The sequence below is a fragment of the uncultured Cyclobacterium sp. genome, assembly GCF_963977555.1.
In the GTDB taxonomy this organism is placed as follows: domain Bacteria; phylum Bacteroidota; class Bacteroidia; order Cytophagales; family Cyclobacteriaceae; genus Cyclobacterium.
On the sequence record NZ_CAXBPD010000007.1, the window covers coordinates 115,343 to 300,291 of the forward strand.

138 protein-coding genes and 2 tRNA genes (1 of these 140 cut by a window edge) are annotated in these 184,949 nt (G+C 38.6%); 36 read left to right on the plus strand and 104 right to left on the minus strand.

The genetic code is table 11. The features are described 5' to 3' along the window. Nucleotides 1-504: the 5' portion of a GTPase Era gene (gene era / locus AAC073_RS10605; protein ID WP_339923806.1), read on the minus strand. 387 nt of this gene lie to the left of the window's left edge; 504 of the gene's 891 nt are visible here — the first part of the coding sequence; the start codon lies at nt 502-504; its stop codon lies off the left edge, out of view. 140 nt (nt 505-644) lie between these two features. Between era and AAC073_RS10610 the strand changes: the two genes are divergently transcribed. Both AAC073_RS10610 and AAC073_RS10615 read left to right on the plus strand, forming a co-directional pair. Next, nucleotides 645-717 (plus strand) — tRNA-Met (locus AAC073_RS10610). Between the two features lie 948 nt (nt 718-1,665). Further along, nucleotides 1,666-2,619, plus strand: coding sequence for a YihY/virulence factor BrkB family protein (locus AAC073_RS10615; RefSeq protein WP_339923807.1), 954 nt, complete (start codon nt 1,666-1,668; stop codon nt 2,617-2,619). Nucleotides 2,620-2,876: 257 nt separating this feature from the next. Here AAC073_RS10615 and AAC073_RS10620 read toward each other — a convergent pair whose 3' ends face one another. After that, nucleotides 2,877-3,254, minus strand: a complete 378-nt coding sequence (locus AAC073_RS10620) for a GxxExxY protein (protein ID WP_339923808.1) — start codon at nt 3,252-3,254, stop codon at nt 2,877-2,879. Between the two features lie 561 nt (nt 3,255-3,815). Between AAC073_RS10620 and AAC073_RS10625 the strand changes: the two genes are divergently transcribed. Next, nucleotides 3,816-6,164 (plus strand): alpha-L-fucosidase, encoded by a 2,349-nt coding sequence (locus AAC073_RS10625; protein WP_339923809.1) that lies wholly within the window; start codon nt 3,816-3,818, stop codon nt 6,162-6,164. A gap of 65 nt (nt 6,165-6,229) precedes the next feature. On the opposite strand, the gene AAC073_RS10630 is transcribed toward AAC073_RS10625, so the two are convergent. The 12 genes from AAC073_RS10630 to AAC073_RS10685 form a co-directional block, all read right to left on the minus strand. Continuing rightward, nucleotides 6,230-9,199: a glycosyl hydrolase gene (locus AAC073_RS10630; protein WP_339923810.1), complete on the minus strand. Its 2,970-nt coding sequence runs from the start codon at nt 9,197-9,199 to the stop codon at nt 6,230-6,232. Nucleotides 9,200-9,240: 41 nt separating this feature from the next. Beyond that, the gene (locus AAC073_RS10635) at nt 9,241-10,680 is read right to left on the minus strand and encodes a sulfatase-like hydrolase/transferase (RefSeq protein WP_339923811.1); all 1,440 of its coding nucleotides are present in this window, start codon (nt 10,678-10,680) and stop codon (nt 9,241-9,243) included. Nucleotides 10,681-10,704: 24 nt separating this feature from the next. Then, on the minus strand, nt 10,705-13,233 hold the full coding sequence (locus tag AAC073_RS10640; RefSeq protein ID WP_339923812.1) for a hypothetical protein: 2,529 nt from the start codon (nt 13,231-13,233) through the stop codon (nt 10,705-10,707). After that, the gene (locus AAC073_RS10645; protein ID WP_339923813.1) at nt 13,233-14,666 is read right to left on the minus strand and encodes a RagB/SusD family nutrient uptake outer membrane protein; all 1,434 of its coding nucleotides are present in this window, start codon (nt 14,664-14,666) and stop codon (nt 13,233-13,235) included. Before AAC073_RS10645 ends, AAC073_RS10640 begins: the two co-directional genes overlap by 1 nt. A gap of 16 nt (nt 14,667-14,682) precedes the next feature. Next, complete coding sequence (locus tag AAC073_RS10650; protein WP_339923814.1) at nt 14,683-17,862, minus strand: TonB-dependent receptor; 3,180 nt, start codon at nt 17,860-17,862, stop codon at nt 14,683-14,685. A gap of 28 nt (nt 17,863-17,890) precedes the next feature. After that, nucleotides 17,891-19,384: an L-fucose/L-arabinose isomerase family protein gene (locus tag AAC073_RS10655; protein WP_339923815.1), complete on the minus strand. Its 1,494-nt coding sequence runs from the start codon at nt 19,382-19,384 to the stop codon at nt 17,891-17,893. A gap of 85 nt (nt 19,385-19,469) precedes the next feature. Then, nucleotides 19,470-20,699, minus strand: coding sequence for an MFS transporter (locus AAC073_RS10660; RefSeq protein WP_339923816.1), 1,230 nt, complete (start codon nt 20,697-20,699; stop codon nt 19,470-19,472). A gap of 267 nt (nt 20,700-20,966) precedes the next feature. Next, on the minus strand, nt 20,967-21,737 hold the full coding sequence (locus AAC073_RS10665; RefSeq protein ID WP_339923817.1) for a GntR family transcriptional regulator: 771 nt from the start codon (nt 21,735-21,737) through the stop codon (nt 20,967-20,969). 416 nt (nt 21,738-22,153) lie between these two features. Beyond that, nucleotides 22,154-23,920: a hypothetical protein gene (locus AAC073_RS10670; protein WP_339923818.1), complete on the minus strand. Its 1,767-nt coding sequence runs from the start codon at nt 23,918-23,920 to the stop codon at nt 22,154-22,156. Between the two features lie 33 nt (nt 23,921-23,953). Next, nucleotides 23,954-24,931, minus strand: a complete 978-nt coding sequence (locus AAC073_RS10675) for a FecR domain-containing protein (RefSeq protein WP_339923819.1) — start codon at nt 24,929-24,931, stop codon at nt 23,954-23,956. Between the two features lie 3 nt (nt 24,932-24,934). Then, on the minus strand, nt 24,935-25,519 hold the full coding sequence (locus AAC073_RS10680; RefSeq protein WP_339923820.1) for an RNA polymerase sigma-70 factor: 585 nt from the start codon (nt 25,517-25,519) through the stop codon (nt 24,935-24,937). A gap of 343 nt (nt 25,520-25,862) precedes the next feature. Next, nucleotides 25,863-27,002 carry a hypothetical protein gene (locus tag AAC073_RS10685; RefSeq protein ID WP_339923821.1) on the minus strand — a complete coding sequence of 380 codons (1,140 nt, stop codon included), beginning with the start codon at nt 27,000-27,002 and terminating at the stop codon, nt 25,863-25,865. A gap of 152 nt (nt 27,003-27,154) precedes the next feature. Here AAC073_RS10685 and AAC073_RS10690 point away from each other — a divergent pair, with 152 nt between their 5' ends. Continuing rightward, nucleotides 27,155-27,775, plus strand: a complete 621-nt coding sequence (locus AAC073_RS10690; protein WP_339923822.1) for a hypothetical protein — start codon at nt 27,155-27,157, stop codon at nt 27,773-27,775. A 124-nt stretch (nt 27,776-27,899) separates the two neighbouring features. Here AAC073_RS10690 and pdhA read toward each other — a convergent pair whose 3' ends face one another. Continuing rightward, the gene (pdhA, locus tag AAC073_RS10695) at nt 27,900-28,922 is read right to left on the minus strand and encodes a pyruvate dehydrogenase (acetyl-transferring) E1 component subunit alpha (protein WP_339923823.1); all 1,023 of its coding nucleotides are present in this window, start codon (nt 28,920-28,922) and stop codon (nt 27,900-27,902) included. A gap of 104 nt (nt 28,923-29,026) precedes the next feature. Between pdhA and AAC073_RS10700 the strand changes: the two genes are divergently transcribed. Continuing rightward, nucleotides 29,027-30,133, plus strand: a complete 1,107-nt coding sequence (locus AAC073_RS10700; RefSeq protein WP_339923824.1) for a DNA replication/repair protein RecF — start codon at nt 29,027-29,029, stop codon at nt 30,131-30,133. 2 nt (nt 30,134-30,135) lie between these two features. On the opposite strand, the gene AAC073_RS10705 is transcribed toward AAC073_RS10700, so the two are convergent. Further along, nucleotides 30,136-30,555, minus strand: a complete 420-nt coding sequence (locus AAC073_RS10705; protein ID WP_339923825.1) for a DoxX family protein — start codon at nt 30,553-30,555, stop codon at nt 30,136-30,138. Between the two features lie 173 nt (nt 30,556-30,728). Next, a complete protein-coding gene (locus AAC073_RS10710) occupies nt 30,729-31,628 on the minus strand; it encodes a sugar phosphate nucleotidyltransferase (RefSeq protein ID WP_339923826.1) in 900 nt (299 codons plus the stop codon). Nucleotides 31,629-32,007: 379 nt separating this feature from the next. On the opposite strand from AAC073_RS10710, the gene AAC073_RS10715 reads away from it, so the two are divergent. Then, nucleotides 32,008-32,346, plus strand: coding sequence for a P-II family nitrogen regulator (locus AAC073_RS10715; protein ID WP_339923827.1), 339 nt, complete (start codon nt 32,008-32,010; stop codon nt 32,344-32,346). A 58-nt stretch (nt 32,347-32,404) separates the two neighbouring features. Further along, nucleotides 32,405-33,637: an ammonium transporter gene (gene amt / locus AAC073_RS10720; protein WP_339923828.1), complete on the plus strand. Its 1,233-nt coding sequence runs from the start codon at nt 32,405-32,407 to the stop codon at nt 33,635-33,637. A 487-nt stretch (nt 33,638-34,124) separates the two neighbouring features. Here amt and AAC073_RS10725 read toward each other — a convergent pair whose 3' ends face one another. Together AAC073_RS10725 and AAC073_RS10730 are read right to left on the minus strand one after the other, a co-directional pair. After that, nucleotides 34,125-36,452: a M1 family metallopeptidase gene (locus AAC073_RS10725; RefSeq protein ID WP_339923829.1), complete on the minus strand. Its 2,328-nt coding sequence runs from the start codon at nt 36,450-36,452 to the stop codon at nt 34,125-34,127. A gap of 112 nt (nt 36,453-36,564) precedes the next feature. After that, nucleotides 36,565-37,146, minus strand: a complete 582-nt coding sequence (locus AAC073_RS10730; RefSeq protein ID WP_339923830.1) for a HupE/UreJ family protein — start codon at nt 37,144-37,146, stop codon at nt 36,565-36,567. A gap of 90 nt (nt 37,147-37,236) precedes the next feature. Between AAC073_RS10730 and AAC073_RS10735 the strand changes: the two genes are divergently transcribed. Continuing rightward, on the plus strand, nt 37,237-37,728 hold the full coding sequence (locus AAC073_RS10735; RefSeq protein ID WP_339923831.1) for a DUF6702 family protein: 492 nt from the start codon (nt 37,237-37,239) through the stop codon (nt 37,726-37,728). Nucleotides 37,729-37,866: 138 nt separating this feature from the next. Here AAC073_RS10735 and AAC073_RS10740 read toward each other — a convergent pair whose 3' ends face one another. The 3 genes from AAC073_RS10740 to AAC073_RS10750 all read right to left on the minus strand — a co-directional run bounded on the left by AAC073_RS10740 (nt 37,867) and on the right by AAC073_RS10750 (nt 43,370). Further along, complete coding sequence (locus AAC073_RS10740; RefSeq protein WP_339923832.1) at nt 37,867-39,294, minus strand: RagB/SusD family nutrient uptake outer membrane protein; 1,428 nt, start codon at nt 39,292-39,294, stop codon at nt 37,867-37,869. Nucleotides 39,295-39,306: 12 nt separating this feature from the next. Next, entirely contained in the window at nt 39,307-42,285 is a 2,979-nt protein-coding gene (locus AAC073_RS10745) for a TonB-dependent receptor (RefSeq protein WP_339923833.1), read from the minus strand. Between the two features lie 533 nt (nt 42,286-42,818). Then, a complete protein-coding gene (locus AAC073_RS10750; protein ID WP_339923834.1) occupies nt 42,819-43,370 on the minus strand; it encodes a 2'-5' RNA ligase family protein in 552 nt (183 codons plus the stop codon). Between the two features lie 263 nt (nt 43,371-43,633). Between AAC073_RS10750 and AAC073_RS10755 the strand changes: the two genes are divergently transcribed. Further along, nucleotides 43,634-44,545, plus strand: coding sequence for a universal stress protein (locus AAC073_RS10755; RefSeq protein ID WP_339923835.1), 912 nt, complete (start codon nt 43,634-43,636; stop codon nt 44,543-44,545). A gap of 72 nt (nt 44,546-44,617) precedes the next feature. On the opposite strand, the gene AAC073_RS10760 is transcribed toward AAC073_RS10755, so the two are convergent. The 11 genes from AAC073_RS10760 to AAC073_RS10810 all read right to left on the minus strand — a co-directional run bounded on the left by AAC073_RS10760 (nt 44,618) and on the right by AAC073_RS10810 (nt 59,440). Further along, a complete protein-coding gene (locus AAC073_RS10760; RefSeq protein WP_339923836.1) occupies nt 44,618-45,985 on the minus strand; it encodes an exopolysaccharide biosynthesis polyprenyl glycosylphosphotransferase in 1,368 nt (455 codons plus the stop codon). A 459-nt stretch (nt 45,986-46,444) separates the two neighbouring features. Continuing rightward, nucleotides 46,445-47,602, minus strand: a complete 1,158-nt coding sequence (locus AAC073_RS10765) for a DUF1972 domain-containing protein (protein WP_339923837.1) — start codon at nt 47,600-47,602, stop codon at nt 46,445-46,447. Between the two features lie 18 nt (nt 47,603-47,620). Continuing rightward, nucleotides 47,621-48,772 carry a glycosyltransferase family 4 protein gene (locus AAC073_RS10770; protein ID WP_339923838.1) on the minus strand — a complete coding sequence of 384 codons (1,152 nt, stop codon included), beginning with the start codon at nt 48,770-48,772 and terminating at the stop codon, nt 47,621-47,623. Nucleotides 48,773-48,955: 183 nt separating this feature from the next. Next, nucleotides 48,956-49,660, minus strand: a complete 705-nt coding sequence (locus tag AAC073_RS10775; protein ID WP_339923839.1) for an acyltransferase — start codon at nt 49,658-49,660, stop codon at nt 48,956-48,958. Next, a complete protein-coding gene (locus AAC073_RS10780) occupies nt 49,653-50,786 on the minus strand; it encodes a glycosyltransferase family 1 protein (protein WP_339923840.1) in 1,134 nt (377 codons plus the stop codon). Before AAC073_RS10780 ends, AAC073_RS10775 begins: the two co-directional genes overlap by 8 nt. Next, nucleotides 50,783-52,210 carry an O-antigen ligase family protein gene (locus AAC073_RS10785; RefSeq protein WP_339923841.1) on the minus strand — a complete coding sequence of 476 codons (1,428 nt, stop codon included), beginning with the start codon at nt 52,208-52,210 and terminating at the stop codon, nt 50,783-50,785. Before AAC073_RS10785 ends, AAC073_RS10780 begins: the two co-directional genes overlap by 4 nt. Beyond that, the gene (locus AAC073_RS10790) at nt 52,207-53,112 is read right to left on the minus strand and encodes a glycosyltransferase family 2 protein (protein ID WP_339923842.1); all 906 of its coding nucleotides are present in this window, start codon (nt 53,110-53,112) and stop codon (nt 52,207-52,209) included. Before AAC073_RS10790 ends, AAC073_RS10785 begins: the two co-directional genes overlap by 4 nt. Continuing rightward, nucleotides 53,081-54,397, minus strand: a complete 1,317-nt coding sequence (locus AAC073_RS10795; RefSeq protein WP_339923843.1) for an oligosaccharide flippase family protein — start codon at nt 54,395-54,397, stop codon at nt 53,081-53,083. Before AAC073_RS10795 ends, AAC073_RS10790 begins: the two co-directional genes overlap by 32 nt. Nucleotides 54,398-54,412: 15 nt before the next feature. Next, nucleotides 54,413-55,495 (minus strand): exopolysaccharide biosynthesis protein, encoded by a 1,083-nt coding sequence (locus tag AAC073_RS10800; RefSeq protein WP_339923844.1) that lies wholly within the window; start codon nt 55,493-55,495, stop codon nt 54,413-54,415. A gap of 2 nt (nt 55,496-55,497) precedes the next feature. Beyond that, complete coding sequence (locus AAC073_RS10805) at nt 55,498-58,176, minus strand: SLBB domain-containing protein (protein ID WP_339923845.1); 2,679 nt, start codon at nt 58,174-58,176, stop codon at nt 55,498-55,500. A gap of 322 nt (nt 58,177-58,498) precedes the next feature. Further along, nucleotides 58,499-59,440, minus strand: a complete 942-nt coding sequence (locus tag AAC073_RS10810) for a fasciclin domain-containing protein (RefSeq protein WP_339923846.1) — start codon at nt 59,438-59,440, stop codon at nt 58,499-58,501. Between the two features lie 355 nt (nt 59,441-59,795). On the opposite strand from AAC073_RS10810, the gene gldB reads away from it, so the two are divergent. Then, the gene (gene gldB / locus AAC073_RS10815; protein ID WP_339923847.1) at nt 59,796-60,803 is read left to right on the plus strand and encodes a gliding motility lipoprotein GldB; all 1,008 of its coding nucleotides are present in this window, start codon (nt 59,796-59,798) and stop codon (nt 60,801-60,803) included. A gap of 60 nt (nt 60,804-60,863) precedes the next feature. Here the strand turns inward: gldB and AAC073_RS10820 are convergent, their stop codons facing one another. The 11 genes from AAC073_RS10820 to rhaM all read right to left on the minus strand — a co-directional run bounded on the left by AAC073_RS10820 (nt 60,864) and on the right by rhaM (nt 75,930). Further along, nucleotides 60,864-62,033 carry a glycosyltransferase family 4 protein gene (locus AAC073_RS10820; RefSeq protein ID WP_339923848.1) on the minus strand — a complete coding sequence of 390 codons (1,170 nt, stop codon included), beginning with the start codon at nt 62,031-62,033 and terminating at the stop codon, nt 60,864-60,866. Continuing rightward, nucleotides 62,030-63,835, minus strand: coding sequence for an asparagine synthase (glutamine-hydrolyzing) (gene asnB / locus AAC073_RS10825; RefSeq protein ID WP_339923849.1), 1,806 nt, complete (start codon nt 63,833-63,835; stop codon nt 62,030-62,032). The genes AAC073_RS10820 and asnB overlap by 4 nt, the downstream gene beginning before the upstream one ends. Continuing rightward, on the minus strand, nt 63,835-64,521 hold the full coding sequence (gene nth / locus AAC073_RS10830; RefSeq protein ID WP_339923850.1) for an endonuclease III: 687 nt from the start codon (nt 64,519-64,521) through the stop codon (nt 63,835-63,837). Before nth ends, asnB begins: the two co-directional genes overlap by 1 nt. Before the next feature lie 190 nt (nt 64,522-64,711). Beyond that, nucleotides 64,712-64,945 carry a hypothetical protein gene (locus AAC073_RS10835; RefSeq protein ID WP_339923851.1) on the minus strand — a complete coding sequence of 78 codons (234 nt, stop codon included), beginning with the start codon at nt 64,943-64,945 and terminating at the stop codon, nt 64,712-64,714. Beyond that, nucleotides 64,920-65,522, minus strand: coding sequence for a sigma-70 family RNA polymerase sigma factor (locus AAC073_RS10840; RefSeq protein WP_339923852.1), 603 nt, complete (start codon nt 65,520-65,522; stop codon nt 64,920-64,922). The genes AAC073_RS10835 and AAC073_RS10840 overlap by 26 nt, the downstream gene beginning before the upstream one ends. Before the next feature lie 261 nt (nt 65,523-65,783). Then, entirely contained in the window at nt 65,784-69,746 is a 3,963-nt protein-coding gene (locus AAC073_RS10845) for a hypothetical protein (protein WP_339923853.1), read from the minus strand. 168 nt (nt 69,747-69,914) lie between these two features. Continuing rightward, entirely contained in the window at nt 69,915-70,100 is a 186-nt protein-coding gene (locus AAC073_RS10850; RefSeq protein ID WP_339923854.1) for a hypothetical protein, read from the minus strand. Then, nucleotides 70,097-71,485, minus strand: coding sequence for a hypothetical protein (locus tag AAC073_RS10855; protein WP_339923855.1), 1,389 nt, complete (start codon nt 71,483-71,485; stop codon nt 70,097-70,099). Before AAC073_RS10855 ends, AAC073_RS10850 begins: the two co-directional genes overlap by 4 nt. A gap of 126 nt (nt 71,486-71,611) precedes the next feature. Beyond that, a complete protein-coding gene (locus AAC073_RS10860; RefSeq protein WP_339923856.1) occupies nt 71,612-72,661 on the minus strand; it encodes a GntR family transcriptional regulator in 1,050 nt (349 codons plus the stop codon). Between the two features lie 113 nt (nt 72,662-72,774). Then, the gene (locus tag AAC073_RS10865; RefSeq protein WP_339923857.1) at nt 72,775-75,594 is read right to left on the minus strand and encodes a glycosyl hydrolase; all 2,820 of its coding nucleotides are present in this window, start codon (nt 75,592-75,594) and stop codon (nt 72,775-72,777) included. A 24-nt stretch (nt 75,595-75,618) separates the two neighbouring features. Continuing rightward, a complete protein-coding gene (rhaM, locus tag AAC073_RS10870) occupies nt 75,619-75,930 on the minus strand; it encodes an L-rhamnose mutarotase (protein ID WP_339923858.1) in 312 nt (103 codons plus the stop codon). Nucleotides 75,931-76,236: 306 nt separating this feature from the next. On the opposite strand from rhaM, the gene AAC073_RS10875 reads away from it, so the two are divergent. Further along, nucleotides 76,237-76,737 (plus strand): peptidylprolyl isomerase, encoded by a 501-nt coding sequence (locus AAC073_RS10875; protein ID WP_339923859.1) that lies wholly within the window; start codon nt 76,237-76,239, stop codon nt 76,735-76,737. A gap of 11 nt (nt 76,738-76,748) precedes the next feature. Here the strand turns inward: AAC073_RS10875 and AAC073_RS10880 are convergent, their stop codons facing one another. The 23 genes from AAC073_RS10880 to AAC073_RS10990 form a co-directional block, all read right to left on the minus strand. Beyond that, the gene (locus AAC073_RS10880; RefSeq protein WP_339923860.1) at nt 76,749-77,717 is read right to left on the minus strand and encodes an ABC transporter ATP-binding protein; all 969 of its coding nucleotides are present in this window, start codon (nt 77,715-77,717) and stop codon (nt 76,749-76,751) included. Further along, nucleotides 77,714-78,064, minus strand: a complete 351-nt coding sequence (locus AAC073_RS10885; RefSeq protein ID WP_339923861.1) for an MmcQ/YjbR family DNA-binding protein — start codon at nt 78,062-78,064, stop codon at nt 77,714-77,716. Before AAC073_RS10885 ends, AAC073_RS10880 begins: the two co-directional genes overlap by 4 nt. Then, a complete protein-coding gene (locus AAC073_RS10890; RefSeq protein WP_020888416.1) occupies nt 78,064-78,252 on the minus strand; it encodes a DUF6728 family protein in 189 nt (62 codons plus the stop codon). The genes AAC073_RS10885 and AAC073_RS10890 overlap by 1 nt, the downstream gene beginning before the upstream one ends. 30 nt (nt 78,253-78,282) lie before the next feature. After that, a complete protein-coding gene (ispG, locus tag AAC073_RS10895) occupies nt 78,283-80,274 on the minus strand; it encodes a (E)-4-hydroxy-3-methylbut-2-enyl-diphosphate synthase (RefSeq protein ID WP_339923862.1) in 1,992 nt (663 codons plus the stop codon). A gap of 2 nt (nt 80,275-80,276) precedes the next feature. Beyond that, nucleotides 80,277-80,981, minus strand: a complete 705-nt coding sequence (locus tag AAC073_RS10900; protein WP_339923863.1) for an SDR family oxidoreductase — start codon at nt 80,979-80,981, stop codon at nt 80,277-80,279. A 77-nt stretch (nt 80,982-81,058) separates the two neighbouring features. Then, nucleotides 81,059-84,535 carry a hypothetical protein gene (locus AAC073_RS10905; protein WP_339923864.1) on the minus strand — a complete coding sequence of 1,159 codons (3,477 nt, stop codon included), beginning with the start codon at nt 84,533-84,535 and terminating at the stop codon, nt 81,059-81,061. 56 nt (nt 84,536-84,591) lie between these two features. Beyond that, on the minus strand, nt 84,592-88,302 hold the full coding sequence (locus tag AAC073_RS10910; RefSeq protein WP_339923865.1) for a HAMP domain-containing sensor histidine kinase: 3,711 nt from the start codon (nt 88,300-88,302) through the stop codon (nt 84,592-84,594). 190 nt (nt 88,303-88,492) lie between these two features. Then, complete coding sequence (locus AAC073_RS10915) at nt 88,493-88,741, minus strand: hypothetical protein (RefSeq protein WP_339923866.1); 249 nt, start codon at nt 88,739-88,741, stop codon at nt 88,493-88,495. A gap of 65 nt (nt 88,742-88,806) precedes the next feature. Then, nucleotides 88,807-89,361, minus strand: a complete 555-nt coding sequence (locus tag AAC073_RS10920; RefSeq protein WP_339923867.1) for a DUF420 domain-containing protein — start codon at nt 89,359-89,361, stop codon at nt 88,807-88,809. After that, entirely contained in the window at nt 89,348-90,016 is a 669-nt protein-coding gene (locus AAC073_RS10925) for an SCO family protein (RefSeq protein ID WP_339923868.1), read from the minus strand. Before AAC073_RS10925 ends, AAC073_RS10920 begins: the two co-directional genes overlap by 14 nt. A 73-nt stretch (nt 90,017-90,089) precedes the next feature. Further along, nucleotides 90,090-90,416: a cytochrome C oxidase subunit IV family protein gene (locus tag AAC073_RS10930; RefSeq protein WP_339923869.1), complete on the minus strand. Its 327-nt coding sequence runs from the start codon at nt 90,414-90,416 to the stop codon at nt 90,090-90,092. Nucleotides 90,417-90,436: 20 nt separating this feature from the next. Continuing rightward, nucleotides 90,437-91,207: a cytochrome c oxidase subunit 3 gene (locus tag AAC073_RS10935; RefSeq protein ID WP_339923870.1), complete on the minus strand. Its 771-nt coding sequence runs from the start codon at nt 91,205-91,207 to the stop codon at nt 90,437-90,439. A gap of 22 nt (nt 91,208-91,229) precedes the next feature. Then, nucleotides 91,230-91,811, minus strand: coding sequence for a cytochrome c oxidase subunit 3 (locus AAC073_RS10940; RefSeq protein ID WP_339923871.1), 582 nt, complete (start codon nt 91,809-91,811; stop codon nt 91,230-91,232). A 1-nt stretch (nt 91,812) separates the two neighbouring features. Then, on the minus strand, nt 91,813-92,715 hold the full coding sequence (gene cyoE, locus AAC073_RS10945; protein WP_339923872.1) for a heme o synthase: 903 nt from the start codon (nt 92,713-92,715) through the stop codon (nt 91,813-91,815). Next, on the minus strand, nt 92,712-93,803 hold the full coding sequence (locus AAC073_RS10950; RefSeq protein WP_339923873.1) for a COX15/CtaA family protein: 1,092 nt from the start codon (nt 93,801-93,803) through the stop codon (nt 92,712-92,714). The genes cyoE and AAC073_RS10950 overlap by 4 nt, the downstream gene beginning before the upstream one ends. After that, entirely contained in the window at nt 93,784-95,676 is a 1,893-nt protein-coding gene (locus AAC073_RS10955; protein WP_339923874.1) for a cbb3-type cytochrome c oxidase subunit I, read from the minus strand. Before AAC073_RS10955 ends, AAC073_RS10950 begins: the two co-directional genes overlap by 20 nt. A gap of 24 nt (nt 95,677-95,700) precedes the next feature. Further along, on the minus strand, nt 95,701-96,732 hold the full coding sequence (locus AAC073_RS10960) for a cytochrome c oxidase subunit II (protein WP_339923875.1): 1,032 nt from the start codon (nt 96,730-96,732) through the stop codon (nt 95,701-95,703). Nucleotides 96,733-96,756: 24 nt separating this feature from the next. Next, entirely contained in the window at nt 96,757-98,040 is a 1,284-nt protein-coding gene (locus AAC073_RS10965) for a quinol:cytochrome C oxidoreductase (protein WP_339923876.1), read from the minus strand. After that, entirely contained in the window at nt 98,040-98,666 is a 627-nt protein-coding gene (locus AAC073_RS10970; RefSeq protein ID WP_339923877.1) for a cytochrome c, read from the minus strand. The genes AAC073_RS10965 and AAC073_RS10970 overlap by 1 nt, the downstream gene beginning before the upstream one ends. 14 nt (nt 98,667-98,680) lie before the next feature. Next, nucleotides 98,681-99,211: a DUF3341 domain-containing protein gene (locus AAC073_RS10975; protein ID WP_339923878.1), complete on the minus strand. Its 531-nt coding sequence runs from the start codon at nt 99,209-99,211 to the stop codon at nt 98,681-98,683. A gap of 2 nt (nt 99,212-99,213) precedes the next feature. After that, nucleotides 99,214-100,578 carry an NrfD/PsrC family molybdoenzyme membrane anchor subunit gene (gene nrfD, locus AAC073_RS10980; protein WP_339923879.1) on the minus strand — a complete coding sequence of 455 codons (1,365 nt, stop codon included), beginning with the start codon at nt 100,576-100,578 and terminating at the stop codon, nt 99,214-99,216. Nucleotides 100,579-100,596: 18 nt separating this feature from the next. After that, nucleotides 100,597-103,701 (minus strand): TAT-variant-translocated molybdopterin oxidoreductase, encoded by a 3,105-nt coding sequence (locus tag AAC073_RS10985; RefSeq protein ID WP_339923880.1) that lies wholly within the window; start codon nt 103,699-103,701, stop codon nt 100,597-100,599. Between the two features lie 32 nt (nt 103,702-103,733). Further along, complete coding sequence (locus AAC073_RS10990) at nt 103,734-105,002, minus strand: c-type cytochrome (RefSeq protein ID WP_339923881.1); 1,269 nt, start codon at nt 105,000-105,002, stop codon at nt 103,734-103,736. 367 nt (nt 105,003-105,369) lie between these two features. Here AAC073_RS10990 and AAC073_RS10995 point away from each other — a divergent pair. Further along, nucleotides 105,370-105,443, plus strand: a tRNA-Cys gene (locus AAC073_RS10995). Between the two features lie 483 nt (nt 105,444-105,926). Here the strand turns inward: AAC073_RS10995 and AAC073_RS11000 are convergent. From AAC073_RS11000 to tsaD, 7 genes are all read right to left on the minus strand, one after another. Next, nucleotides 105,927-106,403 (minus strand): thioredoxin family protein, encoded by a 477-nt coding sequence (locus AAC073_RS11000; RefSeq protein ID WP_339923882.1) that lies wholly within the window; start codon nt 106,401-106,403, stop codon nt 105,927-105,929. Further along, on the minus strand, nt 106,403-108,715 hold the full coding sequence (locus AAC073_RS11005) for a TonB-dependent receptor (protein WP_339923883.1): 2,313 nt from the start codon (nt 108,713-108,715) through the stop codon (nt 106,403-106,405). Before AAC073_RS11005 ends, AAC073_RS11000 begins: the two co-directional genes overlap by 1 nt. 477 nt (nt 108,716-109,192) lie before the next feature. Continuing rightward, nucleotides 109,193-110,974: a 30S ribosomal protein S1 gene (rpsA, locus tag AAC073_RS11010; RefSeq protein WP_339923884.1), complete on the minus strand. Its 1,782-nt coding sequence runs from the start codon at nt 110,972-110,974 to the stop codon at nt 109,193-109,195. A gap of 183 nt (nt 110,975-111,157) precedes the next feature. After that, a complete protein-coding gene (locus AAC073_RS11015) occupies nt 111,158-111,664 on the minus strand; it encodes an HNH endonuclease (protein WP_339923943.1) in 507 nt (168 codons plus the stop codon). An 11-nt stretch (nt 111,665-111,675) separates the two neighbouring features. Further along, on the minus strand, nt 111,676-112,488 hold the full coding sequence (locus AAC073_RS11020; RefSeq protein WP_339923885.1) for an NlpC/P60 family protein: 813 nt from the start codon (nt 112,486-112,488) through the stop codon (nt 111,676-111,678). Further along, complete coding sequence (smpB, locus tag AAC073_RS11025; protein WP_339923886.1) at nt 112,454-112,918, minus strand: SsrA-binding protein SmpB; 465 nt, start codon at nt 112,916-112,918, stop codon at nt 112,454-112,456. The genes AAC073_RS11020 and smpB overlap by 35 nt, the downstream gene beginning before the upstream one ends. Next, entirely contained in the window at nt 112,911-113,927 is a 1,017-nt protein-coding gene (gene tsaD, locus AAC073_RS11030) for a tRNA (adenosine(37)-N6)-threonylcarbamoyltransferase complex transferase subunit TsaD (RefSeq protein WP_339923887.1), read from the minus strand. The genes smpB and tsaD overlap by 8 nt, the downstream gene beginning before the upstream one ends. Nucleotides 113,928-114,000: 73 nt before the next feature. Between tsaD and AAC073_RS11035 the strand changes: the two genes are divergently transcribed. Together AAC073_RS11035 and AAC073_RS11040 are read left to right on the plus strand one after the other, a co-directional pair. Further along, nucleotides 114,001-118,536 carry a translocation/assembly module TamB domain-containing protein gene (locus tag AAC073_RS11035; RefSeq protein WP_339923888.1) on the plus strand — a complete coding sequence of 1,512 codons (4,536 nt, stop codon included), beginning with the start codon at nt 114,001-114,003 and terminating at the stop codon, nt 118,534-118,536. A gap of 39 nt (nt 118,537-118,575) precedes the next feature. Continuing rightward, nucleotides 118,576-119,877 carry a deoxyribodipyrimidine photo-lyase gene (locus tag AAC073_RS11040; RefSeq protein ID WP_339923889.1) on the plus strand — a complete coding sequence of 434 codons (1,302 nt, stop codon included), beginning with the start codon at nt 118,576-118,578 and terminating at the stop codon, nt 119,875-119,877. A gap of 36 nt (nt 119,878-119,913) precedes the next feature. Here the strand turns inward: AAC073_RS11040 and AAC073_RS11045 are convergent, their stop codons facing one another. Continuing rightward, nucleotides 119,914-120,582: a YdcF family protein gene (locus AAC073_RS11045; RefSeq protein WP_339923890.1), complete on the minus strand. Its 669-nt coding sequence runs from the start codon at nt 120,580-120,582 to the stop codon at nt 119,914-119,916. 166 nt (nt 120,583-120,748) lie between these two features. On the opposite strand from AAC073_RS11045, the gene AAC073_RS11050 reads away from it, so the two are divergent. The 7 genes from AAC073_RS11050 to AAC073_RS11080 all read left to right on the plus strand — a co-directional run bounded on the left by AAC073_RS11050 (nt 120,749) and on the right by AAC073_RS11080 (nt 129,602). Further along, the gene (locus tag AAC073_RS11050) at nt 120,749-121,981 is read left to right on the plus strand and encodes an aminotransferase class V-fold PLP-dependent enzyme (protein ID WP_339923891.1); all 1,233 of its coding nucleotides are present in this window, start codon (nt 120,749-120,751) and stop codon (nt 121,979-121,981) included. Between the two features lie 394 nt (nt 121,982-122,375). Next, the gene (locus tag AAC073_RS11055; RefSeq protein WP_339923892.1) at nt 122,376-124,445 is read left to right on the plus strand and encodes a GAF domain-containing SpoIIE family protein phosphatase; all 2,070 of its coding nucleotides are present in this window, start codon (nt 122,376-122,378) and stop codon (nt 124,443-124,445) included. 31 nt (nt 124,446-124,476) lie between these two features. Continuing rightward, a complete protein-coding gene (locus AAC073_RS11060; RefSeq protein WP_339923893.1) occupies nt 124,477-124,821 on the plus strand; it encodes an STAS domain-containing protein in 345 nt (114 codons plus the stop codon). Next, complete coding sequence (locus AAC073_RS11065; protein WP_339923894.1) at nt 124,811-125,227, plus strand: ATP-binding protein; 417 nt, start codon at nt 124,811-124,813, stop codon at nt 125,225-125,227. Before AAC073_RS11060 ends, AAC073_RS11065 begins: the two co-directional genes overlap by 11 nt. Nucleotides 125,228-125,316: 89 nt before the next feature. After that, nucleotides 125,317-127,326, plus strand: a complete 2,010-nt coding sequence (locus AAC073_RS11070) for a peptidylprolyl isomerase (RefSeq protein WP_339923895.1) — start codon at nt 125,317-125,319, stop codon at nt 127,324-127,326. Beyond that, nucleotides 127,289-128,185 carry a peptidyl-prolyl cis-trans isomerase gene (locus AAC073_RS11075; RefSeq protein WP_339923896.1) on the plus strand — a complete coding sequence of 299 codons (897 nt, stop codon included), beginning with the start codon at nt 127,289-127,291 and terminating at the stop codon, nt 128,183-128,185. Before AAC073_RS11070 ends, AAC073_RS11075 begins: the two co-directional genes overlap by 38 nt. Then, nucleotides 128,163-129,602 carry a peptidylprolyl isomerase gene (locus AAC073_RS11080; protein ID WP_339923897.1) on the plus strand — a complete coding sequence of 480 codons (1,440 nt, stop codon included), beginning with the start codon at nt 128,163-128,165 and terminating at the stop codon, nt 129,600-129,602. Before AAC073_RS11075 ends, AAC073_RS11080 begins: the two co-directional genes overlap by 23 nt. A 301-nt stretch (nt 129,603-129,903) precedes the next feature. Here the strand turns inward: AAC073_RS11080 and AAC073_RS11085 are convergent, their stop codons facing one another. The 7 genes from AAC073_RS11085 to AAC073_RS11115 all read right to left on the minus strand — a co-directional run bounded on the left by AAC073_RS11085 (nt 129,904) and on the right by AAC073_RS11115 (nt 142,220). After that, nucleotides 129,904-130,668 carry a hypothetical protein gene (locus tag AAC073_RS11085; RefSeq protein WP_339923898.1) on the minus strand — a complete coding sequence of 255 codons (765 nt, stop codon included), beginning with the start codon at nt 130,666-130,668 and terminating at the stop codon, nt 129,904-129,906. A gap of 197 nt (nt 130,669-130,865) precedes the next feature. Then, nucleotides 130,866-133,742 (minus strand): TonB-dependent receptor, encoded by a 2,877-nt coding sequence (locus tag AAC073_RS11090; protein WP_339923899.1) that lies wholly within the window; start codon nt 133,740-133,742, stop codon nt 130,866-130,868. Nucleotides 133,743-133,838: 96 nt separating this feature from the next. After that, entirely contained in the window at nt 133,839-135,341 is a 1,503-nt protein-coding gene (locus AAC073_RS11095; protein ID WP_339923900.1) for a hypothetical protein, read from the minus strand. A 368-nt stretch (nt 135,342-135,709) separates the two neighbouring features. After that, entirely contained in the window at nt 135,710-138,559 is a 2,850-nt protein-coding gene (gene uvrA, locus AAC073_RS11100; RefSeq protein WP_339923901.1) for an excinuclease ABC subunit UvrA, read from the minus strand. Nucleotides 138,560-138,828: 269 nt separating this feature from the next. Further along, on the minus strand, nt 138,829-140,496 hold the full coding sequence (locus tag AAC073_RS11105; protein WP_339923902.1) for a hypothetical protein: 1,668 nt from the start codon (nt 140,494-140,496) through the stop codon (nt 138,829-138,831). 61 nt (nt 140,497-140,557) lie between these two features. Continuing rightward, nucleotides 140,558-141,499, minus strand: a complete 942-nt coding sequence (locus tag AAC073_RS11110; protein WP_339923903.1) for a lytic transglycosylase domain-containing protein — start codon at nt 141,497-141,499, stop codon at nt 140,558-140,560. Between the two features lie 4 nt (nt 141,500-141,503). Next, nucleotides 141,504-142,220, minus strand: a complete 717-nt coding sequence (locus AAC073_RS11115; RefSeq protein WP_339923904.1) for a TIGR00730 family Rossman fold protein — start codon at nt 142,218-142,220, stop codon at nt 141,504-141,506. Between the two features lie 176 nt (nt 142,221-142,396). On the opposite strand from AAC073_RS11115, the gene AAC073_RS11120 reads away from it, so the two are divergent. The 4 genes from AAC073_RS11120 (at nt 142,397) to AAC073_RS11135 (ending at nt 146,860) form a co-directional block, all read left to right on the plus strand. Beyond that, nucleotides 142,397-143,758: an SLC13 family permease gene (locus tag AAC073_RS11120; protein ID WP_339923905.1), complete on the plus strand. Its 1,362-nt coding sequence runs from the start codon at nt 142,397-142,399 to the stop codon at nt 143,756-143,758. 17 nt (nt 143,759-143,775) lie between these two features. After that, nucleotides 143,776-144,735 (plus strand): D-erythronate dehydrogenase, encoded by a 960-nt coding sequence (gene denD, locus AAC073_RS11125; protein WP_339923906.1) that lies wholly within the window; start codon nt 143,776-143,778, stop codon nt 144,733-144,735. Between the two features lie 15 nt (nt 144,736-144,750). Continuing rightward, complete coding sequence (locus AAC073_RS11130; RefSeq protein WP_339923907.1) at nt 144,751-145,503, plus strand: SDR family oxidoreductase; 753 nt, start codon at nt 144,751-144,753, stop codon at nt 145,501-145,503. A gap of 361 nt (nt 145,504-145,864) precedes the next feature. Continuing rightward, nucleotides 145,865-146,860: a hypothetical protein gene (locus tag AAC073_RS11135; protein ID WP_339923908.1), complete on the plus strand. Its 996-nt coding sequence runs from the start codon at nt 145,865-145,867 to the stop codon at nt 146,858-146,860. Nucleotides 146,861-147,132: 272 nt separating this feature from the next. Here the strand turns inward: AAC073_RS11135 and AAC073_RS11140 are convergent, their stop codons facing one another. Next, complete coding sequence (locus tag AAC073_RS11140; protein ID WP_339923909.1) at nt 147,133-147,978, minus strand: SDR family oxidoreductase; 846 nt, start codon at nt 147,976-147,978, stop codon at nt 147,133-147,135. A gap of 159 nt (nt 147,979-148,137) precedes the next feature. Between AAC073_RS11140 and AAC073_RS11145 the strand changes: the two genes are divergently transcribed. Beyond that, entirely contained in the window at nt 148,138-148,515 is a 378-nt protein-coding gene (locus tag AAC073_RS11145; RefSeq protein WP_339923910.1) for a helix-turn-helix domain-containing protein, read from the plus strand. 244 nt (nt 148,516-148,759) lie between these two features. Beyond that, nucleotides 148,760-149,755, plus strand: coding sequence for a YhdH/YhfP family quinone oxidoreductase (locus AAC073_RS11150; RefSeq protein ID WP_339923911.1), 996 nt, complete (start codon nt 148,760-148,762; stop codon nt 149,753-149,755). An 87-nt stretch (nt 149,756-149,842) separates the two neighbouring features. Here AAC073_RS11150 and AAC073_RS11155 read toward each other — a convergent pair whose 3' ends face one another. From AAC073_RS11155 to AAC073_RS11165, 3 genes are read right to left on the minus strand one after another with little or no spacing between them, the layout of a single operon-like run. Beyond that, the gene (locus tag AAC073_RS11155; protein WP_339923912.1) at nt 149,843-150,739 is read right to left on the minus strand and encodes a hypothetical protein; all 897 of its coding nucleotides are present in this window, start codon (nt 150,737-150,739) and stop codon (nt 149,843-149,845) included. A gap of 8 nt (nt 150,740-150,747) precedes the next feature. Further along, nucleotides 150,748-152,598 carry a beta-ketoacyl-ACP synthase III gene (locus AAC073_RS11160; RefSeq protein ID WP_339923913.1) on the minus strand — a complete coding sequence of 617 codons (1,851 nt, stop codon included), beginning with the start codon at nt 152,596-152,598 and terminating at the stop codon, nt 150,748-150,750. Between the two features lie 3 nt (nt 152,599-152,601). Then, nucleotides 152,602-153,321 carry a sterol desaturase family protein gene (locus AAC073_RS11165; RefSeq protein ID WP_339923914.1) on the minus strand — a complete coding sequence of 240 codons (720 nt, stop codon included), beginning with the start codon at nt 153,319-153,321 and terminating at the stop codon, nt 152,602-152,604. 335 nt (nt 153,322-153,656) lie between these two features. Here AAC073_RS11165 and AAC073_RS11170 point away from each other — a divergent pair, with 335 nt between their 5' ends. From AAC073_RS11170 to AAC073_RS11180, 3 genes are read left to right on the plus strand one after another with little or no spacing between them, the layout of a single operon-like run. Then, nucleotides 153,657-154,403, plus strand: coding sequence for a YHYH protein (locus AAC073_RS11170; protein ID WP_339923915.1), 747 nt, complete (start codon nt 153,657-153,659; stop codon nt 154,401-154,403). Between the two features lie 7 nt (nt 154,404-154,410). Continuing rightward, nucleotides 154,411-155,046: a hypothetical protein gene (locus tag AAC073_RS11175; protein WP_339923916.1), complete on the plus strand. Its 636-nt coding sequence runs from the start codon at nt 154,411-154,413 to the stop codon at nt 155,044-155,046. 32 nt (nt 155,047-155,078) lie between these two features. Next, a complete protein-coding gene (locus tag AAC073_RS11180) occupies nt 155,079-155,246 on the plus strand; it encodes a hypothetical protein (protein ID WP_339923917.1) in 168 nt (55 codons plus the stop codon). A gap of 11 nt (nt 155,247-155,257) precedes the next feature. Here the strand turns inward: AAC073_RS11180 and AAC073_RS11185 are convergent, their stop codons facing one another. Genes AAC073_RS11185 through AAC073_RS11210 form a run of 6 tightly spaced genes read right to left on the minus strand, consistent with a single transcriptional unit; the run spans nt 155,258 to nt 162,025 of the window. Further along, complete coding sequence (locus AAC073_RS11185) at nt 155,258-155,869, minus strand: HmuY family protein (protein WP_339923918.1); 612 nt, start codon at nt 155,867-155,869, stop codon at nt 155,258-155,260. Between the two features lie 19 nt (nt 155,870-155,888). Further along, nucleotides 155,889-158,189: a TonB-dependent receptor gene (locus AAC073_RS11190; RefSeq protein ID WP_339923919.1), complete on the minus strand. Its 2,301-nt coding sequence runs from the start codon at nt 158,187-158,189 to the stop codon at nt 155,889-155,891. 46 nt (nt 158,190-158,235) lie between these two features. Then, complete coding sequence (locus AAC073_RS11195; protein ID WP_339923920.1) at nt 158,236-159,285, minus strand: ChuX/HutX family heme-like substrate-binding protein; 1,050 nt, start codon at nt 159,283-159,285, stop codon at nt 158,236-158,238. Between the two features lie 52 nt (nt 159,286-159,337). After that, on the minus strand, nt 159,338-160,138 hold the full coding sequence (locus tag AAC073_RS11200) for a heme ABC transporter ATP-binding protein (RefSeq protein ID WP_339923921.1): 801 nt from the start codon (nt 160,136-160,138) through the stop codon (nt 159,338-159,340). A gap of 7 nt (nt 160,139-160,145) precedes the next feature. Further along, nucleotides 160,146-161,198: an iron ABC transporter permease gene (locus AAC073_RS11205; protein ID WP_339923922.1), complete on the minus strand. Its 1,053-nt coding sequence runs from the start codon at nt 161,196-161,198 to the stop codon at nt 160,146-160,148. Then, on the minus strand, nt 161,198-162,025 hold the full coding sequence (locus AAC073_RS11210; RefSeq protein WP_339923923.1) for an ABC transporter substrate-binding protein: 828 nt from the start codon (nt 162,023-162,025) through the stop codon (nt 161,198-161,200). Before AAC073_RS11210 ends, AAC073_RS11205 begins: the two co-directional genes overlap by 1 nt. A 585-nt stretch (nt 162,026-162,610) precedes the next feature. On the opposite strand from AAC073_RS11210, the gene AAC073_RS11215 reads away from it, so the two are divergent. Further along, nucleotides 162,611-164,587 (plus strand): VCBS repeat-containing protein, encoded by a 1,977-nt coding sequence (locus AAC073_RS11215; RefSeq protein WP_339923924.1) that lies wholly within the window; start codon nt 162,611-162,613, stop codon nt 164,585-164,587. Nucleotides 164,588-164,670: 83 nt separating this feature from the next. Here AAC073_RS11215 and AAC073_RS11220 read toward each other — a convergent pair whose 3' ends face one another. Then, nucleotides 164,671-166,308: an FAD-dependent oxidoreductase gene (locus AAC073_RS11220; protein WP_339923925.1), complete on the minus strand. Its 1,638-nt coding sequence runs from the start codon at nt 166,306-166,308 to the stop codon at nt 164,671-164,673. 564 nt (nt 166,309-166,872) lie between these two features. On the opposite strand from AAC073_RS11220, the gene AAC073_RS11225 reads away from it, so the two are divergent. Next, a complete protein-coding gene (locus AAC073_RS11225; RefSeq protein WP_339923926.1) occupies nt 166,873-167,460 on the plus strand; it encodes a hypothetical protein in 588 nt (195 codons plus the stop codon). Between the two features lie 260 nt (nt 167,461-167,720). After that, a complete protein-coding gene (locus tag AAC073_RS11230; RefSeq protein ID WP_339923927.1) occupies nt 167,721-168,434 on the plus strand; it encodes a response regulator transcription factor in 714 nt (237 codons plus the stop codon). A 120-nt stretch (nt 168,435-168,554) separates the two neighbouring features. Here the strand turns inward: AAC073_RS11230 and AAC073_RS11235 are convergent, their stop codons facing one another. Continuing rightward, the gene (locus AAC073_RS11235) at nt 168,555-169,232 is read right to left on the minus strand and encodes a porin family protein (RefSeq protein ID WP_339923928.1); all 678 of its coding nucleotides are present in this window, start codon (nt 169,230-169,232) and stop codon (nt 168,555-168,557) included. A gap of 503 nt (nt 169,233-169,735) precedes the next feature. Between AAC073_RS11235 and AAC073_RS11240 the strand changes: the two genes are divergently transcribed. After that, nucleotides 169,736-170,593, plus strand: a complete 858-nt coding sequence (locus AAC073_RS11240; protein ID WP_339923929.1) for a formate/nitrite transporter family protein — start codon at nt 169,736-169,738, stop codon at nt 170,591-170,593. Between the two features lie 104 nt (nt 170,594-170,697). Here AAC073_RS11240 and AAC073_RS11245 read toward each other — a convergent pair whose 3' ends face one another. Continuing rightward, a complete protein-coding gene (locus AAC073_RS11245; protein ID WP_339923930.1) occupies nt 170,698-171,528 on the minus strand; it encodes an endonuclease/exonuclease/phosphatase family protein in 831 nt (276 codons plus the stop codon). Between the two features lie 973 nt (nt 171,529-172,501). On the opposite strand from AAC073_RS11245, the gene AAC073_RS11250 reads away from it, so the two are divergent. Continuing rightward, nucleotides 172,502-175,756 (plus strand): SusC/RagA family TonB-linked outer membrane protein, encoded by a 3,255-nt coding sequence (locus tag AAC073_RS11250; RefSeq protein WP_339923931.1) that lies wholly within the window; start codon nt 172,502-172,504, stop codon nt 175,754-175,756. A gap of 10 nt (nt 175,757-175,766) precedes the next feature. Next, entirely contained in the window at nt 175,767-177,203 is a 1,437-nt protein-coding gene (locus tag AAC073_RS11255; RefSeq protein WP_339923932.1) for a SusD/RagB family nutrient-binding outer membrane lipoprotein, read from the plus strand. Between the two features lie 82 nt (nt 177,204-177,285). Here the strand turns inward: AAC073_RS11255 and AAC073_RS11260 are convergent, their stop codons facing one another. From AAC073_RS11260 to AAC073_RS11300, 9 genes are all read right to left on the minus strand, one after another. Then, the gene (locus AAC073_RS11260) at nt 177,286-177,498 is read right to left on the minus strand and encodes a hypothetical protein (RefSeq protein ID WP_339923933.1); all 213 of its coding nucleotides are present in this window, start codon (nt 177,496-177,498) and stop codon (nt 177,286-177,288) included. A gap of 195 nt (nt 177,499-177,693) precedes the next feature. Beyond that, nucleotides 177,694-177,876: a hypothetical protein gene (locus tag AAC073_RS11265; protein ID WP_339923934.1), complete on the minus strand. Its 183-nt coding sequence runs from the start codon at nt 177,874-177,876 to the stop codon at nt 177,694-177,696. A gap of 130 nt (nt 177,877-178,006) precedes the next feature. Continuing rightward, a complete protein-coding gene (locus tag AAC073_RS11270) occupies nt 178,007-178,729 on the minus strand; it encodes an SUMF1/EgtB/PvdO family nonheme iron enzyme (RefSeq protein ID WP_339923935.1) in 723 nt (240 codons plus the stop codon). Nucleotides 178,730-178,754: 25 nt separating this feature from the next. Beyond that, on the minus strand, nt 178,755-179,321 hold the full coding sequence (locus tag AAC073_RS11275) for a hypothetical protein (RefSeq protein WP_339923936.1): 567 nt from the start codon (nt 179,319-179,321) through the stop codon (nt 178,755-178,757). A gap of 103 nt (nt 179,322-179,424) precedes the next feature. Next, nucleotides 179,425-180,126, minus strand: a complete 702-nt coding sequence (locus AAC073_RS11280) for a DNA alkylation repair protein (RefSeq protein ID WP_339923937.1) — start codon at nt 180,124-180,126, stop codon at nt 179,425-179,427. A 330-nt stretch (nt 180,127-180,456) separates the two neighbouring features. Next, nucleotides 180,457-180,750: a hypothetical protein gene (locus tag AAC073_RS11285; protein ID WP_339923938.1), complete on the minus strand. Its 294-nt coding sequence runs from the start codon at nt 180,748-180,750 to the stop codon at nt 180,457-180,459. Between the two features lie 163 nt (nt 180,751-180,913). Next, nucleotides 180,914-182,491, minus strand: coding sequence for a Fic family protein (locus AAC073_RS11290; protein WP_339923939.1), 1,578 nt, complete (start codon nt 182,489-182,491; stop codon nt 180,914-180,916). A 701-nt stretch (nt 182,492-183,192) separates the two neighbouring features. Continuing rightward, complete coding sequence (locus tag AAC073_RS11295; RefSeq protein WP_339923940.1) at nt 183,193-183,783, minus strand: hypothetical protein; 591 nt, start codon at nt 183,781-183,783, stop codon at nt 183,193-183,195. A 3-nt stretch (nt 183,784-183,786) separates the two neighbouring features. Beyond that, nucleotides 183,787-184,680, minus strand: coding sequence for a nucleotidyltransferase (locus tag AAC073_RS11300; protein ID WP_339923941.1), 894 nt, complete (start codon nt 184,678-184,680; stop codon nt 183,787-183,789). Nucleotides 184,681-184,949 lie beyond the last annotated feature (269 nt).

The following is a 184,949-nucleotide window of genomic DNA, read 5'->3' on the forward strand; positions in this document are numbered from 1 at the left end:
TAAGATTTCTTGCATTATCTTTTGAAGGTTGAAACTTTCCAATGCTGAAACCGGAATAACCACATCTGCTTTTATTCTTTCAGTCCAGTATTTCGTTACCTCAGCAAGTTTTTCTTCCTTATTTAAGTCAATTTTATTGATGACAAGTAATATAGGCACTCCTGCCGCATTTACCTTTTCGATAATGTCTTCAATTTCTTCATCGCTTTCAAATAGATCTGTCACAAAAACGATTACATCAGCATCTTCTAGGGATAGATGTACAAAACCCATCATGCTTTTGTGCAGTTCGTATTTTGGTTTCAACATGCCGGGAGTATCGGAAAAAACGATCTGGTATTCCGGTTCATTCATAATTCCCAAAATCCTATGACGAGTAGTCTGGGCTTTGGAAGAAATGATAGAAAGCTTTTCTCCAAGCAGGGCATTCATCAAAGTAGATTTACCCACATTAGGCTTACCTATGATATTAATAAAGCCTGCTTTATGCATATTTTCTGGCATGGTCTCAGATTTTTTTTACAAAGGTACTTGATTTTTGAGAATATGTCCTTACCTTTGTATCACAATAACGGATAAGGCAGCAAAAAACGTTTAAAACCTTATCATTTTCAAAAGCGATTTTATTCAATATAAAGATATATCGCGGGATGGAGCAGTTGGTAGCTCGTTGGGCTCATAACCCAAAGGTCACAGGTTCGAGTCCTGTTCCCGCTACTAGAAACCCCTTATACGTCAAGTATTTGGGGTTTTCTTTTTTTGGGGGCTATTTATATCGATCGGTTAGGTGCCGAGATTTTTATTTTTGATAATGCGAAGCCATCCAAATTCTTTTTCTCGGAAAGGCGCAAAGTTCCTTGGGGATACTTTATTGTACTTTGTGAAAAAACCTATGTGAGGTTTACCTGAGATATGGAGGCAAGGTTCAAATCACATAATGAACTGGGAACAAAAGGCTGAACCCTTAATAGGCCAAGGATAATCCTCCAGACGGAGGATTTTGAATATAGAAAGGAGGCCATACAAAGGGAAAAGGAGTCGAAATCCGAAAAAGGCAAGGGCTTTATCAAAACCCTTTAGAAACTTGAAAAATTTAATTAGCTGTTTAATCTTTTCTTGAACAATAAAGAAAGCGGAATTTGAAAAAAATTTATGTTATATCATCTGCCTGTCTCCCTTCTTACTGTTCCACAACCTTCGTTTTCGTCTATTCCTAATTTCCAAGACCAAAATACATCTATGACCTCTTATTTCAACTAGAAATAAATTAAATCCTTAATCCTTCAGGCATATGGAACTTATATATTTTGGTAAGTTTTTTAAAGATCCATCATTTTTATTCAACCCCAAAAGAAATAGTATTTTCCAAATTAGAGTGTTCAATTTCTTATTTTATTGCTTCATCTTTTTCTGCCCTAACTATAGTAAAACATTCTTTATGACGATTTGAACCAATATTGCTAACCATTGGTGGGTAATATGTGACACTGCTTGTACAAAATAAAAGGCACAAATTTTTGATACTCTTGGCTAGTCCCTATTAAGAGAATATTTAAGTCAAAATTTTGGCATGGTATTGGGAAATGCATATTCGTAATAAGATATGTTATCTGCTTTTTAAGAAAGATAGGGTAAAATGCAATAGCACCAAATAGAAAAGTCAAAATGGAAACTGCCACTAAAGAACAGAAATTTCGATTAAAAGATACGTGGTCGCTGCTGAAGGCGGCTTATAAAGAATGGACTGATGATGATGCATTTGGTAATGCTGCTGCAGTAGCCTATTATGCTGTGTTTTCACTTCCCGGGCTGCTACTAATAATTGTTTCCATTATAGGTCTTTTTATGGAAAGGTCAGACACCGTTGTAGAAATTACTTCAGGGCTTACAGGCATGATTGGTGCTGAATCTGCAGAAAGTATCGCTGAAATTATAGTCAACGCCAATTTAGCGGACCAATCCGTCCTAATGACCATAGTAGGTCTTGGCACCATGCTTTTCGGTGCGACAGGACTTTTCGTTCAGCTTCAAAAATCTTTAAATTCTATCTGGGAGGTGAAAAAAAGTGAAAAAGCTGGAATAAAAACCCTATTGAAAGACAGAGCCACTTCACTTGGAATTATTATTGTTATAGGCTTTTTACTGCTCATTTCATTGGTTTTGAGTACTACAATCTCATCATTAGGTGGGTGGTTGACACGCAATTTTGGTGAAAGTCTTTTTATCGTGGCTTATTTAGCCAATATTGTTCTATCTATCGTCATCATTGCACTGCTTTTTGCAGCGATATTTAAAATTTTACCAGATGTGAATATAAAATGGCGTATGGTATGGACAGGTGCTATCCTGACATCAGTGCTGTTTACGATAGGAAAAGCACTAATTGCCTTTTATTTAAGTGAATCAAATCCTGGAGAAACATTTGGTGCTGCAGGTGCCATTATTCTTTTCTTACTTTGGATATCCTATTCCTGCCTAATACTTTTCTTTGGCGCTGAGTTCACTCAGGTTTACGGGAGAAGGTATGGCTATCAGCTAAAACCGTCTAGTCATGCAGTGCGCACCTCTGATTTTGAGCATAAGAAAGACAAACTAGTCAAAAATAAGAAAGTGGATTAGGAAATGATATAAAAGAGCACGGTTTATTGTTCTCGCTAAGGCGCTAAGACGCAAAGATCTAAAGATTGCTTCTTTTTAAATTGGTAAACGTTCACTTACTTTTCCTTTTCTTTGCGACTCTGCGGCTCTGCGTGCAATTTTACTGTGTTTATATTTTTGGTTCTCGCAAAGGCGCTAAGACGCAAAGCCTATAAGGTTACATTTTTTCAATTGGCAAACCTTTACTTAGCTTTTCTTTGCGACTCTGCGAGCAATATTTATAAGTTATTTGCAATTCTTGTAATCCCATCTTTTACCAAAGCCTCGTTGAAATTAATCAATAAGCCGAGTTTCAGCCCTGTTAGTTTTAGGTAGGTTAAAACTTGCTTTGAATGTACCGGAGCAATGGCACCTACTGATTTTATTTCTACTAACACCCTGTCCTCCACAATCAAATCCGCTCGGAATCCTTGGTCCATTCTAATGCCCCTCCAAATTAACGGAATAACTTGTTGCCTTGTAACACTTAGCCCTTTCTGAATGAGTTCATAATATAAAATCTCCTCATAAACAGACTCAAACAAACCGGGCCCAAGCGCAACATGAATCTGGTAACAAGTATCTACAACTATTTTGGAAATATCGTTTTCAGTCATATTTTTTTATTTTGCTCGCTAAGACTAAGTATCCATTTTTTTTGCGATTTTGCGACTCCTGGTGCAGTTTTTAATGTTCTTTTTAGGTTATTGTTCTCGCTAAGGCGCAAAGCCTATAAGGCTACATTTTTTCAATTGGCAAACCTTTACTTAGTTTTCTTTTTCTTTGCGACTCTGCGGCTCTGCGTGAAATTTTAAAGTTATTTTCAAGTTATTATTCTCGCTAAGGCGCTAAGACGCAAAGGTCTAAGGATTCTTCTTTTTGAATTTGTAAACCTTTACTTAGTTTTCCTTTTCTTCGCGACTCTGCGGCTCTGCGTGAAATTTTAAAGTTATTTTCAAGTTATTATTCTCGCTAAGACGCAAAGATCTAAAGGTTACTTCTATTTGAATTGGCAAACTTTTACATGGTTTTCCTTTTCTTTGCGACTCTGTGGCTCTGCGGGCAATCTATCCTATAAGTTAACAATTTTTCAAATCAGCTCAAAATCATAAAACCCACCCACTTTTTATATATTTACCTCGTAGTCACTATTCACCCAAAGCTGTATAACTTATACCATGAATCGTATTAAAAGCATCGCCTGTATTGCATTACTCTTTATTTGTCACCACTTGTTGGCACAAAGGGAATGGGAAAACCCAATAAAGAAAGAAGAACGCCTGGGCTCTCCATTGGTAGAGACCTCCCCTTTTGTGTTTCAGGAAAAATTATTCCTTCTGGAGAATAACCAAAAGTTTTGGGACATACCGGGAGCAAAACCTGGTGACCGTTTTCATGAGGATGAAGTACGAATCCGTGACCTTCAAACAAATCAGATAATTTCCACCCCTTTAAAAAACCATGGCTTTGGAACGGTCCTGACTTGGGAAGGTAGGGTTTATGTTTTCGCAGGGGATTATGGACAAGGAAAACCTTGGCGAAAAATGACCGAAATCACAATGACCAGCTCGGCTGACCTTATCAATTGGAGCAAGCCGAAGACCGTCCTTCGGGCAAATGAGAATGAGTATTTTTTTAATACTGCCGTTACCAGAGGAAAAGAGGGCTTTGTGCTACTGTATGAGACCAGTGACAAGCAGTGGAAACCTTTTACCTTTAGGTACATGAGCTCTTCGGATTTGGAAAACTGGAAGGAGATTCCAGACGCAGTCTACGGAGTAGATAAATATGTTGGCGGACCTGCCCTTTATTATGAAGGAGGCTGGTACTATACACTTTACTTGGAATCGCTACAACCCGGTTATGAAACCCGCATTACCCGTTCTAAAGACCTTGTTCATTGGGAAGATGCACCTGAAGACAGGCCTTTTGTTACTTATAATCCGGAATACAAAAACATCCCTTTAATAGACCCTGACATCTCAGAAAGCAATGCTTCAGATATTGAACTTTGTTATTTTCAAGGCAAAACCATCCTTTATTTCACCGGAAGTGACCAAACAACTGCCGGAGATTTACAACGCGCAACCTATGATGGAACACCAAAGGAATTGTTTGAGCATTTTTTTAAACCTGAAGGACAATCAGACGTAGCTCCAAAACATCAGGGAGACTGGCAACCGGTTTTGGAAGCAGGGACTGAAGGTGCCGGAACTGCTGTTTTTTCTACTAAGCCATTTCAAACCCTCCCCACGGAAAGTCAATTGGCTTACCAGGAGCGACAATTGGGAGCATTTATCCATTTTGGCCCTGCCACCTACATTGAATCGGACATGATGAGCGTGCCTGCTGCGGAAATATTCAACCCCTACAGACTGGATGCGGAACAATGGGCCAAAACGGCCAAATCTTTTGGGGCCAAACACATCGTGTTAACGGCAAAACACCATAATGGCTTTTGCCTCTGGCCTACGGAAACCACGGATTATTCTGTAAAAACCATTTCATGGAAGGGCGGTAAAGGAGATGTTGTCAGGGAGTTTGTAGCTGCTTGTAGAAAGTATGGGTTAGATATCGGACTCTACGTCTCTGGTGGAGACAAGCATTTTGGGGTCAGTAGTACACCTGACCCACAAGGGGAACGTAAAATTGTCGGGGACATCCACAAGTACTTCCCTGTTTTCTTGGAACAACTTAGGGAGTTGCTGACCAATTATGGAGAGATCTCCTACCTTTGGTTTGATGGTGCTTATGACCCCTTTGGCTGGGATGTCATGGACCCTGAAACCATGAAACCATTGGGCACTGCCTATGGGGATGCCATACACAATATGGTGCGGCATTTACAACCTAAAGCTATTGTAATGGGAGGAACTAAACCGGATGTTCGTTGGTCCGGCAGTGAGCAGGGATGGGCGGCTTATCCTTTGGGAAATATCGTTCAGCCGGGTGAAGGTTTTGATAAATGGGTAGGGCCACAAAGTACGGGATGGATTCCTGCCGAAGCCAACCTCCACACACGGTCAACCTGGTTTTGGAAGCCTGACTCAGACAAAACCTTAAGAGATTTACCTTTTCTAATGAACGTTTACAATGAATCCATCGGCAGAGGTGCCAACCTTTTGGTGAACATGACACCTGATACCAGTGGTTTGATTCCAGCTGCTGAAGTAAAGCGACTGAAAGAATTTGGTGAAGCCATTGCGCAAACTTTTTCGAATCCTGTGGCCAATTATGATCAGCCGCAAAACAATGCTAATACGACTTACACACTTACAATTCCTAAAAACCAAACAGTAAACCTTATGGTTTTGGAAGAAAACATTGCCAATGGACAGCACATCAAACAGTACAGTATAGAAAGCTTTGATGGCAACAATTGGCACCCTGTGGCTGAAGGACTGACTATCGGGAGAAAGCGCATCCACTATTTTGATCCGGTAAAATCCGCTAAACTCCGTCTGTCTCTAAAGGGTGATGAAAGCAAAATGGAGTTGAAATCATTTACCGTGTATCAAGCGGACTAATTAAGGAATATAGTCAAGAATTTGAGGGGCATTGTTTCAGAAAAAAGCAACAATGCCCCTCAAAATCATTTAGGCACTGCAATTGGCAAAACGGTCGTTAGGGTAACTGGTCCGAAAATCCCTGAAGGAATAAGTGGCGCATTTTTCCAAGGAACCCTCAATTTTGGAATGCCCTTTATAACAGTCGCTTCCACATGCGTTTTGGTGAAATTAGCACCAGTTACCGCATCTCCAGTTAATCTATTTGACCAGGTATTGGCTACTTCTATTTTCAAGGTGTTTATTCCAGGCTTTAGCGCATCCGTCACATCAAATCGATAAGGCTTGGCCCAGGTTATTCCAATAGGCTTCTCATTCAACCAAACTTCAGCAACATGAGAAAGGTCCCCTAAATCCAGGTAAACCCTGGCTTCTGGAAATTCAGAAGCATGCATTTCATGTATAAAATTCTTTTCGTAGCGGGCAGTACCTGAGAAGAATTTGACTCCCTCAATTTCAGACTCCGTCCAGGATTTTAATTCTGGGAAAATTGCTTTTTCCGGTGCTCCCCAACCTTCTGGAAAATAAACTTCCCAAGCACCGTCTATCGTTTTCATATTGGCACGATTTAACAAGCTGCTCGTTTTATCATTTTGAACAAATTCAAATTCACCTTCTTCCCACAATTCAAGGCCATATTCCCCATATCTAAGCATAGGTGGGTGAATATCATTGGTTAAAATGTTTGTGAAATGTTCTTGATTGTTCCCATTTCTAAAAGCCACAAAGGTGCTTTCGTAAGGGGCAAGGGTCAAAGGAAGGGTAATACCGTCTTGAGTTTGTTCGAAAATAGAAATAGCCGTTATACTTCCATTTTCCGTATTCCATAACTCTGGAGTCTTTCCCGCTTGCCGAAATCTCAAGTCCCTGGAAATCCATTCATCTGTAGTGTTAACTATGAAATAAAAATCCATTCCATCCTTTTGATAATGGGTGTAATCAAGCTTATAAAAACCCTTGTCTTTGTAATCAAAATCAGGGCTGACTTCTAATGCTTTCAAAATCTCTCCTACTGAAACATTGTAATAAATGGCTTTATTTCCTGATTTAAAGTCTTGTTTGTTAAAAGGCTTCCACAAACTATCCAGCCAACCTTTCATGTTGGGTAAATTCTTCATGTTTCTTTCCGGAGCAATTCTACTGGGTTTAGGCCCCGTGATAATGGCCCCGTTTTTTGTCATTTGTTCCAGTTTCACCAATACCTTCGGATTGATCTCGTATTCTTCGGTCAATGCCAGCACACTAAATTCAGCACCATTTCTCGGGTTCAAAACTTTCCCATTTTTCACCTTCAGACCGAGTAGCACTTCTGTATTCAAAAGCTCAAAATCATACCCTTCTCCTGGATTAAAACGGCTTCGCTTATGTCCACCGTAATTGGGGATGGTATCACCATAATAATACAAAACATCTGCTTTGAAATCGGCTTCCTGTAAAACATAGGATATCCTGGCCAGGTATTCATTAAATGGTCGGATTTTCTTCCACCAAACCCTTTTGTCATTGTAATGGGTACCCGCATGATAAACAATTCCGGGATTCCCGGTACCTTCCGGATTATGTGTAGATCCGTGGACTACTACCCTATTCATGCCTTCAGCAAAAGCCCTGTCTCCCATAGGTTTCATTTCGAAAGGACCTTCTTGCCACTGCTGAAAAGTGGTAAATGCTTCCATCTCCACCATTCCCAAACCATAAATATGGGAGGCAGAAGAGACTTCCTTCACCACCCTCAGCACATCCATTCCCTCCTCGCTAAAATTATGGTGGTTAATCCAAAACTCTCCTCTAGGGATATCCAAACCTTTACCCAATGCCTTCAAGGGCTCCACAGGCACATTGTGTAAAGGATAGCCTGGACCTCCCGCCTCACTGTTGTTTTTCAACCCATGTGCATTGCAAATTTCTTTGGACTTCATGTAGAAGTTTTTGATCATCAATTCTGACAAAGTCCTTTGGAAGCCCGCCTTGAATGCAGAAGTTGCCTCTTGAGAAAGCGTTACTTCCTCAAATAAAATGGGTAAAAATTTCTTTATATCATAGCCATTAAGCTCTTGAAATTCTTTTGGTAAAGTAGGTGTCCAATTAAAACCCCTGGCTTCATAACTAGCCATATATAAGTTTTTCAAGGCTGTTTGACGTAAATCCCCCATTTTAGATTCTAGGCGGTCTATAATATAATTGAAGTGAAAAGCCGTGGCTTCAGCATCAAAATGATCTACTATAGGCCCTGCTGAATACTTACTGGGCAGTACCAAATTCTCTCCGGAATTGGAACTGACATAGCGTACAATTTTCCATTCTCCTTCCGGAACTTCCCAATTCAAAACCTCTTTATTCGAATCAAAAAACGTGGATACATCCTTAATTCGGCTGGTATCCATTAGCGCTTTATCTGCTAACAGTGGTATAGCCAAGACTGCTATCTCTTCAGAATAAAGTGGTTTGCCATCTTTTCCATAAGAAATAAGTCGTTTTCTTCCTCGAGGATCTTTCTCTGGGATCTCAGGGAAAGGCACTTTTATTTTCTTCTTCCCTCCACCCCTTACATTCACTTTTCGTTGGTAAATTGATTTTGCTGCATGTTGTGGCGTAAGCCAATTCCCTCCAGCATTCCAGCTGCTTGCCGTATTCAATCCTACTTCCATGCCATATTTACTAGCTTCATCCACAGCAACTTTAATGGTTGCCAAAGATTCGTCCCCTAAAAACTCCGGGCCTGCACCTACCTGAACGGTATCCCTAGAACCTATTTCAAATATGGTAAACCCTGCTATTCCTGCCTCGTCAAAAGAACGTATTTCCTCTTTTAATCTCACTGTATCCACATGACCACCTAGCCACCAATGATAAACGGTAGGCTTGGCAGTACTTGGTGGTTGTAGGAAATTTTGTCTCATCTGATTGTAGCCTTTACTTTCCTGGGCCTTAAGGCCAAAGGACAACATACTGCAAAACGTAACTAAATAACAAATGATAAAAGCTTTTAACTTCATGGCGTAGGCATTTCTAGTATTAGTCTAAAATCAATTTATGTTTATTTTTCTTTACTATTGGGCAAAGGACTCCATTCATAAAAGTCATCCCCTGTAGCAGCGATCCATTCATCCAAAGCCACATGCATTTCATGTTTAACGGATTGGTAAGCATCAACATAAGCAAGATTGTGCTGCTCTCCAGGATCTTTCCACAAATCAAACAACTGCTCATTCCGCTCTCCTTGATTGTATAAATTGTACTTGTACCTGTCATTTCTGATCAACCTGGCCTGCCTGCTGGAATCCAGTTTATCGTCTGCCAATTGCACTACCAAATAATCTCTCAATTTCTCCCCAGGATTTTCCAAAATGGGCTTTAGGCTTTTACCCGTGAATTTAACTGATGAAGACAAACCAGCATAATCCACAATAGTCGGGGCTAAGTCAATACCTGAAACCAATTGGTTTCTATCTATACTATGCGAAGGCACATGCCCCTTATACCTGATGATAAAAGGGACGGTGGCAGCTTCCTCATACAAGCTTAACTTAGCCGCCCACTTGTGCCCTGCCCCTCCATCACCGTGTTCACTTGTGAGCACCACAATGGTGTTTTCATCAAACCCATTGTTCTTCAATGCTTGCAGAATTTTCCCAATTTCACCATCTACCATTTCCGTAAACCGATAATAATGGTACAGGTATGCCTGCCAGTCTTCGGGTGTATAATCTTTTGTCTTCAATAACTCATCTCCATAATGATCCATTAAGCGTTTTTCGGCCAGAAACTGTGGTTCATCTGGGTCAATTTCAAAGTTATTGGGCAAAGGAGGCAAACCTTCCAATTCATGTGCCTTGGCATATTCATCCGGTCTTCTTGGAACATGACATATGTCATGGGGATTGTGAAGTGAAACTGTCAATAAGAAGGGTTGATCTTCTTTATAATTATTGAGGTAATTTACCGTGGCGTCTGCAATGGGCCCATCCGTATCTTCTCCGAGATCCCATTCTTTATCCAAAGATTGGAAAGGAACCACAGCAAAGCCTGCTACAGAATCCATAGCTCCTTTGGCAGGATAGGATTCTGGCAGGTGCCATTTTCCAACCCAAGCTGTATGGTATCCTGATTCTTTAAAAACCTGGCCTATAGTGGGTACTTCTGCTCGGATATGTGTGGAATTCCAAACCACACCTGTTTCATGAGGCATTCTCCCTGTAATCAGACTACTTCTAGCGGGACCACAAACAGGAGAAGTGCAATAAGAGGCTGTAAAAAAGGTGCCTTCCGCTGCCAATTGGTCCATGGCAGGCGTGTTCAGGTGAGGATTACCCAAATAACTCAGGGCATCATTGGTATGTTGATCTGTCAGAATGACCAAAACATTGGGCTTTAGTTCCTTCTCCTGAGTTTTTTCACTTTGGCAACCTGCTATTGCCGCCATACTATAGCTCATAAATAAGAACAATCTCCAGGAAATATTTATTTTCTTTTTCATCTTAAACTAGTTACCCAAGTTAAACTACCATGAAAACACTACTGTTCCAGAGACCTCTTTGATTTCAAAATAACGCTCATTGCCATTTTTTACCTCAGTGAATGGGATCTCACCAGTATTCCATGGATACCTTGAATTTAAGTATACATTTAAATCTTCTGCCGTCACACCATCGGATGGATATATCCTAAGTGAACCATTTTGTAACCCACTGACGCTATACCGCTTGCTTATCCCTTTTTGTCCGGAATGAAGTTCTTTAAAGGATATCATTCCTGAGCTCTGCTTAATAAAAACACGACATTCTCTATGCCAAGCTGTAGGCATATTGTAATTGGAAAAACCATCTTCAAGAATGGTCTCTAAGCCTAAAATCAGCGGCGCTCCTTGTTCAAATTTGAAGGACTGCTTTACGGTAGAATTGGGATTGTATCCGGAAAAGATAAAAGCATTGTCAGAACGATTGATTGTAAGTACAGGATCTTTGATTGACGCATTTTCCTTTTCTATTTTCAAATGCATCCCAAAATTCCCAAGCAGTTGCCTTAGCATGGCTGGAACAATCTGGAATTCTTCCGGATTGTCTGGCGTCAATAACCTTCCGCCGGTAAAACTACTGGAATTGGTACCTCTTAAATAAACAACCTTTCCTCCATTCCAATCAGGGTGTTGTCTCAGCCATGCCATGTCCCTTTCTTCGTCCCCTTGCTTCACACTTGACAAAGCTTGGGTAAAAGAATCTTTGGGTTGCTTGATAAGGGTACGGAATCCTCCACCAGAGAATAAGGAAAGATGTCGTATTTTTTGTGGTAACTCTCCTTTAATAATATCTATACCTACCTCTGAATACAGATCCATTTCTCCTGACAGCGGCTTAGTATTGGAAAGGTTAAGAAAATCCATAAAGGTTTTGCTTGAATGATCTACAGGCCCAAATACTATAAGTTGCCCACCATTTTTCACAAAATCCATAAGTGTTTTCTCATTGTTAGAATTTTTTTCCGGAGCAATGGTCACAAGTATCGAAGATTTGAAAAGCCCTGGATTATTGGTAATGGCCCCTGGAAGAGAAGTAGTGGAAATCACAGTATTCATAGGAAGTCCACTGTTGATGGCTTGTCTCATAAACCAATCGCCATAATAAATCTCTGGCAATCTGTCGGTATAATCCCTTGCCCAATCATGGTATTCATCAAAGGGATAGACCCAGACCAAAGGCCCCGGCGCTGTAGGCATGTCATATCGTGCCTTTAAGATATGAGGCATTACCTCATCAGGCACCTGCGTTGGCATATTGCCATAGGTATCATCAATGGTTAGGAAATTTAAATGCGTAGGCACTCCTATTTTCCCTTCTTCATCAATCCTTGCTACTGCCAAGGGCAAATAAATATCATGTGGTTCTCTTCCATATCGGTCTAGCCAAGGGCTATTGATCCACCAGGGATCGTGGGTATAATACCTAAATGGAAATCTATTGTCCGGTAACATGGCCATTCGTGACATATAACCTGCCAGTTCTAAACCAAAATCTCCATCCAATGCTGCCCATGGTGAATTTGGCGGAGGCAACATATTAAACCCTCCTTTGTATATGTTTCTTAAATCTACCGCATCCCTGGCCAAATCAGCGCCTACAGAAAGGTTGGTCCCTCTGGTTTGGATTGGGTAATCGGGACATTCTTCCCTAAACAACTTCCAAAAGCCTACCACTTTATCGGCAGATGAAGCCAATTTTTCATGAGCGAAATTTTCTCCTGTAAAAATCGCTCCGGTAGCTGCCCATCCTTCTGCACCAAAACCAAACCCATTGCTTAGCCAGATATAATCAAAACCTAGATCATCAAGAAAATGTTGACTTTGTCTGCCAAAGAAAGTTCCAAATGGGGTTTGATCAGGAATACCCCCTGGGAAACCCGCATAGGACTCATTGTCACCATTCAATACCGAATAAGCACTTACAAAAGTCTTGTGACCCATGGCATTTCCACCCAGTATCTCTGGATGTTTCTCATATTTGAAAGGAGATTTGGCAAATTCAGGGCCTGGATCAAAGGTAGCCCCTACCTTAATTGGCTTGCCTGTTACTTTTCGTCCTTCCTCTTTAAGAACCTTAACAATATAGGCCAGGTCGCCATAAGTAAAGTCTGGAGCATCTTCCCTATAAACATAGGCTCTTTGATGTAAAGAAAGGGATTCAGGGCCTGAGCCAACTTCATGATCTGTATTTGGGTTCCCCATGTACTTGGCCCACTCTAGTGGTTGCTCCATGGTACCCTTATAATCGAGAATCTCTGAACCATCACTGGTCCAAAGCATCATCGACACAGTATCTGCATGCCTTAACAAAGAATGCCACTGGGTAAACATTTCATGAGCCACTGCCCTTATATAAGCTTTGTCATTTTTCTTAAAAGGCTTAAGGGAAGTTTCCAAGGTAATACTTTGGAAACTTTTCCCCTTTAAGTTGTCCTGTGCTAGCCCTGGTACGCAGACTAGAGCTAGCGACAAAACCAACCAAAAATTGCGCATTATAAAGTTTTGTTTCCTCATCAATAACCAGTGTTTTGTCCTAGGTTGGGATTAATATCAATTTCTCTAAGCGGAATAGGCATTATGGATTCATAATTCTGAACCTCAAAATTCAAATTGTTCCGTGCAAAGTAAGCATTCATTTCAGTTAACAGCTTTCCTGTTCTCACTAAATCAAACCAGCGATGACCTTCCAAAAATAACTCAACTCTGCGTTCTTGTGCCAATGCCAGAGCCAATGCTTCTTGGTCCAAACCGCTTAAACCTGTCAAGCCAGCTCGTTCGCGAACCAAATTAAGGTAAACTATTGCCTCATCCTGCTTAGCGTTTTGATTGAGTGCTTCTGCATACATCAGCAGTACATCTGCATACCTCAAGGCGGTGAAGTTAATTCCGCCATCTCCTTGAACACCTGTGGTGAAATCCACAAATTTCAACCCATACAATTCCTTTTCATAACCTCCGGAAATCACCTTTACAGAATCTCCAATAGAAGCTGGCCTTCTTAGGTCGCCGGCTTCATAAGCTTCGGCCATTTCAGGGGTTGGTAAAATTCTTCCTGAACCTTGCATTTGATTAGGGAAGATATCCATATCAAACCTTGCTGGGGTAAATGTGCTGGAAAACCCATTCCCTACACCCAAATTACCCGACATGTACTTGATTTCAAAAATTGATTCAGTCAATTCATCATTCCCATTGATGAATAAACTTTTATAATCTGATTCAAGCGAATAAGCATTGCTTTCTACAACTCCTTTTAATGCAGTTTCGGCATTGCTATAGTCCATTTGGGTGAGGTAAACTTTGCCCAATAAGGTCATTGCTGCTGCACTTGAAGCCCTGGATTTACCCAAGCCATCTACATTAGTTAGCAGGGAGGTAGCCTGATTCAAGTCGGCTTCTATCATTTGATACACAGCTTCCTCAGGTTTTCTCGTCATATCATAGGCCGCTATTTCACCTGGGCTACGGAAAGCCACATCCACAATTGGAATAGGCCCAAATGTTCTGACAAGATTAAAGTACCCAAAAGCCCTTAAAAATAAAGCCTCGCCTTTTATCTGGTCTCTGATCTGAGTGCCCATGTCCACCTCATCAATTCTAGACAATATATTATTTGACTGAGAAACAAGGTTAAAACTTATCTGCCAAATAGCATTCAAAAAGCCATTGGAAGGCGTAAAGTTGACCTCATCCAATTCAACCTCGGATATAGAAGGAGTAGTCCACTGTATTTCTGCATTGTCCGTAGTCAATTCACCAACGTACACTAAATTGGCATCATACAGGTTCTGAAGGCTAGAATAACTACCTATAAGTGCTGTCTCAAAATCGTTGGCATTTTTATAGAAGGAGCCATCACTGATTTGATGTTCAGGCTGCAATTCTAGAAAATCTGAGCAAGAGGTCCCAGCCAATAAGGTCAGGATATATATGATATATTTTTTCATGACTCAATATTTTAAGTTATAAGGTTATTTTTAGGCCCAAAGTGTAGGTCCGTGGTAGTGGATAATTTAGATAATCAATACCTGCATTGACTACATCGTCACCTGTGCTACTGGATTCTGGATCATAACCAGGATAATCAGTAAAAGTGTAAACATTGGCAACACTCGCATAGACATTCATGCCTGTAAGCCTAAATCTGGAGACAAGTTCTTGCGGCATAGTATAGCCAAGCATCACATTTCTAATACGGATGAAAGAGGCATCAAATAGAAAGTTTGAGGAGGTACCAAAGCCCAAGGCATGATTACTTCTGATCGCTCGTGGAATAATTCCATCTCCAGGATCTTCTTCTGATCTCCATCTTCTATCTTGTAAGACCAAACCGTTTTGAACACCATTGGAACCCATTAAAGCACCACCAGATTCAAGATAGGTTTGGGCACCTTCTGAACCAACGATAGCAATATTCAAATTGAAATTCTTCCATTCGAAATTATTGGTTATACCCCATACAAAATCTGGCCAAGGGTTTCCTACAATTTTTCGGTCATTTTGATTGATTACACCATCTTCATTTACATCCTCAAATTTTATATCTCCGGCTTCAGTTCTAGGATGAAACAATGCAGCACCTTCTAACTCATCACTGTTCATGAAAATGCCCAGTTTATTGATCAAATAAAAACTAGAGACAGGTTGGCCTACTTCTGTAATTTGATAAGGCGAATTTGAAATTCTTCCACCTTCCGTAGCAAGTTTAAGCACTTTGTTTTTATTGGCAGAAAAAGTGAAATTGCTGTTCCAGGTGAAATTGGTTTTTTGAATGTTCACTGTATTCAACCCTAGCTCAAATCCCTTATTCTCGACATCACCAATGTTCTGAACTGAACTGTAAAAACCTGAGGCAGCAGGCAACTGAACAGCCAATAATAAGTCTGTCTTCAAATCCCTGTAAATATCTGCCGTAAGATTAATCCTGTCCTGAAATAGGCTCATGTCTATTCCAAAATTGGTTTGTTTTGAAATCTCCCATGTTAAATCGTCATTGGCAAGACTACTTGGCACCAATCCTGGTATCAAACCACTCTCGTTGATATATCTTCTAGCAGACAATAATCCGATATGGGTATAATTTCCGATTTGATTGTTTCCGGAAATTCCGTAACTGGCCCTGATTTTAAGATTACTTAGAAAATCAGCATTGCTTAAAAACTCTTCCTCAGAGATATTGTATCCCAGGGAGAATGAAGGAAAAGATCCCCACTTGAAGTTGCTTCCAAACCTGGAACTTCCATCTCGCCTAAGGGTAGCAGTGAAAAGATACTTGCTGTCAAAGGAATAGTTTATCCGAGCCATCACTGACAATAGAGACCATTCGCTAAGTGTTTGCGTTCCTGCATTGACTATTCCCCCAGACAGGTAAGTGACATAATTTGTCGGGAAGTCAGAGGCTCCTGCAGATAAACGATCACCACTGTTTTTCTGAGCAGTAAATCCTGCAACAGCATTTAAAAAATGCTTGTTGTCGAAGGACTTGTTAAATGTCAGTGTGTTTTCATTCAGCCAATTCAAGTTGTCCATTTTTGTTGCGCCTGCAGTTGCTGGATAGTTCAACGACGTGTACTGAGGTACTGCAGTGGACCTCCAAAGGCGGATATTGCTTGAAGAATAATTGATCCCGGCAGATGATCTGAACATCAGGTTTTCGTTAATGTCTACCTCTATATAATTATTGGTGTATACATTCATCACATTTCTCCTGTCCACAGAGCCTTCACTCACTGCCAAAACGTTGGCTAAGAACCCTAAGCCATCTGTAACATCGTCTTGGTTGAAGTAATAATTGCCATCAGCATCATAAACTGGAATTGTCGGGGAAGCAGCCAGCACATTGGAAAGCAAACCGCCCTGTCCGTAATGTGATTCGGTGTTGGCAAACCTGCCATAACCGTAAGAACCATAAGTGGAGGTCCCGATCCTAACCTTGTCGGTAATTTGAGCATCCACATTCACCCTTAAATTAAACCTATTATAATCAGAGTTGATAACCACACCTTCCTGAGAAAAATAACCTCCGGAAATAAAAAAGCTTGTTTTATCTGTTCCTCCTCTAGACGATAACTGAACGTTTCTTACCGGAGCAGTTCTGAAAATCACATCCTGCCAATCTGTATCAGTAGTTAAGGATGCAGGGTTCCTAAATTCCGGTCTTACCCTACTGGCAGCATTTCTTACCTCATTGGGATCATTTATGGATCCTCCCCGGAAAATCCAGGCATTGTCCCTCCCATCAGCTACAAAATCAGCATATTGACTTGCATTCATCAGGTCAAGCTTATTGGCCACTTCTTGATAACCATAGGACATGTCAAGGCTGATCTGCGCCTTTTCATAATTTCCCCGTTTGGTGGTAATGATCACTACCCCGTTTGACCCTCTTGAACCGTAAATGGCCGTAGCAGAGGCATCCTTTAGAATCTCTATTGAGGCAATATCTGAAGGATTTATAGAATTGAGTGGATTAATCCGATTTGCAGTATTGGAAGCCATGTTTGCAGAGGAAAAAGAGTCTCCACCATAACCACGCATGTTTGAATTCGAACCTCCATCTACTGGAAACCCATCAATCACATACAATGGTTGATTGCCTCCAGAGATAGAACTTACCCCTCGAACAAGAATATTCACATTGCCTCCCGGTGCACCTGTGGTCTGGTTGATCTGCACCCCTGCTACTTTACCTTGTAGCATTTGGTCAAAACTTCCAGTTGAAGGCTGCAAAAACTCATCACTGGTAATCCTTGATATGGAACCGCTAAGGTCTTTCCTCTTTTGTGTACCATAACCGACGACAACCACCTCATTAAGTTGTTCCATATCCATTTGGAGTTGAACATCTAGGGTGCTACGGTTCCCTGCTTGAATCTCAGTCTTTGCAAAGCCCACATAGGAAAAAACCAAGACCGAATTTCCATTGCCTAGGGTAATATCATACCCGCCGTCTATGTCTGTTACCGTCCCGTTTGACGTGCCTTTTTCAAGGACCGTTACCCCAGGAATCGTGGCCCCATCTTCAGCAGATGTGACCGTTCCTTTTACTACCAGGCGATTGCCTGCTTGTGCCAATAGCTCGTAATGGACCATGCTAAAGCAGAGTGCCATCACGAAAACAAAACTTTTGATAAGTGTTTTCATGGTCAGTTATTTTGGGTTATTCATTAATTCAGACTACTATTACCGATTCTATATTTAGATAATTGGCAATTTTCTGGATGCTTTTGGCATGGTGCCCTATGCCCAAAGCAAAGTGATGGGTAGGTCCTTCCTTGATCCAATTGGTCAAAAAAGTGCGTACATCAGGCTTGAAAAAACCTCTTGTATTTGTGTTTCCTGTAGGCGGTATAGGCCCTTCTACAGACGCTCCCTCTGCGATAACAAACTTGAATTTCCCTTCATAATTAGAGCTTATGCTCAACATGGTAATCGGTCCTTCCTTAATTTTGAATTCTACACCTGCTCCAAATCCGGGTTTACCATGGTACTTCTTTAAACTTCTAAGCACCGGTTTCCCCTGAGCGATGGAGAGATTGTGAGGGCCGTCATGACCTACCAACACAAAGTTTTCCTTAAAATCTACTGGATGAAATTCGGCAAAACTCCCGCCTATACCGAAACGGTCCATGATAAACATGGCCATACAGCATTTCAAGTCCGACTCTCCACACATGGGAAATCCGGAACTTGTTAATAGAGAATTACCAACAATGAGATTAGACATTACCAACTGTGTCTGACTGTGATCCTCCCCATTGTAATAATAAGCCAGGCCATCAAGGTTTTTATCTTCCACGAATTTCTTTAGTGCCACAGAAACTCCTGCGGCAACATTTAAGTCTTCTTTTTTTAACTTCTCAGAGATAGGATCAGAAACAGGGTCGGGGGTATCGAAGAAAGATAAAATACGCTTCTCTTCTTCAGTTACTTCGGCCTCAGAAACTTTTTCAGCATAATTGCTGACAATTTCATTGGCTTCACATTGCACAATATGTACCCCAAAATGGGCAGTAAGCATGGTTGAATCGGTATGCATGTCCAACATGGCTTCTATGGGATGACCTATATGTCCAATCCTGGCTGTTTTCAAACCATGCAATACATTGGCCATCCGGCAATACTCACCAATCATTCGTTCAGATTCGGGATCATCATGGAGGGTACCAATAATAACATCAGGTACTTTTTTCCCCATTCTTACAGCAACACCCGCAAACTCAGGCAATGAACATACATCATCATTGTAGAGCTGCATATAAGTAGAAGCCCTACTGTAATCCATTGCCTTGTCTGGCTGCAAGGCTACCAACACAATAGGTACATTGATGTTTTTTATGATTGTTCCAAAAGTGCTTGAAGTAGCATAAGTGAGCATGTCACAAAATATCAAGTCGAGATTCTCAGCTTGTAACTTAGGCACCAGGTCATATGCCGACTGTGCATCATCTACCAAACCAAAATCAATTACGGCTGCATTGTTCCTTTCAATTTTCTCTATAAGCACTTTTTGCTTGGCTAGTAATGCATCCAACAACCCCTCAAATTGTGCCCAATATTTGAAATAGCCCACACCAAAAACGCCAATTCTAGGCAAAGAGGATTCTCTTCTTTCAATTTTATACTTTCCCTCCGCTGGGTTGCCACTTCCATTACTTTCCTTCATCTTTTTAAGTTTAAGATTTATATTTTTTCTTAACGCACTATGTTAAATTTGACAATTTAGTTCATGATCAATTGCCAATTGAATTTTATTTACTGAATTCGATTGTCTTAATTTTTGGGATAAATATTATCAAAATGACAAATGCCAAAGGATACATGATGCCTGAGACCAGCCAAAGAGGACCATAAGAATAGTTTTGGGCAATCCATCCAATAAATGGATTGATAATCATCCCGGAAATAGCACCTGCGGTACCTGATAATCCGACTACAGATGAGGTAGCATATTTACCAAAAACATCTGCTATGGCCGTAATGTAATTGGTAATCCAAAAACCATGAGCCAGCATCATTAATGACATCAACAGTATGGCTACTTCAACGGTAGAAACCGTAGAAATAAAAGGAGCCACTAAAGTCAATGCCGCAGCAAATCCCATCACCCACTTTCTAGCAGCATTGATGCTGAAATTTCTTGCTACCAATTTATCTGAACACCAACCCCCTAGAATATTGGAAAGTCCCAATGCCAAAAAGGGTATCCAGAACAACTCACCAATTCGCTCAAAGGACAAATCCCGCTCCTGATTGAGGTATTTGGGTACCCAAAACATCAAAAAATAAAATACAGGATCTAAAAGAAACCTGATCAAAACAAATACCTGAACGGTCTTATTTTTAAGCAATCTCTTTATTGAAATTTGCACAACGGGCTCATCAGTCCTTGCCCTTGCATTGGTCTCTCTGGCATGCAGGCTATTTTTCCAGGATTGGCTAAACCACACTATAACCCAAACTATCCCAATTACTCCTGGAATAACAAAACTCCATCGCCAGCCATATTCTCCAGCAATCAAAATGGTCAAAGGAGGTGCCACTACTGCTCCAATTGCCGCTCCGCCGATCGCTATTCCATTGGCAAGTGCTCTCTCTTTTTCATCAAACCATTCATACACTGTCTTGGCTGCTCCTGGAAAACAGGCCCCTTCACCCACGCCAAGTAAAAAACGAAACCCCAGCAATTGGGAAAAACTGTTCATGACACCATGTAACACACTGGCAAAAGACCAAATCCCTACTGAAAAACCAAGACCCTTTTTCCCACCGAATTTGTCAATTAAGCGTCCCCCAATGGTGAACATCAGGGCATAGCTTACCAGAAAGCCAGTGTTCACCCAGCCATACTGTACATCGGAAATAGAAAGTTCTTCTTGAATCTTTATTATGGTCATAGACAAGACCTGCCTGTCTAAAAAATTTAGACCTGTAGCAATGAATACCATTGCTAAAATATACCATTTGATTTTTGGGTTCATTGTACTTAACGCTCTAAGTTAATTAAACAATGATATAACCTTAAAAACTAAAATGCAAGCTAATGTATATTTTTTACCCAAAAAACTACCTAACACCTATCTTCACAGAATATTAAAGTTTATATAATAATAAAACCAGAATATTTCTTAACGCTCTAACTTAAGATTGTCAGGTGATGATTGTGCGATAAAGTATTTTTGAGAACTAAATACCAAAGATTTAAAATGATGAAAGATGAACAATTTTGACAAGAACTTCTACCGGACTTAGTTCCCATTGTATTCAGGGTGGGCAATGATGGCAAATTTATATTTATCCCCTCTATAGAGCGATTTCTCTAATTCGAGTACAGCATCTTTCCCACTCAACACCACACTGTCCAGCACAAATACGGGCAGTGCACTTTCAAATTCAAAATTATTTGTCGGGTCATCTGGCGGAAGAATGATTGCGCTTAAATTCTGTTTGATGTCAGAGATTTTTAGCTGGTATTTATCTTCATACACCTTGAAATAAGACAGGTCGGTGGAAAGCATATTGATTTTTGGGCAAAGCTTTAAGGAGATGTATTTGGTTTCATCTTTTAGCAACATGTCATCAGCATACCTTAATTGATGTACTTTTAGAACAGGGCCCTCAATAATATAATTTTTGCCACTAATCTCTGCTGAAACGCCGTGTTCCAATACCGTCTTTTCGAGAACAATTGTCTTCGGCTTGAAGCCTTCTACTTTCAACCCTTCATCAAAGCCTCTTCTGGTGGCATCGATTGAGCCCAAAGTTCTTACCAAATGATGGTCTTCTGTTTTATTAAGCACAAAGGTACCTTTGCCTTTTATTCGTTGGGCATAGCCACGCGACTCGATTTCTTGCAGGCTCTTTCTGGCAGTGGTATTGCTTACCTGATAGTTATGAATCAATTCATTTTCAGAGGGCACCTTTTCTCCAGGCAATAATTCTCCTGATATTATTTTACCAATGATTTGTTCGCTTATGGCAATGAATTTGGGCGTTTTGCTCTGGTTTCGATTTTTCATAAAAGAATAAAATTCTCGTCGATTTATGTGTCGACCACTTAATTCAGGAAATAAAACCAATGGAAATTCATGTAAATAAAATGGTTTTAATCCTTAAACCCGAAATATGCCACAGAAAATCTTTTACGTACTGAAATCACTTCAAAATCAGCCACTTCGTTGCTGTTTGCAGTTTCACCCTATCGGTGCTATGCTAAAATCTCCAAATAGCTTGATTTTCTTGCGATTACAACACTTCCCATAAACACGGGACAGGCAACTGCGAATTCTATTACATAATCCGAGTTAAAAGTAAGGGAAAAAGCACCAAAATCCAGACCATCCTTTCTGGAAAATAAAAATAAGACTGTTAATAAAGAAAAATTTCACTCCTCCACTGAGACAAGATTACTGAGAAAGCAATTGTTTTATCGGAATTAAAATTCGTATTGAACACCAGCGTAAAATCCTGCATGCAAGGTATACTTACCATTACTTGTGGCTCTTTCTGCCAGCACATAACCAGGACTTGGGTAAGTCCAGTTTTTATCAAAGACAGTGAATCCGACAGAAGGCCCTGCTTCTAAACTAAAATGATCCCCAAGCTTAAAACCAGGGATTAATCTAAAAAAACTTGTATTGTTTGACAAGTTGGAAAAGTCTGTCGTTTGCCTATTTACAAATTCAAAATCCATTGTTACTTTTTGCCTATTAAAAACATGCAAGCCCAACCCAAAATCAATTCCATACATTATTTTCTCTGGCCGTTCCATCATGCCTGTTCCTATTATGCCAAATAACTTTCTACCCCCTGATCGAAAAGTAACTTGTCCTAAACCAGTCTCATCGATACCCACAGACAAGCTTTTTTTCCCATCTTCTATGAAATTAAATAGCCCTATGGGATAATCACTAGTTTTGGCAATATTAATTAACCCTGAAAATTGAGCCCCTGTAACCTTTTCTGCTTTGTTTACCAAACCAGCGATTTGAAAACTCACTTCTCCTTTTGAATAATTATTCAATCCTGCAATTTGAAATGCCCCAGTACTGGTATTTGCATGGTTAGACAAACCCGCTATTTGCAAAACATTGATCTGCGCTGTTTTATTTAACAAACCTCCAATTTGAATGTCTGATGCGCCATCTGTAAAATTATAAATCCCTGCCACTTGCCCCCCTTTTACATCACCCTTCACATGATTGTAAATACCTCCGACCTGAAAACCTAGCACGTTACCATACACAAAATTATGAATTCCGGAAGCTTGAAAACCATCAACATCCCCACCGGTCATGTTAAAAATGCCAGCTACCTGAAAGACCTTGACATCCTTCTGATTGATATTAAAAATACCGGCAATTTCCAGCCCTTCTACCCCTGCAGTGTAGCCTCCTAAAATATTCAAAGAGAAATTATTGATCATTTGACTGTTAAAAAATCCCTGAGAACTCAAGCCTGGTGTTAGGGATACTTGCATTGGACTTTCAACGAAAAACCCTCCAAAATTAAGTCGTTGTACACGTTGCCTGAAACCAATCAAAAGGCGTCCCAAAGCACTGTTTTCCATTGCTTCAGCTACCCCATTCTCCGGATAAAATCTCAATTTTTTAGGTTTTTCCCTTAGCCCTACATCAACCGTCGGCAGAATAATGAAGGAAGTGTCCCGATAAGCTTCTTTACTTATTGTCAACCAAATGAGATCATTTGGTTGCTTCTTGAATTTCAATTCAAAATCTCCATTTTCATCCGACAAGGATGAAACCAAGGTGTTTTTTTCGTAAATACTGGCGAAAGGAACTGGTTCACCATTTTGTAAATTCCTGACCTTCCCCTTAAAAACGGAAGCCCTATTTCCTTTATCAAAATCAATGTCCAGTTTCCCAGGTGCATATTTAATGATTACATATTTATCATGCTCCTTAAACTCATAGTCTTCTCCTAATAGGACGCGAAGAAAACCTGCCACCTGCCCTTCATAGGAAGGAACCGAAACTGGTTCATTCAAATTGATCAGACTGCTTTGGTAGGAAAAATAGAAACCTTGTTCCTTGGATAGCTCGTCCATGATATCCCCTAAGGGGATGTGGTTAGACGCCACATAATTCATTTCATGCAAAAGGAAGTCCTGTGCACCAACGAATGTAGGAGAAGTCAGGCAAATGATGAATAACAGAAATAACCCACGGGATTTAAAAATCATAACACTAAACAACAGCCACTCGAAGGTAAAGAATTATTCTATAATTATATTGTCGCCTTTTTGATAAACAGTTACCCCAAGCGTTTGACTGATAATTTCAAGGTTGTCTCTCAGCGACCCATAATCGAGGGTGGTGGTAATAGACATTTCCTTTGCACGCACTGACAGAACTTCAACCTCACTGTTATAAGCATCATTCAGGGCATCTACGAGCGTTGTAAGTTTCAAGTTTTTTGCGACAAACTCCTTGCTTACATAATATTTAAACAATTGATCGGTAGAAACACTCTTTTCAATGGTTCCCTTATCATTATTGATTGTAGCCTTTTCATTTTTTTGTAGCAACAATCCAACCGTACCTGTTTTCACTTGCACGACACCTTCCTCCACTATTACAATTGTTTTTTCTTTGGTTTTTTTAATATTAAAAGAAGTGCCCAAAACTTTAACTTCAAGTTCACCTACAGCTACCACAAATGGCTTTTTAGGATTTTTTTCCACTTCAAAAAAAGCTTCACCTTGTTCCAACTTAACGAGTCGATTATTCCCCAACCATTTCTGGCTATAAGATAGTTTAGCGTTTTTATTAAGGGTCAATAAGCTTCCATCTAATAGCACTTCTTCAGTTGCTTCTTGATCTGCTACTAAAGCGACATTTGAATAAAGCGCTTTTCCAGAATGCGGTAGAAAGGAAAAGACTATTGCAGTGACTGCCGCTAAGAGCATAAATGTTGCCGCTATCCTGGCCCATCCAGAAGCCAAAAATACTTGATGTGCTTTAGGTTGTACCTTTTTTTGATTTGCCTCACGAAGCATTTGAAAACGCTCCCACGCGGCCTCTTCATCCATGTTACCTGACTGAACCAAATCTTTTGACTTTGTCCAAACCCACCGAAACTCTTGAAAATGTTTCTTATGTTTAGGGTTTTCAGCTATCCAGGTTTCCACTGCTGCAATCTCATCTGGACTTGTTTCCTCAAGCAAGTATTTTATAAGCAAGCTATCTTCCATCACTTAAAATTTATCTGCCAATAAAATTAAAATAATTGGCAGGAATTCTGCCAATTCCATTCTTAAGGTTTTTAGGGCCTTCCCCATGTGGCCCTCCACCGTTTTTATAGATATCCCCAATCTATCTGCTATTTCATGGTATTTAAGCTCCTCGAATCTACTAAGCTGAAACACCTTCCTGCATTTTTCAGGCAATGTCTGTAATGCTTGGTTCAACTTGTTTTGTATTTCCTCCTCCTCTCCAGGGGTATCGACCACAGTCCCTATGGACCTATCCCCTGCAAATTCATGTTGCTTCCTTTCCCTGTGCTTCATCTTTACTTTTTCATGCTTGAGGTAGTTTAATGAATCATAATACACAGCCTTATAAAGATAGGCTTTTAAAGAAGTAGTGATATCAACGGCTTCTCTTCTTTCCCAGAGCTTAAGGAAAACTGTCTGCACCACCTCTTCGGCCACAACTTCATCCTTGACCAATACACGCGAATAAGCATATAGTGAGTTAAAATGGCTTTTAAAAACCTCTTCAAACACCTGTTCATCCACTAGAAGCGGTAGGTCCTTATTTACACTAGTAATTTCTGTCACCAATCCTGATCATTAAATTTACCTTCATCCATTAATAGGACACCTTAATTCCATCCTACCCTTGGTCTCTGGTGAAATAATTCCTAAAACCTGGAATGGTTGTCTCCTATTTCTTTTTAAATATTGGTCCAAGCGAGGGTAATTTAATTCATAAAACCTCACTAGACAACCCTCAACCTTTTTCAAATAAACCTCAATGCTCTTCCGAAGGAGAAGGTATAATAAAGTCAGGTTGCCGATAAGGGTCGTTATTTTATTAAGTCCCGGCACATTGTCAAAGTCTTTGCCAATCCCAATTAACCCTTTAGAAAACAGTCTACGAAGCAGGGAGCAAAAATAAATTTCAGTTAATGCTGATATTAACCCCAGCAGTAAAGCCCATATGAATCGAATTGTAAACGCCTCGTCTTTCACGATTCCATAACTGTAAACCTGACAAATCTTTTCCATTGGAATATTTGGTATGGGTGTAATTTAAGCTGGGACCAGCAAAGATTTGTAGGTTTCGAGACAGTAATAATACTGGCAAGACCTTGATCCCTGAACGGGTATATTCTCCGCCTCTCTTGAAATTAGTGGCAAACATATTCGTACCTTCTACATCTAGACGAAAACCATTACTTTCAAAAACCTTCAAACCCAACCCCGCCTCTAAGGCATAAGGAAGATCGTCATACTGCAGATTGGACCCTATACCTACAATACCATACAACCTTCTCCCTCCAGATTTAAAACTTAAAATAGTCGTGAGATTTTCATCTGACGCCAACCCAATCCTAATTTCTCCATCTTTTATAAGATTAATAATCCCTATTGGATAGTCACTGCTCTCTGCGATATTGACAATACCAGACACCTGCACTCCATCAACTTTTTTGGCTCTATTAACTATACCAGCGATTTGAAGGCCTTTAACATTCTCTGCCTCATTGATTATGCCAGCGATTTGAGCCCCTTCTATTTCCTTGGTGAAATTGGCTATTCCGGCTATCTGAGCCCCCCTATTTGAGTTTGAGAAATTAACTATTCCCGCATTTTGAAATCCTTCGATATTCCTAGCTTTATTGAATACTCCTGCAATTTGCACAGGGGCATCTCTTTCTAAAAAATTAGCAATCCCTGCTATTTGTACGCCTTCATTTGCATTCTGAGCCTGATTCATTAGTCCAGCAATCTGCACTCCTGTCAAATCCCCTCTCAGTTTTGAATACAAACCTGCTACTTGTAAACCAGTAGCATTGCCCTGCACCATCCCTGCAAGACCATAAATTGACAATCCATTTTCACCAGCAGAAAGACCCGCTAGTGCATGGATGCTAAAGTTATTCGAATATTTAGCCGCATCCAATCCATTGGTACTGATTGGATAAATAAAACCCAGGTGGGCAGGTCGTTCCTCTTGAGCAGAAACCTTAGAGAAAATGCTGCACACCAATAAAAGTAAAAAGGCCCCAGTTTTAAATTTAGAATAATTAATTTTCATGATATTTAATTTTTTATCGATTCATAGGTAAGACAATCCAAATTTGTTTTACCCCTATTTCTAAATTCTATTATTTTCAAACGGGGGTATACGACTCTCTAGTTGTCTTATAACTACAGGCGATATTTATCAAAAACAAACAGACAGCATTCATGAAACTTATACTACTTAGTATTCCCTTATATATTTTATCCACCTTTTCGACAGCTCCTACCTTGCCTCACTCTCCTGAATTTGAGTTAATTAAAGAAGGGAATGGAATTCAATTCTTTGAGCGATGGATTATCATGGAGGATGGCACAAAAAGCAGGGAAGTGAAATTTACAATGGAAATTCAGGCTCCCTCTAGCAATGTTTTAGAAGTATTAACAAACGAAAAGTTTGGAGAAAAATGGAACGAAAATACTTTAGATTACAAAATCAAAGCTATCGGTAAACAGTCCTGGATCAGCTATATTAAATACAGCTTTCCATTTCCCTTATCAGACAGGGAATGCTACTTATACAATGAACTAGTGGAAAACAAGGATGGTAAAACCATCTTTTTCAAATCGGCACCAACCAGAATTTTCTCCAATGGAGAAAACATAGTTCAAATGGAAGGCCTGAAAGGCAGGTGGGTAATAGGGGGGAAAAACAGCCAATCACTCTTAAGGTATCATATTATATCCGTACCGGAAGAAGGCTTGCCCAGGTGGATAGTGGACCCGATCATTCGAAAAAATCTGTGGGCAACCATGGAAAACCTGAAAAGAACAATCGAAGAAATCTAAATACCACCAACCTTCCACCGAGCATTTAATCGGTTTTTTGCTTAAGCCTCCAATACGCTACAATTAAAAAAGCCCTTCAAGACAAATCCTGAAGAGCTTTTCAATTTAATAGCATTAATAACATTTATTCCCTAACAAAAGGAAAATCATCTTCCATATAAACATCTTTGAAGGCATCTTCTCCTTCAGGCCAAGGGGACTCTTCTGCAAATTTAACTGCATCAGCTACTTGCTTTTTCACTTTGGCTTCAATTTCTTTTATTTCGTCTTCAGTAAGGATTTTATTGTCAACAATCGTAGCCCTAACCTGCTCAATAGGGTCCCTTTGTTTGTATTCCTCTACTTCTTCTTTGGTTCGGTATTTTTGAGGGTCAGACATTGAGTGTCCTTTATACCTGTATGTTCTGAACTCCAATAAAGTTGGTCCATCTCCTTTTCTTGCTCTTTCAGCCGCTTCTTTCACCGCCTCATGCACCTCTTCCACATTCATCGCATCCACAGGGAAGGAAGGAATATCGTAAGACTCCCCTAGTTTGTAAAGTTCATCCACATTAGAAGAACGTTTCACAGAGGTCCCCATGGCATAGCCATTGTTCTCTATTACAAAAATAACAGGTGTTTTGTAAAGCATGGCCAAGTTGAGGGATTCATGAAAAGCCCCTTGTCTTACTGCTCCATCCCCCATAAAACAAATGGAAAGGTTTTTTGTACCCATGTATTTTTCAGCAAAACCAAGCCCCAATCCCATTGGAATTTGAGCCCCTACAATTGCATGGCCTCCGGCAAAGTTTTTTGATTTATCAAAAATGTGCATGGAACCACCTTTACCTTTGGTAGTACCTGTGGCTTTACCATAAAGTTCGGCCATAATAGCACCTGGATCTGTACCTAAGCCTAATGGCTGGGCGTGACACCTATATGCTGTTATCCATTTATCCTCTTTTTCAAGAGCAGAAATGGCTCCAGCTGCGCAGGCTTCCTGGCCAATATAAAGGTGACAGAATCCCCTTATCTTTTGTTGTCCATAAAGCTGCCCTGCTTTTTCTTCAAAACGCCTCATAAGCAACATGCCTTCAAACCAATTGTGGTAGGTTTCTTTGGAATATTTTACTTTAGATTTACTTGTACTAGAACTCTTCTTTGCCATACCGTATTCTATAAAATATGCTAACTTTGGCCTCAAATATAATGAAATCAAAGCAATTTTGTGACCTTTTCTAAAAATAGTGAAAAACATCCTGCGATTAAACCATGTACCTAAAAAACTTAAGATTAATTCAATTTAAAAACTTCCAAAATTTGGATTTGGTTTTTGATCAAGGAGTTAATTGTTTCTTTGGTGAAAATGGCGCAGGAAAAACCAATCTATTGGACGCTATTCATTATTTGTGTTTAACCAAAAGTGCATTTATACCTGGAGACAGTAATCATATAATGCATGAAAAAGATTTTTTTACGATTAAAGGAGAGTTTGATCTTTTGGACAAAGAGCTAGGAGTCAATTGCTTTTTTGAAAGTGGTAAAAAAAAGCGGCTAGAAGTCAATGGAAAGCCTTACACCAAGCTTAGTGACCATATTGGCCTCCTCCCTCTGGTAATTATTGCCCCTGATGACACTGAAATTATCAATGGAGGAAGTGAGGAAAGGAGAAAGTTTTTTGACAGCATGATCTGTCAAGCGGATCAGAACTATTTGCAGAAGTTGATCCGATACCAAAAGTATTTAAAACAAAGGAATGCTTTATTAAAGAGATTTGCTGAGGAAAAAAGGTTGGACAAGTTACAACTGGCTCCTTATGATGAAGAATTGATTCAACTCTCCAAAGAAATAAACCAAATTCGCCGGCAATTTCTAAAAGATTTTTTAATCCATTTTGAAAAACATTATGAAGCAATATCTGGTGCTAAAGAAAGGGTAGGCATACACTATAAAAGCCAGGTAGACAAAGAGCGTTTCAGTTTAGACTTTCTCAACAATGTAAAAAAAGATGTGCTACTTAAAAGAACAGGTTTTGGCATTCATAAAGACGACTTTATTTTTACATTTGATGGTCAAGAAATAAAAAAATTTGGCTCGCAGGGACAAAAGAAATCTTTTTTAATCAGTCTAAAGCTAGCCCAGTTTTATATTATTAAAGAAATAAAAGGGACCAAACCCTTACTTTTGCTGGATGATATTTTTGACAAGCTAGACGATCATCGGATCCACCACCTAATAACAGCAGTAGCCAACAAAGAATTTGGACAGTTGTTTATTTCAGATGCGAGGCCTGAAAGGTCTAAGGAAATTTTGAGCCAAATCACATCGGCCTACAGCTCTTTTACAATTTCAAACAATACAGTAAGGGAAATTGAATAAGCCTAATAGCGGCTTCTTCTTTTTAATATTTTCCCGTCCAAAGAGATTTTCCCGGGCCCCAGCAGCAAAAGGACTATAAACACAAGAAGGTAAATCATTGGCAATTCTTGTTTTTCAAACCCAAGCCCGGACTGAACAATAAATGTAATGACTGCCATATTTATAATCATTGGGACGAGTATAATCCTGCTCATAAACCCTAAAATCAAAAAAATCGCACAAAAGAATTCGGCAAAAATAACCAGTTGTAACGATACTGCGGGCCCTAAACCAATAGGATCAGCAAAACTACTTAACCTTTCACTGAAATGGGTAACTTTAGACCATCCATGCGACACCAACATTAGGGAAGCCCCTACCCTTAATAAGAGCAGGCCTACATCCAAAGAAAATGGAGCGTGTGAAAAGACAATCTTTTTCATAGGTTTGTGATCAACTTATGCGTTCTATAAACAAGAAACCTCAAGTTAAATAAAAAATAAAAGCAAAAATAGCTGACAAGCACTTTTATCCTTGTCAGCTATTTTCTATAAAGCTTTATTTGATTACTATGCCCAGGGACATTGAACCCCTAATGCTTATACTCTAAAATCAATTACCAGAGTTTAGCTGGATATTTCCCTTCTGAGTGTAAGCTTTTTAGTTCTTTCATCACATGCTCTTTATCCTGAGAATAAGTGACGCCAAACCAAATTTTACCTCCTTCAAGTATTTGGACCTTCCCTTTTTCCTCCTGAATAATAGAATTGGCAACTTTAGGAATGTAAAATTCAGATTTCAGGTTTCCTTTACTTTCTTCTAAAAAGGAAAGCCAAAGCCGTTCTGTCTCTTCAAAGATTGAATGATGAAATCCCCAGCAATTCATAGAAACTGGATTGTCTGGTGAAATCTCTAATTTTTCACCGTCGGCTTCATGAAAAATACCATCTTCTTTTTTCGAAATCGCAGTTCGCTCGATCATGCCAGTTAGAAAACCCCCTGATGAAACATCACATACCCCTCTACTTACTGTACCGTAGTCAGACAAAACATTTTTAACTGCATACCCTACCATACAATGAAGGTCAGGTTTTACATCGTGGGTTAAAAATTTACCAAGGGCCTGAAATGCTTCTTCCCCATAAAAGTCATCCGCATTAATGACAGCAAATGGCTCTTTGATCACGTCTTTTGCACAAAGCATAGCGTGAGCTGTTCCATAAGGTTTTTTCCTATCAGGATCTTGAAAGGCTTCAGGCACACGATTCGTTATCGCTTGAACTACAAATTCTAGCTGGATAAGATCACCAAACTTTGGAACAAAAATCTCTTTACTTTCCTCAAGAATTTCCTGCCTTACTATAAAAACCACTTTCCCAAATCCAGAACGAATGGCATCGTAAATGGAATACTCTAGAATTGTCTCAGCATTGGGCCCAAATCCATCAATTTGCTTGTCTCCACCATACCTGCTGCCCATTCCGGCAGCTAAAATTAAAAGTGTTGGTTTATTCATTGTCTTTAAAATAGTTAATTGGCAATACTATGCGAAAATCTAAACAATTGGACAAAGTTAATTTTTTTAAGAATGTCATCAGAGAAATTGCTCTTTTAATTTGACTCAACCAACCAATAACGGTCTAGACACTTAAGTTGTGTTTTTATCAACGAAGCATTTTATTTATGCAAAAAATGACAATTTCAGGTAATTCAGCATCTCCAACTAGTATTTTTGGTGTCAAATCTGATTTTTATAGATAAATTAGAGCCCATTTTCTCATTTTTATACATTTTTTCATGAAATAAGTTGTTCTTTAAGCTACTGATTATTATTTTTGCAACAGATAATTTTTTTATTCAGTAATTATCAAGAAAATATTAATCCTGTTATAAAAATGAAAAAAATTGAAGCATTAATTAGAACTTCGAAATTTGACGAAATTCACAAATGTCTTTCCGGATTAGGGGTTAAATTTCTAACCTTCTATGAAGTTAAGGGGATGGGACTACAGCATGCAAAAATGCAGCACTACCGTGGAGTAGCCTATGAGCCAACTTTTATACCCAGAACAAAACTGGAAATAGTCGTTCAGGACGATTTAGAAGAGAAAGTAATTGCTTGTATTCTTAATGAGGGAAGAACAGGAGAAGTAGGTGACGGTAAAATCTTTGTCTATGATGTACAGAAAGCCTTCCGAATTAGAAATGATGACGCAGATGAAAACGCATTATAATACTTGTTCATCCAAAAATACTATCAACCTAATACAACTTATTAAAAACACAAATTAAATGACTCAGGAATTATTTACCATAAACAACCTTTGGATAATGGTGGCTACCATTTTGGTTTTCATCATGCATCTGGGTTTTGCAGCATTGGAAGCTGGGCTTACCAGGGCTAAGAATACTATCAATATACTTTTTAAAAACACCATAATCCCAGCTATTGGGTTATTGACTTATGCTTTTGTTGGTTTTAACCTAATGTATCCTGGTGAAATTTTTGCAGGAAGTGTTTTTGGTTTTGGAGGCTTAGGATTAAGTCTTCCAGAAGGCTGGAATACTTCAGCTTACAGTGAAGGATATACTTTTTACACCGATTTCATTTTTCAAGCCATGTTTGCTGCCACTGCTGCAACCATTGTATCAGGAGCAGTAGCTGAAAGAATCAAGCTAGGCCCATTCATTTTCTTCTCTATACTATATGTAGGCGTATGCTATCCTATCGTAGGTATGTGGAAGTGGGGTGGAGGTTTCTTAGACACCTTATCCGTTCCTTTTTATGACTTTGCTGGTTCTACTATTGTCCATTCAGTTGGTGGATGGGGTGCTGTAATAGGCGCGTACTTACTGGGATCTAGAATAGGGAAATACAAAGATGGTAAAACCAATGCGATACCAGGTCACAATATACCTTTGGCAGTATTTGGAGTATTCTTGTTATGGTTTGGATGGTTCGGTTTTAATGGTGGATCAGTATTGTCTGCAGACCCTGGAACGGTATCTCTGGTATTCGTAACTACTGCTCTTGCTGGTGCTGCTGGTGCTTTCGGAGCCTTACTTGCCTCTTACTTGAAATTCAAAGCTTATGACATTACAATGGTTCTGAATGGCGTATTGGCAGGACTTGTTAGTATCACTGCTGGTGCAGATTTAATGTCTCCAACTGATTCCGTTATAATAGGCTTCATAGGTGGTATACTGGTTGTATTTGGTGTGGTATTGTTTGACAAAATCAAAATCGATGATCCAGTTGGTGCCATTTCCGTACACCTTATTTGTGGCATATGGGGTACACTTGCAGTAGGTATATTTGGTGACCTTGCAGGTATTTCTCAAGTAATGTCTCAACTGATAGGTATTGTAGCCATTGGTGCATTCTGTGTTGCTTTTAGCTTCATCATCTTCTACGTATTGAAGAAAACAGTTGGAATAAGGGTTGATGAACAAGAAGAGACTGAAGGTCTTGACATCAATGAGCACGGAATGAGGGCTTATCCTGACTTCGAAACAAAAGAATAGAATTACAGACTACAGCTATATAGAGTGAAAAACAGGCAGGTTCTATCTGCCTGTTTTTTTGTGTTAATTTCCCAAATTCTTCCATATGGATTTTGAAAACATTGCTAAGCAATACAGCCTCTAAAAACAATTTCAAACTACAATTCCCCCACATATGTGAACCCTCAGTCAAGACAGTACTTACCTGTAGAGCTGGATGAATTGGAAGCAACTAGACAAGGCTCAATTCCCCATTGATAGGTCAAGGCGCTGTTTAGAATAATGAATTTGTAAGCCTGGAATACCCTCGGTTAATCTCAATCATCGTAGTGCATTCCTCTCTGAATGTTGCCCTGGTATTAAGGTAATAGGGCAGTGAAGAAAAAAAATCTCAAGTTTGAAAAATATAAAAAAGGAAAATAACACAAATAGGAGGGACTGGTATTTTGTACCAATAAAAAAAGCGACCATTGTCGCTTTTTTTATTGGTGAAAACCCTATTGGATCATTATTTTCTTTCTCTTTTCATAGGACTAGGGCCAGATGAAGTGCCCCTGGAAGGTGCATTCTGCTTAAACAGCTCAAATTTTGACGGCATAAACCGTCTTGGCCAGTAGTTATTGGATTCGTCTATATCAGCGGTTTCACGATACGGATCAACAACAATTTGGACCACTTCTTTTTGTTTGGCAAAAACCTTACTGACTTCATATTCATCCAGCCTCCAAATCTGAGCGGGAACGGTTTCCACTTCACTCGTCCCATCAGCATATTGAAATTCAAGAATAATGGGCATTACCAATCCTCCTAAGTTTTCAAATGAGATCTCATAGAAATTCAGCCCACTTTCCAACATTTCTCTTTCCTCTTTCCTTAATTGACTTACAAAAGCCTTGTACTCTTTTTCCTCATCAGGCCAAACTTTAAAGCGCTCAAAACTATTGTAAAAATCACCCACAGCAGGATCTCTTTCTAATACAGTTTGGGCGATGTCTTCTTTATTCCTTGTCCTAGACACATAGCTCTCTTCATGGTCATAGGCATTTTTTGCATCCGCCTTTACCTCATTTGGCTTCCTGCTATCAATCTTATACCAATGAACATCTCTTATAGCAATATCTACTGGTTCAGTACCGAAAAACCACCCTCTCCAAAACCAATCTAAATCTACTGCAGAAGCATCTTCCATGGTTCTAAAGAAATCATCTGGTGTAGGATGTTTGAACATCCACCTTTCTGCATATTTTTTAAATGCGAAATCAAAGAGTTCTCTCCCCATCACTGTTTCTCTTAAAATATTCAGGGCGGTGGCGGGTTTTGCATAGGCATTTGGCCCAAATTGTATGATGTTTTCAGAATTGGTCATTATAGGCTCCAATAGACTTTTCTCACCTTTCATATAAGGTGCAATCTTATGTGCTGGCCCTCTTCGCGAAGGATAATCCCTTTGCCATTCTTGCTCGGCCAAGAATTGCAAAAAGGTATTTAGTCCTTCATCCATCCAGGTCCATTGTCTTTCATCGGAGTTGACAATCATAGGGAAAAAATTATGCCCAACTTCATGAATAATGACGGAAATCATACCATACTTGATGGCTTCAGTATAAGTTCCGTCCTTATCAGGTCTCCCGTAGTTAAAGCAAATCATAGGATATTCCATTCCATTAGAAGCCTCTACTGAAATCGCTTTAGGATAAGGGTAATCAAAGGTTCGGGAAGAATAAGACCTCAAAGTATGCGCTACCACTTTGGTAGAATATTGCCCCCACAGTGGATTGGCTTCTTTGGCATAATAGGACATTGCCATTACTTCCTTGCCATTTTCTAAACGAACAGCCATGGCATCCCAGATAAATTTTCTGGAAGACGTCCAAGCAAAATCTCTTACATTTTCTGCATGGAAAACCCATGTTTTCTTTTCAGAAGATCTTTGCTTTTCTAGCTTTTCTGCCTCAGCCTGAGTACGAATTACTACCGGTTCATCAAAAGAAGTTTTGGCCTCTTCCCAGCGATTCATCTCCTTTTGGCTAAAAACTTCTTCCGGATTTTGTAATACTCCAGTAGATCCTACCATATGATCCGCAGGAACAGTGATAGAAACTTCATAATCTCCAAAAACCAAAGCAAATTCCCCTCTCCCTACAAATTGCTTGTTCTGCCAGCCTTCAAAATCTGAGTAAACTGCCATTCTCGGAAACCATTCAGAAATGGTATAAATATAATTCCCATCCGCTTCAAAATATTCATATCCTGGTCTGGTGGCCAAAAAACTTGTTCTATCGTGACTATTGAAACTCCAATCGATATTAAATTCAAACTTTTCGCCAGGCAGTAAAGGAGTAGCGAGGTCTAACCTCATCATCGTTAAGTTGACCGTTGTGGGTATGGCAGCTCCATTCGCATCAGTAACTGAATAGATCTTTAAGCCAAGGTCCATGTCGTGCCAAATGATATCTTCCAGTTCTCCAAGATTCATTTTTGGGTGAATTTTACTGCTAGCAATCTTGGGTGTTTCAGAGTCTTTGTCTCGTTGATTTTGGTCCAACTGCAACCATAAGTAGTCCAAGGGATCTGGAGACTCATTGTAATAAGTTACTTTTTCTTTCCCACTGATTGATTGTTTATCATCGTTCAATTCAACCACGATTTCATAATCTGCCCTTTGCTGCCAATATTCGTGGCCTGGTGCTCCTGAAGCTGTTCGGTACACATTTGGTGAACGAAACTCGGTGCCCATCTGCTCAAACCTATTGCCATGTCTTTGGGTATCGACTTGGGCTTCAGCCCTAAAACTTATAATTGTAAAAAGCAGGAGAAAAAAGATAGTATGCTTCATAGTAAATGAAATTATGCTTTTAAATTAGACAATAAGCCTAAACTGATAAGGGATTAATATAAAGAAATTACATTAAAACCGCTTCAAATTAGGCGCTTTATTTTGTTCAATTCTACCAGTAAACACTGTCTAATAAAATCATTATAGACATGCCTAGTATTATGGATGAAATAACCAACACCCATTCTTTTCTATTAATTCTAAATATCCCAGTAATCAATGTCGAGGCCAATAAAAACAACACAACAATCACTACTTGTCCCACTTCAAGCCCTACATTAAAAGCAAGAAGCGGGGTAAAAATCGATTGCTCTTGACCCAAAAGGGATCTCAAATAATTAGAAAATCCTAACCCATGAATTAAACCAAAACAAAGCGCAAATAAATAATTAAGCTGTATGCCTTTACCAGAGGAGCTTTTGGGCTTAATAATATTGGCCAGAGCAGTAATACCAATGGTAACCGGAATTAAAAATTCCACCAAATCTGTATTAACTGATATCACCTTTAAGGTAGCTAACGCCAATGTCAGTGAATGTCCTATGGTAAAAGCAGTAACTAATACCAGAATTCTGCCCCAGTCTTTAATCATGTACACAACTGCCAAGGCTAAAACAAAAAGAATATGATCAAAACCTTTAATATCCAGAATATGCTGAATACCAAGATTAAAATACAACTGAAATTGGTTCATAGAATAAGCTGATTAATTTACTTTAGGTTTTAAAATTTTGTTGTAATATTAACGCATAATTCGCAAATATTACAAAAACAACTCCTTTAAATGCTCGTCATTAGACTTTTCTTATTTCTCTTTTCTTTTGGAATGGAAACCCATCCATTTTTTATAAGCCTGACAGACATGGTCTACAACGAAAAACGACAGCAAATAGAAATCGCCCAAAAGATTTTCTGGAACGACATGGAAACTTCACTTACAATTGCTTCTGGCAAGCAGGTGAATTTCCTGAAACCAGAAGACCCTGAGCTGTTGGAAAGCCTTATTAAAGATTATATGCTAGCCAATAATAAGCTAGAGGTCGATGGTAAGAAATTAAAACTAACTTATCTTGGTCATGAAATCGAAGAGGATGCCGCTTACTTCTATATGGAATCAGAAAAGGTCCCTGAACCCTCTCAGGTTACCATTTATAATACCATCCTTATAGATGACTTCCCTACCCAACAAAACATTGTCAATTTTTACAAGAACAGGAAACCCAAAAGTTTAATTACAAGGAAGGATAAAATTAGCGGCACGCTTGAGCTAGACTAAATTTAATAAAAGTTTGCAAACCAACCGCCTATACAATATTAAAGATAGAAGCCACTCCCATTAATTGAGAGTGGCTTTTTATCCTTCAGTAAATTCACTTGTAAATGCACAATGCTTATTCCATTGTAAAATCTAAAATTATTCGAAACCTGGATTTTGAACCAGTCCAGTATTGATATCTAATTCTCTTTGGGGAATCGGCAATATCGTTCTATTGGCTCCTGCTTTAGACGCATCAAAGTAGGCATCCCCTTCAGGTCTAAGTGGCAAGTTATTCCTTAGAAGGTCCATTCTTCTGTGCCCTTCAAAAGCCAATTCTTTTCTTCTTTCTTCCAGAATTTGAGCGATAAAAGCTTCTTTGCTAGCAAAATCTCCAGCACTTAATACTTCTAGACCAGCTCTTTCTCTCAAATCATTAATCAATTCCAATGACTCATCGTTGACTCCATTGAGTTGAGCCAATGCTTCTGCCCTATTTAACACAATTTCAGTAGTCCTTATAATCGGAGAATTGTCAGAATGGGTAACAACATCTGGAAATTTTGTAGTATACAATAATGAAACGCCTTCACCATTTACATTTTCCTTTGAAAGTGCTGTCAACCGCTTATCATTTGTAGCATAAGCTGCTATAAGTGCGTTGGAAAATGGAGCATCACCCCTACCACCATCTTCGGCAGAGTTATAATATGAACCCCAACCACCAGAGCCAGTTCTACCATTGTCAATTTCTGAATTCTGAATAGAAAACACATATTCGCTATTGTTCTCTCCCCAAAAACTATAATTGCTCGCCAATCCGTAAATTGCTTCAGCATCTAAAACTTCTTTGGCTTTATCGGCTGCTAACTGCCATTCTCCTCGGTAGAGGTGAATCCTAGAAAGCAATGCATTGGCAACTCCTTTAGTAGCCCTACCTCTAGTAAATGCAGAAGTGGCGTAAGTATCTGGCAAATCAGCAATGATAGCATTAAGTTCATTGATTATGAAGTCATGAACTTCCCCAACAGTGTTCCTTGGATAATCAACGATCTCTCCAGAGAAAGCAGCTGTAACGATGGGAATGCCAAGCGCATCTTCACCTGCTACATTGACTGGTTGGCTAAATAGGTTAACCAATTGAAACATTAACAGAGAACGCATAAACTTTGCCTCTGCTACATATTGATTTCTCTCTTCTGTTGTGAGGGTTTCATCGGGAGAATCCGGCGTAAAGGTAACCACTGCATTGGCTGCTAAAATGGCACGGTAATGTGCTCTCCATAAATCCCTAATCGTCGCATTATCTGCTTGAGTGGTATAAATACCAATCTCCTGAAGAGTAGGAAAAGAACCAATAAATCTCACATTATCAGCCTGGAAATCTGCAATCACCTGAGGCAAAGAACCAAAAACTTCCCACTCTTGGGTCAAAGAATAGACCCCAAGTAGCGAACCTTCAACTGATTGCTTGTCCGCAAAGGCAAGTTCTGTGGAAAGGGATTGCTGAGGATCGATGTCTAAATCCTCACAAGAGAATAAACTTCCCAACAGACCTATAAATAATATTGTTTTTAAATTTTTCATTGTAAAGCTTTTTTAGAATCCTAATGAAACACCCAATGTAAATGACTTTGCCTGAGCTGGAGTAAAGAAGGACTCCCCTTGGATTTGGTTATCACTTCCATTTCCACTGATTTCAGGCTCTAATCCATCCTCAAGATTTGAGAACGTAAGCATGTTTTGCAACATGCCATATACTCTGGCGCTTCTCAAGATGTTTGTTCTTTCCAAAACATTCGCAGGAATATTGTAGGTTAGGGACAAATTTCTTAATCGAATATGATCTCCCTTTCTTAAGTGAAGACTGGATCTTTGTCCAAAGTTAGCTTGCGTGGTACCATTTAAGCGTGGAGCAAAACTATTCGTATTGTCTTCCGTCCAGTAATCTAATAATTGCGGATCCAAGTTAAATGAGTTCAGGTTGTTGGGGTTATATAAAAACCTTAGGTCATCAAACATGATATAATTGCCCTGTGTGAAAGTAAACAAGGCAGAAAGATCAAATCCTTTGTAGGAGAACGTATTGGTTAAACCACCTGAAATTCTAGGAATGGCAGAACCTATAATTTCTCTGTTATTTGTACTGTAAGTATTAGTAGGTTCGCCGTCTGCATTCAACCACTCAGCTTCCCCTGTTTCAGGATTAATACCATTGTATCTTACCAGATAAAAAGTATTAACGGAATAGCCTTCAATAGCCCTTTGACTTGAAGAACCTTGAACGAATAACCTTCCTTCACTGTCTTCAGAAGCTCCTGGAAGTTCAAGTACTTCATTTTTAAGAAATCCTACATTCAAAATCGTTCTCCACTCAAATCCAGATGATTGAACATTCAAAGAATTTATCATTAAATCCACTCCTCTATTCTGCATTATTCCAGCATTTTGCGCATAACTTGCATATCCTGTAGTATATGGAATTGGAACGTCTAATAGCAATCCTGTGGTACGCTTGTTCCACAATGATGCTTCTACATCAAGTTTGTTATTGAACAAGGTTGCATAAACCGTGAAATCAAACTGTGCTGATTCCTCCCAACCTAAAGTGGGGTTGGCTGGCTGACTTGGGTAAATCCCAGGACTTCCGGCATAATCACCCAAACTACCTGCTTGATACAAACCAAGGGAGGCGAAATTATCAACCCTGTCATTTCCTGCAATACCATAACTAGCATTAATTTTTAAGAAATCAAGTACACTGTTGTTTTGCAAAAACTTCTCTTCAGAAAGGACCCATCCTCCAGACAAGGCCCAGAAATTACCATAGCGGTTATCCAAACCAAAACGAGAAGAACCATCTCTCCTTGCGCTACCTTCAAATAAGAATTTATCTTTGTACCTATAGTTTAATCTCGAGAAATAAGATGCAAGTTTCCAACCGGTACCTGTTGCACTGGTGATAGTAGGAGTAGCAGCAGAGGCTACGTTAGGCAATTTGTCACTCACAAAGCCTGAGCCTTCTACCGTCATACTCGCAAAATCAGATTGCTCGTAAGAATAACCTAAGAGTGCTCCAAAATAATGGTCATTCCCGAAATATTTTTCATAATTCAAGGTGTTTGTACTCAACCACTTATAATCTTGGATAATTCGCTTGTATCCTTCTCCTGTAGGCTCCACTATATCAGGATAACGCATGGTTTCTTCCGTTTGAATCTGATCAATACCCCAATCGGTTTTAAAAGTAAGGCCAGGAAGTATATCAAGTTCAAAATAAGTATTAGCGGTTGTCCTTCTTGTGACATACTCTGTTTTCGATAAATCAGCAAGTGCTAACAGGTTAGGAACAAATCCAAGTCTGGTATAATTGCCATTGTCATCAAATGGCCTATTGTATGGCAGATGAAGAAATGCTGAAGTTAAGGGAGCAAATGTACTATTGTCCGAGTTGATTCGGTCATTGAAGGTCTTTGCTAAACCCACATTAGCACCAAATCTAGCTTTTTCAGAAAACTTATGGGTCATGTTCAACCTGCCGTTAAACCTGTCCAACTCATTTCCTAAAGCATAAGTGTCCTGCATAAAATAGGTACCTGAAATGAAATAAGTGGTATTGTCACTTCCTCCTGATGCACTCACATTCAAATTAGAAATTTTACCTTGCTCAATAACTGCCTCGGGCCAATCAAAGCCTGTTTGTGGAAAACTACTTGCAGGATCTCCTGTCCTATCGGCACGGTATTGGTTGTATTGCGACAGGGACATGTATGGCCTTACAGTAGTTGGATTTTGTACTCCCCTGTAAAAGTCAACATTGATTCTGGATTCACCACTTTTCCCTTTTTTAGTTTGGATAAGGATAACACCATTCGCTCCTCTAGAACCATAAATAGCTACTGCAGAAGCATCTTTCAGCACTGAAATGGATTGAATTTCATTCGGGTTTAACTCCATCAATGGATTAAGAGTTACTGCACCGGATTCATTGGCATAATCTCCGCTACTTCCATCATTCAATGGAACGCCATCCACTACAAATAAAGGCGAACCACCTGCTGTCAAAGAGGCCACACCTCGAATTCTAATGTTTTGCTGTGCGCCACCTACGCCTGAAGCCCCTGTCAACTGAACACCAGCTGCTTGGCCTTGTAGCGCCTCCTGAGCCGTAAAAATAGGCATCCTTTCAATTTGAGAATTGTCCAGGCTAGAAATACTTTGTACCGACATTTTTGCTGATTGGGTACCATACCCAACTACGACTACCTCTCCTAATGTCTTAACATCAGGTTTTAGCAATACATCAATCTTACTTTGGTTGTCAATTATCCTTTCTTGAGTAAGAAACCCAACAAAGCTAAAAGACAATACATTTGATCCTTCTGGAATCGATAAGGTATAGGTACCATCAATATCTGAAACAGTACCAACCAACGATCCTTTCACGCTCACATTCACTCCAGGTATCCCATTAGGCTCATCCTCAGAAGTAACCGTCCCGGTTACGGTTCTGCTCTGAGCCATTGATGAGAATACTGCTAACATAGAAAATGTCAAGCAAAGTAAAACTCGCTTCATAGTAAATAATAGATTAAGGTTTTTTAACAATGTTTATAATGCAAAATTCCATCAAATTATTCATAAACCAAAATGATCTATAACTGCATAGTACAAGGTGAAAACCAAAATATTTTGTAAAATAGGGCGAAACAAAAATTTATATTTTACAGGCCTTAGATAAAAATAGAATAATATTACTTATTTGTTAATATTTGATTTAATTTTAAATTTTATATTATTATACCATTTTAATATTGTCTTTTAAATATTCATATATTATTCAGCCCGTTTATGTAAAATGTATTTTATTTTGTTGATCATGTTTTTAGCCTACTAAAATATTACAATTCATGATTTAGCCCAAATAGACAGTTGCGTGGAAAATCAAAAAAAAAAATTCAAAATTGCTGATTCAGAATATTATGGAGGTATTATGAAATTATTACGAATTTAAATAAATCGTAAAAAAAATAAAAAAAATTGTTTGACGACCCATGGATCATAATATTCTTACCATTAAATGCAAAGGCTTGGTCCATAATCAATAACAATCAATGGGACAATTCTATTTCTTCTATAATATCCCAGGCCCCTTGTACTTTTTTGAGCAAACAAACCTGATGAACGTTAAAAGAGCCCTTCACAGAACTCTCTTTAAGGTATTCCAAAACAGGCCCAAATTGATCTTTTTTCACATCTTTAAAAGCCAAAGTCAGATGAGGATGATAATTGGAATCGCTTAACTCAATATTCTTTTTTAATACTGCTTTACTAAAAACCATGAGCCGTTGTTGACAAGACAGTAGTTCAGGGGGATATTTTACCTTCATAAAGGCCACCCTATTCCCAAATGAACCTATCCTTCCGAGCGCCAAAGAAAAGCTTTTCTCCTTTTCAAAAAACTCACTTAATGATTTTACCAATTCCCCTTCTTTATTTTCATTGTGAACAAATGGCATTTTCAGGGTAATATGCGGTGGGGATTTAAGGGCATACTTAATGCCAAAGGCGGCACGCAGCTCCTTCTTCAATTCAGTAATGGCGCTCTTTAATGGCTCATCGGGCACAATGGCCAAAAAATATTTACCCATTATTTTAGTCATAACAATATGTTATCTGAATGATTTGACTTTCTATACGAAGGGTGCAAAAGTCGTCTTTTTAATTGATTTTTTAACCTCAAAAGGAATAGTACTAGCAATGCAATGATTCAAATACCATAATCCAGTTCCACACAAGTCGGTAATTGCATTTATTTTTAAAATTTGAAGTAAATGTTCTTTCAAAGAAGCCCTCAAAAAGTTAAATTCATAAAATTTTACCATATTCACAATTCAAACGCAAAACTGATTTAAAGGTAAGATCAATGAAGCAATTCAAAAAAGTCATGGTAGGGTTAGACTTAACCCTTTTAGATGAGGTATTGATATCCAATATCAAAATACTCGTTCCTATTTTGGATATAGAGAAAGTATATTTTATTCATTTTTCGAAAAGTCTAATTCTACCCGAAGAAGTCACTTCAGCTTACCCTGATTTATTGGCCCCTTTAGACGAAACCATCGAAAGTCAAATTCTATATGAAATTGAAAAGAGCAAACCCGCATTGGATTTCAATTATGAGATCATCGTAAAGGAGGGAAACGCACAAGATAGCATGCTTCGCTGGTGTAATATCAAGGAGACCGATCTTTTAATACTGGGTAGGAAAAAAGGAAAAACAACTTCTGACTCCCTAGTTAAAAATCTATCTCAAAAGTACCCTAGACCAGTACTATTGTTACCGGAGACTCCTCCAACTGGCAAAATAAACAATGTTTTACTTCCGATAGATTTTTCAAAACATTCGACGGTTAGTATTTTAATAGCCTTGGAAATTAGCGAAAAAACCAATGCAAATTTACAGTGCTGTCACATGTATGAAGTACCGAGTGGTTATAGCAAAACGGGTAAGACTTTTGAAGAATTTGCAGCAATAATGCTGGAAAATGCAAAAAAAGATTTCAAGAATTTCTTAGCTGAAAATAACTTGCCTGACCAATTGTGTACTTTTATTCTTCATGACAAAAAAGATGAAGCGGACAGCATAATGGAGTTTGCTAGGTCTATCGAAACAAGCTTATTAATCGTAGGAAGTAGGGGGAGGTCAAGATCAGCTGCGGTTTTATTAGGAAGTGTGGCCGAGAAACTAGTTAATAGCAACCATGACATCCCCATGCTAGTGATGAAGGAAAAAGGTGAAAACATGAGCTTTCTTGAAGCCCTTTTTAAAATCTAAAAAATTGCTGTCTTATGAATACAAGTGTTAAGCAATAAAACCTCAGGTAATCAAATGGTTTTGATAGGTTTTTCAATAAACCTCTTCCCCTGAGCTTAACATTTGTTTCATTGTTCTTAAGACTATATTAATGTCCAGAAAAAAGGACCATTTGCGAACATAAAAATAATCAAGCTTCACTCTGGACCTTATTTGCCAGTGCGCAGAAATCTCACCACGATAACCCAATACTTGTGCTAGGCCTGTAATCCCCGGTTTGATACAATGCCTGTTGTTGTATTTCCCCAAACGTTGTTTAAAGACCTCATTCATTGGGACAGTATGAGGCCTGGGCCCTACGACTGACATTTCATTTTTCAGTACATTTATAAATTGAGGAAGCTCATCCATGGAGAAGCGTCTTAAAATCGCGCCAATTTTAGTAACTCTAGGGTCATTTTTGGAAGCTTGGAGCGTATCTGACCAAGGATTCTCTTGCATCGTCCTGAATTTAATACAAGTAAACTCCTTATTGTTTACACCAGTCCGTTTTTGATAGAAAAACACTGGACCTTTGGACTCTAGCTTTATCAATAACGCAATGATTGGCACCAACCAACTAAAGACAAAGAGAATTACTAAAACAGAAAACATTACATCAAAAACCCGTTTGAAAAATTGATTCCCCAACCGATCTAAAGGAATCTCGTTCAAGTTGACAACTACAAAGGATCCATAGTTACTAAAACTCATTTTCTTGTTCCATTGCAATGCAGGACCAGGAATGACCTTAACCTTAAAATGATTTTCATCAGCGAAATCCACTATTTTATTTACCAGATTGGTGGGCATGTTTTGACTAAGGTAAACCAGATCCAAAGAGCCGATCCCATAGGAATCAAAAAATTGGTCAAAATCCCCCAATACATCCCTACTATTCACTTTATCATCAAAAAACCCTAATAATTTGATCCCAAAAGCCTTATTCTTTTCAAGGGTGCGCGCCAACTGATTGCTCCATTCGTCTTTCCCCAATATTACCGCTTTGCGGTAATTTCTTCCACTCTTCCTATACCCTCTCAGGGCCATATGAACGCCAATTCTAAAAAACACCAACATGAAGAGCCCAATTGGAAAAAGATAAAAATCTAATTTATTTGCGCTGGAAGAGGACAAATGCTCCCTAAGAATAAAAAATATCAAAATTGCCCATATAAATGAGACCAGGAATTGCATGAGGGTATCCCAATAAACAGAGGTTCTTGATAGCTTATAATCTTTCCTAACCAACACAATAATAAGCCAAACCAAGCCAAACAGTCCTACATCTAAAAGGTAAGCCGAAGACTTGTAGTCACTACTGGGACTTAAAATAGTTGAAAGTCCAAACACAATAAACATCACCAAAAGCTCCACAGAGATAAACAGCCATGGGAAATATTTATAAAAACGTTTTGCCATTCAAGTATATCATTTAAAAATAATTAGCACAAACCCCTATCATTCGATTCATTTTGACAGGAACTTTGCTGCTAATAGCTAAAAACCGTAAGCTTAGCACAAAAATACTGTAAATCTTGTCACTTTTTTCGTTTTTTTGCTTTAATCGAAATCAGATTCCTACACTGATGTTATTTTACTTGGACAACTCTAATACAACTGAAACATAAAATCAACACATCAAGAGAATGTCATAGGGACGTTATTATGGGATGGGATCAATTGCTGTCAGCTTTCACGACTTTATGCATAGAAGGGGTATAAGTCATTTAAAAAAAGATAAAAAAAACCGGATATAATCCGGTTATATTTTTAATCTTAAGGTATAAATTTCAATCTACTTTAGCATTAAAATTTGCGTTATGACACGATTAATCTCCCACAATAAAAGAATAAGGATATAAATGGAACGGATACTTTTTAGTAGTTAATCTCAACCAAATTTTCTTTTATTTTCCGCTTACACAATGCCTTAAAAAGGTTTTCATATTCATCAGTCACAATATCCCAGTTGTATTTATCTGTTAACCCTTCTCGAGCATGCGCTCTTAAATATTCAATTTTTTCAGGAGAACTTTCTGCCCTTTCTGTGATATCAACAACAGATGCTGCATTTTTCTCAAAGTACCATCCATATTTACCTTTTTGAAGCATTTCCTGGTTGAATCTGGTATCCAAAGCAAGTATGGCACAACCATATCCAAGTGCTTTCAACATTGCAGGATTTGTGCCTCCATATTCATGGCCATGAAAATAAGCAAAACAATTGTGGTACAAAGAAGCCAATTGTTCTTGGTCTCTTACATACCCGGTAAATATCAATCTCTTGTCATCTACCTGCTTCATTCTTTGGGCAAACTTATCGTGATAAGGAACATCTCCTACAATAACGAGCTTTCTTTTGGATTTTGATTTAACAAAACCCTCCACGATCAAATCAGCATTATTGTCAGGAATGAGTCTTCCTACAATCAAAAAATAAGATTGTTTTTGAAGATCCCACTCTTCAATCAGAGCGCTATCGGAAGACAATCTAGGATTGGCACCGTAGGCGATCATCTTGGAAGGAGCGTTGAATTTTTCCAGATAAATTTTTTCCATTTCATCTGAATCTGTGATCAATTGATCATAAAGCTTAGTGGCCAGTCTAGAAGCAAACAGATAATACCTCGCTCCTAATCCTTTCCATTTTGGTCTTAGCCACTCCAGACCATCTACATTGATGGTAGATGGTTTTCCAAAAGCTTTGGTGAGTATACCAAAAGGCCCATTGGCACTATTTACTACAAATACTACATCTACTTTTGAAAAACAGACGTGTATCATTGAAAGCAAAGAATTGGTCAATTGACTTAATGACTTGGTTTCAACACAGGGTATATAGACCAGGTTAATACCATTAACCTTTTTAGGTTTTTTTTCAAACAATGGAGCATGACAATATACGGTAACCTCTATTCCTCTTTGCACCAACCGTTCGCCCATTTCTTTTACAAAAGTTTCGTAACCCCCGTAAACATAAGGATACCCTCTTGTACCTACTATGGCAACATGCAACGGCTTGTTGTTTTTTGACATACTGTATCTATTTACTACTCAAGAAAAAATATTCAAAATTTTCTGTCCATATTTAGGCAAAGAAAAATTTTCTATAACGCTTTTTCTGGCCTCTTCACCTACTTTGTCGATTTGGCCTTTATTATTTATTAAATCACCAATAATGGAAGCTGCTTTTGGAGCTTCATTCAAAGGGATATGGTAACCCGTTTCCCCATGCTCTATCATTTCCAAGGCTCCACCTTGGGCTGTAGCTACCACAGGTTTTTTAGAAGCCATGGCTTCTAATATTACAGTTGGGAATGGATCGGGTAATATGGAGGGAAGAATAAAAATATCCATAGTAGCTAAAACATGGGATATATCTTTTCTAAAACCTAAATTAATTATTTTATCACTAAATTTATTCTCCAAAATCCTTTGTTCTAACCCTTCAAACAAGTGTTCATCACCAGGAAAGGCGTCTCCTACTAAAAGAAAATATAAATTTAAAAACTTTTTATTTAATTCTTCTGAAATTTCCAAAAAGTATTCCTGCCCTTTCCAACTGTTAACCCTTCCTATCATGCCTATAATCATTGCCTCATTAGGAATATTTAACTCCTTACGCAAATCTACAGATTTGCAAAGGTAAGGATTATAATCTATCCCATTATAAACCAAATGCAGTTTATTTGCACTTACGTGTTTTGCCCAATTCTTTTTAACGGCTTCTGAGACAACTATAACCTTATGAGCGTTATACTCAACCAATTTTCCCATCCATACTGCAAAAAACTTTGGCTGTTCAATGATTTCATGCAAATGCCAAATGTGGGTGTACCCTTTCATTCTGGAAAGTAGTGCTCCTACCCAAACTGCAGCTGTATTCGAATACACGTGAGTAATTTTTTCTTCTTCAGCAAGTGCTACAAGCTTTTTATAAGCCTCAAAAGTAACCTTTAATCTGTTAAATAACCCACTGATATTAAAATACTTGCGCCTAATAATGCCTAAACGTACTAGTTCAACCCTAATTCCTAACTTTTTCAACTCGTCTGCTAGCGGGCCATCCTCCGACAAAATCACTAAAACAGCCACACCACTGTCGCTCAGAATCTCAGCGGTAAGTAAAAATATTTTGCTCGCTCCATATAGGTCAGATGACCCATGCAGCATCATAACCCGCTTTCCCTCTATTTTACGCTTCATTTATATCCTTCTGATTCTATTTAGGTAAACATGAAATCGGCATTGATTTTTTTGTATGCGGTAGAATTCCTTCCAGACTATGGCCTTAAACAATAACTTTAATTCCTCTTTTAGACTTCGATTATAAAATTCAGGTCAATCATACTGCCAATATCCATGGACATGATTAGGAACCCGTTTTTTTCATTTCCTTGATTTGATAAGCTTGGCAGGATTTCCTCCAACGATGCTGTGTGGAGCCACGTCCTTTGTTACTATACTTCCAGCCGCAACAACCGACCCCTTCCCTATGGTAACCCCTGCTAAAATCACGGCATTAGAAGCAATCCAGCAATCATCCTCTATTTTTACAAAAGAACGTTTGACCCCTTGCGCTATCATTGGTTGCTCATTATCTTCAAAGACATGATTTTCTGCATAAATACTTACCCTCGGCGACATCATTACATTGTCACCAATCTCAATATAACCTGAACAACCAATATAGGCATAAGGCCCTATGCTTGAATTATTGCCAACTTTAAGTCCTACCCCTAACTCGCCGCCATATAAGTTTGTTGGTCGAATAATCGCATAGCTACCCACGGTCACTTTATCACCGAAAACGATGCCTTTTTGTGAAAGGCAATTTATTTCACAATGATCCTGGGCAACAAAATTACTTCCGACCTCAAAATAGCCTGCTTGACGAATGGTTACTCCCTTCCCCAACAGGAGCATCCCTCTTGATGATTTCAGCCGGAGTCTTAGAAACAACCCACGAAACCACCAAATACCCATACGCATCAATACAGACAGGGTAGATAATCGGTCCCAACCCAATCCAAATCGATCTGAAAAATCCAATCCTGAAATCCCTGAAATTAACTTTCCCGGAAAACTACTCATCAATCATCCTTTTAAAATAACCCAGCAAAGATAGGAAAAACTTCTCTCCAGTAAACAACGACAACCGCTTAAAGCCAGATTGGATTAATTCATGACGAAGAACTTCATCTGTGGAAAGCTGCAACATGGCTTTTGAAAAATCCTCCGCATTAAAGGAGTTACTTACCAACACTGCTTCACCTCCCACTTCCCGCAATGCACCTTGAGGACCGATAATAACGGGTAAACCGTAAGAAAATGCCTCCAACACAGGCAATCCAAAACCTTCATTGGTGGAAGGAAACACATAAGCCTCTGCAAATTGATAATAAGTAGAAAGCTCGTTTGCTTCTAAATACCCAGGGAAAATCACCTTGTCCTCCAATTGGTGCATTTTTACTAAATTCAAAATCGCAGGATAGTCATCCAAGGCTTCTCGAGGGCCTCTTTGCCCTACCAAAACTAAAGCGTAGGCTGTATCACTCTTTTGCGAAAAAATAGCAAAAGCCTTAATAAGTGTGGGAAGGTTTTTCCTTTTCTCCATAACACCAACATGAAGGAAATATGGGTTTGGGTGAGGGGAGAATTCCTTGTTCTTTTTGCTCTTCACCGGGAGGTCCAGGCCTGTAGGAATGGCCGTGATAGGATTGCTAGTTATTAAATAATTTGATATTTTTGATTTGGCATAATGACTGACGGTCAAAACGCAAGCTCCCGAATCAATACTCTTCTGTAAAAAGAACAAGTAAATTTTTCTCCAGAGGGCATTGTAATGTTCGGGCGTTTCCCAGAAAAAAGCATCATGAATCACGGAAATCCTTTTTCCTCTGGACCAAATGGGTGAAAGAATGTCAGGAGAGAATACCAGATCCGTTTTGTACCAAAGAGAAAGGAATGGTAAGACTAGGAGTTTGTGAGAAAAATATCGAATCTGAAACCACCAATTTTTCCAGCGAGCAGTTTTCCCTTTAAAAAATTTACTTTCCTTGATTTTTTCTCTTGACGGGTAAATGACAAAAGTGTACGCTTCCCCATCGTAAGCTGCGATTTGATTGAGAAGGCTATCCGTATAGGTTTTAATGCCCGTTTGAGCCAGGTATTGAAAAAATATATCTATGAGAATGACTTTCTTACCTTTCTTATTCATGCCGATGGTTGGGAAAGATTATTAGGCCTCGTAAACTTCAAGTTAAAGTAAAGCTGGTTATAGGCAGTTAGGGTATAGCCCATCATCCACCAGGAAATGAGTGAAACATAAGCATATAATTCTGCATTGGCTGTAAATAGCGGTAAAAGAAGCCCAAATTTAGTTGCGGCTGTCACAAAAGCAATACGAGCTGTATTGCTGTCTTCTGTTTTTCTAAAAACCATAAGGCTTTTATAGATACCAAAACCCAAAATAGCAATGTACAAAAACATGCCTAACACGCCAAGTTGAACCCCATAGATTAAAAACTGGTTTTCTCCCCCGACACGGAATTCATCTTCTACACTACCTGTGTTTCCACTCATAGCGAGCCCTATTCCTTCGGGATTGGCAATAATGGAATCTAAGGCAAGAAACCATTCCACCAAATGTCCCAAGCTAGAAGCATTTTGGAAGGTAAGGGTGTCATAGATAAAATAATAAAATTCATCGGAGGCAAACAATATCACATAGGCTCCAAAACTAATAAAAAGCAAGGCGCCTAGACCTAATAATTTATAAAGCCTAAATACCACAGCAATGAAGAGAAGCATTAAAAAGAATGCTCCAAAAGCTGCCCTAGATGCGGTCATCATCAAGCTCCCCAAGGATGCCGCCATTACGATAAGGTACATCCAGCTCTGTCCTCTTTCTTTGCTTAAATACCAGATAAGACCTGTGGAAAAGGCTAACAGGCATGAACTGGCAAGTTCTAGCGGATCAGAAAAAAAGGAGGCCAATCGCATCCCTGAAGTTTGGGTTTCAAAAGTCCAGGACAAGCCATAATTTCCTGTTGGATCGATACCATTTACGGCAAAATTAAATAAAGCGTAGCCAGAAAATTGTTGAAAGTGCGTGCCTATCATCTTCTCTACTACATTCAAGCAAAAAGCAGCAATGGCCACAAGCATTATTAGGCTGAATAGTCTCGTAATAGCTTTTTGATCCATCTGTGTATTTCTTCCCAAAAAATAAAAGAGAGGAATTAATAAAGTGCCTTTAAGGTACAATAACTTACTGAGTAAACTTGCTTCGCCAAGAGGCAGAAACACATACAAAATTGCTAAAGCGGTAAAGGAAAGAAATAGTTTATCAACTAAATTAAGTCTGATTGGATAGTCCCAAATATTTCTATTGTAGAAAACAAAGCCAAGCAAAGCCAGAAACAGTAATAGTTCTTTAATGTATTGAAAAAATGCTACTACTAATTCTGAACCCGTAGCTTGGTAGACTATACTCAAAATGGAGGTGTAAAAGGGCAGGTAGAGCACCATAAAGAATAGAATAAAATACCACTCCCCTTTGAAAACAATCTTTTCAACAGTGATGAATATAAGCAGTAATACATATACCACTACAATTACGAACAATAGCAGAGATATCATTTACTAAATTTAAGTGGGGTTTTCCATCCTTCTTTAATTCCATTTATCACCGCCATGCATTTGCTTCTACGGCCTTTTAGCAAAAAATAAAGAATAAAAAAACCAAATTTAGTAAAATGGAAAGGCCATGCGAACCAGTATTGTGGACTGACACAGTATTTCCTAAGTTGAAAAATTTGATTTCTAACGTTAAGCAGATGCACTTTAGGGTCTAAAAAACCTTCACTTCCTTTAATTTCGCTTTTCGATGATGCTCCTGCCTCATGGTAAATTATCGATTGGGGATGTACCTTGAGCTCAAAGCCATGCTTTCTCATTCTTAAAGACCAATCCACATCTTCAAAATAAGCAAAGTAGTTGTTGTCCAATAACCCAACTTTTTCTAAAACCGTTGATTTAACCAGAATTGCACAACCACTAATCCAGTCAGTCAAGTAAGGGGTTTCACTCTTTACACTGTAATTAGTTTGCGAAAACCCCAACCAAGCGTGGTACTTTCCTCCAGCATTCCATATTTGTGTTTCTGGCTCCATATAATAAATTAATGGCTGTATGGCCGCCAATTTATCTGAAGTCCTCATTTCTGCAAGCAACAATTCCAGAAAACCTGTTGCTACTTTTGTATCATTATTGAGCAACAAAATGTAATCATAACCTCTATTCAAGGCGTATTGCATGCCTATATTATTCCCACCTGTAAAGCCTTCGTTGACTTTATTTTTAATAAGGTGGACCGCTTTAAAGCGATTTTGGATATTTAATATGGAGCCATCTGTTGATCCATTGTCTACAAGGACAATGTCACTTTCTGAGAACCCTGTCGCGAGGAGCGAATCTATACATGCCTGGGTATAAGCCCAGCCATTCCAATTAAGAATAACTACGGCTACTGAATAATGCACGATAAAATTGAGATACGGTGGATGATTTTTTTCTATTTAAAAGTATGGTGGTGATAATAAATATTATTATTTCTGTTGAAATCAAAGCTACAGCAAGGCCTACACCACCATAAGCTTGGGTAAGGACTAGGGAAGCTGTAAGCATGTATACTGAAAAAACCCAGGTGGAATTAAAAAGAACTTTCTTTTGCTCAGTCACTAAAATTATCAGCATATTCCCCAAATTAAGCCCTGAAACCAAGGGGATAAAGGACAAAATTTTAAGGAAAAGGACCGCATTCTTTAAGTTTTCACCTGCGATGAGGGTAATAATAAAGGGCGCTGCTATTTGAATAAAGACAATGATTAAAACGCCAATTCCTAAAGTGGCCAATTCTACCTTGGCAAGAAAGGAAAAGAATTTACTTTTCTCTTCATAATAAAGAATACTGGCCCTAGGAAAAACGGCTTGACTAATTAAAACCGGAGCCATTCGTAAAACCATCGCTATTCGCTCAGCTATACTGTATGGACCCAATACGGCAGCGGAAGCGAAAAAACTTAAAATAATCAGTCCTCCATTAATAGCTATGTGGGAAGCAAGGCTTGAAAGAAACAACAACACGTTTTCTTTTATAGAGCGGAATATACTAGGGAATTTTGGCCAAATCAGTTTGATATTCATACTGAAGTGCACAAAGAAGAGTAAACCTACATTTCCTAAAAGTGCGGTAGTACCCAGTAAAAAATTCGCCAAATAACTATCCCTTGGAATATTTATACACCAAACCAATAACAGCAAATAAACCAATTTGGTAAGAACATTAATTACCGATACCCACTGCATCCGTTCTTTTCCTTGAAAAAACCAAACGCTGGTAGTGGCTTCACTAAATAACAATACCGTAGACCACCAAAGCACCAAAAGAAAATCTTCAAAATACCCAAAGACAAAGCCAAGGGTCCCGATAATCAATAGAGAGATGAAGGCAAGAAATAGCTTGCTCCAAAGGATTTCTGAGACCTTCTCACTTAGGGCTTTATTATTTCCCTGATTCAAAGCAATGCTCTTGGGGGCACTCAGATTGTACCCGAAACCAACAAGAACATTAAATAAGAGAATAACGGAGAAAGCAAGATTGATCCTTCCAAATTCCTCCACTCCCACTACACGAATCAATACCGGCATAGCCACAATTGAAACAAGGATGTTTGAGGATTGAATTAAAAATAAAAAAACTAAATTTAAAAAAGATTTATGCCTTAATAAATGAATATAAGGTACTTGGGAGGGTTTATCCGACATAATTACTGGAAGGACTCATGGCTTAAGATGTGTCACATACAATGTGCTCAAATAAATCCAAATAAAACCCATCAAAAAGAATAGAAACATTCCCACGACAATTCCCATCTTCAATTTTATTTCAGCTCTCTCCAAAGGATATCGGGGCTGGTCTATAATCTGGATCAAAGGAGTGTTGTTCCTATTGTTTATTTTAGAAATCTCTAAGTTCTTTACAATTTCTTCATATACAGCAGCCGAAGCTTGAATATCAATTTGTATGCTTTTTGAAGGCACTACCCGCTCTTGAAGCAATGGATTTGGATTGGGAATCCTGTCCTGAAATACAGCCAAGGCCTTAATTTTGTTGTCTAAAACTTTTCTTACACTGTCTGATTGATTTTGAAGCACTCGGACATTCTCTGTTGTTTTCTTTGTCTTTGCTTTTAAATAAAATTCATTGACTGTTGCTACGAGGTTTTCATTAAAGCTTTTAGAAAATGCTTGGTCTTTACTGGCTACTGTCACTTTGATTATATTGAGCTTTCGATCTGGCTTTTCTACTATTAAGTTTCGTTCCTTTATTTCCTTCACTACTTCTTTCAATACACTGTCCTGTTGTATACTATAGCGGGAACGAGGCAATGAGAAATCCAAAGCGCTGAAATCAACCTCCTCTTTCCATTTTTGATCAAGTTTGTTAAAAATAATGTACCGCTCTATTAACAGTTTGCCAGCACTTTCATTAGACACAGAATCAAAGGGCTTTAACAAGGTTTTGGTTAGCATGGATTCTGATTTATAAAGTTCCATGATATTGTCTCCTTTAAAGAGGCCACTCTCTCCCCCCATCGCTCCAAGGTTAATTCCAAGCATAGAGGCAAGCCCTGAAATATTCCCCATTCCCCCCATGTCAGATTGCTCTAGTACAAAGGTTGTGTCAGCATGATATACTGGCTTTTTAAGAATAGACACAAGTGCTCCTAAAATAGCACCAACAGCCATAAAATACAGCAATGTTTTCCATCTTCCCTTAAAAACAATTAGCCAGTTTTGAAAGCGATGAAACAGCTCTTTAAATGTAATCTTGTCATCTAATATGTGTCGGTTTCCCTCCATAGTTAATTCCAAATCTGAGTTAAAACCAATGCCAAAGTGGCCAGGCCAGTAGTAATGCCAACAAAATCACCAGGTCTAATTGGGATCCTTGGACCTTTGGTAGGAACAATAATTTCTGATCCAGGTTCAACCTTAGGAAAGGCATTAAAGAAAATATAATTCTTGGTTCTGGCCACTTCACCGTTGGCATATACCACGTAAGTTCTTTTCCTTTTCGCTCTTACATTAAAGCCTCCTGCCTTATTGATGTAATATGGCAATCCTCTAAAATCTTCATGCCTAATGGTTGTTGGATAGATCACATCTCCTCTTAATCTTACCGTTTGCAACTTTCTAGGAACGCTTAATATATCACCTTCCTCTAAAATCAAATCGTATTTAGATCCCGGATTTGCCATTATGGCTACCAAGTCAATCGCTACTGCCTCAGTTTCTCTTAATTGAATAGGGTTAATTCCGTCCCGAGAAGCAGATATATCATTTAACAGTCTCTCTCTGGCCTCTATTACAGCTTGATCTAACTCCACTTCTACTGAATCATTTTTCCCAAAAAGGTATTTATTTATGCGGTCAATCATTAGTTTTTGAGACTCTGTAGGTTCCATATTGTCCCTATTTAACCTTTCCAACAAATTGAGTAAGTTGTTGTTGTTTCTGACTTTCTCCGATTGATTTTTGAAAAACTCAGTTCTTCTTATAAGTGTAGCTCCTTTAGGGTAAGCAAAATCTGTAAGTCCTCCAGAACGGGAAATCAAACTAGAAATCCGCTCTTCGGCCTGGGTAATGGCAAAATTGCCAGGAGCTTGGACTTGTCCATCAATTTTCACCATTCTTTCAAAACTGAAATTTGTCTTTCTCCTCACTGTCAAATGATCGAATGGAAGAAGTGCATGGGGATTATCAGAAAGCCCCAGGTCCTCACCCATAGCGACGGGAATAAGCTGAGCATATTCTCTGCCATCTTGATCTGTTGCTCTTCTGGCAATTTCAATATCATCTTTCGATGCAGATTCTTTAAGCCCTCCCGCCATAAGTATAAGGTCTTCAGATGTCATGTCTTCAGCATAGGCATAGGTTCCCGGCACCAATACTTCGCCACTTACCTTGACATAGGTTTCTTCCTTAATCTCATAAATTGAAGGGACATGCACGACATCCTCTCTGACAATAGGTATGTCAGGTGAATTGCCATTCATTATCTCTCCAAGGTCTACTTGTATCAAACGAGTACTTAGGTCATCCTTTGTTCTTAAAACAGTCACTCTCTTTGAGAATGCTTCCCCCCTTAATCCTTCGGACTTTTCAATCAGTTTGGTAAGCGTGAGCCCTTGTTCAAAAGCATAATTACCAGGTCTATAAACAGCACCCTTCACTTGCACTCTATTGGTATACCTATCGAGTATTTCTCCAACTAAATAATGATCCCCTCCTTTTACCAGAAACATTGAAAACTGATCATTGTAAACATCCGAAACGGCTTTTTCTTTGGCCGTCATTCTTGTGACACCAACTTTTTCCTGGAAGGCGCCATCAGTAAAGCCACCAGCAAATTCAAGCACGTCAGCAAAGGTCTCATTTTCCTTTACTTCAAAAATTTTAGGGCGCTTTACAGCTCCTTCCATACTTACCCTAGCGGTATATGGCGGTACCAAAATGATGTCTTGATCCTGTAAGGTCACATTCACACCTGGATTGCCATTAATTAAAAAATCATAAAGGTCTATTTCAGCAATTGTTTTTTGATTTCGGATTAATTTCACATTCCGCATACTACCATTCACATTCGGGCCACCTGAAGCATATAAGGCGTTGAAAACATTACTAAAAGCACTCAAAGTAAATGTCCCAGGCAACCTGACTTCTCCCACTAAATTTACTTTTATGGTTCTGACATTCCCCAGATTAACTTGTAAAAAAGTATTTGGATTATTGCCTTTTAGGCCTTTGTAGAATACGGATAATCTATTTCGAATAACCTTGGTGGCCTCGTCAAGAGAAAATCCAGATACACTTATGGGACCAATATTTTCCAATATGATCTGGCCTTCTGGCGTAACGGAAGTTTGATAATAAGTTTCTGACTGTCCGTAAACATCAATATTCACTTCATCACCAGGTCCTAAAATATAGTTTCTGGGAGTAGCAAGATTTAGGTTGGGTTCAAAAGTCAGTCTTCTGGTTTTGTTGTAAAAAAGATCCATACCATAGTAAGGCAGTTTATCCGTGTCCATGTTCTCCAAATCTACTTGCGGAGGAATCAGCCCCTGGGTTATTTCATTGAACCCTAATTGTCTTCTTGGACTTCTGGAATTGGTCTTAGCTGCATTTCCAGCACCATAGTTATCCATCATTACCATCCCGTTTAATCTCTCCTTGAGCTTTTCAATTTCTGAAGTAGGCACTCCCCTTAATTGCGCCATCTCCAACAACTCGGCTTCTGAAAGACCTGCTTGAGTAGCTCTTTCGACCAATTGCTGCAATTGCTGATCGGTTAAATCATCTACATTTATAGCTGATATGTCTTCCAATGATTGTGGAAATGCATTAAAAGACATTATCAAAAGAAGAAAAAACATCAAATATCGAAACCTATAACGGTTTTCAGGTTTTGGAGAAATCATATCTATTTTTTTTTGGTAGCCATACAGCTTCGCCACATTACCCACACCTTTACCTGACATGAATAATTAGGTTATTCATAATTTTAACCATAAAGCAACTGTAAAGATAATTATTCCTTTCTTTAAGGGACAACCTTTACCTATTAAAGGCGAAATAATAAATATAATTTATTTCTTTATTAACCCTGTGAAATTGGCCTTTGAAATTGTTTTTATATCTGCAAACAAGGTTTGCCTGCTGCAGATGAAGTTGGCCGGTACCAGTTTGACGTTGCAATAAAAAATTCAACGATGTAGTCAAAAAGTAATTCTTAATCAAATTGAAAGAAAAAAGCATGGGTCAATAAACCCATGCTTTTAAAAATTAACCCTCTATTAAAAATTATGGTAGCATCACTTTGTCAATCACATGAATGACTCCATTCGTTGCGTGAACATTCAATAAATCTGTATTTAGATTAGCTTCTTCAATTTTTAACCCACTCAAATCTACAGTGAGCGTCTCATTTGCGAGCAAAGTAGGTAGTTCAGCAGCATCTCTCAAATCTTGAGAAAAAGCCCTAGCAGGCACTACATGATACAACAAAACATTCTCTAAAGTCTCAAGTGGAATGTCTTCGTAACCTGTTACTCCTAAGTCATCATACAATTGAATGAAAGCAGCATCTGTAGGAGCAAATACTGTCAAATCATCATCCATTCCACCATATACAGCGTCTACTAAACCTGCTCTAGATAGGGCACCTACAAGTTGAGTAAATTCTGGCGTAGCTGACTGAGAGAAATCCGTAGCTATGCCAGCTATGGACATTGTTGGCTTCATTAAAACATTGTCAATTACATGGATTACACCATTGGAGGCCTCAAGATCTGTTTCGGTTATTTCCGCATTTCCATTAATCCACACTTTATCATCGGTAGAAATACTCACATAAAATGGAGAACCTTCCAGAGAGGTAACACTTCCACTACTTACAGCAGAAGATGGCACATCAGCATCAACCACGTGATACAATAAAATATCCTTTAAGTCGTCTTCTGAAACGTCATTCACATCCGTAATCCCTGCATCAATAAATGCCTGATTCGTAGGGGCAAAGATTGTAAAAGGACCGTCGGCACTAAGTGCATCTACCAATCCAGCTCTCTGAACTGCTAGCACTAATGTGGTAAATCTGCTATCGCTTATGGCAAGTTCTACAACGTTTTTATCTTCAGGTTCCATAGGCATAGGATCATCATCTGAACAGCTTGTCGCAAAAAGAACAATTGCTGAGAGGAACAGTCCTAAAAATTTTTGAGAATTTTTTAATTTTGAGTGCATAATTTTAAATGGTTTAAGTTTTCTTTGGTTTAATTCATTGATAACCAAACCAATCAAATTAATTTTTGTTTAATTTTTCTTTAATTTAATTAAACACTAAGCTAGTAGGCATTAAATCGTTTCTATTGGAGGCCCAAATCTCAAAACCTGTGGATTTTCGGTCTTTTTACAGCCATCTTTCAAAAGAATGTTGCTAAACTCAATAAAAACTAAATCTCATTAAAAAGCTCTTTGTCTATCAAAAATTTAGGCCTGAAACCTCTTTTCACCTACCTCCACCAGATATTCTTCAGCTACTTCAATGATGTTGATCAATTGTTAAACATATTAAGTGCTATTGGCTAACTTTGCAGGCATGAAACGATTCAAATTCTTAATGACCGTTCTATTGCCAATCGCTATTCAAATTGGATGTAGCCAATCCAATGAAGACTGTGAAATCCCCTCCGGTTACAAGGAAAACATTGCTTCCATAGAAATTCTTAGAATGGAGAATTTATTCTTTGGGCAAATTTCCAAGGATAAAATTATGTCAAACTTAAAATCCTATCCTCAATTTTCAGAAGCTATGTTTGCCAATATGGGCATGGAGAACCAGGACCAACTGGCTGATGAACTACTATTGATCCACCAAGACAGTGGAATGGTGGAACTGTATCAGGAAGTAAAAGCCAATTTTGGGGACATTAGTGACATCAAAAATGATTTGGAGAATGCCTTTGCTGGGATCAAATACCATTACCCCAATTATAAGGTTCCTGCAGTTTATACTTTCGTTAGTGGTTTTGGTAGCGACCTTATCGTCACTAAAGATGTTATAGTGATTGGGCTGGACTACTTCCTACCAAATGATCATAAATTCCAACCTGTAGACTTGCCCTATTACATACTAAAAAGGTACAACAAAGCCCACCTTGTTCCAACCATCGTCACAGCCATTTCTTCACAGTTTAATGAAACAAAGCTTACAGATCGTAGTCTTCTCGCTGAAATGATCTATTACGGAAAATCCTATCACTTTACCAAAACCATACTACCCTGTACTCCAGATGAATTAATTATTGGTTACGAAACGGATGAAATCCTTGGCAGCTATGCCAATGAAGAAATGATTTGGGGTCATTTTATTGAAAATGAATTGTTATTTGAAACCAATCCATTCGAAATCAGAAAGTATACAGGGGAGGCTCCATTTACGGATGTAATCAGTCCAGACGCGCCAGGAAGAATAGGAAGATGGATAGGGTGGAATATCGTAGATGATTACCAATCCAGTAATGAGTTAAGCCTCACAGCGCTGATGAAACAAGAAGATGCACGACTAATATTTAAAAATTCAGGGTACAAGCCCCGGAGACCATAATTTGAAAAATGCTAGGGGTTCATCAGTATATAAAAGCAGAGCTGATTTTAAAGATTACTGTTAATGGGCCAAAAAGGCAAGCAACTTCTGTTGGGCCTCCTTTTTATCAAAATTATTTTCTGCAATTTGCCGAGACTTTTGACCCATCTGATAAAGCAGAGAAGGTTTTTTTTCTAGTTTTTCCAGCTCCTGTATGATAAGTTTGGCCTCTTCTGAATCGTGAAAAAGACCAATATTTTCATTTAGTATAAGTTCATAAATCCAACCCTTGAAGTTCACAACAACTGGTAAACCTATTGCCAACGCATCAAAAAATTTATTAGGACTACTGCTTTCCAATGCCTTTAAAGGGAGAAAAGAAATATAAGCCAGGTCAGCAATTTCCAATTGTTTTTTAACGGCTATTTTATTCGCAAAGGGAATAAAAAACACGTTATTTAATGCCAATTGTAATGTTCTTTCCTTTAAGCTTTCCAAGGCATTACCATCACCCATCAATTTAAAATGCCAGTTTTTACCTAATTTCTTTGCTTCCAAAGCCAGGTCCAAAAATTGATCAAGCCCATTGACTTCGCCTATTGCTCCCGAGTACAAAAAGGTCATTGGCTGCCTGGCAAAATCTCTGGTTTCATGAGTTAAGTCTTTTGGCCTGAAAAAGTCATTGTCAGAAAAATTAGGTATTAACGCTACCCTCTTTTCAGGAAATCGAGATTTAATATAGCTCTGAATTCCAGGAGAAAGTGAGACAATTTTGTCCGCCCTCCGGTAAATTTTAGACTCCACTTTATAAAGTAGTTTTTTGACAATTGGGTTATTTATTTTCAAAACTTGTATTGGAGCTTCAGGCCATAGGTCCCTAACTTCAAAGACAAAAGGGATGTTCCAAGTTTTCTTTGCCCAAACACCTATCCATCCGGTAGTAAGCGGAGTAGAAGAAATGTAAAATAAATCAGGTGATTGCAGCGTTCTGATCAAGCTCTTAGCTTGTTTATAAAAGCGATAAAATGCCAAAATTCTTTCCCATGCAGAGAATTCAGCCCGATAGGGAACCGGAAGGTAATGCACCTTAACATCTCCATCTTCAACTGCTTTGTATGCTTTTTTATTGTGAGCTGTAATTACCTCCACCTTGATGCCTTCCTTAGCAAGTCCTTGAGAGAGATGAAAAGATCTCACCGCTCCTCCTTGATCAGGTCTTAAGTAATATTGATGGATGTAAATGATTCTCATTGGATGTTTTTATTGATCCACTCTGAAAGTAAAAACACATTAAATAATAGTAGGTAATGCGCTTGAATATGATCTTCAGGATTTTTTAATAATGATTGCCATTCCTTGGGCACTAAGCCAGCATATGTATTACCAAAATCTATAATCGCTGAACACATTTTCATTCTAAAACCAGAATGATGTAGAAACCACTCCTTAATAGGAAGACCAAATCCTGATTTTTTTCGCTTTGCAATGTTTTCAAGCCCCTCAGCGATCAAAATTTCTTTTATCCAGGATTTAGGTGTGGTATTAATTAACTGTTTATCACTCATTTCCCTATTCAAAGCCACCAATGGCCAATCCAAATAGGGTGCTCTTCCTTCAATACCATGGGACATACAAGCATTGTCGTGAATTTTCAACAAATCATGTACCAGGTAAAACGATTGGTCATAGCCCAATGCCTTTTTATAATTGCCCCCTGACTTAGGGTAATAGTCTGATAAATCCTTTCCCAAATTTTCAGGAACAGGATTAAGGGCTGCAAAATTAATAAAAGTACGATCAGGATTCTCATGAATACTCGCCAAAAACTTTTTCTGATTTCTGCTAATAAAAGGCATATTTTGAAGAAAATGAGGTAGTCCACGCCACAAATTTGGCCTTTTTAGATAGGTTTTAAAAGCCATATGCCTATTGTAGCCACCAAACAACTCATCAGCACCCACACCGCTGACGAGTACTTTCACCCTTTTCTTGGCTTCCCTGGCGATCACCCATGTCAAATAGCTCGCACTGTCTCCCACAGGCTGATCCAAATGGGAAAGATATTCATCCCATGTTTGCAAAAAAAACGCAGGTCCTATTTTAATTTCCTGATTACCTCCACCATATTTCTTAGTCAAATTGTCAGCAAAAGTAGCGTCACTGTTTGAATCACGATAGGATGATTCAAATCCAATCGTAAATGTCGGCAGTGGAATTCCGGTCTCTTTATACCAAATATGGTACAAAAGCGAACTGTCCGCTCCTCCACTTAGCACCATCCCCACAGGCACTTCTGCGGTAAAATGTTTGAGAACGGCCTCAATAAGGCATTGTTCAAATATTTTTTGATCAGGTGCTGGCCTGTTTGGGCCTGGAGCCGCATTTATGGCGAATTTTGTAACTTCTTTTTTACTTCCATCCAAACCAAAAACAGCTATTTGACCAGGCAATAATTCTTTAACCTTTTTAAAAAATGAGGCGGAAGGCATTGCTGTTCTCAGGTACCAATAAGGCAACACCTGCTGGGAATCAAGGCTTGCTCCAACTTTTCCGGAGCGGACAAGACAAAGTGCTTCAGAGGAACAAATTAATTTGTTTTCATGGTGATGGTAATACAAGGATTTCATCCCTACAGGATCTCTTACCAGAAGGATTTCACTTTTATTAATATTGACAAAGACGAAGGCAAACATCCCTTCCAGGTATTGAATGCCTTCTTTTCCCTTTAAGAGCAACCATTGAAACAATACTTCTCCATCAGAGCGTGTTTTAAAAACCACCCCCTCGCTGATAAGTTGATTTTTCAACTCCTGGAAGTTGTACAAGAAACCATTCCATGACAAAAAAGCACTTCCCTCTTTATTAGAAATAGGCTGATTGGCTTCATCCCTTGAATCCAGGATTTTCAATCGATTGGATGCTAAAAATACGCCATTGCTGACTTTTATAATTCCGCTATGATCTGGCCCTCTATGGGTGCAACTTTCGACCATATTGGCAATGGCCCTCTCATCTGTAGCAGATTTGTCTACCAACAAATGTACTCCACACATTACTTGGTAGGTATTTTATTAACGGCTTGCTCAAATGCGATTTCAGTACGATTTTTTTCATAGTACCGACAAATTTCAGTGATGCTGCATTCATTACATTTAGGCTTCCTGGCCAAACACACGTATCTGCCGTGTAAGATTAACCAATGATGGGCTTTATGGATCACCTCTTTTGGTAGGTGTCGTACAAGATCTTTCTCTACCTCAAATGGGGTTTTGACTTTTTGGGCCACTAGTCCTAGTCTCTTTGAAACCCTAAATACATGGGTATCCACGGCCATATTTGGTTGATTCCATACAACGCTGGTAATGACATTGGCTGTTTTTCTACCAACTCCAGGAAGTTTAATAAGCTCATTGACAGTGTCTGGAACTTCTGAATTAAAATCTTCTACGAGCATTTTACCCAAACCCAAGAGGTGTTTGGTTTTGTTATTTGGATAAGAGACGGTTTTGATATAAGGGAACAATTGATCAAAATCACTTGCCGCCAAATGCTCAGGGCTAGGGAAGTCTCTGAAAAGTGGTGGAGTTACGATATTTATGCGTTTATCAGTGCATTGGGCGCTCAATACTACTGCCACCAACAATTGAAATGTAGATTCAAATTTCAGTTCAGTCTCAGCAACAGGCATATTCTCTGAAAAATGCTCTACAAATGCCTTATAACGCTCTTTTTTTAACATGACAAATTTTACTTTAATACCCAAATTCCCTAATCGGGGATACAATTCTTATTCATTGGCTAAGGTCTTTATTTTTTTAGTATTGACAATACTAAACTTGATACAAATATTCCTTTTCATTTGAATAGGGATAAAGCAAAAAAAATCCTGTCGTTATGATGAAACGACAGGAAACATACTGTTGTTGGTGTTATACTTTTTCCAGTCCTTTGGACCGTGCCTTCTTCTTAATGGCGTTAATAATGCTATCAGAAGGTTCAATTAGGACAATGTCCAATTTTTCAATTGTGCTTAGCAAATTGATGTACTCTTGCATTAGCTGTTGGTCATCTTGCAAGAGTTGCACCAATTGATCATTCTCCTCTTCCTCCATTTCCTGATAAATATACCTTATCAGGTCATTTGTCGTAAAAGATTTGGTCATAGGCAATATTTATTTGTTTGAGTTTCTTTCGTAAATTGATAAGGGCATAACGCATTCTTCCCAAGGCGGTATTTATGCTGACTCCAGTCTGCTCTGCAATTTCCTGGAAACTTAAATCCATGTAATGCCTCATGATCAAAACTTGTTTTTGACTCTCAGGCAATTCCTCAATCAACTGCCTAACTAAAGCATACGTCTCCTCCTTTACCTTCACATCCTCTACATTCTGTTCGGCAAAATGTAAAGTATTAAAAACATTTGACCCGTCTTCCATCACCACCATTGGATAGCGTTTCATTTTTCTAAAATAATCAATAGCTAAATTGTGTGCTATCCGCATTAACCAAGGCTGGAATTTACCTTCTTCATTATAGCGATCAGAGTTGAGTGTTTGTACGACCTTTACAAATACGTCTTGCAACAGATCCTCAGCTACACCCTGCTCCTTTACTATCATCAAAATTGTAGTATAGACTTTGGTCTTGTATTTATCAACCAGCCTTTCAAAAGCTATCTCACTACCATTCCTATATTGTGAAATTAATTCACTGTCTTTAGGTCCTACCCTTATACTCATAAAACAGATATTTAAATAACGTAGAGTTTTATCCCATATTGTAGATTTTGCAGCCAATGATTGATAACTTCATTCTCAAATGTATAGAAACAGACCAGAATTCACAATTTTTTTGTACTTTTTTATAATAAATAGCATCATAAAAAATAGAAGACAGAAGATTATTCCTTTTGTTAAAAAAAGCACCAAACAGTCTACTGCAATTTTATGCGATTTCTCAGAATGTAACAATTAAAGTACCAAAATTATACAAAATGAAATTTATTGGTTTTCAGTTGGCGTACTTTTTCCGAATCCTTTTGCTAAAATGCTATAAATGGTCCCTGAAACACCAAGGAAACCAGTAATATAAGCAGAGGTTTCATTTAGAATATTAGGGTCATAAAAACTGATCAATGCAATGCAAATTAAAACAAAACTAAAGACCGCTGCTTGAATCATTCTTGCATTTCCGGACTTGCTTTCATCTTGCTTAAATCGGGCAACTTCTTCATCACTTATATAAACGCAAACAAAGTTCCTAAAACTATCTGAAAACAAAACCAAACTGTCCATTGCAGGATTCATCTTTACCAAGCCTTTTTGGATTAAGGCTGTCATTGTTTCTTTATTGAAAAAATTAATGAAGCCTTCCTTGGCATAGTTATATACCATTTTCTTTTCTTTTAGGCTTAATTCTGCCCAGATGTTCATATAGTAAGCTTTGTTATAGCGCTGTATAGACAGTACACATTTCTCGTATCTCTCTTGGGACAAGGGCATGTCGAGCTTGTCTCTTGATATTTCCTCGGTAATAAGGGACGCGATGGCTTTTCCATTGGGCCCATATTCAATTTCACCCGCTAGACAATGTGTTTTTTCATCATTAAACAGTTGACTCTTCATTTTTAAGTCAAAATTAATTTTAGCTTGTTCATCGGTGAATGTTGATCCATCACTAAAATAAGGAAGGGTAATTTTCTGGTTTTCGAAGTCTATGGGTACATATTGAAAAAGGTATTCTGAGAAGATCTCGGTTATCAACAGCCTAGATTGTTTGGACATATTGCTGGGTAAAATCTCTTGAAGCGGTCTTCCTGAGGTTACAAATAACTTTAAGTTTTCCCTGCTGTATTTTTTTTGAAAAGCCACCATGGTATTCAAGAGCATTTCCACATCACTTAGACAGTGAAAATTCTCAAGGATCACTCCTTTGTGTGTTGGGTTCAATTCCGGCATATCCAAATCATCGCCGCTAAATAACCTTACCATCAGCACCTCTTTTGATTCAAATCCAAACTGCATTAATATCCAATCCTTGGACTTTGACGCGTCTATGCCTATAACGAAACTGTTTTTTTGCTTTTCAGTATCTTTGGGCAGTAGTCCAAAAGCATTTGTAAAATGATAATCGATTAAGTAAATTTTATTGCCCAAAATCATGATCATTTTAAATAGCCAAATGAGTATCACCAACAGAACCAATAAAAAAAACAAATTGGATCGGATGGTATCCCAAAGCCCGATCCCCTTACTGAGTTTACCAAAGGTTATACCCGGCGTGGTGTTGAAGGCTTCAATTAATGCTTGCTGAGGAGCTGCTATAAAATTTGTAATCAATTCATCATCTTGATTTGAAAATCTGCCAAAATTATTCCTTCTGAATTCTTCATGGATTTTTATCAAACTCATGTATTCCTCTGGCAATGATTTAACATGCTTTTTATTTTCTATATCACCTTTGCTTACATATTCCCAAATGATTTTCTCCTGATTAAAGATTTGTCGGTGAATGAAATAACCTGGTAAAAACCCAACAATCATCAACCACAATAGAAGGTTAATAGCGAATACGCGTTTATCTACTGCCGATCCTGTTAACCTGGTCCAAAAATCAGTAAATCTTCGATGCATTTTAAATAGCACCTCTGTTTTGTTCCATTTGCTAAAGCGAACGGTCGGGAATTTTTGGGTATGGTAAAGGTAAAAACACAAAACTTGCATGCCGGCTATTACCAACAAAATGAAAATGGTAAATACAAAATAAGTCGTTCCACTATGGCTTAAAAAAGAAAGGTAACCTAGTAGAAAGGCCATAATAATCCACAAGAGGACCACCATTACTAAAAATGCATTGATGTTTTTCTTCGCCTTATCCTTACCAACTGTCGCCAAAAGTAGAAAATTACAAGTTCCTGATTGTATTGCAAAAAGGGAAGACCATAGGAATATTTTGAATATGCTTAAGGGTAAAAACAGGTAAATTATAAGAAAGAGAAATATATCAATCAAGAGAATACTATTGAGCCATAAAAATCTTAGCCTTTTTCTTGGTGAGGGGCTATACCAGGCAAAGGAAAAGTCTTCAAAGGCAAGGTAAATACTTGATTTACGCGTTACCAGTGTCAACAATCCCAGTAAGGCCAAAATCATTAAATAGGGACCAAAAACAGCAATCCCCTCGAGGGAAGCCAGGGAATGCAAGGCATGTTGCAAGTTTGTATCTTCCAAATAAAGCACCCAGTTTTCTGAGACAAACGAATCAGAGGAAATGGGGCTTAATAAGGCCTGGTACTCGTGACCATTGACATAAATGGGGGTTTTCCAGACCTTATCATCACCTGCCTTTTTATTATTGGCAATTAAAGTTCGGATTTCTTGCCATTTTTCCTCTCCGATACCCTGATTCAGGTTATCAATGGGAATGTTTACTTTTTCACTGATTAGCAAAACTTTTCCATCAGGTTTAAAGACGAAAAATCTATGGTGCTTGCTAATTTTAGGAACGAGCGAATCCAAATGAAAAGTCAAAGCATAACCCTGTTCACCTTCTTTTTTGCTAATTACGCCTTCAAGTTCTCCCGTAGACTTTGAGGAATGTGCACTGATAAAATAACCTTGGTCTGGATCTAAATTTCGAAGTTCTCTAACATAATCTCTGTTTTCGATGGAAACAAAGGGGAAATTCCCAAAATCAATAGGGCCTTCAAAAAAAGACATTTGTGGAATCAACATCTTTAGAATATTGCCCTCTAAATCAAACTCTAAAAATTCATTTACATCTTGCTCTTCGGAATGTGCATCCTCTGGCTGATTGGTATGAATTTGACCAGCCTCAATTTCTTCTTTAAAAATTTCAAGTCCCTCAATTAGCTGTTGAATTTCAGAATTGAAGGCATATTTTACGTTTTGGAGGTTATTTTCAGAGGTGCGTTCATTGTCGTAGTTCTGAAATAGGGAAAAGAAAAAGAAGCCTAAAATCACCATCACCAAGATAAGAGACAGTCCTAAGCCCATCACTCTTTTCTTGGTCAGAACATCACCATCTCCAAGATTAAAAATACTGATGACTGGAATAGAGACAAAAACCAAAATCAAAAGCGTCAGAAAAGCACTCAGCACTTTGAAATTAATTTTAAGTGCCACACTTTCAAAGCCTGCCTTATCTTTGGCCCCGAGTAAATAAAAAACTTGATTTCCAATCACTGCAGGGGATAGAAAACCTTTGTATTGCTTTCCCGCCACTTTTAGGTCTAACTCTCTTTCTCCCACGGTTTGCTCGTGGCTCAAAGAATCTACATTCACTACGGGTAGCCCTGCAAGGTCTCTTGGGTAAATGGCCGTTCCGGTTTGATCCAAAATAAAAAGCTTGTCGAAAAACAAACTTTGGACATTGCCTACCATTAAATCGTTTACCGAAACCGTATGGTCTATTTCAAAAGCTCTTCCGGACAGGGTATCTTGAGCAAGGGCCTTACCTAGTTCTTTATTGATTTTAATTCTTAGGGAATCATAGTTTAAAATAGGCTTATCACCGTCTTTAGTTTTATCATTAAGAGAAAATCTGAAACCTTTGACATAAATAAGATAAGAAGTGTCTCTTTGGATAAGTGATATACCATCCTCAGCAAACAGCTGGGGTTCTGGGCTGAAGTCATCTTTAAAGTTTTGAATCCTTTCAATGCCAAATTTTGGATTTCTATCAATCATGTTTACCATACGAGAAGCGGCATCCTCCTCGTCTATCATTCCCCAATTATAAAAATTCCTTTTAAAATACCCCTCCAATTGGACATGGTAATTATAAAAAGAATCCAGAAAATTGTGTTTGGCTAGAAATATAGCTTTTATCCCCTGAGATTCAAGCTGACTTTGGTTGGTTTTGGAATGCTGATAAAGATAGGCACCAATTAACAGCATGATACCAAAAATGAAAATCCAAATGCGTAGGTCCCTGAATTTCATTAGGAAAGTAGTTGTTAAATTAATTATAAAATATAAACCAATTTAACAACTACTAGGCAAAAGTAAAAATTTTATTCTGTTTAAAACAAAAATTAACACGTCAAATTTTACACAAGATGGTTTTATCTGACGCAATATTTTGATTAACTAATTACCTGAGAAATATTGTCAATCATCAGATGCCGCTTCTTTTTTTATCATCCAGGATGGAGCAGTAGCAAACCACAAAATCGTACCCAAAAACATCAGTAGCTTGCAGGTGGATGGGTCAATATGTTCTCCAAACACTAAAATGGCAGGTATAATACTTAAACCTAATCCTATAAACGATATAATTTTCAATATTAGTTTCATTTCCTTTGATTCATTTTACTTGCCAAAACATATACTACTACAGCTACAAACCAGCCTGGAAGCCCTAAAAAGAAGATTTCCACTCCAAATATCAAGTTTAACAGTAAACAAAAACTCAAGGTAATTATCCAAGTAGAAGCTACTGCCCAATTAAGTTTTACTCCCTTAAACTCAGCATAGTTTGATTTTAGTCCCAACTTCTCCAGTAAGTAGACATCAATAAAAATCACCGCTCCAACAGGCATTAAGATCAGCCCATACAAGGCTACGAACTCTAGTAATCGCATCACTAAAGCAGGGAAACAAGCAGCTATTGTAGTGAATAAACCTACAAATAGGGTTACTTTCCATGTTTTCCACTTTGGATTGATTGACTGTATGGCCAGGCCAGCTCTATAAAGTGTCGGATTGGCGGTAGTCCAGCCAGCAATCACTACACAAATTGCTCCCGCAGCACCCACTGCGCTATAGGCAATAGGACCAGGTGCAAAAGTGAGGCTACCTTTAGATTCGATAAGAAATAAAGAATATAAGATCCCAGAAGCTATCCAGGCAATAAAGTGGCCTAAGAATACACCTGTTGCGGAAGAAAATCCTTGTTCCCACTTCTTGGCATACCTCAGCAATGACAAATCAGCCATCCCTATGTGCATGGCCATATTGCAAAACCAAGCAAAAAACATGATGTGCCAAAACCCGAACTTACTTTGTCCATCCAAAGGAACACCTGTCCATATTGTACTTTCTGCAACTGACCAAAAGGACCCAACTTCGTTCACTCCCAGCCTAGGTAGGACCGCCAATGCAGCAGCTATAAATATCATGATCATCCAAGGAGCTGCTACCATCGCAAATTTGGAAACCTGGTCAAAGCCTAGCATAGCGATCAATGTGGTAATCGCGCCTACCACAAAAACGGTAATTACCCAGCCCATGCTATTGGGATAAACATCCGTCAACTGTGGCATGGCCATATCAAAGGGAATGCCTACCGCTGTAGCAGCCACGGCAATCATCGAACCTGCCAGAAAACAAAACAGTCCTGCATTGACGAGGTTATATATAAAGGTGAACTTCTTACCAGCAATTTTTTCCAATAAGTAATAAAGCGTTACCCTTGTTTTGACAGCGATTTTTGCCGTCAGAAAAGCCCAACTTAAAACTGCCAAAATATTCCCTATCAGAAGCCCCGTCACCAAATCAATTGCGCTGGCCCCGTGGGCAACAAACAATGGCCCAATTACAAATTCAGTACCTGCTGTATGCTCACCTGCATAGGTTCCTAAAAAACTTCTCCAACCTTTCAGTTTATTAATTGGAATGGGTTGTTGTTCATACTCATTGACCGCATTGAGGCGATCTACCAAACTTTTGCTTTTTTCCATAGAAATAGGTAATCAAAATAACCTCCTTTGAATTTCAGTTCAATGGGGGTTGAAATACTACTTAATGTTAATTTTATTGAGGTATAAAGAAAACAGGACTACGCAATCAGTTTCAAATCATACTGATCAAATAGACCCTCTATTGATGAATTTGAAAACATTTTTGACCGACTCTTTTTTGTTCTTTTTGATCATATATGCTGCAGTCTCTCCCATTAATTTGAAATCTGTAGAGATTACAGTAATGCCTAAGAGTTCTTTTAGAGGGGTGTCATTGTAGGAAATAATCCCGATCTCCTTCCCTGGTTTATAATCCTGTTCTCTAACTTGTTTCACCAAATTAACCAAGTCATTTTCTTCAATCACGATAAAAGCATCCTTGGGACGTAGCTCCATTTCCGGGTAAACTTGATCTAATATTTCGTGGTCAAAATCGAAATCATTGCAGAATTGCTGAAAGCCTTTCAAAATTTCTTTGGGATAAGGGTAGAGAATATCAGTAGGATACACCAGCATTAATTTGTCGTATTGCTGAAGCTGGAAGATGCCTTCAATCAATGCATTGTAAATGTCTTCTTTGAAGTCCTGAAAAATAGACGCTACTTTTTCCCCTAATTCGGGAATCTGATTGTCCATTATTATTAATTTATCAGAGGGGATTTCTTTTACGCATTCCATTACTTCCTCATCGAAATTATAATGCCCATTTTCTCCATCCTTAAAATGAGGCATAAGGACGTAATAGTCATAAGCACCTATGTTCTCCGTGAGAATATTTTTAAGCAATTTCGGATCGCAATGGTAAATATTAAGGTCTACATGGGCATCAGTACCCAGACTATCAATAAAAGAGTTGTATGTTTTTAACTTGTAGTTGCTCAGCTTATTTAAAAGGTACAATACCCTCACCTTAGAGGTGGAAATATTCTTGGCTACATAATATCCTTTACCTTTTACTGAGAGAATGATTTTTTTTGCCTTCAACTGATTATAGGCTTTCTCTACAGTATCCCTCGACAAATAATGTTCTTCACTGATTTCATTTATTGAAGGTATTTTATCACCTACTAATAGTGAACTATTTTCGATATCTTCAATAATAGAATTGACTATTTGCTGGTATTTGGGAATTCTGGAATTTTCATCGAGACGAATCAGTGGTTTCACTTCAATCATGGGTCAGGTTATTATGGCATTTAATACAAATCCGCAAAGGAGTTGCTCATTAAATTTAATAAATAAAGTTAAATACTTTCATTTTCAGATAATAATTTAATTAAAACATGTTATTAATCATGTACTTCAATTTTGACTGGCCCAGCCAAGCCAGAAGGCATAACTTCCCAGTCTGACGCATCGAACGCCTTATAGTCGATATTCACAAAATTAATTTCATGATAATTTCTCCAGGGAATTTCATTTTTATCCATGTATCTAACACGATTGGCCATTAGGTTTGCGACTTCCACCTGGAGGGTGTTTTCGCCTTTTACTACAAAATCACTTATATCCAATCTGAAGGGAATACTAAAAACATACCCTACTTCATTGTCATTTATCCAAACTTTAGCACTCTCCAACACCTTACCAAGGTTCAACACGTATTTGGCTTTATCATCAAAGCTGTTGAGTTTAAATGAATTTTCATACAAGGCCTGTCCAGAGAAATCTTCTATATTTTCTCCTTTTAGGGAAGTCCAAGGTTGCAGATTTTCCAAAACCTGCCCTGAAGGAAGTGCTGGTCCGCCATTGGTAAAGGTCAATTCCCAAGGTTTGCTTACTTCAATAATCTCTGGATCAGCTATTTCATACTTCCAAGGGATTAAACCTTGTGGCAAATTATTCAAAACATGAACAATGATGGTCTGTCCTGGCAATAGGGACAGGGCAACTTTTATATTTCCATCACCAGGATTTACTTTTGCAGCGCCAATTGTTCCCTGCTCTGGATCCATCAAAATTGCGGCTTTACCAGCTGACTCAAATGTAACCATTTCACTAATTTTCTTAGCGGTATGATTGACCAGGTAATAGTACTTTTGCTCTCCCACGCTTCTCCTAATATACTTTAACCCTAAGTCTGTGAGTTTTTCTCTTTCAACTCCAAAGGACTTTAAGACTGAAAGCAATTCATTCGATACCACTATTTTTCCTTTTCCAAAGTCAGCACCGCTTCCTTGTGTGTCAGGCTTTAGTTGTATGCTATTCCATAAACTATCCAAAGTAAACTTCCTCTCAGCATAATTTTTAAAACCAGGGACATCAATAGGTTTATCCTGAAAAACCACATGAGCACCCTCATTGGCCAAGGCCATCAACTGCTTAAGTGTGGCGACAGGCATGTATGCCGTTTTAGGGATCACTATCGCAGCAGACCTGAATTTACCATCAGCTGCAGTAAGTACATGGTCCTGTACTTTCAAAGTATTCAGCAGCGAATCTGAGATAAAGTCCAGTCCATATCCTATTTCCATTAGGTTTTTCGAGGCCTTGTAAAAGGGAGTAGGATGTAACCATTCATCAATTCCATGAACTGTAAGCGTCTTTCCTAAACCTTCAGGGTCGGCCCATACATCATATACGGGCCAATATACCAGTAATTCATTGTCTGGCATTCCTGATTGCAAAATAGACTGTACCCTTTGCACATAACCGTTGAATCCTTGAAGGTGAGGCCATAGGCTATTGTGCGTATTTAAATTCAGAGAGGCATAAAAAAGCCAACCGGGAAAAGCTACTTCCTGAGGTGAATAGGTGATTCCATGGTAAAACATGTGATTTATACCTGCAAGAAATGCTTGTTCCAACTCAGGTTTGGCTTGTGAAAAGGAGGACTTGAAATGTTCTCCCAGCCAGGTAAAAGTTTCAGTAGAAGCCAAATTATTTCCTGTAAGGTGCGCTGCTGAAGAAGCAAACTTTAGCATAATGGGGTCAGGATCCACATTCCTTATATCTGAACTATCTCTACGAATTCCTGGTATGGGGAAATGGCTGGAACCAAAAGTTTCCCCTTCAGGTATGGAAACTGCCGCATAAAGATCGAGTAAATTCCCTGGAGAACCATGTGCCTGATTCTTAGTAAGATTTTGATGTCCTTTTGCCCAGGAGGACCATTGATGTGTGAAATTTTCTAGCAGCATATCACTAATGGTTTCCCTGTAATCAGATTTCAAACGGCGTCCTTCTTCACCTGGGTTTTCAGCAGTAAGCTTATCCAAGTGATTCCTAAGGTCATAACCTCTTTTGGATTGAAAGTAATTAAAAAAATCACCTGTAAAATCAGCGCCATACACTTCAAAACTATCGTTATAAAAAGCCCTGACTCCAGGAAAATCGCCGGTAAAAGCACTATCAAAATGGCTGAGGTACTTTTTAACTGCAATTTCAGAAAAGTGATCTAGGGTAAACCCTTGTCCACCCGGTGCAGCCCTTTTTACTTTTTGTCCAGTCTGTATTTCGAAAACGGCAATTAGAGTCCAGTCCCCATCTCCATTCCAATTTAAACCACCATCAGCAGCAACCATGTCCGTTAGGTTTATTGGAGATTCAGCCTCCTTATAGGCCATTAATGTATGTAGATAATGGGCTTTACCTGAGGCATTCTTCTCTTCTATCAGAATAGGGCGGTCCAGTCCTTTTTCCTGGGAATAACTGTAATGCTGTATACGCATTTTTTTAGCAGCCATTTCAGGAGTGACCATTTCGCCTCCAAAAGGCCAGCCAGTACCTTGCGTCAAATCTATTTGCATGTTTAGGCTATCAGCAATGCTTATGCTGTGCTGTAGCATGGCTGTCCATTGTGGAGAAAGGTAATCCAAAAAAGCATGTTCAAACCCTTTTGCTCCATAAATAGGTGCTATTTCCAAGCCACCGATTCCAGCTGTCTTGTATTCATGCATTAAATAGCTAAGGTTTCCCTTATCCACTGCACTCCCCATCCACCACCATCTTGCCCAAGGTCTGGATTCCGCTGTTGGTTCAGGCCATTGCCCAATGAGCTGCTTAACCTCTGCTGAGGGTTTATTATTGCAACCAGTTAGGAAGGCCAATAGCAAAAAAGCCATGGCTACCAGCAGGCTACTTAAGACGCTTTCATTTCTGACGAGCATTGATTTATTTTTTTAAGAAAGATTTCACAAACTAAATACCTTCTCCAGGCGAGTAACCTTTGGAGATTGGTCCGGATTTGTTTCCATTATATCTTCCATATAGGCCCACCACTTTTTCATTATAGAAAGTTCAGCAAGGCTTTTGGTTTTGTTTGTTTCTGTCAGATTCTGAAAAGCGAAAAGAACTCCACTTTGCCTATCTAGAAAAATATGGTATTCCGTAACACCTGCATCTTTTAGTAATTCCCTTAACTCTGGCCAGATTTCGTTGTGCCTTTTTTCGTATTCTTTTTCATTCCCAGGCAATAATTTCATTGTAAAAGCTACAGAGATCATGGATGATTTTTTATAAAATTTTTATTTTTATTATCAATTGTGTCCTTTATTTTTCGTGATTTATCACTAAAGATTTTTAAAATAATAAGTGTTTTCGTCTTCAAAATGGTGGCCCTATTATATAGCAACCCTTACTTAGCCCTCTAGTTACATACTGTTATTCAACACATTGCAACTTATAAATGAGATTTGAATCTCAAAGTAAGCAAAACAATTGAATTAACTTCCCTGTACTATCAGGGTGATGGTTGGATATTTTTTAATTTTAATCAATAAAGATTAACTTTATGCCCTTAAATATAAAGTATGAAAATCGAAGAAAATGCCATTGTAGGGTTGACCTACGAATTAAAAGTGACCAATGAAGCGGCCGACTCATTGCCTTTTAGTGTAGAAGTCAGAGACCAAGATGACCCTTTCTATTTCCTATACGGTGATAGTGGACTGCCTAAAACTTTTGAAGAAAAGCTTGAAAACAAAGTAAAAGGGGATAATTTTAATTTTACGCTAACGGTAGAAGAAGCTTATGGTAAACCAGACGATGATTTAATCGTATCTGTACCAAAGGCACAGTTTAATAAAGAACAAGGTTTTGAGGAAGAGATGCTTCAAGAAGGGAATTTCCTTCCGTTGATCGATGAAGATGGTTATCCAATGCAGGCGAAAGTGGTAAAGGACCTTGGAGAGGAAGTTCTTTTGGATTTCAATCACCCACTTACAGGCATGAACCTACATTTTGATGGTGAGGTATTTGCTATCAGGGAAGCTACTGAACAGGAAAAAGAGGAGGGTTTCAAAGTGACCTAAATTTTGAAGCGCTAGATGTCTTCCAGGAGCAAAATTTTATCTTCCTCCCAACTCATATAAATGGAGGCTCCTTCGGAGACATCTCTTTCTAGACGAGTAATCTGCCAAGGAAGTGATTTGCCAGGAACCTTCACAGTAAGGAGGTCAAATTCCGGAAAATAACGATTCAATAATACCTTCCCTTTTAACTTTCCCTTTTCGGTGGAGTTTACTATAGATGAAGGCCTTAAGTATTGATTTGGTTTACCGGGAATTTGATTTAGGGGACCGAAAAAACCAGCTACATAAGCGGTTTCGGGATTTTTGTATATGTCCTTCACCTTTCCTTGGCGCAATAGCTTTCCCTCAGAAAGTACGCATAAATTCTCTGTAAGTAAAAGCGCATCCTGTATGTCATGGGTTACCATGATCACGGTTATCTCCAAAGATTTAAAAATGAGGTTTAACTCATCCAAGAGGCCTCTTTTTTGCAGACTATCCAATGAGCTAAAAGGTTCGTCCAAAAGTAAAACTTCAGGTTCAAGGCTAAGTGCCCTCGCAATGGCTACTTTCTGTTGTTGGCCACCTGAAAGCTGCCTGGGGTAGTTGTCTCTCTTGTCGGCTAAGCCAAAAACCTGCAACAAAGTTTCAAGTCTCTCGGCGGCATAATCTTTGTCGTATTGAAGCAAGGGCCTACTGATATTTTCAGCGACGGTAGACAGTGGGAACAAACCATTGTCTTGTTTCACAAGTTGCAACTCATCATAGCCTGCAACTAATTTTTGCTCAGGATTAAGGATTTTCTCGCCTTCTAAATAGACAACACCATCATCCTGAACTTCCATGCCGGCGATCAGCTTTAACAGCGTGCTTTTGCCACTTCCACTGGCGCCAATAATGGACCAACGTTCGGCTTTGGCAATATCCAATGACAATGCGTCAAGGGCTTTCAGTTCACCATTGTAAGTTTTGGTTAACCCCTCGATTTTCAGATAACTCATCCGTTGATTTCTTCTTTCAATTTTTTAGGTAGGCTTGAATAAACCAATGAATAGGAATGGTCTACCAATTCCAGCATCAAAGGCGAAGGCACCCTCCCATCACAAGAAACGGTGTTCCAGTGCTTTTTATTCATGTGATAGCCAGGGCGAATTCCATCATGTTTTTCCCTCAATAGGACGGCTTGCTCAGGATCGCATTTTAAATTGACACTTTCGAATTTGTCAATGTCCAAAATTGCGAAAATTTTATTCCCTATTCTGAAGCAAAGTGTATTATGGTCAAAGGGAGTATCTTCTGTTACTCCTGGTTTGCTCAAACAATACTCCCTAAAGGTTTCAATATTCATCAGGCCAACCTTTTGATGATCCAATAGATCAAGGCGGCAAGGAAAACCAAAATCGAGATCTTATTAATGCCATGCATCATTCTAAGATTGAAATTGGTCTTCTGATTAGGGTCAGGTTTTTTAAATACCCTTATAAAGTATCCCCCAACTTCTCCCAACTGAAAAAACTCTTTTAATTTACTAGCCATATTCACTTAATTCAGATTTTCTTGAAGAGATTATTCATGGTCTGCGGTTTCCGGTTCTATCCACTGTCCATCTTCTTTGATAATGTCTATTAATTCGTCAACAGCATTTTCAGAAGGAACAGCCCTTTTCATCACTTCTTTTCCCTTGTAAAGCGTGATTTTACCTTTCCCAGATCCCACATATCCATAATCTGCGTCTGCCATTTCACCTGGACCATTTACAATACAGCCCATAATTCCTATTTTAACTCCTTTGAGATGATCCGTTCTTTTCCTAATCAAGGCGGTAGTTTCCTGAAGATCAAATAGCGTTCTACCACAAGAAGGACAAGAAATATACTCCGTTTTGGACATCCTGGTCCTTGCTGCCTGTAGGACACCAAAGCTAACCGAGTTATGCAACTTTACCTGCTCCAACATTTCAGCCTTGCCTTCCAGTTTAAGTTTGTCTAAACCTATAAGTATGCCATCCCCAAGACCATCTATCAACAATCCTCCTACGTCAGTTCCTGAAAATAACATTGTTTTTTCTGCATCCCCATCCTTATAACTTACCATTGGCACTACAGGTAAATTTATTTTCGCATCAATAAGTGAAACGATAGCCCTTCTTATCGCCTGCATTTGATGTCCACTGTTTGAAAACAAAAGAAGCACCATTGGTAGTTCATTGTTCAAATATGGAATCGCCTCTTCTATGGTGTCTGATGAAACAAGGATAAAATTGAGCGCTGCATGCAAGGGTAATTTTTTTTGCAAATGTCCCAAACTTAAAGCTGGAAGCTTGTTCTTTTTATCTTCTTGTTGTTCCCAGGTTTCATAGGTCAAGATTTCCTTTAGGCCATTTGGAAGCATAAATGGCACGGGATTACTTCCCGAGTATACATAATCACATCCCTGGTCATTCATTTTCCACTTGTCTAATTCTGGAAGGTAAAAATGACCTGTACATTTGAGGTCTTTTGGTTGGGACAGGTTTATGGTGGAAACATCTGTTATGACCCTGGGTACATTACTTCCTCCAAAGTTGGCTACTTCCACCGCTACCCTTTTATTGTAGCCGAAAGGATCAATTGGATAATTAACGATAGGCTTAATACCGGATGCTACAGATCTTGTTGCATATCTGTTAATGAGTGTTTTTACTACCGGTGATTCGAACTCAGGATCCTCTGTAAGGGAAACCCTAACCGTATCTCCTAGGCCATCTTCCAGTAAAGCCCCAATTCCAACAGCGGACTTAACCCTGCCATCTTCCCCATCCCCAGCCTCTGTTACTCCCAAATGGAGGGGATAAGGCTTGAAGCCTCCCTCATCTAATTTATTCACCAAAAGGCGATAGGCCTGAACCATTACCTGGGTATTGGATGATTTCATGGAAATCACAATATCGTGGTAGTTTTCGTCTTCGCAAATCCTTAAAAACTCTAGTGCGGATTCGACCATCCCTAGCGGAGTATCACCATATCTGCTCATAATCCTGTCAGACAATGAACCATGATTCGTACCAATCCTCATGGCCGTTCCATTGGCTTTACAGATGTTTACTAAAGGAAGAAAGCGTTCTCTTATTCTTTCGAGTTCAGCCTGATAGGATGAATCGGTATATTCTAAAACTTCAAATTTCTTTTTATCTGCATAATTCCCTGGATTTACCCGAACCTTTTCCACAATCCGGGCAGCTACTTCGGCAGCATTCGGTGTAAAGTGAATATCGGCTACCAGAGGAGTATTGTATCCTCTTTCCCTAAGACCATCTTTGATTGCCTGTAGGTTTTCTGCTTCTTTGATACTTGGGGCTGTAATCCTCACCAATTCACAGCCACTATCAATCATGCGAATGCATTGTGCTATAGAGCCATGGGTATCCATAGTATCCACGGTAGTCATGGATTGAACGACAATAGGGTTGTCGCCACCAATAATTATGTCTCCAATCCTCACAGGGATGGTTTTCCTCCTGGAGTAATTCGTAAGACTATTGCAGTACTGCTGATTATCTGTGACTGTTTTCAATTCCATAATTATATATCACCTAATTGAGGTCGGATTACTATCTCTTCAACAACAGAACGGGGTGAAAGGTTATAAGCAGACCAAACAGATGCCGCAACATCAGCTACATCAATGAACCTACTCTCTGGTAAATCAACGCCTTCCCAACTCGCTGTATAGGTAGCACCTGGCAAAACAGATGTCACCTTTACTCCATGGGGTATCATCTCTTGCCGAAGACATTTGGTGAATCCCAGCATGGCCCACTTTGAGACGGCATAACTTCCACCATTGGCATAGGCAGTAAATCCTGCAATACTTCCTATAGTAAAAATATGTCCGTTTTTCCTATTCATGAAATCCTCAGTAAAAGCCTTTGTTAAATAATAAGTACTGAAAAGATTTGTATGCATGGTCTTTTCAAAATTTTCTTCTAACTCTGAATGTAGACTGCCCGGAATAAAAATACCAGTATTATTTACTAAAACATCAGGCACTGCTATTTTTTTTACAAATGCTGCAAATCCTTTTGTTTCCTCCTTTATAGATAAGTCTGCTTTCTTTATGTATACTTTCACCGCAGAAAAATTTTCCTCTATCTCATTTTTCAATGCTTCTAACTCTTCTTCATTCCTGCTACAGGTAAATATATCAAAACCTTTGGCGGCAAATTCAAGAATAATGGCTTTACCAATACCCTTAGTACCACCGGTAACCAAAATACTTTTCGACATTAGTTTGTGCTTTAATAATTAGTACAACAACAAAAATAATTGTTGCAAATCTACAATTTTTCAGTGGGTATGCCTAATCAAAATAGGGCTGAAACCTGCATACGTCCCGTATGTACCAATTGGTCCAGCCCTTCAGAGTTTCTACCCTCATATACAAGGTTTAACTGTAATCCTTCCCCTATTTTTTGCAGCCAACCCAAGCTCCAGCTGGTATTGTTTCCGGGAGTAAGCGCTTGAAGCATTTCATATCCAGTAGGAGAATTTACCGTGCCATTGTAATCTATAAAAGTATACTTCACCTGGGCATTCACCGTCGTTTTTATGGCTTTTGCCAATCTAAAACTTAGTGCACCTTCATGTAATTGAGCCTTTTCATCCATTTCAATATTGGTTAAATTCTCTTTTTTAGTCATCCTGTATTGAAGGGTTGTTCTGAATACGGGGCTTGGTTGAAGACTTATTTCCGGGCCTAAGGTATATTGCTCAATATTGTAATTCCTGTTGTCCAGGAAATCAGACGAAGCTTTCCTTTGGCCCTTATTTGCATAAAACAGTAGGTTCCACTTGGTTTCAATATTGAAACGTGCATTATAACGCCAGTCGTCCTGTGAAAGCTCCTCAAATCCCCCTGTCAGCAATTGCTTCTGGTGACTGTTAAAAAAGGACAGATCCATGCCAAACTTAGGAGAAGCCCGATTAAAAAAGAAAGAAGAACGAAAGGATTGCCGCAAGGAAAGCAAAGAAGTGTCTGCTATGCCGGCCTGAAAGGGACTTATCCGCTGCACAAAATCACGTGAAGTAATTTTCTTTTCCACATTTAAATTTGTGTTACTTGAAAATCTTGACAACACCTTCTTCACCCCTTCATTGCTCTTCCATTTGGAGGGAAACTTTGCACTAAGGCGGTAATTAAACAATGTTGTGTACGCCTGAAGATACTCGTCGGTTGGAACAAATACTTTTATGAAACTCTTTTCCTCTGGGTTAATCGCCAGGTAAAATTCATTCAACTGCTGTACGCCATCTTCGTTATCATCTCTCCAGGTATGTGTCCCTTCACCTGTTGGAACGGGTAAAAAGACGAATTCACGTCTTAATTCTCTCCCATTCCCCAATGCATAGGTAAATTCATTGGACAAGTTATTCTCAAATAAAGCACTTCTATAGTCCAATTTCCCCATGACAGTGGTCTCTTCTGGAAGATCTCTGGTCAAAAAAGTCAACTTCCTATAAGTGAAGGACCCATTTAAAGTATGTGCACCAAAGGTTCCTTTGACGCCATAGGTGTTCATAAAGGCCTTGGTGGCTGGTTTCAGTTGGTCATCTACTACTGCTTTGTCCTCACGTAAACTGGCAGTTGCAAAAAATGAGTATTTCAAAGTATCATTGGTAGTTAATGAAAATTGATGCTCTTCAAAATTCATCGCTGTAGACACTACTTCATCATTCTGAGGGTCAATAACCTTGTTTTTATCTACCGTAAACCTATAACCTGGTACAAACACAGCTGTTGGGTATTTGACCTCTCCTTGATACCTCAGCCATCGCGATTGCAAGGGTAACACTCCACTATTTAATTGAAAAAAATCATTGGTAAGCAAAAGCCTGTCCCAAAGTTTCTGATTGAGTTTTATCCTTTGCTGAATTCCAGACAACACCCCTGTCCTATTTCTCAAATCCAGGTCGTAGGAAACCTGGTTCTCATTGTCTTTGACCAACTGAAGATTAAAATTATAGAGTTTTTCAGCGGCTTTGTCATCCTCCTCTCTGTCAGTCAGTCCCCAGTCTCTGTCAAATTCAATAGCCCTTAAGCGGTCTATAAAAGTGAAGTTTGTCGCATTGTATTCCACTGTAGTTTGTCCACTGAAGAGATAATCTTTGAATTTTTTAAATGTCCTTCCTTCAGATCTCAAGCCAGCTTTAAAGGCGAACCCATTGTTGTCAGCATCGTCCAGATCGGAGAATAGGTTTTGGTCCTGATCTGAAATAGCCAATTCTGCAAAAGTAGTTTCGTATTTCCCTATCTTGATTTCTGTTCCAGCGGTAATCATCTGTTTTTTGTTAGGGGAAGGCAATGGTGACCTTATTGTGTAATTACCTTGTGAAATACCGTTTAATGGAGGTGTATATTCATAGACCACCCCATTTGCTAACTGTTCTTTTCTCTTATAATTACCCAAATCTTGGCTGGTCTCTGTAAAACTTATTGCAAAATAAGCCACTGATGGATCCGTGCTGTATTCATAGTAGGTTTGAGGCTCTCCATTTTCCGTGAAGGCTGTAATTTTCCTATACAATATTCTATTGGCATCAAAGGCAATACTGTCTATCCGAGGAATGGCTGCTGAAAAAATGTCATCTCCCATATTGCTGAGTAGGGTTTTGTCTATATCGCTAAGTTCAGTAAACAAAGGTCGGTTTCGGTCGTCCTTTTCCCGGTAATAATTTAGATAGAAGGTGATATTTTTACTTTTTTGTATGTGATTGGCTGAAACTATAGATCTGGAAAAGTTTCTTTCAGCATATTCAAAGTCCACTCTCACTCTGGAATACTGGGTGATCATCACTGTGGGAGTAAATGTGATCTCCCCTTGGTTATAATCTATGGTATAGTCATTGTTAAATCCTCTTTTTAATTGTTTTCCATCCAGAAAGACTTTTTCCGAATTGGCCAAAACAATTACAAACCTTTCGTTTCCGGGCCCTCTTATGCGATAAGGCCCCAAAACACCTTCACTTACTTCTAAACTTACGGAAGCAAACTTTCCTTTAGCGATGGCTGCGCCTACCCTGCTAGAAGCTTCCCATTTTTCATTGACTGCATAATCTGAAGTAAATTGAAGCCCCTGCACATTTTTATAATACCTTAAAAATTCAGATTTACGCTGCTGAAGTACCACATCTCCACCTGCCAGATTAATTTTATCATTGTACAACTCAATTAATATATTGTCGAAATCCTGTACTTGTTGCGTATTTCCCTCAGGCTGGAAAGGTACATTCTGATCGGTAATACTTGCCCTTATGTTAAGGTTCTCTGCCAATACGCCATCCATTTGCAAGTTGAGGGCTGAGTTTACAAATACATTTTGAGTATTGCCGAAGGATATCCCTCTGGTCAGATTTCCTGATTGGTTGAGCTTACTGGAAGTGAAAACTTCCTCTCTGAAATCATAAATGGCTTTTTTATCTGGAGGGCTGTCTTTGAAAAATGCCAAAGAATCATAGTCCTCTTTAAGTGTCCTGTTTTGGAATACATGATTAAAAGAAAAAGGCAATGTTCGGTAGCAAATCAAAAGAGAATCTCGGGCAATGTTCTCTTCATCGAGGATCGTTAATCTGCCTGTGGTAATATCATATTTATGGGCGAATTTATTTCCAAGGGCATCTTGTACCTTAATACTTGATTCCAACATTGACATTGAATCCAAAAAATAAATGGCTTTTTCAGTACTGACGGCTCTCCATAGACACTCTTGCTCTTGTGCCATCGCGGGATTGGTCAATGCTAAAAGCACTGATGAAAAAGCAAAAAAATACTTCACCAACTGCATATCTCAATCTCTTACAAGGAACTAAAGTAAACAATTCCTCTCAATTAATCAGGGAATCATGGCATTAGAGGAAAAAGGAGAAAAAAGGTCGTTCCTGACCCCGTAGATGTCTCAAACCATATCTTTCCACCGGCCGTTTCTACACCTCTTTTGGCAATCGCCAAACCTAATCCAGAACCATCCGTTTTGGTGCTGAAATTCGGCATAAAAACCTTGTCTTTTAATTCTTCAGAAATTCCTTTACCATTGTCTTTGATGGCCAATTTTATATGGGCCTCTCCTTCAAAAAACAACTGAATGAGCACCTTTGATTTTCTACCTTCAACTGCCGCTTGTATTCCGTTGATAACAAGATTGGAAATTACCCTGCTGTACAATTTCGGGTCTCCCATTATTTTGGTAGAGGTACCTTCATTAGTAAGGTCTTCTAATTCGATATCAGCATCTTCTCTATTATAAAATATCGATATGGTTTCAAACACCACATTTCTTAATTCAAGTTCCTGGTTTTTAGGAAGAGGCATTTTGGCAAAAGTAGAAAAAGAACTGGCGATATCACTCAATGTATCAACCTGATGAATGATGGAATTAATGGGGTTTACCAATGCCTGACCAGTGTCTAGCTTATCTGCCGCTTGCAATCTCAATAAATGCTGGAGGGTAAGCTTCATTGGTGTTAAAGGATTTTTTATTTCATGAGCTACCTGTTTTGCCATTTCTCTCCAGGCAGACTCTTTTTCGTTTGAAGCCAAGACCTTCTTACTTGATTCAAGCTTATAAAGCATATTGTTGTATTCGTTGACCAATAGGCCTATTTCATCCTTTGCCGGCCATACCATGTATTCATTGTTTTCCAGATCAGTATCTTTGAGTTTCTGAGTCAAAAGCTTAAATGGATGAGTAAGGTTTTTTGAAACGAAGTAGGAAATAATTAAAAACAAGAGAAAAATAACAACAAAAATGATCAAAATATTACTGAACACCTCTGTGATCATTAGATTCAATTCTTCTTCAGATTCAAAAAAAGGAATAGCAATAATGGCTTGAAGTCTTTGATTTTCGCCGTTTTTAAGTGCCAGGTAAACCGTTTTGTATTGCAGCCCACCGACTTGTTCGGTTTGTAGCAATCGGTTCTCCAATGATTCAATAATGGCAGCGTAGGCTTTGGGATGTAAATAATGGGTTAATATCTTCTTGTCAAATATGGTCGGTTGGTTAGTCGCCATAAGAATTCCATCAGGAAGGTAGAGGTTTATGTCTGCATCAGTAGCACTTGCCAACGCATAAAGCTCTCCATTAATGTCATCTCTGTTTAAGGTGTTGAACTGCTCCCCACCAAGATCTCGTCCTAGATTGTCTCTTATTATACCAGCCTTTTGAAAATATTGACGATGCAAATCTTCCGTATAGGAATGGCTTAAAAATCCCAAGGCAATTACGCTTATAACCAACATCGGAAAGAAAAAGGCAAAATTTAGGTACAACTGTAGTTTAGTAGCATAATTGAATCTCAGCTGGTTTACCCCCATCAATAGAAGGAATACGCATACTGACAAAAGTGTAAAAATCAGAAACGCTACAAAAAGAAAAGCAATGTCAGCTAGAATGTAATTGCTGGGGTACTGCCTAGAAGAGACTACAATTACTTTATCATTGTACTTCACCCCCAAATGGTGGTAGCCATTGAACAGTACACCTGTAGTAAAGATCTCTTTTTGCTCCAGGATATCCTCCATATCTCCCCCCTGGTAGCTAAAAATACCTGAGCTGTAGCCTAGTACATTTTCTTCATAAATAGCAAAATCAAAATCTCGTTCTATGTAGTTGGACACGTATTTATTGTCCATCAGTAATTTAGGGAAGGCTTTTCCAGATTCTATTCTTTGCTGGTTTAGCTCTATGACTATAGTGCCTAGAAAATCATTGTCACGTTGAATTTTAATAAATGCCACAAATCTATTTCCAGTATTGGTCTCCGTAGATTTGATAAAGTAAAGGTTATGGACTTGAGTAGCATAATCACTATTCATGTACCTTTTTTTATATTCAGCAAGATCGGCTGTTTTACCTTGTTCCAAAACAGGTTGGCCCAACTGGCCGAAAACACTTATTTCTTGCCTGTATTGGTCAAAATATCCAGCCAAATAAATTTTCTTGATCTTTCTTTCGATAGGATCTTTAGAAAGCAGCCGATCAGATAGCCTACTTTTAATGAAGGCATCATCCCCAATTCTTGTCAGGATGTCCTCTAGTAAAAACTCTCCCATGACATCTCTATCAAGCATTACATTATTGGCAAACTTAACTTTAGACCTAACCTCATCATATCTAAGGTCCTGATAAGCAGCCGCTCCAGTAATTACAGCTCCTATCAAACAAGCAAAGAAAAACGTTAAGAAGGTGTTGAAATCAAGTTTAAACAAACTTTCATAAAGCTTAAAACTAATGATCGCCACTAAAAGAATAATATGCGCAAGAAAAGCGATGAATAAGACAAAGTTGTAAAACAGTAAAAAAATTAAAAAGGGCAAAACAAAAATCACCAAGACTTTTAATGGGTAGGTTTGATTTTTGGTGCTCTTGAATAATACCATATTTAACCCAATAATTGTAAACAATAGGTAGGCAGCACCTCCTAAAAAAACCACAAACAAGCTTACAATTTTCAGGTAGTCAAAACTAGGGATGGCACCTATATTTAAATTCCACTGTGCATTTTCAACAATGTTTAAATACAGGTAAAAAACCAGAAACATTAAAATAGTGGACAAGGTATAGGCTCCGCTAAGATTGAGCCAGTAAGGGTATTTTTTTCGGAAATTGATGAAGGAAATGGCCACTCTCCTTCTACTCAATATAGCGATGACCATGATCATTACAACCAAATAGCAAATTACATTCAATAGTAGGTCCCCTAAACTTGGATTTAACCTGGAGGATGCATACAGACTAGCGTCAAATATTCCGGTTTGAAAAAAGTCATTGGGAAAACGAAAGGCAAGCATGATTACCCTTACAGAAAAAAGAATTATAAAGGTATAAATGGTCGCAAGTATTTTTTGTCCTTTAGACCACAAAGTAAAAACAAAACCACCCCCAATAAGTAAAACAAGCCCTAGTAATGAAAAGAAAAATATTAAAAGGGTGTTGTTAATGGATTTCCCAGGAGGATCATAGCCAACCCTAAAAAAAATAGAAAAGAGGTATTCTCCATCAAATTGAATTTCTTGGTAGTTTTCTTTTGGTGCGCCTGACAACAAAAACCTGTCGTTTCCAAAAATATCCGGATTGTACCCACTTTCAAGGTATTCATTGTCTATCTCTACCTTATCGAAAAATGGATGAACTTGAAGCAGCCAATAATCTTTATTGTTACGGGTAAGTTTTCTAAGCTTGGTGAAATAGGTACCCCTGTTATTGTCGAGAAGTTGATACTTTTTTGATGTAGAAAAGTTAGAAAATTCTGGCACCATGTCTATGTCGGACCAGTAGGTCAATTCACCTTCCTGAGAAAACAAATAAAAGTGAAATTCATGGTCAATATTGAGACTTTTGAATGTAACCAATTTATCATTTTGGGTACTTCCCAAAATTTGATCGTAGTCCTGGTCAAACCCTTTAATCACAGAAGCCAAACGCCTTTCAAGGCCCAATTTATACTGCCCATGATCCGCTTGGGGTTTTCCATCCATAAAAAAATTTACGGACAGTACTATTCCCAAGAGAACAATCGACAATACAAGTAGTAGCCTTCTTCTTCTTAACATTAAAATTAATCTTGCGTGAATGGTCCTTTATACTACGTAGTAGCTATTTAAATTGAATACAACTTATAACATGCTACAATCAATTTCTAGTCAAGTATTTGCCAGGTCTCTTTAAACCTAAGTTTAAGATAAACTCAAAAAATGGTTATGCAAAAAGTCATGCTTTTTGGAACACAACCCTTAACCCAGTCTATAGAGAAAGTTTTTTCTTCCTTCTGGCATTTTTATACCATAAATAGCCTAATATACTTAGCAAGACATAAGGAGCTACAAAAAGGTAGAGAATACCAAAATTAAGCGTGGCGCCTACCGTAGTATCCCCATTACTAACATTGTTTTCAATAGTCGCTCGACACATGGCACATTGCGCTAAAGTGGTTCGCACTGAAACCCCTAACATAAGGAAAACACCTAACAGAAATTTGAAAGAATTTTTCATTTTTAATGTAAACGTTTAGTTTAAACCTTTGTTTAAAGATAGGCAAAGTTAAGAAAATAAACCCTTCAATGCGTGTAATAAGGACTAATCATTAAATACACTATAACACCTGATACAGTGACATATAGCCAAATTGGAAAGGCATACCTGACTACTGACCGGTGTTTGTCATACTTGCCGGTCATCCCATAGTAATAGGCAAGAAGGATAGGAAATAAAGCCACAGCAGCCAAAATTATATGAGTTATAAGAAGCGGGTAATAAACCCACCTAATCCATCCTTCTCCACCAAAAGTAGCACTTTCAGCTGCAGAATGATATATAATATAGCTAACAAGAAAAATAGCTCCAAGTCCAAAAGCTACTGACATAGACACCTTATGCCATCCAATTTTACCATTTTTGATAAAATAGAGGCCTAAAATAAGCATAATTGAGGCAAATGAATTAATAACAGCATTCAAATGGGGAAGAAAATATACCCACTCTTCTTGGGTGTTAACCTTTAAGGGCATAAATAAAAGTACAGCAACTGCAACGGGCACCAATATAGAAATAACCGTTATCCATTTATAAATGGATTTCTCTATAGATTCCATGTTTAAATTATTCTTTGTCATGAAGCAAAATTTTTGTTTCTAAAATCAATTGATCCACCCCCTCACGTTGGGTACCACTATAATAACCTCGAATTCGGCCTAGCTCATCAATAAGGGCAAATTTATCACTATGAACAAAATCTTCAGGTACAGCGCCACCACTTATTGTAGGCAGAATAAAACCGCATCTGGCTAAATTATAGGTTTCTTCCATAGGCCCATTTAGAAAAAACCATTTGTCCTTATTGGCTGAATGCTCATTGGCATAGTCTAATAGAACATCTTGGTTGTCATACTCAGGGTCTATACTGATTGAATAAATTTGTACCCTGTCCTCATTTCTAAATACATCCTGAACCCTTTCCATTTCAGTGGACATAACAGGACAGATACTAGGGCAACTGGTAAAGAAAAAATCTACTACAGTAATCTTCCCCATCATTTTTTCCTTTCCTACACTTCTTCCATATTGATCGGTAAAGGTAAAATCAGGAATAAAATGTTGGGTACTGTCTTTGAAATCACATTGCCCAAAAGGATCGTCTACACCATTTTGATACAAGATTGGAATATCATATTGATTTGAAGAAAATCCCCTTAAAAAAAGGATTATTAAAACTGGTATCATCAATACACAGACCAATACCAGCACCTGAATTACACGCAACATTTTCATACAGTATTACAACAAAAAAAATGGTTGAAGATTCCCCTTCAACCATTCAAATTTTAATAATTCTTTAATGGTATTACCACCGCACTCCAAAAATCTCAACACCCTCTTTCATTAAGGCGATAATCAGCCAAACCAAGAAAATAAGGGGTACGATAATGGAATAAAACAATGGTTTAGCTTCACCACCTAAGTGCATAAACTCCATCATAATATACTTGGCCTTAACAATAGTAAGAACGATGAAAATGAGGTACAGTAAAAAACCTCTTTCCATGGTAAATGCAAATACAAATTCCACGGAAGTTATTACTAACAGAATCAAAGCTGTAAGCCAGATTTTCTTAATTTTCGCAGGATCTCTTGGAATTACTTCCATCCCATTTTTATTAGCGTGTTCCATTATATTATAAGTTTAAATTTCTAGATCAAATAGAAGAAGGTAAATACGAATACCCATACTAGATCTACAAAGTGCCAGTATAAGCCAATTTTTTCAACCATTTCATAATGACCTCGGTTTTCGTAAACACCTACGGCTGCCTGATAAAATGCTAAAAACAGTAAGAAAACACCTATGGTAACATGAAAGCCATGAAATCCAGTAATAAAGAAAAACAATTGCGCAAAAGGTGCTGGACCGTATTCATTGACAAGCAAATTGGCTCCGTATACCGTTTCAGATACTACATTATTTAGAGAGTTGACATAGGTCATCATAGATCCTTCGTCTGTGCCGTGAATAAAGTGAGTCCATTCCCAAGCCTGACAACCAAGGAAAGTCATCCCACCCAAAAGGGTCCAAAGCATCCATTTAACAACGTCATTCTTATCATTTCTGTGTCCAGCTTCTACTGCAAGAACCATAGTCACAGAACTCATAATCAAGATAAAAGTCATTAAGCCAACAAATACTAGCGGAAAGTGACCACCATGAACTAAAGGAATGGCATCAAATATCATTTCAGGAATGGGCCAATGTTCGTTTGAACTCACAAAATCGGCAACTTCTCCAGAGTAGGCAGGATAACTTACCCTAATGGCACCATAAGTAATAAGAAAGGCTGTAAAGGTAAAAATATCTGAGAGGAGAAAAAACCACATCATAAGCTTACCGTAGCTCGCTTTTAGTGGTTCGTTACCTCCACCCCAAACGCCTCTTTTTGATTGAATTTCAATAGCAGTCGAAGACATAATTAGTAAATTAACTTATATTTTAATGATTTAGAAGCAAAAACATAAACAGGTAAAGCCAAAGGCCTCCCAAAAAATGCCAAAAGGTGACGCACATTTCTAGTTGTGCCAATTTTTGAGAGTGTATTTCATTCCTTAAAGCCGAAATTAATACAATTATTAGAAATATCACACCACTAATTAGATGTATTGCATGCAAGCCAGTAAAAACATACATGAAGGACCCAGAAGGATTACCTACAAAATACACATCTTCTGCCACGAGGGCTTCCCAACTGTACCATTGTCCTACTAGAAAGGCTATACCTAAAACCAGGGTTATGAGAAGCCCAATTTTAAGGTTATTAAAGCTATCCCTTTTGGCAGAAGAATAAGCCCATTGTAAACTAATACTTGACAATACTATAATGCCTGATGTATACCAAAAGATATTTGGAAGGTCAAATTCAAGCCAATTGCCTTCGCCTTGTCTAACGATATAAGCACTCGTCATTCCTGCAAAAACCATGACAACACTCACAATAAACAACCAGAGCGCAAACTTCTTAGGGTGCATGGATAGCGGCTGCTCCGCTCCTTCGATAAATGAAAAATTCTCTTCCATGTTACACTTTATCTAATAAGTAAGCAATTTGCGTTATAGGAAGGTACAAAAAGGAACCAAACATAATTTTCAATGCTGATTTTCTGGAACAATCTTTCATTAATGAAAAGGTTTGTGCCAAAAACAATACCCCGCAAATAGTCGCTACAATCCCTGAATTTATACCCGTCAATCCAAAATAGGTAGGCAAAAGTCCTAGAGGTAACAAAAACAAGGTATATATCATTATCTGAATAGCAGTGTTAAGGTCTTTCTGACCTCCAGATGGAAGCAGTTTAAAACCCGCTCTTTTATAATCTTCATCACTCACCCAGGCGATGGCCCAAAAATGTGGGAATTGCCAGATGAACTGAATACCGAAAATAATCAAAGCCTCGTAAGAAATGCTTCCTGTCACAGCTGTCCAGCCAAGTAGTGGTGGCATGGCACCAGGAATAGCTCCAACCAATACAGCAATAGGCCCAACTCTCTTGAGTGGCGTATACACAAATACATACAATACCATACTTAGGATTCCTAATCCGGTAGTCAACATATTGGTGAAAAATGCCAAAAGGAATATGCCTAAAACGGCAGTAATAACTGCAAACCAATAAGCTTCTCTAACGGAAATAACATCCATTGGAAGAGGGCGCGTCTTCGTTCTTGTCATTAACTTATCGATCTCTCTTTCTTTTATCTCATTGGCTGCACCCGATGCTCCGCTAATAAGGAAGCCACCTATAACAAATCCAATGAAACCACTCCAAGAAAAGTTCTGACCATGGTGTCCCAAAATGAAACCAAATACAGCAGAGAAAGTAACCAAAGCTGACAATCTGAATTTAATCAACTCCAAATAGGCTTTAAACCTCACGGCTACACTATCCCACAACAATTTTTCTGATAAACCTAGAGTACTCATTTTAAAGCAATATTTATAGGGTCTTTTTTACTTTGCCCTAATTCAAGCCATATAAAATATTGAAAGCCAATAATCAAAGAACCCAAGAACAGGTGCACAGGTTGAATGAATGCTGGTATTCCAAAATAAGCCATTATTGTACCGGATAAAATAACCGCAACAAACAATGACATCAGCAATACATAATGGTTAGTCATTTTATTATTTTGTTCCCTAAAAGGGAATAACTTATATCCAATAAATAAATGAAGGCCTAGTATAACCAAGGAATAGGTCCTATGAATATAATAGGTTAGTCCTAATTCACCTATCCATGAGGATCTATTCAAATAAGCAGCATTACCTGCTATTACATCGATCTGTTCCCTTACTTGGGTACCAAGGATAATTTGAACAACCATTAACAATATACCTAAGCCAAGTACCAAACGATACCTGGTTGAAATTTCAATTGGCAAGTCAGCACTTTTCGCTTTATCAGCGTATCTGCCTGATAAGTGATAAATATACAGGAGAAGGCAAACCATGAAAAGAGCAACGATCATATGAACACTTATCATCCACTGAAGGAGATTAGTAGAGACTACGATTGAGCCTAGCCAACCTTGAAACAAAACCAAAACCAGTGATAGAAATGAAAGCCACATGATTTTTGGATCAACAGACTTTAACCTAAAAGAATAAATTAAAGTCAATATTATAAGCAAGCCAATAATTGCACCTGCGAGTCGATTTAAGTATTCAATCCAGGTTTTAGTAGCATTGAATGGTTCTTGAACAAGAATACTGTCATCGTTTCTTATTTCCTCTGCCAAATGGTCAAATCCAAGCGTAGTCAAAAGAGAAGCGAAGCGCTCGTTTTTTTCTACTCTTTTGGTAACATAGATATCAGGGTAGTTTGCTGGAAGTTGATCTTCTGATGTCGGAGGGACCCAACTTCCGAAACATTTCGGCCAGTCAGGGCAACCCATTCCAGCGCCCGTACTTCTAACTATACCACCAATCAGAATAAGAAGAAAAACAGCCACCGTAGTGATGAAACATACACTACGGAAGCTGTTGATATTTTTAAGATTGTTCTGATTCATTGGTTACCAATACTTCTCCTTCTTCCATCATTATTTCCTTTTCCAGTTGGACAAGTTTTGCCTCGTGAGGAAGATTGGATTCTGGAGTAGCAGAAAGAGGAACAGTTTGAGGAATAAAATCTTCTTTTGCTCCAGGTTTGCTATAATCATAAGGCCATCTGTAAACGGTAGGAATCTCTCCAACCCAGTTTCCATGACCAGGCTCTATTGGAGTGGTCCATTCTAAAGTATTAGACTGCCATGGGTTGGCACTTGCTTTCCTTCCTTTGTACATACTGTAAAAGAAGTTAAACACGAAGATAAACTGAGCAAAGAAGGTTATTATAGCTGCTACTGATACAAACATATTCAAATCAGTATACATGTCTGCAAAAGAGAAGTTTGTCCAGCTGTAATACCTTCTTGGGAAACCTGCAATACCAATATAGTGCATTGGGAAGAACACGAGGTAAACGCCTACGAATGTTAGCCAGAAGTGGACATAACCTAGCTTGTCATCCATCATCCTCCCAAACATTTTAGGGAACCAATGGTAAACGCCCGCAAGCATTCCGAAGAATGAAGCAGCACCCATTACCAGGTGAAAGTGAGCCACTACAAAATAAGTATCGTGCAATTGAATATCAATAGCGGAATTACCCAAGAATATACCGGTCAAACCACCTGATATAAAGAAAGAAACAAGGCCTATAGAAAACAACATGCCTGGGGTAAATCTCAAATTACCTCTCCACAATGTAGTCAAGTAATTAAATACTTTTACTGCGGATGGAACCGCAATAATCAAAGTAAGGAACATAAATATTGAGCCTAGGAATGGATTCAAACCTGACACGAACATGTGATGCGCCCATACTACGAAAGACAATATGGTAATACCCAACATGGATATAATCATTGCTTTATAGCCAAAAATAGGTTTTCTTGAATTGGTTGCTATCACCTCAGAAGTAATCCCTAAGGCAGGCAATAGGACTATATATACTTCAGGATGACCTAAGAACCAGAACAAATGCTGGTACAATACGGCACTACCTCCAGTATTCGGCAAAGCTTCACCACCGATATAAATGTCAGCAAGGTAAAAACTAGTACCAAAACTTCTGTCAAATACCAATAGTAAAGCGGCAGAAAACAATACAGGGAAAGACAACAATCCAATTACTGCTGTAAGGAAGAACGCCCAGATAGTCAATGGCAATCTGGAAAATGACATTCCTTTGGTACGTAGGTTAATTACAGTAGTAATATAATTTATACCGCCCATCAGTGAAGAGGCAATAAAGAAAACCATAGCCACTAACCATAGGGTCATACCCATACCAGAACCAGGAATGGCTTGCTCCAGTGCAGACAATGGTGGGTAAACTACCCATCCCCCACCTGCAGGGCCTTTTTCCAAAAACAAGGAAATGAACATAATCACACCGGAAATAAAGAAGAACCAGTAAGACAACATGTTCATAAATCCTGAAGCCATGTCTCGGGCTCCAATTTGTAATGGAATTAGAAAGTTAGAGAAGGTACCACTAAGACCAGCTGTCAATACAAAGAAAACCATAATGGTTCCGTGCATGGTGACCAAAGCCAAGTAAAAGGTTGGATCCAATTTGCCAGTTGCATCTATCCATCCACCTAAAATAGGTTTAAGGAAGGACATATCCATATCAGGAAATCCCAACTGCAATCGAAATAATACAGAAAGAAAACCACCAATAAATGCCCAAAATATACCAGACACAAGATATTGCTTCGCAATCATCTTATGGTCAGTTGAAAATATATACTTCGTTATGAAGTTATCGTGGTGCTCATGGTCATGATCATCATGTGTAGATGCTGCATCATGAGCTGAAACGTTTGCTACTGCCATGGTATTTATATTTTATTCGCTAAGTTATTCTTCGTTTATATAAATCTCCGCCAATTCCTTAAGTTCTACAGGAAGATCGGCCACAAGATCCGGATTACTTTTTATAAAAGGAGTTTGTTCTGCAAACCACTTTCTATATTCTTCAGGCTCTACAACAGTGATTATTTTTCTCATCGAAAAATGACCATTGCCACAAATCTCAGTACAAGCAATTTCAAATTCAAATTCTTCATCGCCCAACTCAGCCCTCATCTCTTCGGTCGTTTTGTTAGGAACAAACCAGAATCTTGTTGGCATACCTGGTACGGCATCCATTTTTAATCGCATGTGCGGTGCAAAAACAGAATGCAAGACATCCCTTGCCCTGATATTAAACAATACAGGCTCTCCTTTAGGAATTACAACACTTTGAGAAGGGAAATCATCAAAAGCATTTTTGTCAGTAAAGTCTATACCTCTTGAATTGGTAGCAGTAGTAAGCCTGTAATCATAGCTTCCCATCTGTTGATCTGCACCTGGATACCTTACGTCCCAAGCAAATTGATACCCCATGATCTCAACTACGTGAGCATTGTCAGGAGCTGGTCCTGTGATATCAGACCAGGCTTTCCATCCGGAAATAACCAATACGGTTAAAACCACTGCAGGTACAAGGGTCCAAAGAATCTCCAACTTATTGTTGTCTGGGTAAAAAGCAGCCCTTCTTTTTTCATCGTATCGGTAATGGTAGCTAAACCAGAACAATAGGATATGAGTAAGAATAAAGATAAAGCCTGTTACAGCCATCGTTATCCAAAACAACCTGTCTGTAACAATACCATGGTCTGATCCTATGGGCAACTGATAGTTGTCAAATTCAACTACCGAATAATAAATCATCCAAGCCCCACACCCAATAAGAAACACCATGAATAGAATGGCATTTACTTTATTGCTAGTAGTAGCTATTTTTTTATCAGAACCTTTAGCAACCGAAATTAAGGTTTGAATTCTATAAACCATCCAGATCACCATGATCAGGAGCACTACACCTATTGAAATAAGAAATCCGTACATAATTATAACTGTTTCGGAATTGGATTAAATGTGATGATGATAACTTTCCTCTAACATTGGGTGGTTCTTTGGAATAAGGTTGTTTTTAGCAAGATTAGTCAAAGCTACAAAAGCGAAAGCTGACCCATAAACCAATAACATACCTACTTCCATTAAACCAACTCCACCATTATGACCTAAAGTACCTGGCTGAACCATCAAGAAGAAGTCAACCCAGTGCCCAACAATAATGAGTGAACACACAACTTTGAGGAAAATGTTATGCCTTTTTGCATCCCTTGTCATTAGAACCAAAAAGGGTAAGGCAAAGTTTAATAAAAGGTTTACAAATATGTAAGAACCATACACATCACTAGAAAGTCTTTCAATAAAATAGACAGACTCTTCAGGAATATTGGCATAATAAATCAGTAAGAACTGAGAGAACCATATGTATGTCCAGAAAATTGAAAATGCAAAAACAAATTTTCCAAGGTCATGAATATGATTCTGATTTATCATTTCAAGGTATCCTTGCTCTTTAAGGAAAATGGTTAATAAGGTAATCACTGACAAACCAGCAACAAACCAAGAAGCAAATACATACCAACCAAATAAAGTTGAGAACCAGTGCGTATCAATGGACATTACCCAATCCCAAGCACTTATAGAAGAAGAAACAGCAAAAAAGATTAAAAATATTGCTGACCATTTTCTTATGGTATGCCAATAAGTTAATCCTCCATTGAGGTCCTCCTCGTTAGAAAGATTCTTAAGTTTATTAAAAAAGAAAACCCAAAAGCCAAAGAACAATACCATACGAACGATATAAAATATCGGGAAGGTACCTTTTTCCATTGGCCAGTAAAAGAAGCTTCCTTTACCATCTATTATTTTATCATAATGATCTCCTGCCTTGTCAAAAACGTAGCTATGCGTCCAATGAAACAGATCGTGGTTGGCGATAAAGAAAGTTACTAACATTAATACTGCCGCAATTGGAAGCCAATAACCCAAGGACAACATGACCCTAAGTAAAGCGGTAGACCAACCTGCCTGTGCAGCATATTGAATAGCGAAGAAAAACACACCTATAATCGCAATCCCTGTGAAATACACATTGTTTATCCAAAGGTTAGCATATAACCTTTGCGTCCAATGGAAACCATGACCAGCTTCTTCTCCGTGTCCATGTCCACCAGTAGCAGCCATGATAATACCGAATACCAATAAAAGCGCACCGATACCACCAAGTATGAAAATCACTTTCTTTACCGAGGCGGTAAAATCAAATCTTTGATCCAAATTGTAGTTACTTGCCTGTGCCATTATTGCTTCTGAATTACTTGTTTAACATAGTGTACAATTTCCCACCTTCTGTCAGCGGTAATCTGCGAGCCGTGAGCACCCATTCTACCTTTGCCATGTGTAATGACATGGAAAATATGGCCTTCGGGTAAATTTAAATAGGCTCCACCTTTTAAGTTTGCAACACCTCCTATTACCATACCTGCTTTCCCATCACCTTCTCCACCATTTCCATGACAAGGAGAACAATACTGGACAAACAATCTCTTCCCATCAGCCAGTACTTCATCAGTAAGAGGAATTGGATTTTGAATAGTTGCTGCACCTTCCAAATCAGCTATTCTTAACCTATAAGGTAAAATACCGTCTTTGTTTCTAGGAACAGTATTGGCTACAGGCTCCCGCATATTCATTCTATTCGGGTTATTTGTATTGCTGTTGAAAAACTCTCCCTTTCCATCCTCTCGAGTGGATAACCATTGCCCTTCTTCTTCGTTCGTGATCTGGCTTAAGCCTTCATAAGGAACCGAATGATACATCTGAGGAGCATACTCCGTACCTGGATAATCACCTTCAGCATTGCAAGAAGCAAGTCCTAGTGAAACCCCGATTACAGCTATTGAATATATTGATGATATAATTTTCATTTGCTACAGATTACTTAATCAAAACTTTTACTGTTCACCTCCGATGCCCCTGAATTTTTCAAAGCACCTTTAATTATTTCCAAATCGACAGCAGCGTTATTGGCTATATCTATGGCCATAACATGCTTGTCATCTGTACTTCTGAGATCAAAAATCCTAGGCTGTCCCCATGGCTTCAAGTTACTACTGATCATGAATACGCCTACCATTCCAAAAGCAGCAATTAAAACTGTCAATTCAAAAGTTACCGGAATGAAATCAGGAAAAGCAGCATGATCTTTACCACCGATTATCATTGGCCAATCAAATTTCATCATATAGAACTGCATTGTCAATGCCAAAGTAGTTCCCAACATTCCAAAAAGAAATGCAGCTATAGGTAACCTACTTTTTTTGTATCCCAACTCATCTTCCAATCCATGGACTGGGTATGGGGAAAATACCTCATGTATTTTAATTCCTGCAGCTCTAACTTCTCTGACAGCATTCTTAAGAATGTCCTCATCATCAAAGATCCCCAGGATAAAGTTTTTATCTCTTTCCATGATTATTTAGTTGTTTTTTCAGATGAAGATTTTAATACCGATTTGATTTCTGCCATGTTGATTACCGGGAAGAATTTGGCGAATAACAAGAAAGCTGTGAAGAAAAATCCAAAAGTAAACAGATATATACCTACGTCTGTGATGGTTGGGTAAAACATTACCCATGAAGAAGGAAGGTAATCCCTATGCAGAGAAGTTACTATAATCACAAACCTTTCAAACCACATCCCAATATTCACAACAATGGATAAAATAAATGTAGCTACTATTGATGTTCTGATCTTTTTGATCCAGAACAACTGTGGAGAAATCACATTACACGTCATCATAGACCAGTATGCCCACCAGTAAGGCCCAAACATTCTATTGATAAAAGCATATTGTTCTGCTTCTACACCAGAATACCAAGCGATAAAGAATTCAGTGATATACGCAATTCCTACAATAGAGCCAGTGACGATGATTACAATATTCATCAGTTCAATGTGGCCCATTGTAATATAATCTTCAAGCTTAAATACTTTTCTGGTGACAATCATCAAGGACAACACCATGGCGAACCCTGAGAAAATGGCTCCAGCCACAAAATAAGGAGGGAAGATGGTAGTATGCCATCCAGGTATTACTGAAGTAGCAAAGTCAAAGGACACAATTGTATGTACAGAAAGTACCAAGGGAGTTGCAAGCCCTGCAAGGATAAGTGAAACACTTTCATACCTCATCCAGGTCTTGGCACCGCCATCCCATCCAAAGCTCAACGCACCATAAATGGTATTTCTTATTCCTGTAGCCCTATCTCTAATAGTAGCAAAATCAGGAATCAAGCCTATATACCAGAAGACTAGGGATACAGAAAAGTAAGTAGAAATCGCAAATACATCCCATAGAAGTGGAGAGTTGAAATTCACCCACAGTGATCCATATGTATTTGGCAATGGAAGCGCCCAAATTGCTCCTATCCAAGGCCTTCCCATATGTATCAAGGGAAAGATTGCAGCACAAATAACGGCAAAGATGGTCATGGCTTCCGCTGCCCTATTAATAGATGTTCTCCATTTTTGTCTGAAGAGCAACAATACGGCTGATATAAGTGTACCTGCGTGACCAATACCTACCCACCACACAAAGTTGGTGATGTCCCAGGCCCAGCCTACAGTTTTATTAAGTCCCCACATTCCTATTCCTTCCCAAAGGGTAGCAACCAGTGCCAAGCTGCCTATTAAAAGAACAGTCAACGAAACTGCCAATCCAATCAGCCAACTTTTAGTTGGCTTACCTTCTACATGCCTGGCAATATCATTGGTGACGTCCTTGTAAGTCTTACCGCCGGTAATAAGCGGATCGCGTACGGGTGAAGTAACCTGCATATCTAATTATTTTGTTTTTTAAGCTTCGTTTTTGTCCTTATTTCTGATTTTGGTAAAATACCAAACATTAGGGCTGACATTGATTTCCTCTAATACATGGTACGCCCTTTCTTCATTTACCTCCTTGATAGCGTCCGTATTGTTTTCTTCAATTTTTAACATTTTTGACACTTTAGATAGCGGATCATTCATGTCTCCAAAAACAAGCGCTTCAGTAGGACAAGATACTGCACAAGCAACATTTATATCACCATCCTTCACTTTCCTGTTTTCACGTTTTGCAGTCAGTTTCCCAGCCTGAATTCGTTGAACACACATGGAGCATTTTTCCATTACACCCCTCGCTCTTACCGTCACATCAGGATTAAGTACCATTTTACCCAAATCATCATTTTGAGCAGTATTTACCCCTGCAAAATCCTTATTGTCATGGTATTTAAACCAGTTAAATCTTCTTACTTTATAAGGACAGTTGTTGGCACAATATCTAGTACCGATACAACGGTTATAAGTCATTTGGTTCAATCCTTCAGAACTGTGCGTAGTAGCAACTACCGGACATACAGTCTCACAAGGTGCATTGTTACAATGCTGACACATCATCGGTTGGAAAACAACCTCAGGATTGTCGGCTGCTTCCTCTAGTTCATTAGTTGAAGAAGCTTCTGCAGGTGAACTGTAGTATCTGTCAATTCTTATCCAGGCCATTTCTCTCCTGTTAAGCACTTCCTGCTTACCTACGACGGCTACGTTATTTTCAACCTGACAAGCAACTGTACAAGCTGAACATCCTATACAGGAGTTCATGTCTATGGCCAATCCCCAGTGGTGTTGGCTGTATTTATGACCAGACCAAAGTGAAATTTTACTTGGCTTAACAAATTCGCCGTCTTTATATATTTCTGGGTGATACCTTCCAGCACTAGCATCCTCTTGGTATTCACCTAAGGTAGCTTCCTGAACAACAAAACTCCTTCCCATGTAGGTCTGGTGCGTTTGTGTCTGCGCTATTTTATAAGATTCTTCTATAAGGCTTACACTTACACCTTCCGTTATATCGTAATCAACAAATCCTTTAGAAGCATTCAATAAAGCATAAGCATTAACACCTACACCATTCGCTACCCTTCCAGCGGCTGTTCTACCATAGCCCAATGCAAGACCAAAAGTTCCGTCTGCCTGACCTGGTTGAACCAAAACTGGCACAGTGAAAGTTTGACCATTGGCAGAAACGTTAGCCATTTTGGTAGCCCCTTCAAACATTTTAAGTCCATTGTCATTGGCCCATTTTTGAGATACCGTAAGGTAATTGTCCCAAGTGGCTTTTGATATTGGATCCGGCATTTCTTGTAACCAAGGGTTGTTGGCAAAGGCACCAGAGCCAATACCTACTTTGGTATAGACAATAAGTTCAGCACCTGTACCCTGCGCCTGATAAGACTTGCCTATGGCTGAAGCAGAAGCATTGATATCGCCAGTTACCGCAAGAGCTGCAGGATTTTCACTGTCTTCTGAAGTGTTAGCCATTTCATAGACTCCATCATAAAGACATTTATCCCAGAAGGACTGAAAATCGCCTTCTAATCCCTGGAAAACAAAAGTGGCTTCCCAGTCTTCTCGAAGAAAATCATAATAAGATGTATTGTTTCCTGCCCACTTTAAAAAGCTTTCAGTTGCCTGACGGGTATTAAACAAAGGAGAGATTACTGGCTGAGCCAAACTGTAAACTCCTTTTCTAGGATTAAAATCATTCCAAGATTCAAGGAAATGATGGTCTGGAGCAAGGTATTGTACCAATGAAGCAGTTTCATCCTTCACTTCAGAAGTCGAAACAGAAACCTTCGCTTTACCTATAGCCGCCGCTAGTTCTTGCCCTCCACCGAAGTCGTAAACAGGGTTACAATTGTAAAATACTACAGCGCCAACCTTACCAGCATTCAATTCAGTAACGAATTGCTTCATTCTGCTGTCATCTCCTTTACGGAAAAATACTGGTGTTTGAAAGTCTACTGTACTTCCATTGTTTCCTAAAAGCTCGTTAATTGCGTGAATCACCACTTGAACATTTGGATCATTTGATCCTGATACAACAAGAGATGCGCCTTTGTTGGCCCACAATTCGTTGGCAGCTTTTGCCAAATGATTTATTTCTAAACTAGCACCTGAAACAGTACTGGCACCAGCTTTTTTTGCTATCAGGTTGTATAGCGCCAATACTGCAAGACCACTTTGGGATGCAGTGATTGGAGTACGATAGTCAGCATTTGATCCAGTAAGTGAGAGTGTAGACTCAAACTGGAAATGCCTTGACATAGTAGGGTTTTCCTTAGAAATCTTCCTTCCCTGAGCATATTGTCTTGCGAACTCAATCGGAGAAATCCATGAACCTAAAAAATCAGCTCCAAAGCTGACAATTACTTTCGCCTCATCGAAATGATAAGAAGGAAGGATGCTGCTTCCATAATAGGTTTCACTCGCTTTGGTGATACCATAGTTGGAAATAGGATCATAAGTAATGAGTTCTACATTACCCATTTGATCAGCAAACGCTCTTATCGCCCTGTTTGTGCCAGGAGACAATATGGTATTACTGATTATTTTAATTGTACCAGCGCTTTTAAGCTTTCCAGAAAGTTCACTATCTAAAGCAGCCCATTCTACAGCGTTAGCTCCAATTTGAGGGGCTTTTAATCTTGCATCGTCATAAAGAGACAATACTGACCCTTCCACAATAGCATTTGTTCCACCATTGGTGATTGGTGACAATTTATTGCCATCAATCTTTATAGGCCTACCTTCTCTGGTTTTAACCACAATAGAAGCATAGTCTCCTCCTTTTGAGAAAGTCGATGCGTAATAATTGGGAACAGAAGGATTGATATCAACAGGTTTGTTAACATAAGGAATGGCTTTTCTTACCGGAGCCTCACAAGCTGCCAGGGAAGCCGCAGCCACACTGAAACCCATCATTTTTAGAAAGTCCCTTCTTGTAGAACTTCCATCTTCCTTTTGATTACTTTTAGAGGTAAAGCCAGGAAATTCCTGATCAGCATTTTTAACAAACTCGGGATCGTTTGTCAACTGCTCTAACCCTTTCCAATATGTCTTTTTATTTTCTTTCATTTTATATTAAAGAAAAGAATGTTCGTAAAGATTTAATAGTGACACTTTGCACATTCCAAACCACCGATGTCTTTGACTTTCAAAGCATCGTTAGAGGATTCTGAATGCAATTGCACGAGTTTGTCATAATACTCATTGCCCTGTGTGTCGATTTCAGTATTTCTGTGACAATCAATACACCAACCCATGGTCAATGCACTGTGTTGAGAAACCACTTCCATTTCCTCTACAGGTCCATGACAAGTTTGACATTCAACACCACCTACAACAACATGTTGAGAGTGATTGAAATAAGCCAAATCAGGAAGGTTATGCACCCTTACCCATTCTATAGGTTTATTATTATCTACTGCATCGTATATTTTAGCTATCTCAGGTGAAATACCATCCTTGCCTTCCACATTTTGAATGTGCATGTGACAGTTCATACAAATGTTAGCGGAAGGAATGTTTGCAGACTTTCCGATTTCTACTCCTGTATGACAGTATTGACAAGGGATTTCATACTGACCCGCATGAAGCTCATGGGAATAAGCAATTGGCTGACTTGGCGCATATCCTTGCTGAACACCTACGGTATACAAGCCATTGATAGCTGTTTTAACAACAAATGCAAGCACAATGGCCGTGACAATGATGATCATGCCATCACTTTTAAAGATGCCTTTATAATCTGTTTTTTGGTTGATAAAAGCTTTATCATCCTCATCCAGCTCATCATTTTTGTTCATGTATTTTGTCAATACTGAGACGATAAGTCCCAATACAACCAATACTAGCACCAGCACGATTACAAGTACAACAAGGATTATGGTCAGGTATTCATTAGGAATTCCTCCTCCCGAACTAGCTGCTTCACCACCTTCAGTTCCAGCCGCTGCTGCTGCCGCTGGGTCGACTTTGTCACCATACTCAATGTAAGATAGTAAATTTGTCAGGTCGCCATCACTTAAAAAATCATGCGCTGGCATGACCGTGTTATTGAATTCTTTGAAAAGGGCTACTGCATCAGCATCTCCTCCTTGAATCAATACTTGTGAGTTGGTAATAAATTGTTTTACCCAGGCCAACTCCCTCCTATCAGTAACTCCCCTTAGGGCAGGCCCGATCAATTTTTGATCGAGTCTATGGCAGGTTTTACAGTTGGCATTAAAAATGGACTGACCCGCGGATATAGCTTCTTCGCTATCCGGAATTTCAGGGTCCACCGCATATGCCTGAATCCCTGAAAATAGGAATATCAAGACCATCAGATGGCATACGCGAATTGAAACCCCTAATAATGAGCGTTTGATCGACATAGTTATGTGTACTTTTTTCAGATTTTCTCAGTGCAATACAATTTCCCCACAAATGTACCACCCAACTTCTATTTTTCAAACTTGAGGGACTTAGAACAATTTATGAGAACAAAATCTAAATATAGTATTTAAAACACTGTTTTACAGACAATTAAATAGGTATACCTGAAGCACATTTTAATTTAGAACAGTTATAAATAAGTTGATTTTTAATTATTTTAAAAAATAATCTCGTCCACAACAATTAACATTTCGTTTCAGAGTGATTTTTACCCGAGCATTTGCTTAAAATCTCCCGATAATTTTTAACGGTAAGGTTTGAAAAACCAACATTAAATGCCTAAATTTGCGCTTCGATAAATGAAAAGGTCGAGTGGCCGAGTGGCTAGGCAGAGGTCTGCAAAACCTTGTACAGCGGTTCGAATCCGCTCTCGACCTCCATAGGCATCCTCTTAAAGGATGCCTTTTTTTGTGCTCACTTTTCTGGATTTGGTTCAGCTTCATTCTTTGACTCGAAATATCTCAGAGCATAAAAACCATGGAATAAAATTGCCTTCTTAGAGCTTAAGGGCAGTTTTCGGCAATCAAAAGTGGGTACCCTGGGTGAAATTATAACCCATTTTATTTTAAAAAATTTAAACTTTTCTTTAACTATATGCCTCCATAAAAAGAATAAATTTTGCCTAAAAAGAGCTGCTTCTCAATTTAAAAAAGTATTCTCAAAAATTGCCAAAACGAAAAAATTCGCAATTAAAAATTGGCCTAACCTGATAAATAAAACACTTAATTTGGCCATGACTTTTTAGCAAAGTGCTAAAGTGAAGCACAAATAATTGAAAAATTTTAGCGCAAATCCTGTATTTAAATCCTGATTGATTTCATGATTTGAAGTATAAATTATTTAAGTTTTCGCCTCATAAAAACTTAGCGCTTACCGTCATTCATCTCCTGTATAAATCTTTTCAGATCTTTAGTACGTTGAAACCCTTGAAATATTTGGAAATATTGATCCAATGGAGAATAAAAAACTGTTGTGGGAAACAACAGTTTTCCCTTTTCCATTCCTAACATTCTGGCCAAAGGATGAAAATCACCTTCTGAGCCAGGATCATAGTTCCTACCCATAAAAGCCAGGTTTTTTTCGTCTTCAGCATCAATTTTTAAGCAATAGAATTTCTTCGCTAGTAAATCAATAACTTCTGAGTCTTTAAAGGTTATGTTTTCCTGCATCTTACAGTATTTGCACCAATCCGTGTAAATAAAAACCATTAATGGCTTAGGTTTTGCCCTTAAACTATCCCCAAGATGTGCTATTGAAGACCATGGCAATGCTTGGCCATTGGAAATTCCAGCAGAAAATCCCATCAATAGCACAGTCCATATGACTACTATCCCCTTCATTAGTCAATCGTAAATCTAACTCCTAGAAAGGCCCTTCTTCCTTGATTCGGCGCATAGACATAAGATGGATCAAATGTAAGTGCTGTAGGATTCTCAGGAGTTGGAACCACCTGTCCATCTCCTCCAAAAACCACATTTCTATCAAAAGGATCAAAACTCCTAGCTATACTATTGGCTGCTGGTGTAAAGTTCAGGATATTCTTCACTCCTCCGTACACTTCCCATTTTGAAGCCAAACGTTTGCTAAGTTGTAAATTCTGCAAGCTGTACCATGGAGAGTATCCAGGTCTATCATCAAGTGCACCCAATAGGGGCAATCGCATAGGACCATATAGGTTTCCTGTATAATCCACCGTCAACGCCAAGGAAGGAATGGTGTAACCGATACTCCATACACCACTAAACCGCTCAGTAAGTAACTGCCTGTAGGTTACGTCATTTTCCGTTACTGACACGTCCATAAGCGTACCTCCTGCAATAATGTTTAAGCCATTTATCCAAGACATTTCTACATTGAGAGAAGCGCCTTTTGATACTGCATGTCCGTCAAGGTTACCATAAATAATCTTATTTGGATCCGTTTCGTAATCAGGTAAAATAGCATTGTTAAAATAAGTATAAAAGGCAGATCCATCAAGACTTATGAATAACTGATTGGTAGTATAAATCTTCTTTACAACATTCAAATTGGCATTCCATGAAGTTTCTGGAGAAAGCTCTCCATCAAAAACCACTTCTCTAGCCCCGGTGAGGGCAGCATGGTCTTCGGTGAACACATTGGCTACCCGATAGCCATTACCGACGCTCATCCGGACTACATTGTTTCTATTATCAGAAGTCCATTTATAATTTATTCTTGGAGAAAGGATGCTCCCATGCAAACTATTATAATCATACCGCATACCCATTAATAATTTATGGTTATCGCTGAAAGTAATTTCATCCTGTAAAAAAGCACCAGGAAGGTGCGTGATGGATGGTTCGTTAAGGTTGTTTGCAGCGGTTGTGGCTGGTGTATTGTCATCATAAAAAGTATACCTATAGGCCATCCCAAACAATAAATCATGATGATCTAAGGGCTTGTTCCAGGTTAGCTGTCCAAAACCAATGTACTGATCTGCAATAAAAGGAGAATCCCCATAAACGGAGTTTTGATTATGTCCGTTTGTACTGAACTGAAAATTAATAAGCTCATCTACAGGAAGTTGATATACCCCAAACATTTCCCAGCGATTGGTATAAATGCTTTCTGCATAAATTTCATCCCCACCTCGATATTCAGAAGTCCAGTCCATTTCTCCACCCCACCTATCTTCATAGACATAACGTCCCGCAATTGAGAAATTTTTACCGGATTTTCTATCAAAGCTCAATTTGTTGAATATTGAAATCCTATTTTGAAGGGTCACATCAGTAAAGCCATCCCCATTTTTATCCAATGGGTTTTGATAATTAAAATAGTTTATCCCTAGCAAGCCTTGCGTTTTATTTGTGAGGTTATACCGTAATCCCAAATCAGTATTGACATCACCCCAATCGGTACTGAACACATCTGCGGATATTAAAGGAGCAGCAGCTGGTTTTTTAGTAATAATATTGATAAGGCCACCTACTGCCTCAGAGCCATACAAGGTAGAAGCAGGACCCTTTACAATCTCTATCCTTTCGATAAGCGCTTGAGGAATCCCTGTCAAACCGTATACGGATGACAAGCCGCTCACAATTGGCATTCCATCAATCAAAACCATGGTATATGGACCTTCAAGGCCATTGATATGAATGTCTCCCGTGTTACAAACATTACAATTTATTTGGGGACGGACTCCATTAACATTCTGAAGGGACTCGAAAACAGAGGGTGTGGGATTTGCGCGAAAAAAATTGGCTGAGTAAACTTCAACAGGCACAGGGCTATCCAATTTCGAGACCTCTTTCATGGTGCCTGATACTACCACTTCACCTAGAGATGTGGCAGATTCACTTAAAATAAAATTATGACTTGGTGACAAATTACCCCCTGTAACCTCAATTCTTATTTGCTGCTGTTCAAATCCTATCAAAGATGCTGTTAAAGAATGGGTTCCTAATGGTACATTTTGAATGACAAAAGAGCCGTTTTCATCTGTAATACCACCTAAAGAAATTTTTCGTATTCCCACATTGGCAAACTCCAATGGAGCACCATTTTCATCTACAACTTTTCCAGTTATTTCCCCTTCTTCCTGCGCCTCCACTTGTTGATAGGTTAGGGCAACTAACAGCGAAAATAAGAATGCGCTGTATTTTATTAGATTAACATTTATAATTTTCATATCCTTACAAAAGTAATAAGTTAGACTTATCTAACAAATTATTTCGACGTTTATTTAATTTTTATTTTACGCCTCTAAAATAGTAGTTCAGACAAAAGCTTGTATAAGAAGTAGGATTAACAAATTAACAAAATGAAATAAGTAGGAAGTTTCCAACTAAAAAACCCAATAAAAATAGTCTTACAATAAACAGGTTTTAGGAGGAAAGGAAGGATTTAAAAAGACCATATGATTGTAAAAATGGACTCAAACACCGATTACAGGTCCCCAAATTGCCCTTAAAATCTTTAAGAAACTTAGCTTATTATCATATACCCCTTCGAGAACAAAAAGTACATGAGCCATTTTTAAACCATTAAATCCAATAACACAAAAAGTAAAACTTAATAAAATTTAAAAAATAAAACAATACGGCAAAAAAAAAGCACTAACCTTGGGTAAGGTTAGTGCTTTCAATAGTGTATAAATAAGGGTGAATTATTTTTTACCCTGATCCATTTTTTCTTTCAATGCAGACAATGCATCCAAATCTCCTAGTGTAGATTTTTCAGCTCCAGCTCCACTGTCAGTAGTAGTTGCAGCTTTCTTTTTAGGACTAGCTTTCTTAGCAGCACCTGGCTTAGGCATTGCTTCTTCTTTGAAAGTAGCAGTATGAGAAAGTACAATACGCTTGTCATCTTTAGAGAATTCAATTACAGTGAAATCAAGGCTTTCACCTGCTTCTGCTTGACTTCCGTCAGCTTTCTCAAGATTTTTAGTAGTGGCGAATCCTTCAAGACCGTAAGGTAATTCAAGGACAGCACCTTTATCATTTTTAGAGATGATAGCACATTTGTGCTTAGATCCGATTGGGAACACATTTTCGAAAGTATCCCAAGGGTTTTCTTCCAATTGTTTGTGTCCAAGAGCCAATCTTCTGCTATCAAGATCCAATTCTAATACAATAACATCAAGTTCGTCACTTACCTTCACAAATTCTGAAGGATGTTTGATCTTTTTAGTCCAAGACAAATCAGATACGTGAACCAAACCATCTATACCTTCTTCAAGCTCTAAGAATAGGCCGAAGTTAGTAAGGTTTCTAACAATACCTTTATGTTTGGTACCGATAGCATATTTGGTAGACATTTCAGCTTTAGTCCAAGGATCTTCAGTAAGTTGTTTGATACCTAAAGACATCTTGCGCTCATCTTTGTCAAGCGTAAGGATTACAGCTTCGATCTCATCACTAACTTTTACAAAGTCAGCTGGATTTCTTAAGTGCTGTGACCATGACATTTCAGAAACGTGGATCAAACCTTCTACGCCTGGTGCTAATTCAAGGAATGCACCGTAATCAGCAACATTTACAATTTTACCTGTAACTTTTGAGCCTACTTCCAAGGTAGCAGATAAAGAATCCCAAGGATGAGCAGTCAATTGCTTCATACCCAAAGAAATTCTTTTCTTATCATCATCAAAATCAAGTACTACTATCTGAACTTTGTCGTCAAGGTTAAGCACTTCTTCTGGATGATTAATACGACCCCAAGAGATGTCTGTAATGTGAAGTAAACCATCTACACCACCCAAATCGATGAATACACCGAAGTTGGTCATGTTTTTGATAATACCTTCAAGTACTTGACCTTTTTCAAGGTTGTTAAGGATTTCAGCTTTTTGTTTCTCAAGATCTTTCTCGATCAAGACTTTGTGTGAAACTACAACGTTGTCGTTGGCGTGATTAATTTTAACCACTTTCACTTCCATCTTTTTACCTACGTAGATATCAAAATCTCTGATAGGTTTAACATCGATTTGAGATCCTGGTAAGAAAGCTTCTACTCCATAAATATCTACGATCAATCCACCTTTGGTTCTTCTCTTAACAAGACCCTCGATAACATTGTCTTCTTCCAATGCTTCTTCAATGGTCTGCCAAGCTTTAACCATCTTGGCTTTCTTACGGGAAAGAACCAACTGTCCCAAAGAATTCTCCTGCTCTTCGATGAATAATTCAACCTCATCGCCGATTTTCAAACCCTCTATATCACGGAATTCATTCAGTGGAACAAGTCCGTCTGATTTAAAACCAATGTTGATGATTACATCTTTATCATTAATACCTACTACAGTACCAGTGATAACTTCTTTTTCTGTAATCTCAGTAAGGGTATTGTCGTAAAGGTTTTCCATTTCAGCTCTCTCAGCTTTAGTGTAACCTTCTCCGAAACCCTTGGTCTCAAATTTTTCCCAATTAAAATCTTCTTGATTTGACATAATAAATAGATAACCCTGATTTTCAACAGCCTTAGGGTCGTCTGGCTGAGGTTTTTATAAATGATATCCTCTTGTTATAAGGCCCATCCACTCGAATGGATTGCAAATTTACGAATTATTTTAGGATTAGGAACTGTAACCCAACAAAAGATCAAGATATTCAACCTATATCGGCACATTGGATCATACCTGCTTTATAGCAAGGAAAGGAATCCATTCTTCAGCATGTCGTTCAGCATATTCGGCAAGGAAATAAGACAAATTGGGCTTAAATGGATAGATCTTTAAAGCCATTCCTGCCTCTTCTGGGGTTTTATTTCCTTTAATTGTATTGCAACGGTGGCAAGCAGTAATGAGGTTACTCCAAGAAGTCTTGCCTCCCTTGGATTTAGGGATAACATGATCTAAGGTCAAGTTCTTACTCGATCCGCAATATTGACAGGTGTGGTCATCCCGTTTAAAAAGATTGTTTCTATTCAACAAAACACCCTTATATGGTATGTTCTTATAATCATCGAGCCGAATAACAGCGGGATAATCATACACCTTATCAACAGTTCTTATTTGAAGGTTGTCATATTGAACCAATGCTGTGGCCTTGTCAAGATAAGTAAGAACAAATGCTTTATAAACATTTACGACCCCTATAGGAGAATGATCCAGATTCAAAACAAGTACTTTTTTTTCCAAATATTCCTTCATCAATCCACAAGGTTTTTTATAGCCATCAATTGAATAGATCCGCTAAGCGCTGCATTCTTGTCCCATTTTTCTGGATCAAAAGCTCCGGTCTTTACTTTTTCTCTTACCCAAAGAATTTCACGTTCACCCATATATAGGCCAGCTTGAAAAGGTGAGCCTTGATTAGCTCCGAAAACTATTAGGTCTCCAGCTTGGATCGCTGATACCTCACCCTCCTTTCCTATGTTTTTGAAAGCAATAAGATCATTGGGCAGAATCACTCCGCTGATTTTAAAAACGAGATTTAGCCAAGAAGAGGCATTCAGACCAAAAAGACTTCTGCCTCCGGGTAAAAATGGAGCATTCAGGAATGTCAGTGCGGTAGCAATGATTTCTGCTCTTGAAGCCTTTTCTTCGAATGAGTGACTGGTCCCATTAAACTTAATAGAATCTTCCCACTCAAATATTTCGTTTTGTCCAGCATGGATTTGACTGCCGGGAAGTAAAAGTAAGGTGTTGTCCTTTAGACGAATTTCACCAATTCCCTTGGAAACAATTTGCCGAGGTGACTGTACAAAAAAATCAAATTCATCCCTCGAAAGCGGGTGGTGCTGAGAAGCCATAATCCAACCTGTGCCAGTCGATTCGACTCCTTCTATCTTCACCCATTGGTCATCTGGCCCAATGTGCACAATATTGTACAACTCCCCAAAAAGCAATTGGGTACTTAACCCTGAACTGAGTAAAGGCTCCCTAAAAACACTGAGGAGCGACATTCTACAGATTCCGCACCCAGCATTAGAATTCCATTCTTTGGAGGTCTCTTTTAGCATCTTTTTCTTTTAGTGAATGTCGTTTATCATGCACTTTTTTACCTTTTCCCAAGGCTACTTCTATTTTAGCCAAACCATTGTCATTGATATAAACCCTTACCGGAACAATAGTAAGTCCCTTTTCCGCAAATTTGTTTTCCAGTTTTTTCAATTCTTTTTTCTGCAACAATAACTTACGTTCCCTAACTGGGTCATGATTAAAGTGAGCTGCCAAAGTATAAGGTGCAATATGCATTTGCTTAATGAATAGTTCATTGTCACGGAAAAAGCAGAAAGCTTCGGTAAGGGATACCTTACCCTCTCTTATCGATTTAATTTCTGTGCCTTTTAAAACTAAACCGGCTTTGTATTTATCAATAAACTCAAATTCAAAACTTGCCTTTTTGTTTTTGATATTAATTATTTTCTCGAATTTATTCTTTTTAACCATGATTTCCAATTTTCAATTTTGCCAATGGACTGACGTTCAAATCTGTAAACATTCCGGCTTGATATTTAAAATGCGCTGCCATTGCCACCATTGCCGCATTGTCTGTACAGTATTCACGTTTTGGAAGATAAACATTCCACTGGTATTTTTTCGCTTCCTCCAGAATGGTTTGCCTAAGACCTGAATTTGCAGATACTCCTCCAGCTATCGCTACTTCTTTAATACCCCTTTCTTTTGTGGCTTTCACAAGTTTTTGCATCAACATTTTAATAAGTGTATGCTGCACTGAAGCACAAATGTCTTCCAAATTGTCCTTTATAAAGTTAGGTTCTTTCTTAATATTATCTCTCAAAAAATAAAGTACTGCAGTTTTTATGCCACTAAAGGAAAAGGATAAACCTTTCATCTCCGACAATGGAAAAGAAAAGGCAAGCGGGTTTCCCTTGGCAGCGAGTTTGTCTAAATGGGGCCCACCGGGATAGGGCAAACCTATAATTTTTGAGATCTTATCGAAAGCCTCACCTACAGCATCATCCTGTGTTTCTCCTAAAACTTCCATTTCCAATGGATTGTTTACCAATACAAGTTGTGTATGCCCCCCACTTACAGTGAGACAAATGAAAGGAAAGGTTGGTGTAGGGGAGTCTATAAAATGTGCCAAAACATGGGCTTCCATGTGATTCACTTCGATGATAGGCGTATCCAATGCATAAGCAAAGGACTTCGCAAATGACACTCCTACTAAAAGTGCCCCCATTAGCCCTGGCCCACGGGTAAAAGCTACTGCACTCAAATCACTTTTATTAATTCCTGAAGATTTTAAAGCTTCTGCCACCACTGGAATAAGATGCTGCTGATGGGCTCTGGAAGCCAATTCTGGAACAACCCCTCCATATTTCTCATGAACAGATTGCGTGGCGACAATATTATTAAGTATTTTGCCATCAGAAATCACTGATGCTGACGTTTCATCACAAGAGGATTCTATTGCTAATATATTACAACTCATTTCGTGTCTGTTGGAAAATAAATCGAAAGTTAAGGAAATTTTGCTGAATGCCCTTAGAAGGACGTTTAGGATCATGAGCTACCTGCTCATAATCTTGATAACAATTACCTTATTGTTACAGATCCCTGTATTGCAAACCTACTTGGCCAGTTTCGTCACCAACCATATTAGCAAAGAAACCGGGTACAGAACAGAAATAGGTCGTGTAAATATCAGGTGGTGGGATGCCATCAGCTTGCAAGAAGTTACCATTCGGGATTTGCAAGACAGTTTGATGATGGATCTCAACGAGGTTTACATTGACTTTTCAGTAAAGGGACTAATGGACACTGAACAGCCGGGTTTTGATGAAATTAACCTTAACAATGGAAAAGTCCGGATCCTTACCCACCCCGACGGAGAAGGATTAAATATTTCTGTCTTCCTTACTCGCGTCCGGGAAATTTTCATTCCAAAGAAAGAAAAAAAATCACTAAAGGCTTCCACTTTTACAATTGGCAATGTCTCTTTGGTTAAAACCTCTTTGGATATCGTGGATTATACCCTACCCCCTTTCGATATAAAATTTGATTACAGCAATCTTCAATTTAGGGATTTGGTGGCAAGTGCTACAGACTTCTATGTCAGAAGGGACACGGTGGCATTTGACCTGAAACACATGAAAGGAATTGAGGCCAATTCAGGAATGGTTTTCCAACAATTACAGACCAACTTCACCTATTCCAGCACAGGTATGGAGTTCCAAGACCTCTACTTAAAATCCAACCAGACAGAAATTAAAAATTACCTGAAATTCAGGTTTGATTCACCTACTGACTTGCGTGACTTCAATAGAAAAGTGGAAATTTTAGCGAATTTGGACGAAGCAGTCTTAGACATCAGAGACTTGGGGTACTTTTCTGACAACATCCCAGCAATAGATGACAGACTATACCTCAGTGGACAAGTGGACGGCCGAGTAGATTCCATTTATTCCGATGAACTCCTTTTAAGGTTTGGAGATAAAAGTGCTTTGTTTGGAAAATTTAATATCAAGGGATTGCCAAAAGTGTCAGACACTTATTTCGAACTTTCACTGATCAATTCCACGATGAGCCCTGACGATCTCTATAGGTATGTGACCCCTCAGGCAAGAAAAGAGCTTAACAAATTTGGCATTATTCGCTTTAATTCTGACTTCGTAGGCCAGCTTTCCGATTTTACTGCTAAAGGCAATTTCCGAACCGCAATAGGGCGGCTTAATGGCACGCTTAACTACTTAAAACAAGACGGGAACCCAACCTATAAAGGCCAGTTAGAAGTGACGAATTTGGACTTGGGCATATTGATGGAAGACCGTGAAAACTTCCAAAAAACGAGTTTTAAAGGACAGATCAAGGGATCTGGCTTTAGTGTTTCATCTGCAATCATCGAACTGGATGCCAATTTTAGCAAATTAGGCATCAACCATTACGACTTCAAAAACATACAAACCAAAGCAACTTTCGCCAAGGATTTATTTGCCGGTAAAATGACTGTCAATGATCCAAACCTTGTAATGGATGTCGATGGGATGTTGGATTTAAGAAATAACAAGGATTCTGCCAATCTGGTCTTAGACCTGGATACCGCATTTTTAAATGAAATAAACCTTTCCAATCAAGCCATTTTTCTCAGTGGTAACTTTGAACTGGACACAAAGGGGATTACCCTGGATGACATTGAAGGTGTGGCCAGATTCCGAGACGTGTTGGTCAGCTATGATGGCCGTGACCTTTTTCTTGATTATTTCCTTTTTCAATCGCTTTTCACTGACAATTCCCGTGTAATCTCCTTGAATTCTGACCTCCTTGTAGCTGGCATCAGTGGTAATTTTAAGGTAAAACAGTTGGGCGATGACTTGAAGGAACTATGGAAAAATTACTATGCGATATTAACGAATAACTATTCAGGATCGAAGGTTGCTAAAACTTCGCCAATCAATCCCTATCAAATAGACATAACCGTTGATCTAAGAGACGCAAACCCGATTTTAAATTTAATCGATCCAATGCTATTTATTTCAAACAATACGCAGGTGGAAGGGGCATTTTATCAGACGGAGCAAAATACCGTATTTAACTTTTACAGTGGAATAGATACTATATACTACGGCAACAACTACTTTATCGATAATAATATTGACTTGAATACTGCTAAATACAAAGACAGCAATGAGGTTCTGGCTTCCTTCTATGCATTGTCAAAAGAGATTCAGCTCAATTCTGGCTTCAATTTTCATAATTTATCCCTTGAAACAATATGGAACCAGTCCAAGCTGGACATTTCTTTCTACCTGGATCAGTTACTTACAGAAAGCCATTTTGACATAGGGGCAGAGATTAATTTATCACCTGACAATACGCTGGTGAAATTCTCTCCCTCAGAAATCAAATTATTGGATGATTATTGGCAATTCGAAGAAGGAAACAGTATTAGCATCAAAGCCGATGAAACCCAATTTGACAAAATAAAAATATTCCATAACAACGAATTCATAGCTGCTGATGGTAAGATCAATCACAATCCAGAAGATAAAATGGAGATCAACATCAATGAGCTTAACCTGGACTTCCTTAACTCCTTTGGGCTCAGAGAATATGAAGGCATAGCCAACGGGAAAATACAACTGAAGGAAGGATGGAATAAAAAAGGAATGAAAGGAGCTATCTCCATCAGGGATATTTATATCAACAAATTCCTGGTAGGCGAAATTGAGGCAAACGCTTTCTATTCAGACGATGCGGTCAATCTATCTATTCAAAACATTAGGAACGGTGCAGAAGTAATTGATCTTTCAGGGGATTTGGGCAATGCAGAAAGAGAAATGGCATTAAACGCCCGCTTTACCGATGCCCGGCTTTCCGTAATTGAGCCATTCATAGCAGATTATTTGACCAATATAGATGGAAAGCTAAATGGAGATTTAAAGGTAGGGGGTACCATCACCCGTCCCATAGTAGAAGGTTTAGGCAAATTGGACGGGGCTACTTTCAGATTCAATTACCTCAACACGACCTACATGGTAGATGGCAACATCATTTTCGAACCAAATGACATTAGTTTCAGAGGCTTAGAATTAAGGGACATCAATAACAATATTGCAGGGCTAAGAGGAGGAATCACCCACGATAATTTTGATAATTTTATTCTAGACCTTACCGCTGAGATTAACAATTTTCAGGTGATGAATACCAATGCATCAGACAATGATCTTTTCTTTGGAACAGCCTATGCAACCGGGGATATCAGTGTATTCGGAGCCGCCAACAACTTGGATCTTACCGCAAATGCAACCTCCCAACCCAATACTAAAGTTTTCATTCCTATAGGGGAATCCAACGGGCAAGCACAGGAAGATTTTATTAATATTATCAATATTAGAGATACAACACAGCTACTTGAATTTGAAGAAACCATCGACAAGCTAACAATTAATAATCTCAGGATGAACCTAAATCTTGACATTACGCCGGATGCTTATCTCGAAATCCAAATTGATCCCAAAACCGGAGAAAACATTCAAGGTCGGGGAAAAGGTGTTTTCAATATGAACATTGACACCCAGGGAAATTTCACTATGACAGGAAACTATGAAATAGTAGATGCCCTTTATAATTTTTCTTTGTACAATGTGATCAACAAGAAGTTTTTGATTGAACCGGGAGGGATTATCAATTGGTATGGAGATCCCTATCAAGGAGTTATGGATATTTCTGCTATCTATCAAGAAAACGTATCTCTTACTTCCCTCCAAACAAACGCCAGCACCAGTGTCCTTGAAAACAGTCAAATTAGAAGGCGGTTTCCTGTCAAGGTGATTATGGATCTTGAAGGGGAATTATTGTCTCCTGACATCTCCTTTGATTTTGACTTTTCGGAATTCCCTGAAGACAGCGAATTGCAAACTACCATTTCTGCCTTCAAAAATAGAATCGCCAACGACGAACAGGAAAAAAACCGACAGGTTTTTTCCTTAATCATGTTACGGAGGTTCTCACCAGAAGGACAGTTTAACAGTACAGGCATCGGTTTTTCTAATCTCAGCCAATTGATCTCTTCTCAACTCAATAACCTGGTCGCTCAGGTGGATGAGAACCTGGAAATAGATTTTGATCTTATGGGGCTTGATGAATCAGCACTGGAAACTTTTCAAATAAGAGTGGCTTATACCTTTTTTGACGGTAGGTTGCGTGTCACCAGAGATGGAGGATTTACAGATCTTCAGGGCAATGCCGACCTCAATACAATTGCTGGGGATTGGCAAGCCGAATATCTTTTGACAGAGAATGGGCAATATCGCGTAAGGGTTTATAACCGAAACAACTTCAACACCTTAACGGCACTAAACATAAATAACCGTGCTCCCAACACCTATGGGGTTTCTATTTCTCAAAACCTGCTTTTCAGTTCTCTTAGAGAGCTTTTCCAAAATTTTAAGCGAAGCAAACCGCTTTACATCAATGATTCTGATGAATACCTGAGAGGTGATTTCAATATTAACCTGGATGAGGTAGCTCCCGAACTATTCAAACCGGATCCAAAAGAAACAAGACCCATAATTAATATAATCGACAAAGAAAATCCTTGAGCCCTCTAAACAATCTGCGCATTTTTTGATTATTGTAATATGGATAAAGTGACAATATTTTGGTTTAGAAGAGACCTCAGGCTTACAGACAATATAGGGTTGTTTATGGCCTACGAAAATGAGAAAAACGTTCTGCCCCTATTTATATTTGATGAAGAAATTCTTGATAAGCTGGAAAATAAAAAAGATGCTAGGGTGCAATTTATTCTCGAACAGGTCAATGAAATTCATGAAGCATTAAAAGATTATGACAGCTCCATCTTGGTAAGACTAGGCAAACCAGTGTCCATTTTTAGTGAATTGACGAAAGAATTCAATATCCAAAATGTATACACCAACCGTGATTATGAGCCTTATGCCAGACAAAGGGATGAAAGCGTGGAGAAATTCTTGGCAGACAAGGACATCCCTTTTTATGATTTTAAAGACCAGGTGATTTTTGAAAAGGATGAAATCACCAATAATGAAGGTAGTTTTTACAAAGTATTCACCCCTTACAGTAAAGTCTGGCTGCAAAAACTAAAAGGCCTTACATTAAGTCTAGTCAATTTAGATGGCAGGAAAAAGTCATTTTACAAAACGGAACCATTACCAGTCCCTTCTCTTAAAGAGATTGGATTTGAAGAGAGCCCTGTGAAAATCCCTGCCTTGGAGATAGATGAAAAACTGATTCAAAATTATGACAAAACCCGAAATTTTCCCGCTAAGCAAGGGACTAGCCGTTTGGGAATTCATCTACGTTTTGGAACCATTAGCATTCGTCGGCTTGTCCAGGAAGCTATCGAACTAAATGGGACTTATCTCAATGAATTAATATGGCGGGAGTTTTACATGATGATCATTTACCATAAGCCTACAGTAATTGACACTTCCTTTAAGGAAAAATATGACCGCATCTTGTGGAAGAATGATGAAGATGCCTTTAGCAAATGGTGCAAAGGGGAAACTGGGTACCCAATGGTAGATGCAGGTATGAGGGAGCTTAATAGCACTGGGTACATGCACAACAGGGTAAGGATGATTACCGCAAGTTTCCTTACCAAACACCTATTGATTGACTGGCGCTGGGGGGAGGCCTATTTTGCAGAAAAACTGCTTGATTTTGAATTGTCATCCAATAATGGAGGATGGCAATGGGCTGCTGGCACTGGTACGGACGCACAACCCTATTTTCGGATATTCAACCCAGAATCCCAAATGACCAAATTTGACAAAGAAAAAAAATACATCCAAAAATGGATTCCAGAATATGGAACTCCTGACTATCCAGCACCTATAATTGAGCATAAAAAAGCAAGGGAAAGGGCATTAGAAACCTATAAAGAAGCTTTGGGTAAATAATTAAAGCATCGAAGCCCAGCTTTTTCATCAGGCCAATTACTTGATAAGGTGTTGGTCAAATCCCAAAATCACCAATTGTTCAAAAGCTTGCCATACCTCATGAGGAATTTCTTGCTCAATTTGAAAACCTAGCTTGGGATATTCCTTTATTCGCTGCAAATCTCCTACCATGGAATGGATCACTACAGCCATAGAAATCTCAGCATTGGGATAGCTATCAATGGGGATTTCAGGGCTAGCCACCCACACCATTTTCTCTGGCCAATTCTTCTTAAATGTGGCATAAGAGCGCCTTTCCATATAAGGCTTTTGAACAATAATGAACTTTTGAAAATCGAGATTTCTCTCTTCTAGTATGTTTTGTGTAAACTGAATGTTTTCTCCAGTGTTTGTTGACTGATTTTCGACAATAATGGCGCTTTCGGGCACACCCATTTCCATGGCTATTTTTGCAAACTTGTCTGCTTCCGGCTCTTCCCATAGGCCAAGGGTGAAATTCCCTAGCCCGCCTGAAAGAATCAAGTATTCTGCGATTCCATCCAGCCAAAGACTGGCTCCTCTTTCAGCTACCCTGGTGTCATGGCTACCAAGCACCATTATGGCATCTGCCTTTTCTAAGGCATGGTTTAACTTATGGTAATCCCACAGTACTTTTGCCAAGAGTTTAATTTCATTGGTAATTGCAGGTTGTTTCTTTTTTAACATTTTTTCTAAGATTCACTTGTAAAGGGTAATAAATCAGTACAATGGCATTACCGTTAAACCCACCAAATTGCCTATTACTTTCAAAATTAATATATTTTTCAAGCTAAATTTAAAAAGCCCATTGATAATTATTAAATTATACGCCTATAATCACACTAACAATATCATGATATCTAGAAGAAAACTAATCAAACGCCTGGCTTCACTCCCAATTTTGGGTGGGTTAGCAGGTAGCAGTACCTTACTGGCAGATACTTTACCATCAACTGCAGCTGCCGTAGCAAAAAGAGATTTAATTAAAGAATTAGGTTTAAGAACTTTTATCAACGCAGCAGGAAATTATACTTCAATGACTGCCTCTTTGATGCCTCCTGAAGTCATGGAAACCATTAATATGGCTTCCAAAAAATATGTGATGCTTAGTGATGTTCAAGACAAAGTTGGGGAAAAAATCGCTGGTCTTTGCCATGCTGAGGGAGCTATGGTTACGGCTGGTTGCTGGTCTGCGCTAGTCTTAGGAATGGCTGGAGTACTAACAGGAAACGATGCCAAAAAAGCAGGTCAGTTGCCTTTTTTGGAAGGAACTGGAATGAAAACGGAAGTAATTCTCCAAAAAAGTCACGCCAATGGATACCATCATGCCCTTACCAATACGGGGGTAAAATTAATAATGATTGAAACCAAGGAAGAGCTGGAAGCTGCTATTAGCGAAAAAACTGCCATGATGTGGTTTTTAAATCGAGAAGCACCAGTAGGTCAAATCAAACATGAAGAATGGATCGCTATCGCCAAAAAACATGGTATTCCTACCATGAACGATATCGCTGCTGACGTCCCTCCAGTAGAAAATTTATGGAGGTTTAATGACATGGGTTTTGACTTGGTGGCTATTTCTGGTGGAAAAGCCATGGCCGGTCCACAAAGTGCGGGTATTTTGATGGGTAAAAAACATTTGATAGAAGCCGCCAGACTAAGTGCACCTCCAAGAGGTGGAAATATCGGTCGCGGACAGAAAGTGAATAAAGAAGAAATTCTAGGCATGTACATGGCCTTAGAAACTTTTATCAACAGAGACCACGACAAGATATGGCAAACTTGGGAAGATAGAGTGGCCCTTATCGATGAGGCTATATCAGACATTCCAGGAATTACTACTGAAGTTGTAGTGCCTGAAGTTGCCAATCACAACCCTTCCCTTAAAATCAGCTGGGAAGGAAGTGATCATGGATTCTCTGCCAAAGATGTTGGAGGAGATTTACGTGATGGTAACCCATCCATAGAATCAATTGATTGGGAAGAACCAAAAAGTTTGCGTTTAACGGTATTTATGCTTGAAAAAGGCCAAGACAAAATTGTGGCCAAAAAATTAAAAGAGTCTTTGGAAAAAAGAACGGCTTAAATGAGTCATAAGGTTGAAAACCTTTTATTGACCAATTTTATAATCAATCCGGCTAGGTAGTTTTTAAAACTAATCAAGCCGGATTTTTTTTCTTTAAATCCAGAAATGACATTATTATTAGTAAAGACAGTTGGCTTTTAATAAAGAGCTGTTTTTTCACTACCTTGTACTGGTTGTATCTGGTAACTTTTAAAGGGTAGCCCCCCATTATTACCAAATTCAATAGCTATTTGGGAAGAAAAAGTCTAGAATCTGGATGAATTCCCGAGACTATTTGGCACTTTAAACTGAACATTTTTAAATCGAGTGCTAAATAATTTAGTGTAATCATACATAGTTTTTTGCGGTTACCGATGGTTTCTGGTATTCTATTTTTATTATTGTAAGATTTTCTATGTTGAAGTTTCCACAAATACCTCGAGGCAAAATTTATGTTATGCTAGCCGTCCTCTCATGGCTAGCCTTATTGCTTGTCAATTTGATTAGAGTATTTGGTGAAATCAATCAAATGGAAGGTTTGATTGGCAAAGAAATTACTTGGATTCTTGAAATCCTCTTCTTTATTTGGTTGTATATTTTTTTCAATGACGCCATAAAGAAAAATCAAAACCGCAATTTCATCTTCTTTATCTGGAGGGCCGCTTCCACGGCTTTAATGGCAACTGGTACCTCCTTCCTTATAATTTTCTTTTATTACCTTCTGGGAGATTCTCGATTGTCCGAGGACCCTCTACTGAAGAATTTTTTCTACCATATAAACTTTGCCGTAGTTTCGATCTTCCTTATTTCAACGACTTTGAGTTGGAAACACCTGATCCTTTACCAAAAAAGTAAAGCCATCGTTCAACAGTGGCAAGCCTATGAGGTCATTCTACTGATCAGCATGTTCTTTGTTCTGATCAGCCAAGCGAGTTTTAATTACGGCTTTATGTTTGGCCTGATCTTTTTGATCATTTATGGTGCCATTCTTTCTATCAATCTAAAATGGATTCCTTATCTCACTTTTAGAGAAAAATGGAAATCCATATTATTTTTGGTGATAATTATTGCCTGCACGGTCTACCTCTTTTTCCGGCTGGTCTCCTACACCCAGCAAAACATTCACTTTATTAATCTATCGGAAAATCTTTTCCTGCTTGGCCTTTTTGTTTTCGTGCTCTTATATGCAGTTTTCAGTTCATTGGTAACCTTGTTTAACTTACCAACTTCTTCAGTATTTGAGCAAAAGCTAACAGAAGCCATCAGTTTCCAAAAGTTAAGCCAATCCATAAAACCAGGTGAAAATGAAGAGCAGGTTTTAGATATATTAATGGACAGCTGTATGAGTGCAGCTTATGTAGATGCCGCTTGGCTTGAACTCTATCCCTCAGAACCCGAACAATCGTCCAAAATACAATTGCAGAAATTTATCAGCAATGGAGAACGTCAGGAAGTGATGACCTTATTAAAAAGGGCTGCACCTTTTGCGGCCTACTTCAATGGACAAACTACCGACCGAACCGAATACCTATATGGACAGATTCCACATGAGATCTATAAATCTGTACTGGTACTACCCGTATCGGCAAATAAAAAGAAACTGGGCGACATCTTTCTATTAAAAGAAGTCAAGGATGGTTTCAACAAAGAAATGATAAATATCATTTCAACCTTTGCAGGTCAAACTTCAATTTCGATTGAAAACCACCGACTTCTCAATGAAGCCATCCGAAATGAACGGTACAGAGAAGAACTGGAAATTGCCCAAAGAGTACAGCGTAGCCTTTTACCTTCCGAATTACATCACAATGGCTGCTTTGAAATAGATGGATTTTCAGCTGCTGCAGATGAAGTAGGCGGAGACTATTATGAAACCTACCGTTTTGATAAAAATAATTTTGCCTTGATTATCGGGGATGTTTCTGGAAAAGGAACTTCTGCAGCTTTCAATATGTCACAAATGAAAGGAGTGTTTCATAGTTTGGTACAATTAAATCTCCCACCAAAAGACTTTTTATCCAAAGCCAACAATGCCCTAAGCCGTTGCCTGGAAAAAAACAACTTTATAACTACTACGTATTACACCATCAGTACCTTAACTAAAGAAATCAACTTTGCGAGGGCTGGCCATTGTCCTACCCTATATTATTCAAAAGAGAAAGGTATTTCCCGCTTTTTAAACATCAAAGGCATGGGTTTAGGTATCGTTAGAAACGATGGCTATGAAAACTACTTGGAAGAAGGATATTTAAAATACCAACCGGGAGATGTTATGGTCATGTATACCGATGGCATCGTTGAAGCAAAAAACAAAAACAACCAAGAGTTTGGTTATGATAAATTAAGAATGCTTTTGGATGGGTTAAAAGATTTTCAAGCATTGGAAATAAAAAGAAAGATAGTAGAAGAAGTTTATGATTTTGTCGGGAGAGAGACTTTACCCGATGATGATTATTCAATTTTGGTCATCAAATTCAAAGCATAAACTAAAAAAAGCTTAAAACGTATAATCGAATATGTTAACTATAAATAAAAAGGGTGAAGAAGGTTATTTAATCATTAGCCTTGAAGGAGAAGTGGATGCCAGCAATTCAGTGGAATTGGATGAGGTAATTCAAGAAGTTCTAGATGAAGACATCAAAAATATTTTAGTGAATGCCCATGAGCTACAATACATTTCCTCTGCAGGCTTAGGAGTGTTCATGTCCTACTTAGAAGATTTTAATGAAAAAAACATCCAGTTTATTATTTACGGACTCAATGAAAAAGTAATGAATGTCTTTCATATTCTGGGCTTGGACCAATTAATGAATATAAAAGACACACGAGAAGAAGCTGAAAAATCACTCCATGAAGCATGAATTGAAGCTATATTGTGAAAAAAGTCAATTGGCAGAATTAAGGTCCTTTATATCAAAGACCCTTGTTCCAGCCAAATTAAATGACATAAGCCAAAATCAGTTGATATTGGCAGTAGAAGAAGTATGTGCCAACCTTATGATTCATTCTCATGATTGCGACCCACACAGTTTTTTATTGCTTAATGTGCATTTAAATGCGGAAACGATCATTTTTGAGATAACCGATTCAGGAAAAGCCTTTAATCTAATTGAATACAAATCTCCCGAAGTAAATTCTGTAATGAAAGAGAGAAGAAAAGGGGGGCTGGGATTGTTATTGGTAAGGAAAATAATGGATAAAATAGAATTTGAAACCAATCATTCTATTAACACCTGTCGCCTCATAAAGAAACTCAATTCCAAATAAATGTTAAATCCCGTGACTTATCCGAGTCAACAACCCGAATTGTGGGGTAAAATTTGTAACATTGCAGATTAAATTGTACCAATTGTCCTATGAATTTGAAGCATATATATTTCCTTTTGTTAGGAATTTTATTTGCAAGTGCCACTCCGGTTCCTGATGCCATCAAGGAAGCAAATCCACTATCGGACTACCTTTTAAAAATAAATGGAGAAACCTCTGATAGAGAGGAATTTCTTTATATTCTAAATAAGAACCGTCAGAAGGATACTGGCCCTATAAGCAAAGCTGATTTTGAACATAATTTTGAGTTATTTGTAGACTACAAGCTCAAAGTGAAATACGCAATGGATTTGGGAATGCACCAAACGAAGGCATTCAAGACCGAATTTGCTGCTTTCAAAGATGAATTAAAGAAACCCTATCTGCTGGAAAATTCGCTGACTGAAGGCGAATTAAGAAAAGCGTATAGTAGGATGCAGGAAATAGTGAAAGCCAGCCATATACTTTTCGAATTTCCGGATAACGCCTCCAAAGAGGATTCAATAGCCGTCTATAAGATGGCTGAAAAAATAAAAGCTGAAGCAGAGTCCGGAGCTGATTTCCATCAGCTGGCAGCAAAATATTCCGATGATCCATCAGCTAGTATAAACAAAGGAAGTTTGGGGTATTTTACAGCCATGCAAATGGTTTTGCCCTTCGAAGAGGCTGCCTACAATCTGAAAATTGGTGCAATTTCTGCACCTATTGTTTCAGATTTCGGCTACCATATCATTAAGTTGGAAGATCGTAGACCAAACCCTGGTCAATTACGCGTTTCACACCTGTTAATTCGGGTTGGTCCAAATGTAAGCGTAGCCGAAGAAGAAATCGCCTTGAATAAAATCAATCAAATTCATCAAACGCTTCTTCAGGATGCCAATCAATGGTTGGACTTGGTGAAGACCTATTCCGAAGACCCTAGTAGTAAGGTTAAAAAGGGAATTATTCCTTGGTTTGGAGTTGGTGCTATTGTTCCTGAATTCGAGCATGCGGCCTTTTCTCTTAACAAAGTAGGGGCTTTTTCAGCTCCTGTAAAAACAGAATATGGCTACCACATCATTCGCTTAGAAGGAGCTAAACCAGTACCGCCTTTTAACGAAGTTTTACCTACGATAAAATCTAATATACTGCGAGACAGCCGGTCCAACTTAATAAAAGAGCAAGTTTTAGCCATGCAAAAGGCAAAGTTTAAGGTCACTGAAAACAGTCAGCTCCTTTCACTTCTTAAAACTACCTTTGCAAGCAACAATGAAAAACCTACAGCTCAACTGTATTCTAAACTAGAAGAACTATCCAAAAAGGAAAACAATGTAATTATACAATCCGAATGGAAAGAGGCGGAAATTGCAGATTTGATTGTTTTTCTCAAAACATCCCATCCTCAAGGGAGCACACTGTTTACCGCTTCATTTGATGCTGTTTATAAAGACTTTTCTGAGGAGTTATTGTCAAAATGGGAAGAGGAACAGCTCTATCAAAACAACCATGACTACCGACAGCTGGTCAATGAATACAGGTATGGCATGCTGTTGTTTGAACTCATGAACAATGAGGTATGGCAAAAAGCATTGGAGGACAGCACTGGCCAAAGGGCTTACTTCCGAGAAAACAATAACAAGTACATGTGGAATAAACGTGTAAAGGCATTGATGCTCAAAGCTAAAAAAACCCAGGATATTTCCAATGTTGCGGCTTATCTGAGTTCCAGGACTCTCACTGACAGCTTGTCTTCAGAATTAAGCAAAAAATTTCTTGAAAAGAATGCTTTGCTCTTTACTGTTGAGCAAAAAACCTACGAAGTTGACAACAATGAAATCTTTAATGGATTGGATCTTAACCAGTCCTATCATAAAATTGATCAAAATAACGAAACTATTCTACTGGTAATTGGGGAAATATTGCCTGAAAGAGAAAAGAGATATGAAGAGACGAGGGGAAGACTCATACAGGATTATCAACAATACCTTGAAAAAAATTTACTTACTGAATTAAAACAAAAATACACCATCCAAGTCAATGAGGATGAAAAAGAAAAAATATACCAGTCTCTTGTTCAATAAACTAGTCGTCGCGTGTGGCATTATGCTTTTCGTGTCTTCCTGTGATTTGTTCAAGATGAAGAATGATCAAGAGGAGACAGATGATATGCTTGTGGCCACTGTTGGCAATGCTAATTTATACCATTCAGACATAGACCACATAGGTAAGGAAATGTCTCCAGACATGGATTCTGTAGAATTGATCAATCGCTATGTTCAGAGTTGGATAAAAAAGCAGCTGGTTATTCGGGAGGCAAGTCAAAATCTGACCATTAATGAGGCGGAGATAAACAGAAAATTACTGGATTACAGGTATGCATTAATTGCGTATGAATATGAAAAAAGTTTTGTAGAAGAGACCCTTAACAAAGAGGTAACTCAGGAAGAAATAGATGCCTATTACACTTCTAATAATCAGAATTTCGCCTTAAAGGAAATAATTGTCCGTACCAATTTTCTAAAGCTTGAAAAGGACATTCCAAACAAGAGGCAGTTGGAACGCTTGCTAAACAGTAGCCAGGAAAGCCAGAAAGAAGAGCTTAAGGATTTTGCTATCCGCTATGCCAACAATTATTTCATGGAGGATTCCACTTGGATCAATTTTGATGACATTATCTTAAACACCCCATTGACTAAAAACAACAACCACGTTCAATTGCTCCGTAACGAAAAGTTGATTCATGTTGATGACGAAACCTATTCCTATTATTTCAAGATATTGGAATACAGGCTTCAGGATCAGGTGCCACCATTAGAGTTTGTAAAAGACGAGATTTCAAAAATCATCGTTAATAAAAGGAGAGCTGAGATAGCCGAAAAATTAAAAAGAGATATTTACAATAATGCACTTAAAAACAATGAGTTTACCATATATGAATAAATTGACCAAAAGCCTCAGCTTACTGGTGGTGCTAGGTCTTTCTGTTTTCCAAATGGCTCTGGCACAAGACAATACAGAAGAAGCCAGTCCTGAAGAAAAAAAGAAAGAAAAAGAGCCAACTGGGCAAGTATTGGATAAGATCATCGCCAAAGTAGACAATTACATTATCTTGGAATCCGATCTTCAAAAAGCCTATTTGGAGGCCTCTTCACAAGCCCAACAAGGCTTTGAGATTCCTTCAAGATGTCAGGTGTTTGAATCCTTGCTGATTAACAAAATGATGATGGCAAAATCAGAAATTGATTCTGTGATCGTTTCTGAAGCTGAGGTAATCATCCAAACAGATCAGCGTTTCAATATGGTACTTCAACAATTCGGAGGTGATGAAGAAATGCTAATTGAAAATTATGGTAAAACAGGTGACCAATTAAAAAGCGAGATTCACGAAGCTGTAAGAGAACAATTGGTGGTTGGGAAAATGCAGGGTGTTATCACGCAAGACCTACAAGTTTCTCCAAATGATGTGCGTAAATTCTACAGTTCAATTCCCAGAGATTCACTTCCATTTTTCTCCTCAGAGGTGGTTGTTGGACAGATTGTGAAAAAACCAGAAGTCAGCCAATCTGAAAAAGACAAAGTATACAAGCAATTGGCAGAGATCAAAGAAAAAATCCTTAGCGGCGAGTCTGATTTTGCAACCATGGCGCGACAATATTCTCAGGATCCAGGATCCGGCCCTCAAGGAGGTGACCTGGGTTTTTTCAAGAGAGGAGAATTGGCGCCTGAATATGAAGCTACAGCTTTTGCGTTGAAACAAGGAGAAATCAGTGATCCAGTGGAATCCATGTTTGGGTTCCACATGATTCAATTACTTGAAAGAAGAGGCAATACTTTTAATACAAGGCATATATTAATGATTCCAACGCCATCTGAAGAGGACCTTGTAAAGGCAGAACAGTTCTTGGATAGCCTTCGTCAGCAGATCATAGATGAGAAAATACCTTTTGCAAAAGCCGCCAAGGAGAATTCAGATGACAGGGAAACTTCAGATGCTGGAGGGTTCTTTACAGACCCTGCGACAGGATCCAATAGATTAACCTCAAGGACCTTGGAAGACCCTATACTCTTTTTTACCTTGGATAGTATGGAAATAGGCGACATTACTCCAACCGTTAGGTTTGACGATGTAGACCCTAGAAACGGAAGGTCTGAGCCAGGAGTACGAATTCTATTTTACAAAGCCCGATACCCTGCACATCGGGCTAACATTGCAGATGATTATGAAAAATTAAAGGCTGCAGCCAGAAGAAAAAAAGAAGAAGATATATTAGCCAATTGGTTTGTATTGGCTAAAGAAGAAGTGTTTATCGATATAGATCCAAACTATGATAAATGCGAGGTGCTAAAAGATAAGTAAAAATAAAAGCACACTTGAAAATGCTTCCTGATAAAATTGGGAAGCATTTTTTTTGTTATCAAGGTTGAATCTAGAAAGATTACTACGGAAATGTTATTTTATCCTAGGCTTATACATTAGCAGATTTACGGATAAATCCCCCTTTGTCCCTCTTTATTGCCTTAGATTTTAAAATTTTAGGACTGTCGGGTGCTTACTTGATTTTATATTTTTTTCAGCCAGTTTAATGCTAGCGAGTGTTGCAATCGCAATAAAAACAGGCTTTGGAGATTTTGTCCGCCGTGGCGGATCAACAGTAATTTTATCGAGAAGCTGACAGTGATAAATTTTGCTTCAAAAATGCTGAAAACCCTATAATTCTTTCCGATTTGTACATCTTTAGGGCAGAGACACTGAACTGATAGGCGAGAAGTTCATTGTCATTATTATAATGATTGATAGCCTGATTAAAATATTGAAGGCCAACTAAGCTTTGGAGGTCTATCTTCCTGAAAATTGCAGGAGTATTTGGTTCTTCAATGCTTGCTAAAACACCCCATGGACTGGTAATATTCTCTCCGGTATAGAACTTGGCCATATAGGTTTTAAGGGCATCGTCTTCCAGAATAAAACCACTTAATGGGTCAGTTACCTCCAATATTACTTCCTCATTTGCGACTTCCACTTTTAAAAAAACGTGATAGGTGGTCTCTATTATGTCGAATTCAAAACCAAAGTATTCTAGTAGTCCGGACAAAATCAACGAACCACTAACGCAGTCATAAGCTCCAGAAGTAAATGTATCTTGAACCATACTAAATTGCTCATAGTTACGAAATATCCGCTGATGAGAGCGATAAAATATGTTTTTCACCATTTTTTTGGTCCTGCCCAGCTTGGAAAAGTCTTTATTCAATTGCTCATGTAAAGTGGTGAAATCCTCACTCTCCATGCGCCAGGATTTCAACAATGTCGAAGGCTCAGCTGGGGTTGAAATAGTCGACAAATAGGCATGGCTTTTAGCCTTAACCGTTTCCGAAAAGGAAGCCAATAAAAGTAAACCCAACAGGAGTAGTGCCTTACGCATTTGTCTAAATTAATATACTGTTAACTAAAGTTAACAATTTCTTAACATACAGACAAAAAAATATCCTCCCAATTGGAAGGATATTTTAAAAGATCAAAATAAACCCGGTAAAAACAGGTAATTGAATGGGTTATTAATACCTATAAAAAATAAATTGGATATAATTTTCAATTAGCTAACCATTGCGCATCCAAGGTTTAAAAAGCATAAGAAAAATTAACATTGAGGAGTGTTCCTGGACTTAAGGTAGAGAAGACCTGGTCTTCTGCACCATAAGAACGGAAAACCTCTTTTCTGGACTGATTCAGTAGGTTTTGAACATTTATACCTGCTTTCATCTTTTCATCTGTTCCAAATGTTTTATTGATACTGAGATTAACTGCATGAAAAGGTACCGTATAAGTATCTGTTCTATTACCAAAGCCTATATAATTCAGGGTCGACCCTTGCATGTTATAAAAAATACCAGCTTCTATCCCAGAAACGAAATTATTATAACTCAAACCGGTATTGATGATATAAGGAGCCTGCCCTGACATGTCTCTTGTATCTTCAATGGTTTCGCCTTCCCTGGCTGTAAGTTCCCTAGATCGCAATTCAGCCTCTGACATTTTAATTTTTGACCTTGTGAGGGTACCATTAAAATTGAAAAAGAAGGTCTCAAGTGCAGGACTTAGGAAGGAGAGTGATTTACGCAGCTCCAATTCAATTCCTGCCACAGTTCCATTCCCAACATTTCTGGGCTGAAAAGCACCAGGATCAGAAAGAAACTGCACCATCTCAATAGGTTTGTCAAAGGTTTTGTAGAAAGCACTTACAGAAAATAACTGGCCACCAGACAAGAATTGTTCCCATCTTAAATCAAAATTATTGATCCTGGTAGCTTGCAAATTACCATCCCATAGTATTTCCGTTCCACCATCAGTTGTTTCTTGAAACAGCCCCCCAACAAAGGTCCTACCCGTGATAGGGTCAAGGATTTCTGCAAAAGACATTTCCTTAAAGGAAGGTCGGGCAATGGTACTTGAAAAAGAAAAGCGAAGATTCTGACTATCCTTTATACTTCTTATCAAGTTAACCGTTGGGAAAAAGTCCAAATCTCCCATTACTTTTTCATTGTCATAAACAATGGTTCGGGTTTGATTTGAACCAGTATAATATTGGTCAAACTTCTCTGCCCTTAGGCCTACAATGGCTTTTAGATTTTTTACGGGAGAAAATTCACTATGAACATACAATCCAACATTGGTCAAATTGGCCTCATAGCTATTAGGATTATTGGGAATAAACAACGGACTATATCTGATACCATTTCTGTTGTCTTCAGAAAATAGGTTTTCTTCGATAAGCACTTGGTTAGGATCACCTGTGAAGGTAGAATTACCTGTTGCAAACTGAAAATCTTGAATAAGAAAATCTCTTTGTTTGTAAGCATAAGAGGATCCAAATCTCAATTTAGCGGATTCCCCAAAAAGCAAATGATTTCTGGTAAGGTCAAGTTTACCAATGAGGTTTTGTTCGTCAAGTGAACGCCAAATCCGTTGAGGCAAACCCACCTCTGAAGAAATGGTCTTGTTTGGCTCCCTAAACCTAAGTACCCTCACATCAGGATCTTCAATGGTAGACAAGGTAGGTGCAATTTTCCAATCCATTTCCCAATCTCCATCTTTACTATAGTGAACTCCACTTAACATTAAATTGGTTAATGCCCTTTCACTGTATTCAATATTGTATTGATCTGCTTCAAAAACAGCTCCTAAATTGGAGTTCTTAAAGTCAAAATTACCAACTTTTGAAGATCCATTTTGCAGGTGGATAAAATTCAGTTTGTACTTGGAAAAATCAGTTTTATAGGCAATGCCAAACAGTCCGCCAAGCAATACGTTGCTTTCTCCATAGTTACCTACAGATTTTTCCAAAGGCTCTAATTCCGTTTCACCTGTTTCTCTTGGCTTAGCATACAGATTAAATTCCGCACCCTTAAAAAATTCAGAAGTGTTTTTGTAAGTAACCGCAAAATTATATCCAAAAGTATTATCCCTATGCTTGAACTGATCTCCAAGCGAAAAACCAAGAGAGTAATTCATCAAATTTTGTTTTTTAGTACCTCCGAAAACAGGGTTAAAATCACGCAAAACACTTTGATAAACCTGGCCTTGTTCTCCTCCAGGGTTCCCTACTACATCTGCATATTGTGGTATTTCAGCTATACCTTTGGTGGGTATGTCCCTAAATCCATTGTCAAAACCTAAAAAATCTGTTGAACTACCTTGAGTAGAAAGGAAATCTGAGTTGAAGTGCATGGAAGGATTGTAACCACCACTAATTGAAAGGCGCATTGTTTTCTCTTCAGGAAAATCCTTTGTTTCAATATCCACTATTCCTCCAGTAAAATCTGCGGATAGGTTACTGGTAAAAGATTTAGATACGATAATATTGTCAATAATATTGGTAGGGAAAATATCCATCTGAATGGTATTTCTATCAGGATCTAAACCAGGAATATCAACTCCATTCAAGACTGTTTTGGTATACCTGTCTCCTAGGCCTCGAATGTAAACATATTTTCCACCTTCAATAGAAACGCCAGTAACACGTTTAATTGCAGAAGCCGCGTCCCCATCTCCAATTTGACGGAAAGCTGCAGCGGAAATTCCATCCATTAACTGTGGGGCATTTCTTTTAACAGTCATTAAGGCAGCTTCAGTTGTTCTGATGGCTTCTGCAGTAATGGTTACGGTCTCAAGATCAGAAGTAAATTCTGACATCATTAAGTTATCTACTATTGTGACCTCCCCGCCCTTCACTTCAATTCCTTCCAATTGAAGGCTATTGAAGGAGATAAATGAGGCTTGTATATTATAATTCCCCTCAGGAAGCTGAATTTCGAAATCACCGTCGAAATCGGTAACTGCTCCTTTTTGAGCACCTATTACTGAAACAGCAACGCCAAATAAGGGTTCTCCAGTACTCTCATCGAATATTGTCCCACGAATAGTTCCATTCTGAGCGAATAAGCTTGTTGACAAAAGCATGAATCCAATAAAGATCAAGCTATTGGTAAATCTTTTCATTTTTAATTTTTATTTATTGTAATACAGCGAATAGCTAAAAAAGTGAAGGAAAGGAATGCGGTTTGCATTCCTTTCAAAAAATAGTGGTTGGTATTATTATAAGTTGTCTAAATTTCCAGCAACTGAAGTCCAAGTCCAGTCATTGAATACTGTTTTATCAGCTCCAACCGTACTTGCCTCAGCAGTCACAGCAGTGGCATGTGCAGAAGTGCCATGTTTGAAGACCTCTGTAAGTGCTACTCCATCAGCTAAAACTACCTCAAGGTTTTCAAAAGATAGAGCTCCATTGGCAAAATTGGCAACAGTTGCATCACCACTTAAAGACAAGTCACCTCTGCCATCAGTTGTAGATGGGTCATCAAAACCTTGGAAAAGAATGTTTTTGAAAGTACCTCTAGCACCATCTCTGAAGTCACCTAGTTCTGAAACATTGTTTCCTACAATGATTCCGTTTTGAAGGGTATGTCCATCATTAAAGGAACCTTCAGGGCCATCAATTTCTAAAGCATGATCCGTAGAACCTCCGGTTATGACTATAAAATTATCAAGTGTTCCTGACCAAGCCATATCAGTATCTAAAGCATCATCACCTGCGTTCCAGATAATCGCATTTTTCACACTTACTGTTCCTCCAAACCATTCGATTCCATCATCCTGATTACCAATAACTTCTATATTTTCAATAATTGTTTTAGAACCTACAGAACCTAAAGTCAAACCATTGATTTCATTTCCTTCACCGATATTGGCTCCACCATGTCTGATAGATATGAATTTTAGTTTTCCAGAATAGTCTTCAGGATCATCTCCACCATGAAGGCCATTGGTATCGGAAGGTGGAATACCTTCAATTTGAACTTCTGAAACATTTCCTGCAAAAGAACTTGGCGCTTTACCTAGAACCAATAGTCCTCCCCATAATCCATCAATATCAGCATCTAAATTAGGGCTTGCCACCATTCCAGGCATGATTTCATCAGCGATGGAAGTAAATATAATAGGCTGATCAGCAGTACCTTCAGCTTCAATTGTTGCTCCTCTAGCAATTACCAAAGCTGTAGCATTTGCGCCTGATCCAGCTTCGCCCTTAACAATAACTCCTGGCTGTATGGATAACTCAACACCGGCCACTACTGTGATTCTACCTCCAAGGACATATATTTTACCAGTTTCCCATACCATGTCAGAGGTAATGTTATCTTCTATTTTAACAACAGATACGGCACCCCCTACAGAAACTACGAAAGTAGAAGTCTGCGTATCTCCATTAGCGTCGGTTGCAATGAACTCAAAAACCAAATTTTTGTCTGCATCTTCAGTAGAAGCTGCATATGTAAAGTTGTGAACTGCTGAAACCTCTCCGTTATAATTAATTGTTTCAATCGTGGTCCCATCTTTTTTTACCACCAAAGAGGTTAAACCATCGGCTGCGGTAATGTTAGCCTGTACAGGATCGATGTCTTCACCGGTCTCAACCGCTACTGTTGCTGGAATACCAGAAATAACAACTTGGTTATTTGGGTCATCCTCATCGTTACAAGCTGTTAAAACAGTAACAGCTAGTGTAGCGATCATCATCCAATTAAATAAATTCTTCATAGTTAGGTATTAGATTTTCAAGTCTGAATTAGATTCAGGCACAAAATTGACTCAAAAATCTATTACCCAATAAAAAAGTCAATTATGAAATTTTAAAATTAAAATCAGGGAATTAATTTTCTCTTAACATTGGCGTGGAAAAGGGCCCTATTGGTTCCTCCACGCGTTAACAACACTTAATAATCAGAAGATTAGGATACCAAAAAGCATTCGAATAGCAGAAAAATATAAGGTTAAGACCACAAAATTAGAGGACGTAACTAGAAAACCCAAGCCTCAGCCACAAGGTGAAAAATTTACCTGCTGCTTTTATACCTCTTGCTCGATAATATCACAGCAAATATGGGGTAAGGAGAATCGTTATAATTTTACGTCTGTAATTCTCCGTTCTTCTCAAGTTCTTCCTTTAAAAATCTAGCGGTATGGCTACTAGGGTGATTGGCCAACTTTTCAGGAGTACCACTGAAGAGAATTTCTCCACCTTTTTGCCCCCCTTCAGGCCCTAGGTCAATTACATGGTCCACCACTTTAATAACATCCATATTGTGCTCAATGATTAGCACCGTATTTCCCTTGTCTACCAATTGTTGAAGTACGCCTAACAACAAACCTATGTCTTTGAAATGCAATCCTGTGGTAGGCTCATCCAATATATAAAAGGTTTTGCCTGTATCTTTCTTAGAAAGCTCAGTCGCTAGTTTTACCCGCTGTGCTTCCCCTCCAGACAGTGTGGTGGCATGTTGGCCTAAGGTAATATAATCTAGCCCTACATCATGTAAGGTCTGGATTTTTCTTAAAATCTTCGGTATGTGCGCAAAAAACTCAACAGCCTGTTCCACAGTCATGTCCAATACATCAGCTATGGACTTACCCTTGAACCTAACCTCTAATGTTTCCCGATTGTATCGCTTACCTTTACAGGTTTCACAAGGAATATGAACGTCTGGAAGAAAATCCATTTCAATCAACTTCATTCCTCCACCTTCACAATCTTCGCAGCGGCCCCCTTTCACATTAAAAGAAAACCTACCCGGCTTGTAACCCCTAATTTTAGCTTCCGGCAATTCTGTAAACAAAGCTCGGATATCTGTAAATACGCCTGTATAAGTAGCAGGATTGGATCTTGGTGTCCTTCCTATCGGTGATTGGTCCACTTCTATCACCTTGTCCAAATGGTCAAGACCTGTTATTTCCTTGTAAGGCAAAGGTTCTTTCTTGGAATTGTAAAACTGTCTATTTAATAAAGGATAGAGGGTTTCATGAATCAACGAACTTTTACCAGAACCTGAAACTCCTGTAACACAAACCATCGTTCCCAACGGAATTTCTAGATTTACACTTTTCAAGTTATTCCCACTAGCGCCTTTTAATTTGAGTTTTTTACCTGTTCCTTTCCTTCTTTTCTCAGGAACAGCAATGCTTAACGATCCATTGAGATAATGGGCAGTAAGGCTATTAGAGGCCAAAATCTCTTGTGGCGTTCCACTTGCTACAATGTGGCCGCCATGACGGCCTGCTCCTGGACCTATATCAAGGACATAGTCTGCCTCCATCATCATGTCCCTATCATGTTCTACTACTATCACCGAATTTCCAAGGTCGCGCAAGTCTTTCAATGCATGCGTTAGCTTCACATTGTCTCTTTGGTGCAAACCGATACTTGGCTCATCTAGTATATAAAGCACTCCCACTAATTGCGTTCCTATTTGAGTTGCCAGGCGAATTCTTTGGGCCTCTCCCCCAGACAAGGTCCTCAGAGGGCGATTGAGTGATAGATAATTCAAACCTATGTCTAGCAAAAAGCCAATTCTTTTTCTTATCTCTTTCAATACCTCCGCGCCAATGATTTTCTGACGGTCGGTCATTCGCTCTTCTATATTGGTAAACCATTCCCCAAGAGTAGTGATATCCATTAGTGCCAATTCACCAATATGTTTTTCTGCTATCTTGAAATGAAGTGCTTCTTTCTTTAACCGATAGCCTTCACATTCGGGGCATTGGCGGGTGCTTGTGAAATCAGCAATCCATTTCTGAATTTTATCAGAGCCACCCTCTTTTTGTTTTTGGAGAAAATTGAGAATCCCTTCAAAGGTAGTGTTCCATTTAGTTCCTGGGTATTTTACCGAATCCACGGCCACGTCCATTTTATCCCCATACAATAAGGTTTGAATGACCTTATCATCCAACTTTTCTATGGGCGTTGCCAAGCTTCCTTTATAGCGCTTTAGTATGGCTTCAATTTTTTTAAAAATCCAAATATCCCTGTATTCCCCCAGAGGAGCTATCCCTCCACGGCTAATGCTTAAAGATGGATCTGGAATCACACTTTCCTGAGTGATTTCTTCAATCACTCCCAGCCCATTACATGAAGGACAGGCCCCATAAGGACTATTAAAGGAGAAAGAATTTGGTGCTGGCTCATCATAGCTTAGCCCAGTAAGTGGATCCATTAGGTATTTAGAAAAATGATGAATTTCACCCTCTTCATCAAGCAACATCATTACCCCTTTACCATGTTGCAAAGCTGTTTTTAGAGACTGAGAAATCCTATACCGGTCCCCTTCTTCTGCAAGAACTCGGTCCACCACTATTTCTATATCATGGATCTTGTAACGGTCCACTTGCATTTTGGGCTCCACTTCCACTATCTCTCCGTCTATCCTGACTTTGGAGTAACCCATTTTACGGATCTGCTCAAACAATTCCCGATAATGACCTTTACGGCCTTTCACAACGGGCGCCAAGATGGATAGCTTTTTGTCGAGAAAAACGTTAAAAATCTGAGCTACGATCTGATCTTCTGTCTGTCTAACCATCTTTTCACCAGAAAGGTAGGAGTAAGCCTCCGCTGATCTGGCATACAAAAGCCGCATAAAATCATAAATCTCAGTAACAGTCCCTACTGTCGAGCGGGGATTTTTAGAGGTCGTTTTTTGCTCAATAGAAATTACGGGAGAAAGCCCATTAATTTTATCCACATCAGGCCTTTCCATGCCACCTAGAAAAGAGCGGGCATAGGCAGAAAAACTTTCCATATAACGCCTTTGCCCCTCAGCATAAATGGTGTCAAACGCCAGTGAACTTTTGCCACTACCACTCAAGCCTGTAATGACCACTAATTTATTTCTGGGTAAAGTAAGATCGAGGTTCTTGAGATTATGCTCTCTGGCCCCATATATTTCAATATGCTCTTGAGAAGGTTGATTTTCTACTGACATTGGATATTTTTTCGCTTGTATTGGTTTAACCTGAATGAGGTAATTACTATTCTAATTAGTGCAAAATCTACTGAGATAGCACAGGACAATTTTCACCTTTTCTGACTTTGATGGGGCCGATTGTTAGTTATGAAATCAATGGATCCCTTAATCTATTACAATTCCCTCCTTCTTCGTTGTTTTTTTTAAATACACAGAAAGCCTGACTAAAAAGAACATAACTAAGGTAAACCTAAAACCAGACAAATGGTTCATTTCCAAGTAAAGGTTTAATTGGTTTGCTTCTCTCTGAGGTCTTGCTCCGTGTCTCCCGTAATGGTTGATTTCAGCCCACTCAATACCAGGTTCCACCAATAATGGAAAATAAATTTATGCTCGGCTCTCCGGAAATAAACTTCTCCCTTCTGAAGGTCTCCTGATTTTTGAGGGTTATGTGTCCTAATCACTAGCTTATTGGCTAAGAATGCACCAATATTTCTAAAAACATTTTTATTTCGCTTATAATCTTTATCAAGGATTTCAATTTTCAAATCAGAATATCTTGCTATTACGTCGCCAGTGCCATCAATGTCATTTGCTACAATATTAAAGTCCAGCTTGTCTAATCTTCCTTGGTCCAAAGCTACTCTTGTGGCCGGCATGATCATATTGTTCAGGCTGGTCAAATCCATCTGACCAACAGTCCCCTCCAGCAGAAACCTTCCATCTTCATCGTTGATCAGGTAATTGGCCTGCAAATCTATCTGGCCTTCTCCCATTAACCTTCCTTTAACGTTCATCCTTAAAGTATCATTTAGCGCTAGCTTATCTGCATAATTGGTGAATCCTAAAATCTCTCCATTAACTTGGTCAAAAAAGATCTTTCCCGATGATGGGGCTTTGGTATCTGGCCGCTCCTGATAGGTAATTGAAGTATTCTCAAAATTAATTGCCTTCAACCAGATACTTTTGGGCAAGCCTTTGATAATGTCATGGACCATTTTAGGCCTCTTTGAGGTGTCTTCGACTTTCCTTTTGTCCCTAAAAACTTCCAGTTCCAAATGATCCAATTGCACCTTGTCTGCTGCAATTTTACCTTCTCTAAAATAGGATTGAAAATCCATCCCGGATATTTCTAACTGCGCATTGTTAAACTCCATCCAATTGGTCTCCTTTTCAAACCGATTGATATAAGAATATTTAAGCAGTTTATTTTTAAAGGCTGCTTTTTCAATACTTAATTTCTGTTCTGTTGTATTAAAAGATATATCATTGGCTTCAACCACATTTATATAGTCATTGACATGTAGCTGAACTTCACCTAAATATCCCTCAATAGTATTGACAGTAAATAGGGCCTCCTGACTTTCAAGGTCTTGTTCACTTAGACTAAAACCATCAGCAAAAATAAACAAGTCATTAATCAACAACCTGGTAGAGTCTGTTTCACTGTCTCTGTTTTCAAAAGAAGCTTTATTTATCCGGAAATGATTGACACCAATCTTTTTATAATTCTCTCCTTGATTACCATTTTCCTCCCCCATTTTATCTGCAATTTCCTCCAGGTCTGGGGTGATCGTCTCCAAAACCACATCCTCGATGTAGGCAGAGTCTAACTTAATGCTATTGTAAAACAAAAAATCTACCCAACGGAAACCTGTCAGGCTGGCTTCCTTGAAAGTAAGGTTAAATTTAATTTTATCCTCCTCCATTAATTCCTCACCAGGTTGGATATTTACCGAGTCCATTTTTAAAAAGGTGCCCTGGTAATTATAATCAAGTCTGATTTTACCGAAGTTGACCTCATGCCCTGCAAATTCGTTGGTACGAACAATCATATTACTAACTATCCGCTCGGCATTATTATTAAGGTAACTATTTACCAATAATGGCAATAGATAAAAAAAACCAAGCAAAACTAGCCCAATAATAAAGGTTATGAGGAAAGGTTTTTTCATAAGAAGGGATTTATTTGCCATTCAAGATAATCATAAAAGCGAATTCCTTTACAAAAGAATTTTATAAGGGCAATTTTATGATATAAGAACTACCTTTTCGTACATTAAGTTTAGTATTAATTAGCCAAGGGTTATAAATTTTAACTTCCTTATAATTGCTATTCTGTTCAATGGCCCATTCTGCAAGGTTTTCGATGCTTTCAGTGACTTTAATTTCCCTAAGAGGAGGTAAAGAGTACAAGTCTTCATTTTGAAGTTCGAAACCATACTTGCTTTGATTTTCAAAAATTTCCTTCATTGCCAGGATCCTAAAGATATACCTGCTGGTTTCCTCATTGAGATACAGGTCATAATAATCAGGGCTAAGTTGTTGGTTTTTTCTCCTTGCTATGCCTGCCATGCCCATATTATAACTGGCAGCGACACTGGTCCAATTTCCAAATTTACCATAGGCAGCACGAATGTATTTACAGGCAGCAATGGTTGCTTTTTCAAAATGGTACCTTTCATCCACATCCCGATTCACCTCCAAACCAAAATCTCCGGCAGTTCCCTTCATAAATTGCCAGAAACCTTTTGCCCCAGCTGGAGAAGTGACATTTAACAAGCCCGACTCGATGACAGCCACATATTTAAAATCATCAGGTATGCCATTTTCTTTTAATGTCTGTTCGATAAAAGGGAAATATTTTCCTGACCGCTTCAGCATAAACAAGGCATTTGACTCCCAATATGCGTTGACGTAAATTTCTCTTTCGAACCTTTCAAATACATCAGGCTGATCAACGGGAGCTTTTTCACCTGAAAATTCAGGTTTTTCGGGAAGGTCAAAAATTTTAACCCGCGGATTCGTTCTTGTCTTCCCTGCCCTTAATTCGGCCACTGCTCCTTCCTCTGGTTTTAGTTCAGGCTTTATTTCCTTGCTTTCAAAAAGCAAATAGCCAATAATTAGGAACTGCAACGTAACAAGGAAATACAGGTTATAGGTATGCTTTTTTTTCAATTTCTTAATAATTTGGAGACAGTAGATACTTGTTATAAAAATCGTCTATTGCTTTCACTGCATCATCTGCGGCATCTACAAGAACAAAAAGATCAAGATCTTCCTTATTGATGTTGGCATTGGATTCCAGCATGGTGGTCTTGATCCATTCAATCAACCCTTGCCAATAAGCCTTGCCCACAAGGACTATTGGGAAACGTCCAATCTTTTTGGTTTGGATAAGGGTCAAGGCTTCAAAAAATTCATCCATTGTCCCAAAGCCTCCAGGCAAAACGATAAATCCCTGAGAATATTTGGTAAACATTACCTTACGGACAAAAAAATAATCGAAGGTAAGCAGTTTATCAGGGTCTATATAAATATTATTAAATTGTTCAAATGGCAAAACGATATTTAAACCTACTGACTTGCCTTTTTCTGAATGCGCCCCTTTATTTCCTGCTTCCATAATACCTGGGCCACCTCCTGTAATCACCCCATAACCATGCCTTACAAGTTTGGCTGCAATGGCCTCTGCTTTTTGATAATTGTGGTGGTTTGACGCTGTTCTGGCAGAGCCAAAAATGGAAACACAAGGCCCAATTTTGGCAAGCTTTTCAAAGCCCTCTACAAATTCACTAATGACTTTAAATATTACCCAGGAATCTGCACTTTTTATTTCCGCCCAATCTTTTTCCTTAAACGCTCTTCTTATTTTATCCTCCTCTTTTCCATCTTCCATGGTATCTCAATCAAATTTTTACCTGTAAACTATAACCTATAACTTTTTCCTAATGTAAACCATCCGAATTGAGCAAACAAACGACTTTTATACAAAAAATGAAAATGTTTACATTAAAATTTCAATTTTAAAATGCCCAACCATTAGATTTCAGAATATTTTACCTTATTTAAAGTATGGAATCAATTTATCATGCTGACTTTTGGCCATTTGCCATTCTATTGTCCAGTATAGCCCTGGTCGTAGTTTTGGTTTCAAAATTTAAATTTCACCCTTTTATCGCCTTGGTAGCTGCCGCCGTCTTTGTAGGCCTTTTGACACCAGACCTAATGGAAAACAAAGGCATCAACGCTGCGCTCGATGAACCCATGATTGCTTTTGGTATAATGGCAGGAAAAATAGCATGGGTCATTGCTTTGGCTGCAGTAATAGGTACGGCAATGTTGGAGAGTGGTGCAGCAGAGAAAATCGTGACCCAATTGCTAAACAAAATGGGGGAAAAACAAGCCGCTTTGGCCTTGCTTATTGCTGCATTTTTACTTTCCATTCCTGTTTTTTTAGATACAGTTTTTTTCTTGCTTATCCCCTTGGGTATTAGCCTTGCCCTTAAAACAGGTAAGAATTATATCCTTTATGTAATGGCCATAGGTGGTGGAGCTGCCATAACTCATAGTATCGTTCCTCCTACACCTGGCCCACTTATCATGGCCGAAAGTTTGGGGATAGAGCTGGGAACAGTGATTCTTTCTGGTATGATTTTGGGAATTATTCCCGCCCTATTGGTACTATTTATTGCTAAAAGAATCAATGAAAAAATGGATGTTCCCATCCGGATAGCATTACCAGTCAATGCTGGGGATGCCTCTCAAATAGCTTTGACTTGGGCACTTGCTCCCATCGTTCTACCCATTCTTATGATTGGTTCAGGCACGATGGTTCAGGCCATAACTGGCCATGTTCCCGAATGGTTGGTTTTCATTGGCAATAAAAATTTAGCAATGGCTGCAGGAGCTGCTTCAGCCCTGATTTTGTGGGCCAAATCGGAAAAGATGGGCTCCAAGGAGCTGTGGTCCAAAGTTGGAAAGCCTTTGGAAATCGGAGGCATCATCATCCTTATCACCAGTGCTGGTGGTGCTTATGGTGCCATGATCAACAATAGTGGCATTGGAGAAGCAATTAGATTGGCTACCCAAAATTTCCCACTGCATTTTATTCCACTGGCCTGGCTCATCGCTGCAGTGCTTAAAACCGCACAGGGATCGGGAACTGTTGCGATGATTTCCAGTGTGGCCATCATGTCTGCACTTATAGGAGATGGTCAATCCCTGGGTTTCCATCCTGTATACCTATTAATGGCCATGGGCTTTGGCTCCCTATTTATATCCTGGATGAATGACAGCGCCTTTTGGGTGGTGGCAAGAATGAGTGGACTAACCGAAAAAGAAGCACTTAAAACCTGGACCTTTCTGCTAGCTTCCATTTCACTGGTAGGAATGGCGCAAGTATGGATGCTGTCCTACCTATTCCCTTTTGTCTAATCAAAAAACCCAAATAAATGAATGTACTGATCATAGGAGGTGGCGGATTTATTGGTAGCAGACTCGCTACAGAATGGCTACAGCAACACCCAGAATCCAAGGGGAAAATAACACTGGTGGACCAGGCCTTTTTGGAAAACATCAAAAATAATCCAGGATTTGAATGCATTGCTGGAGATTTTAGCGACCCCTTGCTAATTGATCCGTTTTTAGAAAAAAAGCCCGAACTGATATTCCACCTGGCAGCAGTGGTCAGTGGCGAAGCAGAAAAAAACTTTGAACTGGGAATGCGGGTAAACTTATACGGATCTTTGCACCTGCTAGAAAAATGCCGGAAACTGGCTTACTGCCCGATAGTGGTATTTGCTAGCTCCTGTGGGATTTTTGGTGGTGATGTAAATCAAGTGCTCACTGAAGAAACCGCGCCTAAACCCAAAAGCTCCTATGGCACCCAGAAAGCCATGGTAGATTTGCTGATGAATGATTTCAGCCGACGTGGTTTTGTAGATGCCAGGTGCCTGAGGCTCCCAACCATCACGGTTAGGCCGGGAAAACCAAATGCAGCCACTTCATCCTTTTTAAGTAGCATTATTCGTGAACCTTTAAACGGCAAGCCTACCAGTTACCCCGTCGCTCCTTCCTCTCCTTTTTGGATTTTGTCTCCCAAACAAGTGGTGAGAAATTTTATCCATGCAGCTAGTTTGTCGGCCAAATCGATTGGTGATGACCGTACGATAAACCTTCCTGGTATAACCGTAAGCGTACAAGGGATGATCGACAGTCTGGAAAAAGTCACACATGAAGGCATTACCGATCTCATTTCCTATGAACCAGATGAATTTCTCCAAAGCATTGTCCTTACCTGGCCTCCAAATTTTAACACCAAAAAAGCAGATGCTTTAGGTTTCACTGCAGACAAGGACACCACAGAGATCATTACCAATTATATTCAAGAAGAGCACATTGAGGTACCCTAAAAATAAACCCTAATTATGAAGACTACAATAAAAACCGCCCTAATCACCGGAGCAGGTTCAGGTATAGGAAGAGCCGTGGCCCAAGCCCTGGCCAAGGACAATTGGACACTCATATTAACCGGAAGAACAAAGGGAACGTTGGAGGAAACCGCGAAGATGTGTGGCCAAGACAATCTTTTGATAATCACCACCGACATCACATCACCTGAAAGTGTGAATGCATTGTTTGATAAAGTGCGGGAAAAGTACGGACGTTTGGACTTGCTTTTTAACAATGCAGGGATCAATGCCCCAGCTATCCCATTGGAAAACTTGAGTTATGAAGATTGGAAAAAGGTCATTGACACCAACCTTACGGGAGCATTTCTCTGCACCCAACAAGCCTTTAAATTAATGAAAGCCCAAAGCCCAAAGGGTGGTCGTATCATCAACAATGGCTCAATCTCTGCTCATGCTCCCAGGCCAATGTCTGTGGCCTACACAGCAAGCAAACATGCAGTAACAGGACTCACTCAATCTACTATTCTTGACGGGAGGGACCAAAACATTACTTGCAGTCAGATCGACATAGGTAATGCCAAAAGTGACATGACCAAAAAAATGGAAGAAGGCACCCTACAAGCGGATGGTTCCCGAAAAGTAGAGCCCACAATGGACGTCAATGAAATTGGCCGTGCCATTGTCTATATGGCAAGCCTTCCTCCTGCTGCCAACATTCCCTTTATGACCATTATGGCCAATGGTATGCCGTATATAGGGAGAGGCTAATCAAATCAATAGAACGATAATAATTCAAACCTTTAGAAAGCCTATTCTTGATAGGTTTTACAATCTATGGCAAACCTTGCCTTTTCATGCATTGGAAAAATGAAATTTCTAGGCCCTAGATACCTGAGATAGCAATTTTTTATTGTCATACCGCTGTAAATGGAAGCATTTTTGCTAGAATAATTTATCTGAAAATGCCGGAAATTCTAGTCAAAACAATGTATTACTAACAACAGCTATACATAAACCATCATTTACCGGAGAGGTAAAGGAAAGCATTTCAATGAGCTGAATGGTTGGTAATGGTGGCATGCTTGATTAAGTCGGCAAGAAAATATTGTGAATTCAACTGATACTCTCAATGGACATTATTTTACTATTAAGTGGGATTATTATAGTAATCATAACCAATATTGATGCCTTATCCACCATTCTTCGGCTCAATGGAGGAAGCAAAATTTCAAACTTTATTGCAAGAAATGTATGGCGTATAAGTGTTTTCGTTTCAGGAAAATTTTCAGGCATATCCATTTTGAGCAATATAGGGCCCTTAATTGTAGTGACTTTGTTTTCATTATGGGCGGTGCTGCTTATGATTGGATATGGGCTCATTTACAATTCATACGTCAACTCAATAGTAGAAACTTCAACTGAGCTACCTGCGAGCATCACCGCAAAATTTTACTATGTTGGCTATACATTGACTTCACTTGGCAATGGCGACCTGAAAACCGGGAATGATTTCTGGCGCATTGTTTCGAATTTCACGGGTTTAAATGGTATGTTTTTATTGTCGTTAGCGATTTCCTATTTCATACCCCTAATGAATGCTGTAGTCAAACAACGAACATTGGCAACTTATATATCTAATTTGGGAAAATCACCACATGAAATAATTTTAAATGGCTGGAATGGGAAAAATTTCAACCTAATTCATGATCAATTCAAAGAGCTGTACCCCATGATTTTGTTGCACTGCGAACAGCAATTAGCATATCCGGTTTTAATGTATTTTCATTCCCCAAACCCCAGTTATTCAACTCAACTTAATCTTGCCAAATTGGATGAGGTTTTAAGCATTCAAGAGGTGTACAAGATTGATAAATCTGACAATGCTTACATATGGGGAAATTTACGAATGGCAATGGATAAATATTTGAAGGTGGTAAAAAACTCCTATTCATTTAAAAAAGTAGACGTTCCTGATTTTCCTTACAAGGATAATTTATACTCATTAGATATCTCCGTTTCGGAGCCTTCGGCAACCAAACTGTTAAATAAAATTGAAGATAGAAGAGCATTTATAGCTAGCTTGGTTAAAAATGATGGTCGGAATTGGCAGGATATAACTGGTTGAGTGATTTAATATTGAGGACCTGTTCTTCAAATTTAATTTTATTATAATGAGGTCGTATTTAAGCTCTTTTGTAATATTATTACAGTCCATTAGATTGTATATATGCACTTCAAAAACTATAAATACGCCGGCAAACCATTTCCCAGGCTGCTGAAGCATCTACTAAATTAAACTCTTCGCATAGACAAAATACCAATAAACCAGCCCAGGTAAAAATCTGGGCTGGTTTGATTAAGTGGAGGTTCTTATATTTTTCAAGGAGTCTTGCCATGCTAAGCCAAGGCATCAGAAACGGCTTTGCTTAAAGGGGTGCTTGGTCTCCCGATCAATTTTGAAAGTTGGTGACCTTCATCGAACAAATCTCCTTTTTCTGTAGAAACGTGACTTGAGGCTAGAAACTGGGCCAAGCCTTCTGGTAAGCCACTCTTTACTAATGCCTGGGCATAATCATTCTCAGGTAAATTTACATAAGGGATTTCTTTTCCGGTTTGACGACTTATTTCAGCCGCGTAATCCCTCATTGTGAAAGCCTCGTCACCGGCAAGTTCGTATACTTTTCCTTCCTGATCTTCTGAGTTTAATACCGTAGCCGCTGCTGCAGCATAATCTCTTCGGGTAGCAGAAGAAATCTTCCCATCTCCAGCACTTCCATACAAAGTACCTAAACCAATTACTGGCTGTAGCGACTCTGTATAATTCTCTGTGTACCAACCATTACGTAGGATCACATGAGGAATACCTGATTTTTTTAATACTTCTTCTGTCCCAATATGCTCGCCCGCCAGCCCTAATGTGGAACTGTCCGCCTTTAACAAACTCGTGTAAACGATTGTCTTGACTCCAGCAGTTTTGGCGGCTTCAATCACATTTATATGTTGGGGCAATCGTTTTCCGATTTCATTTCCCGAGATCAACAATAGTTTGTCAACCCCTTTTAAGGCTGCTGATTGTTGCGCTGCTTGATCATAATCAAATTCCCGTGCCTCCACACCTAAATCTGCAACCTTTTGTGGGTTTCTAACCAATGCCACAATATTATGTGACGAGGTTTTTTCTTTCAATTCTTCAATTACCAAACGTCCAAGTTTTCCTGATGCTCCTGTTACTGCTATTTTCATTGTTTCAAGTTTTATTTTAACCCCATTTTTTTTGATTACCTAAAGTATATTAGTTACTTTTGGTAAGTCAAAGATAAATAGTAAGTATTTATTAAACAACAACTTACGAAGAAGTAGGAAACTTACCTCAAGGTAAGTAAAGCAATAAATCAACTAGTTATGAGTAAAAAAATATTTGAAAAAAATGAAGACTTTGAAAATTGTCCCGTTCGAAATGTAATAGACAGGATAGGTGATAAATGGTCCGTGTTAATAATATTGCTATTGGAAGAGGAACAGGTTTTGCGCTTTAACGAGATCCATAAATCCATTGGAACAATTTCTCAAAAAATGCTTACGGTAACCTTAAAGTCACTAGAATCGGATGGTTTGGTGAAGCGAACCGTCTTCCCTCAAATCCCACCAAAAGTAGAGTATGAATTGACCCCAAGGGGCAAATCCCTTTTGCCTCATCTTTTCGCCTTAACGGAATGGGCAAACAATAATATGAGTGATATTAAGGTATCCAGAGAGCAATATTTCAAGGTTAATTCTTAGGAATTATACTAATATTTGACAAATTATTGCCTTCTGACTTTAATTGCGTAATTGTGGATAATACAAACCCAAAGTAGCGCTTAATCCTATTTTATAAGACCACACCAGCAATGGCTTTGGTTTTAAATTGATATTTAGTTTAGAAGGCACACTAATTGATGGATAATCATGAAATAGTAATGTAAAAGAATCTAATATTGAACTTTCAAAGGGTGATAACCTAAAACACTAAAAATAGCAGTATATGAATGACAAAGAATTTAAGGCATTTGTGGTAGAAGAGAAAGATGGTGAATTTAAAGGATCCATTAAAACAAAAAAAATAGACGCCCTACCCAAAGGTGATTTACTAATAAAAGTATCCTACTCCTCTCTTAATTATAAGGATGCGCTTTCCGCATCAGGGAATAAAGGGGTCACAAGAAATTTCCCTCACACACCTGGTATTGATGCTGTAGGAGAAGTGGCTAAGTCTGAAAATGCTGGTTTTAGTGTTGGAGACAATGTCATCGTTACCAGTTATGACCTTGGTATGAATACGGCTGGAGGATTCAGTGAGTACATTCGGGTTCCCGCAGAATGGGCGGTAAAGCTACCAGAAAACCTGAGCATGAAAGAGGCTATGATATATGGAACAGCAGGATTGACCGCAGGAATGTCTGTATTGCGGCTAACCGAATTGGTAAAACCCGAAGACGGTAAAATTCTGGTTTCCGGCGCCACAGGTGGAGTTGGCGCATTAAGTGTGGCAATTCTTTCCAAATTGGGCTACACCGTTGTAGCCATCACGGGCAAAGAACATGAAAAGGATTACCTGATGAAACTTGGGGCCAATGAAATAATATTGCGTTCTGACTTCGAAAATTTAGACAAACGTCCTTTGTTAAAGCCTATATGTGCTGGTGGAATAGATACTGTTGGAGGTACTATTCTTGAGAACATTATTAAATCTACGAAACCTATGGGAGTCATTACTTGCTGTGGGAATGTAGCCTCTCCAGACCTGAGCCTGACCGTTTTCCCATTTATCCTAAGAGGTATTACGCTTATAGGTATTGATTCGCAAAATTATCCAATGCGCTATAGAGGGCAGGTTTGGAATAAATTGGCCAAAGATTGGAAACCTTCACAATTGACGGATACTTGTGATGAGATAACACTTGAGGCACTGCCTGAAAAAATAGCCCTTATGCTTAAAGGGAAATTAAAAGGTAGAACAGTCGTAAAACTAGATCAATAACTTAGCAGAGCTACCCTACAAAAAGTTAATTTTTACTTAAATCGGGCTTATGCGATAAATTCATTTTTGCATAAGCCTGATTTTTTTTCACCTCTTAGGCATTACCACCCCGTCAGCATTTTTATTCAACTTCATTTTCACCAATACTTCGTGCAGCGTTTCTGCGGCTAGCCCATGGAGCACCAACCTATAGGCTGCACTGTATGTGGTGACTGGGACCATTGGGTGTTTATTGTTGATCAAACCGAGGTGGCCTGGTGTACCTAGAATTTGAGAAGCATATATGGCGATTGTTTCATCCAATTGCAAAGAATTGGAGGCCCTGATAAAGTCATTGGAGGTAAGAAACAGTTGATAGAATGGAGTAAAAAGTTCTATGGCAGACCTCAAGTCCAGAATATTTGTCCACCGGTCGGGGAAATCAATATGATCAAATTGATCCTCAGTGATCATACTTAGGTTAAGCTGGTCTGGGGGACCGATGGTAATGTTTTTCTCCCTCAATTGACGGTTTAATAGAATTACGAAATTGTACAAGTTCAAATCATGTTTTAAAAACAGGTCATCTTTTACATCTTCAAAATTTTTCGGCTTTAGTGGACTTCCCACAATTTCCACTTTCGGTATATTGCCTCCAATAAACTGTAATATCTCAGTACCAATATGAAAATGCCTAAAGATAAGCAGATTGGCATCAGGGCTAACAAAACGCTTGAGCCCCCAAGCCAAAATCTTATGCAGGACTTTTGAAGAATTGATAAGTTTGGGAAAGAAAAACTTAATAATATGGATGAAGAACATGGTGATCTTGGATCCTATTTCTATAAAAGGCAGCAAGTACCTTACAGATCTGGAGGAATTGTCCCTCATTAAAACCAATTTGGTGGTTTGATTAATCGGAATGCTATCATCAAGAAATAAGGCCAACCAAGGATTGGGATCCCTTTCATCATGTTTCGATAAATCTAATATATTGTCTTTCATACTGCTCGCTAATAATTCCCTAATTCTTCCAATTGCATTTGGTATAACTTCGCCGTTGTTTTCGCTGTTTTAACAATCGCCTTCGCAAGATCAATATTCATTTTGGGATGGTTCATTGCCTCCTCTAAATTATGAAAATGATTTTCATCAGCCGTACCATGATAGGTGAAGAAAGAAACCTGGCTGCTTTTCAATTGCAACTGGTCTTGCATCATTTTACCCCAAAAGCCGGCCAATCGTTTTCCAATACCCTCAATAATAAACATCGCCCCAAGCAAATCAATGGGATTGGGTTTGCTAGCTTGCTGAAACATAAAAGAAGTCAAAGCCACAGTACCGATGTTTTTTTCGCCTGACCTTATGGTGTCCAGACGCTCCCCCAAAGCCTCAAAATTCCGTTCTAGCATTTGGTAATCTTTGTGTTCGGTTGCAGTGTGTTTAATAAATGCAGACCGCAATTCAAACAAGTCAATGTCAATATTTGAGGCAGCCCTGGATATCCACTGGGAACCATCTATTACTTGCTGCCTTAAGTCTGTTAGCAGGAGCTTATAATCAGCCATACTCAACTTTCCATCTTGAATCTTGGCCACTACTGGCACTTTAAGCAATGCCGTTTCAAAATCAATCCAGACCTGGGCAAGGTTTCGAACCAACCACTCTGAAGTTTCATTCTTATCAATAATCAATTCAGGTGGTTCTATTTCTCTCATTGGGTAAGCCTTGGTTTTCAAATTAGCATCACCTACTACGGTTAAACGCATATAAGAAGTGATAAATCGACCACTTTCTGGCACCATACAGAGAATGGTATCCCCAGTATTTAGCTTACCGGAATACATCAATTCCTCCAACATTATAAAAATAGAAGCCGCCCCGGTGTTTCCTTTCGAGGTGAGATTGCTGAACCATTTCTCTTCAGCTATGGCTCCTCCTCCTTTTTCCATTAGCTCTGTGATCGTATTTTTAAAGATCTCCGAAGAATAATGGCAGCACAACCAATCGATTTGGGATGCCTTAATTTTTCCTTGGTCGATTAGCTCAAAGTAATGTGCAACTCCTGTTTTAATCACCTTCTCTAAGAGCCTGGTATCCTGTTTCAGATTTATCGCTCCCGCTTTAGAAGCTTCCTCATAACTTGAATAATCCAGCCAGGTTTTTTCAGTTTCGTTTTTATTGTCCGTCTTGCCGGTATACATGCAAACGGGAAATTCATTCGCATAAGATTTAATGTCGATCCAGTCTATTCTTAAAGAAATTCCCTCCTGGTTTGCCTTGTTTTGCAATACGAAGGCACCTGCTCCATCAGAAAGCATCCAACGTAAAAATTCAGCATCAAATGGCAAGGATTCAATCCCCTGCGCTTCAAACCTTGATGCTTTAAACATTCGACTTGGAAGCTCACTTCCTACACAAACTGCATTTTGTTTTTCTTCACTTTTTATTTGACTATAACCATTTTTCAATGCCATGATACCACTTGCACAAACACTTTGAAAACTAGCTACTTCACAGCGCTTGAAGTCCAAACCGGCATGCACCATGCTGGCAAATCCTGGTATTGGCAAATCTCCTTGGGTGGTCCCAGTACACAATAACGCAATATCAGCAGGCCGTAAATTGCTTTTTTTAAGGGCATTTTTTACCGCATTTACAGCCATCTGCGCATTGGAATGGGTGGTGTCTTGCGATTTGTTTAGGGCATAATACCTCGTTTTTATGCCATTTTGTTTCAGAATGCGCTCTTTCACACGGCTATCCTTACCGTTTATTCGACCCAAAAAATCTTCCATCTCTTCGTTTGAAATGGGTTCATTGGGCAAAAAGGCACCGGATCCGGTTATATATACTTCGTTCATCTGTTATCTGTTCTGTCTGGAAAATATTTTATCCAGAAAATTAAGGGCAAAACCATAATTTTTCCTGCCCCTGCTATGATGCTCATTGTGATAGGTACCAAAGTGCTCCCACCCATTTCCTGTGCCATTTCCAAACCTATAATTACAATGCCCTGCGAAATTCAATAAAATACTTATCAGAGGAAAGATGAAAACAGCAAGTATTGCAAAGGGCATAAACGGCAATATGGTCAAAGGCACTGTGCTTAATAAAAAGGCCTCCACCCAATGAAAGCTATATACTGAAAATACTGTTGGGACATGCGATTTATGGTGAATGCAATGGACCTTTTTCATCATGAATTTTTGGTGCATTAAGCGGTGCACCAAGTAAAAGTGAACCTCGTTCCATAAAGTAAGTGCAATAAGCCCCAGCAATACTGTGAGCCAGGTATTGGGCAATAATTCTATAATACTTAAACGAACAAAGTAAATTACAGGTATAATCGAAAACCCAAATACCACAATAGATTTCAGGGAATGCTTAATTTCAAAAATGACTTGGCTTCGAGAAACTATTTCAGGTCGAATTTTATGAAGTAAATTATGGGATTCCAAGTACTTACAAACGGCTAAAAACAGGGAACCTACACCAAAATAAAGGACTAGAAAATACCCAAACGAAAGTCCAAATAAGGTAAGGTAGGAATAGTCGTATAATACGTGTTCTATAAAAGGCTCCATTAGGTATTTGAGTTTTTACCCTGTAGGGTTTCAATACCTAAAGATAGGTATTTCTTCTGTTTGTCATTTAGCATTACGTCGAGCATTGGGCTAAGGTTTGAGCCACTATAATCCTTAAATGATTAAGGAAGTTTAGCAACAGTTGAATTGGCCTTTCCAATGCTTACTAACCCTAATTTCGTTAAATGTTGAGAGGGACTGTATTTTTAAGGGATGGTAAGCCTTCAATGATGAGAAAAGTACTTCATTCTCTTCTAGATCATCGTTTATATTGTGAAAATCTAATAACAAAAATAGTAACGAAGGATTATTAAAGAAACTGCGTCTAAAGAAACATGAACAAAGCATTTTATCTAATACTCTTGATTGGTTTAGCTTCCTGTGGAAGAGAAAGACCACCTGTCACCCCCGGAGATGTTTCCATCGCTTCTGTAGTTCAATCCAATTATAAGAATGATTACACCCATGAAGTGAGTGTTCAAGTAAATGGGGATAACCTAACCATCAACAGTACTGGTTTACCGGATCACAAAACACCTTATTGGGGTAAAGGACATGAGATGTACGAGGAATTTCCCGGAAGAAACCATGCCAATATGAACACGAGCATGATTTCATTCAATTATTCTATGACCATTCCCATTTTACCCAATGAGAGTTCTTTTAAAGAAGAAACTGAATTAGGCCCTGTAGGAATGGCGCTTAATGGTGTGCCAATTTACAATGATTATGAAGGGGGTGGGCTTTTGCAAGAAAATGCATGGGGAACCTTTGATGCCTCAGGCGGACATCCGGGGCCAAGAGAAGATTACCATTACCATAGCGAGGGAGCTTACCTTACGGTCGATGACGCCAATTTAATTGGCTTTTTAAGGGATGGCTTTCCGGTATATGGCAGGAAAGACATGGATGACAGTTACCCTGCCGACTTGGATGAAAATGGGGGACATACAGGCGTTACTTCTGATTTTGCTGAAGGAATTTACCATTATCATGTAAGCAATGAGGTTTATTCTACCTCAGGTTTATACGTAATAAAATCTGGTGCTTATCATGGAACAAAAGGGACTTTCACTCAATAAAACAATTATGGCTTTAAGGTTAACCCGAATCCTGAAATATTTCTTTGTTCTGCTAGCAGGGTGTAGCATTGCTTCCTGTAATAATTATGCTAAAGGAACGGGAGATGAATTTTTGCCGGATTATTGGGTTGACACCTCCGAAATTCCAAATGACACCATAGCTTTTAATGCGCCTAACCTTACCTATAAAAACGGGGTCTACTTTTTATCAGGCAAAGCATACTCAGGTATAGTGCACAAAAAACAAATAGGATACAATATAGACACCTACAGTTCTGTACACAATGGGAAGCTTCATGGTACTTATGAAAGTTATTACCCAAGTGGAAAAATATTTGAAAGTCGAATGTATAAAAACAACCTCTCTGTTGGTAAGCAGTATGGCTATTGGGAGGACACAGGGAAGTTAAAATTCGAATACAATTACTACAATAACAAAAAAGAAGGGGAACAAAAAAGCTGGTATGCTAATGGGGATCTTTCTTACAGCTATCATTATAAAGATGACAAACAAGAAGGACTACAACAAGCCTGGAGACTAAATGGCAGTTTGTATAGGAATTTTGTAGTTAAAAACGGGACAAGGTATGGTTTACAGAAAACCACTACCTGTTATGAATTGGAAGAAGAAGAAATAAAATGATTTCATATTAAAATTATTAATCGCCTCATGTTATGAAACCTTTAAATCAGAACATTCAAAACCAGGGCTTTAAAAATGACAGTTACAAAGAATTTCTTAATCGCCTTAAGAAAATTAACATTGACTTGGATAAAGTAAAAGAAACCCTGCCAAAAAAACGTGAATTTTTCGACAAGGCTCAGGACACCGGATCTGATTAATGAATATATAATTACTCGAAGACGGTAGTGCCATTTGGTTGTAATACATACTGGAAGGTATAAGTAGCCCCTTCATCCGTGAGTGGATTCAATTCATCATCTGAAGGATTCCCCTTATAGTAGCTTAGGATTTCTACTTTTGCATAATTACCTAATGCCGTCTGTAGTAAAATCACCTTGCCCGGAATAGGTTTAATCGCATGAGTGCTTGGGTTATAACTGTACCAGCCATTACCGCTTCCAGTAGGAATTGCCAATTCTGTTTCTGTATCCAAAGTAAAAGTAGCGGTTTCAGGCACTTCCTTAATTTCTTGGAAAACACCATCTACCAAAGTGGCCCTGACATTTTTGGCAGCATTCGTACGGATAGTAGTGCCTTTGAAAGCAAGGTCCCAGTTCTCATTTTCGGACAGTAACTTTTTTTCACTTAAACTATAGTATTGGAAAGGCTTTTCCTCCACTACCTGTCCTGTACTTCGATCTATTACATCATTCGAAGCAGAAAGGTCTACTACCATTTCAGCCACCAAAGGCAATTGAGGTTCATCCTCATCGGCAGGGTCACATGCCATAAAAACAAATAAACTTAAGAAAAGAGACAATAGCATTGATAAATTTTTCATTTGAAGTTTTGTGTTATAGTTATAAATTTAATAGTGGTATTTTCAACCCTACGAAGAGTAATCTTCCCGGCATATTTGGTTGAGATACTTGGGTAGTATTGAGTAAATTATTAATTCCGGCCTCTAGGAATATTCCATTGTTAAAGCTTTTTGTTGAGGTCAGGTTGATGGTAAGCCATCCGGGCTCAAATTCCCCCTCGTCATCCAAAATCAGGTTTCCATTAAGGTCAGAAAACCCAAATCTCCCTCGGTAAATTAGCCTTAAAGCCCAATTGATACCGGTACGGTTTTCCTCATAGTTGACCTTAAAGTTTCCACTGTGCGCGCTTCTATTGAAAAGCCCTCCGTAGTCGGCAGTCGTTACTCGGATAGTCTGGTTACTGGCATTTTTCTTATAGACTTCTCCATTTTTTATTTGTGCAACCACATCTAAATCCCTGGAATCCAGAAAAGCATAACCGGCACTGAAATTCAGGTTTTCATTGAATTTATAATGCAGGTCTACATCCAGTCCTTGGGTGATTACACTACTAATATTAAAATAAGAAAAAGCATTTTGTCCGGAAACCAACTGCGCTATTGGGGCAGTTTCGATCATGTTTTCCAAGGCATTCCTGTAGGCGTTAAATTGCACCAATAATGGTTCGATAGGTTTCCATCGAAACCCCGTATTTATGGCCCAAGAATGTTCCGCCTTTAATTCGCCAAGATTCTCTGGTTGAATAAGACGTTTTGCAACCAAACCTTTTTCCTCCAATGCGGTCAAGGCTTCATTTGCCAAATTGGAACCAAAGACATAGTATCCTGCAGAGGCATTATTGAAGTTAAGAAGCAGTTGCCTGAAATCCGGCGCTTTAAATCCTGAACCAATAGACAATTGCCAACTAAAGTCCTTGGAAAACTTGTATTGACCGGAAAGCTTTGGGCTTAACCTACTCCCATAAACACTGTGAAAATCCCCTCGTGCACCACTGACTATATTGATTTTATCAGAAACGTCCCATTGGTGTTGCAAGTAAAAATAGGTCGCTTCGAAACGGTTCTTATCATCATAACGGGTGGCTTCAACTGTTTCTCCTGAAAAACCTAAACCCAAGGTTAACAACTGTTTTTGATTCACATTATAATCTGTTTGCAACTCCGTCCTTTGATAAAACTGTCTAAAATCCTGAACATCAAACAGCTCTCCTTCTTTTTGATACTTGCTGACAGATGATGTTTTAAAAATGGTACTCATGGTCCTAAGCGTAATCAACCAATCATTGTTTGGCTTGTATCTCAGAGTAGGATTGACATTGACTTCATTTCGCTTATCCACCACATCCAGCAACTCCTGCCCGGAAGTTTCTTCAACAGCCAAGAATCCGGTGGCCCGTTCGGCATATCCACGCATAAAGACATTAAAATTCCACCCTGATCCTAGATTGGCCCCTAACTTAAGCTGTGCGTTGTGTGACCAATAAGGGTTTTGGGTATGGCCCGTAACTTCGGGGCTTAAATCATAGCCATCGGTGGTATAGTAATCGTAAAGGGCAGCAACATTCCATTTTTCCTTTCTGATCCCTAGGTCTAGATATGGATTCCAAGTATTAAAAGACCGCTGTCTCAAGCCCAGATCCACTTTTTTGCCCTGCCCACCGGATTTTGTTATAATATTTACTACTCCGGCCATTGCATCGCTCCCATATATGGCACTTGCAGGTCCTTTGAGAATTTCTATTCTTTCAATATTCGAAACAGAAATACGGTTCAAATCAAAAGTACCGGCGGTCCTGCCAATTAATGGCTCCCCATCCAATAAAATAAGAATGTAATCTGTATCTAGTCCTTGCATTTGTAAACCTGTGCCATGATTAGATACTATTTGTAAGCCTGTTTGCTCACTTAAAACCTCTGAGAGTCTTATCCCCCCTGTTTCCTGAATGGCCTTTTTGCCCACAACGCTAATCGGCATAGGTAAATCTTCAACAGTTCTGTCCGTTCGAGTGGCTGAAACCACAACTTCGTTCAGCTCTCCCTCCTTTTCGACCAAAACAATAACCTCAGCCATTGCCCATTCATCCCAACTAAACTTCTTGCTTTCATGCCCCAAGGCAAACACCAAAACTGAATCACCGGAAGCTAAAAGGTTCAAACTCACTTCCCCCGAAGGGCCAGCTAGTATAGGCGGAAATTGGTCAACCTGAACCACAGCGTTTGCCAAGGGCTTCCCGTGATTGTCTACAATCACTTTCTCCCCTTCTTTGGCATGAGAGGAAAGTATTGCCAAAAGGCTAAGGAGAAATACGCTACTCCATTTAATAAGATTAATTCTAAACATGGGTTCAAATTTTTTTGTGCAGGGAGCTAATATCCCTGCACTTTTTTTAACTCAAGCTGTCCAACAGGTTTTTCCATTCCCCTTTTTGTGGAATTCCGGGTTTTCTCAAGCCGAAAAACTGACAAATCATATCTCCTTTTTTGTCGAATAATTCCAGTGCTGAAACAAGTCCATCTGTGGTGTTTTTATGAACAACAAATACCTTATCGACAACATCTTCATTGAGATGCATATTGAAATCCGGATCCATTACATTTAGCCAATTGCCCAATTGTTTGATGTTTTTTACTTTGCCTTGATGTATTTGAATGTTTCCCTTATTTCCGGCAAATATCATTATGGGCAATTCTGTTTCTGAAGCGATGTTTACGATCTTCCTAGCAGAAAGGCGGTCCACCTGATAGGCCCATTTGTCACCAATCCATTCCACAGCATTTAATCTATTCAGCTTGTATTTACGCAACATGCCAAAAAAATCGTGGGTGTCTTTCATGTTTTCCCAATCCGAAGAGAAGCTTTCAAAATCCAAATCTTCTTTAGCAGTATACTGCTGCACTGCCATTGCTTCAGGTTCCAGAGCAGAAGTCTGGTCTTCATGACCATGAGCTGCGATCATTTTATTGGCAAACTCATGATCTGACTCTTCCTGAATATAAACTTTCATCACTGCATCTCCCTGCCCATCAAAATATTGAAAACTAAAAAGAGGACCTCTTGGGCTTTCACTTTTTACGGCAAAGCCATATTTCCATCCGGAAAAAAATACCCTTTGCTCAATAGGGCCGATCACTGTAGCTATTTGATGAGGACCGGCTCCATGAATCTCAATTTTCTGAAACCTTCCTTTGTGTTCCAGTACACAGCCTTCACTTCTAGTAAGGGCCATTACTTTTCCCAATTGCGGGAATTTTTTTACTTGATCGATAAAATCAGTAGCTAAACGGACCACATTTTCTCCTAGTCCCGTGGCAATTAATTCAGCTTCGGACACGTTCAATTCCTTTGCAGCATCTCTTATTCTAAGTTTGGGATTTTGCTTTTTTAATTCTTCCCATGACTCTTTTAGTGTAAGCATTGGAGTGGGTATGGTTTTCATAATGATATCTCTTTAAAATTTGATTTCTCCGATAGTAGCAATACCTATTTTACTACATGGTCCGAGACGATGAATACATTTTTGATTGATTGGAACTGTGTATAATTAGTTGATTGGTGGCTTCACAATGCATGCATTTGATAGGATAATCAAATACCTTCTCTAGCAGGAATTCGTCCATACCTTCTTTCATTGGACCACAGAAACAAACCTTACCTGATTTGAGGAGAAGAATTTTGTCTGCATATTGTGCTGCTAAATTCAAGTCATGTAGAATTACCAATACACCAATATTTCGGTTTTTTAATTGGCATAAGATATCCAAAACAGCATGCTGCTGGGCTATATCCAAGCTTGAGGTAGGTTCATCCAGCAACACATAACGAGGGTAAGGTTTTCTTTCCCATACCTGAACCAACACTCTTGAAAGTTGTACGCGCTGTTTTTCTCCTCCAGACAATAGGGAATACTCTCTAGCTTGAAGGTGTTCAATTTGAGCCAAGTCCATGACTTCGGCAATGGTCTTATCGGGATTATGTGCTTGAATTGAAATAAGCCCTAATTCAACAACTTCACGAACTGTAAAAGGGAAATTTACAGATGAATGCTGAGGCATTACAGCCCGTATTTCCGCCAACTGCCTTGCCTTAAACTTGGCAACATTGAGACCATTATAATGCACCTCTCCACATGAGCAGGGTGATTCGCCAGAAATCAGTTTAAATAAGGTTGTTTTTCCGGCTCCATTGGGACCTAAAACAGCTGTAATTTGACCGGATTCAACTTCCAAACTGGTGGAATCCAATATGGTTTGATTTTTTGTCCGAAATTGAATGTTTGAGGCCCTTAGCATTGCTGTATTATTTTTTTAGATTATAGATCAAGCTCATAAAGAAAGGTGCACCCAATAAGGAAGTAATTACCCCTATGGGCATTTCAGCAGGAATGGCAATTGTTCTGGCCAAAAGGTCAGAAAAGTTCAATAAAATTGCTCCCAATAAAAAGGACCCGGGTAAAACCAACTGATGATCGGCACCAAAACTAATTCTCATCAAATGAGGAACGATTAGGCCCACAAAGCCTATCATCCCAGTCAAAGAAACCGCCACGCCTACAATAAGCGCTGTGGAAACGAGTAATATCACTTTTGTTCGATTAACATTTACTCCCATATAGAAGGCCTCTTTTTCCCCCAAGGCCATGGCATTCAAATTTTTTGACCCACGCAATAAAACGAGTGAAGGAATACAAATTAGCACCGCAGCAATAGGCAATTTACTCCATGTAGCACCGCTTAAATCTCCCAAGCTCCAGAAAGTAAAACTGCGCAAAGCAGTATCGTCCGCATAAAACAAAGTCAGCCCAATCAAGGCTCCTGCCAAGGCATTTATGGCCACACCGGCCAATATTATGGTGGCAGTACTTTCCCCCTCTTTCTTGGAGCCCAAGTAATACACAGCAAATACATTGACCAAGCCACCGATAAAGGAAAACAAGGGCAAGCCTAGTTTTTCCAAGAATGGTACAGTGCTAGCCATTCCCGGTAAAAGCACCAAGAAAACAACGGCAAACAGGGCACTACCACTACTCACTCCTATCAAACCCGGTTCTACAAGTGGATTTCTAAACAAGCCTTGCAAAGCAGCACCGGAAATCCCCAAGCCTCCACCAACCAAAACTGCCAACATTATTCTAGGAAGTCTAATCTTTAACAAAACATTGGAAGACCTTATATCAAAAGCCTCTAAATGGAAGCCTAAAGGCTTAACTAATGCCGCAAATGCCTGAGAAAAGCCGATAGAATAGGCACCTTTGGTAAGTGAAATCAATAAAACAACAACAAGAAATACGGTCAATGAAACCAATACCCATCGACTTAAGTGCTTTTTCGTTGAAGCCTGAATGAATGCCATTATTTATTTCTAACAGCTTTGGCTAATTCCAAAGCAACTTGCCCAACCCTAGGACCAAATCCAGACAAATAATGTCCGTCAAAACTCAGCACCTGCCGCTTTTGAAAGGCTTTGGTCTCTTTCATGCCTTGAATTTTGGATAGTCCTTCTACTCCTCCCAAACTTTCAAGTCCGGAATCAAACAAAACAAGGTACTCAGGAGACATGGTCACCAATGACTCAGGCGTCAAAGGAACAAAATCCTCAAAGCCTTCAGCTGCCATACCTATTCCCGCTAAGTTGAAAATAGATGCTACAAAACTCTTCTCTCCTGCTAGAAATAAAGTTTCAGGTCCTCGTGCCATCACAAAAGCTGCCGATGGCTTTTCCGTTTGCTGACTTAAGTAATCCTTCAATTCATTTAAGTCTATGTCTATTTCTTCATTTATTTTTTCCCCTTTATTCGCTACCCCAAATAAGTCTGCCAATTCTTTGACAAGTGCTTTGGTTTCTTCTGGATCCTCAGGCTTCTTAAAAAAATGAATTTGCAAGTCCATCAATTTAAGCTGGTTCACCACCTCTTCAGACAAGTAGCCATCCTCAGCTAAAACCAAGTCAGGAGAAAGTGACAAAATCCCCTCCGCCTTAATCTGATTTCTATAACCTATGCTTGGTAATTTCTGCATGGATGAAGGATAGGTAGACGTACGGTCAGTAGCAATAATTTTATCTCCAAATCCAAGGGAATACACAATCTCAGTGATGGTCCCTCCGGCAGTAATAATTTGCTCACCTTTAGCGCTTAAATTATCCGTTGCATTTTTATCATTCGGGGAGCATGCATACATACAGAAAGCTAATAAACAGGTAAATAAGATCCTTAACATTTATTTAGATTAATTATTATTAAACTATTGAGCCACGAATTTACCTCTATTTAGATTAATTCCAAATATAAATAACGAGATTTTGAAATTTTATCTAAAAATAAATCATGTCTGGGCCCCCATTTAAATTGATACATTGCTCTACCCCTTTTCAAGCCAATCATCCTATAGCCAAATCTATAATTAGAGGTATATTTCTCTATTTAGCTACCAGTAACAATATAATATTATGTGAATAAAGAATTATTTTAGATATTTATTGGGGAAAAGTAAAAAGCGAAAACAGGAAAGCTTAATTTATCCCTATCCGCGTGGTCACTTTTGGACAATTGCGGTAAATTGTTGTGTGCATCAGGCTAAGCAGTCAATATTTTTGGATAAAAAAGTATTGACTTAAAGTTACTTGATCATCACAGCGGATAGCTGACAAATTATTCGAAACTAAACACCCATTTTAAATGCTCATTTTCAATAAAAATTTGTGGCACTGAAAACTAGCTTAAAACAATAATTAATAATATGACACATGAAACCCAAATTATTAAAATGAAAAAATTAAAGAATCCCTTTGGGAAAAACTTTTTAATACTTGGCATCCTGGCTTTTGTAGCAGCTTGCTCAAGTCCCAAAGCTACAGAAGACAATGAAACGCCAAGTGATTTTGAAATAGTTAAATACAACAACCCGGGCGCCAGTTCCTTTTTAGGTGTGGGCTTATGGGCATGGCCGTTGCCAATGGATTATGATGGCGATGGCGACATGGACATGCTTGTATCTTGCCCAGACAAGCCTTTCAATGGTTTGTACTTTTTTGAAAACACAAGTGGGGAAGAATTTCCTGATTTCGCTCCTCCGGTAAGAATTGGTGATGCCATCTCTAAAGTGCAAATTTCTCATACAGATCAGGGCGTAAGGGTTTTAACCCCGGGTGCAGAGCTGACGAACTTCATATCCGATTTGGACTCCTCCCCTGAAGACCTTTTCCCAATTGAAGAGCTAACCAAAGAACTGGGTAAAAAACCTAGATTCAATCAATGGAAAATGGTGGATTATGACGGCGATGGGGATTTGGACGTTATTGTTGGGATGGATGATTGGTCTTCCTACGGATGGGATGATGCCTACAATGAGGAAGGTGTCTGGACCAATGGGCCGCTGTTTGGTTATGTATACTTGCTAGAAAACAAAGATGGGGCATATGAAAACCGCGGAAGGATCCAAGCCGGTGGTGAGGAAATAAATGTATATGGGGCACCATCACCGAATTTTGCCGATTTTGATGGTGATGGAGACCTGGACCTTATTTGTGGGGAGTTTTTAGATAAAATGACCTATTTTGAAAACATTGGTACCAGAGAAAAACCAGTATATAAAGAAGGAAAATTACTGGAAAATGAGGAAGGAATTATTAAAATGAACCTGGAAATGATCATTCCTGTAGCCCTAGATTGGGACAAGGATGGTCATGTGGATCTAGTCGTAGGGGATGAAGATGGTCGAGTAGCATTGATCAAAAACTCCGGAGAAACAAAAAATGGATTACCTATTTTTGACTCTCCAAAATACTTTAGACAACAGGCAGACAATCTCAAATTTGGGGCATTGGTGACGCCGGTGAGTGTGGACTGGGACAATGATGGTGATGAAGACCTTATTGCCGGAAATTCTGCAGGTCATTTTGCATTTATAGAAAACTTGGACGGGGCTGCCAAACCAAAATGGGCTGAGCCAAAATTACTGGAAATAGATGGGGAACCTATAAGAATTCAAGCCGGAGACAACGGATCAATCCAAGGTCCTGCAGAAGCAAAATGGGGATATACCACCTTGACAGTTGCCGATTGGGATGCTGATGGTAATAAAGACATTGTGTTTAACTCTATCTGGGGACGTGTAGAATGGATTAAAAATACAGGCAATGGTTTATTGGCACCACAACCGGTGAAAGTAGACTGGGCAGGTCAAAACCCTCCACATCCAGCTTGGAACTGGTGGAAGCCTGAAGCCAATGAATTGGCAACACAGTGGAGAACTACTCCTTATGCCATTGATTGGAACAAGGATGGCATTATGGATTTGGTAATGCTGGACCATGAAGGTTACCTGGCACTTTTTGAGGGCAAAGGGAACAATGGAGAACCCATTCTTCAACCCGGGAAAAGAATTTTTTATGGGGAAAATGGTTCCACCTTCACCAATAAGGACATAGTAGAGGACACCAATCCGGGAGTCTTAAGGTTGAACATCTCGGATGCCGGTAGCAGTGGACGAAGGAAAATCAGTTTCATGGATTGGGACAATGACGGGGATTTGGACCTATTGATCAACAGTGTGAATATTTCATTGTTTGAGAACGTAAGTGAAAGCCCTGAGAAGGTGGTCCTCAACCACAAAGGCCCTTTATCTGAAAAAATCCTAGCTGGACATACCACTAGCCCAACCTTTGTTGATTGGGATAAAAATGGCACTTGGGATGTTTTGGCAGGTGCTGAGGATGGCCATTTCTATTACTTGCGTAGGTAATTCTTAAAAGATAAAGTACAAAAGCGGCTGCAAAAATTGCAGCCGCTTTTTTTGCTAACCAATTATTGAAATTTTGCTCCTGCTTAATTGTTATTAGTGATTATTTCCAGCCAATTATCCGGAAGGCTTAGCAACTGATCTTGACTTAGCAGGACCTTCTCTAACTCCGTATAGGGTATGTCCTGAACGGCTATATCTTCACTAACAGCAAGAGCAGCTGCAGCCCCTATACTCTGACCCAAGACCATAAATGTAGGGACAATTCTGATGCTACCATAACCTACATAACTCGAAGACAGGCAGGTAGGTGTCAATAGATTGACACACTCTTCTTTTTTAGGAACAGAAGATTGAAAAGATATTTTAAATGGTTTCCAGCTATTGTCATTTTCTACATGCGTGAATCCTTCATTGTAAGCTTTGCCATCTTTTACAATTCTTCGCGCATGGTGCATGTCAGGTGGCCACCATGCAATGGCTACAGGATCTGAAATTGTATCCTTATTATTAATATCCGTATTGTATTCAGTGATGACATAATCTGAAACCATTCTTCTTCCACTTCGGATATATAGGCGACGCGGCCAATTGCCATTGTCTGTGAATTCATCTTTTGGCAGGCCCCAACCTTCCCAATTGGCTCTGGTAAGACTGTCTACACTTTCGTCATTCTGCAAAAACCATAGTAAACCCATGGTAAAAGCCCTGTGGTAATTGATGATACTGTCCTGTTTTTCATAATTGCCTTCAGGGTATTCCCAATTCTCTCCATAGAGATTCGCAGACAAGTCGTGCCAACTGCCTATATCCGTTTTACCATTATGTCTATTGGGAGCAGGAGAAAAGAGCTTTCCTCCTGCTTTAAGGTATCTTCTATAAATCTCATACTTTTCTGGCTCATAACCTTCGGGCTTATGGATGGGTATCCGGTTACTCTCCTCCTTGGTAAGGCACATTCTGAAACAGAAACCTTGAATATAATGACTCGGATCCCCATGATTTCCTAGTGAACCGGATTGAATGGTTGGAATTAGCCCACTTGATGAATCACCCTTAATAATATACGGATCAACCTCCACCGTAAACTGTTTGAAAGTATTTACCTCTTGCACCCCATTAAGCGTTTCCCCATATTTTTCATTTCCCTCCCGGATGGTTTCAGTGGAGATACCTGCAAAATGTAGCAAATGACCTTCTATGGAAGCATCAATAAATACTTTGGCTTTAATGGTTAAACCATTTTCAAGCATTACCTTTTCTATAACCTTTCCGTTCTTTACTACACCGTTTTGTTCCTTTATCCTTGCACCTCTTATGATGCTTATGTTTTTTTCCTTTTCCAGCAGTAGCTCTATGGTTTCTTCAGCAACAGATGGCTCATATTTTGAATACCATTTGGGATTGTCAAATTCAGCTTTAAGGCCGTAATGGTTTTCAACGGTCTCATAAAATTCTCTAGCAATCCCCCCTATTACAATTGTATTCCCAAATCGCATGTCTTTTCCGAGGCCTTCTACCACCATCCCCCCGGGATGCCCTGTGGGCTCAATTAGCACCACTTTTTTACCTAGTCTAGCTGCTTGGATTGCTGCAGTAAATCCAGCTTCACTTCCTCCTAAAACACATATATCCGTAGTATAATCATCTTGCTGCACTTCATTGTTACAGGCATTTAGCAATACAAATACCGTCAATAAATATATTATTCTTGAAAATTTCATGTATTCTTAGATTGGGTTTGTGGTAATATTTTTTTCTGTCATCCAAAATTAGATCTTCTGAATTTACCTAAAATAGAAAATAAAACATAGAGTGGTTTCGCAAACTCAGTACTTTTAAACGTTTTGAGTAAAAAACTTTTACACATCATTTCTAAAAATACTAATCTTGCGGGAAATCCAGTAGTTTGAAGCATATTAACTTTTCTCCTAAGGAAAATTATTGACAGTAGTGTAGATTCTCCTCGCAGAAGCTGATGGTTGAAATTGATGGTAATCAACTCAGGCCTGAAATAAACTGTCAAAAGATTCAATCCTTTAAATAAAGGGATTCCCACTTTAGCTAGATTAAATACATTTCCCCATGCCTTAGAATCCGGATTTGAATCCCTTATTTAGACGTGATACTCAGCTTTTTCGAATTTTTAATCGCATCACTTTCCCTATTCATCGCTGTCTTTTTGGGTTTCATCGCACTTTCGAAAAATTAGTTTTTAAACCCCTTATGTTTGGTCCATAATCTAAAAACAAACAATCAAAATACACTAACATTCAATCAATAAGATCATGAAAAACATACTTAAAAGTACCGCAATTGCCGCATTAATGTTCATCTCTTTAACTTCTATGGCTTATGAACCAAGCACAAGTTTGATCAAGGGCAGCGAAGCTAAAAGTTTGGTATTTAAAATGGCAGCAACTGCTAAAGGAACGGTTGTCTCCCTGAGCGATGCTAAAGCCAACACATTATTTTATGATGATGTGACCGACAAAAATTACGCGAAAAGTTTTAACCTGAATAACCTAGAAGCAGGCACCTATTTTCTCAAAGTAAAAGATGATGCTCAATCAGTAGTTTACACTTTTGAAATTGAAGATGCTACAGTCAAAATCATAAGAAAAGAGGTGTCAAAAAAGACAAATGTATTTGACACTGATGGGAAAAAAGTACATTTAAACCTTACTAATAGCGATTTGAGTGCTGTTGACATTAAAATTATCAATGAGGAAAATGCCAAAGTATTTGCAGAGACCCTAACTAGCCAGCCAAGTATTGCAAAAACATTCAATTTCGAAAAAGCCATCAAAGGAGACTATATCATTAGCGTAAAAGATGGCAAAAAGGTATACTATCAAAATGTAAGTGTAGATTAAAAATTTTCATAATGGAGAAGCCCTTGCCTTTACAGTTTTGTATTGTGCAGGGGTATCTTTTTTTAAGTCCACTTGCTAAGCAAATCTTCGACAACCCAATTCAATGATCAAGGGTTGATTTTATTTCTGAGAACCAGGACAGAAGGAATAATCTTTTTAACAAGCCCTATGACGAAAGTTTCATTTTTAGTCAAAAAAGAATAAATTGATGGGCAAGTCCTATTTACATAGATAAAAAGTATACCGTTAAACATCAATAAATGATAAACTGCATTGCCGTAGATGATGAGCCTCTTGCCTTAGAGTTGATTAAAAACTATATCAGCAAGATACCCTACCTCAATTTGGTATCTACTTGTGACAATGCTTTTGATGCAATGGAGGAAATGCAAAAACAACCAATAGATCTTCTATTGATAGACATACAGATGCCTGAATTAACGGGGCTTCAATTTATCTCAAGTCTCGAAAAAAAACCCTTGGCAATAATTATCACAGCCTACAAAGAGTTTGCTTTGGAAAGTTTTGATCTTGACGTTGTCGACTATTTGGTAAAACCGGTCCCTTTGGATCGTTTTATTAAAGCTTGCAATCGGGCTAAAGAGCGACATGAATTGCTTACCATTAAACCTTCTTCTCCATCAATCAAAGTGATGGATTATGTTTTTGTACAGGTAGATTACAGTCAGGTAAAATTAAAATTTGAGGATATCCTTTGGCTAAAAGGATATGGCGATTATATCAAATTTTACTTAAAAAATGTCGCACAACCACTCGTGGTAAGGATGAGTTTTAAGGAGGTAGAATCACTTTTACCTTTGGATCAGTTTATCAGAATTCACAAGTCTTATGCGGTGGCTATTAGTGAAATTACCTCCATTCGGAAAAATAGTTTGTTTTTAGGAGAGATGGAGTTTTCGGTTGGGGAGTCCTACAAAGAAAGCGTAGAAAAGCTGGTGGATTCAGGCCATTAAATTGCTTTTATTCGACCCAAATTATACCCTTTAATCGAATCAAACTTTTTGAGGACAAAATTGATAACAAAAAAACCCTGACTTTAAAAAAGCCAGGGTTGCCTGATTGATTCTAATGGGTTATAGCCCTATACCTATATAGATCTGACCTACTCCATTCTTCGAGTTTTCTGTCAATTGACCAGCAATCCCGCTGTTTCCTATTTCTCGGAAACCATAGTTGTACCTGACGCCGATGGTTACAGCTTTTACATCAAAACCTACTCCAAACATTGCTCCATAGTCAAACTTATTAAAGTCATCTGTATCCAATGTAGCCACATCAGTAGAACTTAAATCAGAATTCTTAAGGTCTTTTACATTGGCTGATACAAGATAAGAAAGATAAGGCCCTGCATGAAGGTTTAATGGCCCAACATTTACTGCCAATGCAATTGGAACCTGCACGTAATTTAAGTTAAACCTTACTTCCCCTGATTCAATTCCAAGGACATTTTCCAAATCTGACCCTCCATAGGTAAGTTTTGATCCTGTATTAGAATAAAGTACCTCAGGCTGTACAGCAAGGAAACTATTGATTGGTATTTTACCAAATACACCAAAATTGAATCCTGCTTTCATGCTTTCATCCTCTACTGTAGGTTGATCAACGTACAACTGAGAAAGATTTAAACCACCTTTGATCCCAAATTTGGGCCCAGGGTTATTGGTTTGTCCAAAAGTATGCGCTGTTCCAAACAGTAAAAATAGTGCTGCTAGAATTCCGACAAATTTTTTATTAGGCGCGTTTTTTAACATTTTATTATAGTTTTCAGTTATAGATTATTGTAATATCACCGTTTAACCATTTTATATTTTATTTATACTATAGGAATATAAATTTAATTTTTATGGTCGATACCTACGAGTTAAGTAATTTTATCGGCTTAATATTGTACAATGCAAAGAGAATGCCAAGATTATAATTGACACCTGGACAGCCGGGAAATTTTAAATTAAATATTTTACCTTTAGAATTGGCCAGACATCTGCAGCATGTTAAAAATGTTGGTTCTGAATAAAAATTGGAAAAGAAAAGTCGGATATTATAAGCTGATGGAATAAATCCAATGCGATATTTCGTAAAAATTAAAAAGAAATTAAGCTAGCTTAATCAAATTATTGGTGAAGGATTAAAGCTCAACCCTCATAAAGCTTTAGAATAAGCTAGTTTTATAATTCATCAAATAGTTACCTACCTATATTTCATCGTTCAAAACACGAACTAATGAATAATACAAATTGTGGATACTAAATCATTTATGAAACCTGAAAAAAAAGACCAAAAAGAACACCAGCAGGACCTAGAAAAAAAATCCAATGAAATAAAAGAGTCGGGAAGATATACTGAAATCCTCAGCCGAGTCATACACGAGGGAGAGGAAATATTCAAAATTAAGAAAAGAGCTGTATTTCTGAGTGCTTGTATTGCAGGACTTGAAATTGGCTTTAGCTACCTCTTGATTTCCACTTTGTATTTCTTGTTGGTTGGAAAGGTAGACGAAAACATTATTTTTAAATTGTTCGGCCTTGTTTACCCCTTGGGCTTCATCATGGTGATCCTTGGTAAATCTGTGCTTTTCACAGAACAAACTTCAGTGCTGGCCTTGCCTGTCTTAAATGGGCAAAGAAGTATACTGGAGCTACTGAGTATTTGGGGGATAGTCATTATTGGAAATGTTCTTGGAGGAATTTTATTTGTTTTTTGCGTCAATGATCTGGCCGCACAACTCAATCTTTTTAACAAGGAAACCATGGTTAAAATTGGTAGCCACATATTGAACCACAGTTACTGGGTTTTATTATTAAGTTCAATATTTGCTGGTTGGCTCATGGGGCTTTTAACTTGGTTGTTGAACAGCACAACTGAATCACTAACCCGAATTCTCTTAATAGCACTGATAACCGGCACCATAGGTTTTGTTGGCTTTCACCACAGTATAGTAGGAAATATTGAAGCTTTTGCAGGATTTCTGTATTCAGAAACGATCTCACTGGGAGATTATTTGATCTTCCTATTGCTTACCTTAATGGGAAATGGCATTGGTGGCTCTATCGTGGTATCCCTATTTAAATACCGGATTTTCGAATCCCATTACGCTTATAAAAACAAAAATTAGCCAATAGCGAAAAGGAGGGAATTTAAGCTACACTCAGTGAAGCCTCTTTGGGTACTGTTTTGATGCTATTAAAAAGACATCCCCTACTTTGCTTTGGGAAACTATCACAACTTAAAAGTGGTCACCACAAAGCCATGATCAGAGGGATAGGCAATGCTTTTTTCGTTTATAAAAAAGGGCTCCCCCAAAAATGCTTTGTAGGATTTAGACTTTATGGCTTTTAAGGCATTTCCTTTATAATAGATATAATCGATTCGGTGTTCGTCCTTTTTCCCTTTGGTATCCCATGTGATCCCAGGATTGGCCAATGGATCTGGATTTAAAGTTCTATAGGTATCGATCAACCCCAGCTCTTCTAAAACTTTAGTACTGTACCAAGGCACCACCAAACCATTGTGTAATTCCTTGGTCTCACTTCCCCAATCCAAATGTGAAGGAGAATTCATGTCTCCACCGAAAATCATCGGAATGGAATCCGTTGCAGCACTGTATTTTTTCAAGTAGGGAAGGACTTTTTGGATCATTCCATATTTGGTTTCCGTTTGCTCCCATACGAGCAATTCCTTGCTGGTCATACCCAGTTCTTCAGGAGAATCCTCCCAAGGTAAATAATGAAACCAATTAGAGAAAAATCGAATTTTTTGGTCGTTTATTATTATTTCTCTACCTCCAAGGTAAAACGGATAATCCGTATCAATTCGTTCTCCAAATGGAAACTTAGAATAGATAGACAAGTTGACGGTTTCATCCTCCGGGGCAGTTCCTTCGGCTGCAATCAAATGAAATTTATAACCCAAAGCATCTGCAATCATTTTTCCAGATCCATAGGTTTCTACCATCAAAATGACATCAGGATCAATTTCCTTTATGATTTCAATGACCTTCTTAGGGCCGTTTTCGATATCGTTGCCACCATGCAAAATATTCCAGGCCATGACCTTGAAAGTTTTCGTTTCTTTTTGTGGGCTACAGGATGCAAAAAATAGCGCAAATGACAAATAAAATAAAATCCTCTGCATAAGTTAAGACTTTTCATTGGTGGATTTTAAAGATCGGTATTAGTTGGCAGAACAAATAACAATTTTTATCTAGAAAAAGCTGGCTTGGGGTTGTTTCAAATTTCGATTCTCCTTAGGTATTATGCTACAAATTTCTGGAAATTTTATTACTGAGATAAAGTTAGGTTTTTATCTATTTGCTCAAATATGGGTAACAATGCCTTTCCATTCTAGCTTTCGGTATTAAGTTTTCTAGCGCAATTTTCAAACTGTTCAACCCGATAAAATCGTTACCTTATTTTGTAAAAAGACACAAATTCAGTCAACCATATAACAGTTAAATTCTTTATTTGCTTCATAATAAAATGATTATTAACATTAGTAGAGGCTATAAAAGTATCCGATTGAAGGCTATAATTCGGGAAGAATTTTAGACAATTTTACACAAATTGAAATGCTCGTAGTGACATTGATACTTTTGAGCTAAATATAATTATGATTATGGTGAAATTGAACTATAAGATGCGAGTCCTACTGTAAAAGTTTTTATTACGTAGGCATTTAAAAACGGTAATATTAGTAATATCGAATGGATGGCCTATTTTAATTTGCCAATTAAGGTGACAAATGCCTTGATTTAAATGGATGAATCAATTACTAGTCAGTAGATAGCGATTATTTTTTTTCTATTTGATGCCGACATAAAAAACCCATTTTAAAATGCTACAATGTAGGTTTTTCTAAAAATTGAATCTAAAATATTTAGGTATTATTACAATATTATAATTAATTCTATAATTAATTAATTTTGGAATTGTTTTTGCAGGTAAAAGGTCGTCGCACCAGCTTTAAAATGTATAAACATTCTGGTTGGCATTTGGTTGATACTTTTAACTTAAATTATGAAATTATGAAGAACACTTTACTCTGCTTTTTGCTAGTAATAGGTACAGTTTTTTCTGTGCTAGCACAAAGTAAAACTGTAACTGGGAGGGTAACCTCTGCAGATGAACCGGAAGGAATTCCGGGCGTTAATATAAGCGTTAAAGGAACTATGGTTGGGGCAATATCAGACATTGATGGCAACTATACCCTGGCCGTTCCAGAAGGATCAAACCTGCTGGTATATAGTTTTGTGGGCTTTGTTCCACAAGAAGTTGCAATTGGAAACCGAAGCAAAATTGACGTGGTATTATTGCAAGACGTCAGGGAGCTTTCTGAGGTAGTGATTACCGCTTTGGGTGTAGAGAGAAACAGAAATGAATTGGCCTATTCCGCACAGGAAGTGGATGGGGACATGATCACCCGTACCAGAAGCCCGGATTTTGTAAATTCCCTGTCTGGAAAAGTTGCAGGTCTGGACATTAGGAGCAACAATACCATGGGTGGGTCAACTAACGTTATTATAAGAGGTTATTCCTCTATAACAGGGAATAACCAAGCCTTGTTTGTAATTGACGGTGTGCCTATAAGTAATGCCAACAACAACACAAGTACCAGGGCTTATCAGGCGAATGAAAGCTATGGTAACCAGCAGGAAGGCCGAGTTGGTACTGACTTTGGAAACGCAGCGGCAGATTTAAATCCTGATAATATAGAATCTGTCAATGTTTTGAAAGGGGCTGCCGCTACAGCCTTGTACGGATCACGTGCTGCCAACGGGGTAATCATGATTACCACCAAAAAAGGGAAAGAAAACAGTATGGATCTCACCGTGAATACAGGTGTTGTCTGGAGTCAAATAGATAAGAGCACCTTTGCGAGGTACCAAAAAGAATACGGTGCAGGATATTCAGATGCTTTCCGTACATCACGGGATCTTGGGAGTGGAGTTGGACCTGTTGTAAGGTTCCAGGATGATGCTTCTTATGGCCCTGCATTTGATCCAAGCCTTATGGTTTATCAGTGGGATGCATTGGATCCATTTTCTCCAACCTTTGGTCAAATGACTCCTTGGGTAGCTGCTCAAAACGACCCCAGCACCTTTTATGAAACAGGGTTGAATTCCAATCAGAGTATTATTTTAAGTGGTGGTGGAGAAGATGCTACTTTTAGCTTAGGCTATACCCGAAATGATATAAAGGGCAATTTACCAAACAGTACTATAGACAAAGATCAATTTAACTTTACGGCTTCTTATAAGGCTACGGATCGATTGACAGTCACTGCATCTGGTAACTATACCCGTACTGTTGGTATGGGTCGATACGGTACCGGCTATAATGGAAGAAACCCCAATCAACAATTCAGGCAATGGTGGCAAACCAATGTGGACATTAGAGATCAGGAAGCTGCTTATTGGAGAAATGAACAAAATATTACCTGGAACTGGAATAGCGCCAATACCGGTCCTATTTATTCAGACAACCTCTATTGGTCAAGGTATCAAAATTACTCCAATGACAGCAGGGACAATTATTATGGTTATGCCTCAGTAAATTACAAGGTCAATGATTGGTTCAGTGTGATGGGACGAGCTTCTTTCAATACTACCACAGATCTTCAAGAAGAGCGGGTGGCTATAGGTAGTGCAGATGTAAGCCAGTACACAAGGTTTAATAGGGATTTTAATGAGTCCAACTTTGACCTATTGCTAAACTTCAATAAGGACATATCAGAAGACATCAGCTTTACAGGTCTGGTAGGATCCAACTTGCGTAGAAGCAGAATGAGCTCCATAAGGGCCAGCACCAACGGAGGGTTGGTTGTTCCAGGATTGTATAGTTTATCCAATTCACGAAACCCTATACAACCACCATTTGAAGAAGTGCAGGACATTGGTGTTGATGGTGTATTTGCGAATGCCAACTTCGGCTACAAAGAAACTTTATTTGTGGAAATATCTGCACGTCAGGACAAGTCCACCACTTTGCCAGAAGACAATAACACTTACTTTTATCCAGCGGCAGCAGCTAACTTAGTGTTTTCCAAATTATTGGACGTCTCCTGGTTATCCCACGGTAAAGTCAGGGCGAATTACGCAGAAGTGGGCAATGATGCACCTGCATTGAGTTTGTTTGATGTATATGATGCTCAAACAGGATATGGATCAATTCCTATATTTTCTCTGCCAAGTACTAGAAACAATAACTTCCTTTTGCCAGAAAGGCAAAAAAGTTTTGAGGCTGGTGTCGAAGCAGACTTTTTTGACAGACTCTTTGGTTTTGATGTTACTTATTATAAATCAAACACTATCAACCAAATTTTACCCGTGAATACATCAGCAGCGAGCGGCTATACCAAGAGGTTTGTTAATGCTGGGGAAGTTCAAAACCAGGGAATTGAAGTTTCTGCCTTTGTAACACCAATACAGACACAAGATTTTTCATGGACCATGAACGTAAATTTTGCGCGAAATAGAAATGAGGTAATTAGTCTATATGGAGAAGGAGAAAACAAAGTACTAAACGTTCCCATAGCTTCTTTCCAAGGTGGCGTGTCTGTCAATGCAGCAGTAGGTCAGCCTTATGGAGTTATTAGAGGCAAAGACTTTGTTTATACCAATGGCGAAAGGACTGTCAATGAAGATGGTTATTATTTGGTTTCCGACAATTCAGACGAGATCATAGGTGATCCCAATCCTGATTGGATCGGTGGTATCAATAATACCCTAACTTATAGAGGCATTTCATTAGGATTTCTAATCGACATCCGAAGCGGAGGTGACATTTTCTCTCTAGATCAATATTATGGTGAAGGTACAGGGCTATATCCTTTAACAGCAGCTCTAAATGACAAGGGAAACCCCTCACGACTTCCTGTTTCTGAAGGCGGTGGTGTATTGCTGCCAGGAGTAAAGGCAGACGGTACACCCAATGACGTTTATGCTGAAAACCTTAACGGTGATGGTATAACTCCTTTTGGTTATGCCGCCAATAACTATGGTGAGACCCCACGCTCCCTTTATACCTTTGATGGAAGCTTTGTGAAATTAAGAGAAGTGGCGGTGACTTATACCCTACCTGCAGCTTGGATTCAGAAAATGGGCGTTTTCCAAAGTGTTGACCTACAACTGATAGGACGTAATCTATGGATTATCCATAAAAACATGGAATTTTCCGATCCTGAGGAAGGCTTGAGTTCAGGTAATGCTGGAAGAGGTTACCAAGGAGGTGCATATCCTGCTTTGAAAAATTATGGTTTTAATGTTCGGTTAAATTTCTAAACCAGAAAAGATGAAAAAGATTTTTATAAGTATATTCTCCATGGTGCTAATGGCATCTTGCGTAGATAATTTGGACGATTACAATGTAGATCAGAAGAGCGCAACGGAAGTTCCGCCTGCGACCTTATTTACAGGAGCAGTTAAAGAACTAACGGATGTGATTACCACTCCTGATGTCAATGTGAATAATTATAGGTTCTACGTACAGCACTGGACTACTACTCAGTATTTGGATGAGCCTAGGTACAATATGACCACCCGACTTATTCCACAAAATGTATGGCAAGCACTGTATAGAGATGTCTTGGCTGATTTAAAGGAGTCAAAAAGATTGGTAGCCTTAGACATTACCATCAATGAGGAGGTTAGAAGTAACCAGCTGGCACAAATAGAGATTATGGAAGTGTTTTCCTGGTCTATTTTGTTGAATACTTTCGGGGATGTGCCCTATACGGAGGCCTTGGATGCTGAAAACTCCCTTCCCTCCTATGACGACGCAGAAACAGTTTACAATGCTATTCTAACAAGACTTGATGGGGCATTGAATCAGATCAATCCAAATGATGTTGGATTTGAGGAAGCGGATATCATGTATTCAGGAGATATGGATATGTGGGTAAAATTTGGCAACTCTTTAAAACTAAAATTAGCAATGGTCATCGCTGACGTAAACCCTAGTCTTGCGCAGGGTTTAGTGGAAGCGGCCGCACCCAATGTGTTTACTGCTAATATGGAAAGTGGCGCCTTTCCATACCTGAGTGCACCACCTAATAACAACCCTGTTTCTGAAGAGATAAATCCCTTATTTACTTCCAGACAGGATTTCATTGTGGCCAATACTTTGGTTGATGCAATGAATGAACTGAATGACCCCAGAAGGAGCTTTTATTTCACTCAAGTAGGTGGTGAATTTATAGGAGGAAAATATGGCTTTTCAAATTCCTATTCAGATTTCTCAACCATCAACCCAATGATCACAGACCCGACTTTCGAGGCTTTGTTGATAGATTATTCAGAAATAGAATTCCTTCTTGCGGAGGCTGTTGAAAGGGGCTTTAATGTGGCAGGTACTGCAGAGGAACATTATAACAATGCGATTGCTGCATCTATAGATTACTGGGGTGGAACAGCCGACCAAGCTACCGCTTATCTTGCACAAGCGGATGTTAACTATTCTACAGCTTCTGGAGATTGGCGTGAGAAAATTGGCAACCAAAAATGGATTGCCTTGTACAATCGTGGCTATGATGCCTGGTTGGAATGGAGAAGATTGGATGCCCCGGCTTTACAACCTCCGGCCATTGAAGGGGCTAGTGAGCTGACCATTCCAAAAAGGGTGATTTACCCTGTAAATGAGCAAACCCTAAATGGCAGCAACCGTACTGCGGCTGGCCAAGCCATTGGAGGTGATGACGGAGCTACTTATTTATGGTGGGACGTTGAATAAGGAAAATTTCCAAGATATGATAAAATGTAAAAGCCGTTCCAAATTGGAACGGCTTTTTTATTGGAGAGTGGGTAAGGTTCGTTTATTTATAATAAAATTTATCATCTCCCCATTTTTTCGGCTGATTGACAATGTTTTCTGAAATGGTTTGGTAGGAATGTTCATTATAGGCATGTATTCCGTATACATTCAATATCATTTCATTATTTTCAATTTCCTCAAAACAATGAATTCGTTTCTCACAACAAATGGTAATAAAATATGCACCTGCCTGCGAATAATCGTAATCGGCCAACCGCAAAGGCTTTCGATTATGAATTTTTTATGGTAGTCGAAATCCTTTTATCCGCACCTTCAGGTAATTTGATTAGTTTGTAGTTGATGGAATCGGCCTTAGCTTTCACCTTGTTCTCAATGCTAATGAAGTTTCCGGATGTTATTTTTATCAGGAAATCTTTTTTGGAGATTACTTTGGAATTTTCATCAAGCGCTATAAAATCCGAGGAAAAGAGATGTTGTAATAATGGTAATTCCACCAGGTACCAAAATCAGCAGTCAATTCTTCCAAGTCCACATGCCATTGCGTTTCCTTGTCAAGGTTTTTGCCTGATTTCTCATTACAAGAAGCAAAAGAAATAATGACCAATAATAACACGAGCAGTAAGTTTTTCACGGCGTAGCAGTTAGCTGAGCTTTAATATATAAAAAATAAAAACACCTCAAACCTAAAGACGTCTTTTTCACCTTGTCAAATAGTTGTATCGGTATTTTGCCTATTTGCGGTTCCTTCAGGATTTAAAGTTTCATATACCTTTCTTACTATTATTTTCATTTGAATTCATTGCAAATCTAAACCCTAAATCATCAATTTTAAAAGAATAGGGATGGCTTCTTCTTCTGTTTGTCGCCATTACACTTCTTTCAACATCACACCAACCTCCGCCACGAAAAACCCGATAAGAACCATAAACGGTTTCATCATAAATGTCCGAACACCATTCCCAAACATTCCCCAGCATGTCATAAAGTCCCCATGGATTGGGCGCTTTTCCTCCAACATCATGCGTACGGTTGTCGGCGTTTTCTTTGAACCAGGCAATTTTCTCTAAATCTCCGTATCTGGTGTTTTTTGCTCCAGCCTGGCAGGCATATTGCCACTCAGCTTCAGTTGGAAGCCGGAATCCATTGGCTTTGGCATTAAAGTTTACTTCTTTTGAGGTTAAATCAATGGTATAGCATTGGGTTTTAGACAATACCTCAGACAGTTTGTTACAAAATTTAACAGCTTCCATCCAGGAAAGGGTCTCAACAGGTAATTTCTCCCCTCTGAAAGTAGCCGGATTTTCATCCATTATTTCAGTATATAAGTCCTGAGTAACTGGAAATTTGGATAGTCTAAAAGATTCAATTTCACGCATCCAGATTTTCTTTACCCGGTCATCCCTCATCTCCACGGTACCTTTCGGAATCGTGACAAATAAATTTTCAATTGTTTTCTCGTCTATGTTTTTCTTATCTTTTTCCACGTTACTTTTTGGATTGAAGATATTGTTAAATATTGACTTGATTTTTAAATCGGTCGAAAAGGTTGATGGATAATTCAGCATAAAGGTTGATGGCAATGAAAATGCGTACATCTATATCATTATATTGCTCCTCTGGAAGTTCGGAGGCAATTGCTCCAGCAATGAGCCCACCGCTCACTTCTCTAAACTGATCCATCGCTGAAAAAACCTCACAAAGCGTTTCGGATTCACAAACTGACTTCAAACATTTAAAATATTTACTTTCATGATTCAGTTCATATGCTCCGTCATTATTCTTCCAAATATCCTGAAAAAAAGGCTTATTTCTATTGTGGTTCAGAAATTCTGCTAAGCTTGTTGTGACAAAAAAATCAGGAGGCAAAGACATACTACTCCTATCGATCAAAAACATTTTGTAATCTATTTCGCCGTAATGTATTAGAAGTTGTTCATTAAATTTTTCTACTACAACCGCTACAAATTCAGACTGCTGTTTATCCAAACATTCAAGAGATTTAAGCTGTTGCGAATTTCCGGATGAACTAAACAGAATTAAGAAAGACAAGATAGCAAAGAGTGTTAGTGTCTTCATAATATCCAGTTACTTGATTAGATAAACTAGGTCAGGATACATTAATCGTTTGTAAAAGTAGTAATACAATAACAAAGGGCCAACGTTCTAATCCTTATATCCTTCAAGAAACTAACCTCAAAGCTTCTCTTTTACTTAAAGAATTCAAAGCTGTTTCGCTTACAAATCCCTTTACCCACGCGGGGTCGATGCGACTGTATTCCCGCAGTACCCAGCCAATGGCTTTATTGATAAAAAACTCATTCGACCCTGATAAATGGTGAATGCATTTCACTAAAAGGGCAAGATCCATTTTCTCCTTGTACTTCAACTGAAACAACAGCGCACTTCTTTGCAACCAAATATTATTGGACTGCAGCCACTTGTCTATGTGCTCCTGCCTTTCTTCCGGAAAAAGCAGGAAATAATTACCCATCAATTTATTGGCGATCATGTCTACCGTATCCCACCAGGATTGATGAGCCACCATGTGCACATAAAGATGGATGTCCTCTTTCTCTGTGACTTTCATGTATTTCAATGAAAGTTCCTGGGCGAAATAGTGAAACTCCCTTTCGTCCTTCTTCCATAGAAGCTTTACCAATATATTAAGTTCCCTCTTAGGCGGAAGCATGCTTTTATGTAAAAATGGGCTTTGAATGGCTCTTCTTTTTTGAGTAGAAATCCCAAAAAACTGAAATTGATTGCGCAAATAAGCCCCTTGTTGCAATGCAAGTTCCCTATTGGCATTGTTGCTAAATTCCCGTTCCAGGACGGCTATGTAATCAAGGGTCTCGTTGGCTAGCATTTGGTAAGTCATGTCCATTTATTTTGCATTTCATAGCTCCTTCCAAAAAAGGTTCTGCTTGGAAAAGCGCAATCAATTTATTGGCCAATTCACTTTTCCTTTTTGGTAGATATTTTGCGTCATCCACTTTTACTTAATTTTACCCATATAATCCTTTTGGTATTTCTTTAATAACAACCTTGTAATTATTGCAATAACAATTGACAGGAATATGCACAGATAAAAATTTAATTCTGAATAATCGAAAGTACCAAACGGCATTAGCCACATAAATAGCAAGGACATCCAAACTACATCAAATGGAAGACTAAATATTATTTTAATAATCGATTTCATTGTCCACTTTCATTACAACCTAAAGCAACTTCCCAAAAGTTCGGCGCCTACACCCATCAATGCACTAGATATTAAACCAACAGCGCCTCCCATTACTGCACCACCTACACAACCGCCTGCAGCACCAATAGGGCCTAACACAGGTCTAAGTTTAGCGAAGCGTAACTTAGACCCAAAATAAGGAAAGTTTTCAACTTTCAAAAAGGAAGAACCAAATGGCCAACATCGCAAAAATAGAGCGTTCCTAAAGTTAACTTCAGCACCGCTGACTTCGGCCGGATAAGCCACCAATGCCGAATTACCCAATTTTCGTCTGCTGTAGCAGGAGGCTATTGAAATAGAACATCCGTTTCACTTTCATAGATTTTTGCCTTAAATAGTCAATCAAAAAAATTATTCAATAGGATTGACTGGATCCTGTACCTGTCGACGGACACCAGCCTCAGGGTCCAGCCATCAGAATGCGTCTTTATTGTATTTGGCTTAATTCAAAAATTTCAATGAAGCGCTTTTCTATGAATTCAACTTCTTTTGCAGTTAGTGCTGAAAACTCCTTTTCTCTAGCGCTTTTTAATAGCACACCATTGTTTTGGCTTAAGAATTTAACGAGCATAGCAACAAGCCTGTCCGGCATTTCAAACACATCATCTATAATCTTTTTGAACGCCTCATAATTTAATAAATAAGTCAATTCATTAGGAATTATATTCTCTATTGTATCAAATACACAGTCATATAGGAATTCTGCCTGCACCGTAGCATCGTAAAATTTATAGTAGTCAATGGTTTCATTAAGCACATTTACATTATGATCCTTTGTTTCTTCCCATTCGATAAAATCAAGTAATGGGTGGGAATAGGCTTCTAGTACATTTTTGTAATCTTCAATATGATCTAAAATTGAGGCAGAGACTGGAAATATTATTCCTTGTTGAGCAAAACTTTTTTTGGCTAAAATGTGATGAATAAGATACCTGTGGATCCTTCCATTTCCGTCTTCAAATGGGTGAATAAACACGAAACCAAATGCGATAATTGTGGCTGAAACAACAGCATCAATTTCGTTGGCTACTAGCAATTTATTTGTTTCAATCAGTCCATCTAGAAGCTCTGGTAAATCCTGCCATTTGGCTGATATATGTTCTGGCATTGGTTCTCCTGAAATTCGATCATGTTCACCAATGAAGCCGCCTTTTTCTCGAAAGCCCAGTTCAATAAACCTGGCATTTTCTATTACTATCTGCTGTAACCTTTTGAGCTCCTCTAGCTTCAATTCTCTTGCACCTGCCTGTCCAATAGCTTGTCCCCACCTTGCTGCCCGTTTACTTTTAGGGCTTTCTCCTTCTATAGAAAAGGATGCTCTTGAATCTTTTAGAAGTAAGAATCCTGATGCTCGTTGAATAATGTCTTTCCGGATTCCATTCAAATAGTCATTTTTCCTATTGGACAAATTGTCATTAATGTATTTTTCTAGCTTTTTAGTTTTTCTAACAAGGGGACAAAAATTCCGCGTTCCTGGGAGATTGTTAATGACTAAATGTCTTGGAGATTTTGTCCCTTTTATTGAATATTGTTGCCTAATATCGACTACAGGAACATAACTTTTTTTACTTAAATTTTCTTTACCTGCTAAGTTTTTCCCTAATAACCACTCTATAAGGAACCATATACGTCTGCTGTATTGTCCTGTGGGCTCAATCTTTACTAACTTCGTTAATTGTACTTCTGAGAAATGCTTTGTCAGAAAACTAAAAAATAGTAAGTTAATCCCTTCATATTTGAGTGCAAAAACCAATTGTCTGTAAAGGGCTTTTATTTCATCTTGGTCTTGATTGTCCTTTGGTAAATAACTCTTTGGTAAAATAACCCATTCTTCATTTTCGTAGTGTTTATTTTGGTTACACACCAGCGTTATGGGCTTAACCATAGGGATTTGTAATTTCAATTTATCGATAATAGCAGCATAACCAACAATTGTTCCTTCTTCGGGAGATAGTTCCCCATAAAAAACAGGTTTTTTTTGATGAAAATGAGCGCTATTATTCATATGATAAAATTTATAAGCGCAATATAACGAAAAAACGGGTGTTTCAATTCTAATTTGAGCGCAAACCAACAATTGAGATAAAAAATAAGCGCATCTATATTTATTGTAATTAATACCTAAATCCCGCAGCCTATTTTTCTAATCCACTGGTTCTAATAGAGATAAAACCTTCCCCCGGCGGTTGAGCGGAGTCGAAACCATAGGGTAATGGGTACATAACGCCTACTCCTTCAGCTCCGCTCAGAAACCGGCTAGGGCATTGCCGAATATAGGCAGGACACGGTTTTTCTGCCAAAATAAACACTAAACCCCAAGGGTCAATAAGGTCTAGCATACCCACAAGACTCTTCTGGTCTAAGTTTAGCGAAGAGTAACTTAGACCCAAAATGTGGAAAGTTTTCAACTTACTTTAAATAGGAGCCAAATGGCCAACATCGTTTAAATAGATAGAGAATTATCAGGCTGACTTCGACTCCGCTGACTTCGACAGGCTCAGCCATCGCGTTACCGAATAACCCTAAGGGAAAACCTACTTGTTCATTCTCCAATCGCTAAAAATCAAAAAAGGGAAAACCATTCCCCGTATTATCCCCAATTCCCCACACCCCTTCAATGTTAAATTGAAGTTTACCCTGAACATTTCTCAGGGCACACACATTGCATTCAGACTTGACTGTTCCAGCCGTCAGAATGCTTAGTTATTAGGCAACGTTTTTTCTTTTCAACTTAATTTCTCCTGTTGTTTCTCGGTCTGTCCAATATTGACCTTCCATTTCATTGACTTTAAAATCTTCAAATACCAAAATAGTTGAACCATAATGAATTTCACTTCTTTCTCTAACACTTGATTTTGGAGTGTTGATATATGAGTAAATTAATTGTTCTAATCCACGGTCTTTGTCAATATCAAATGAAGCTCCAATACTATGACTTCTACTTTCGTTTGTTTTAATTTTCACTTGGACGTTAAAAAAAGTCTGACTGATTTTTATTTCGGTTGGTATGGGGTCAAGTGATTTTTCTTTCCAATTTGATTTTAACTCACCTTCCCACTCACCTGATAAATTAGGGAATGGAACAAGCCAAGGATAAAACATTTTCCACTTCCACGCCCACTTAATGAATAGTGTCCATAAAATTACATTTATTGAAATAGTAGTAGATATGTGAGTCAGAGCGTTATTGAAATCAATGCTATCTAAATTCTGAGTTGACAGAAATATTATTCCATACGTGAAAAATGCCAATCCTAAAATCGTAAATGCAAAAACACGAATGTTATAAGTAACCATAAGCTAGTATTCTAAGTGATTCCATAATAAAACCATATAAGCATTTACATCTTTATAAGTCCATTTTCTTTCAGCAAATAAGTAGAGCAATTCTGAAACTTCTCCCCATTTTTTACAAGTTTTTTCGTCCTTAGTTTGTTCGTATATGTAAACTATTGATTGCTTTAATCTATCTGTCCAAGAATCATTGTCATTAATAATTTTATTTGGAACATTCCAAACAAGGCACTCTAAAAGAAAAGAGGTGATATTGTCGCTCACGCTCTCGCCATCATCAATCATTTTATATCTCAACTTGCGGTGAAGTCGGGTAAGACGTTTAAACCTACGATAGGTATTCGAGTTTTTGTTTAATCCATTTTCTATATGATGTTTCGGGTAGTTTACGGTAGGTTTTCCTTTATCTGACCAAAATTTTGCACCTAATACATATTTGCCATCTTTTGAATATCTTCTAAAATCCCAAGTAGGAACTACATCCGTTTCGATTCTATTTGTATTTGCTTTTACTGTTATGCATTTGTCATCTCTAACAACTTCACTTCTTCCGAATTTATTTACCAAAGCGGTTTCAACGTCATCTTTGAACTCAGAATAAGAATAGTCACTTGAACCTATGTGAGCAATATTTACATCTTCTTCAGTTACATCAGAAGGTAAGTCGAAAAAATAGCCACCTGTGTATCTTACGTTTATGTCAATATCACTATTTAGTCTAACATTAGTATTGTTTGCATACGAACCTTGACCAAAAGTTTCTGTCGACTTTTTCTTTAATTTTTCATCAGAGTTAATAGCCTCACGAACCATTCTTTCAGAGTTTTCAAGCTTCGTTTGTTCTGAATTACTTGGTGGCTTTGTCCAACCTGATAATTGTTCTTCCGAGTATTTTGCCATTTATTGATTCGTTCTTTTAATATTGCCTAACATTCGAGTATTGCTGCAGTTGGGGAATTGACCAACTATCTGCCCGGAACTGAAGCTGAATTTATAATTAAAAGTTGAAGTTTAGAACTAATGACCTGTAGAATTCCGTCCGCCGAAACTAAAGCTTGGATATGCACTGCTGCTGATTGTTCTTCCGTCAAGCCCCAAATTTGCTGCAATACTTTTGTTGAACGAATCCTGCTAAGGCAGGAAGCCGGCAGTTATTGCCGTTTCTTCCT

What these genes read in the sequence shown, in the direction of transcription:
- AAC073_RS11250 (WP_339923931.1), top strand. Translation starts at nt 172,502, where the DNA reads ATGAAGAACACTTTACTCTGCTTTTTGCTAGTAATAGGTACAGTTTTT.
- AAC073_RS11195 (WP_339923920.1), bottom strand. Translation starts at nt 159,285, where the DNA reads ATGAAAACCATACCCACTCCAATGCTTACACTAAAAGAGTCATGGGAA.
- AAC073_RS10835 (WP_339923851.1), bottom strand. Translation starts at nt 64,945, where the DNA reads ATGACCAAATCTTTTACGACAAATGACCTGATAAGGTATATTTATCAG.
- AAC073_RS10930 (WP_339923869.1), bottom strand. Translation starts at nt 90,416, where the DNA reads ATGGAACACGCTAATAAAAATGGGATGGAAGTAATTCCAAGAGATCCT.
- AAC073_RS10725 (WP_339923829.1), bottom strand. Translation starts at nt 36,452, where the DNA reads ATGAAGCATACTATCTTTTTTCTCCTGCTTTTTACAATTATAAGTTTT.
- AAC073_RS10940 (WP_339923871.1), bottom strand. Translation starts at nt 91,811, where the DNA reads ATGGAAGAGAATTTTTCATTTATCGAAGGAGCGGAGCAGCCGCTATCC.
- AAC073_RS11050 (WP_339923891.1), top strand. Translation starts at nt 120,749, where the DNA reads ATGATATCTAGAAGAAAACTAATCAAACGCCTGGCTTCACTCCCAATT.
- AAC073_RS11205 (WP_339923922.1), bottom strand. Translation starts at nt 161,198, where the DNA reads ATGGCATTCATTCAGGCTTCAACGAAAAAGCACTTAAGTCGATGGGTA.
- AAC073_RS10675 (WP_339923819.1), bottom strand. Translation starts at nt 24,931, where the DNA reads ATGGAAGATAGCTTGCTTATAAAATACTTGCTTGAGGAAACAAGTCCA.
- AAC073_RS10745 (WP_339923833.1), bottom strand. Translation starts at nt 42,285, where the DNA reads ATGAAGCGAGTTTTACTTTGCTTGACATTTTCTATGTTAGCAGTATTC.
- uvrA (WP_339923901.1), bottom strand. Translation starts at nt 138,559, where the DNA reads ATGTCAGTAGAAAATCAACCTTCTCAAGAGCATATTGAAATATATGGG.
- AAC073_RS11140 (WP_339923909.1), bottom strand. Translation starts at nt 147,978, where the DNA reads ATGAAAATAGCAGTAACAGGAGCATCAGGAAAACTTGGACGTTTGGTA.
- AAC073_RS11040 (WP_339923889.1), top strand. Translation starts at nt 118,576, where the DNA reads ATGGATAAAGTGACAATATTTTGGTTTAGAAGAGACCTCAGGCTTACA.
- tsaD (WP_339923887.1), bottom strand. Translation starts at nt 113,927, where the DNA reads ATGAGTTGTAATATATTAGCAATAGAATCCTCTTGTGATGAAACGTCA.
- asnB (WP_339923849.1), bottom strand. Translation starts at nt 63,835, where the DNA reads ATGTGTGGAGTACATTTGTTGGTAGACAAATCTGCTACAGATGAGAGG.
- AAC073_RS10750 (WP_339923834.1), bottom strand. Translation starts at nt 43,370, where the DNA reads ATGACTAAAATAATGGGTAAATATTTTTTGGCCATTGTGCCCGATGAG.
- AAC073_RS11295 (WP_339923940.1), bottom strand. Translation starts at nt 183,783, where the DNA reads ATGGTTACTTATAACATTCGTGTTTTTGCATTTACGATTTTAGGATTG.
- AAC073_RS11105 (WP_339923902.1), bottom strand. Translation starts at nt 140,496, where the DNA reads ATGAAAAAACCTTTCCTCATAACCTTTATTATTGGGCTAGTTTTGCTT.
- nth (WP_339923850.1), bottom strand. Translation starts at nt 64,521, where the DNA reads ATGTTAAAAAAAGAGCGTTATAAGGCATTTGTAGAGCATTTTTCAGAG.
- AAC073_RS10950 (WP_339923873.1), bottom strand. Translation starts at nt 93,803, where the DNA reads ATGAATCAGAACAATCTTAAAAATATCAACAGCTTCCGTAGTGTATGT.
- AAC073_RS11280 (WP_339923937.1), bottom strand. Translation starts at nt 180,126, where the DNA reads ATGGACATGACTTACCAAATGCTAGCCAACGAGACCCTTGATTACATA.
- AAC073_RS11190 (WP_339923919.1), bottom strand. Translation starts at nt 158,189, where the DNA reads ATGTTTAGAATTAATCTTATTAAATGGAGTAGCGTATTTCTCCTTAGC.
- AAC073_RS10775 (WP_339923839.1), bottom strand. Translation starts at nt 49,660, where the DNA reads ATGAGTAGTTTTCCGGGAAAGTTAATTTCAGGGATTTCAGGATTGGAT.
- AAC073_RS10965 (WP_339923876.1), bottom strand. Translation starts at nt 98,040, where the DNA reads ATGGCACAGGCAAGTAACTACAATTTGGATCAAAGATTTGATTTTACC.
- AAC073_RS11160 (WP_339923913.1), bottom strand. Translation starts at nt 152,598, where the DNA reads ATGAACGAAGTATATATAACCGGATCCGGTGCCTTTTTGCCCAATGAA.
- AAC073_RS10735 (WP_339923831.1), top strand. Translation starts at nt 37,237, where the DNA reads ATGCTCGTCATTAGACTTTTCTTATTTCTCTTTTCTTTTGGAATGGAA.
- AAC073_RS10890 (WP_020888416.1), bottom strand. Translation starts at nt 78,252, where the DNA reads ATGGCTAGTAAATTAAAAGAGTTTTTTCAGTTGGGAGAAGTTGGGGGA.
- AAC073_RS10955 (WP_339923874.1), bottom strand. Translation starts at nt 95,676, where the DNA reads ATGGCAGTAGCAAACGTTTCAGCTCATGATGCAGCATCTACACATGAT.
- AAC073_RS11225 (WP_339923926.1), top strand. Translation starts at nt 166,873, where the DNA reads ATGAAAAACATACTTAAAAGTACCGCAATTGCCGCATTAATGTTCATC.
- AAC073_RS10935 (WP_339923870.1), bottom strand. Translation starts at nt 91,207, where the DNA reads ATGTCTTCGACTGCTATTGAAATTCAATCAAAAAGAGGCGTTTGGGGT.
- AAC073_RS11035 (WP_339923888.1), top strand. Translation starts at nt 114,001, where the DNA reads ATGAGCTACCTGCTCATAATCTTGATAACAATTACCTTATTGTTACAG.
- AAC073_RS10970 (WP_339923877.1), bottom strand. Translation starts at nt 98,666, where the DNA reads ATGAAAATTATATCATCAATATATTCAATAGCTGTAATCGGGGTTTCA.
- AAC073_RS11020 (WP_339923885.1), bottom strand. Translation starts at nt 112,488, where the DNA reads ATGCTAAAAGAGACCTCCAAAGAATGGAATTCTAATGCTGGGTGCGGA.
- AAC073_RS11065 (WP_339923894.1), top strand. Translation starts at nt 124,811, where the DNA reads ATGAAGCATGAATTGAAGCTATATTGTGAAAAAAGTCAATTGGCAGAA.
- AAC073_RS10765 (WP_339923837.1), bottom strand. Translation starts at nt 47,602, where the DNA reads ATGTCAAAAAACAACAAGCCGTTGCATGTTGCCATAGTAGGTACAAGA.
- AAC073_RS11255 (WP_339923932.1), top strand. Translation starts at nt 175,767, where the DNA reads ATGAAAAAGATTTTTATAAGTATATTCTCCATGGTGCTAATGGCATCT.
- AAC073_RS10845 (WP_339923853.1), bottom strand. Translation starts at nt 69,746, where the DNA reads ATGAAATTCAGGGACCTACGCATTTGGATTTTCATTTTTGGTATCATG.
- AAC073_RS10615 (WP_339923807.1), top strand. Translation starts at nt 1,666, where the DNA reads ATGGAAACTGCCACTAAAGAACAGAAATTTCGATTAAAAGATACGTGG.
- AAC073_RS11005 (WP_339923883.1), bottom strand. Translation starts at nt 108,715, where the DNA reads ATGAAAATTATAAATGTTAATCTAATAAAATACAGCGCATTCTTATTT.
- AAC073_RS10655 (WP_339923815.1), bottom strand. Translation starts at nt 19,384, where the DNA reads ATGAAGGAAAGTAATGGAAGTGGCAACCCAGCGGAGGGAAAGTATAAA.
- AAC073_RS10670 (WP_339923818.1), bottom strand. Translation starts at nt 23,920, where the DNA reads ATGATTTTTAAATCCCGTGGGTTATTTCTGTTATTCATCATTTGCCTG.
- AAC073_RS11180 (WP_339923917.1), top strand. Translation starts at nt 155,079, where the DNA reads ATGAAACCTTTAAATCAGAACATTCAAAACCAGGGCTTTAAAAATGAC.
- AAC073_RS11060 (WP_339923893.1), top strand. Translation starts at nt 124,477, where the DNA reads ATGTTAACTATAAATAAAAAGGGTGAAGAAGGTTATTTAATCATTAGC.
- AAC073_RS10715 (WP_339923827.1), top strand. Translation starts at nt 32,008, where the DNA reads ATGAAAAAAATTGAAGCATTAATTAGAACTTCGAAATTTGACGAAATT.
- AAC073_RS10860 (WP_339923856.1), bottom strand. Translation starts at nt 72,661, where the DNA reads ATGATTGAAGTGAAACCACTGATTCGTCTCGATGAAAATTCCAGAATT.
- AAC073_RS11130 (WP_339923907.1), top strand. Translation starts at nt 144,751, where the DNA reads ATGAAGACTACAATAAAAACCGCCCTAATCACCGGAGCAGGTTCAGGT.
- AAC073_RS10805 (WP_339923845.1), bottom strand. Translation starts at nt 58,176, where the DNA reads ATGTCAGGTAAAGGTGTGGGTAATGTGGCGAAGCTGTATGGCTACCAA.
- AAC073_RS10685 (WP_339923821.1), bottom strand. Translation starts at nt 27,002, where the DNA reads ATGAAAATTAATTATTCTAAATTTAAAACTGGGGCCTTTTTACTTTTA.
- AAC073_RS10800 (WP_339923844.1), bottom strand. Translation starts at nt 55,495, where the DNA reads ATGGAGGGAAACCGACACATATTAGATGACAAGATTACATTTAAAGAG.
- rpsA (WP_339923884.1), bottom strand. Translation starts at nt 110,974, where the DNA reads ATGTCAAATCAAGAAGATTTTAATTGGGAAAAATTTGAGACCAAGGGT.
- AAC073_RS11145 (WP_339923910.1), top strand. Translation starts at nt 148,138, where the DNA reads ATGAGTAAAAAAATATTTGAAAAAAATGAAGACTTTGAAAATTGTCCC.
- AAC073_RS10620 (WP_339923808.1), bottom strand. Translation starts at nt 3,254, where the DNA reads ATGACTGAAAACGATATTTCCAAAATAGTTGTAGATACTTGTTACCAG.
- AAC073_RS11115 (WP_339923904.1), bottom strand. Translation starts at nt 142,220, where the DNA reads ATGGAAGATGGAAAAGAGGAGGATAAAATAAGAAGAGCGTTTAAGGAA.
- AAC073_RS11095 (WP_339923900.1), bottom strand. Translation starts at nt 135,341, where the DNA reads ATGAAGAATTTATTTAATTGGATGATGATCGCTACACTAGCTGTTACT.
- smpB (WP_339923886.1), bottom strand. Translation starts at nt 112,918, where the DNA reads ATGGTTAAAAAGAATAAATTCGAGAAAATAATTAATATCAAAAACAAA.
- AAC073_RS11000 (WP_339923882.1), bottom strand. Translation starts at nt 106,403, where the DNA reads ATGAAGGGGATAGTAGTCATATGGACTGTGCTATTGATGGGATTTTCT.
- AAC073_RS11290 (WP_339923939.1), bottom strand. Translation starts at nt 182,491, where the DNA reads ATGAATAATAGCGCTCATTTTCATCAAAAAAAACCTGTTTTTTATGGG.
- AAC073_RS10770 (WP_339923838.1), bottom strand. Translation starts at nt 48,772, where the DNA reads ATGAAGCGTAAAATAGAGGGAAAGCGGGTTATGATGCTGCATGGGTCA.
- AAC073_RS11185 (WP_339923918.1), bottom strand. Translation starts at nt 155,869, where the DNA reads ATGAAAAATTTATCAATGCTATTGTCTCTTTTCTTAAGTTTATTTGTT.
- AAC073_RS10630 (WP_339923810.1), bottom strand. Translation starts at nt 9,199, where the DNA reads ATGAAGTTAAAAGCTTTTATCATTTGTTATTTAGTTACGTTTTGCAGT.
- gldB (WP_339923847.1), top strand. Translation starts at nt 59,796, where the DNA reads ATGAAACGATTCAAATTCTTAATGACCGTTCTATTGCCAATCGCTATT.
- AAC073_RS10785 (WP_339923841.1), bottom strand. Translation starts at nt 52,210, where the DNA reads ATGATATCTCTGCTATTGTTCGTAATTGTAGTGGTATATGTATTACTG.
- AAC073_RS10700 (WP_339923824.1), top strand. Translation starts at nt 29,027, where the DNA reads ATGTACCTAAAAAACTTAAGATTAATTCAATTTAAAAACTTCCAAAAT.
- AAC073_RS11230 (WP_339923927.1), top strand. Translation starts at nt 167,721, where the DNA reads ATGATAAACTGCATTGCCGTAGATGATGAGCCTCTTGCCTTAGAGTTG.
- AAC073_RS10975 (WP_339923878.1), bottom strand. Translation starts at nt 99,211, where the DNA reads ATGGAAAGAGATAAAAACTTTATCCTGGGGATCTTTGATGATGAGGAC.
- AAC073_RS11170 (WP_339923915.1), top strand. Translation starts at nt 153,657, where the DNA reads ATGAACAAAGCATTTTATCTAATACTCTTGATTGGTTTAGCTTCCTGT.
- AAC073_RS11080 (WP_339923897.1), top strand. Translation starts at nt 128,163, where the DNA reads ATGAGTTTACCATATATGAATAAATTGACCAAAAGCCTCAGCTTACTG.
- AAC073_RS10730 (WP_339923830.1), bottom strand. Translation starts at nt 37,146, where the DNA reads ATGAACCAATTTCAGTTGTATTTTAATCTTGGTATTCAGCATATTCTG.
- AAC073_RS10660 (WP_339923816.1), bottom strand. Translation starts at nt 20,699, where the DNA reads ATGAACCCAAAAATCAAATGGTATATTTTAGCAATGGTATTCATTGCT.
- AAC073_RS11235 (WP_339923928.1), bottom strand. Translation starts at nt 169,232, where the DNA reads ATGTTAAAAAACGCGCCTAATAAAAAATTTGTCGGAATTCTAGCAGCA.
- AAC073_RS10920 (WP_339923867.1), bottom strand. Translation starts at nt 89,361, where the DNA reads ATGACAAAGAATAATTTAAACATGGAATCTATAGAGAAATCCATTTAT.
- AAC073_RS10855 (WP_339923855.1), bottom strand. Translation starts at nt 71,485, where the DNA reads ATGGAAAAAAGCAAAAGTTTGGTAGATCGCCTCAATGCGGTCAATGAG.
- AAC073_RS10640 (WP_339923812.1), bottom strand. Translation starts at nt 13,233, where the DNA reads ATGAGGAAACAAAACTTTATAATGCGCAATTTTTGGTTGGTTTTGTCG.
- AAC073_RS11200 (WP_339923921.1), bottom strand. Translation starts at nt 160,138, where the DNA reads ATGCTAAGGGCCTCAAACATTCAATTTCGGACAAAAAATCAAACCATA.
- AAC073_RS11085 (WP_339923898.1), bottom strand. Translation starts at nt 130,668, where the DNA reads ATGCGTAAGGCACTACTCCTGTTGGGTTTACTTTTATTGGCTTCCTTT.
- denD (WP_339923906.1), top strand. Translation starts at nt 143,776, where the DNA reads ATGAATGTACTGATCATAGGAGGTGGCGGATTTATTGGTAGCAGACTC.
- AAC073_RS11075 (WP_339923896.1), top strand. Translation starts at nt 127,289, where the DNA reads ATGAAAAAGAAAAAATATACCAGTCTCTTGTTCAATAAACTAGTCGTC.
- AAC073_RS10810 (WP_339923846.1), bottom strand. Translation starts at nt 59,440, where the DNA reads ATGCACTCAAAATTAAAAAATTCTCAAAAATTTTTAGGACTGTTCCTC.
- AAC073_RS11215 (WP_339923924.1), top strand. Translation starts at nt 162,611, where the DNA reads ATGAAAAAATTAAAGAATCCCTTTGGGAAAAACTTTTTAATACTTGGC.
- AAC073_RS11045 (WP_339923890.1), bottom strand. Translation starts at nt 120,582, where the DNA reads ATGTTAAAAAAGAAACAACCTGCAATTACCAATGAAATTAAACTCTTG.
- AAC073_RS11090 (WP_339923899.1), bottom strand. Translation starts at nt 133,742, where the DNA reads ATGAAAAGATTTACCAATAGCTTGATCTTTATTGGATTCATGCTTTTG.
- AAC073_RS11245 (WP_339923930.1), bottom strand. Translation starts at nt 171,528, where the DNA reads ATGGCCTGGAATATTTTGCATGGTGGCAACGATATCGAAAACGGCCCT.
- pdhA (WP_339923823.1), bottom strand. Translation starts at nt 28,922, where the DNA reads ATGGCAAAGAAGAGTTCTAGTACAAGTAAATCTAAAGTAAAATATTCC.
- AAC073_RS11210 (WP_339923923.1), bottom strand. Translation starts at nt 162,025, where the DNA reads ATGTATGCATGCTCCCCGAATGATAAAAATGCAACGGATAATTTAAGC.
- AAC073_RS10900 (WP_339923863.1), bottom strand. Translation starts at nt 80,981, where the DNA reads ATGTCGAAAAGTATTTTGGTTACCGGTGGTACTAAGGGTATTGGTAAA.
- nrfD (WP_339923879.1), bottom strand. Translation starts at nt 100,578, where the DNA reads ATGCAGGTTACTTCACCCGTACGCGATCCGCTTATTACCGGCGGTAAG.
- AAC073_RS10865 (WP_339923857.1), bottom strand. Translation starts at nt 75,594, where the DNA reads ATGCTCGTCAGAAATGAAAGCGTCTTAAGTAGCCTGCTGGTAGCCATG.
- AAC073_RS10795 (WP_339923843.1), bottom strand. Translation starts at nt 54,397, where the DNA reads ATGTCGGATAAACCCTCCCAAGTACCTTATATTCATTTATTAAGGCAT.
- amt (WP_339923828.1), top strand. Translation starts at nt 32,405, where the DNA reads ATGACTCAGGAATTATTTACCATAAACAACCTTTGGATAATGGTGGCT.
- AAC073_RS11220 (WP_339923925.1), bottom strand. Translation starts at nt 166,308, where the DNA reads ATGAAATTTTCAAGAATAATATATTTATTGACGGTATTTGTATTGCTA.
- AAC073_RS11070 (WP_339923895.1), top strand. Translation starts at nt 125,317, where the DNA reads ATGAATTTGAAGCATATATATTTCCTTTTGTTAGGAATTTTATTTGCA.
- AAC073_RS10760 (WP_339923836.1), bottom strand. Translation starts at nt 45,985, where the DNA reads ATGGCAAAACGTTTTTATAAATATTTCCCATGGCTGTTTATCTCTGTG.
- AAC073_RS10885 (WP_339923861.1), bottom strand. Translation starts at nt 78,064, where the DNA reads ATGAATATTGAAACCTTTAGGGAGTATTGTTTGAGCAAACCAGGAGTA.
- AAC073_RS11155 (WP_339923912.1), bottom strand. Translation starts at nt 150,739, where the DNA reads ATGAAAGACAATATATTAGATTTATCGAAACATGATGAAAGGGATCCC.
- AAC073_RS11240 (WP_339923929.1), top strand. Translation starts at nt 169,736, where the DNA reads ATGAAACCTGAAAAAAAAGACCAAAAAGAACACCAGCAGGACCTAGAA.
- AAC073_RS10645 (WP_339923813.1), bottom strand. Translation starts at nt 14,666, where the DNA reads ATGAAAAAATATATCATATATATCCTGACCTTATTGGCTGGGACCTCT.
- AAC073_RS10650 (WP_339923814.1), bottom strand. Translation starts at nt 17,862, where the DNA reads ATGAAAACACTTATCAAAAGTTTTGTTTTCGTGATGGCACTCTGCTTT.
- AAC073_RS10905 (WP_339923864.1), bottom strand. Translation starts at nt 84,535, where the DNA reads ATGCAGTTGGTGAAGTATTTTTTTGCTTTTTCATCAGTGCTTTTAGCA.
- AAC073_RS10740 (WP_339923832.1), bottom strand. Translation starts at nt 39,294, where the DNA reads ATGAAAAATTTAAAAACAATATTATTTATAGGTCTGTTGGGAAGTTTA.
- AAC073_RS11150 (WP_339923911.1), top strand. Translation starts at nt 148,760, where the DNA reads ATGAATGACAAAGAATTTAAGGCATTTGTGGTAGAAGAGAAAGATGGT.
- rhaM (WP_339923858.1), bottom strand. Translation starts at nt 75,930, where the DNA reads ATGATCTCTGTAGCTTTTACAATGAAATTATTGCCTGGGAATGAAAAA.
- AAC073_RS10875 (WP_339923859.1), top strand. Translation starts at nt 76,237, where the DNA reads ATGAAAATCGAAGAAAATGCCATTGTAGGGTTGACCTACGAATTAAAA.
- AAC073_RS10915 (WP_339923866.1), bottom strand. Translation starts at nt 88,741, where the DNA reads ATGAAAAATTCTTTCAAATTTCTGTTAGGTGTTTTCCTTATGTTAGGG.
- AAC073_RS10690 (WP_339923822.1), top strand. Translation starts at nt 27,155, where the DNA reads ATGAAACTTATACTACTTAGTATTCCCTTATATATTTTATCCACCTTT.
- AAC073_RS10850 (WP_339923854.1), bottom strand. Translation starts at nt 70,100, where the DNA reads ATGAAACTAATATTGAAAATTATATCGTTTATAGGATTAGGTTTAAGT.
- AAC073_RS11175 (WP_339923916.1), top strand. Translation starts at nt 154,411, where the DNA reads ATGGCTTTAAGGTTAACCCGAATCCTGAAATATTTCTTTGTTCTGCTA.
- AAC073_RS11275 (WP_339923936.1), bottom strand. Translation starts at nt 179,321, where the DNA reads ATGAAGACACTAACACTCTTTGCTATCTTGTCTTTCTTAATTCTGTTT.
- AAC073_RS10910 (WP_339923865.1), bottom strand. Translation starts at nt 88,302, where the DNA reads ATGTTAAGAAGAAGAAGGCTACTACTTGTATTGTCGATTGTTCTCTTG.
- AAC073_RS10635 (WP_339923811.1), bottom strand. Translation starts at nt 10,680, where the DNA reads ATGAAAAAGAAAATAAATATTTCCTGGAGATTGTTCTTATTTATGAGC.
- cyoE (WP_339923872.1), bottom strand. Translation starts at nt 92,715, where the DNA reads ATGAGTACTCTAGGTTTATCAGAAAAATTGTTGTGGGATAGTGTAGCC.
- ispG (WP_339923862.1), bottom strand. Translation starts at nt 80,274, where the DNA reads ATGGAATTGAAAACAGTCACAGATAATCAGCAGTACTGCAATAGTCTT.
- AAC073_RS10705 (WP_339923825.1), bottom strand. Translation starts at nt 30,555, where the DNA reads ATGAAAAAGATTGTCTTTTCACACGCTCCATTTTCTTTGGATGTAGGC.
- AAC073_RS10820 (WP_339923848.1), bottom strand. Translation starts at nt 62,033, where the DNA reads ATGAGAATCATTTACATCCATCAATATTACTTAAGACCTGATCAAGGA.
- AAC073_RS10985 (WP_339923880.1), bottom strand. Translation starts at nt 103,701, where the DNA reads ATGAAAGAAAATAAAAAGACATATTGGAAAGGGTTAGAGCAGTTGACA.
- AAC073_RS10625 (WP_339923809.1), top strand. Translation starts at nt 3,816, where the DNA reads ATGAATCGTATTAAAAGCATCGCCTGTATTGCATTACTCTTTATTTGT.
- AAC073_RS11055 (WP_339923892.1), top strand. Translation starts at nt 122,376, where the DNA reads ATGTTGAAGTTTCCACAAATACCTCGAGGCAAAATTTATGTTATGCTA.
- AAC073_RS11300 (WP_339923941.1), bottom strand. Translation starts at nt 184,680, where the DNA reads ATGGCAAAATACTCGGAAGAACAATTATCAGGTTGGACAAAGCCACCA.
- AAC073_RS11120 (WP_339923905.1), top strand. Translation starts at nt 142,397, where the DNA reads ATGGAATCAATTTATCATGCTGACTTTTGGCCATTTGCCATTCTATTG.
- AAC073_RS10925 (WP_339923868.1), bottom strand. Translation starts at nt 90,016, where the DNA reads ATGAAAATGTTGCGTGTAATTCAGGTGCTGGTATTGGTCTGTGTATTG.
- AAC073_RS10710 (WP_339923826.1), bottom strand. Translation starts at nt 31,628, where the DNA reads ATGAATAAACCAACACTTTTAATTTTAGCTGCCGGAATGGGCAGCAGG.
- AAC073_RS10665 (WP_339923817.1), bottom strand. Translation starts at nt 21,737, where the DNA reads ATGAAAAATCGAAACCAGAGCAAAACGCCCAAATTCATTGCCATAAGC.
- AAC073_RS10990 (WP_339923881.1), bottom strand. Translation starts at nt 105,002, where the DNA reads ATGTCGATCAAACGCTCATTATTAGGGGTTTCAATTCGCGTATGCCAT.
- AAC073_RS10780 (WP_339923840.1), bottom strand. Translation starts at nt 50,786, where the DNA reads ATGAATAAGAAAGGTAAGAAAGTCATTCTCATAGATATATTTTTTCAA.
- AAC073_RS10960 (WP_339923875.1), bottom strand. Translation starts at nt 96,732, where the DNA reads ATGTACGGATTTCTTATTTCAATAGGTGTAGTGCTCCTGATCATGGTG.
- AAC073_RS11165 (WP_339923914.1), bottom strand. Translation starts at nt 153,321, where the DNA reads ATGGAGCCTTTTATAGAACACGTATTATACGACTATTCCTACCTTACC.
- AAC073_RS10755 (WP_339923835.1), top strand. Translation starts at nt 43,634, where the DNA reads ATGAAGCAATTCAAAAAAGTCATGGTAGGGTTAGACTTAACCCTTTTA.
- AAC073_RS10840 (WP_339923852.1), bottom strand. Translation starts at nt 65,522, where the DNA reads ATGAGTATAAGGGTAGGACCTAAAGACAGTGAATTAATTTCACAATAT.
- AAC073_RS11135 (WP_339923908.1), top strand. Translation starts at nt 145,865, where the DNA reads ATGGACATTATTTTACTATTAAGTGGGATTATTATAGTAATCATAACC.
- AAC073_RS10880 (WP_339923860.1), bottom strand. Translation starts at nt 77,717, where the DNA reads ATGAGTTATCTGAAAATCGAGGGGTTAACCAAAACTTACAATGGTGAA.